We start from the raw sequence: 223,479 nt of genomic DNA, 5'->3' as shown, positions 1-223,479 counted from the left end.
GATGATGCTGTCGCGGGTGCGGATGGGCTTGCCCGTCGGTCCTCCCAAGGAAGGTCCGGTGCCGGTCCCGGCGTCCAGGTCGGCGTTGACGTACATGCGCGGCACCCCGAGCCGGAAACCGGTGAGGGAGTCGGGCCCCTCTTGCAGGGAGAGGTAGGAGGCAGGCCTGACGTCCCGGGGGGCCGGAAGCGGGATCCAGTTCTGAAGTCGCCACAGATCGCCACTGGGGTCAGGGTCGTCCGCGACGAGGACATCGAGAACCTCTAGGAGGTCCGCCATCGTCCGCGCGTAGGGAACCGCGACATCCATCGAAGGTGTCAGCGGCCAGATGCCGCGCACCGAGATGAGGCCACGCGACGGGGTGTAGGCGCACAAGGCGTTGTTGGAGGCCGGACCTCGCCCGCTCGACCACGTCTCCTCGGCCATCGCGAAGGTCGCGAAGCTCGAGGTGAGCGCCACGGCCGATCCGTGCGAGGAACCGGAGGCGTACGGCGCGGCCAGGAAGTCGGGGTTGTACGGACTCTCCGAACGGCCGTACAGCCCGCGTTGCATGCCTCCGTTGGCCATCGGGGGCATGTTGGTCTTGCCCAGGCAGATCGCTCCCGCGCCCCGCAGTCGGCTGATGGTGAACGCGTCGTGCTGTGCGACCACGTCCGCGAACGCGGGACTGCCCGCCGCGGCGGTCATCCCAGCCACCAGGTAGCTGTCCTTGGCGACGTACGGGATCCCGTCCAAGGGTCCCAGGACGGCTCCGGCCTTGCGGCGAGCGTCGGACGCTGCTGCCTGGGCAAGCGCATCAGGAGCGCGCACGACGACGGAGTTGAGTGCGGTGGCCGTACCCGCGCCGTCGTAGCGGTCGATGCGGGCCAGGTAGCTTCCGACCACCTCGACGGCCGTCGCGGCTCCGGACTCGAGCGCCGCACGGACCTCCGCGATCGAGGCTTCGACAACGTCGATCATGAGCCTCCTTGGTCGCCGGCTCCGGCATGGGGCCCCTCGAGCCCGGGGAACGGAAAAGCACACTAACCGGGCCGTCCCTGTGAGGCAGCCTGGCGGGAGCAGGGCGACGGGGAGCATCATCGCGAGACCGGACTCGTCGACGCTGAGCATCGCCCCAGCATCGCCCCTCTGGGTGTGGATCCCGCGCCCAGTTTGGGGTACTGCACGGGCAACGTCGAGCAGGGGCGTTGCACCGAAGAAGGGTGATCGCGTGCGACACAAGAACCAGATTCCTCTCGCCGGACTGGACGACCACTGCGCCGTCCACCAGTTCATCCGGGTGTTCGGCCGACGTCCGACGCCCGAGGAGCTGGCCCGCTGTCGTCAGGCCCGTGCCGGGTCCTGGCCATCAGTGCCGGACCGTTCCACCGCAGACCCGATGCCCGGGATGACGGGCCCGGTACGGCGCGGCGTCGCCCGATTCCTCAACCGCATCTGATTCGACCTGACCGAGATCCGGAGGCTCTGAACGAGATGACCCAGCATCCCGTTCCTGCGATCCTCGCCGTCAGGCGGCGTTCGTCGGGTGTTCGGTCCATCCGACGACGTGTGCCACGGCGACGGCGGAGAGCTGCGAGCTCACCTCCAGCTTGGCGAGCACTCCCTTGACCTGCGTGCGCACGGTCGCGACCGCGACGCGGTGTGCCGTGGCGATCTCGGGCACGGCATGACCGGCCATCAGCTCGCGCAGCACGGCACCTTCCTGCGCGGACAGCCGCTCGATCCGACCAGCGGCTGCCCGGACCTCCGCGTTCCGGCGGCGCCCCAGGGCGATCAGCCGGTCCCGCTCGGCACGGTCGAGCACCGGCTCGCCCCGACCAAGTCTCCGGACAGCGGAGATCACTGACGCGAGCGAACCGCTCATGGGTGCCACTGCCCGCGCGCCTGCAGCCAGGTACTGGCCCCACCGCACCTCGTCGTCGACATCGACGAGTACGACGACAGCGACACCTCCTCGAGACACCTCCCCGATCAATGCTCCGACTCGGCGGGCCACTCCGAGGTTCGCGTTGACGAGCGCGACGTCGGGCCGCACCTCCAGCAGCCGCGACCGGACCAGGTCATCCTGGTCGGTACCGGCAGGGATCGGCACCCGGTGGTAGGCGAAACCGCGCGTTTCGAGCACGGCACGGAGGCAGTCGCTGAACAGGTCGTGCCTGTCGACGAGCGCGACCCGGGTAGGTCCTGAGCGCACCATCGTTTCCCCACCGAAACTGAGATCACGCCACCCCGAGAAGACAAGGCCTCCACATCCCCGAGGCCCGCGTGCCGCTGGTTGGACCGAACCCCGCTGCTGGAGCCGGCTGGTCGAGCAACACCGCTCCCGAGCAGACCACCCGCCCGGCCCGGCGTCTACTACCCAATGGTCCTAGTACCCCCGCCGGACCAGCGCGAGGGCGGGCCGGTCAGGACACGGCGGCGCGCACCCGGTCGACCATCTCCTTCTCGCCCTTGCTGACCTGCTCGGCGTGGAACCCCAGGAAGCCACCCTCCTTGGCGGCGTTCGCGGCAGCCTGCGCCGCGGAGACCAGCCAGTCCGCGAAGGCCGCGATCTCTTCCGGGGTGGCCGTCGCGGCCACGATGGCGTGCACGGCCGCCAGCTCGACGAGCACCTGGTCTCCGGTGGGTGCCGTGCCCTCCGAGGTCGGCCGGTAGCCCTTGAGCGGGTTCCTCTTCTGCTGGATCTCGGCCTGGACGTCGAGCGCCAGCTGGGTGACCAGCTCCTCCCGGCTCGAGGGGTTCGTGGCCGCCCTGAGCGTCGCCATCGACTCCTTCGCCGCCTCGATCGGGCCCCCTGGATCGGCCAGCGAGATCGCCAGTCCGGCCACGAACGGCGACCGCACGAGCCGGCTCCAGTCGTCCTCCGAGAAGTCACTTCGTGTGGTCACCACAGTTCCTTTCGCTCGGACGAGCCGGCTGATCGCGGCGCGGAGCACCAGTCTCCGTGGTCAGGCGAGGCACTGTCACGACCTGGGGACGACAACGTTCGCCATCGAGCTCGGTACGACGCCGCCCGAGGCTGGCCAGTGGCGGATGCGACCGGAGCGCGGTTCGGCCCACCGTGGGGTGGAGGGTGAGCCCGGGGACACCGGACCACCGACCACACCAGGAGAACGAGTCCCATGCCCCACGACGAACCCCCCCACACCACGACGGATGCCGGCATCGCGGCGGGGAGCGACGAGCACTCCCTGACGGTCGGTGCCGACGGACCGATCCTGCTGCACGACCACTACGCCATCGAGCAGATGGCGCAGTGGAACCGGGAGCGGACCCCCGAGCGACAGCCCCACGCCAAGGGAAGTGGCGCCTTCGGCCGGTTCGAGGTCACCGGCGACGTCAGCGCCTACACCAGGGCAGCCGTCTTCCAGCCGGCGACGAGGACGGACCTGGTGGCGAGGTTCTCCACCGTGGCCGGGGAGCGCGGCAGCCCGGACACCTGGCGCGATCCGCGGGGCTTCGCGGTGAAGTTCTACAGCAGCGAGGGCAACTACGACATGGTCGGCAACAACACGCCCGTGTTCTTCATCCGGGACCCCCTCAAGTTCCAGCACTTCATCCGGTCGCAGAAGCGCCGTGCCGACAGCAACCTGCGCGACCACGACATGCAATGGGACTTCTGGACACTCTCGCCGGAGTCCGCGCACCAGGTGACCTACCTGATGGGAGACCGCGGCATCCCGCGCACCTGGCGGCACATGAACGGGTACAGCTCCCACACCTACCTGTGGATCAGCGCCTCCGGCGAGAAGACCTGGGTGAAGTACCACTTCATCTCCGACCAGGGGGTCGAGTGCCTCACCCAGGACGAGGCCGACGCCCTGGCTTCCGCCGACAGCGACTACCACACGCGAGACCTGTTCGAGGCGATCGCTCGGGGCGAGCATCCTTCGTGGACCCTCAAGGTGCAGCTGATGGCCTTCGAGGAAGCGGCCGGCTACCGGTTCAACTCCTTCGACGTCACGAAGGTGTGGCCGCACGCCGACTACCCGCTCGTCGAGGTCGGCCGGATGACGCTCGACCGCAACCCCACGGACCACCACGCCGAGATCGAGCAGCTCGCCGTCGAGCCCAGCAACATGGTGCCGGGCATCGGCCCCAGCCCCGACAAGATGCTGCTCGGCCGGATGTTCTCCTACCCCGACGCCCACCGCGCCCGCATCGGGACGAACTACAACCAGCTGCCGGTGAACGCGCCGCGTTCCCCGGTGCACAGCTACAGCAAGGACGGCGCCATGCGGTACCGGAAGGTGTCGGACCCGGTCTACGCGCCGAACTCCAAGGGCGGCCCGCGGGCGGACACCGTGCGCTTCGGGGAGCCGGACGGGTGGCACACCGCGGGCGACCTGGTACGCCAGGCGGCCACGCTGCATGCGGACGACGACGACTGGGGCCAGGCGGGCGCCCTGGTGCGTGACGTGATGGACGCCGCAGAGCGCGACCGGCTGGTGTCCAACATCGTCGGTCACCTGCTGGCCGGTGTCACCGCCCCAGTCCTCGAACGGGCGTTCGCCTACTGGCGGTGCGTGGATGCCGACGTCGGGCAGCAAGTCGAGGCCGGGGTCCGTCACGCGAACGAGAGCGCTTGACCGCGGAGAGGGTCCGACGGGAGAGGAGTTGACGTGCTGGCTCGGCGTGGTTCGCGGAAACCCATGGCTGTCGTGCTGGTCCACGGCGCATTCGTGGACGGATCAGGGTGGCGTCCGGTCCACGACCTGCTCACCCAGGACGGCTACCAGGTCGCGGTCGTGCAGAATCCGACGGTCTCCCTACGGGACGACGTCGCCGCGACGCGGCTGGTCATCGATGCGCAGGACGGGCCGGTCGTGCTCGTCGGCCACTCCTACGGCGGCGCCGTCATCACCGAGGCCGGAACCCATCCGAAGGTCGGAGCCCTCGTCTACGTGGCAGCATTCGCACCGGATGCCGATGAGTCGGTCAACACCCTCATCGACACGTTCCCGTCCGGTGCGCCCCAGATGCCGGGACTGCCACCTCGGGGCGGCTTCATCCATCAGGACCCGAAGAAGTTCCATGAGTCGTTCGGCGCAGACCTCCCCGACGACCTCGCGGCCTTCATGTCCGATGCGGAGGTGCCGTGGGGGACGGACGCCGCAACCGGCACGGTCACGGATCCCGCCTGGCGCACCAGGCCCAGCTGGTACCTGGTCGCCACCCAGGACCGCGAGCTCCCGCCGGCCACCCAGCGCACCATGGCCCGCCGAGCCCGATCGACCGTGGTGGAGCTGCCGGCGACCCACGCCGTCTACATCACCCGACCGGCGCCCGTGGCCGACCTGATCGAACGGGCCGCAAGAGGCGACGGCCCACGGCAGGCGGGGGTGCGACCTGTCCGTCGACCCGCTAGCGTGAAACCGGAGGCGGACGACATGGTGGACGAGGAACCGCGTGCTGAGCTTGCACGTCTCGAGGCACAGATCGCAGAGCTGAGGCAGACCGCCCGCGAGCTGCGGGATGGTCTCAACGACGCCGGACCGACCGACATCGAGGATCGCTCGCAGGTCATCTACGAGGCCGAGCAGCAGGAAGCGATCGTCGGTGAGCTCGAAAGGCGTCGCGACGAACTGCGCGCACAGCTGGGGTGAACTGCTCGACAAGGTGACCGACCGACCGAGGGGCCGAGGCCGGCGTCCTGCCTGCACCAGCGCTGCCACTCGTTACTGGACCGTCTCGACCAGCTGCCGCAACCCGTGGGCGCACCGAGCACGACGGCGCTCCTGACCGACTGGTGAGACCCGGATCTGCTCGCCGTTGCCCGCGCCTCGACCCGGACCGCCCCGGACGAGGCCGACAGACCCTGGCTCCTGCCACGTCACGACTTGCGTGGTCGCCGCGGTCAACAATGCAGGAATCTCGAGGAGGACCGCCATGCATGTCGTCGACGGCAGTATCGCGTTGCTCGGCCCCCGCATCGCACGCCGGCACCGCGACCACGGAGTCAGGGTCCTCTCCGGCTCCCGACGGACCGGTGTCGACCCCACAGCGAGCAAGCCCCTGCCCAGATGCTCGCCGGAGCCGAGAACCGCCTGGAAGGAGGCGCGCCATGTGGGACACGCCCGAACCTGAACCTGAACCTGGACACGAACACGTCCGACTCTCGCACGATCGGTTGTGTGGAAAGTGTCGACATCCGATGCACACCTATCTCCCCTGCAGCAACGACTGCGCCTGCGTTCCCCCGCCGGCGCCGGGGTGGTCGGCCCTGGCAGCCTGAGCGATCCACCCTGGCCCCTCGAGGGGTCGTGCAGGGAGTGTGGTGGCGGGTGATACTGGTGCGAGCCGTCGAGGAAGAGGGAACGCGATGGACCGACGAGCGTCCGGACCGGCATCCGAGCAGCTGCGGTACGAGTGGCCGGCGCTGCCGGTTCGCTCGTGGGAGTCGACTCGCGACACCCTGCACCTCTGGACGCAGATGGTCGGCAAGACCCGCCTTGCCCTGACGCCCCTGCTGAACCACTGGTGGAACGTCCCCCTGTACGTGAACTCCGTCGGCCTGACCACGTCGTTGATGCCGGTGGGCTCCCACGACAGCCTGGAGGTCACCTTCGACTTCGTCGCTCACCAGCTGGTGCTGCGTACGGTCTCCGGCGGGGTACGTGCGCTGCCGTTGGCGCCGCGTACGGTGGCCGACTTCTACGGTGACTACCTGCAGTGCCTGGTGGATCTCGACGTGGGCGTGGAACTGAATCCCATGCCGACCGAGATCCCGGCCGCGGTCCCGTTCCCTGCGGACACGGCGCACCACAGCTATGACTCGTCGGCGGTGAACGCCTTCTGGCGATCGCTGACGTCCGCACATCGCGTCCTGACCCAGTTCCGTGCCGAGTTCGCCGGCAAGGCCAGCCCGGTGCACTTCTTCTGGGGGGCGTTCGACCTCGCGGTCACCCGATTCTCAGGGCGGCCCGCTCCCCCTCACCCGGGCGGTGTTCCCCACTGCCCGGACTGGGTCATGCGGGAGGCCTACCGGTCAGAGGTGTCGTCCTGCGGCTACTGGCCGGGGGGAGCGGAGGAGGGCGTGTTCTACGCCTACGCCTATCCCGAACCAGATGGCTATCGCGATCAGCGGCCGCGGCATGAAGCGAGCTACTACGACCAGGAGCTGCGCGAGTTCGTGCTGCCGTACGAGGTGGTGCGCCAGGCGGACGATCCCGACGGCATCCTGCTCGAGTTCCTCCGGGACACGCACGCCTTCGCCTCGGCCCAGTGGCCGCCGGCGGCGGACATCTCCTGAGCCGCTCGCAGCCGCCTCCGTGACCTGACGCACCGGGACTTCGTTGACCTGCCGTGCCCGCCCCCAGACTCCGCGCCGTAGCCGCTCTTCTCGCCACGTTCTCCCTCGTGCTCCTCGGCCTGGCCGTCGTGGACGGACCGCCGGCGGTCGCGTCGGGCGGCGGGTTCAGCGCGCACGGCAGCGCGCGGCAGGTGTACGCCGTCGGCCTCGAGGGCGGCACGACGGCCACGCTGATCGACTCCCACGGCGACACCGTCAAGCAGCAGGAGGCGGACTCGCTGGGCGGGGTGCTGTTCCGCGACGTCAAGCCCGGGACCGGCTACCGGGTGAAGGCCGGTGGCCACACGTCCGGGCCCGTGACGGTGCACGGCACCAGCCCGCACCAGTGGAACAAGAGCATCTACAGCCAGACGATCCCCGACGACGGGTACGGCTACCTGACGACGCGGGACGGCACGAAGCTCGCCTACTCGGTGCACCCGCCCACCGACCCGGCCGGGATCGGCGGTGCGCCGCTGCCGGTGCCGACCGGGACCGACTACGCGCCGCCGTACCCGACGCTGATCGAGTACTCCGGCTACGGCTACGCCAACCCCGACGGCCCCACCAACGGCATCGCGGCGGTCGCGAACGTGATGGGCTTCGCGGTCGTCGACATCCAGATGCGCGGGACCGGCTGCTCGGGCGGCGCCTTCGACTTCTTCGAGCCGCTGCAGTCGATCGACGGCTACGACATCGTCGAGACCATCGCCCGCCAGTCCTGGGTCAAGGGCGGCAAGGTCGGGATGATGGGCATCTCGTACGGCGGCATCAGCCAGCTGTTCACCGCGCAGACCCGGCCTCCGCACCTGGCGGCGATCTCGCCGCTCTCGGTCATCGACGCGACCGCCACCACGCTGCACCCCGGCGGCAACCTCAACACCGGCTTCGCGGTGGCCTGGGCCAAGGAGCGGCAGCAGGAGGCCCAACCGGCCGGCACCGGTGCGCAGGGCACGCAGCCGTACGCCGAGCAGCGGGTCGCCGACGGCGACACGGTGTGCCAGGACAACCAGGTCCTCCACGGCGAGGCGGCGTCGCTGATGTCCAAGATCCACGCGAACAGCCACTACCGGCCGAAGGTGGCGGACCCGCTCGACCCGGTGTCGTTCGTGCACGAGATCGATGTGCCGACGTTCATGGCGTGCCAGTTCGAGGACGAGCAGACCGGCGGCCACTGCCCGTCTCTGGTGCGCCACTTCACGGGCACGAAGAAGAAGTGGTTCACCTTCACCAACGGCGCGCACATCGACTCGCTCGACCCCGAGACGCTGAACCGCTGGTACGACTTTCTCTCGCTCTACGTGGCCGACGAGGCTCCGGCGATGAACGCCGCCGTCGTGCGCGCGGCCGCGCCGGTGATCTACCAGGAGGCGATGGGCATCCCGGCGAGCGATCCGATCACGCTGCCGGCCGACCCCATCCAGCTCCAGCCGACGTACGACGGTGCGCTGGCGGCGTTCGAGCAGCTCCAGCCGGTGCGGGTGCTGTTCGACAACGGCGCGGGGACCGGGCCGCTCGGGACCAACCAGCCCGGCGACCCCTACCCGGGCTACGAGCACTCCTTCGACTCCCTGCCCGTGCCCGGCACGAAGGCCGAGTCGTGGTACCTCGGCGGCGGGGGTGCGCTGGCCGACAAGGCGCCCGGGAACCAGCACGTCGACCGTTACCGCTCGGACCCGAGTCTGCTGCCCGGCACCGACTTCGCCGGCGGCACCGGCACCGGCGCGCTGTGGGGCAACGCCTCCCAGTGGAGCTGGGACTGGAAGCAGCGGAGGGCGGGGACCGCCGTCTCGTACGTCTCGGCGCCACTGGAGAAGGACGTCACCACGGTGGGCGCGGGCGCGGTGCAGCTGTGGGTGAAGTCGTCGGCGCGTGACCTCGACTTCCAGGCGACGGTCAGTGAGGTCCGGGACGGCCACGAGACGTTCGTCCAGAGCGGCTGGCTGCGCGGCAGCGAGCGGAAGCTCGCGACCTCGGCCGACAACATCATGAAGCAGCAGCCCAGCCTCCTGGAGCCGATCCCGACCCTCCGGGCCGCCGACGTCAGCCCGATGCCGAGCGGCCGGTACACGAAGGTGGTGATCCCGCTCTACTTCCAGGGCCACGCCTACCGCGCCGGCTCGCAGATCCGGGTCACGATCTCGGCGCCGGGTGGCGAGCAGCCGATCTGGGCGTTCGCCGACGCGCGGCCGATGGGCGAGGCGGCCGTCGTGGACGTGGCCTCGTCGCGGCAGCACCCCTCCCGACTGGTCCTCCCGGTGATCCCCGGGCTCAGCGTCGACGCTGCCGCTCCCCCGTGCCCGAGCCTGCGCAACGAGCCCTGCCGGGACGCCCCGTAGTCAGCCCACCGGTCACGCAGCCTCGCCCATCAGGTCCCGCAGCTGGTCGAGGTAACGGGTCAGCAGGCGTGACACGTGGTACTGGGTGATGCCCAGCTCGTCGGCGATCTGCTGCTGGGTCCGGTCCTCCACGAACCGCAGGTGGAGCACGCGCTGCGCCCTCTCCGGAAGCACGCGCAGGTGCGGCCACAGCAGCAGGCGGGCCTCGGCCTGCTCCCAGGTCCGGTCCTCCTCGTCGGCGAGGGTTGCGCCGATCGGGACGTCCTCGCCGACCCGCGGCAAATCCAGGCTGCGCGGCCGGAACAGTGATTCCACGACGACGCCCGACACCACGTGGTCCGAGAGGCCCTCGGTCCGGAGGTGCCGGTCCTGCACCCGCCGCGTCGGCCGGATCGTCCAGGCCGAGTCACGGAAGAAGTGCTTGACCGCTCCGGTCATGCACGGGATCGGGTATGCGAGGAACTCGCCGCGCGCCGGGTCGAACTCCCGCGGCGCACGGACCAGTGCCAGGCACGCGACCTGGGCGAGGTCCGGACCGAGCTGCGAGCGCCCGACGTACCTCCTGGCGACCGAACGGGCAACGTCGATGTTGGCCAGCACGAGCGACTCGATCGCAGCCTCGCGCCGGTCCCCCGCCGCGTCGGCGAGCCGGGCGACCAGCTGAGCGTTCTGACGACGCAGCGCCTCCCCCGTCATCGCCTCTCGCCTTCCTCGACGGCGACGACGGCGTCGTGCAGGCTCCGCAGCCGGGTCTCGTACGGCGTCCGCTCGGGCTCGTCGGCGTCGGCGGGGTCGGCACTCGACGCGACGTGCCGGAGCTCGGCGTCGATCTCTGCCTCCAGGCGGCTGAGCTCGCTCATGGTCGTCCCTTTCGTCACGGGCCGGGCGGGCTCCCGGTCACCCGTGATGACCGCGTCACCGACCGGTTCGTGACCACGAGAGGACCACCATGAGCCCGCTGGAGCACGTCCGTACGGACGTCCTGGAGGTCGCCTACCTCGAGACCGGACCGCCGGACGGGCCGGCGGCCGTCCTGCTGCACGGCTACCCGTACGACGTGCACAGCTACGTCGACGTGGGGCCTCGACTCGCCGAGCACGGGTACCGCGTCATCGTCCCGTACCTCCGCGGCCACTGGCCGACCCGTTTCCTCGACGGCGGCACGACCGCGCCACGCTGGACCGGACGGCCGAGTCGTTCGACAACCCCGATCACGTCGACTGGTGCTGCACTCGTACCGGCACCGGCTCGGACAGGCTCGGGGAGCACCGGAGTACACCGTCCTGGAGCGGATCCTGGCGAGCCGGCCGCGGGGCACAACCTGCCCCAGGAGGCTCCCGATGCCTTCGTCGCCGCAGTCCTCGACGTCACCCGTCTCGCGGCCTAGACACTCTCGGCCAGGGCCGCACCGATGTCCTTCCGGGATCGCACTCCCAGCTTGGTGAACACCTTCCGCAGGTGCCACTCGACCGTGTGTGCGCTGATGAAGAGCTGGGCGCCGATCTCGGGGTTCGTGAGGCCGGCGGCGGCGAGCCGGGCGATCTGGGACTCCTGCGCCGTGAGCTCGGCGCTGGTCTGCGGCGTCGGACGTTCGGTGGCCACGCCGGCCGCGGCGAGCTCGCGCCGGGCACGCTCGGCGTACGCCCGCGCGCCGATCCGGCTGAGCTGTCGATGCGCGGCGACCAGCTGGTCGCGGGCCTCGGCGCGACGGCCGGCGGCACGCAGCCACTCGCCGTACGCGAGCCGCGCTCGCGCTGCCATCAACCGGCCCTCGGTGCGCTCGAGCCGCTCGACGGCCTCGCGGTGGAGCGCATCCGCGTCGGGACCGGAGGCCTGCAACGCCGCGACGTACGCCCCCGTCCCGAGCGCCCAGTCGCCGCCGCACACGGCTGTCAGGTGCGCCAACCGCCGGGCCGCTTCCGCGGCCTCCGGCTCATCGAGCCGCCCGATCCGGGCGGCCGCCTCGACCAGCTCGATCATCGAGGAGATCGCCAGCCCCATCTCCTGGGGATGAGCCGAACCGCGAACGGCCGCGGCGTACGCCTCCTCGTGGCGGCCCAGTCCGTTGTCGAGCACCGCCGCCGCCCACTCGGTCGCCGTCAGGACCTTCCCCTCGGTTCGCAGCATCGGGTCCTCGACGACGACGGCGATGGCGGCGCGAGTCCGGTCCTCGTCGCCCAGCCACGCCTCGAGCACCAGCGCGCCGTAGTGGCCGAAGAACGCACTGCCGGTCACCTCGCCGATGATCTCGGACTCCTCGACGAGGGTGCGGGCGGCCACGAGGTCGCCGGCGTGCACCCGGCTGGAGAGCTCGAGGAGCAGCGCCGACGGGAGCAGTGAGAGCGCCCCGACCTCGCGCGCGAGCTCGACCATCGCCGCCGGCAGCTCCGCCCAGGCCCGATCCTCGAAGACGTTGTGGGCCATCCGGCAGGCCAGCGGCAGCCAGGCGAGGTCGACGGCGGAGATGCCGCCGGTGCAGTAGGCGGTGAGCGCCTTCCGGATCAGGGGTACGCCGGCGGCGTACCCGTCGGCGTACAGGCGGGCCACGCCCTCGAGCAGCTGGTCGGACCGCGTCGGGTGCCGCGGCGGCCTCATCGCCAGCACGGCCGCGGCCACCTCGTCGATGCTCTCGCCGCCAGGCAGCTGGCCGGCGGTGTACGCCGCGTAGAAGGCGTCGCGGTACGTCTCTCTCGCCTGGCCGGGAGCGAGCCTCTCGAACTGCTGCGCAGCCTCCAGCAGCAGGGGCAGTCCGGCGCTCGGGCTGCGGGAGGCGGACAGTACCTGCCCTCGCACCAGCGTGGCCTCGGCCGCCTCCCGGTCGTCCAGCGGGCGGAAGCGGATCTCGTCGAGCAGCTCCAGTGCCTCGTCGAACTCGCCCGCACGGCCCTTGGCGCGTGCTGCGGCCAGGGCGCGCGACCCCCGCCGCACCGGGTCCGGCGTGAGCTGAGCGGCCCGGTCCAGGAAGGCGGCCGCCGCGCGCTCGCCACCGCGCGCGCGGGCCCGCGCCGCCGCCCGCTCCAGCCCTGCGGCGACCGCTTCGTCGGGCTGCGTCGTGGCGCTGGCCAGGTGCCAGGCCAGCCGGTCCGGCTCCCGGTCCGGGTCGGTGACCTCGGCGAGCGCTCGGTGGACCTCGCGCCGGTCCTCGGGCGCCGCGGAGCGGTAGACCGCCGCCCGCACCAGCGGGTGCCGGAACCGCACCATCGTGCGGACATTGAGCAGGCCGGACTCCTCGGCCTCGGCGACGGCGGCGTCCACGTCGAGGTCGAGCCGGCGCGAGGCGTCCCTCAGGAGAGCGATGTCCCCCACGGGCTCGGCCGCGGCCACCAGCAGCAGGCGCTGGGTGGCTGGCGTCAGGGCACGCACGCGCGACCGGAAGGTCCTCTCGAGCTGGCTGGTCAGCGTCGTCCGCTCCGGGTCGTCCGGACGGCTGCCGAGCTCGGCGCTGGTCAGGGCGCCGGGCAGCTCGATCAGCGCGAGCGGGTTCCCCCGGGCCTCGGCGAGGATCCGGTCGCGCACCCGGCGATCGAAGCGACTGGGGGCCACGGTCGACAGGAGCGCCCGCGCGGCGCGGTCGTCCAGGCCCCGCACCTCGAGCCGCGGGAGACCGTCGAGCGGGTGCCCGCGCACGGGGTCGCGCATGGCGAACACCAGCAGCACCCGCTCGGCGTGCAGCCGCCGCGCGACGAAGGCGAGCGTCTGCGCCGACACCTGGTCGAGCCACTGGGCATCGTCGACCAGGCAGACGAGCGGCTGCTCCTCGGCGACGCCGGCCAGCACGGTGAGCACCGCGAGCCCGACCAGGAACCGGTCGGGCGGGGTGCCGGCACTGAGGCCGAACGCCGTCTCCAGTGCCATCCGCTGCGGTCCCGGCAGTCGGTCGAACCGGTCCAGGAACGGCGCGCACAGCTGGTGCAGGCCGCCGAAGGCCAGCTCGACCTCGGCCTCGACGCCCGAAGCCCGCGCCACCCGGCAACCATCGGCGGTGTCGCGCACGTGGTCGAGAAGCGCGGACTTGCCGATCCCGGCATCACCGTGCAGGACGACGGCCGCGCTCGCACCGCCCTTGACGCCCGTCACGAGGTCGTCGAGGGCTGCGCACTCTCGTCGCCGGCCGAGCAGTGCCCCCGGCCCTCCGCTAGCTCGCTCCATGGCTCCCGGGACGAGCCTAGCCAACCTAGGCGGCGCGCGAGCGATCAGTCCGTTGGCGTGGACGCACGGTCCGCGAGCAGGTCGCCGGCTCCACGTCCCGGGTCAGGACCTGTTCGAGTGCCTCGAGGTGACCGCTCCGGGACGCGGTGAGGAACGCCGTCACCAGGTGCTGGTGCAGATCCGGGTCCACCGGTCGGTCGCGGTCACCGTCGATGCGGGTCTGCGCACGACGCACCAGCTGCCGGGCGTTGGGGATGCTGGTGCGGAGCAGGCGCGCCACGTCGCCGTACGCGTAGTCGAAGCCTTTGCGGAGCAGGTACGCCGCGAGCTCGCCGGACGTCAACCGCGACATGAGCAGGGCAAGGGTCTCCTCGACCTCCGCGGTCTGCTCGGCGCGGCGCGTCGGGTCGAACGCGGGGTCCACCAGGTCGGCCAGCGGCGCCTCGGCCGGGGTCTCGTGTCGATGCCGTGCGGACTGGATGACGTTGATCGCGAGGCGCGTGGTCGCCGTGGTGAGGAACGCCGCGGGGTTCTTGACCGTCGACCGGTCGGTGCGCTGCCAGCGGAGCCAGGCCTCCTGGACCACGTCCTCGGCGCTCGAGACGTCACCGGTGACCCGGTAGGCGACGCGGAACAGACGGGTACGGTGCGCGAGGAAGACCTCGACGGCGATGTCCAGCTCCGTCCCCGTGCGGGTCGTCGTCTCCAGGCCTGGCGCGGACATCGCGGGCTCCTCTGCGGTGGGTGGTGGGGATGCCTCCACCCTCGTTCCGCAGGGACCACGCTCGCGCCCCGGAAGTCCGTGGTCGGGTCCGTGGGCAACCCCGGTGGATGCCCTCCCACGGAGCGCCGCGGACCGTCCCACGGGCCTCCGCCGACTATGGAGTGCGGGGGGTCACGCCCCCGGGGCCGGGGTCACCAGGGCGGCCCCGAGATCGCGCCGGGAGCTGATCCCGAGTTTCGTGTACACCTTGCGCAGGTGCCACTCGACCGTGTGCGGGCTGAGGAACAGCTCCGCGCCGATCCTCGGGTTGGTCATGCCGTCCGCGGCCAGGGTGGCGATCTGTGCCTCCTGGGGCGTCAGGGCGGTGACCGGCTCCGCGTCGCGCACCCGGACGTGCTCGCCGGTGGCGAGCAGCTCCCGGCGCGCGCGCTCCGCGAAGGCCGTGGCCCGCATCCCGCCGAACATGTCGTGGGCGGTACGCAGGTGCTCGCGAGCCGCGGCCCGCTGCCGGTGGCGGCGCAACCACTCGCCGTACAGGAGGTGCGTGCGCGCGACCTCGACCTCGACGCGGTCGCGGGCGAACTCGCGGACCGCGGTGCGGTAGAGCTCGTCTGCCTCGTCCCCGTCGGCCACGAGCGCCCGGCACCGGGCCGCGGCGCCGCCGGCCCACCCGGAGCCGGCCGGACCGGTCAGGGCGAGCAGCCGTTTGACCGACTCCCGGGCCTGCGCGAGCTCGCCGCAGCGTACGGCGGCCTCGACGTGCTCCACGAGGGAGAGCCCGGTGAAGTTGTAGCCATCGTGGTCGACACCCTGGCGGGCGGCGACCACGGCATCGTCGTACCGCCCGAGACCGTTGTAGATGACGGCCTGGACGAAGCCGGTGACCCCGAGCAGCGAGACCTCGCCGTGCTCCGTCGCGGCGGTGCGCGCATCCTCGAGGATGCCGGCAGCGGCGTCCAGCTCTCCGCGCCAGGCAGCGAGGACCAGGGCTGCATAGGTGTGGGGAGCGTTGCCGGTGGCCTCGGTGATGGCGTTCGCCTCGTCGATGAGCCGGCCGGCGACCGCGAAGTCGCCGTGATGGATGTCGACCCCGCCCGAGTAGATGAGCGCCGGTGGCAGCATGCCGAGCGCGCCGATGTCGCGGGCGACCCGGACCGCCCGGCGGGCCAGCCGGTCCCAGGCCGGCAGGTCCCAGGCGTGGTGGATGTAGGACTCGAGGGCGACGGGCACGAGCAGGAGCCAGCGCATGGCGGCGTCCCGGGTGGCGAGCTCCTCCTCCGCGAAGGGGTCGAGTGCCCGACGCAGCGCGGGGACGCCCGTCTCCGGGCCCTCTGCGAGAAGCGTCGCCACGCCGTCGAGCAACAGGTCGGCGGCGTGCGAGGCGGATGGGGGTGCGCCCGACGCCCGTGCGGCGACAGCGGCCGCGCGCGCGCCGGAGGGACCGTGCACGACGCCGGCGAAGACGTTGGCGCTGATCGCCTCCAGGTAGGTCTCCCGCGCCAGGGGCGATCCGGCGGCCGTGAACTGCGCGGCGGCCTCGAGCAGGAGGGGCGCGGCCTCGTCGCTGCGGCTGCGGGCGAACAGGATGCGTGCGCGCAGGCGGGCGAGGCGGGCGCGGTCCAGCGGGCTCAGCGGGTTCAGGTCGGCCAGCGAGGCGAGCTCGGTCGCGCGGTCCGGTGCCGCGGCTGAGAAGTGTGCCTCAGCCGCCGCGAGTGCCCGCCGGCCGCGCCGCCGCGGGTCCGGCGTCAGGTCCGCGGCTCGCTCCAGCAGCACCGCCTCGGCGGCCATCCCACCGCGCTGCCGGGCCCGGTCCGCGGCCTCCTCGAGGAGCGCCGCCACCTCCTCGTCCGGACCGTCGCTCGCCTGCGCCGCGTGCCACGCGCGCCGGTCCGGCTCGAGCACGGGGTCGGTCGCCTCCGCCAGCGCGCGGTGCACGGCTCGCCGTTCCTCGGCGTCGGCCTCGCGGTACACGGCCGACCGGGCGAGCGGGTGCCGGAACCGCACGGACTCGCCGAACTCGATGAGGCCGGCCGCCTTCGCCGGTGCGGCGTCGGGCGTCACCTCGAGCAGCTCGGCGGCACGCAGCAGCAGCCGGGCGTCGCCCACCGGCTCCGCGGCCGCGATCAGCAGCAGCGCGCGCGTCTGCGACGGCAGCGCGGCCAGCCGCCGCATGAAGTCCTGCTCGACGCGGTTGGACACCGAGCCGGCGTCCGCCGAGTCCAGCCCGTACGCCAGCTCGGCGACGCTCCGACCACGGGACAGCTCCAGCAGCGCAAGCGGGTTGCCGCGGGTCTCGGCGACCACGCGCTCGCGCACACCGTCCTCGAGCCGGCCGTCGACGGACGCCTCGAGGAGCTGTCCGGCGGCGAGCGGGTCGAGCCCACCCAGCCTCACCTCCGGCAGTCCCTGCAGCGCCGCCTCGCCCTCCGGTTCGCGGACCGCGAACACCATCGCGACGGCTTCGGCGAGGAGCCGCCGGGCCACGAACTCGAGCGTCTGCAGCGAGACCTGATCGAGCCACTGGGCGTCGTCCACCACGACGAGGACCGGCCGGGTCTCCGAGGCCCGGGTGAGCAGCGTCAGCATGGCCAGACCGACGAGGAACCGGTCCGGCGGGTCACCGACCGCCATCCCGAAGGCCACCTGGAGGGCGTCGCGCTGAGGGTCCGGAAGCGCGCCGAGGTCAGCCAGGAACGGGGCACACAGCTGGTGGAGGCTCGCGTAGGCGAGCTCCATGTCCGCCTCGATGCCCTGGGCACGCGTGACCGTGGTGCCGGAGGCCTGCGCCGCGACGTACTCGAGCAGCACCGACTTCCCGATACCCGCCTCGCCCCTGACCACGCAGACACCGGAGGCACCCGACCGGAGGCCGGCCAGCAGGTCGTCGAGCACAGCACGCTCCGGACCGCGGCCGACGAGGCTGGGCAGCGGTGTCGCACTCACCTGGGCTCCTCGGGACGGTTCCGGGCAAACGCTACCCGGGCTCGTCACATCCGGCGCGCCTGCTCGGTCAAGCCGGACGAGGACACGTCTGCGTCGAGGAGGCCCCATGCATCGTGAGCACCAGCTCGCGACGTCCGTGCTCGTGATCGGCACCGGTGGTGCCGGGCTGCGAGCGGCGATCGAGCTCGCCGAGGCCGGCGTCGCCGTCCTGGCCGTGGGCAAGCGCGCCCCCGACGACCCGCACACGGTGCTGGCCGCCGGCGGCATCAACGCGGCCCTCGCCACCACCGACGCCGCGGACACGTGGGAGCAGCACGCCGCGGACACGCTGCAGGAGAGCGCCCTGCTGGCCGACCCGCGCACGGTCCAGGTCGTCGCCAGGAACGCCGCCCGGGCGATCCACGACCTCGAGCGCTACGGCATGCGCTTCGACCGGCAGCCGGACGGGCGGATCCAGCAGCGCTGGTTCGGCCCGCACACGCATCGGCGGACCGCGTTCGCCGGGGACCACACCGGCCTGGAGGTGCTGCGGGTGCTCCGCGAGCGCATCGCGAGCCTCGAGGTCCCGGTGATCTCCACGCTCTACGTGACCCGACTGCTGGTCGACGAGGGGTCGGTGTTCGGCGCCTACGGGTTCGACCTGGTCGACGGTTCCCGCTACCTGGTCCACGCCGACGCGGTCATCCTGGCCACGGGTGGCCACACGCGCATCTGGCGGCGGACGTCGTCGCGCCGGGACGAGAACACCGGCGACTCCCTGCGTCTCGTCGTCGAGGCCGGGGGCCGAGTTCGAGCTGCCGAGCTGGTGCAGTTCCACCCGTCCGGGCTGCTCGAGCCCGAGCACGCCGCCGGCACGCTGGTCAGCGAGTCCGCGCGCGGCGAGGGAGGCGTGCTGTTGAACAACCTCGGCGAGCGATTCATGGCGCGCTACGACCCCGAGCGGATGGAGCTCTCGACGCGGGATCGGGTCGCGCGAGCGTCGTACACCGAGATCCGGGAGGGCCGCGGCTCGCGGGCCGGCGGCGTCTGGCTGGACCTCTCCCACCTGCCGCGGGAGACGATCCTGACCAGGCTGCCCGCTGTCTACCGCACCCTCCTCGACGTGCAGATGCTCGACGTCACCCGCGACCCCGTCGAGGTCGCGCCGACGGCGCACTACTCGATGGGCGGCGCCTGGGTGCGCCCGGACGACCACAGCACCGACGTCCCCGGGTTGTTCGTGATCGGCGAGGCAGCGAGCGGCCTGCACGGCGCCAACCGGCTCGGCGGGAACTCGCTGGCCGAGCTGCTCGTCTACGGCAGGCTGACCGGCCGTGCCGCGGCCGACTACTCCGCCGGCCTGAGCTCGCAGCACCGCTCGCTCGGTGCCGTCCAGGACGCGGAGGCGGAGGTCGACCGGTCGCTCGCCGCCGAGGGCGGGCAGAACGTCCGCGCCCTGCAACGTGCGATCCGCGACCTGATGACCGAGCACGCGGGTGTCGTCCGCGACGAGACCGGACTGCTCGAGGGACTAGCGGGGGTGGCCGAGATCGAGGAAAGGATGGCCGACGTCGCGGTGCACACCGACATCAGCGGCTACCAGGACCTCGCCCACGCCTTCGACCTGCGCTCGGCGGCACTGGCCGCACGGGCCACGCTGGAGTGCGCCCTGGAACGCCGCGAGACCCGAGGAGCTCACCAGCGCTCGGACTTCCCCCGGGAGGACCCGCAGCTGCAGGTGAACCTCGTCTGGTCGCCGAGCACCGGAGTCCGACGTGAGCCGGTCGCCTCGATCCCGACGCACCTCGCCGAGCTGATGCACCCGGTCCCGACCGAGGGCCGGCTGCTCGAGTAGGGAACCCACGCGAGGACGTCCCGCGCATGTGACTGTCACGGCGCGGCATCCGGTCCGGTCGGGGGTTCAGACGAGGAGGTGACCCGTGACCGAGGTACTGATGACCTGCACGCGCTGCGACGACGAGATCGCCGTCGCCATGGACGTCGCGATCCTCCGCATGGACGTCGAGCCACGTGCCCACGCCGAGCTGCTGTTCTGCTGCCCGACGTGCGGCGCGCCGAGCGTGCGCCAGGTGGTCGGCGAGCTGCTCACCCTCCTGCTCTTCGTGGGCGTGGAGCCGCTCTGCCTGAGCGAGCCGACGCTGCCGCGCGAGGACCGCGCGCCCGCGCACCGGCAGTTGACTCCGGACGACCTGCTCGCGTGGCACGAGCAGCTCGACGGCGTCAGCTTCGTCACTCCCTGGGAGTGACGAGCGGTGTCACGGGCGGCGAGGGTGCCCCGTCGATCCCGCTGCGGTCGCTGTCGGGCGGGCCCGGCTCGGCGCTGTCGGTGAGCGATCCGACCACGATCTTCGGCTTCGTGCCGGCGACGCTGCCGCCCACCGCGACCAGCGACGTCTACCTGAAGAAGACGACGTTCCTGACGTCGTTCGCCACCGGCCTCAGCAAGCACACCGCGGCCGCCCTCAGGGCCACGCAGCGACCGGTGACGCTCGGCGCGCTGAACGAGCCGTCCGGCATCCCGGCGTGGGACACCATCCCGAGCTGGTACCTGATCGGCACCCAGGACAAGGTCATCCCGGCCAGTGCGCAGCGCGCGATGGCCGTGAAGGCGGGCTCGACGACCGAGCGGTTCAAGGCCGGCCACCTCGGTCTCATCACGGACCCCGGTGCCGTCGTCCGCGTGATCACCGATGCGGCGCTCGCCACTCGCTGACCCGTCACAAGTCCGACGGCTGCGCTGTCGGATTGACGTACGTCCCATCTGAAAGGACAACCATGAGCAACCACCACCTCGAGACCGAGGCGCAGGCCCTGACGGACGCCACCGCGCAGCCGCCGTACTTCTACGAGATGACCCCCGAGCAGGCGCGCAAGGTGCTCGACGACGTGCAGGCGGCCCCGATCGCCATGCCCGACGTCGACGAGAAGTGGATCACCGTCCCGGCCGCGGTCGGCGACGTGCGGGTCCGGATCGTCAAGCCGCTCGGCACGACCGAGGCGCTGCCGGTGGTGCTCTACATCCACGGCGGCGGCTGGGTCCTCGGCAACGCCGGCACCCACGACCGGTTGGTCCGCGACCTCGCGACCGGTGCCGACGCGGCCGTCGTGTTCGTCGAGTACGACCGGTCCCCCGAGGCCCGGTACCCCGTCGCCATCGAGCAGGCCTACGCCACCGCGCAATGGGTGGTCGCGAACGGTGCGGCCGAGGGCCTCGACGCCTCCCGCCTCGCCGTCGCCGGCGACTCCGTCGGCGGGAACATGGCGGCCGCCGTGGCCATCATGGCCAAGCAGCGCGGTGACGTGACGTTCTGCCACCAGTCGATGTACTACCCCGTCACCGACGCCGCGCAGGACACCGACAGCTACCTCGAGTTCGCCGAAGGGCCGTTCCTCCTGGCCAAGTCGATGGCCTGGTTCTGGGACGCCTACCTCCCCGACGAGGAGAGGCGCAACGAGATCACTGCGTCCCCGCTGCGGGCCACGACCGCGGAGCTGTCCGGCCTGCCCGAGGCGTTTCTCATCGTGGACGAGAACGACGTGCTCCGCGACGAGGGCGAGGCCTACGCCCGCAAGCTCATCGAAGCCGGCGTCCGCACGACCACGGTCCGCTACAACGCCACGATCCACGACTTCATGATGCTCAACCCCTTGCGGAGCTCGGCCGCGTCCACGGGCGCCGTGGAGCAGGCAGTACACGTCCTCCGCAAGGCATTCGCGGCCTGAGCCTCCCCCTCCCCCCGAAACGAAGGAGCACCACCATGTCCGAGAAGTCCCCTGTCGTCGTCCTGGTGCACGGCGCGTTCGCCGAGTCCTCCAGCTGGTACGGCGTGATCGAGCAGCTGCAGGCTCGAGGCGTCGACGCCGTGGCCGTCGCCAACCCGCTGCGCAGCGTGCGCGGCGACGCGACGTACCTGCGTGACGTGATCGCCGGGCTCGACCGGCCCGTCCTGCTGGTCGGCCACTCGTACGCCGGCATCGTGATCACCGGCGCCGCCGGAGCCGCGAACCCGGCCGTCGTGGGCCTGGTGTACGTCGCGGGATTCGCGCCCGACGAGAACGAGAGCGCCTTCGAGCTGTCGGCGCGACACCCGGGCAGCACGTTGGGCGACGCGCTCACGGCCTACCCGGTCACGACCGGTGGCGACGAGCTCGCCATCCGTGCGGAGTCCTTCCACCAGCAGTTCTGCGCCGACGTCCCCGCGTCGGTCGCCGCGCTGATGGCGAGCACGCAGCGACCCATCACCCAGCAGGCGCTCACCGACGGCCTGCCGACCGACCAGCCCGGCTGGAAGTCCCTGCCGAGCTGGTTCGTCATCGGCGAGGACGACCGCAACATCCCGGCGGCCGAGCTGCGCGCGGAGGCAGAGCGGGCCGGCGCACGGGCCGTGGTCGAGGTGAAGGGTGCCTCGCACGCGGTCGCGGTCTCGCACCCCGAGGTGGTCGCCGAGACGATCCTCGACGCACTCGCAGCCGTGACGTCGGACCAGGCGGCCTGAGCCATGACCACGCCGAGGAGGTCCCTCCTGACCCGCGCCGTTCCGTTGCACTGGTCGTCTCTCCTCGGCGTGGTCTCCGTGGCATGCCTGGCGGTCCTGACCGTCACCGGCGTCGTGCTGATGTTCTTCTACGATCCGTCGTCCGACACCGTCCGGTACGACGGGTCGTACACGCCCCTCCAGGGTGTCGAGATGTCGAAGGCGCTGGCCAGCACCCTCCACCTCTCCCTGGACGTGCCGGGCGGCCTGCTCGTCCGGCAGACCCATCACTGGGCCGCGCTCGTGCTGCCCGCCTCCTTGGTGCTGCAGCTCCTCACCACCTTCTTCACCGGCGCCTTCCGCCGGCCACGCCAGTGGAGCTGGGTGCTCCTGGCGCTGACCTTCGTCCTCGTCCTCGCGGCCGGCTGGAGCGGTTACGCCCTCCCCGACGACCTGCTCGCGGGCACGGGGCTCCGCATCGCTGAGGGAATCGCGGTCGCCATCCCGTACGTCGGCACCCGCGCCGCGTTCCTCCTCCTGGGGGGCGAGTTCCCCGCGAGCGTGGTGACCCGCATGTACTGGCTCCACGTCGCGATCGTGCCGGCGCTGCTCACCGGCGTGCTCGCACTCCGGCTGCGCCTGGTCCTGCGTCGGCAGCCGGCCCAGTTCCCGGGACCTGGTCGCACCGAGTCCGACGTCGTCGGGCTGCCGCTGCGCGCGGTCGCCGTGCGGGCGGCCGGGCTGTTCCTCGTGACTACGGGCGTCCTGGTCCTGCTCGCCGGAACCGTGACCATCGACCCGGTCTGGCTCCACGGCCCTTCCTCGACCGGTCAGGCGTCGTCGGGCAGTCAGCCCGACTGGTACACGAGCTTCCTCGACGGCGCGCTGCGCCTGGTCCCGCCCGGCTGGGAGGTGACCGGCCTCGGCGGCACCTGGTCCCTGACCGTGCTGGTCCCGCAGGCGGTCGTCGCGGTGTTCCTGGCCGCGATCATCGGCTGGCCGTTCCTGGAAGCTCGCCTGACCGGCGATCGGCGCGACCACCACCTGCTCGACCGCCCGCGCGAGCACCCGACCCGCACCGGCCTCGGCGCCGCGGGCGTCACGTTCTTCCTCGTCCTCTGGCTCTCCGGCAGCACGGACGTGGTCGCCACCCAGCTGCACATCTCGTTCGAGTCCCAGGTGGCGGCGCTGCGCGTCGTCCTGTTCGCCGGCCCCCTCATTGCCTTCTGGACGACGCGCTGGCTCTGCCGGTCGCTCGCCGGCCACGAGCGCGAGGAGCGGCTCGAGGGCTACGAGACGGGCCGCATCCTCCGCAGCCCCGAGGGCGGCTACACCGAGGTGCACCGCCCGCTCCCCAGCCTGCGCGGGTGAGCGTCGTGGACCTGACGTCCTGCCCCGAGTGCGGCGGCGCCGCCGAGGTCGAGTGGCGCACTGTCCTCGAGAGCACCGACGGCCCGGTCGAGCACGCCCGGATCAGGTGCGTGCGACGGCACTGGTTCCTGCTGCCGCTCGAGCGGCTGGCCATCGCCCCGGCCTACCGGCCGCCTCGAGGCCACTGACGTCCGGGACGAGTCACCGGGTCAGGTGCGGCTCGGGCCGCTCGATCCGAGGAATCGGCGCCACCACTGCCTCGTGGGCCTCGGCCCTCGTCGAGCCTGTTCCCACTCCGCCTTCGTGAGCAGGTGTCCGTCCCTTCGCTGTCGCGCCACACATGCGGTGTGCGCGTGCCGGCGACGCTCGCGATCGCCCTCCGGAGACAACAGGGTGTTGGGCACCATCGCCATGAAGAGGCCGCCGCAGATCGGGCATGTGTACGTCTTCGCCTGTCCGCCCTGTGCAGGGCGGATGTCCCACCAGCGCACTTCTTCTGCCACCGAGCAAGGCTAATCCGATCGAGGCGCACCGCGTCGGTCCGGGTCCGGTGCCGGGGCGGCCCGCGGGGTCGGCCGTGGCGTGCTGAGTAGCCTTGCCCCGATGAACGAGCCGGACCTCGAGCACCGCTACGGCGGCCAGAACGTCCCCTTGAAGATCCTGTGGTCGCTGGTCGCGCTGGCGATGATCGTCCTCGGGGCGATCTGGGCCTTCACGGCTTCGGGCACCGCCCAGACGCTCGGTCCGATCGTGGCAGGTCTGGGTGTCGCCCTGGGCTACGTCGTCCTGATCCAGAAGCGGCCCCGGTGAGTCCGGGCGCGGCGGTGTGTCGCCCGCCCGCCCCGTGGGGCGACGGGGCCGAACGGGCGGACACCGTCATCGCGCTGCTCCTCGGCTTCTACGTCGCGTACTCGCTCGCGCTCTGGCCGCTCGTCCCGGCGCTGATCGGGTCGCACCCGTTGCTGCTCGAGGTCGTCGGCGGCTCGACCCTGGCCGAGGTGACGGTCGGCGCCCAGAGCCGGCTGGGCGAGCTGCCCCTGTGGGTCGCGGTGGCGGCCGGCGTACCGGGCATGATGATGTTCGACTGGGTCTTCTGGTGGGCGGGTCGGCGGTGGGGTGACCGGGCGCTGCACCTGGCCCTGGGCCGCAGCTCGTCGCCCCGTGGCGTGGCGACGCGCGAGGCCCGTTCCGCGCGGCTCGAGCGAACGGCCGAGCGGCTCGGTCCCGCGGCCGTCGTGCTGGCCTACTACCTGCCGGTGCCGTCGGTGCTGATCTATGTCGTCGCCGGTCTGTCGGGGATGCGCCTGCGCACCTTCCTGGTCCTGGACGTGGTCGGCACGCTCCTGTGGGTCGGCCCGGTCGTCGGCCTGGGATACGCCGTCGGCAAGCCGGCCGTCGACGTGGTCCACGGCGTCGACCGCTACTCCACGCTCCTGGCCGTCGCGGTGCTCCTGGTGGTGATCGGTGTCCAGGTCCGGAGACGACGAGCCGTCGCCTGACGCGGACCGCCTCATTCGGCCCGGCGGGCTTCGGCGTCCTCCCGGAAGGCGGCGCGCGGGCGCTGGACGGTCTGCAGCGTCGCGATGTCGCGGCCGAGGACGAATCCCCCGAGCCAGCCGCCGGCCACGCGCAGCTTGCGCTCCCAGGTCGGCATCGCCAGCACGTGGTACCCGCGGTGCACCAGCCACGCCGTGGGCCCGGTGAGGGTGACCGGCCCGGACTGGAAGATCCCCTGGCCGAGACCGAGGGTGGCGATGGTGCCCAGGCTGCGGTGGCGGTACGGCTTCGGCTCGCGGCCACGCAGGACGGCCACGAGGTTCTTCGCGAGCCGCTTGCCCTGGCGGACGGCGTGCTGGGCGTTGGGGACGGTGTAGGCGCCGGGACCGGCCGCGAGGTCGGGTACGGCGGCGTCGTCGCCGGCGGCCCACGCGTGCTCGATCGGGTGGTCCGGCGTGCCGACGCGCAGGTCGGCGCGGACGACGACGAGCCCGCGCTCGTTGACGGGCAGGTCGGTGTGCCTGGCGGAGACCGGGTTGGCAGCGATGCCGGCCGTCCAGACGACCAGCCCGCTGTCGAACGACTCCCCCGTCGACAGCTCGACGCGGCCGTCGAGCACGGACGTCACGGTCGTGCGGAGGTGGACCTTCGCCCCGCGGCTCTCCAGGTGCCGGCGCACCCACTCCCGGGCTCGCGGCGTCACCTCCGGGAGGAGGTGGTCGGAGGCCTCGACCAGCCGGAAGTCGAGCTCGTCCGCCCGGATCCCCGGATGCCGGCGCACGAGCGCCCGGGCCAGGCTGAACACCTCGCCGAAGCCCTCGACCCCGTTGAAGCCGCCGCCGATGAACGTCACACCGAGGCGGCGCTGCCGCTCGGGGCCGGGCGGCAGGCTGGCCGCCTGGTCGAACGCGGTCAGCAGCGCGTCGCGGATGGCGACCGCCTCCTCGATGTGCTTGAGGCCGATGGCGGCCTCGCGCACGCCCGGGACCGGGAACACCCGCGTCACCGCACCCGCGGTGACCACGACCTCGTCGTACCCGAACGACGTCATGGAGCCGTCGGGGAGACGCACGTGCACGACGCGCTCGGCGTGGTCGATCCGCGTCGCCCGGCCGCTGACCAGCCGGGTCCGGCGCAGGTGCCGCCGCAACGGCACGATCGCGTGCCGGGCCTCGATGGAGCCGGCGGCGACCTCGGGGAGGAACGGCTGGTAGGTCATGTACGGCGTGTGGTCGACGACGGTCACCTCCGCCTCACCGCGGCGCAGCCGCTTCTCCAGGCGCCACGCGGTGTAGAAGCCGGCGTAGCCTCCGCCGACGATCACGATCCTCTTCATGTCAGCTCCTCGACGGCCTCGCGGTCCGCGACGGCGAGCACCGTCGCGGACCAGCGTGCTGGTGGTCACGCGGTTGCGCGGCGCTCTGCCCATTCACGGTAACCGACCGCACCGAGCTCGGCCCCGGGTCCGGGGACCAGGCTGTCGTCGTCGAGCTCGGTGCCGAAGTACCTCGCGTGCTCGTCGACCACGACGTCACGCTCGTCGCCGTTCTCCTTCAGGACGGCCGGGATGAACTCGTCCATCCGCAGCGGCTCGGGGCCGCCGATCTCCAGCACGCCGTTGCGCGGGGTGCCGGCCGCGGCCCGGGCGACGGCTGCGGCGACGTCGTCGGACGCCATCGGCTGGTAGTGCACCGGGGCGAGATGGACCTTGCCGTCGATGGTCGAGCCGTCCGCGATGGACTTCGTGAACTCGAAGAACTGGGTGGCGCGCACGATCGAGTACGGCCGCCCGGACTCACGGATCAGCATCTCCTGGGCGACCTTGGCGCGCAGGTACCCGCTGTCCGGCAGCCGGTCGCACCCGACGATCGAGACCGCGACGTGGTGCTGCACGCCGGCGCGCTCCTCGGCCTCCAGGAGGTTGGCGGTCGAGGTGGTGAAGAAGCTCAGCACGTCGTCGTCCGCGAACGACGGTGAGTTGGAGACATCGACCACCACGTCAGCGCCGGCGAGCGCCTCGTCGACGCCCTCGCCCGTCACGGTGTTGCACCCGGACTGGGGCGACGCTGGCACGGCCTCGTGCCCGTGGGCGTTGAGCCGTTCGACGACCTTCGACCCGACCAGGCCGGTTCCACCGATGACGACGACCTTCATGTCTGCACCTCTGTTTCGTTTCGTATGGGTACGCGTTCGCCGGAGGGGGGTGACGAGGGGGTCCAGTCGCTCTCTGCTTCCGGCCCGGCGGCCGTCGGCCACCCCGGTGAAACCCGGTGAGTCCCGTCCTTACCTGCGACTCGACCCCGCTCCGACACCAGTAGGACCGGACAGCCCGCCGCGACGTGACATGTCACAGCCATGCCGGGCACGCGGTCTCTCTGGCGTGCACATCACTGTCGTCGGAGGGACCGGACTGATCGGGTCCCGAGTGGTCAACCGTCTCCGCGACCACGGAGCGGAGGTCCGGATCGCCTCGCTGCGCACGGGCGTGGACGCCTACAGCGGCCGAGGACTCGCCGACTCGTTCGCAGGGAGCCAGGTGGTGGTCGACGCGACCAACATGAACCGACCCTCGTACGACTACGAGCAGGCGGTCGACTTCTTCGAGACCTGCACGCAGAACATCCTCGCGGCGGAGCAACAGGCCGGCGTCCAGCACCACGTCGGGCTCTCGGTCATCGGCGGGGAGCGGATCGACAGCAACTACTTCCGGGGCAAGGCCCTGCAGGAGCGCCTCGTCAGGAGCTCCGCGACGCCCCACACGCTGCTGCGGACGACGGTCCTGTACGAGTTCCTCCCCCGGCTCGTCGACCATGCCGCCACGACCCACCTCGTGCGGCTGCCTCCCGTACGCGTGCAGCCCGTCGCCGCCGAAGACGTCGTCGCGGAGGTGACTCGACTGGCGCTCGGCGCACCGCTGAACGGCAGCTTCGAGATCGCCGGTCCCGAGGTGCACTTCCTCGACGAGCTGGCGCGCCAGGTGCTGGCCGCGAGCGGTGACCGGCGGATGGTCCTGCCGGACACCACCGCGTACTACCTCGGCGCCCGGCTGGAGCCGGACGCCGACTGTCTGCTGCCGTCCTGGCGTCCGACCGAGCAGTCATTCAAGGACTGGCTGTACACCCGACCATGAAAGAAGCCCCATGCGACTCACCATCGGCTCGACCGTTCCCGACTACGAGCTGCCCGATCACACCAACACCACCCGGCGCCTCAGCGAGATCCAGGGCCAGGACCCCATGATCCTGATGCTCGCTCGCGGCCACTACTGCCCCAAGGAGAACCAGCAGCAGCTCGAGGTCGCTGCGCTCCAGCCCAAGATCCGGGTGGCGTACACCCAGGTCGTCACGATCACGACCGACGACCCGCGCGGTGCCCAGGAGTTCCGCGATGCCGTCGGGGCTCGGTGGCCGTTCCTCGCGGACCCGGGACGTCTGGTGCAGCGCGACCTGGACATCCAGGAGTACACCGACCCCTACAACGACCCGATGGTCCCGCACACCCTCGTCCTCGAGCCGGGCCTGGTCGTGCACTCGGTCTACAACGGCTACTGGTTCTGGGGACGGCCGTCGGCAGCGGACCTGTGGCGCGACCTGCGCGAGGTGACCCGCGCGATCCGGCCGGACTGGGACCTCTCGTCGCCCGGTTTGCGCGACGCCTGGGAGAGCGGCGACCGCACCGCGTTCTTCGGGTGGGGGCCGGGGCGATGACCCGCCCCATCACGTCCGTCGACGACCTTCGGACCCACCTGCAGTGGGCGATCGAGCTCGAGCACGCGACCATCCCGCCGTACCTCTGCGCGCTGTACTCGATCGATCCCGCTCGCAACCCGCAGGCCGTGCAGGTCGTCCAGAGCATCTTCGTGGAGGAGATGCTGCACCTCACCCTCGCCGCGAACCTGCTCAACGCCGTAGGCGGACGCCCGGTCCTCGACTCCCCGAGCCTGCTGCCGGGGTACCCGCGCACTCTTCCCCACGGAGACCGGTCGCTCGCGGTCGGCCTCGTGCCCTTCGACAGGTCCGCGCTCGAGACCTTCCTGAGGATCGAGCAGCCGGCGTCCCCCAGTGCGGTGGCCGAGGCCGACCGGTACGAGACGATCGGCCAGTTCTACGCGGCGATCGAGGCCGGGCTGAGGCTGCTGTCCGAGGAGCTCGGCGAGGCGCGGCTGTTCGGCGGCGACCAGGGGCGCCAGGTCGGTGCCGGGTTCCCGTACGCCGGCTCGGGCCAGATCGTGCAGGTCCGCGACCTGGCCAGCGCCCTCGCGGCACTGGCGGAGATCGTCGACCAGGGTGAGGGCACCTCGCGAACCGAGATCTGGGACGGCGACCACCAGATGTTCGATCCCGGACGCGAGGAGGTCGCCCACTACTTCCGCCTGGAGGAGCTGCGGCTCGGCCGGCGCTACCAGGCCGGGGACACGCGCACGTCCGGCCCCACCGGCGAGGCGTTCGACGTCGACTGGGAGGCGATCCACCCGATGCGACCCAACCAGCGGATCGCGGAGGCCGAGCAGGACGCGCTCCGGGTCGCGCAGCAGGCTTTCAACGAGACCTACTGCACCCTGCTCCAGCTGCTGGACCAGGCGTTCGACGGGCAGCCGGCCATGCTCGGCACGTCGATGGGCGCCATGTTCGGGCTGAAGGCACAGGCGCAAGAGCTCCTGGCCATGCCGCTGCCAGGCGGCCAGGTGGCCGGGCCGACCTTCGAGTACGTCGCTCCGGCGGACCGGTGTGAACGCCTCCGATCGGGCGATGGCAGCATCGAGGGATGACCACCACCAGCTCCCGCGAGATCCACCTGGCCTCCCGCCCGCACGGCTGGCCGACCTCGGAGAACTTCCGGACCGTCGAGGTGGATCTGCCGGATCCCGGACAGGGAGAGGTGCTGGTGCGCAACACGTTCATGTCGGTCGACCCCTACATGCGCGGTCGGATGAACGACGTGAAGTCGTACGTGCCACCGTTCGCCCTCGACGCGCCGCTCGACGGCGGCGCGGTGGGCGAGGTGGTTGCGTCCGGGTCCGACGACCTCGCGGTGGGCGACACCGTCCTCCACCAGGCGGGCTGGCGGACCCACGCGCTGCTGCCCGGCACGGCGGTGCGCCGGATCGACGTGTCGCACGTGCCCCCATCGGCGTACCTCGGTGCGCTGGGCATGCCGGGCCTGACGGCGTACGTCGGGCTGACCCGGATCGCCGAGCTCAGGGAGGGCGACACCGTCTTCGTGTCCGGGGCGGCCGGCGCCGTCGGGTCGGCGGTCGGCCAGATCGCACGGCTGCTCGGCGCGTCCCGGGTGATCGGGTCGGCCGGATCGGCGGAGAAGTGCGCGTGGCTGACCGACGAGCTCGGCTTCGACGTGGCGCTGAACTACAAGGACGCGCCGATCGGCCGCCAGCTGCGCGAGCAGCCGCCGGTCGACGTCTACTTCGACAACGTGGGCGGCGACCATCTCGAGGCGGCGATCTTCGCGATGGCGGACTTCGGGCGGATCGCCGCCTGCGGTGCGATCGCCGACTACAACGCCGACGCGCCGGTCCCGGGTCCGCGCAACCTGATGATGCTCGTGAGCAAGCGGCTCACGCTCCGGGGCTTCATCGTCACGGACCACGCGGACGCAGCGGCGGAGTTCTATCGCCGCGCCGGTGCCTGGCTCGCCGACGGCTCGCTGAAGTACCGCGAGACCGTCGTGGACGGCCTCGACCACGCGGTCGACGCGTTCCTGGGCCTGCACCGCGGAGACAACACCGGGAAGATGCTGGTCCGCCTCTGACTGGGTGTCCCATTTCGCGTCGACTGCGCCAGCTGGGCCGGGAGGCACCGTCTCGGACGTGTCGTACACGACTGACTGACCGACGATCAGTGGGCGCTGCTGGAGCCGGTGTTCGACGCGCCTGGCAAGCGGAGGCCCACGCATGCGCCGGACCTGCGCAGGCTGGCGGACTGCGGCTCCTGTGTCCGTGGCTTTCTGGCCGCGGGTGGTGGCGACCGATAGGCAGCTACGGGAGCGGTGGGTGGGTGGTCGTCGCCGGTTCCCGGCTTGCGGGTCCCGGGGGCCGCGCCGGCTGTGGAAAGCGGCTCGGAATCGTGACCTGTTCGTTACCCAGGGCCCTGTGGAGCAAGGGGTTCTGGGCCTCTCGGTGTCGGTGGCCGGCGCTTGAGTAGCACCATGACAGCGATGGCCACACCCCGGCACCGGGTCGCGGCGACGGTCGCGCAGATGCGCGACCTGGCCGGCTCGGTGACCGATGCGTCGGTGTGGTCCATGGAGCCCGCGGAGACCACCGCGACCCTGATCGCGCTGACCCGGCTGAAGGCGCAGGTCGCCGAGCTCGAGGCCCGGGTCGCCGAGCACGCCGACGACGAACAGGTGGACGCGTGGGCGCACCGGACCCGGCAGACCAAGCCCGCAGTGCTCGGCCAGGTGAAGCTCGGCCAGGCCCTGGTCACCCGTCCCCATGTCCGCGACGCTCTCGCCGCCGGGGACCTGGTGGTCGAGCAGGCCAAGGTCATCGTCACCGCGCTGGACCAGCTGCCCGGCGACCTCGACACCGCCCTGGTGGACCGGGCGGAGCGGCACCTGGTCGCCGCCGGACGCGAGCACACCGCCCCCACCCTGCGGATCCTGGGCAAGCGACTGATGGACGTGGTCGCCCCCGACCTGGCGGACGAGTACGAGGCACGCCAGCTCGCTCGCGAGGAGGCCGAGGCGCTGCTGGCCACCACGTTCACGATGGTCGATGACGGGCACGGCAAGTGCCACGGGAAGTTCACCGTCCCGTCCTTCCACGGTGCGGCGCTGAAGAAGATGCTGCTCGCCATCGCCGCCCCCAAGCACCGCACCGCCACCGACGGCCCCGCCGCCCCCGGCGCCGGGGTCGTGCCCCGGCCCGGCCGGGAACGGCTGGGGCGGGCGTTCTGCGAGCTCCTCGAGCGCTACCCCGCCCACCAGCTCCCCCAGACCGGGGGCGTCTCGGCCACCGTGGTGGTCACCATGACCCTCGACAGCCTCCTCGGGAAGCTCGAGCAGGCCGCGCTGCTGGACACCGGGGAGAAGATCACCCCCGCCACCGCCCGCCGGCTCGCGTGCGAGGCCGGGATCATCCCCGCCGTGCTCGGCGGACCCTCCGAGGTCCTCGACCTCGGCCGCACCCGCCGGTTCCACACCAAGGCCCAGCGCATCGCGATCGGGATCCGGGACCAGCACTGCACCGAACCCGGCTGCGACTGGCCGCCGGCAATGTGCCACGTCCATCACGACATCCCCTGGAGCCGCGGCGGACCAACGGACCTCGAGCACGGCAGGCTCCTCTGCCCCCGACACCACACCAGGTTCCACCGACGCAGCTAGGCCGACCAGTCCGACGAAGCCCCACCACCGGCCGATGCACGCGGTCCTGCCTTCGAGCATCCAACGCCACGAACCGCGCGAAGTACGGCTGTTCGGATGCGGGATCGCGGCCGTGCGTCCGGGCGAACCGGCAAAGTCAGTCCGAGGCGGGTCGCGCACCGGGAGGAGACCGGCGTGACCACGCTGCTCCTCAGCTGCCGGTCGGCCGACGAGATCCGGTCGGTGGCGGCGCTGCTCACCTGAGTTGCCGGGTTGGGGCGCTGTCCGATCGCAGTCGGTCAGGCGGGTCGACCTCGGTGAGCGGCTCAGGGCACGAGGGCGTGCATCACCGTGTCGCGCACGTACCTCGAGTACCGCTCGATCGACCAGCCGCGACGAGTCACCAGCAGCTCGTACACCTCCGGTGACGACACGGTGAACAGCACGTCCCCCGCCTCCTCGACCGAGATGCCGTCGCGGATGCCACCGATCGCGTCCAGCGCTCGCGCGTTGTCCTGCATCCGGCGCAGGCGCTGGGTGTCCATCTCGTCGTACAGCTCGGCCAACCGCGGGTCGGAGGACGCCGCGGCCCGGACCAGCACCATCACCGCAGTGCCCCGGGGCGCCACCTCGGCGGCGAGCCGGGCCCAGCCGGACACCAGGGTCGCCGGATCGGTGTCCCGCAGGGCGTCTGACCGGGTCTCCGCGGGGATCGGGCCGGCGCCCTCCAGCGCCTGCTCGAAGAGGGCGCGAACCAGCCCGGGTTTGCCGCCGAACGACTTGTAGATGGTCTCCGCAGAGACACCGGCCTCCGCCGCGATCGCCGCCACCGTCGTCGCGGTGTAGCCGTCTCGCTCCATCAGGCTGCCCGCCACGTCGACGATGCGTTGCCGTCTGGTCCGGGCGGCGGCGCGGCGCCCGGAGCCGTCGTAGCCGCGGCTCTTGACGGGAGAGGTCATCGAGGATCAGACTCCTATTCGTTACAGGCAAGTGTAACGAATCTTGAGGGCGGATGACCGCATGACGCGTCCCGATTTCCTGACCCGGCTCCTGGCGGCGACCAACGACCACGACGTGGAAGGCATCGTCGCGTGCTTCTCCGACGAGTACGTCAACGTCGTGCCCTGTCATCCGGCTCGAGGCTTCGCAGGGCGGGAGCAGGTCCGACGCAACTGGACGACGATCCTCGCAGCGGTTCCTGACCTCGTCGCGGAGGTCGTCGACTCCGTGAGGGACGGCGACCGGATCTGGTCGGAGTGGGAGATGCGAGGAACGCGACGCGACGGCGTTGCTCACCTGATGCGCGGCGTCCTGGTGTTCACCCTCCACGACGACGTCGCCGCCGGCCTGCGCTTCTTCATGGAGCCCGTCGACGAGGCACCCGTGGACGTTGACCGCGCGGTCGCCGGACTCATCGGGGGAGATGCTCCGTGATCGTCGTTGCCGGCGGCACGGGAAGGCTCGGCTCGACCGTCGTGCAACGACTTCGTCAGCAGGACCACGAGGTCCGCGTCTTCTCCCGGGGGATGACCGGAGAGGTTCCCCCCGGCGTCGACGTCGTCCACGGCGACGTACGGTCAGCGGTCGACCTGGAGCGAGCAGTCGCCGGCGCCGCCGTCGTGATCTCAGCGGTCCAGGGCTTCGCCGGGCCAGGCCGGGGCGACCCGCGCTCGGTCGACCGGCAGGGCAACCTGAACCTGGTCCGGGCCGCCGGACGGGTCGGGGCCGACGTCGTCCTCGTGTCCGTCACCCACGCCGCACCCGACAGCCCCCTCGAGATCGCCCGGGAGAAGTACGCCGCCGAACAGGGTCTGCGGGACTCGCCGATCGGCTGGACGGTGGTGCGATCCGCCGCCTTCGCCGAGCTCTGGATCGAGCTTCTGGAGCAGACCGCGCGACGCTCCCACCGCCCCCTGGTCTTCGGCCGCGGCCAGACCCCCCTGTGGTGGGTCAGCGTCGAAGACGTCGCCACCGAGGTGGTCCGGGTGACCCTGGACCGCTCGACGCGGGGCCGCACGGTCGATGTCGTCGGCCCCGAGGGCCTCGGTCTCGAGGGGCTCGCACGAAGGGTGATGGTCGCCCACGGATGGACGGGCAGCCCCCGACGTGTGCCTCCGGCCCTGCTCCACCTGGGCGCGGCCACGATCGGCCGTGCGGTCCCGACCGTCGGACGCCAGTTGCGTGCAGCGCTCGCCATGGATGCGCTGTCGGCCGAAGATCCCGCCGCAGCCCACGCGGCGGCTGGCCGCCGAAGCGTCGACGAGCTGCTCGCGGCCCCTCGGCCAGCGGGATGAGCGAGGGCCGCGACCAGCCGCATCACAGGTGCAGGTAGCCGAAGCGAGCGGTCTGCAGGGCGGCGACGTACCCCTCGCGGGTGTACTCCTGGGGGTCGACGTCCCAGGGCACGGCCAGCCCGCCGCGGACTTCGTCGACGGATCGGAACCCGTGCTCGTTGCCCCACGCGTCGAGGCCGTCGAGGAGGACCGTGGCGTACTGGATGCCATGGCGCAAGAACGCCGAGGCGCACTCCACGACGTCCGCGCCGGCGAGCAGGTAGGCGGCCAGGTCGGATGCGGACTCGACGCCGCTGGTGCCGGCGAGCGAGACAGTGAGCTGCTCGCGCAGCAGGGCGATCCAGGTCTGCGGAAGCCGGGCGTCAGCGGAGTGCGAGAGACCGATCACGGGGGCGACCGTGAGGGTCTGTACGTCGATCTCGGGTTGGAGGAACCGGTTGAACAGGACAAGCCCGTCCGCGCCGGTCTCCACGAGTCGTAGTGCGAGCTCGCCGAACGAGGAGAAGTAGGGCGTGAGCTTGACCGCCACGGGCACGTCGAGCTCCTGTTTGAGCGCATGTACCACCTCGGTGCATCGCGCCTCGACGTCGCGACCGGGCCCTTGCATGCGCTGGGGCACGTTGTAGAAGTTGCACTCGACGGCGGCGGCGCCGGCCTCCTGCATCTGGCGGGCGAACGACGTCCAGCCGAGCCGGGAGGTGCCGTTGATGCTCGCGATCACGGGGACGTCCACGGACTTCACGCACTCCTCGATCAGGTCGAGGTAGCGCCTCGGTGCACCCGGCCCGGCCGGGTGGTCGAAGAAGTGCGGCAGGTCCGCGTCCGGCGTCGGGTGCTCGATCTGTTCCTCGAACAGGGAGTGCAGCACCACGGCAGACACACCGGCCTCGACCAGCTCGATGACCCGGTGCGCGGACTGGGACAGCGGGGACGCCGACGCGACCAGGGGGTTGCGCAGCGACAGCCCGAGATAGGTGGTAGCCAGGTCCATGCCGTGCCTCCTCCCTCGACCATATTCGCCAGGACGGCCATTCGACCCGGTTCGCCACCTGGCCACCGCTCAGGTTCCACTCTGACGATCGGTGCCGTCGCACCGAAATGCTGCCACCATGAGACGTGAGCAGGTGCGGCTCATCCGATTCCAGGGAGGGCGCCGCCATGAGCGATCCCCCAGATGAGGAGAGCGCTGACCCGGGTGCGCGGTTGCCGTGGTACGTCTACGACCGACATGCGAATCTGCTCCAGATCGCCGGCAGCCTCTCGGAGGCCGAGGAGTGGGCGTTCGCCCACTGGGAGGTCGTCGAGGTCGCAGATCGTGAAGAAGTGGCCGACAACGACTACTTCTACCTGCTCTACGCGAAAAAGCCTCAGGAGGGTGACTTCCACGCACGCGACTTCCAGGCCCGCATCGCACGCCAGGACCGGGTCATCGAGCTGGGGAGGGACCCGGAGGCCCTCCCGCGTCACCCCGATCGCCAGTAGCGGCCCGTGCGGGCAGCACACCCGTTGGCCGGGCGCTCGGCCGGCCGTCAGGCGGCGTAGTCGAGCCGGATGTGGATCGGGCTGTGCCAGAGCTCGATGACCGGAGGTGCTGCTTGCCGGATCTGCCATCCGCCGTGGGTCTTTGATCCGTTCGTCGTCGGTCTGCAGGTGCGGCGCATCGGGCAGGACGGCCGCGAGGAGCTCGGCCTTGGCGGTGACGGCAGCGTCGATCGCGTCGATGGTGGCGAGGTGGGCGTGGACCAGGTAGGAACCCATGCCGTGGGCCTCGGCCCGGCACTTCTTCGCGAACCGAGCCTTCGCGGCGCGTTCCTCCTTACACGTGGCGGGCGTAGGAGGCGCGCACCTCGCCTGCCCGGGGTCAGAGAGAGGTGACGTCCGGGACCGTGTCCGGGTCGTCGTCCGGCGTCGGCACGGGATCGCCGGAGGGCACGACCTCCGGCTCGGGCAGGGGCTCCTGGGGTGTCGTGGTCATGAACCCCCGTACCCACCATCCGGCCGCTCGATCACCTGCCACCTCAGGATCACGAGGAATACCCACCGCACGAGAGGACCACGACCTGTGTCGACTCCTCCGCTGCAAGACCTGCAGCAGGACCACCTGGGCGCTCGGCCGGCTGCTCGGCGGGTCCGGCTCGACCGAGCGATGACGAGCAGGGACCTTCGTCCCGCGCACCGTTGGCCCAGGACCCTGACTGCAGCGCCTTGCGGCCGGGGACGATGGGACCGAGTCCACTGGAGGCGTGCGATGAACCAAGACCTGGTTAGCTCAGCAGCCCCGGCCGGCACGATCGTCGTCGGCCTCGACACCGGCAGCCCGTCATGACCGCCGTACCCGCGGTCCTCCCGGCCTACGACTGCTGGACGCTCCTCGAGACCGAGGACATCGCCCGGCTCGCCTGGGGCGGGCCGGACGGCGTGTCCGTCGTGCCCGTGAGCTACACCATCACCGACGGCGCGCTGTGGTTCCGCACCCAGCCTGCCTCGGCGCTGGGCGGGCAGTGCGCCGGCGGTCGCGTCGTCGTCGAGGTCGACCACGTCGACCGGGACGCGCACACCGCGTGGAGTGTCCTCGTGGCTGGTACGGCGGAGCCGGTCGACGTCGCCGACGTCCCGGACGACGTCATGCAGATGCGGGTCTGGCCGGTCGGATCGCCGGGGATGTTCGTCCGGGTGGAGCCTGCCGAGGTCAGCGGGCGCCGGCTGTCGGCCGCGACCTGACCTGTGCGGACGCGTCCGCCTCCCTGCTCGCCGCTGACGGGTCACGAGCGGTCGACCAGCAGGACCGGGCACTCGGCGTGGTGCAGGACGGCCCGGGTGACCGGTCCCAGATCCGCACCGACCAGGCCGCGGCCGGTGCGCCGGGAGAGCACGAGGACGGACGACCGCCGGGTGGCGCCGACGAGCGCCTCGACGGGGCGGACCCATCGCACCTCTCGGGTCACGGCCGGCGCACTCACCACGTCGAGCTCGTCGAGGACCTGGCGCAGCTCGCGGTCGGCCTCCTCGGTCCACTTCCGGCGCGCGTGGTTCACGAAGAAGGTGTCCTGGTAGGCCTCGGCGAGCCACATCGCGTGCAGCACCCTCAGCGGGCGCCCGCACTCGGCGGCGTACGCGGCGGCCGGCTCGACCTGGCCGGCGGCCTCGATCGGGTGGTCCACCCCCACGGTCACGGCCGGGTCGTGCGTGCCGGGCGCCCAGCCGTGCGGGACCACCGCCACCGGCACCTGGGCACGGGCGGCGAGCCTGGTCGACACCGACATGGTCAGGAGGCGCTCGCCGCCGGGCTCGCGCCGCTCCAGGACGAGCAGGTCACGGGTGGCGGCCCGGGCCGCGATGGTCGCGGCGACCGGCCCGAAGAGGACCTCCGTGCCCACCGGGACCCTGCCGCGCAGGCGTGGCCGGAGCCGTTCCGAGACAGCGGTCAGGACGGCCCGCCCGACCTCGAGCAGCGCGTTGTCCAGCGACCGGATCTGGTCGGCGACCGAGGGCACCGCGACGAACGAGTGCACGACGTGCACCAGCTCGACCCCGGTGCCCCGGCGCAACGCCTCGGCGGCGGCGAAGTCCAGCACGCCGTCCTGCACGCCGTCAGGGCCGACCGCGACGACCACCCCGAACTCGGTCCCGGTCATGATCGCCCCTCTCCACGCGTCCCACGTCCAGCGTCTGCCCCCACCGGTCGGAGCGTCAGAGGCCTTGGTCCCGCCGGTGATGGCGGGTTCCGTCACCTCCATGCTCGGACCGGTCCGACCTCGCCTGTAGGGACGAAAGACCCGGTCCGACGAGCCCGATGGCGCTGGAGACGGGTGGTCCGACCGGCGAGGCTGGGGGTGAAGCGGAGGTCAGCGATGAACGACGGCGCACGGGTGCTGGTGGTCTACGAATCGATGTTCGGCTGCACCGAGAGCGTGGCGCGCGCGGTGGCCGAGGGGCTGGCCGAGGGCGGCTTCACCGTCGACCTCGAGAACGTCCGGGACGCCGAGGGCCCCGGCGGCCGGAGCTTCGACCTGCTCGTCCTCGGGGCGCCGACCCACGCCTTCTCGCTGAGCAGGCCGAGCACCCGTCTGGACGCGGTCCGCCAGGGCGCCCCGGCAGAGGCAGCCACCACGGGAGTCCGTGAGTGGCTGGCCGGCACCAAGGGCCGCGACGGCCGGCCCGCGGCCGCGTTCGACACCCGCGTGACGAAGACGCGTCGCCTGCCCAAGGCGGCGTCGACCCGCGCGGCCCGCCTGCTGAGGCGACGCGGCTTCCGGATCGTCGAGCGGCCGACGGCGTTCCTCGTCGCGGACGTCCAGGGTCCCCTGGTCGACGGCGAGCTGGAACGCGCGCGGGGCTGGGGCATCCGGCTCGCGCACGACCACGCACCCGGACTGCCCGGCGCCGCTGCCGGCTGACCGGTCCCGGAGCGGGAGCTCAGCCCAGCACGTTCGATCCGGAGCCGGGATCGCGGAGCCGGGAGTACGTCGCGAGGTCGAGCACGTTGCCGGTCCGCGGCGCCCGCCAGGTCAGCGGGTCGGTGTCGTGGTCGTGGCCGCCCTCGACCGCGGCGACGAGGTGGGCCATCAGCTGGCCGACGACCGGGGCGTTCTTGAACTGGTTGCCGCTGGTGCCCATGGCGACGTAGACGCCGGGCAGCGCGGTGCGGTCATAGATCGGCGTCCAGTCCGGCGTCACGTCGTACACGCCGGTGAGCCCCCGCGGTTGCGAGGGCACGGCGAGGTCAGGCAGCCGCCTCGCTGCCCGCAGCGCCTGGGCCTCGAAGACGCGCAGCGTCGGTCGCGGGTCGGCGTCCTCGGGGCGCTCCAGCCACTCGAGGGGGTCGCACTCGGGCTCCAGGCCGCCCACGATCAGCTGGCCGCCGGCCTGGGGCCGCAGGTACACGCCGAGGTCGGGATCGGCCACGACGACGGCCGGATCGGCGGACGCGAGCTGGTGCACCTCCTGGCGGAGCGGCCGCGAGGTCAGCCGGAAGTCGGCGCCGATGCCGAGCAGGCCGTTCAGCGCGCTCGACCACGGGCCTGCGGCGTTCACCACGACGTCCGTGTCGACGTCCCCCTCGCTGGTGCGCACCCGCCAGCGCCGCGGGCCGGCGCCGTCGATGCCGGTCACCTCACGGCGCAGCAGGAACCTCGCGCCGTGGTGGCGTGCGGCGGCGGCCAGGTTGGCGGCGGCGAGCCGGGGGTCGTCGACGTATCCGGCGTCCGGGGTGAAGGAGCCCCCGAGCCGGCCGGTCGCCTCGTCGAAGAAGGCAGGGTCGTCGACCGGCCGGGGCGGGCCGTAGCGGCCGGGATCCAGGCCGGGCAGCCGCCGCGCGACCTCGTCGGCGTCCCAGAGCTCCCAGGGCACCCCCACGTCGTCGAGGTACGGCGGCGTCGCGCCGCCGTCCAGCACCAGCATCCCGGTCCGGTGGAAGGTCGCGAGACCCTCCGGGTCGGCGTACCCCAGGTGGCCGGCCCAATCGGCCCAGAGCTGGCGTGCCTCCCAGGCGGCCGCGACGCCGGTGAACGTCGAGTAGTGGAACCGGACGATCGCGCTCGACGCACTCGTCGACCCGAAGCCCACGCCGGGACCCTTGTCGAGGACGACGACCTGGTGACCGGCACGCGCGAGCTCGAGGGCGATCGCGGAGCCGATCACACCGGCGCCCACCACGACTGTGTCGACCGTCATGCCGGGAGCGTAGGCCCCTCCTGCATATTTCAACCGGATCCGGGGAACGACGGGCGCATGGAAGAGACCCCCATCTGCGCTTCCGTGGAGCGCGACCTCCAGCTGTCCGTGGACGAGCTCGTCGCCTCCACCGCGCCGGCAGCCGCCGCCCCCGAGACGGCCGCTGCCCCGACGAAGCCGGCGACACGTCGTCCGCGACGACGCTGATCACGACGCCCTGGACGACCGAGCGACAGCGTCAGAAGGAGCCGGAGCGGGTGCCCGAGGCGGGGCAGACGATCGACCTGGAGCCGACGTCGCTCGTCCAACGGCTCAGGTTGCCCTGGATCCCGACCGTCCAGGTGGTGCTCGCGCCGTCGTCGGTCGCCGAGCCGCCGAGGGTCGCGGACCTCGACGTGCCGGACGCGGTGTCCTTGACCGTGCTGCCGAGCCCGAGGCTGAAGCCGTACGACGAGCCGGCGGGCCCGGTGTCGGTGAAGGTGGTGACCGTGACCGCGATGCTCTCGGTGTGGCCCGAGCGGGTACACCGGTAGGTGCCGGTGATGCCGGAGGGCGTCTCCATCCGGTCCGTGGTCGTCGCCACGGCGGCGGCCCTGCTCGAGCCGAACGTGGCGCTCGCGACCGCCGGGACGGCGAGGAGGGCGACCGCGACGGCCGACACCACGAGGAGGACCGCGGCCGCGCGGCGGCGGTGGTCGATCCAGGTCATGGCGGGCTCCCGAGGGGTGTACGGCGGTTCGGGACACCACTCTGCGGCGCGCACTTCAGGCCGCCCACGAGCAAAACTCAAGAAATCCGCAAGAAGTGGCATCATCTGCAGGTATGGAGAGCATGGGGACCGACTCCGGGGTCGAGAGACGTGCCCTCGTCGTCGAGGACGACGAGGACATCCGGGCGCTGATCGAGTTCACCCTGCAGACGCAGGGCTTCGTCGTGACCGCGGTGGACTCCGGCCTGGCCGCCGTGGAGGCGGTCCGGGAGACGCGACCGGATCTGGTCACGCTCGACCTGGGCCTGCCCGGGATCGACGGCATCGAGGCGTGCCGCCGGATCCGGGAGATCAGCGACGCGTACGTCGTGATGATCACCGCCCGCGACGACGAGATCGACCGGCTGTTGGGGCTCGAGACCGGCGCCGACGACTTCATCGCCAAGCCGTTCAGCGCCCGCGAGCTCAAGGCTCGTGTGAACGCGATGTTCCGGCGTCCCCGCACCGGCTCTCCCGCGGTCGCACCGCTACCCGACGACGACCACGAGGTGCTCGTGCACGGTGCGCTCAAGGTGGACGTGGACGGGCGCCGGGCGTTCCGCGAGGGCGAGGAGCTTGAGCTCACCCGCACGGAGTTCGACCTGCTCACCGAGCTGATGCGCACGCCGGCGCGGGTGTGGACCCGCGAGGCGCTGCTGCGGTCGGTGTGGGGCACCGAGTGGGCGTTGGACACGCACCTGGTCGAGGTGCACATCGGCAACCTGCGCCGCAAGGTCGGCGAGGAGAAGAATGGCGCGCGCTTCATCCGCACCGTGCGGGGCGTGGGCTACCGGATGGAGCTGGCCGAGTAGGTCAGTCGCCCAGGAACGCGCCGAGCGCGTGGTCGACACGCGCGACGGCGGCGACGAGCGCGGTCTGCAGGACCACGGCCTGGGCGAGGTCGCCGCGCCTCACCAGCCGCTCGAGGCGCCCCGCGATGCCCGCGAGCTCGTGGGCACCGACGGTGGTCGAGGCGACCTTGAGGCTGAGGACGGCGTCCATCGCGTCCGCCCTGTCGCCGGCCTCGCCGACGGCGAGGGTCTGCGCGATCCGGCGGACCCGCTCGGGCAGCAGCCGCCGGTAGCGGGTGACGAAGACGACCGCGAAGGCGTGGTCGCCGGGGTGGCCGGTCAGGCCGCTGACCGCCTCCGCGTCGAAGACGGCGGGCGGGTCGATCGTGTCCGCGATCATTCCTCCTCCTTCGTCCCCCAGATGGTGCTGAGGCCGAGCAGGATGAGGCCGCCGAAGCCGACCCACAGGATGCCGTGCTGGACGACGGGCGCGCGCAGCGCGCGGACCGCGGTGCCGAGGTGCGGGACCACGGCCTTCATCTCCCAGACGGTGTCGTCCTGGAGGGTGGCGGTCCACGGGTCGTCGTCCTGGTTGGCGTCGCCCTTGGTCCTGATCACGATCTGGCCGTCGTGGTGGCGGATCTGGGTGACCCGGTGCGTCTCGACCCGGTGGTCCTCGACGGGGATCTGGTAGGTGATCACGTCGCCGACCTCCAGCTCCGACGCGGGCTCGGGCACGGTGACCACGACGTCGCCGGGCATGATGCCCGGCTCCATGCTGCCGGTGAGCATCGTCGAGGTGCGGTAGCCGAGCAGGTGCGGGCCGACCGCCAGGAAGAGGAACCCGAGAAGGCCGACGGCGAGCAGCAGGCTGGTGACGACGTTGAGGAGCCGGCGCAGCCTCGACGGCTTGTCCGGCCGGGACGCGACGTGCGTGCCGGCAGGGCGTACGGCGTTGGTGGTGCTCATCGGCTCGGACCCTCTCTTCCTGGATGAGGTCGGGTGACCGGCCCCCCATGAGGCCGGCCACCCGACCGTGGTCAGAGCGACTGTGCGGCGCGCTGGGTGGCGTCGAAGGTGAAGCTGACGGTGTTCGACACGCCCTGGAACGTGTTGTCCGCGGAGGTCGGGAGCGACAGCGTGACGCGGAGGTTGGAGGCCGCGGCCGCGGTGTTCAGGGTGGTGGTCGCGGCACCGAGGTCCAGCGTCGAGCCGATCACGGCGCGCTGGGCGATCACCGGCGTCGTCGTACCGGAGCAGGTGAGGACGTTGCCGCCCGCGGGCTGGACCCAGGCGACCGAGCACTGGTCCACCTTCATCTGCAGGCCGTTGGTGGCGTCGGTGGTCAGCACGTTGTTGGTGGTGGCGGCGGTGGTGAGCTTCACCGAGCCGAACGACTCCGTGTCGCTGGAGCGGGTCAGGGTGGACGGTGCGCTCGACGGTGTCACCGGGGACCAGGTTGGTCGCGCTGACGTCCAGGCCGCGGACGCTCGCGCCGGTGGCGAGGACGACCTTGCCGGTGCCGGTGGCGGCGCTGGCGGAGGTGGTCGAGGTGAACGAGCCGAAGGTGCCGAGGCCGGCGACGGAGGCGGCGCCGCCGACGAGGACGACGGAGGCGAAGATCTTGACGGCGGTCTTGCGGGTACCGAGACGCATGGCTGGGCTCCTTCTGGTGGGACCAGCGGGCTTGGTTTCGGCTGGTCGGTTCCTTGCTGACCAGAACTCTGCCGCGCCCTCCTCAAGCCTCCCCGCGGCGAATGCCCGAGGTTTCCTCAAGGGCTGCTCAAGCATCTGCGGGGTTCGCCGTTGGTGACCGTCCCGCAGGGACTTCAGCCGAGCACGATCTCCCGCCACCAGCCCGCGACGACGGCCGGCTCGAAGTCGAGGGAGGCGGCCTGCACGGCGACCTCGGTGGTGGCGAAGCCGGGGACGGGCGCGTCCCACCAGGACCCGGACGGTACGACGGACTCGCGCTCCAGGAACGCCAGCAGCCGCTCGTTGATCGCCTCGGCCGGACCGGGGGCGTGCACGAGGAACGTGTTCGTGTGCGGCGGATCCGGGTCGACGGTGAGCCCCGCGTCGGCCAGCAGCGCGGCGAGCGAGCGCGCCCACGCGGCGTACTCCCCCATCCGCGGCAGCAGATCGCGCAGCCCGACCAGCGCACCGACGGCGTACGGCGTGAGGCGGAACAGCGTGCCGCCCATCCGGCGCCGCCACAGCCGGAGCTCGTCGGCCAGGTCCGCGGGGCCGGCCACCGCGGCGCCGGCCGGGCCGCCGAGCCCCTTGTAGAACGAGACGTACATCGAGTCCGCGAGCGCGGCGATCTCCGCCAGCGGCCGATCGTAGAACGGCTGCGACTCCCAGATCCGGGCGCCGTCGGCGTGGAGGGGTACGCCGAGCTCCCGCGCCGCCTCGGAGAGCGCGACCAGCTCCTCCCACGACGGCAGCCGGCACCCGGCGTCCCGCAGCGGCAGCTCGACGAGCGCGGCGCCGAGGCCGCGCGGCAGCCCGCGCAGGTCCGCCGCGGTCGCGGTACGCCGGCCGATCGTGAGGTGCTCGAACCGGAAGCCGTGGAGCAGGCGCGGACCGTCGTCCTCGTGCACCAGCAGGTGGGAGCGGTCCGGGATCGCCACCCGCGTCGACCCGGTCCGCTCGCACCACGCGCGCAGCGCGGCCTGCTGGCCCATCACGCCGCTCGGGAAGAACACCGCCGCCGGCTTGCCGAGCAGGTCCGCGACCTCGGCCTCGACCCGGGCGACCGCCCCGCCGTCGCCGTACACGTCCCACTCGTCGATGCCGAGCTCCTCGCACGCCGAGGCGAGGGCGGCGAACGCCGCGCCGGGCGGCACCCGCGGGCTGCGGATCGCGGTGCGGGTGCAGGCGTCCGCGGCGGCCTTGAGCCGCTCGTCGAGATCCATCAGTTGAGGATCCGCATGGTGCTCGGCACGCCGCCGCCGCCGTGCACGTCCTCGACGAGCTGCTGGAGGGCGGTCAGCGCGACGTTCTGCGACATCGGGCCGTACGACACCCGCGCCACCCCGAGCTCCTCGAGGCGGGCCAGCGGCGGGGTGCCGGGGATGCCGATCAGGGTCAGCTTCTGCGGGCCCCACGCGTCCACGATGGCGGCGATCTGCTCCTCGTCCAGCCGGCCGGGCACGAACACGACGGGCGCCCCTGCGTCCAGGTAGGCGCGGCCGCGCTCGATCGCGTCGGCCAGCACCTCGCCCTGGTCGCGGTCGCGACCCTGCGCGAACGCGTCGGTGCGCGCGTTGAGCACGAAGTCGACGCCTTCCTGCTCTGCGACCTTCATGATCGCGGCGACGTTCGCTGCGGCCTCGGACAGCGGCCGCATCTGGTCCTCGATGTTGGCACCGACCACGCCGATGCCGATCGCCCGCCGGACGGTGCCGGGCGGGTCGCCGTACCCACCCTCGAGGTCGGCGGTCACCGGCAGGTCCGTCACGTCGACGATCCGGCGGACCATCTCCAGCATCAGGTCGAGCGGGATGTTCTCGCCGTCCTCGTAGCCGTACGTCGCCGCGATCGAGTGGCTCGCGGTGGCGAGTGCGCGGGTGCGCCCGACGGCCGCGACGGTGCGCGCGCTCACGACGTCCCAGACGTTGACGACGGTGAGGAGCTCGGGGGCGCGGTGGAGGTCCAGGAGGGTCGTCGCCCGGGAGGCGGTCTCAGTCATGCTCGCCAGCCTAGTCAGCCGTGGCCCCACCACTACTCCCAGAACACCCGCTCGACGACGCCGCGGGCGAGCCGGGTGTAGCGGAGCTGGTCGTTGACCATGGCGTCCGAGGAGCCGGGCGGGTAGCCGAGCACGGCGGCGACCGCCGCGCGCTCCCGGATGTCGCGCGGGAGCTCGTCGCTCGCCTTGCCCCGCACCAGCGTCACGGCGTTGCGCACCCGGCTGACCCGGCGCCAGGCCTGCTGCAGCACGGCGGCGTCGTCCTCGTTGACGAGGCCGGCCTCCCGGGCGGCGGCCAGCGCCTCCAGGGTGCGCGCGGTGCGCAGGCCGGGTACGTCGCCGGCGTACCGCATCTGCAGCAGCTGGACGGTCCACTCGATGTCCGCGAGGCCACCGCGGCCGAGCTTGAGGTGGGTGTGCGGGTCGGCGCCGCGAGGCAGCCGCTCCTGGTCGACCCGCGCCTTGATGCGGCGCACCTCGAACGCGGCCTTCTCCGAGATCCCGCCGGCCGGGTAGCGCAGAGGATCGACCAGGGCGCGGAACCGGTCGAGCAGGTCCCGGTCGCCGACGACCGGGTCGGCACGGAGCAGCGCCTGGGCCTCCCAGACCTCGGACCACTTCGCGTAGTACGCCGAGTAGGAGTCGAGTGTGCGCACCAGCGGGCCGTTCTTGCCCTCCGGCCGGAGGTCGGCGTCTACCTCGAGCGCCGGGTCCGGACCGGGCCGGGCGAGCAGCCGGCGCACCTCGTTCGCCACGGCCTGGGCGTACGACGCCGCCGCCTGCGCGTCCGCGCCCGGCTCGGGGTCGTGCACGAACATCACGTCGGCGTCGCTCCCGTAGGACAGCTCGAACCCGCCGTAGCGCCCCATCGCGACGATCGCGATCCGGGTCGGCGCCTCCGCCAGGCCGCGCTGGGCGCGGACCGACCGGCCGGCGACCTCGAGCGTGGCCTCCAGGGTGGCGTCGGTGAGCCGGGACAGCCCGGCGCCGACGTCCGCCACGTCGGTGAGGCCGAGCAGGTCGCCCGCGGCGATGCGCAGCAGCTCGCGCCGGCGCACGCCCCTGATCGCGAGCACGGCGTCCTCGGCGACGTCGTGGCGACGCCCGGACGCCAGCATCTCCTCGGTGAGCGCCTCGGCCGGCAGCGGGGTGAGGTCCCCGTTCAGCATCCGCACGCCCTGGGGCTCCCGCTCGAGGAGGTCGGTGGCGTACCGCGAGGTGGCCAGGATCCGGGCCAGCCGCTCGGCGACCTGGCCCTCGTCGCGGAGCGTGGAGAGGTACCACGGGGTCGACCCGAGCGACTCGCTGATCCGGCGGAACCCGAACAGCCCGGCGTCCGGGTCCGGCGCGTCCGCGAACCACCCGAGCAGCACCGGCAGCAGTGTGCGCTGGATCTGCGCGGCCCGGGTGACGCCCGAGGTGAGCGCCTCGAGGTGCCGCAGCGCGGCCTGCGGGTCGAGGTAGCCGAGCGCGGCCAGCCGCTTCTCGGCCGCCTCCGGCGAGAGCCGGGCCTCCTCGCCGGGGATCTTCGCGACCGCGGTGAGCAGCGGTCGGTAGAAGAGCTTCTCGTGCAGCCGCCGCACCTCGCGCCGGTGGTGCTGCCAGGTCTCGTCCAGGATCCCCACCGGGTCCTTGAGGTAGCCCATGCTCCGGCCGAGGCGGCGCAACGCCGCCTCGTCGTCGGGTACGACGTGGATGCGCCGCAGCCCGTGCAGCTGCATGCGGTGCTCGAGCGTGCGGAGGAACGCGTACGCCTCGTGCAGCGCCTCGCCGTCCTGGCGCCCGACGTACCCGCCGTCGGTCAGCTCGACCAGCGCGCTGAGCGTCGCCTGGGCCCGGACCCGATCGTCGGTGCGGCCGTGGACGAGCTGGAGCAGCTGCACCGCGAACTCCACGTCGCGCAGGCCGCCCTCCCCCAGCTTGAGCTGCCGCTCCGCCTCCTTGGCCGGGATGTGGTCGACCACCCGGCGGCGCATCGCCTGGGTGTCCTCGACGAACCCCTCCCGCTCGGCGGCGGACCACACCAGCGGCCGGGTCAGCTCGACGAAGTCGTGCGCGAGCGCCACGTCGCCGGCGACGGCGCGCGCCTTCAGCAGGGCCTGGTACTCCCAGGTCTTGGCCCAGCGCTCGTAGTAGCCCTGGTGGCTGGCGAGCGTGCGCACCAGCGGCCCGGCCTTGCCCTCGGGACGCAGCGCGGCGTCCACGGGCCAGATGGTGCCCTCGCCGGTGTGGTCGGAGCAGACCCGCATCAGGTTGCTGGCGAGCTGGGTCGCGACGCGCAGCGCGTCGTTCTCGTCGGCCCCGTCGGCGGCGGCGTGCACGAAGATCACGTCCACGTCGGAGACGTAGTTGAGCTCGTGGCCGCCGCACTTGCCCATCGCGACGACACCGAGCCGCGCCAGCGGCGCGTCGGGCACCCGGGCCCGCGCGACGGCGAGCGCCGCGTCGAGGGTCCCGGCCGCGAGGTCGGAGAGCTCGGCGGCGGCGTCGTCGACGCCGAGGTGGTGCGCGAGGTCCCGGGCGGCGAGCCGGAGCAGCAGCCGCCGATACTCGACCCGCAGCGCGTCCACCGCCTCCGCGTCGGGCCGGGTCGCGGTCGGCGCCGGCTCGTCCGGATCCGCCCCGACGGCTGCGAGCAGGCAGGCGCGCACGGCCCAGGCGGCCGGGCGGGTGGCGCCCAGCCGGGAGTCGGCGAGCTCCTGCCAGTGGTCGGGGTGCCGGACCAGGTGGTCGGAGAGCGCCGGGCTGGCGCCGAGCACGCAGAGCAGCCGCATCGCGGTGCCCTCGTCCTCGACGAGCGCGGCGAGCAGCGCGTCCGGGTCCGCGACGACGTCGAGCAGCCGCACCAGCGCCGCGGCCGCCTCGTCGGGGTCGGCGGTCCGGGCGATCAGCGCGACGAGCGGGTCGGCCGCGTCGCCGAAGCGGTCCAGCGCGGCCAGCGACGCGTCGGGGTCGAGGAACCCCAGGCGCAGCAGGTGCCCCTTGCCGGTGGCCGCCCGGCTCATCGGACCGCGTGCTCCCGGACCAGCGCCGCGAAGCCCGCCGCGAGGGGTCGCCACGCGTCGTCGAGCTCGGCCCGCGCGGCGTCGATGTCGCGGAGCAGCGCGTCGGTGTCGATGCCGCGCGTCTCGTGGGAGCCGCGGTCCTCCTCGGCCCAGGGACGCAGCACGGGTACGTCGACCTCGGGGTGGAGCTGCACGCCCCACAGCTGCGGCGCGTAGCGCGCCACCTGCACCTCGTCGCGGGAGGTGCCCGCCAGCACCGTGGCCCCCGGCGGCAGCGCGGCGACGACGTCGTCGTTCCAGTGCACGCCCCGGCGAGGGGTCGCGAGCGGCGCGAACAGCCGGTCCTCCTCCGCCGCCCCGGTCCAGCCGACGCCGAGCAGGCCCACCTGCTGGCCGAGCGGGTTGCGGGTCACCGAGCCGCCGAGCGCCACCGCGATCAGCTGGTGGCCCAGGCAGATCCCCAGCGTGGGCAGCCGCGCGGCCCGCGCCTCGCGGACCAGTTCCTTCACCGGCGCCAGCCAGGCGTGCTTCTCATCGTCCTCCGCACCCATCGGACCGCCGAGGACGACGAGGCCGTCGTGCCCCGCCAGCGGGGGCAGCTCGTCACCGGCGTACGGCCGGCAGACGTCGAGGTCGACGCCGGCGTCCTCGAGCCAGGTGCCGAACAGCGCGGGCGGGCACTCGGCGTCGTGCTCGACGACGAGCACGGCGGGACGGCTCACGGGGCCTCCCGCTCGGGCGCCAGCAGGACGACCAGCAGGCCGATGCCGGCCACGATCGTGATCAGGCCGATCCAGATCGGCATCAGGGGGACGGACAGCACGCACGTCGCCAGGCCGGTCCGGAAGGTCAGCTTGCGGGCACCGGGCCGGCGCTGCTGCACCGCGCGCAGCGAGAGGACGCCGAGGGTCCCGAGCGCACCCGCGATGCCGAGCACGAGGCAGCCGTAGACCAGGTAGTCGCCGAGCAGCAGCGGGATCGACACCACCACCAGGACGATGGCCAGGAAGAGCACCACCAGCAGCAGCCGGCGGATGCCCCGGGCCCGGTCGTCCGTCAGGACCTCGGACGTCATCACACCACCGGGAGCATGCGGTCGCGCTCGAACGCCGAGACCTGGCCGCGGTACTCCTCCCACTCCGCGCGCTTGTTGCGCAGGAAGTAGTCGAAGACGTGCTCGCCGAGGGTCTCCGCGAGCAGCTCGGAGTGCTCGGCGACCACGATCGCCTCGGACAGGCTCTTGGGCAGCGGCTCGATCCCGAGGCTCTTGCGCTCGCGCTCGGTCAGCGCCCACACGTCGTCCTCGGCCTCGAGCGGCAGGTCGTAGTCCTGCTCGATGCCCTTCATGCCGGCCGCGAGCACGGTCGCGAACGCGAGGTAGGGGTTGCAGGCAGCGTCGATCGTGCGCAGCTCGATGCGCGTCGACTGGCCCTTGTTGGGCTTGTACATCGGCACCCGGATCATCGCCGAGCGGTTGTTGTGGCCCCAGCAGACGTACGACGGCGCCTCGCCGCCGAACATCAGCCGCTTGTAGCTGTTCACCCACTGGTTGGTGATCACGCTGATCTCGGGGGCGTGCCGGAGCACCCCGGCGATGAACTGCCGGCCGGTCTTGGAGAGCTGGTACTCCGCGCCCGCCTCGAAGAACGCGTTGCGGTCGCCCTCGAACAGCGACACGTGGGTGTGCATCCCCGACCCCGGGTGGGTGGTGAACGGCTTGGGCATGAATGTCGCCCAGACGCCCTGACTCAGCGCCACCTCACGGATCACCGTGCGGAAGGTCATGATGTTGTCGGCGGTCGACAGCGCGTCGGCGTACCGCAGGTCGATCTCCTGCTGGCCGGGCCCGCCCTCGTGGTGGCTGAACTCCACGGAGATGCCCATCGACTCGAGCATGGTGATCGCCTCGCGCCGGAAGTCGGCGCCCATCGACTGCGCGGTGTGGTCGAAGTAGCCGCTGCGGTCCACCGGGACCGGCTCGGCCCCCGGCTCCGGGGCGTTCTTGAACAGGTAGAACTCGATCTCGGGATGCGTGTAGAACGTGAAGCCCTGCTCGGCGGCCTTGGACAGGGTCCGCTTGAGGACGTAGCGCGGGTCGGCGTACGACGCGGAGCCGTCCGGCATCACGATGTCGCAGAACATCCGCGCCGTCGACGGGCCCTCGCCGCGCCAGGGCAGGATCTGGAACGTCGCCGGGTCGGGCATCGCGAGCATGTCGGCCTCGTAGACGCGCGCGAAGCCCTCGATCGCCGAGCCGTCGAACCCGATGCCCTCGGAGAACGCGCCCTCGAGCTCGGCGGGCGCCACGGCCACCGACTTCAGGAACCCCAGGACGTCGGTGAACCACAGCCGCACGAACCGGACGTCACGCTCCTCGAGCGCGCGGAGAACGAAGTCTTCCTGCTTTCCCATGGGCGTGAGCCTATCGGCGCAGGACCACGCGCCGTCGCCCGTGTCAGCGGCGGTGTCAGGAGGGGCGCTCCCCGCAGACGTTGACGTCCTGTGAGCCCATCACGCCGTCCCACACGTCGCGCATCGGGACCATCCAGTCCTGGGTGACCGCGGCGTACGCGATCGAGCCGCGGACGCGGTGCCGCACGCCCTCGACCCAGACCTTGCGGACGGTGAGCGGGATGGTCACCTCGTCGGCGCTCGTGCCGGCCCAGCAGGCCGATGCCTTGGACTTCGAGCGAGCCTCGGCGAAGCCGACCTCGTCACCGACCTGCTCCCCGCCGTACCGGAACGCGACCGTCGTGACGTAGCCGGTGTGGCCCTCCCACGGCGCGGTCAGGGTCATCGACATGCCTCGCGTGTGCTTGGTCGGGACCGTGAAGGAGACGGTGCCGTCGGAGACGGTCTTCTGGCCGGTGTCCCAGTACCTCACGCCGTACTGTGCGTGCTTGTCCCAGCGGGCCTGCATCAGCCCGACCTCGCAGCCGTCGCAGCCGGACATCTCGAAGGTGATCGTGGTCTTGGCGACGGCGGCGCGCGCCGGGGTGGAGGCATCGGCGGCCGGGCTGCCGGCGGCGACGGCGCCGGTGAGGCCGGCGACGAGCGCGGCCACGGCGGCGGTGCCGCGTCGGAGGGTGTAGGTGCTCATGCCGGGGAGACGCACGGGGCGGACCTCCGGTTGCATCACTTCTCGGGAATGTTGGCCTCGAGCTCGGCGAGCCAGGCCGCCGGGCTGGCGTCCGAGGGCATCCGCCAGTCGCCACGCGGCGACATGGTGCCGCCGTGGCTGACCTTGGGGCCGTTCGGGAGCGCCGAGCGCTTGAACTGGCTGGCGAAGAACCGCCGCACGAACACCTCGAGCCACCGGCGGATCGTGGCCAGGTCGAAGGCGAGCCGCCGGTCGTCGGGGTAGTTCGGCGGCCACTCCCCCGCGTCGGCGTCGTGCCACGCGTGCCAGGCGAGGAACGCGATCTTGCTGGGCCGGTAGCCGTACCGCAGCACGTGGAACAGCGTGAAGTCCTGGAGGGAGTACGGCCCGACGGAGTCCTCGGTCGACTGCGGCAGGTGGTCCTCGCGGGTCGGGATGAGCTCCGGGGTGATCTCCTGCCCGACGATCTCGGCGAGGACCTCGTTGGTCTCCTCGTCGAACTGCCCGGTGCTGATCACCCAGCGGATCAGGTGCTGGATCAGCGTCTTCGGCACGCCGGCGTTCACGTTGTAGTGGGACATCTGGTCGCCCACGCCGTACGTGCACCAGCCGAGCGCGAGCTCCGACAGGTCGCCGGTGCCGAGCACGATGCCGCCCCGGTGGTTGGCGAGGCGGAAGAGGTAGTCGGTGCGCAGCCCCGCCTGGACGTTCTCGAACGTGACGTCGTAGAGCTCCTCACCCGCCGCGAACGGGTGCTGGAGGTCCGCGAGCATCTGCTGGGCCGCGGGCCGGATGTCGAGCTCCTCGAACGAGATGCCGAGGGAGGTGGCCAGCCGGGTGGCGTACGACTTGGTCGCGTCCCCGGTGGCGAAGCCCGGCATCGTGAAGCCGAGGACCTCGCTGCGGTCGCGGCCGAGCCGGTCCATCGCCTTCGCGGCGACGATCAACGCGTGGGTCGAGTCGAGGCCGCCGCTGATCCCGATCACCACCTTGGGCTGGCCGATCGAGCAGAGACGCTGCTCGAGGCCCGAGACCTGGATGTTGTACGCCTCGTAGCAGTCCTGGGCGAGCCGCTCCGGGTCGTCGGGCACGAACGGGAAGCGGTCCACCTTGCGGCGCAGCCCGATGTCCGCGGTCGGCGGCGCGAGCTCGAACTCGACGGTCCTGAACTCGGGCGCCAGCGTCCTCCGGTTGTCGTCGAACGTCCCGGTGCGCAGCCGGTCCAGGCGGATCCGGTCGAGGTCGACGTCGGCGACCGCGGCGCGCGGCCCGTCGGGGAACCGCTCGGACTCGGCGAGCAGCTCGCCGTGCTCGTAGATCATCGTCTGCCCGTCCCACGACAGGTCGGTGCTCGACTCCCCCTGGCCCGCGGCGGCATAGGCGTACGCCGCCAGGCAGCGGCTCGACGCCGACCGGACCAGGAGCCGGCGGTCCTCGGCGCGGCCGATGGTGATCGGGCTGCCGGAGAGGTTCGCGAGCACCGTGGCACCCGCGAGCGCGGCCTCGGCGCTCGGCGGGATCGGGACCCACATGTCCTCGCACACCTCGACGTGCAGGACCAGCCCGCGCACGTCGGCCGCCTCGAAGAGCAGGTCCGGCCCGATCGGCACCTCCTGGCCCGCGAGCACGATGGTGCCCCGGACGTCGTCGCCGGGGGCGAACCAGCGGCGCTCGTAGAACTCGCGGTACGTCGGGAGGTAGGACTTCGGCGCGACGCCGAGGATCTGGCCGCGGTGGATCACGACCGCGCAGTTGAGCACCCGGTTGCCGTGGGCGATCGGCGCGCCGACCACCAGCACCGGCAGCAGGTCCTCGGAGGCGCGCAAAATCTCGGCGACCGCGTCGGTCACGGCGTCGAGCAGCGGGTCCTGCAGGAGCAGGTCGTCGACGGCGTACCCGCTCAGGCAGAGCTCGGGGAAGATCGCGACCGCGACGCCCTCCTCGGAGCACGCGCGGGCGCTGTCGAGCACGGCGCGGGCGTTCGTCGCGGGGTCGGCGACGCGGACCGGCAGGGTGCAGGCCGCGACCCGGGCGAACCCGTGGGCGTAGGCGGAGTAGAAGTCCACGTCGGGAAGTTTCCCATGCGGAGCACCGCTATCCCCGCGCGATCACCGTCCACGCGGTCGCGTCGACGGTGAACGCGCCCTGCGGCAGCAGCTCCGCGCAGTGGTCGCGCACGGCGGTGCGGGTCGCGTCGTCGAGCCGGGTGACGTAGGCACCGGCCGGCCCGACGCCCAGGGTGTACGGCTCCCACCACTCCTCGAAGCCGGTGTAGGGCACGGTCACGGTGAGCGTCCCCTCGACGACGTCTCGGAGCCCGGCGTCCCGCGCGATCGCACCGAGGTCGCCCTCGCCGGTGCCCGGCAGCGCGGACTCGTCGGCGGCAGCGGGGTCGAGGTCCTTGACCGCGCGCCAGAACGTCGAGAGCGGCCCGGTCGCCGTGGCGTGGTTCCAGACTGTCGCGCCGACCATCCCGCGGTCCCCGACCACGCGGCCCATCTCGGCCAGGCCGCCCGCGGGGTCGCTCATGAAGTGCACGACCAGGTTCGCGAGCGCGATGTCGAAGGCGCCGTCGGCGTCGGGCAGCTGCTCGGCCGTCCCCTGCCGTACGTCGACGCCCGGACAGCGCTCCCGTGCGGCCGCGACGAAGGACGGTGACGGGTCGAGGGCGACCACGTGCTCGGCACCGAGCCGGTCGACGAGCCGGCTGGTCAGGATGCCGGGGCCGCAGCCGACGTCCAGCGCGCGCATGCCGGGGCGCACCCCGGCGAGCTCGACGAACTGGTCGGCGAGCGGTTCGGAGTAGCGCCCCATGAAGCGGGCGTACGCATCAGCGGCGACGTCGAAGGTCACCAGCAGACTGTAGGCCGATGAGTTCGAGCCGGATAGCCGGTCGGTAGTGCCATGCCCGAGATCAGCACCTGCCTGTGGTTCGACGACAACCTGATGGAGGCCGTGGAGTTCTACACGACGGTCTTCCCGAGCTCCGAGATCCGTGCGGTCTCGCACTACGACGACGGTCGCGTCCTCGCCGCGGAGTGGACCCTCGACGGCCAGCCCTTCCGCGGCATCAACGGGGGGCCGGTGCACGCCGGTTTCACGGAGACGATCTCGCTGAGCGTCAACTGCGCCGACCAGTCGGAGGTCGACTACTACTGGGACACCCTCGTCGCCGGTGGGCAGCCCGACCAGTGCGCCTGGCTCAAGGACAGGTTCGGGCTGTCCTGGCAGATCGTGCCGGTGCGCCTCTACGAGCTGATCTCCGACCCGGATCCCGCCCGGGCGCAGGCGGCGATCGCGGCGATGATGAAGCAGCAGAAGATCGTCATCGCCGACATCGAGGCCGCCGCCGACGCGGCCGGGTGACCAGCGACACAGGCTCGGCCGGCCGGAGCCGGGACTAGCCTGCCCTCATGACCGAGGAGACCGCGCCGTACGGCACCGGTCCGGCGAAGCCGGACGCACCCGCGATCAAGCGGATCCGCACGCACCACCTGCGGGAGATGAAGCAGCGCGGCGAGAGGTTCGCGATGCTCACGGCCTACGAGCAGTACGCCGCGCAGACCTTCGACGAGGCCGGCATCGAGGTGCTGCTCGTCGGTGACAGCGCGTCCAACAACGTCTACGCCAACGAGACGTCGCTCCCGGTCACGGTCGACGAGCTGATCCCGCTGGCGCGCGCGGTCACCCGTTCGGTGCGCCGCGCGCTCGTCGTCGCCGACCTGCCCTTCGGGTCCTACCAGGCCTCGCCCGAGCAGGCCTACCTCACCGCCGTCCGCTTCATGAAGGAGGCGAACGCCCACGCGGTGAAGCTCGAGGGCGGGATCGAGATGGTGCCCCAGGTCCGCAAGCTCACCGAGGGCGGCATCCCGGTGATGGCGCACATCGGCTTCACCCCGCAGTCCGAGCACAACCTCGGCGGCTACCGCGTCCAGGGCCGGGGCGAGGCCGCGAAGAAGGTCGTGGAGGAGGCCCAGGCGATGGAGGAGGCCGGCGCCTTCGCCGTGGTCATGGAGATGGTCCCGGGCGACGTCGCCACCGAGGTCACCGCGAGCGTCGGCATCCCCACGATCGGCATCGGCGCCGGCCCCAACTGCGACGGCCAGGTGCTCGTCTGGGGCGACGCGTTCGGCTTCCGCACCGGCAGGATGCCGCGGTTCGTCAAGCAGTACGCCGACCTCCACGGCGTACTCCTGAAGGCGGCGCAGGAGTACGCCGCCGACGTCAAGGCGGGCACGTTCCCCGCCGAGGAGCACACCTTTTAAGAACGCATGACAACTGTCACGGGCGAGTCGTGACGCCGGTGTGAGGCGGCGAGCACCGGGAGCCGACAGAGTGCTGCCATGACCTCCTCCAGCGCCCTCACCGAGGGCTCCCCGACGGCCGGCACCCACCCGGTCCCGGCGGTCCGGCTCCGCGGGGTGACGAAGGACTTCGGCCCCGTGCACGCCGTGCGCGGGATCGACCTCGAGCTCCAGCAGGGCGAGATCGTCGCGTTCCTCGGCCCGAACGGCGCCGGCAAGACCACCACCATCGACATGGTCCTCGGCCTCTCGCGGCCGACCACCGGCACGGCGCAGGTGCTCGGCCTCGAGCCGCGCCAGGCCGTGGCCCGCGGGCTCGTGTCCGCGGTCATGCAGACCGGCGGGCTGCTCAAGGACCTCACGGTCCGCGAGACCGTCGAGTACACCGCGAGCCTCTTCGCCGACACCCGTCCCGTCGACGAGGTGCTCGAGAACGCCGGCATCTCGGGGCTCGGCGACCGGAAGGTCGCGAAGTGCTCGGGCGGCGAGCAGCAGCGGCTGCGGTTCGCGATGGCGCTCCTCTCGGATCCGGCGCTGCTGCTGCTCGATGAGCCGACGACCGGCATGGACGTCGAGGGCCGGCGCACCTTCTGGTCGGCGATCCGTGCCGACGCCGAGCGCGGCCGCACGGTCATGTTCGCGACGCACTACCTCGAGGAGGCGGACGCGTACGCCGACCGGATCGTGCTGATCAGCCACGGCCGGATCGTCGCCGACGGCACCGGCGCGCAGATCAAGGCGCTCGCCTCGGGCCGGACGATCCGCGCCACCCTGCCCGGCGCCGACACCAGCGCGCTGGCCGCGATGCCGGGCGTCACCGGCGTCGAGGTGCGCGGTGACACCGTGCTCGTGCACAGCAAGGACAGCGACGCGGTCGCGCGCCACCTGCTCACCCACACCCACGCCCGGGACCTGGAGATCACCTCCCAGGGCCTCGAGGACGCGTTCCTGAGCCTGACCGGAGAGGACTCCTGATGAGCACGACGACGATCGACCCGACCGCGCGCAGGGTGCCGCCGCTGGGCGGCTTCAACCTCACGATCCTGCGGATCGAGCTGAAGCGGATGCTGCGCAACCGCCGCACGGTGATCTTCACGCTGATCTTCCCGGCCGCGCTGTTCCTGAGCTTCGGCTCCACCGAGGACTGGAACGACGGCGTCGGGCACGGCAACGTCGCCGCGTACGTCATGGTCTCGATGGCCCTGTACGGCGCCGCGCTGACCGCCGCCGCGGCCGGCACCCAGGTCGCCCTGGAGCGGGCGATGGGCTGGTCACGCCAGCTGCGGCTCACGCCGCTGAACCCGGCGGTGTACATCGTCATCAAGGCGATGCTCGCGCTGGTGCTCGGCGCCCTCGCGATCGCGGTCGTCAACCTGGTCGGCTACCTCCAGGGCAAGCCGGACATGGCGTCCGGCGTCTGGATCGAGTGCGCCTTGCTGACGCTGGCCTGCACGTCAGTCTTCGCGGCGCTCGGCCTGTTCGTCGGCTACCTGGTCCCCGGCGAGAACGCCATGCAGATCCTCGGCCCCGGCCTGGCCCTGCTCTCCTTCCTCGGCAACGTCTTCATCCCGATCGACGAGGGCACCTGGATCTACGCGATCGCCCAGTGGACCCCGATGTACGGCGTCGCCGAGATCAGCCGCTACCCGCTCACCGGCGACCTGAGCTGGATCGCCTGCGTGAACGCCGCGCTGTGGCTGGCGGTCTTCGTCGGCGGTGCGGCCTGGCGGATGGCGAAGGACACGGCTCGCGTGTGACTACCCTTCCGGCCATGAGCGAGCAGCGGACGCCGCCGAACCAGATGGCTCGGTTCGGTCCGATGTTCGCCGCCGTCTGGCTGTTCTTCCTCATCGACCCGCTGCTGACCGGCTGGCACCACCGCGACGAGGTCAGCGGCATCGTCGGGATGCTCGCGACCGTCGCGTTCGCGGTCGTCTACATGGCGCTCTGGGTGCGGATGCGCGAGGACCGGGTGCGGCTGATCGAGCACTCCCCGCTGCGGTTCACCGCGCCGTACCTGGGCGGACTCGCGGCGCTCGCCCTCGTGATGATCCTCAGCCTCGGCGAGACCGGCCTGGCCAGCGTCGTCTACATCGCGGTCGCCTGCATGATGGTGCTGCCGCTACGGGTCGCGGCCGCCGTCGTCGTGGTCCTGACCATCGGCTCGGTCGCGCTCAGCGGCGTGGAGGGCTGGGGAAGCCAGCTCGGTCTCGCGTTCGGGATCGTCGCGGCCTCGGTCGCGATCTTCGGCATGCGGATGGTGATCCGCCGCAACCTCGACCTGCTCCGCGCCGAGCAGGAGAACGCCAACCTCGCGATCGAGAACGAGCGCAGCCGCTTCGCCCGCGACCTGCACGACATCCTCGGCCACTCGCTCACGGTCATCACCGTGAAGGCCGAGCTCGCCCAGCGGCTCTTCGACGTCGACCCGGAGCGGGCCCGCGCGGAGATCGCCGACCTGGAGCGGCTCAGCCGCGACGCGCTCGCCGACGTACGCCGGGCGGTCGAGGGCTACCGCGAGCTCACGCTGCCGGGCGAGCTGGCCCGGGCGCGCACCGCGCTGGCCGCGGCCGAGATCGAGGCGCACCTGCCGAACTCCACCGACGACGTGCCGACCGACCTGCGCGAGCTGTTCGCGTGGACGGTCCGCGAGGGCGTCACCAACGTGATCCGGCACTCCGGCGCCCGGGTCTGCGAGGTCCGGCTCTCCCCCACCTGCGCCGAGGTCCTCGACGACGGCCGCGGCCCGGACGGCACCGGCCGGGGCTCCGGCCTGAACGGCCTCCGCGAGCGGGCCGACGTCGTCGGCGCCACGGTCGTGACCCGTCGCCTCGAGCCGGGCTTCAGCCTCCAGGTCGTGCGCGCCCCATGAGCGACCGAGCGATCCGACTGCTGCTCGCCGACGACCAGGCCCTGGTGCGCGGCGCGCTGTCCGCGCTGCTCGGCCTCGAGCCCGACCTCGAGGTGGTCGCGGAGGTGGGCGCGGGCGACCAGGTCGTCCCGGCCGCCCTCGAGCACCATCCCGACGTCGCGCTCCTGGACGTCGAGATGCCCGGCATGGACGGCATCGCCGCGACGGCCGCGCTGCGCGCCTCGGTGCCGGACGTCCGGGTGCTCATCGTGACCACGTTCGGGCGGCCCGGCTACCTCCGCCGTGCGATGCAGGCCGGTGCGTCCGGGTTCGTCGTCAAGGACACGCCGGCGGCGCAGCTGGCCGACGCGGTACGCCGGGTGCACGCCGGGCTGCGCGTCGTCGATCCCGCGCTCGCGACCGACAGCCTGGTCGCCGGCGAGTCCCCGCTCACCGCTCGGGAGACCGAGGTGCTGCAGGCGGCGCGGGATGGCTCGTCGGTCGCGGCGATCGCCGCGAAGCTCTTCCTCTCCGAGGGCACGGTGCGCAACCACCTGTCGTCGGCGATCGGCAAGACCGGCGCCACCAACCGCGCGGAGGCGGTGCTCACCGCCGACGGCAACGGTTGGCTCTGACCCGGCTGGGTAGGTTGGCCGCATGCGCAGGATCGTGCTCGGAGCCCTCGTCGCCCTCACCGCCTCGCTGCTCCCGCCGCCCGCGCACGCGCAGGCACCCACGCCCGAACGCGCGCCGCACTTCCCCGCGCTCCGCGTGCACCGGCTCGTCACGGGGCTCGACCATCCCTGGGACGTGCGCCCGATCGGCGACGGGAGGCTGCTGTTCACCCAGCGCGACCGGGCGACCGTGTCGCTGTGGGACGGGCAGCAGGCCCACCCGATCCAGGGGTTCCCGACCGACTCGGTCTGGGTGTCCGGCGAGACCGGGCTGATGGGGCTGGAGACGGATCCCCACTTCGCCACCAACCGGCGCTTCTACACCTGCCAGGGCGGGACGACCGAGACCGGCCACGACGTCCGGGTCATGTCCTGGACGCTCACCGAGGACCTCACGACCATCGCGACCAGCAAGGAGCTACTGCACGGGCTCCCCGCGACCAGCGGGCGGCACGGCGGCTGCCGGCTGCTCGCGCTCGACGACGGCTCGCTCTACGTCGGCACCGGCGACGCCGCGACCGGCACCAACCCGGAGAACAAGAAGTCGCTCGGTGGCAAGACGCTCCGTCTCGACGCCTCCACCGGCAGGCCGTGGCCGGACAACCCGTTCCACAACTCCGACAACCGCCGGAAGCGCTACGTGCAGACCTACGGGCACCGCAACGTCCAGGGCCTGACCCTCCGCAAGGACGCCTCGGGAGGCGTCTGGTCGATCGAGCAGGGCACCTACCGCGACGACGAGGTCAACGTCCTCGAGAACGGCGGGGACTACGGCTACAACCCGGTCCCCGGCTACAACGAGAGCGTGCCGATGACCGACCACTCGCTCCCCGGCCAGCAGATCGGTGCGGTGTGGCGCTCCGGCGACCCGACCGTCGCGACCTCCGGCGGCGACTTCGTCTACGGCAAGCGCTGGGGCGCGTACGACGGCACCCTCGCGGTCGCCGCGCTCAAGGGCGAGCGGGTGCTGTTCCTGCGGCTGAAGCCGACCGCGGACCTCGCCGGTGTCCGGGTGCCGCCGGCGCTGCGGAAGTACGGCCGGATCCGCACCGTCGTCGACGGCCCGGGGTCGGTCGTCTACGTGACCACCGACAACGGCGCGGGCAACGACGTGATCCTGGCGGTGCGGCCGCGCCGCTGATGCGGGCGAAAGGGTCAAGCGACCGGCCCGGGTCGCCGATGATCCATCCGTGCTCTCTCGGATGATCCTTCCTGCCCTGCTCCTGCTCGCCGCCCCGCTCGCGCCGACCCCGGCGCACGCCGCCGACGGCCCGCGCCACCTGGTGGTCGCCTCGTTCAACGTGCTCGGCGCCGACCACACCGACGGCAAGCACGGCCGGCGTGGGTTCGACGACTCCCCGGCCCGCCTGGACCGGGCGATCAAGCTGCTCCGGCGTACCCACGTCGACCTGGTCGGCTTCCAGGAGCTCCAGGACCCGCAGTACGACCGGTTCCTCGCCAGGGTCGGCGACCGGTGGGGCGTCTACGCCGGCGCGGCGTGGGACACCGACAACTCGATCGGCTGGCGGCTGGACCGGTTCTCGCTCGTGCAGGGCTGGTCCGTCGCGGTGCCGTACTTCCACGGGAACACCCGCTACATGCCGGTCGTCGAGCTGCGCGTGCTCCACACGCGGCGGCACGTGTTCGTGATGAACACCCACAACCCGGCCGACACGCGCGGAGACGCCTCGGCCTGGCGCGCGCAGGCGGTGCGCACCGAGCGGGCGGTCACCCGGAAGCTGTCGAACCAGCAGCACGCCCCGGTGATCATGACCGGGGACATGAACGACCGCGCCGCGTTCTTCTGCCCGTTCACCCAGAGCGGTGTCATGCACTCGTTCATCGGCGGCGGGCACGCCAAGGGAGCCGACTGCCGGCCGCCCGACGCGATGGGCGTCGACTGGATCCTCGGCAACCGGTACGTCGAGTTCGGCGCGCCGCGGGTCGACCGCTCGGCCCTGGTCGCGGCGACCACCGACCACCCGCTGGTCAGCGCACCGGTCACCCTGCGCTGAGCAGCGCCACCCCGCCGGCCCACAGCAGGAGCGCGACCACCGCCACCGCCGGCACCCAGCGGGGGTGCAGCGTCCACCAGGCGCAGGCGACGACGAACAGCGCCGCCCACGCCAGCAGCAGCAGGAGCACGACCCACCACGGCGCGAACAGCAGGCTCGCGGCGTACAGGAAGAACGCGCACGCCATCCCGGCCATGCCGACGAACGGCCAGGGCGAGACCTCGGCGCGCTCGATCACTCAGTCGTTCCAGCTCGGGTCGTCGTCCCAGTCCTGGTTGCGCTGCTCGGCCTTCTCGAGGGCGTGCTCGGCCTCTTCCCGGGTGGGGTACGGCCCGAGCCGGTCGATGGGCGGGCACACGTCCTCGCCCTGCTCGACCCGGTGGTGCTTGACGCAGAACCAGAAGTCGCTCATGCGGCGACCCTAGTCCGCGAGCAGCTGCTCCACGCGCAGCGCGGCGAGCCCGTGGTCGGGGTCACCGCTCATCACGGCGGCCAGCCGCAGGTGCGGCAGCGCGTCGGCGTACCGGCTCTGGCGCTCCAGGCAGCGGCCGAGCGCGTGCTGCGCCCAGTCGTCGGACGGGTTCTCCTCGACCAGCTTCTCGAGCTCCGCCTCCGCGCGCTGGAGCTGGACGCGCATCAGGTAGGCCCAGGCCCGCAGCGTGCGCAGGCCGGTGTTGTCCGGCTCCTGCTCCAGCGCGGGCTCCAGTACCTCGAGCGCCTCCTTGGGCGCCCGGCGGGCGAGGAGGTCGAAGGCAGTGCGGTACGCCGACTCGGGGGACGCCTGGCCGCCCGGGAAGACGACCGGCGGCGCCTGCAGCTCGTGGTTCTCAGTCATGCCTGCTCAACGTCGTTGCCGGCCCGCGGATTCCCGGGCGGCTCGTCGTGGAGGATGCGCTGGAAGAGCACGTGGTCCTGCCACTCGCCGCCGATGTAGAGGAACCGTCGCGCCAGGCCGTACTCCTCGAAACCGGCCCTGCGCAGGACGCCCTGGCTCCTGGTGTTGTGCACGAGCGTGCCGGCCTCCAGCCGGTGCAGCCCGAGCCGTCGTGCCTCGACGGCCGCGTGCTCCACCATCGCGGTCGCGAGGCCCCGCCCGAGGTGGTCGCCGTCGACCCAGTAGCCCACGGTCGCGCTCTGCAGCATCCCGCGCACGACGTTGTCGATCGCGACCTGCCCGGCGATCGCGCCGTCGTCCCAGAGCAGGAACGGGTGCCGCTTGCCCGCGTCGCGGTCGGCGGACTGGCGTGCGATGTCCTCGCGCTGGCCCTCGACGGTGAAGAAACGCTCGGGGCGGACCGGGTCCCACGGCGCGAGGTGCTCGCGGTTGCGGTCGTACGCCGCCGCCCGCGCCTCCGCGTCCTCGATCCTCAGTGGCCGGAGCTCGTAGCCGTCGGGAAGCACTCGCTCAGGTTAGTGGGGGCTCGCGGGGTCGCCCCGAAAGAATTTCGACGAGTTGTCTCACATCCCGGTCAGAACCAGGGTTCTGGGCCCTCGAATGTCGGTGGCCGGTGGTGGGGTGGAGCTGTGATCGTGACCGACAGCAGCCACCAGCCTCTCGTGGTCGAGGACCTCGACGACGACTGGCTGCTGGCGCTGTGCGAGGACGCGGAGGTCGAGTCCCGGCGTCTGGACCGCGCCAGGCTGCGGCTGGCCCTGGAGTGGGCACACCGGCACCCCGCGGCCCCCGAGGACGTCGTCAAGGGTCACGTCGACCCGGTCAGCGATCCCGGGACCCCGGAGGTGGAGGAGTTCACCGCGGAGTCCCTCGGCGCCGCGTTCGGGATCACCACCCACGCCGCCCTCCAGCTGATGGCCGACGCCCTGGCCCTGCACCACCGGCTCCCGCGCACCTGGGCGCGCGTCGAGGCTTTGGAGGTGCCCGCCTGGCGCGGCCGCCGGATCGCCCAGGCCACCGGCCAGCTCACCGCCGAACAGGCCGCGGCGGTCGACGCCGTCCTCGCGCCCCGGGCCGACAGGTGCGGGGTCCGGGCCATCGACCAGGCCGTGGCCGAGGCCATCGACACCGTCGTGCAGGAGCAGACCGAGCGGCTGGACCGGAGCAACTGGAACGTCGAGCTCTTCCACGGCCCGATGGCCGGTGCCGGCCGCTGGGCCGGCACGTCGGTGCTGGTGATCACCGGTGACACCGCCGACCTGACCCACCACTACGAGCAGATCAACGCCCACCTCGAGCCGGGACCGGAGCCGATCGAGGTACGCCGCGCGATCGCGTTCGGTGTCCTGGCCCGCAGGCTCGGCGGCGGGAAGCCGCCCCGGCTCAGGCTCTACGTGCACGCCGACCTCACCGACCTCGACGACCAGACGATCGGCACCGGATCGGTCGAGCGGCTCGGTCCGCTGACGATGGGCCGGATCAAGGACTGGGTCGGCCACGCCCAGGTGACCGTGCTGCCGGTGCTGCGGATGGACCGGTCGGACGCCGTGGACGGGCACGACCCGCCGCCGTGGATGCGGGAGCTCGTCATCCTGCGCGACCAGCACTGCGTGTTCCCGCACTGCCAGACCGACGCCCGGTCCTGCGACCTCGACCACGTCATCGCCTACCGAGACGGCGGTCCGACCTGCCCGTCGAACCTCGCACCGCTGTGCCGACGCCACCACCGCGCCAAGACCCGACGACGATGGCGCTACCGACGCGACCCCGACGGCACCTACACCTGGACCGGACCCCACGACCGCCGCTTCACCGTCTCGTCCGACGGCACGGCGTCGCTGCCGCCTGCTTCACTCGGCCCATGACGTCGTTCCGCGCCCTCCACCACGCCGGGCTGCCCCTGCTGCTGCCGAACGCGTGGGACGTGCCGTCGGCGATCGCGTTCGTGGAGGCGGGGTTCCCCGCGGTGGGGACCACGAGCTTCGGGGTCGCGACGTCGGCGGGGCACCCGGACGGGGACGGCACGACCCGTGACGCCAACCTGGTGCTCGCGCGGCGGCTGAAGCGCCTTCCGGTGCCGGTCTCGGTCGACGTCGAGGACGGGTATTCCGAGGATCCCGCACAGGTCGCGGAGTACGTCGCCGAGCTGGGCGTCGACGGCGTCAACATCGAGGACAGCGCCGCGGCACTGCTGGTCGACCCCGCGCGGCACGCCGCCAAGGTGGCGGCCGTCAAGGAGCGCAGCCCCGACGTGTTCGTGAACGCGCGCGTCGACACCTACTGGTTCGGCCAGGACGCGACCGTCGAGGCGACCGTCGCGCGGGCGATGGCGTACGTCGCCGCGGGGGCCGACGGCGTCTTCGTGCCGGGCCTCACGGACCCGGCCGCGATCCGCGAGATCGCCGCCGCCGTCCCGGCTCCCCTCAACCTGCTGCCAGTGCCCGGGATGACGCTGGCCGAGCTCGCCGCCCTCGGCGTACGCCGGGTCAGCACCGGCTCGCTGCCCTACCGGGCGGCCGTCGACGCGGCCGTCGCGGTCGCGACGACCATCCGCGACGGAGGACTGCCGACGGCCGCCACGCCGTACGACGAGGCACAGGCCCGGCTGCGCCGCTATCCTTGAGCCGCGGATGGGCTGGCCGGGCGACCGCGTGGAGGCAACTCCCCGAGGAAGGTCCGGGCTCCACAGGGCAAGGTGGTGGGTAACACCCACCCGGGGCAACCCGCGGGAAAGTGCCACAGAGAACAGACCGCCCCTCCCGTCTCGACGAGAGGGGTAAGGGTGAAACGGTGGAGTAAGAGCCCACCAGCGACCGGGGCGACCCGGCCGGCTCGGCAAACCCCACCTGGAGCAAGGTCAAGAAGTTCGGTGCTCGCACCGGACGCGCGCACGTTCGAGGGCGGCCCGCCCGAGTGCGCGGGTAGACCGCTGGAGGGCGTCGGCAACGGCGCTCGTAGATGGATGGTCGCCACGCTTCGGCGTACAGAACCCGGCCTACAGGCCAGCCCGTCCGCGTCAGCCCGGCTCAGCGCCGGCGCTGGAGGAGCATGACCACCGCCACCACGACCACGAGGGCGAGCACGACCAGCCACGGGTGGTGGTGCAGCAGGTAGAACCCGCCAATGCCGCGGCGTCCGATCAGCGCGGTCATGCGTTGACGGTAGTCCGCTCCGGCTCGGGCGCAGGCTGGGAGGCGGGCACCGGCCGGGATCCGCCGAGCGCCGGCGTGTGGCGGGCCAGGTAGGCCATCAGGGAGCCGAAGGCCAGGGCGCTCGTCAGCAGCGCCCACCGGGGCAGGTCGTAGTCGGTCAGGTACAGCGGGACGGCGTGGGTCAGCACCAGGATCAGGCCGAGGGACGCCGCCCGGGAGATCCAGGCCGGGCCGCCGTGGCGGAAGACGAACTCGCTGAGGCCGAGCAGCCCGGCGCTGAGGAGCACGGCGACGAGGAAGCTGAGGACGGGCGTGCCCCAGTCCCCCGCCTTCATGTTGAGCGGCTTCGAGAGGCCGGTCGCGACGAGCGCGGCCCCGGCGACGAGCGCGAACGGCCAGAGCCGGGTGAGCCAGGCGCGGTGGTCCCGGACAACACGGCCCGCGCTGACGAAGAAGATCGCCATCCCACCGACACCGACGGCGTACGGGATGGTCGCGATGTGGTCGTCGACGAACGTCAGCGGGAGCACGAGCGCGGAGATCACCAGGGTGCTGTGACCGCCGAGGAGGGTGTCCAGCACCCGGTAGAGCACGGCCGCGACGAACAGGGCGCACAGGAACCAGTACGCCAGGTACGGGTTCAGCAGGTAGGTGCCGCCGTGGACGAAGCCGGAGATGCGGTCCCCGACGTCGGCCGACCCCGTCACGTGGTCGAAGACCAGCAGTGGACCCGCGATGATCGCGGCCCAGGCGAAGTAGGGCACCAGCAGCGACCGCCACCGCCGGCCCACCTCGTCAGCAACCGTGCGGCCGGGCTTCCAGAGGTAGCCGGCGAGGAAGAAGAACACCGCGACGTGCCACGGGTAGATCACCTCGCGCACCACCGGATCCGGTACGGCGTGCCCGACGACGATCGCGACCAGGCCGAGGAGGCGCAGCGCGTCCGGCCCCACGGCACGCGGGGTCCGAGCCGGTGCGGGCGTCGTCGTCACCGGCTCCCGGTACCCAGGTCCGGCGAGGCTCAAATAGGGTGGCCGTATGAGAGCCGTCACCGTCCACGAGGGAGTGCTCGAGGTCAGCGAGCTCCCGATGCCCGAGCCCGGTCGTGGCCAGGTCCGCCTCCGGGTCACCCGGGCCGGGATCTGCGGGTCGGACCTGCACGCCCGGCACAACGCGGACGCCACGGCGGACGTCGCGGCGGAGGTCGGCTACCCGGACTTCATGCGACGCCGGCACTCGGTGGTGCTCGGCCACGAGTTCACCGGCACCGTCGACACCTACGGCCCGGGCTGCCGTGAGCGTTGGGCGGTCGGGCAGCCACTGGTGGCGCTGCCGCTGCTCAGGGACGGCGACAAGATCCAGATGACCGGGCTGTCACCGCACGCACCGGGCGCGTACGCCGAGTACGTGCTGGTCGCCGAGGACGCCGCGATGCCGGTGCCAGACGGGCTCGACCCCGACCTGGCCGCGCTCACCGAGCCGCTCGCCGTGGCCCGGCACGCCGTCAACCGCGGCGACGTCGGCAAGAAGGACGTGGCGGTCGTCGTCGGCTGCGGGCCGATCGGGCTCGCCGTGATCCTGATGCTCAAGGCCGCCGGCGTACGACGGGTGATCGCCAGTGACTTCTCAGCCGGTCGCCGCGAGCTGGCCACCGCCTGCGGCGCGGACGTGGTCGTCGAGCCGGGTGAGCAGTGGGGTCTCCTCGCCGCGGAGAAGGGCGTCGTCACCAGCGCGACCACGCTGTTCGGCGAGGGACTGGACGCGATGCACCAGCTGCGGCGGATCCCCCGGCTGCCGTGGTGGTCGGTGATCAAGGCGGCCCAGCGCCTCGGGCTCACGCCCAGCGGGCCGGTGGTTTTCGAGTGCGTCGGCGTGCCCGGCGTCATCGACGACATCGTCACGCACGCGCCGTTCCTGTCCCGCGTGGTCGTGGTCGGCGTGTGCATGGAGCCCGACACGTTCCGGCCGACGATGGCCGTGAACAAGGAGCTCGACCTGCGGTTCTCGTTCTGCTACGACCCGGTCGAGTTCCGCGAGACGCTGCACCTGGTCGCGGACGGGACGGTCGACCCGCGGCCGCTCGTGACGGACGTCGTCGGCCTGGCCGGCGTGGCGGAGGCGTTCGAGACCCTGGGCACCGCCGAGCGGCACGCGAAGATCCTCATCGACCCGCAGGCGTGACCAGCTCGAACTCCACCTTCCGCGTCCCGACGTCCGCCACGGCCAGGCGCACGCGGACATCGGTGCCGAGCGGCAGCGGCGCCGAGGAGACGACCCGGGCCTCCACCGCCGGGTCCTGGAGCACGACCACGCCGCGGCGCGGGTCCTTGTCGTCGACGTCCACGACGACGCCGGCGAACTCCCGGCCCACGTCGTGCTGCAGGGTCCCCGCCTCGACGAGGTCGAGCACGGCCGCCTCGTAGGTGTGCGCGCGCTGGGCCGAGGCCTGCAGCGTCTTCGGCAGGCCGGGCAGCGCCCCCCGCACCCAGTCCGGCACCTCGGTGCCGGCGCAGAGGGCGAGGCAGACCTCGCCGGCGTACCGGTCGCCGAGGCGGCGCAGCGGGGCCGTGACGTGGGCGTACTCCGAGGCCAGCGCGGCGTGCTGCGGGTCCTCCGGGGTCTCGCCGTCGAAGGCGACGTAGCCGCTGCCGCGGAGCAGCCGGGTGCAGGCGTTGACCATCGCGGCGTGCGACGCCCGCGCGGGATCGAGGGAGCGGACGAAGTCGGCGTACACCTGCTCCGCGGGCCAGTCGATACCGAGCGCCCGGGCGGTGCGGTGCAGGCGCTGGACGTCGCGCGGGTCCGGCGGCGGGAGGGTGCGCAGCAGCCCGACCCGCGCGTAGAGCATCAGGTCGGCGGCCGCGAACCCGGTGAGCAGCGAGATCTGTGCGTTCCACCGCTCGACCGGGAGCTGCTCGCGGAACTCGAGGCGCCAGTCCGGCCCCTGGACGTCCACCTCCTGCTCGGGCAGCGGCAGCGACACCCCGCCGCGCACGGCCTCGCGGTGGATCCGGGCCTCGCCGACCTCGCGCAGCAGCATCAGCGTCTCCGACGCCGTGCCGTCGTCGAGCGCCCGCTGCGCCTCGACGTACGTCAGCTGCCGGCGCGAGCGCACCAGCGCCCGCTCGACGTGGACGTCGGTGCGGCCGCCGTCCGCGCGGAGCCGGATCGTCCAGAGCAGGGCCGGCCGGACCTGGTCGGGTAGCAGGGAGGCGGCGTCCTCGCTGAGCACCGTGGGATGCAGCGGCACCTTGGCGTCGGCGCCGTACAGCGTCTCGCCGCGGCGGTTGGCCTCCACGTCGACCGGGTCGCCCGGCGCGACGAACGCGGCGACGTCCGCGATCGCGTAGTGGACGACGAACCCCTCGCCGTCCCGCTCGAGGTGCATCGCCTGGTCGAGGTCGCGAGCCCCGTCGGGGTCGATCGTCAGCAGCTCGAGGTCGGTTCGGTCGAGCTCCGGCAGCCGAGGGGCCCGGGCCGCGGCGGCAGCGGCCGCCTCCACGTCGGGCGGGAAGGACGGCGACACGTCGAGTTCGGCCTGGATCCTGGCGACGCCGGCGCGGAGCGCCTCGGCAGCGACCTCGTCGCGGACGGAGCGGATCCGGACCACGCGGTTGCTCGGCATACCGGCACAGTAACCGGAACGGACACCCGAACATGCCTGCTCGCCGACGAGCGGTCGGGACGCCTCTGGGAGACTCCTCCGGTGCTCATCCTGCTGCCGCCCAGCGAGGGCAAGGCCGCGGCCCGACGCGGCAAGCCGCTCGTCCTCGCCGACCTCGACTTCCCGGCCCTCAACCCGGCGCGCGAGCGGGTCCTCGACGCGCTGGTCGACCTGTGCGAGGGCGACCCGGAGGTCGCGGCGAAGACCCTCGGGATCGGTACGACGCAGCTCGACCTGGTCGCGCTGAACCGCACGCTGCGCACCGCACCGACCCAGCGGGCGGACCGCGTCTACACGGGGGTCCTGTACGACGCCCTCGGCGTCCCGACCCTCTCCCCCGCAGCGAAGCGGCGCGCCACGGCGCGGCTCGCGGTCACCTCCAGCCTGTTCGGGCTGGTGCGGCCGAGCGACCGGATCCCGGCGTACCGCCTCTCCGGCGACGCCTCCCTCCCGGGCCTCGGCGGCGTGGCCGCGACCTGGCGGGAGCACCTGGGCCCGGTCGTCACCGACGCCGTCGGCGGCGGGCTGCTGGTGGACCTGCGCAGCGGGACCTACGTGGGCTTCTGGCGGCCGGCGGGGGTGCGCAGCACCTCGGTGCGGGTCCTCCACGAGCACCAGGGGACGCGCAAGGTGGTCAGCCACTTCAACAAGGCGACCAAGGGCCGCATCGTCCGGGCGCTGCTCGAGGCCGGCGCCGACCCGCGCACGCCGGCGAAGCTGGCCGAGACGCTGCGCGACCTCGGCTGGGTCGTCGAGGAGGACCGGGGCTGCCTCGACGTGGTGGTCAGCGAGCTGTAGTCACCAGCGCGTCGCGCCGGCCGAGAACACGTCGTTCCCCGGCGGCAGCGCGTTGTACATCCGCATCGACGGGCGGTCGTCGTACCACGACACCACGGTGATCGACGCCGGCGAGAGCTCCATCCGGAACACCGACTCCAGCGGTGCGTCGAGCGCGTGCGCGACGATCGTCTTGATCGGGGTCACGTGGCTGACCACGACGACCGTCCGGCCCGCGTGCTCGGCCAGCACCCGCTCGAGGCCGGCGAGCACCCGCTTCTGCACCACGCGGAACGACTCGCCGCCGCCCGGCGCCACGTCCAGCGAGCCGAGCCAGGCCTCCAGGTCCTCGGGGTGCCGCTCGCCCACCTCTGCGAACGTCATCCCGTCCCAGGTCCCGAACTCCATCTCCGCGAAGCCCGGCTCCACCTCCACCTCGTGCCCCAGCACGGCGCCGAGGATCTCGGCGGACTCCAGCGTCCGGCGGACCGGCGAGGAGACCGCCGCCCCGATCTTCTCGGCGATCGGCCGCAGCCACTCCCCGACGGCCCGGACCTGGTCGCGGCCGTCGTCGCTCAGCCCCGGGTTGGCGCTGGCCAAGCCGCCGGAGAACCGCTTCTCGACGGTGTGCGCCGTGACGCCGTGCCGCACCAGCACCACCGTGGTGGACGTACCGGCGGGCGCCCAGCCGCGGGGCTCCGGCGTCGGCGCGGGTGCGGGTGCGGGTGCACCTGCGACGGTGACGCCACTGCGCTTGCCGTCGAGCGCCTCGTTGGCGAGCCGATCGGCGTGCTTGTTCTGCTCGCGCGGCACCCAGGTGTACGTCGTGCCGAACGGCGCGAGGCTGGTCGCCACGGTCGCCAGCGGCCGCATGTCGGGGTGCTTGATCTTCCAGCGCCCGGACATCTGCTCGACGACGAGCTTGGAGTCCATCCGGACCTCGATGTCGGCGTCCGGCGTGAGCTCCCGCGCCAGCCGCAGGCCGGCGATCAGCCCGGAGTACTCCGCGACGTTGTTGCTCGCGACGCCGATCGTGGTGCCCTCCTCGGCGATCACCGCGCCGGTGTCGGCGTCCTTGAGCACCGCGCCGTACGCCGCCGGGCCGGGGTTGCCGCGCGACCCGCCGTCGGCCTCGATGATGACCCGGGTCATCGGCGAGCGGGCGTCACAGCCCGGACTCGGCGGTGCGCACCAGGATCCGCTGGCACTCCTCGCAGCGGACCACCTCGTCCTCCGCCAGCCCGCGGATCCGGCCGAGCTCGGACGCGTCGATGCTGAGCCGGCAGCCGGTGCACTGGCGGGCGCGCAGCTCCGCGGCACCCACGCCGCCCTTCTGCTCGCGCAGCCGGTCGTAGAGAGCGAGCAGGTCGGCGGGCAGTCCGTCGACGGCCGGGCCGCGCTCGGCGCTCACCCTGGCCAGCTCCTCGTCGAGGCCCGCCAGCTTCTCGTCGCGGGTCGCCGAGAGGGCGGCGATCTGCTCGTCCGCCTCGGCGACCATCGCCTCGAGCTTGGTGAGCTCGGCCTGTGCCTCCTCGAGCTTCTCCATCAGGTCCAGCTCGTCGTCCTCGAGGCTGGAGATCCGCCGCTCGAGCGACTCGAGCTCGTGCTGCATCCGCTCCAGGTCCTTGGGGTTGGACACCAGGCCCTGGTCCATCCGGTCCCGGTCACGGGTGCGCCGGGCGCGGACGGCCTCGACGTCGACGTCCACCTTCTGCTGCTCGACGGCAAGGTCGTCGACCACGATCCGTGCGTCGCGGGCCAGGTTCTCCACGTCGGTGCGCTTGCCCTGCAGCGTGGCGATCTCGTTGATCTCCGGCAGCGTGGCCCGCTGGTGCCGCAGCTGGTCGGCGCGGGCGTCGAGCTCCTGCACGTCGAGGAGCTTCAATTGGGCGGCGGGATCGGCTTTCAGCGGGTTCTCCTCGGGGTGGGTTCGTGCGGTCGTTCAGAGTCGGAACGTCCAGGGATCGGTGCGGAGCGTGCTCACGCGCGTCTCCACCGTATCGCCCAGCGCCGAACGCAGCCGCGCCTCCACCACCGGCAGCCAGGTCCACTCCGCCGCCCAGTGGGCGACGTCGACGAGCGCCGGCCCGTCCCGCTCGACGAACTCGCTCGCCGGGTGGTGGCGCAGGTCGCTGGTCAGGTACACGTCCGCGTCGGTCCCCGCCATCGTGTCGAGGAGGAAGTCGCCCGCTCCCCCGCAGACCGCGACCCGCCGCACCGGCCGGTCCCGACTGCCCGCCACCCGCACGCCGTGCGCCGTCTCGGGCAGCGCCCCCGCGACGCGTGCGGCGAACTCGCGCAGCGTGGTCGGAGCCAGGTTGCCGACCCGGCCGGTGCCGGTCTCGGCGAGCCCGGCGCCGGCGAGCTCGACCACGTCGTACGCCGGCTCCTCGTACGGGTGGGCGGCGAGCATCGCCGCGACGACGTGCGCGCGCAGCGTCCGCGGCAGCACCACCTCGACGCGCTCCTCGGCGACGGTCTCGATCTCGTCCACTGCGCCGATCGCGGGGCTGGCGCCGTCCAACGGGCGGAACCGGCCCTGCCCGGGGGTCGAGAACGACGCATGGTCGTAGTCGCCGATCCGTCCCGCGCCGGCCGAGGCGAGCACGTCGCGAAGCCGGTCCGCGGACGCCACCGGGACGTACACGGTGAGCTTGTCGCGCGGGCCCTCGGGCGCCGGCAGGATCGGCTCGAGGTCGCTCAGGCCGAGCGCCAGCGCGAGGGACTCGGACACCCCCGAGGCCGCCTGGTCGGCGTTCGTGTGCGCGGTGAGCAGTGCGCAGTCGGCACCGGCGAGCGTGGCGAGCGTGCGGCCCTTCGGGGTGGTCGCGGCGAAGCCGTGCACCGGCTTGAGGAACAGCGGGTGGTGGACGACCAGCAGGTCCGCGCCCCAGTCGGCGGCCTCGCGGGCGACGGGCAGGACCGGGTCGACGGCGAACAGCACCTTGTCGACGCGCGCGCCCGGGTGCCCGTGGACCAGGCCGACGGCGTCCCAGGAGTCCGCGGTCGCGGGCGGGTACCACCCGTGCAGCAGGTCGACGACGTCCTTGAGCGCGGGCATGGGCGTCAGGCTACGGCCAGTCGACGCTGGCTAGTTGACCTGGCGCTCGTAACCCTTCCAGTACTGCTCGCGCAGCTTGAACTTCTGGAGCTTGCCGGTCGCGGTGCGGGCCAGCTCCTCGCGGAACTCCACTGTCGTGGGCGCCTTGTAGCCGGCCGCCTTGTCCTTGCACCAGGCGATCAGCTCGGCCTCGGTCGCCTCCTGTCCCTCGGCGAGCACGACGAGCGCCTTGATGGTCTCGCCCCACTTCTCGCTGGGCACGCCGATCACGGCGACCTCGGCGACGGCGGGGTGGGAGAACAGCACGTCCTCGACCTCGATCGAGGAGACGTTCTCGCCGCCGGTGATGATGACGTCCTTCTTGCGGTCCGAGATCGTCAGGTAGCCGTCGTCGCCGATCGTGCCGCCGTCGCCGGTGTGGAACCAGCCACCGGCCAGCGCCCGCTCGGTCTCCTCCGGCTGCTGCCAGTAGCCCTCGAGCACGACGTTGGACCGGGCGAGCACCTCGCCGGCACTCTCCTGGTCCTCGGAGATCGCCAGCCGGACGCCGAGCGCGGGCGCGCCGGCCCGGGTCAGCCTCGTCGCCCGTTCCATCGGCTCGAGGTCGTCCCACTCGGCGCGCGACCGGTTGATCGTCAGCAGCGGCGAGGTCTCGGTGAGCCCGTAGATCTGGATGAACTCCCAGCCGAGCTCCTCCTCGACGCGCGCGACGGTCTTCGTCGGCGGCGGAGCCCCGGCCATGATGATGCGGACCCGGTCGCGGCCCGGGATCGGACCCTCCCACGACTGCGCGGCCTCGAGGACCGCGGCGGCGACCGCGGGGGCGGCGCACATGACGGTGACGCCGTGCTGCTCGACACGACGCAGGATCTCGGCGCCGTCGATCTTGCGGATCACCACCTGCTTCACGCCGAGCCCGGTCATCGCGAACGGCATCCCCCAGCCGTTGGCGTGGAACATCGGCAGCGTGTGCAGGTAGACGTCGCGGTCGGTGACCGCGGTGTGCATCGCGAACGTCACCGCGTTGACCCAGATGTTGCGGTGCGTGATCTGCACGCCCTTGGGGCGCGCGGTGGTCCCGGAGGTGTAGTTGATGCAGGCGGTGGCGTTCTCGTCCGGCTCCCACGGGCGCGGCTCGGCGTCCTCCGGCACGTCCAGGCTGGCCTCGTCGCCGAGCACGTACTTGAACTCGGCGTCGACGCCCTTCAGGGAGTCCTCGAGCTCCGGGTCGACCAGCAGCATCCGGGCGCCGGAGTGCTCGACGATGTACGCCACCTCGTCGGGACGGAGCCGGAAGTTCACGGGCACGAGCACCCGGCCGGACCCGCAGACGCCGAAGAACGAGGTCAGCAGCCGCGCGCTGTTGTGGCTGACGATCGCGACCCGGTCTCCGACCTCGAGGCCGAGCTTGTCGAGCATCGCCGCCTGCCGTCGCGCACGGGCTCCCACCTGCGCGTAGGTGAGCTCGCCGAGAGAGGGTGCGGGCTGGTCCGGCTCGTCGACGACACCGACCCGCTCGCCGTACACCTGCACCGCGCGGTCGAGGAAGTCCGAGACGCTGAACGGGACGATCATGGGGCCACTGTAGGCCCGTTTTCGGCAGTCCGTTTCGGGAAACCGGGCCCGCATGGACACCTCGACGCTGAGTGAGCTCTTCCAGTCCAGCGGCCCGTTCGCCACGGCGTTCGTCGACGTCGGACACGAGAACGAGAACGGCGAGCACGAGCACGAACTGCGGGTGCGCGCGGCCTGTGAGCAGCTCCGCGACCAGGGTGCGGACGACAAGGTCGTCGCCCTCGTCGCCGAGCGGCTCGGCGAGCTCCCTGCCCAGCCGTCTCCGGTGGCGAGGGTGGTCGTCGCCAACGCGGACGGCGTCGGGTACGACGAGCTCGCGAGCACCCGGGTCGACGTACCGACCGCGACGTGGGCGCCGCTGCCGGACCTCGCCCGGTGGATCGAGCACCGGGACAGCGCCGTGACGTTCGTGCTCGCGCTCGTCGACCACGAGGGCGGCGACGTGGCGCTCTACAGCTCCGACGTACCGGCCGCCGAGGAGGAGGCATCGGTCGGTGGTGAGGAGAGGTTCGTGCACCAGGTGCCGGTGGGCGGGTGGTCGGCGCTGCGGTACCAACGCAACACCGAGAACGTCTGGGCCCGCAACGCCGAGGCCGTCGTCGACGAGGTCGTCGGACACGTGCGCCGCGGGCACCGGCTGGTCCTGCTGGCCGGGGACCCGCAGTCACGCGGGCTGGTCCGCGACAAGCTGGCCGGCACGGAGGCGGAGCTGGTCGAGCTCGAGACCGGCTCGCGCGCCGACGACGGCGGTGACGACGCGCAGGCCCAGGCCGTCCGCGAGGCGCTGCTGGAGCAGGTCGTGACCCGGCGGCTCGGGCGCGTGCACGAGCTCCGCGAGCGGCTGGGCCGCGGCGAAGGGGCCGTCGCCGGCATCGACGACGTCACGGAGGCGTTCGTCCGTGGACAGGTCGACACCCTGCTCATCGATCCCGCGGCCGCGGCCGAGCAGGAGATCGACCCCCGGACGTACCGTGGCCTGTCGATCGGCACGCAGGAGACGGTTCGCGCCGACCTCGCGTTGGTCGCCGCCGCCGTCCTCACCTCCGCGAGCGTGACCGTCGCGGGCCGGACGGCCCTCGGCAACCAGCCGGTCGCCGCCCTGCTCCGCTGGGACCAGTGACCCTCAGCCGCGCGGCTGAGCAGGGTTGGTCGGGTCACCGTGCGAGGGCGGGTTGACCGGGTCACCCTCGGTCTGCGGCGACACCGGGGACCCGGTCGGCGGGGCGTGCTGCACCTCCGGCGTCTCCGCGAGCGGGTCGGCGCCGGTCGGCTCGGCGTCTCCGGAACGGAGCCCCTCGAGCCGGCGCTCGAGCACGTTGACGGCCGGCAGCCGGTCGCCGTGCTCGCGCTCGTAGGCGAGCAGCGCGGCCACGCCCTCGGCGTCGAGGGCACGGATCCGGCCCTCGAGCGAGCCGATCGGGAGATGGTCGTAGTCGGGCAGGGGCAGCTGGTCGTGGTGTGGTGCGCTCTGGTCGGTCACGCCGCGGCCGGTACCCCACCGGACGACGAGCATGAGAGTGCTCTCATCCGGCTCTCACGATCGCCCCACCATCGGCGAGGATGGTCGGTGTCATGAGCACCGTGTGGAAGGTCCTGGTCGGACTCGCGCTCGTCGTACCCATGGCGGCGTACGTCGCCGGCTCCCTCGCGGCGTCGGCCTCCGACGACCCGGCGCCACGCCACACCATCACGATCCGGGAGGCCCACCCCACCCGGTCGGCGTCTCCCTCGCCGTCGCCGACCCCCTCGCAGTCGAGCGAGCCAGAGGTGATCACGCCGAGCTACGACGACCTCGACGACGACCACGGTGGGGACCACCACGGCGGCGACGACCACTCCGGCAGCGACAACGGCGGCAGCGACAACGGCGGCAGCGACGACCACAGCGGCGACGACCACTCCGGCCACGGGCGCGGTGGTGGTGAGGACTAGCCCGTCGGTCCGGGTCCGGATCACCGCGACCGTCGCGCTGCTGGTGCTCGCGGGCCTGGTGGTGGCGGGCGTGGTCGTCTACACGATCGAGTCGCGGCGGCTGGACCAGCAGGTCCAGGCGCAGGCGGACGGCGAGTTCGCCGAGCTGCGGGCGATCCAGGACGAGGGCACGTTCGCGGCACCCGAGGCGCTGGTCCGCCAGTTCATGGCGACGAACCTGCCCGACGACGACGAGCTGCTGATCGGCTGGTGGGACGACCACGTCGGGGCGCAGTCGCCGAAGTGGGACGCGATCAGCCGCAGCGCCTGGCTCGCCGACGCGGTGCGCCCGCTGCTCGCGACCAACGGCAGCACCCGGCTCGACTCGGACTTCGGCGAGCTGCAGATCGGCGTGCAGAGCGTCCGCCAGGGCGATCGGGTCGGCGCGCTCGTCGTCGTGACGTTCCTCGACCGTGCGCGGTCGGGGCTGCACGAGACGATGCGCACCTATGCGATCGTGGCGGCGCTGGCCCTGCTGCTGGTGACCGCGATGGCGGCGTGGGTGTCGGGGCGGCTGCTCTCGCCGCTGCGGACCCTGCGGGAGACCGCCGACGAGATCTCCGAGACCGACCTGTCCCAGCGGCTTCCGGTGACGGGGAACGACGACATCACCGCTCTCACCCGCACGTTCAACGGGATGCTGGGCCGGCTCGAGGCGGCGTTCGTCGGTCAGCGACAGTTCCTCGACGACGCCGGGCACGAGCTCAAGACACCGCTGACGGTGCTGCGCGGCCACCTCGAGCTCCTCGACCCGGACGACCCCAAGGAGATCACGGCGACCCGCGAGCTGCTGCTCGACGAGACCGACCGGATGGCCCGGCTGGTGGGCGACCTGATCCTGCTCGCGAAGAGCGACCGGCCCGACTTCCTGCGGCTCCGTGAGGTCGACCTCGAGACGCTGACCCGCGACCTGGTCACCAAGGCGCGCGGCCTCGGCGACCGGGAGTGGGTGCTGGACGAGGTGGCCGCGCACAAGCTGGTCGCCGACGAGCAGCGACTCACCCAGGCAGTGCTCCAGCTGGCCGACAACGCCGTCAAGCACACCAGGGACGGGGACCAGGTCGCCATCGGCTCGTCGTACGGCGAGGGCGTGAGCCGGCTGTGGGTGCGTGACGCCGGGCCCGGTGTACCGCCGCCAGATCGTCAGCGGATCTTTGAACGATTCGGACGCGCCGCCGTACCTCCTGGTGACGAGGGCTTCGGCCTCGGCCTGTCGATCGTCGGCGCCATCGCCCGTGCCCACGGCGGCAGCGTCGCCGTCGAGGACGCCGAGCCGCGGGGGGCCCGGTTCGTGATCACGCTGCCGGAGGAGGACGAGTGGCCCGGATCCTGATCGTGGAGGACGAGGAGCGGATCGCGTCCTTCGTCGCCAAGGGGCTGCGTGCCGAGGGGCACCTGACCAGGACCGTGGCCGACGGCCGGGAGGGGCTCGACCACGCGCTGAGCGGCGACTTCGACCTGGTGGTGCTGGACATCGGGCTGCCGACGATGGACGGGTTCGCGGTGCTCGAGCACCTGCGGGCGCAGGGCTCCCGAGTCCCGGTGATCGTGCTGACCGCGCGGGACTCGGTGGGCGACACGGTCTCGGCCCTGGAGGGCGGCGCGGACGACTACATGCCCAAGCCGTTCCGCTTCGCGGAGCTGGTCGCGCGGGTGCGGCTGCGGCTGCGGCAGGACCAGCGGGTCACCGTGCCGCGCGAGGACGTCATCGAGTCCGGCGGCGTACGCCTCGACGTACGGACCCGGCGCGCCGTGGTCGGCCAGCGCGAGGTGGACCTGTCCGCGCGCGAGTTCGCGCTCGCGGAGATCTTCATGGTCAACGCGGGCCAGGTGCTCTCCCGCGAACAGCTCCTCGACCACGTGTGGGGCATGGACTTCGACCCCGGCTCGAACGTCGTCGACGTCTACGTCGGGTACCTGCGCCGGAAGTTCGGGCCCGAGGCGATCGCGACGGTGCGCGGGATGGGCTACCGGTTCAACCGGTAGCCCCTCCCGCGCTCCTGTCGTCGGGTCAGTCGTCGTCGCCGTGGTCGTCGCCGCCGCCGTGACCGCTGTGGTCGCCGTGGTCGTCGCCGTGCTCGTCGTGACCGCTGTGGCTGTTGTCGTCGCCGGCGTCGTGGCCGGCGGGGTCGTCAGCGCCCTGGCCCTGGTCGTCGCCGTGGTCGTCGCCGACGTCGTGGCTGGCCGGGTCGTCAGCGCCTTGGCCCTGGTCGTCGCCGTGGTCGTCGCCGACGTCGTGGCCGGCCGGGTCGTCGGCGCCCTGGCCCTGGTCGTCGCCGTGGTCGTCGCCGACGTCGTGGCCGGCCGGGTCGTCGGCGCCCTGGCCCTGGTCGTCGCCGTGGTCGTCGCCGAGGTCGTGGCCGGCCGGGTCGTCGTTCCCGTGGCGACCGTGGTCGTCCCCAGCGTCGTGGCCGGCGGGGTCGTCAGCCCCGTGACCGTGGTGCTGGCCGTGGTGGTGCCCGTGGTGGTGACGGTGGTGCTGGCCGGGGGCCTGGTCGTGGCCGGCCGGGTCGTCGGACCCGTGGTCGGCGAGCGCCGGGGCGCCCCACGCGATCAGCGCAGCAGTGGCGAGTCCGGCCGCCCCGAGGGTGGTGGTCTTGAGCGTCGTCATCATGAAGTCCTCTCGTTGGCTTGCGTGAGGACGACGTTGCCGGGGCCCGGTGAGGTGGCCATGAGGTGCCGGTGAGAGTGCTCTCACGCGGTCGTTGCTGCCGTCCCAGGCACCCGGCCCGCGAGGCGTCCACAGGCGCCCGCTGGTGGCCCGGTTCGCGTCCCCATCCCCGCGGTTGGTGACCAAACCGCAGGCTCAGAGCGACCCAGAGCGACCCGGCGGTGCGTGAGCCACCTTTTGCGGCAACGAAACGGTGGCTATCCCACCGCCGGCCCGGAGCACCCCGCGATTGGTCACGAACCGCACGCGATCGGCCCCGAAATCTGCGGTTGGTGACCAATCCGCACGCCGAACGAGCCAGCGGTGGTCAACGCCGCCAGGCGCGTAGCTTCCGCGCGGGCGCGTCGGGAGCCGGTGACTCGGACTGCTCCCACACCCGCCGCCACTGGGCGACCGAGGGGCCGGAGGGGTCGGGGGTCGAGCCGGAGGCGACCCGGCGACGGGCCTCCCACCACGTGGTGCGGTCCTCGTCGAGCAGGGCCGCGACGGCGTCCTTGATCCGGGGTGCGAACTCCCGCACGGACTCGTCGGCCCCGCAGACGAGGGGCTCGCCGAACCGGATGGTCAGCTGTCGCCGCCCGGGGGAAGGCCAGCCCTGGCCGCGTGGCATCGCCGCGAACGTCCCGCGGTGCGCGACGGGCACGACAGGTACGCCGTGCTCCTTGGCCAGGAACGCCGCGCCCATCCGGAACTTGCCCATCCACCCGTCGTTCGAGCGGGTGCCCTCGGGATAGATCACCAGGCTCCAGCCGTCGGCGAGCACCTCGCCGGGCGTGGCCGCGAGGGAGCCGCCGCGCCGGTCGATCGGGAAGGTGTTGAACAGCAGCACCGAGCCGACCGCCCGCCACCAGGTGTCGAAGAAGTAGTCGGCCGCGGCCGCCACCGCCGTACGCCGGCGCCAGTCGTCCGGCAGCGAGAGGAGCACGAGCGGGGTGTCGAGGTGGGAGACGTGGTTGGCGACGAAGATCACCGGGCCGTCGATGCGATCGAGCACGTCGAGCCCCTCGACCCGGGTCCGCACCTGCGAGCGGAACAGCGGCTCGAGGCCGACCTTCTGGGCGACCTCGCGCGCGGCCATCGCGGGGCGTCGCCGCGACCAGTCCGTGCGGAACACCGTCGACCGCGCCGCGGGCACCCACTCCTCGGCGGAGCGCGGGACCTGCGGACGCCGCCCCCAGCGCCAGCCGCGGGACACGAGCCGGACGTCCTCGACGGAGGAGCGGACGAAGCTCATCGCACGTCCGCCAGCAGGTGGGGCGGGTTGTGCAGGTAGGTGATCGACGGGGACGTGCCGACCGTGCCCGACGCCATCTCGAGGGCGTCCGCGAGCGTCGTGGCGGCCCGGAAGCCGAGCCGCGACGCCACCCGCCGGTCCGCGCCCACCCAGATCACCTCGTCGACGTGGTCCATCGCGTGCGCCGCCCAGTACCACATGTAGAACGGGTGGACGCCGTGGTAGGCGTGCGAGGTCCGGTAGAGGTGGATGTACCAGGGGTCCTCCGCGAACTGCTGCTCGTACTTCTCCCCGACCACCGCCGGGTCGGTCGACTCGGCGAGCACCTCCTCGTAGAAGTCCACGTACGACGGGTGGTGCAGCTGGTTGAAGCCCTCGTTCAGCGGGTGGTACAGGATCACCGCGCCGCCCTTCCGGACGACCGGCTGCCCCCGGTAGGAGTTGAAGTAGTAGCCGAGCCCCATGCAGGTCGCCAGGACCGGGTTCATCGACGAGTTCACGTTGTACGGCCCGAGGTACGGCACACCCATCACCAGCACGTCGGACTGGCCCTGCACCTCCACCAGGTGCTGCTGGTGGACCTTCTGCAGCGTCCGCTCGTGCACGGCCTCGACCTCGCCGGCGTTCACGCCGGTCAGCCCGTAGACCGAGCGCATGTCGTGGAACATCTTGTGCCGCAGCCGCTGGGGCGCCGCGGCCAGTCCGCGTCGTACGCCGAGCATCGACGCCTGGTCCTTGACCGACCACTCCCACTCGCGCTTCTGGAGGAAGTCGAACGGCTTCGGGAAGACGTCGTTGTTGAGCGTGGTCTCGATCTGGAAGACCTTGACGGTGTCCTTGATGACCCGCCCGATCCGCCACGCCGAGTGGTGCATCGCCGAGTGCTTGTGGTCCATGAAGGACCGCGACTGGACCATCGTCTTGGCGTTGTGGTGGTGGCGCAGCGACTTGTACGACGCCAGCCCGATGCCGACGGACTTGTGCCCGCCGTCCATCGCGACCAGGTTCACGTTGACGTAGACCAGCAGGTCGGACTCGGCGGCCCGCTTGCTGATCTCGATGTCCTCGCCCTTGTCGGTCGTGCCGAGGTGCGCGAGCGCGTCGCGGTCCTCCGCGTCGAAGTTGTAGAGGTCACCCTGCGGGTAGAACGAGCGGAACACCCGCTCCCCCACGATGTGCTTGAGCTCGGCGGCGGTCATCCGGCGGTGCAGCGCGTTGGCCGCGATCAGCTTGACGTCGTCGACGCCGGCCTCGGCCGCCATCGTGAGCACGTGCTCGATGATCCGGCCCCGGATGTCGGGTGCCTTCATCGTCGGCAGCGGCAGCGACAGGTCGTCGAAGGCGATCGTCAGCCGCATCCCGGCGAACAGCAGCTCGGGCAGCGGGTCCGAGTCGACCGGGTGCAGCAGGGCCTCGCGGATGGCCGCGTCGACATCCGGCACGGCGGGGATCGACTCCGGCGGGTACACGACCCGCGTCCCCAGGGGGAAGCCGTCCTCCAACCGGAAGCCGAGCCCCTCGTGCACGACGAGCGGCGGGGTGCGGTCGTCCACCTCGAGGACGAATCCGGGGCGACTCATGAGGAACTCCTCGGGTCGAAGGCGACTTTGACCGTGCCGAGGCGGCCGGCCGAGTGGGCGTGGTCGAGCGCTTCGCGCCAGCGGTGCAGCGGATAGCTGGCGACGGACTTGGCGAGCACCTGGACGGCGTCGGTGGCGACCAGCTCGGTCGCCCGCGCGAACGCGTCGTCGGAGCGCGCGGAGGCGTAGGTGCCGACGACCTCGAGCTCGCGGAACCAGGCAGCGGAGAGGTCGGCGGGGGCGGGCATCCCGGACAGCACGACCCGCCCGCCGGCCCGCGTGGCCTGGAGGGCGGTCTCGAGCGACTGCTTGCTGCCGACCGCGTCGACCGCGACGTCGACGCCGCCCAGGAGGTACGGCGAGGAGAACTGCGGCTCGAGCTGGAAGGCGCCGGTCGCCCGGCGGACCCGCCGGAGCACCTCGCCGGGCGCGACCACCTCGGTCGCGCCGAAGTCGCGGGCCAGCTCCCTCTGGTGCGGGTGCTTGGCGACCACGATGATCTCGCCGGCGTCCGTGAGCTCGCGCAGCGCGAGCGTCGCGAACAGCCCGACCGAGCCGGCGCCGCTGACCAGCACCCGGTCGCCGGCACCGACGCCCGCGCGCAGGGCCGTGTGGACCGCGCACGCGACGGGCTCGATCAGGATCGCCTGCTCGTCCGAGAAGCCCTCCGGGACCGGGTGGAGCTGGCTGCGGTGCGCGGCCAGCTGCTGCCCCCAGCCGCCCCCGGTGTCCTTGCAGAACCCGGTCTGCAGGCCGGGGGCCAGGTGCCCGACGGTGATCCGCTCGCAGCGGTTGGTGTGACCGGAGCTGCAGGCGGTGCACGGCTCGACGCCGCGGGCCGCGCAGGTCAGGACCGGGTCCACGACCACCCGGGTGCCCTTGGGCAGGTCCTCGCAGTCGTCGAGCAGCTCGGCGACCACCTCGTGGCCGGGGACGAACGGCAGTGACACGACTGCCGAGAAGTACAGGCTGGTGCGCCCGGAGAGCGCCCCGAGGTCGGAGCCGCAGATGCCGGAGAGCCGGGTCCGCAGCCGCGCCCAGCCGGGGCGGTCCGCTCGCGGCTCGTCGATGGTCACCAGCCGCAGCGGCGCCGCGAAGCCCGACAGCACGCCGGGCATCCGGCCACCGATCGCCTTCCCGGCCATGGTGCGCGACACCGACCGGAACATCTCGAGCGCCAGCATCATGCGCGGTCACCTGCCGGGTTGAGGGTGCGGGTGTGGGAGGTCGAGCTCGCCCAGTCCTCGATCGTCCACCGGTTCCTGCGGGCGTGCCGGTAGAGCGACACGTCCGGGCGTACGGCGACCGGCCGGCCGACAGCCTCCAGCAGCGGCAGGTCGGAGTGGGAGTCCGCATAGCCGTACGACGCCGCGAGGTCGATGCCGTGCTCCGCGGCGTACTGCCGCATCCACGCGGCCCGCGACTCCCCCACCAGCGGCGACGACCTGAGGTAGCCGGTGCACACGCCCTGGTCGTCGACGGCGAGCTCGGCGGCCTCGATGTGGTCGAAGAGCGGGCGCAGCGGCCGGGTCAGCGGCCGGATGGCGCCGGTGATCAGGACGGTGCGATGACCCGCGGCGCGGTGCTCCCGGACCTTGCGCACCGCGGCCGGCGACAGCCGGGTCAGGACGTGGTCGGTGAGGTGCTCGTCGGCGATCGCGTCGAGGTCGGCCAGCCGGGCGCCGTCGTACTCCCGGTAGACCGAGCGGAGGAACGCGCTGCGCTCGCGGCGTTCGGCCTGCACCAGCAGGGGCACCCTGGCCGCGACGCGGGCCAGCTCGGCGAACCGCTCGGAGCCGGACAGCTCGCGCAGCCGGAGCCAGAGGTAGGTCTCGATGACGTTGGAGGACAGCAGGGTGCCGTCCATGTCGAAGAAGGCCGCGACGTCGGGCTTCTCGACCAGGGCTCGCGGGGCCGTCGTGGCCGGTCGGCGCCGGGCGGCGCGGACCTCGTCGAGCCGGCGGATCGGCGCGGTGACGGCCGGGCAGTGGATGTCCTGGAGGTAGACCTTCCAGTCCACGACGGCGGTGTCGAAGGCGAACGCCTCCTGGTCGGCCGCCGAGAGCGACCGGTAGAGCGCGAGCGTGTTCGCGTCGGAGAACTGCAGCTCCGCCTGCGCGTACTCCTGGTAGAGCCCGAGGTAGCGGCGCAGGAACTCCAGGCGGCGGCCCTGCTGGTCGAGCTTGCGGGCCAGGTCGCGCGTCCGGTCGCTGCGCGGCGCGTGACCGATGACGTAGTCGGCCACCTTGAAGGCGCGCTCGCTGGTGCTGAGCAGCCGCTCCACCGTCTGCGACCCCGGGAAGCGCCACTCCGGCAGCCGGGTCGCGCCGCGGTCGCCGGAGACGAACGGGTGGGCGTCGAAGTAGGCGCGCACGTTCTGGTACAGCGTCCCGAAGGTCAGCGGGTTCCGGTCGCCCGACGACACGTGGAAGTAGTCCGGCCGGCCCGCCTCGGGCGGGTGCGCGAGGACCCCGACGATCGCGGCCACGACCTGGTCGACCGGGACGATGTCGACGATGGTGTCCGCCGCGCCGGGCATGTCCGGAAGCTCGCCCCGTCCGTAGGCGAGGATCAGCGGCTCGGCCATCTTGAAGCCCTCGATCCAGCCCGGGTACGGCTTCTCGAGGGCGGACTCGATGATGCTCGGGCGGACGATCGAGACCCGGTGGTCGACCGCGTACGCCTCGACGACCCGCTCCCCGAGCGCCTTGGTGAACGTGTAGCAGTCGGTCCAGCCGAGGCTGCGGGCCCGCTCGGTGCCGACCCGCACCAGCTCGGTCTTCACCCACTCCTTGCGCGCGGCCTCGGTCGCGGCGGCGGAGGTCAGCAGGCCGGCCCGGCTGTGGGTCTTCTCGGCCTTGCGGCGCTCGCGCTCGAGCACGAACGCGCTGCGGCTCTGGTGCTCGATCGAGCGTCGCTGCGACAGGCCCCACGCGAGCTCGGCCTCGAGGTCCACGTCGTGGTCGACCGGTGCCTCGGGGATCACGCCGCGGCGGCGACCGGCGACGTACGCCGTCGATATGTGCACGTAATGCGGATCGGTCCCGGTCTCCCGGATCCGCGCCAGGAGGTCGCGGGTGCCGACCACGTTGGTCCGGAAGCCCTCGTCCACCGGCGGGTCGAACGACACGTCGCCCGCGCAGTGGACGACCGCGTCCAGGTCGGGCGGCAGCGGCGGAACGTCGGTGAGGTCCCCGGACAGCACCTCGACCCGGCTGGCGGCGTCATCGAGCCCCTCGAAGACCGGCTTCTGGAGCAGCGTCGCGACGCGGGCCTCGGCCGTGGTCGAGCCCTTCGGGCGGACCAGCACCGTCAGGCGCGCGCGCGGGACCTCGGACAGGAGCAGCCGGAGCAGCGCCTCCCCCACGAAACCCGTGACGCCCGTGAGCAGAACGTGCTGTCCGTCGAGTCGATCGGCCACCGATGCACCCGTCACCCGCCGTAGTGTGCCCTGCCCGGCAGGTGACGGGCGAGTAACCCCCAGCTGGCGGGCAGCGGGCCGACCCCGCATCGCGCGTCGTCGCGGTGCGCCGGCGGCGGCTGGTCGCCGCCCTGGATACCCATTCCGGGCGTTGCGGGATGGTGCCGTGCCGTACCTACCATTGAGGATCATCACGCCGCCGAGGTACACGTCCTTCATCGGCCGACGGTCGCTCCTCACCGAGGTCAGGCAGCGGCTGGCGGAGTATCCCCTCGTGACGTTGACGGGCTGGGGCGGGATCGGGAAGACCCGGGTCGCGGCGCAGGTCGCCGAGGAAGGCGCTCGGACCTTCAGCGAGGGACTGTGGTGGGCCGAGCTGGACGCAGTCCCGGACGCCGACCTCGTGGTGCCGACGGTGGCCATGGCGATGGACCTCCGAGCCGAGTCCGCCGTGCCGCTGACCGAGCTGATCGCCGACCACGTCGCCGACCGGAGAGCGCTGCTGGTGCTCGACGGGTGCGAGCGGGAGCTGCCCGAGGTGGTGCGGCTGCTGGTCGCCCTGCGGGCGGAGTGCCGGAACCTCCGCGTCCTCGTCACCAGCCGCCAGACGCTCGGGATGGCGGGGGAGGTCGTGGTCCGCGTGCCTCCGCTGTCGGTGCCCGAGCCCGGGGCGCCGCTGACCGCGCGGACCGCCGGGCAGTACGAGTCCGTCCTGCTCTTCCTGGACCGGGCATCGCTCGTCGGCGCGGACTTCCGGCTCACCGACGAGAACGCGCCAGCCGTGGGAGAGCTGTGCCGCGCGCTCGAAGGCATCCCGCTGGCCATCGAGCTGGCGGCGGGACAGCTCGCCGCGCTGGCGCCCGGCGACATGCTGGTCCAGCTCGCGGACCACCTCGCCCTCCTCGACCAGGGGTACGCCGACGCGCCCCCACGACAGCGCTCCCTCGCAGCGTCCGCGGACTGGAGCTACGACCTGTGCAGTACCGCGGAACGCGCGCTGTGGTGCCGGATGTCGGTCTTCGCCGACGGCTACGACCTGCACGCGGTCCAAGCGGTCTGCGTCGACGACGACCTCGCGTCATCCGACGTGCCGGGCCTGGTCGCCTCCCTGGTCGACAAGTGCGTGGTCGCCGCGGCGCACAGCGACGACGGGGCGGTCCGGTACGCGATGCCGGCGTACCTCGCGGCCTACGGGTGGCGACGGCTCGTCGAGGACGGCACGCTCGGGCACTGGCGCGGCCGCCACGCCCACTGGATCGCGGAGCTGGCCGCCGGGTTCCGGTCGCTGTGGGTCGGGAGCCGGCAGGGCGCCCTCCTGCGCCAGGCGCGCCGTGAGCACGCGAACATCCGGGCGGCGCTCGAGTTCTGCAGCTCCGAGGACTCGCTGGCCGAGCTCGTGCTCACCATCGCCACCGACCTCGACGCCTTCTGGGTGACCACGGGGTTGGCGAACGAGGCACGGCACTGGCTGGAGATCGGCCTGGCCGGCCACCACGGCAAGCCGGCTCTGCGGGCCATGGCCATGGTGATGGCGGCACGGTTCGCGGGGCTCCAGAACGACCTGTCCGAGGCGCTGGACTGGCTCGGGCAGGCGGACGCGGAGGCAGAGGCCGCCGACGACGATCAGGCCCGGGGGCTGACCCAGGTGCTGCGCGCCATCCTTGCCACGTGGGACGGCGACGTCGACAGGGCCGTCGCCGCCGCGCGCTCATCCGTCGAGCTGCTGCGGGACGGGGACGACGCCGAGTTCCTGGCCCTGTTCGTCGAGGGACTGTGCCTGGGGATGGCCGGTGACCGGGAGGCCGCCGAGCGCGTGCACGAGGACGTGATCGCCCGGACGACCGAGCTGGGCGAGACGTTCCGCCGGTCGCTGGCGCTCGCCGGGCTCGCCGAGCTCGCGCTCGCCGATGGCAACCTGCCCCGCGCGACGGTGGACGCGAGTGAGGCACTGCGGATGAAGACCGAGCTCGACGACCGGATGGGCATCGGCGTGGTCCTGGACCTCCTGGCCCGGATCGCCCTCGAGGACGCCGACCTCGAACGGTCGGCGATCCTGCTCGGCGCGGCCCACGCGATCTGGAACGACATCGGGATGCGCGAGACCGGCAACCCGTTCTGCCAGGCGTCCTCGCCCTGGCGGGGGGTGCACGACGCGCGCCGCCGGATGGGGAAGGCGGAGTTCCGCCGGTCGTTCCGGCTCGGCGCGGAGATCTCCCGGGATCGCGTGATCCGATACGCGCTCACCGGCGAGCTCGGGCCGGAGACGCTCGAGGACGCGGCGGAGCCCTCACCGCTCACCAAGCGCGAGACCGAGGTCGCGGCCCTCGTGGCCGAAGGATTGTCGAACCGCGAGATCGCCGAGCGCCTGGTCGTCTCGGTCCGGACGGCGCAGGGACACGTCGAGAACATCCTGCGCAAGCTGGGGTTCACCTCGCGCACGATGATCGCGGCGTGGGCGACGCGGCAGACGGCGACGGACGGGAGCTACGCCGGTCACGGGCCGGCGGCAGGATGACGCCGCCGGCCGGTGGATGTCCCGCGACCCACCGGCCGGACGGCGTCGGATCAGCAGCCGCTGTCGTGCAGGGCGCGGCTGTCGGCCTTGGTCTTCACGAACTCGGCGAGCCGGTCGCCCTCGAGCGGGGCGTACTTGGTGCCGCCGTCGCTGTTCCAGGCGAGGCCGAACCACGCCTCCGGCGTGGACAGGATCGCCTCGCCGGCAGCCTTGATCGCGGCGGCGGTGAACCCGTTGTACTCACCGAGGCCGATCGGCTTGCTGCCGAAGCCCTGCTGGTCCATCCAGGTCGCCAGCAGCGGCACGGCCCGAGCGGGGAGCTTGGTGCCGGGAGCGGCGGCCGTGCCGGACTGGTAGGAGTCGACGGCCACGAAGTCCCACTGAATGAGCAGCGACTTGCTGGTGAAGCTCGTGAACTCCGCGACCTTGTTGTCGAGCAGCCATCCGTTGAGGATCGGGCCGACCTCGATCTTCGGCGTCGTGGACGACTTCATGATGTCGAGGAACTTCTGCGAGCCGGCGCGGAACTTGGCCGGGTCCATGTCGCCGGACGGCTCGTGCCAGAAGGTCACGGTCACGGGCACGTTGAGGCCGGCGAGGTAGCTGTGGGTGGCCTTGAGCCAGGAGTCGTAGCCGCCGTTGATCAGCGTGTCGACGCTCGGCACCTTGTAGGAGATGACCGGCATCTGGCGGGCGGCGACCGCCTGGGAGATGACCGAGGACTGGGCCCGGCCGTCCGACTGCAGATTGGCGAAGACGCGACGGGCGGACACGCCGCACGCGCCGACCTCGGAGATCCGCTGGCTCCACATCCCGGCCGGGGCGGACATGCCGATGACCTTCGGCGCAGGCGCGGTGGTGGTGGCAGCCGTGCGGGGCGCCGGGGCGGCGTCGGCGGACAGTGCGGGGGTGGTCGTGATGAGGGCGGCGACGGCAGCGAGGCCGGCCAGCGCAGAAACGCGGGCGCGCTTCATGGACTACTCCTTCGGGGGTTCGGGGGATGGCGGCTCATCGGAGGCTGGGGAGTCATCACGAGCCGCTCGGAACGAGGGCATGACGCAGCACTGGGTGAGCCGAGACGACACTGACAGGGACCCAACCGGCCCCACACCGTCCGAATGACGGGTATCGATACCCGTTCGCGGATCCGCGCGCCGACGGGCAGTGGTGGGCGCAGAGGGGATCGAACCCCCGACCACCTCCTTGTAAGGGAGGTGCTCTACCGCTGAGCTATACGCCCGAGGCTCCGAGCCGCGCGGTCGGAGCGGGGCACAGACTACGGCACCCGAGGAGCGGGAAATGAAGTTGAACCGCAGGCGTCTCGGGTCACCTGCGGCTCAACGAGGCCAACAGTAGAGGCGCCGTTCAAGGGCTGTCGCGGGTTCGATTGAAAACCGCAGGATTTCCGTCCGGCCGGTCTAGACCGGAGCGTGAAATGGGTCAGATCACGGCCGTCAGCTGCTGCAGGTGCTCGTCCAGGTCGCGGCCCTCGGGCATCGCGTTGTGGGCCGCCCAGCGGACCTTGCCGTCCCGGTCGACGACGTACGACGAGCGCCTCGGGCAGCCCCGCTGGTCGTCGAAGACGTCGTAGGCCCGGGCGACCTCGCCGTGCGGCCAGAAGTCGGAGAGCAGGGGGAAGTTCAGGCCGTCCTGGTCGGCGAACGCGCGCAGTGCGTAGACCGGGTCGCACGAGATCCCGAGCACCTCGGTGTCGAAGGTCAGGAAGTCCGCGAGCCGGTCGCGGATGCCGGCCATCTCGCCGGTGCAGACCCCGGAGAAGGCGTACGGGTAGAAGAGGATGGCCACCGCCTTCTTCCCGCGGTACGACGACAGCGTGACGTCCTGGCCGAACTGGTCGCGCAGCGTGAAGTCGGGGGCTGCTCCGCCGAGCTCGAGACCGGTCATGCGACCAGTCTTCCACCCGGCACGGACAGCGCCCCACCCGGCAGGAGGTGGGCGGTCAGTCGGTGTCGAGCTCCCGCTTGAGCACCTTGCCGGTGGCGTTGCGCGGCAGCTCGTCGAGGAACAAGATCTCGCGCGGCACCTTGTACCGCGCCAGGTTCTCCTTCACGTGTCCCTTGAGCTCGTCCTCGGACACCTCGCTCGAGGTCACCACGAACGCCCGCAGCCGCTTGCCGAAGTCTGCGTCGTCGACGCCGACGGCCGCCACCTCGACCACGGCGGCGTGCCGCATCAGGCAGTCCTCGACCTCCTTCGGGAAGACGTTCTCCCCGCCGGACACGATCATCTCGTCGTCGCGGCCCTCGACGTGCAGCCGGCCGTTCTCGTCGAAGCGGCCCACGTCGCCGGTCGACATCAGCCCGTCGACCACCTCCTTGTGGCCGCCGCCGGTGTAGCCCTCGAACAGCAGCCCGTTGCCGACGAAGATCCGCCCCGTCTCCCCCGCCGGCAGCTCCTGGCCGTCCCCGTCGAGGATCTTCACGATCGTCGCGTACGGCGGCTTGCCGGCGGCCGACGGCGCCTCCCGGAGGTCCACCGGGTCGGCGATGGAGGCGTAGGCGACCTCCGTGGAGCCGTAGATGTTGTAGAGGTTCTCGCCGAAGTGATCCATCCAGTCGGTGGCCAGGTCGCCCGGCAGCGCCGACCCGGACGAGGCGACGACCTGCACGCGGGAGAGGTCGTACCGCACCAGCGTGTCCTCCGGGAGGGCCATGATCCGCTGCAGCATGACCGGGATCACGACGAGCGAGTCGCAGCGCTCGTCCTGGGTCACCGCCAGGCACTGCTCGGGGTCGAAGCGGCGCCCTGAGCACGACCGTCGAGCCGAGCAGCATCGCCATCGCCAGGTGCGCGAAGCCCCAGGTGTGGAACAGCGGCGCGGCGATGTGCGTCCGCCAGCCGTACTTCAGCGGCATCCGGGACAGCAGCGAGACCGCCGCGTCGATCCCGGCCTCGCTGCGCGGCGCGCCCTTGGGGGTGCCGGTCGTGCCCGATGTGAGGATCACGATCCGGCCGTGACGTCCCGGCGGGGTCACGTCGTCGCCGGGCTGGGAGTCGATCAACGCCTCCAGCGTGTGGCCGTCGGCGCCCCCGTCGGTCCAGCCGAGCACCGACGTACCGACATCGGCCTTCTCCAGGAGGCCGGTGAACTCCTCGTCGTGCACCACCACGGTCGGCTTCTGGCGCTCGAGGACGTCGACGAGCTGCGGGCCGGCGAACGCGGTGTTCAGGTACAGGATGTCGGCTCCGAGCTTCGCCGTCGCGATGCTGGCGTCCACGAAGCCGCGGTGGTTGCGGCACATCAGCGCCACGCTGTCGCCCTCGGAGACGCCCAGCTCCGCGAACGCCCGGGCCAGCGCGTTCGACCGGCGGTGCACGTCGGCGTAGGTCAGCTCACCGAGCTCGTCGACGATCGCCGTACGCCGGGGGTCGAGCAGCGCCGCGGCGGTGAACCCGCCGGCGGGACCGGTGCCCCAGTCCCGGAGGGCCTTGGCGGCCCTGGCCAGCGCCACCGGGTGGTGCGGGCGCAGGACGCCGGCCTGCCCGAGCACCTTCGCGGTGGTGCCCGTGGCGGAGGCCCCGGCGAGAACCTTCTGGAGGACGTCCTGGAGCACGCGTTGCCTTTCCTCGTGGTGTCTGCACCCGTGCAACGAGCGCGGACGGGGATGGTCCCGAGTGACCATTCCCGTGTCCCGGCGAGGCCGAATCCCTCAGGCGGGCGTCTTCGGTGCGATCAGCCTGGTGGCGGCCCAGTCCTTGCTGACGCTCGCGGTGGTGGTCTGCGAGAGGCCCGCGACCGGGGCGGCCTCGGCGATGTCGGCGGGGTCGACGGAGTTGGGGCGGCCCACCTTCGGCGTGAGCAGCCAGATGGCGCCGCCCCCGACCAGGTCGGTGAGCGAGTCGACGAGACTGTCGACGAGGTCGCCGTCCTCGTTGCGGAACCAGAGCAGGACGGCGTCGACCACGTTCCCGTAGTCGCCGTCGACCATGTCGGCGTCGATCCTGTCCTCGATGGCGACCCGGAGGTCGTCGTCGGTGTCGGTGTCCCAGCCCAGCTCCTGCACGACCATCCCGGGCTTGAAGCCCAGTCGGTCAGCCGGACCCGTGGCGGGCCCGTCGGTCTGGGTGGGTCCGCCACCCGGGGTCGCGCTCACCTTGCGCCTCCATTCACACGTCAGTCGACACGTCGGTCGAAGTGGGGAGTAGTCCACCGGAGTTGGGGCAGGGGCGCAACCCGTGTCCACAGCAAGCACCCCTCGGACGCCTACCGCCCAGTAAGGCGACCGGCCGATTTCACGCTCACAGGGTGCGTGCGACGATGGCGGGGTGACCGAAGACGCTGCATCCACCACTGGCACCGATTCGGGTACGGACAAGAAGCGGAACGGCGCTACCGCGACCGTCATCCACGAAGGCCTGCCCACCCAGCTGCCCGACATCGACCCGGACGAGACCCACGACTGGCTCGACTCCTTCGACTCCCTCGTCGACGAGCGCGGCCGCGAGCGCGCGCGCTACGTGATGCTCCGGCTGCTGGAGCGCGCCCGGCAGGCGAACGTCGGCGTCCCCGCGCTGCGGAGCACCGACTACATCAACACCATCCCGCCGGAGCGGGAGCCGTGGTTCCCCGGCGACGAGGAGACCGAGCGCCGGATCCGCGCGTTCATCCGCTGGAACGCCGCCGTGATGGTGTCGTCCGCGAACCGCAAGGGCCTCGAGGTCGGCGGCCACATCGCGACGTACCAGTCCTCCGCCAGCCTGTACGAGGTCGGCTTCAACCACTTCTTCCGCGGCAAGGACCACCCCGGCGGCGGCGACCAGGTCTACTTCCAGGGCCACGCCTCCCCCGGCATCTACGCCCGGGCGTTCCTCGAGGGCCGGCTCAACGAGGAGCAGCTGTACCGGTTCCGCCAGGAGGTGCAGCACGGCCCGCACGCCGGCCTCTCGTCGTACCCCCACCCCCGGCTGATGCCCGACTTCTGGGAGTTCCCGACGGTCTCGATGGGCCTGACCGCCCTGAACTCGATCTACCAGGCCCGGTTCAACCGCTACCTCCACAACCGCGGCATCAAGGACACCGACCAGCAGCGCGTCTGGGCGTTCCTCGGCGACGGGGAGATGGCCGAGCCGGAGTCGCTCGGCGCGATCCGGATCGCGGCGCGCGAGGAGCTCGACAACCTGGTCTGGGTCGTGAACTGCAACCTCCAACAGCTCGACGGCCCGGTCACCGGCAACGGCAAGATCATCCAGGAGCTCGAGGCGAACTTCCGCGGCGCCGGCTGGAACGTCATCAAGGTCGTGTGGGGTCGTGAGTGGGACCCGCTGCTGGCCCGGGACGTCGACGGCGTGCTGGTCAACCGGATGAACACGACGCCGGACGGCCAGTTCCAGACCTACTCCACCGAGGACGGCGCGTACGTCCGCGAGCACTTCTTCGGCGCCGACCCGCGCCTGCGCAAGATGGTCGAGCACATGACCGACCAGCAGATCGTGAAGCTGCCGCGCGGCGGCCACGACTACCGCAAGGTGTACGCCGCCTTCGACTCGGCCACCCAGCACGTCGGCCAGCCGACCGTGATCCTCGCCAAGACAATCAAGGGCTGGACGATCGACGCCCTCGAGGGCAAGAACGCCACGCACCAGATGAAGAAGCTGACCCCGGACGACCTGAAGAAGTTCCGGGACCGCCTCTACCTCCCGATCTCCGACCGCGACCTCGAGCGCGCCTACGAGGAGACCGGCGCGGCGCCGTTCTTCCACCCGGGCAAGGACTCCCCCGAGATCGAGTACATGATGGAGCGCCGCCGGTCGCTCGGCGGCTCGCTGCCGAGGCGGGTGCTGCGCGCCAAGACGCTCACGCTGCCGGGCGACGAGATGTACGCCGAGCTCAAGCAGGGCGGCGGCAAGCACAAGATCGCCACCACCATGGCCCTCGTCCGGCTCCTCAAGGACTGGATGAAGGACCCGGAGATCGGCAAGCGGATCGTCCCGATCGCCCCGGACGAGTACCGGACCTTCGGCATGGACTCGATGTTCCCGAGCGCGAAGGTCTACAACCCGGGCGGCCAGCAGTACGAGTCGGTCGACCGGAAGTTGTTGCTCTCCTACAAGGAGTCGGCGCAGGGCCAGATGCTCCACGAGGGCATCTCCGAGGCCGGTGGCATGGCTTCGGCGACCGCCGCGGGCTCGGCGTACTCGACCCACGGCGAGCACATGATCCCGTTCTTCATCTTCTACTCGATGTTCGGGTTCCAGCGCACCGGCGACTCCATCTGGGCGATGGCCGACCAGCTCGCGCGCGGCTTCCTGATCGGCGCGACCGCCGGTCGCACGACGCTGACCGGCGAGGGGCTGCAGCACGCCGACGGCCACTCGCCGCTGCTCGCGGCGACCAACCCCGCGGTCGTGCACTACGACCCGGCGTTCGCCTACGAGATCAGCCACATCATGAAGTCCGGCCTCGAGCGGATGTACGGCGAGGGCGGCCCCAACGGCCAGGGCGAGGACGTCATCTTCTACCTCACCGTCTACAACGAGCCGGTGGCCCAGCCGGCCGAGCCGGACGGGGTCGACGCCGAGGGCATCCTCAAGGGCATCCACCACGTCTCGGCCGCCGACGGCGAGGGCCCACGCGCCCAGCTACTGGCCTCGGGCGTCGCCTTCCCGTGGATCAAGGAGGCCCAGGAGATCCTGGCCGAGGAGTGGGGCGTCCGCGCCGACACCTGGTCGGTCACCTCGTGGAACGAGCTCGCGCGCGACGCCGTCGCCGCCGAGGAGTGGAACCTGCTCCACCCGGGCGAGTCGCCGCGCACGGCGTACGTCTCGGACAAGCTGGGCGGCACGTCGGGTCCGGTCGTGGCGGTCTCCGACTACATGCGCGCCGTACCCCTGCAGATCGCGCGGTGGGTCCCGGCCGACTACCGGGTGCTCGGCGCCGATGGCTTCGGGTTCGCCGACACCCGTCCGGCGGCCCGCCGGTTCTTCCACATCGACGCCCAGTCGGTCGTCGTGCAGACCCTGCAGGCGCTGGCCGACGCCGGCGAGATTGAGCGGTCGAAGGTCGAGGAGGCGTTCGCGAAGTACCGCATCGACGACCCGACCGCCGTGTCCGGGGTCAAGCAGGAGGGCGGCGACGCCTGACGTCCCAGCCGGTTGCTGACGTTGTCGGGTGCGACACCCGACAACGTCAGGCCGGCTCGGACACCGCGTGCAGCCTGACCGGTGCCGCGCCGTTGCGCAGCAGCCGGCGGAACCGGGCCCGCGAGTACGACGCGGGCTCGGTCGTGCGGATGAAGTCGTTGACGATCCGCGCGAACCGCTGCGGGTGGTCCTTGTGCGGGAAGTGGCCGGAGTCCGGGATCACCTCGACGCGGGCGTTCGGGGCGAGCTGGGCGGCCGCGTTCGCGTGGCGCACCGGGATGACCCGGTCGTTGCGACCCCACACCACCCACATCGGCATCGCCTCGGTGAGGTAGGCCCGGTCCGCCATGGTGACGATCTGGCCCTGCCAGTCGACGACCGCCCGGACCACGTGACGCACGGCGTGCCGCGCCTGCGGGTCGCGGAACGTGTCGTAGATCTCGGCGACCTCGTCGAGGTCGCGGGTCAGCGAGAGCCCGGTCGCGGACAGGGCCCGCAGGCCGGCCTTGCCGGCGTGGCGGATGCCCGGCAGCGTCAGCACGCTCATCACCTGGTGGAACCCGGGCGTGCTGATCGCGCGGATCGCGGGCGACACGTCGGGACCGAGGCCACCGGAGGCGACCAGCATCAGCCGCTCGGTCCGCTCGGGGAACTGGTAGGCGAACTGCATGGCGACCCCGCCGCCGAAGCTGTGCCCGATCACCGTCGCCTTGTCGATCCCGAGCACCGTCAGCAGGTCGCGCATGCCGTTGGCGAAGCCGCCGAGCGTGTAGTCGGCGCGCGGCTTGTCGCTCTGTCCGTGGCCCAGCAGGTCGGGCGCGATCACCGTGTACCGGCGCGCGAGGGTCTCGATCACCGACTCCCAGGTCGTGTGGTCGCACCCGAGACCGTGCAGCAGCAGCACCGCCGGCCCCGACCCGGCCCGGACGAAGGCGCGGCGATGTCCATGGATCGTCACGAACTGGACATCCGATCGGTCTGACACCGAGCCTCCCCAGGATGGAACAGCCCGGCGGGCCGTCGAAGTGGATTCAACCAGACGTACCCACGGCACGGGCGCCGGAATCCCTTGATTTACCGGGGTTTTACGCGCTCGGACCGTTCCACTAGCCTCCGAGGGTGACTCCAGGCCAGGCCGCCGCCCCGCAGCGAGCGGCCGACGCCCTGCAACGGGCGACGGGAGCGCTCAGCACCGCCGCGATGGCGCGCATGGACCAGGACATGCCGTGGTTCCGCGACCTGAGCGCCGAGGACCGGTCGTGGGTCGGCGTGATCGTCCAGGCCGGCATCCGCGGCTTCGTCGACTGGTACCGCGAGGGCGACCAGCCCGCCCCCGGTGGGACCGAGATGGTCGCGTCGGTCTTCGGCGTCGCACCCCGCGCGCTCGCGGGCGTCATCAACCTCCAGCAGACCGTCGACCTGGTCCGGCTCTCCATCGAGGTCGTCGAGTCGAACGTCGAGACCCTGCTCGAGCCGTCCGACGCGGCCGACGTCCGGGCTGCGGTGCTGCGCTACGCCCGCGAGGTCGCGTTCGCGACCGCCCAGGTCTACGCCCGGGCCGCCGAGCAGCGCGGCGCCTGGGACGCCCGTCTCGAGGCGCTGGTCGTCGACGCCGTGCTCCGCTCCGAGCCCGACGAGACCCTGCTGTCCCGGGCGAGCGCCCTCGGCTGGGCGGGCCGCGGCGAGGTCGCGGTCGTGCTCGGCCCGGTGCCGGCCGACCGCAGCGAGTCGACGACCTTCGAGGAGGTACGCCGATCCGCACGGTCGGCGGGCATGGACGCGCTGTGCGCGGTGCAGGGCGACCGGCTCGTCGTCGTGCTCGGCGGCGTCACCGACCCGCGGGCCGCCGCCGAGACCGTCACCGCGCTGTTCGGCGACGGCCCGGTGGTGGTGGGCCCGGTCGCCGCGGACCTCGGACAGGCCCACGTCTCGGCGCGGGCCGCGCTCTCCGCCCTGCGCGCCGCGCCGGGCTGGCCGCAGGCGCCCCGCCCGGTGCGCAGCACCGACCTGCTGCCCGAGCGCGCGCTGGCCGGCGACGGGCACGCCCGCCGACACCTCATCGACGAGGTGTACCTCCCCCTCCTGCACGCCCGTGGCACGCTGATCGAGACGATCTCGGCGTACTTCGAGCACGGCTCCTCGATCGAGGCGACCGCCCGCGCGCTGTTCGTGCACCCGAACACGGTCCGCTACCGGCTCCGGCAGTCCGCCGAGCTCACCGGCTTCTCCGCCACCGACGCACGGGACGCGTTCACGCTGGAGATCGCCCTGGTGCTCGGCCGCCAGTCCGGCCGGACTTTGTAGGAACCCTACAAAGTTCGCTCGGCGGTTTTCGTGCACGCCCGAGGCGAGGTGGAGGCCCCGCTCCCGGCACAGTTGACCTCGTGCTCGTGATCGTCGCTCCCGGCCAAGGCGCCCAGTCCCCCGGATTCCTCCAGCCCTGGCTCGAGGACCCGACGTTCGCGTCCCGGTTCGACTGGCTCTCCACCGTGGCCGGCCTCGACCTGGCCCACTACGGCACCGAGGCGGACGCCGAGACCATCCGGGACACCCGGATCGCCCAGCCGCTGCTGGTCGCCACCGGCCTGGTCGCCGCCCTGGAGCTGTTCCCGCACCCCGCCGACGCCTTCCAGCACATCGGTGCGGTCGCCGGCCACAGCGTCGGCGAGATCGCCGCGGCCGCCGGTGCCCGCGTGATCACCGCCGAGCAGGCGATGGTCCTGGTCCGCGAGCGCGGGCGGGCGATGGCGGATGCCGCAGCCGTCACGCCCACCGGCATGACCGCGATCCTCGGCGGTGACCGCGACGAGGTCCTTGCCGTCCTCGACAAGCACGGGCTCACCCCCGCCAACGACAACGGCCCCGGCCAGATCGTCGCCGCGGGCACCATCGAGCAGCTCGCGGCGTTCGCCGAGGACCCGCCGGCCAAGGCCCGGCTGATGCCGCTCAGCGTCGCGGGCGCCTTCCACACCCACCACATGCAGCCCGCCGTCGGCCACCTCGCCGGCCTGGCCCGGTCCGTGTCGGTGCACGACCCGCGGACCCGGCTGATCTCCAACCGCGACGGCCAGGTCGTCCACGACGGTCGCGACGTGCTCGCCCGCATCGTCGGCCAGATCGCAAGCCCGGTCCGCTGGGACCTCTGCCTGGAGACGATGGAGGACCTCGGCGTGACCGGCATCCTCGAGATGCCCCCGGCCGGCACCCTCACCGGCATCGCGAAGCGGGCCCTCAAGGGCGTGGAGACCTTCGCGCTCAAGACCCCGGACCAGCTGGACGACGCCCGGGCGTTCTGCGCCAAGCACGGCGAGGCGTCGGACATGGACGCCTCCCCCACCTGGCGGATGATCGTGTCCCCGGCTAAGGGCACGTTCCACGTGTCGGCCGAGGCGGCCGACCTCGGGGTCCTCTCACCCGGTACGACGATCGGCGACGTCGCCAGCCTGCGCGACCGCACCGCGGTGACCGCGCCGCACGGCGGCCAGGTCGTGGAGTGGCTGGTCGAGGACGGTGACCTGGTCTCACCCGGCCAGCCGCTGCTGCGGCTGCACCCCGAGGGAGGAATGTGATGGCCCCGATCCGCCAGACGACCGGTGCGTCGCACGCGGCGATCCTCGGCATCGGCACCTACCGGCCGTCGCGGATCATCCCGAACGCCGAGGTGGTCGAGGCGATCGACTCCAGCGACGAGTGGATCCAGCAGCGCTCCGGCATCCGCCAGCGGCGCTGGGCGTCGCCCGAGGAGACCGTCCAGTCGATGTCGGTCGACGCCGCGCGGATCGCGCTGGAGCGGGCGCGGGTCGACGCCCGCCAGATCGACTGTGTCATCGTCGCGACCGTCACGCACATGTACCAGACGCCGGCCATCGCGACCGCGATCGCGCACGAGCTCGGCACCGACCAGGCGGCGGCGTTCGACATCTCGGCCGCCTGCGCCGGCTTCTGCCACGGCGTCGCCCTCGCCGCGGACATGGTGCGTGGCGGCAGCGCGGGCCACGTGCTGGTCATCGGCGTCGAGCGCCTCTCCGACCTCACCGACGTCGGCGACCGCGGCACGGCGTTCATCTTCGCCGACGGTGCGGGCGCGGCGGTGGTCGGCCCCAGCGACACGCCGGGCATCGGCCCGGTCGTGTGGGGCTCCGACGGCGAGCAGTTCGACCTGATCCGGCAGAAGGAGGACTGGCGCGACGTCGTCGCCAGCGAGAACCCCCAGATGCCCCACCTGGTCATGCAGGGCAACGCGGTCTTCCGCTGGGCGTCGTTCGCGATGGCGAAGATCGGCCAGCAGGCACTCGATCGCGCGGGCGTCGCCATCGACGACCTCGACGTGTTCGTGCCGCACCAGGCCAACATGCGCATCACCGACGCCATGGCGCGCGCCATGAAGCTGCCCGAGCGGGTGCGGATCGCGCGCGACATCGCCGAGCAGGGCAACACCTCGGCGGCGTCCATCCCGCTCGCCCTCGACCGGATGATCGAGGAGGGCGACGCGCGCAGCGGCGACACGGCCCTCCTGATCGCCTTCGGTGCCGGACTCGCGTACGCCGCGCAGGTCGTCACCGTCCCCTGAAACACCCCGATTTCGCTCACACAACCGAAAGGAAGGGCCCGATGGCCACCACCGAGGAGATCCGCGCCGACCTGGCTGACATCGTCAACGAGGTCGCCGGCATCGACGCCGACGACGTCCAGCTCGACAAGTCGTTCGTCGACGACCTGGACGTGGACTCGCTGTCCATGGTCGAGGTCGTCGTCGCGGCCGAGGAGAAGTTCGGCGTCTCCATCCCCGATGACGAGGTCAAGAACCTCAAGACCGTGGGCGACGCCGTCGCCTTCATCGAGCGCGCCCAGGCCTGAGCCGACCGCGTCGTCGGGCCTGTCGAGACACAAGGAGCACCATGTCGAAGCGAGTCGTCGTCACCGGCCTCGGGACCACCTCTCCCGTGGGCGGCGACGTTCCCACCACCTGGGACGCCCTGGTCAACGGACGCTCGGGCGTCCGGTACCTGACCGACGACTGGGCCGAGGAGATGCCGGTCCGGATCGCCGGCCGGATCGCCGTCGAGCCGACCGAGGTCCTCGAGCGGGTCAAGGCCCGCCGTCTCGACCGGTCCGCGCAGTTCGCGATGGTCGCCGCCATGGAGGCCTGGGCGGACGCCGGGCTCGTGGACGCTGAGCTCGACAACGACCGGCTCGGCGTCGCGATGGCATCCGGTATCGGCGGCGTCACCACGCTCCTCGACAACTACGACACGCTCAAGGCGAAGGGCCCGCGTCGGGTCTCCCCCCTGGCCGTGCCGATGTTGATGCCGAACGCGCCGGCGGCGCAGATCAGCCTGTACGTCGGAGCGCGCGCGGCGGTCATCACGCCGGTGTCGGCGTGCGCCTCCGGCAACGAGGCGATCGCCCACGCCATCGACCAGATCCGGCTCGGCCGGGCCGACGTCGTGGTCGCGGGCGGCACCGAGGCGGCGATCCACCCGCTGCCCATGGCCGCGTTCGCGAACATGATGGCGCTCTCCAAGACCGCCAGTGGGCCGGACGGCGGTGACCCGACGGCGGTGTCGCGGCCGTGGGACCTCGCCCGGGACGGGTTCGTGCTCGGCGAGGGCGCCGGTGTGCTGGTGCTGGAGACGGAGGAGCACGCGAAGGCTCGCGGGGCGCGGATCTACGCGACCGTGCTGGGCGCCGGCATCACCGCCGACTCCCACGACATCGCGCAGCCGGACCCCGAGGGTCGCGGCGGCTCTCGGGCGATCCTGCGGGCGCTCGCGGAGGCCGAGATCAGCCCCAGCGACATCGCGCACGTCAACGCGCACGCGACCTCGACGCCGCAGGGCGACATCGCCGAGGGGCTGATGCTGCACGCCACGCTCGGCGCCCATGCGACCGAGGTCGTGGTCACCAGCACCAAGTCGATGACCGGCCACCTGCTCGGCGGCGCGGGAGCCCTGGAGGCGGTCGCCACGGTGCTGGCGCTGCACCACCGGATCGCTCCTCCGACGATCAACCTGGACAACCAGGACCCCCAGGTCGAGCTCGACATCGCGACCAAGGCCCGGGACCTGCCGCTCGGTGACATCGCCGCCCTGAACAACTCCTTCGGCTTCGGCGGCGCGAACGTCGCGGTCGCCTTCGGGTCGGTCTGAGCCACCCCGGAAGGACACTGACCGTGACTGCAGCACCCACGCAAGCGAAGCGCGCGAAGCTCCCCCGCGAGGAGGACCCCCGCAACCCCGTCCACCGGCTCGCCGCGCTGCTCGACGAGGGCACGCTCGAGCTGATCACGCCCGACGACGACTCGGGGATGCTCGCGGCCGTCGGGCAGGTCGACGGCACCCGCGTCGTGGCCTTCTGCTCCGACGCGACCGTGATGGGCGGCGCGATGGGCGACCTGGGCTGCCGGGTCGTCGTCGACGCGTACCACCGCGCGATGACCGACGGGGTCCCGATCATCGGGCTCTGGCACTCCGGCGGAGCCCGGCTCGCCGAGGGCGTCCTCTCGCTGCACGCGGTCGGTCGGATCTTCCACGCGATGACGCAGGCGTCGGGCAAGATCCCGCAGATCTCGGTCGTGCTCGGACCCGCGGCGGGCGGCGCGGCGTACGGTCCCGCCCTCACCGACGTCGTCATCCTCGGCCCCGAGGGCCGGATCTTCGTCACCGGCCCGGACGTCGTGCGCTCGGTGACCGGCGAGGACGTCGACATGCTGCGGCTCGGCGGGCCCGAGCCGCACGGTCGCCGCTCCGGGGTCGTGCACATCCTCACCGAGTCCGAGCGGGAGGCGCTGGACCGCGCCCGCGGCGTCGCGTCGCTGCTCGGGTCCCAGGGCAGCATGAAGGTCGACGCCGTGGAGGACCGTGATCTCGAGGCGCTCCTCCCCGAGTCCAAGAAGCGGGCGTACGACGTGCACCCGCTCGTCGAGTCACTCCTCGACGAGGGCACCACCCAGGAGCTGCACGCCCGCTGGGCGCCCAACATCGTCACCGCCCTCGGCCGGCTCGGCGGCCGCACCGTCGGCGTGGTCGCCAACAACCCGCTCCGCCTCGGCGGCTGCCTGGACTCCCTCTCCGCGGAGAAGGCCAGCAGGTTCGTGCGCCTGTGCGACGCGCTCGGCGTGCCGCTCGTCGTCGTCGTCGACGTGCCCGGCTACCTGCCCGGCGTGGGCCAGGAGTGGGACGGCGTCGTGCGCCGCGGCGCGAAGCTGCTGCACGCGTTCGGCGAGTGCGTGGTCCCGCGGGTCACGCTGGTGACCCGGAAGACGTACGGCGGCGCCTACATCGCGATGAACGCCCGCTCGCTCGGCGCCACGAAGGTGTTCGCCTGGCCGGGCGCGGAGGTAGCGGTGATGGGGCCGGTGGCGGCCATCCGGATCCTCCACCGGCGCCGGCTCGCCGACGTCGCTCCCGACATCCGGCCCCAGGTCGAGGCCGAGCTCGCGGCCGAGCACGAGCGGATCGCCGGCGGCGTGGAGAGGGCCGTCGAGATCGGCGTGGTCGACGAGATCGTGCGGCCGGACGCGACCCGGGGCGCGATCGCCCGGGCCATCGAGGATGCGGTCCAGAGCGTCGGCGTACGTCGCGGCGCGCACGGCAACATCCCGCTCTGACCGCCGGCGGGCGTAACCGCGCGGACGGGTCCCGCGTTGGACGGTGCATGACGCCCGTCACACGCTCGGGGATGGTGCTCGGGTGCGCCGCGCTCGCCGCCGGCGTGCTGACCGCCGTTCCCGCTTCGGCAGATCCGCCGCCCGACCCGGTCTCGGGGCTGGTCGGACCGCTGCTCGGCCAGAAGGGGGACGGCGGTCGGCATCAGCGCGACCGCAGCGAGCGGGGGTACACCAGCGCCGAGGACGGCGTGCTGAGGGCGGGCTGCCACAACCACCGCTACCGCTACGCCGTCGAGGTCCGGACGGACGACTGGACGCTGGAGACCTTCCTGGACGACCGCACCGGGGACACCGTGTCCTCGGGGACCTTCTCCTCCGACTCCGACCCCCGTCGGACCCACTCGACCTTCCGCTTCTGCCGCTACTCGACGTACGCCGGCAGGTTCAAGATCCGGGCGAAGCTGACCTGGTACAACGACGCCGGCGACCACACGGCGTGGTTCCAACCGTCGTACTTCCGGCTGCGCCGGCCCTAGTTCCCGCTCAGACGACCTGGTGCAGCCAGCGGACCGGAGCGCCCTCGCCGGCGTGCCGGAACGTCTCGAGCTCGTCGTCCCACGGCTTGCCGAGGAGCTTGTCGATCTCGACCAGCAGGGTGGTGTCACCCAGCGCGGCCTTGACCACCGCGGCCTTGAGCCGGTCCTCGGGGATCATGATGTCGCCGTGCAGGCCGGTGACGGCGTGGAAGACGCCGAGCTCGGGGGTGTAGGAGTAGCGCGCGCCCTCGGAGCCGGCGGTCGGCTCCTCGGTGATCTCGAAGCGCAGGTGGTTCCAGCCGCGCAGCGCGGAGGCGACGGCCGCGGCCGCCCCGACGTCACCGGCCCAGGAGAGCTCGGCGCGGTAGGCACCCGACTGCGCCGGCTGGGGGGTCCAGTCCAGGCTCACGGGCACGCCCAGGACACCGCTGACGGCCCACTCGATGTGCGGGCACAGCGCGGACGGCGCTGAGTGGACGTACAGGACGCCCCTCGTCGCGGTGCGGGTGGCAGTGCGTGCGGTCACCGTGACCTCCTTCATCTCCGGCGCGAGATGCGCCTTCCCCAGCGGTCTCAGCGGAGATGAGCAGTCGAAGTGACAGCGATGTAGTTGTGCCGACCATTGTGGCGCATGTGGCCCCTGAACACCAGTGATCAGTGAGGGACGGCGGTGGCGCGTCGCGGACCGAGGTCCATCAGGGTCTCGATGACGTCCTGGGCGATCCCGAGTCCGCCGAGGTGGCTCTCGCCGTCGATCGTCGTCATCGTGGCGTCCGGGAGGCGGTCGACGACGTGCTGCCCGTGGCGGAACGGCACGATGTGGTCGGCGTCGCCGTGCCACCACCGCACGGGCACGCGCACGTCGCCGGCCGCGAAGCCCCAGGGCCGGGTGAAGAGGATCAGGTCGTTGATGGGGGCCGAGGTCTGGAACCGGCTGCCGTTGAGCAGGTCGTCGAGGAACATCGCCTTGAACTCCGGCCGGGACAGCAGGTTCTTGTCCCCGGGCGGCTGCAGGGCGGCGTACAGGTCGAGCGCGGGGCCGGCGAGCGGGCGGACCAGCCGGATGCCCTGGGTCAGCGCCACCCCGAGCGGCACCCGGGCCGCGACGAGGAGCGGGGCCACCAGGACCGCGAGCTGGATGATGCCGCCGTCGATCGCATCGTCGCCCTGGGTCGGCGCGACGCCGCCGAGGACGCCCACGCCGTGCACCCGGTCGGGCAGCGCGGCACCCGCCGCGAGCGCGTAGGGCCCGCCGCCGGAGAGCCCGATCAGCCGGACGGTGTCGATCGCGAGCGTGTCCAGCACGACCTCGAGGTCGTGGGTCCAGTCCATGACGTCCGGGTAGAGGTACGGCGTCGACGAGCCGATGCCGGGTCGGTCCAGGCCGATGATCCGCACGCCCTGGCGCGCGGCGTACTCACGCACCTCGAGCGGGATCTGTCGGCGCGCACCGGGCGTCCCGTGCATCCACACGATCGCCGGCCCGCGGCGCGGGCCGTACTCGGCGAAGCTCAGCCGTCGCGCGTCGCGCACCGCGATCGTGCCCTCGAGGGCGGGACGGCGCACGTTGGTCATGCCCGGCAGTGTCCCACCTCAGCAGGTCCGGACCGCGGCGGGATCCACGATGTTGCCGATCTCACGTACGGCGCCGAGCAGCTGTCCGTCGCCCACGACCTCAGGGCCGTCCACGACGTCGAGCACCAGGCAGGTGACGTTGTCCTTGCCGCCGGCGGCCAGCGCTGCCTGCACCAGCACGGCGGCCGCCGAGTGCGGATCCCGGGTGCGGAGCAGCTCGGCGACCACCTCGTCCGGCACCAGGTCGGTCAGGCCGTCGCTGCACAGCAGCAGCCGGTCCCCCGGGAGGACGGGCACGGGCAGCAGGTCGACGCCCGGGTCCAGCGGATCGCCGTCCACGGACCGGAGCACGACGTTGCGCCAGGGGTGCTGCCACGCCGCGCCCGGCTCGAGCCGGCCGCTGTCGACCAACCCCTGGACGTAGGTGTGGTCGCGCGAGAGCTGCGTCAGCTCGCCGTCGCGGAACAGGTAGGCGCGCGAGTCGCCGACGTGCCCGAGCGCCACTCGTTCGCCGTCGCACACGAGGACGGTCAGGGTGGTCGCCATCCCGAGACGGCGCAGGTCGGTCTGGACGCCGAGCTGCACGCTCGCCCGGGCCGCCTCCGCGCCGTCGCGGATGACGAGCTCCGGCACCTCACCGAACCTGGCGAGCGCGGTCGCGGCCATGGCGTAGGTCGCGGTCGCGGAGGCGACCTCCCCGGCCGCCGCTCCCCCGACCCCGTCAGCGACCACCGCGACGTAGGGGCCGACGAACGCGGAGTCCTCGTTGTCCGGGCGCGCCAGACCCACATCACTGACGCCGGCACCCGAGAATCGCAGCATCGTGGTCCTCCTCGCGGACTGTCGTCGCAGTAAATCCCGCCCGGCGGGACCCGTCAAGCCTCAGCCGAGACGCGTCTCCAGGGCTTCGGCCCGCACGTCGGCGTCGGTGAGCTGGTCGCTGTCGATCGCGTGGGTGCGGTGGAACCAGGCCAGCGCGTCCTGGTCGCGGCCGGCCGCCTCGAGGGTGTCGGCGTACGCGTAGCGCAACCGCACGACCCACGACGAGCGGCTCTTCGAGGTCAGCGGGGCGAGCTCGAGCGTGCGGAGGGCAGCGTCCAGCTGGCCGAGGTCCCGGCGCGCACCGGCCTCGACGATCGTCATCTCTGCCTTCGCCTCGGGGGCGAAGTTCGCGACCGAGGGGCTCTTGGCCAGCTTGAGCGCGTCCTGCGGCTTCCCGAGCGCCCGGTGGCAGTCGGCCATGATCGGCAGGTACGCCGTCGCGCCGTTCATCCGCTTGGCGGCCCTGAGCTCGGCGAGCGCCTCGGCGTAGTGACCGGCGGCGTAGGCCGCCTCGCCGGTGGCCTCCCGGACCACGGCCAGGCGCGGGGCGCGCGCCCGGGCGGCCAGCGTGTGCTGGTACGCCGTCTCGGGGTCCTCGTCGATCAGCAGCCCGGCCGCGGCCAGGTGCCGGGCGACCCGGGCCGCGAGCTTCTCCGGCAGGCCCTTGAGCTGGGCGGAGACAGCCCGGTCGAGCTCCTGGCCGGTGATCTCCGCGGGCAGGTCCGGACCGTCGTAGACGGCCTGGTCGGCCGTCCGGGTCGCCTGCTTGTCGACCGGCTTGCGCCAGTCGCCCTTGCGGACCGGCCGCTTGCCGGCGGGCGCCTTCCCGCGCGGCTTGTCGAAGGACTCCGACTTCCCGGATGCGCGGACCGACGACTTGCCGCCCGCTGCCGGCCGGCCCTTGCCGTCCGGCTTGCCGCCGCGGGCGGGGGGTTTGCCCCGTCCGCCGGAGCTGCCGGTGGAACGCTGGGGGCGACGTTGGTCGGCCATGACGGTGATCTCCTGGGTCGTGGGACTGGGGAACGGGGCCCAAATGCATCGTAGGGGCCACCTGACGGTGGCCCCTACGGGAAAGAATGTCCGGCGGCGTCCTACTCTCCCACAACCTCTCGGTTGCAGTACCATCGGCGCTGAAAGGCTTAACTTCCGGGTTCGGGATGGGACCGGGTGTTTCCCTTTCGCCATGGCCGCCGTAACTCTAGTTGGAGTGCAGCGCGACCCTCGCGGGCCGGCGCACATCCAAAGCCACTGTTCTGTTGTGGTGGATCTGCTGGATCGTGGACGCGAGCGAGGTGTTGTCTTGGTTGAGGGTTTGTAAGACAAGCCCTCGGCCTATTAGTACCGGTCGGCTGGGCATTGCTGCTGTACACCTCCGGCCTATCAACCCAGTGTTCTGCTGGGGGCCTTACCCCCTCGAGGGGGTGGGAAACCTCATCTTGAAACGTGCTTCCCGCTTAGATGCATTCAGCGGTTATCACTTCCGAACGTAGCTAACCAGCCGTGCCCCTGGCGGGACAACTGGCACACCAGAGGTTCGTCCATCCCGGTCCTCTCGTACTAGGGACAGCCTTTCTCAAGTTTCCTGCGCGCGCGGCGGATAGGGACCGAACTGTCTCACGACGTTCTAAACCCAGCTCGCGTGCCGCTTTAATGGGCGAACAGCCCAACCCTTGGGACCTACTCCAGCCCCAGGATGCGACGAGCCGACATCGAGGTGCCAAACCATCCCGTCGATATGGACTCTTGGGGAAGATCAGCCTGTTATCCCCGGGGTACCTTTTATCCGTTGAGCGACGTCGCTTCCACATGCCGACGCCGGATCACTAGTTCCGACTTTCGTCCCTGCTCGACATGTCTGTCTCACAGTCAAGCTCCCTTGTGCACTTACACTCAACACCTGATTGCCAACCAGGCTGAGGGAACCTTTGAGCGCCTCCGTTACATTTTAGGAGGCAACCGCCCCAGTTAAACTACCCATCAGGCACTGTCCCTGAACCAGATCATGGTCCTAGGTTAGACATCTAGTACGACCAGAGTGGTATTTCAACGTTGACTCCACACTCACTGGCGTGAATGCTTCACAGTCTCCCACCTATCCTACACAAGCCGAACCAAACACCAATACCAAACTATAGTAAAGGTCCCGGGGTCTTTCCGTCCTGCCGCGCGTAACGAGCATCTTTACTCGTAGTGCAATTTCGCCGAGTCCACGGTTGAGACAGCGCCCAAGTCGTTACTCCATTCGTGCAGGTCGGAACTTACCCGACAAGGAATTTCGCTACCTTAGGATGGTTATAGTTACCACCGCCGTTTACTGGGGCTTAAGTTCTCCGCTTCGATACCCGAAGGTATCTGACAGGTCCCCTTAACCTTCCAGCACCGGGCAGGAGTCAGTCCGTATACATCGTCTTACAACTTCGCACGGACCTGTGTTTTTAGTAAACAGTCGCTTGGGCCTGGTCTCTGCGGCCATCACCGCTTCGCAGAGCTAGTCTGCTCACGGATCCGGCCCCCCTTCTCCCGAAGTTACGGGGGCATTTTGCCGAGTTCCTTAACCATGGTTCGCTCGATCGCCTTGGTATTCTCTACCTGATCACCTGAGTCGGTTTGGGGTACGGGCGGCGCGTAGCTCGCTAGAGGTTTTTCTCGACAGCATAGGATCACCCACTTCACCCATACGGGCTCGGCATCACATCTCAGGGTCGTGATCGAACACAGCAGCCCGGATTTGCCTGGACTGCCCCCTACCTGCTTACCCGTGGACAACCATCGCCACGGTTGGGCTACCTTCCTGCGTCACCCCATCGCTTGACTACTACCAGATCGGGTCCCACGCTCCGCCCACCGGCCTCGCCCCGAAGGGTCCGGTCCGATGAGTTTCGGGTGGTTAGCATCACCGGGTTCGTCATGGGCGCTACTTTGCCGGTACGGGAATATCAACCCGTTGTCCATCGACTACGCCTGTCGGCCTCGCCTTAGGTCCCGACTTACCCAGGGCAGATTAGCTTGACCCTGGAACCCTTGATCATTCGGCGGCAATGTTTCTCACATTGCATTCGCTACTCATGCCTGCATTCTCACTCGTGTCGCGTCCACCCCTGGATCACTCCGAGGCTTCACTCGCGACACGACGCTCCCCTACCCATCCACACACCTGGACCCACAACCGTGGGCCGAGTTGACGCATGAATGCCATAGCTTCGGCGGATGACTTGAGCCCCGCTACATTGTCGGCGCGGAATCACTTGACCAGTGAGCTATTACGCACTCTTTCAAGGGTGGCTGCTTCCAAGCCAACCTCCTGGTTGTCACTGCGACTCCACATCCTTTTCCACTTAGTCACCGCTTAGGGGCCTTAGCTGATGGTCTGGGCTGTTTCCCTCTCGACTACGGAGCTTATCCCCCGCAGTCTCACTGCTGCGCTCTCACTTACCGGCATTCGGAGTTTGGCTAACGTCAGTAACCTGGTAGGGCCCATCGGCTATCCAGTGCTCTACCTCCGGCAAGAAACACGCAACGCTGCACCTAAATGCATTTCGGGGAGAACCAGCTATCACGGAGTTTGATTGGCCTTTCACCCCTATCCACAGGTCATCCCCTCAGTTTTCAACCTAAGTGGGTTCGGTCCTCCACGCGGTCTTACCCGCGCTTCAACCTGCCCATGGATAGATCACTCCGCTTCGGGTCTTGATCGTGCTACTCAAACGCCCTCTTCGGACTCGCTTTCGCTACGGCTCCCCCACACGGGTTAACCTCGCAACACAACGCAAACTCGCAGGCTCATTCTTCAAAAGGCACGCCGTCACCCCAACACCCACATAACATAGCGGTGGGCAGCCGGGCTCCGACGGATTGTAGGCACACGGTTTCAGGTACTATTTCACTCCCCGCCAGGGGTACTTTTCACCTTTCCCTCACGGTACTTGTCCGCTATCGGTCATCAAGGAGTATTTAGGCTTAACGGGTGGTCCCGCCAGATTCACACGGAATTTCAGGAGTTCCGTGTTACTTGGGAACACACTCCAGAGTCACGCACTTACACTTACGGGGCTATCACCCTCTACGGCGCCACTTTCCAGCGGACTTCAACTTCACACGCGATTTCTTACTCTGTCACACGCCGGCAGACATGTATGAATGGTCCCACAACCCCCCATGCGCAACCCCTGCCGGGTATCACACGCATAAGGTTTAGCCTCCTCCGATTTCGCTCGCCACTACTCTCGGAATCACTATTGTTTTCTCTTCCTGTGGGTACTGAGATGTTTCACTTCCCCACGTTCCCTCCACACACCCTATACATTCAGGCGCGGGTAACACGACATGACTCGTGCTGGGTTCCCCCATTCGGACACCCCCGGATCACAGCTCGGTTGCCAACTCCCCAGGGCTTATCGCAGGCTCCTACGTCCTTCATCGGCTCTTGATGCCAAGGCATCCACCATGTGCCCTTCATAGCTTGTCTCACAAACACTCAACAAAGACAACAACTACAAAGACCAAGCGTCTCCTCGTATCGAGGAGGCACTTGAATTCGCACCCGACATGGTGAGGTCAGGTGCGAAAGATGCTCGCGTCCACTATCCAGTTTGGAAGATCCTTGCCCACCGACCGCACGACGCCGGCGAACCGGGCGACGTGCCAAGGGGGGCGGAGAAGTCACCGACCCGTACCCCTGCGATGCAGGGCTACGAGGCCTGATTCCTCAGGGCCCAACAGTGTGTCACTTCCGGCCAAGTCCACGGACGTCCCAGGTTCCACGCCAGCAGAGCTGGCAGTACTGAGGGGCGCCGGTGACCGTGCCGGCTCTTCATCGACGATTCCACTAGTGAACACCACCAGTGCCACCCGGACGGATGCCGGGCGTGCGGGGTGTGTGCTCCTTAGAAAGGAGGTGATCCAGCCGCACCTTCCGGTACGGCTACCTTGTTACGACTTCGTCCCAATCGCCAGCCCCACCTTCGACGGCTCCCTCCACAAGGGTTAGGCCACCGGCTTCGGGTGTTGCCGACTTTCGTGACGTGACGGGCGGTGTGTACAAGGCCCGGGAACGTATTCACCGCAGCGTTGCTGATCTGCGATTACTAGCGACTCCGACTTCATGGGGTCGAGTTGCAGACCCCAATCCGAACTGAGACCGGCTTTTTGGGATTCGCTCCGCCTTACAGCATCGCAGCCCTTTGTACCGGCCATTGTAGCATGCGTGAAGCCCTGGACATAAGGGGCATGATGACTTGACGTCATCCCCACCTTCCTCCGAGTTGACCCCGGCAGTCTCCTATGAGTCCCCGGCATGACCCGCTGGCAACATAGGACGAGGGTTGCGCTCGTTGCGGGACTTAACCCAACATCTCACGACACGAGCTGACGACAGCCATGCACCACCTGTACACCGACTAAAAGGGGCCACATCTCTGCAGCTTTCCGGTGTATGTCAAACCCAGGTAAGGTTCTTCGCGTTGCATCGAATTAATCCGCATGCTCCGCCGCTTGTGCGGGCCCCCGTCAATTCCTTTGAGTTTTAGCCTTGCGGCCGTACTCCCCAGGCGGGGCGCTTAATGCGTTAGCTGCGGCACGGAACCCATGGAATAGGCCCCACACCTAGCGCCCAACGTTTACGGTGTGGACTACCAGGGTATCTAATCCTGTTCGCTCCCCACACTTTCGCTCCTCAGCGTCAGGACATGCCCAGAGAACCGCCTTCGCCACCGGTGTTCCTCCTGATATCTGCGCATTTCACCGCTACACCAGGAATTCCGTTCTCCCCTGCATGCCTCTAGTCTGCCCGTATCGAAAGCAAGCACCGAGTTAAGCCCGGTGTTTTCACTCCCGACGCGACAAACCGCCTACGAGCCCTTTACGCCCAATAATTCCGGACAACGCTCGCACCCTACGTATTACCGCGGCTGCTGGCACGTAGTTGGCCGGTGCTTCTTCTGTACCTACCGTCACCACCATCATCGGCGCTTCGTCGGTACTGAAAGAGGTTTACAACCCGAAGGCCGTCATCCCTCACGCGGCGTTGCTGGATCAGGCTTCCGCCCATTGTCCAATATTCCCCACTGCTGCCTCCCGTAGGAGTCTGGGCCGTGTCTCAGTCCCAGTGTGGCCGGTCACCCTCTCAGGCCGGCTACCCGTCGAAGCCTTGGTAGGCCATTACCCCACCAACAAGCTGATAGGCCGCGAGCACATCCCTGGCCGAAAAAACTTTCCACCAACACACCATGCAGTGATTGGTCGTATCCGGTATTAGCCACCGTTTCCGGTAGTTATCCCAAAGCCAAGGGCAGATTACTCACGTGTTACTCACCCGTTCGCCGCTCGAGTACCCCCGAAAGGGCCTTTCCGCTCGACTTGCATGTGTTAAGCACGCCGCCAGCGTTCGTCCTGAGCCAGGATCAAACTCTCCGTTGAAAACAACACCCCAACCATCACCCCAAAGAGCAACAGCCAGGAAAAAGAGATGCCTGACAGGAGACACTGACAATTGTCAGAATCATTGTCAAAGAAACCATCAACCACACCCACCAAAAGGCAGACGCAGTCAACGGGGCATTACAAACTAATTCGTCGACTATGACACACTGTTGAGTTCTCAAGAATCAGACGCACTCGGAGTTCCGCATTCCTGCGGTCCGCCCGGGGCGACTCGTAAAACTTAGCGGCTTCATTTCCCCGGCGCAAATCCGGGTTTTTCCGCTCATCCCACGCGCGACGAGACCGCCGATTTCTCGGATGTCCTGCTGAGGGGGATGTCCGCTTCGGGGCCGGAGGCCCGACCAGACGGTCTTGCCTCCCGCCGCGCCCTGGCGACCCGGAGAACACTAGGGGACCCGGCGCGCGAGTTCAAATCGGCCCGACGTGACCCGGGCCACAATCGTGTTCGCGCAGGTCAGAGCAGGTTCCGCGCGTCCGTGGCGGCGCGGCACCCGGCGAGTCGGAGGGCATCGACGGTCTGCGCCAACAGCTCCCGATGCACCGAGGCGACGCCCGGCGCGCCCTCCACCAGGGCGAGGAGGGGCAGCCGGCCGAGGAACACGGCGTCCGCGCCCAGGGCCAGGGCGGCCAGCACGTCCAGGCCGGTGCGGATCCCACCGTCGACGTAGACCTGGGCCCGGCCCCCCACCGCCGCGACGACGTCGGGGAGGCAGGAGGCCGTGGGGGCCGCGCGGTCGAGCTGGCGGCCGCCGTGGTTCGACACCCACACCGCGGCGGCGCCGGCCTGGACACTGCGCTCGGCGTCCTCGGCGCGGAGCACGCCCTTGACCACGACGGGCAGCCCGGTGCGGGCGGCGAGCCAGCCGATGTCGTGCGGACCGAGGTCGAGTGCCTTCTCAGCGCCCGGCTGGTCGTCGTACCCCTCGTCGAAGTTCGACCGGAGCAGGTCCGGGTCGACGGTCGTCCACACGACCGGGACGTCGGGCGACGCGTACTTCGTGCCGACGACCGGCGTGTCGACGGTGAGCACCACCGCCCTGGCTCCGGCGGCGACGGCGCGGTCGAGCATCGGCTCGGCGAGGGTGCGGTCCGCGGGTAGGTACGCCTGGAGCCACCAGCGCACGCCCGTGGCGGCGATGTCCGCGAACGAGGTGCCGGCGTTGCTCGAGACGACCATCACGCCCCCGGCCTCGGCGGTCGCCGTGGCCATCGCCAGCTCGCCCTCCGGATGAACGGCCCGCTGGAGCGTGGTCGGGGCGACGCCGAACGGCAGCTCGGAACGTCGCCCGAGGAGCGTGACGCCGGGGTCGACGTGGGTGACGTCGTGGAGCACCCGGGGACGGAACCGCACCGAGCGCCAGGCGTCGACCGCCTCGCCGGTCGTGACGGAGTCGCGCGCTCCCTGGAGCAGGTACTCGAGCACGGCGGGCGCGAGACGTTCGCGGGCGCGCTCCTCCAGACCGGCGAGCCAGCGCGCCTCCGCCGTCACCGGACCTCGACGCCGGCGAAGCTCTTCTTGCCCCGGCGGAGCACCAGCAGCCGGTCCTCGATCAGGTCCGCGTCCGACGGGACGTAGTCGGGATCCTCCACCCGGTCGTTGTTGAGGTAGGCGCCGCCCTCGGCGACCGCCCGCCGCGCCTCGCCCTTGCTCTGCACCAGCCCCGTGGCGACCAGGAGGTCGACGATCGTGGGCACCGCGTCCGCCGGGACCGTCACCAGCTCCCTGGCGGTGCCGAGCGCCGCGTGCAGCGTCGGCCAGCCGACCGCGCGGAGGTCGCCGCCGCCGAACAGGGCGGCGGAGGCGGCCTTGATCCGCTCGGTCTCGGCGGCACCGTGGACCAGCGTGGTGACGTGCTCGGCCAGCGCCCGCTGGCCGGCGCGCAGGAACGGCTTCTCCGCGTGCTGAGCCTCGAGCTCCTCGATCTCGGCGCGGGAGAGGAACGTGAAGACGCGGAGCAGCTCGCCCACCTTCTCGTCCTCCGTGTTGAGCCAGAACTGGTAGAAGGCGTACGGCGACATCATGTCGGGGTCGAGCCAGAGCGCGCCGCCCTCGGTCTTGCCGTACTTGGTGCCGTCAGCCCTGGTCAGCAGCGGCGTCGCGAACGCGTGCGCCTTGCCGCCGTCCGCTCGCCGGATCAGCTCGACGCCGGCCGTGAGGTTGCCCCACTGGTCCGACCCGCCGAACTGCAGCGCGACGCCGTGGTCGCGGAACAGGTTGAGGAAGTCCAGCGACTGGAGCAGCACGTAGCTGAACTCCGTGTAGCTGATCCCGGTCTCGAGCCGGCGGCTCACGACGTCGCGCGCCAGCATCCGGTTCACCGGGAAGTGCTTGCCGATGTCGCGCAGGAAGTCGATGGTCGACAGGCTCGCGGTCCAGTCGTAGTTGTTGACCATGGTCGCGGCGTTCTCGCCCTCGAAGGACAGGAACGGCTCGATCTGGCCGCGTACCCGCTCCACCCACTCCTTGACGGTGTCCAGGGAGTTGAGCGTGCGCTCGCCGGAGTCGCGCGGGTCGCCGATCATGCCGGTGGCTCCGCCGACCAGCGCATACGGCGTGTGGCCGGCCAGCTGCAGCCGCCGGGCCGTGAGCACCTGGACGAGGTGGCCCATGTGCAGGCTCGGCGCGGTCGGGTCGAAGCCCACGTAGAACCGCACGCTCCCGCCGGCCAGGGCCTCGCGCAGGGCGTCGAGATCCGTCGAGTGCGCGATGAGGCCGCGCCACTCGAGGTCGTCGAGGAGGGTCGGGTCGACGGTCACGGTGAACCTTTCCGGTGCGGATGTGCGGGTCAAGCCTGCCATGGGGCCCGCTGACTAGGCTCGTCGGATTGTGGGAAGGGACGTGGAGTGATCGCAGGCAGGTACACGCTCGACCGTGAGGTCGGGCGCGGTGGGATGGGCGCGGTGTGGCTCGGCCGTGACGACGTCCTCGGCCGTGACGTCGCGCTCAAGCGGATCGGGATGGCCCCCGGGGGCAGCACACCGGACCTCGAGCGCGCCGAGCGTGAGGCGCGGCTGGCCGCCCGCCTCAACCACCCGCACGTCGTCGCCGTCTACGACCTGGTCAACGACGGGGACGACCAGTGGCTGGTCATGGAGTACGTCGAGGGCACGACCCTCGCGGCCCTGGTGCAGCGTGACGGCGCGCTGCTGCCGGACGAGGCGGCGCCGCTCCTGCGCCAGGTGGCGGACGCGCTGGCGGCCGCGCACGCGGCCGGGATCGTGCACCGCGACGTGAAGCCGTCGAACATCCTGGTCTCGCCGGACGGCCAGGTGAAGCTGTCCGACTTCGGCATCGCCCGCGCCGAGGCGGACGCGTCGCTGACCCAGACCGGGTTGGTGACCGGCTCGCCGGCGTACCTGTCCCCCGAGGTGGCCTCCGGCCAGCAGGCGACGCCGGCCAGCGACGTCTGGTCGCTCGGCGCCACCCTCTACTACACGCTGGCGGGCCGGCCGCCGTACGACGTCGGCGACAACGTCCTCGGCGCGATGTACCGGATCGTCCACGAGGAGCCGCCGCGGCTCTCCCACGCCGGGTGGCTGGGGCCGCTGCTCGAGGCGACCATGACGACCGATCCGGCCGCGCGCTGGTCGATGGCCCGGGTGCGCGACCACCTCACGGGAGCCGAGGGCGGCGAGGAGACCCGCACCATGGCCATGCCGCCCCCGCCGGCCGTGCCGACCCCGGCGGTCGTCGCTCCGCCGCCGCCGGTGATCGCGCCCGAGCCGCCCCGTGAGCCGGTACGCCGATCGCGCGGCGGTCCGATCGCGATCGCGGCCGCCGCCGCCGCGATCCTGCTGCTGGCGGTGATCGCCTGGATCGCCGGGTCGCACAGCGGCGACGACAGCCAGACGGGCGGGAAGGGCGGCTCCGGCTCTCCGAGGACGTCCACCTCGCCCTCGACCTCGCCGTCCTCGCCCTCGACGTCCTCGCCCTCGACCGCGGTCACCGCCGACGGGATGGAGAACTTCGTCGAGACCTACCTCGCGACGGTGACCACGGACCCGAAGTCGGCGTGGGCGATGCTGACCCCGGACTTCCAGGCCCAGAGCGGCGGCTTCGGGCAGTACCAGAAGTTCTGGAAGGACTTCCAGTCCGCCGACCTGCTGTCGGCCGACGCCGACCCGTCGACGAGGCGGATCAGCTACCGCGTGGAGTACCTGCACCAGGACGGCTCCAAGACCCAGGACGACGTGACGCTCACCCTCGAGGGGAAGGACGGCGACTTCCTGATCGCGGGCGAAGCCTGATCCCCGAGCCCTATCGTGGACGCGAGGGAGGTGTGATGGAGCTGGCGACGCTGTACAGGGACATCGTCGAGACGTCGCCCGACGCGATCTGGGTGTTCGACCTGGACGGGCGACTGCTCTACGCGAACCCCGCGCTGCACGAGCTCTTCGGCGCCGACGGGGAGGAGATGGCCAGCCTGACCGTCTTCGACACCCTGGACGAGCCCGGCAGGGCCCAGTTCGCGGAGCACCTCGAGGTCCTGCGCGGCGGCAAGGTCAACGACGCCGAGGTCGAGAGCATGTTCGTCCGCCGCGACGGCAGCTCGGTCTGGGTGATCCTGAGCGAGAGCTTCCTCCGCGGACCGGACGGCGAGGTCGTCGGCGTGCTGCACCGGATGACCGACTACAGCGAGCGGCACCAAGCCCTCGACGACCTGACGGTCAGCCGGCGCCGGCTCGCCGAGGCCCAGCGGATCGCCCGGATCGGCAGCTGGGAGTGGGACGTCGGGAAGAACGAGATCTGGGGCTCCGACGAGCTGATCGCTCTGTACGGCCTCGACCCCGACTCGTTCCCGGCCTCCTACGCCGACTTCCTCGAGATCGTCCACGAGGCGGACCGCCCGCCGGTGGACGCCGCCGTACAAGGCGCCCTCGAGGACGGCGGCAGCTTCGTCTTCGTCGCCCGGGTGCAGCGCACCGACGACACCTGGGTCTGGACCCGGGGCCGCGGCGTCGCGACCACCGACGACTCCGGCCGGGTGACGCAGATGTACGGCACCCACCAGGACATCACCGAGACCAAGCAGGCCGAGCTCGCGCTCGAGGACCAGGTCCGGCAGAACACCCTCCTGCAGGCGGTCGCCAGCGCCGCGAACGAGGCGGCGACCCTCCGGGAGGTGCTCGCGCAGGCGCGGTACATGGTGCTGCTGCACGACGACTGGGAGCGCGGCCGGGCGTTCCTGCCGAACGCCGACCACACGGCCGTCGAGCCACTCCACATCACCGAGGAGGACCGGCTCGACGACCTGCGGACGCCGGAGGAGTCGGCGATGGAGCTGGCGCTCGCGGGCCGGGCGTTCCGCGAGCGGCGGTCGGTGTGGGACGAGAGGCGGCTGACGATCGCCTTCCCCGTGTCGTACGCCGAGGAGGTGGTCGCCGTCCTCACGATGACCTCGGCGCCACCGCTGTACCGCTTCGAGATGATCGAGTCGATGGTCGAGCAGGTCGCGGTGCAGCTCGGCCGGGTCGCCGAGCGCGAGCGGTCGCAACGCGAGCTGGCGGACGCCCGGGACGGAGCGCTGGCGGCGTCGAAGCAGAAGTCGGAGTTCCTCGCGACGATGAGCCACGAGATCCGCACACCGCTCAACGGCGTGATCGGCCTCAACGACCTGCTGCTCCGCACCAGCCTCGACGCGGATCAGCTGCGCCTCGCCTCCGGCGTCCAGGTCGCGAGCCGGGCGCTGCTGAGCGTGATCAACGACGTGCTCGACTTCTCCAAGATCGAGGCCGGCAAGCTGGAGCTGGAGCGGCTGGACTTCGAGGTGCGTCCGGTCTTCGACCAGGTCGCGAGCCTGCTCGCGGAGAGCGCCCGCGCCAAGGGGCTCGAGCTGATGGTGTCCTGCCACCCCGAGGTGCCCGAGGTGCTGGCCGGCGACCCGACCCGGCTCGCGCAGGTCCTCATCAACCTGGGCTCGAACGCCGTGAAGTTCACCTCCGAGGGCCAGGTGGTGGTCCGGGCGACGTCCGAGACCGGCGACGACGGCCGCACCTGTCTGCGGGTCACGGTCGCCGACACCGGGGTCGGCGTGCCCGAGGTCGACGTCGACACGCTGTTCGAGGCGTTCACCCAGGCCGACGCGTCGACCACCCGCCGGTACGGCGGCACCGGGCTCGGCCTCGCCATCTCCAAGGAGATCGTCGCGGCCCTCGGCGGCGAGATCGGCCTGGAGCCGAACCCGGGCGGCGGGAGCGTCTTCTGGTTCACCGCGCGGTTCGACGCGCCCGTCGGGCCGGCCGTCGACCCTGACGACGAGTACGCGCGCAGCTGGCTGGCCGGGCGTCACGTCCTCGTCGTCGACGACAACGACCACAACCGGCTGATCCTCGAGGAGCAGCTCGACTGGTGGCGGGTGCGCTCCGCGTCCGCGTCGGGCGCCGACGAGGCGGAGGTGCGGATCGCCGACGCACTGGCGGCCGGCGACCCGTTCGAGGGCGTGCTCCTCGACATGTCGATGCCGGGTCGCGACGGGCTCGACCTGGCGCGCGCGCTCGGCCGGACACCGGCGTACCGCGGCCTGGTCAGGCTGATGCTCACCTCGGCCACGACGCCCGAGCACACCGAGCTCGACGCGGCCGGGATCGTCGCGTGCCTGACGAAGCCGGTCCTCGCCGCGGAGCTGCGGCGCGCGCTGCTGCGCCACCTCGCCGGCGTCGAGCCGCGCCCGCTGCCGGAGCCGCCGGCCGCCGGTCGTGACGGCCGGTCCCGCCGGGTGCTGGTGGTCGAGGACAACCCGGTCAACCAGCTGGTGGCCGTCGGGCTGCTGGAGGCGCTCGGCTACGCGACGGAGACCGCGGACGACGGCGCGGTGGCGCTCGAGACACTGGCGGACGGCGACTTCGACCTGGTGCTGATGGACGTGCAGATGCCGCGGATGGACGGGTACGCCGCGACTCGCGCGATCCGTGAGCGCGGCTCCCGCATCCCGGTGATCGCGATGACGGCGGCCGCGGTGGAGGGCGAACGGGACCGGTGCCTGGCCGCCGGCATGGACGACTTCCTGACCAAGCCCGTGGACCCGGCGGCACTCGGCGCCGTCCTCGATCTCTGGCTCGGTGACGGCGAACCGGTCGAGCGGAGTACCGTGCCGCGCGTGACGGAGCATCGGGACGACGCCACCGCCGGGCTGGAGCTCTGGCGGCTCGACGAGCTGCGGGACCTGGACCCGGGGAACACGACGTACCTGGACCGGGCGATCGGCAACTTCGTGAGGAACACGCCGGGCACGCTCGCGAGCATCCGCGACGCCGTCGCGGCAGGCGACGCGCCGACCCTCAAGCAGGTCGCGCACAAGCTCGCGGGAGGAGCGCTGAACCTCGGCGTGACCGCCGCGGGTCGCACTGCGCAGGAGATCGAGCTGGCTGCCGACACCGGGTCGACGGACGGCGCGGTCGCGCTGCTGCCCCGCCTGGAGACGGCGCTCGAGCAGGGCCGGGCGGCGCTGCTCGCCTACCAGGCGGCGTACACACGCTCCTGACGGGGTACGACTCCCGGCATGAAGAGCATCATCGGTCTCGTCGTTGTCATCTGGCTGCTCATCGGCGTCGCCGCCGCGTGGCAGCGCGGCTACTTCGGCGACGACCGGGACGTGAACTGCAAGACCACGGGCGACACCGCCCTCACGATCGTCGCCGGACCGCTGAACTACCTCGGCGTGAACCCGAAGGTCGACTGCCACGTGAACGTGCCCGAGCCCTCGAACTGATCACTCGTCCTCGTCCGGCGTGGGCGGGGACGACTTATCGAGCGCCCCCTGGTTGCCGACGAACGCCGCGACCGGGGGGATGAGCGCCGCCACCACGCTCATCAGGACCGCCGCTGTCGTGGACCAGAGACGCACGACGTTCCAGGCGAGCAGGATCAGGACCAGGCACGTGCCCATCAGCCAGAAGTAGCCGCGCTGCCGCGTGCGTCGGTCCATGCCTCCGACGCTACGCGGCGGCTGCCACCCAGCGCGGTCACCGTCGCGGTGCAAGGCTGGCCCCATGCGCTACACGAAGCTCGGCCGGACCGGCCTCGACGTCTCCGTCATCACCCTCGGCTGCATGAGCTGGGGTGACTCCTCCCGCGGCGGGCACCCGTGGGTGCTCGACGAGGAGGCGGCGCGCACGATCATCAAGGACGCGCTCGAGGCGGGGATCACCGTGTTCGACACCGCGAACGTCTACTCCGCCGGCAGCAGCGAGGAGTTCACGGGACGCGCGCTCCGGGACTTCGCCCACCGCGAGGACGTCGTCATCGCCACCAAGGTGCACGGCCGGATGCGGCCGGGTCCGTACGGCGCCGGCCTGTCGCGCAAGGCGATCCTGCACGAGATCGACGAGTCGCTGCGCCGGCTCGGGACCGAGTACGTCGACCTGTACCAGATCCACCGCTGGGACCCGACGGTGCCGATCGAGGAGACGATGGAGGCCCTCCACGACGTCGTACGGGCCGGGAAGGCGCGGTACCTCGGGGCGTCCTCGATGTACGCGTGGCAGTTCGCGAAGGCCCAGCACGTCGCGGAGTCGAACGGCTGGACGCCGTTCGTCTCCATGCAGGACCACTACAACCTCCTCTACCGCGAGGAGGAGCGCGAGATGCTGCCGCTGTGCGCTGACCAAGGCGTCGGGGTGATCCCGTGGAGCCCGCTCGCACGGGGCCGGTTGACCCGCGACTGGGACGAGGAGACCGCGCGGTCGGAGAGCGACCAGTTCGGGTCCTCGCTCTACCGCGACGAGGACCGCGGCATCGTCGAGGCTGTGGCGCAGGTGGCCGAGCGGCGCGGTGTACCGCGTGCCCAGGTCGCGCTGGCCTGGCTCCTGCACCAGCCGGTCGTCACGTCGCCGATCGTCGGCGTCACCAAGCCGCACCACCTGTCGGACGCCGTGGCCGCCGTCGAGCTGGAGCTCTCGAGCTCCGAGCTGGAGGAGCTGGGTGCCGGCTACGTCCCGCACGCCATCGCCGGTCACCGGTAACAGTTGACGCCCACTTACCGTTAGTGTCTACTTACGGTTAGCCATGACGAACGCACAAGCGATGCTGACCGCCCTCGGTGACCCGACCCGCCAGGCGATCCTCGACCAGCTCTCCGACGGCCCGCGGGCCGTGGGCGAGCTGGCCGCGGAGCTCCCGGTGAGCCGGCCGGCCGTCTCCCAGCACCTCAAGGTGCTCAAGGAGGTCGGCCTGGTCGTCGACGAGCAGCAGGGAACGCGACGGTTGTACCGGGTCGACCCGGACGGCCTCGCCGTGCTCCGGCGACACCTCGACGACTACTGGAAGCGCTCGCTCGGCGCGTTCGAACGACGAACCCGAGGAGACACCCATGACTGAGCAGCCGGCCCCGATCACCCGGGGCGTCACGGTCGCGGTCCCGCAGGAGCGGGCCTTCGACCTCTTCACCGCCGACATGACTTCCTGGTGGCCCCCCGAGCACCACATCGGCAGCACGCCGATCGCCGAGATCGTGATCGAGCCGCACAGCGGCGGGCGCTGGTTCACCCGGCACGAGGACGGCACGGAGACCTCCACCGGGTACGTCGTGGTGCACGACCGTCCGCACCGGCTGGTCGTGACGTGGCAGCTCGGCGCGGACTGGGCCTACCACGAGGACCTGGTCACGACCGTCGAGGTGCGGTTCGAGGCGGAGGGACCGGACCGCACCCGCGTCGAGCTCGAGCACCGCGACCTCGCGGCGTTCGGCGACGACGCGGAGACGATGAAGAAGATCTTCGAGGCGCCCGACGCTTGGACCACGACGCTGGAGCGCTACGCGGCGGCCGCTGAGGGACGCTGACCCCGACCGTCAGGGGCGGTCGCTCCGCAGCGACACGACCTGTCCCCGGGCCACGGGCTGCACGCGGGTCGGGAGGTCGCGGTCCCGGCACGCGGCGAGGAAGTCCCCGAGGGGCGAGCGGAACACCGTGTAGTCGTCGTGGTGGACGGGGACGGTCAGGGTCGGGCGAATCGTCTCGACGAGGTCCGCGCCCTGCTCGCCGTCCATGGTGACCAGCAGCCCGAGGGCGCGGGTGCCACCGAGGTGGATCACCATGGCGTCGATCGGACCGCACCGCTCCCCGACCTCGCGCAACCAGGGGTAGTAGAGCGTGTCGCCGGTGATGTAGGTCCGGAAGCCGTCCACCTCGACCACCGTGCCCAGCACCGGCGGCAGGACGGCCTGGAACGGGCCGCGGGCATGGCGACCGGGTACGGCGGTGACCCGGACACCGGCGAGCTCCGCGGTCTCCCACGTGCTCATGCCGTGCGCGGCGCCGAAGCCCCACGAGCCGAGCTTGCGGCTCGCGGCCGGGGTGGTGAGGACGGGCAGGTCCTTGTCGAGCCGCTCGCGGGCGATGCGGTCGAAGTGGTCGCCGTGGAGGTGCGAGAGCAGCACGCCGTCGACGGCCGGCAGCTGTTCGGGCTGCAGCGACGGCTCGGTGAGCCGCTTCGAGAACAGGCCCTTGCCGAGATAGGCGCGCTGGCCGCGGTGCAGGAAGTTCGGATCGGTCAGCAGGGTGGTCGCGCCGAGCCGGAGCAGGGTGGTCGCCGTGCCGATGAACTCGAGAGTGGCCTCCATGTCCCCGCGGTCCCCCGGGAGACCGGCGGACAAACCGTCAGCGCGGCGCGAGCACGCGGAGCTGGAGCATCGCCACGAAGCGCTGGTCGGGGTCGGCGAGGTCGATCTCGCCGACCTCGGCCAGGCGGCGCAGGCGGTAGCGGAACGTGTTGGGGTGGACGTACAGCGATTCCGCGGCCGACGAGACGTCGCCGAACGCGTCCAGCCAGGCCGCGAGCGTCTCGACCAGGTTGCTGTGGTGCTGCCGGTCGTAGTCCAGCAACCGGGCCAGCGCACCCGTCGGCCGGTCGCCGCGGGCGGCGACCATGTCCCGCAGCTCCAGCATCAGTGCCTCGACCTGGATGTCGCCGAGCCGCGCCACCCGGCGCTCGCCGCGGCCGTCGCGGAGCACCCGGAGCGTGCGGTCGGTGCTGGTCCGGGTGTGCGCGAGCCCGGCGAGGTCGCGGGCGACCGGCCCGATCGCGACGACGGGCCGCATCCGCTCCCCCACCCGGTCCAGGAAGTCGTCGGCGATGCGGACGGCGCGCTCCTCCCCATCCGCGACCGGGCCGGTGAGCGGCACCAGTCCGTAGGTGACGCCGCCGACGAGCGCGGCGGCCGACCGCGGGTGCACGGCGGAGAGGTGCAGGGCGAACGCGTCGCTCAGGCGCTGGCGTTCGTGCGCGATGCTCGCGGTGTCCTCCTCGATCCCGGACATCGCGACGCCGAGGACCATCAGCGGCTGGCCGGAGAGGCCCAACCGGTCCAGCGCCTCGCGCGCACCGGCTCCGCCCTCGAGCGCGGAGCTGAGCAGGTCGGCGCGCAGCCGGCGCTGCACGTCGGCGCCCGCGCGCACGCGCAGCAGGTGGAGGGCGACCAGCTTCGCGGCGTCCTGGAACGCCTCGGCGCGCTCCTCGCTGAGCGGCGCCGCCACGGCGGCCCAGATCGAGCCGAGCACCTCGTCGCCCGCCCGGACGGCGATCGCCACGCGCGGCATCGCGAAGGCGTCGTCCCCCTCGGCGACCGGGTTGATGAACACCGGCGAGTCCGTGCGGTGCAGCTCGCGGAAGACCCCGCGATCGCTGAGGATCCGGGCGTACCGCTCCGGCACCTGCCGACCCAGGATCGTCTCGACCCGCGACGGGTCCGCCTCGTCCTGGCGTCCGGAGAAGGCCAGGACGCGCGAGTTGCGGTCCTCGATGGTGATCGGGGCGTCGAGCAGCGAGGCGATGGCGTTCGCGACGGCGAAGAGGTCACCGGACGGCAGACCGCCGAGCGACTCGTGCTCCGCCACGCCGACGTCGCCCTCGGCGAGCAGCGAGCGGAGCATCGCGGCGAGGTGCGCCCAGGGCGCGCCGCGGCTCAGGCCGAGCAGGGCAACCCCCGCCGAGTCCGCGGCGGCGCGCACGTCGGGCGTGGCCGGCACGGGTGCACGCAGCACCAGGCCGGCGGCCCGCGCCGTACCGAGCTGCCGCAGCAGCGCCACGACGGCGCCGGGCTCGTCAACGCCGATGCCGAGCACCAGGGCGTTCGGCGGGAGGACCGGCGCGTCGACGGGGTCGTGGATGACCACGCCGCCGATCTGGTCGGCGCGCTCCGCGTCGCCGTGCACCAGGTCGAGCAGGGTCGCGCCGAGGTCGTCGAGCACCCGGCCGAGGCTGGCGCGGGGACGCGGGTTGGAGGTCATGGCGGGGAGCACTCTCGAACGGTAGGCGGCGCTCCCCCACCCTACTTCGTCCGCCCGGACCAGATCCGGGCCCGTGCTGGTGCGATCAGACAGCGAGCCACTCGGTGGCGGTGGTGACCGAGGCCAGCTCGTCCTCCCGTGGTACGACGCCCAGGCCGGGACCGGTCGGGACCGCCAGGTGACCCCGGTCGAGCACGAACGGCTCGGTGATGTCGCGGTGGTAGTAGCGGCCCGAGCCCGACGTGTCGCCGGGCAGCGTGAAGCCGGGCAGCGCCGCCAGGGCGACGTTGGCCGCGCGCCCGAGACCCGTCTCGAGCATGCCGCCGCACCAGACGGGGACGCCGTGGGCGACGCACACGTCGTGGATCTTCCGGGCCTCGAGGTACCCGCCGACCCGTCCGGGCTTGATGTTGACGATCGCCGCCGCACCCAGCCGGATCGCGGCCGCGGCCGACCGGGCGGACACGATCGACTCGTCGAGGCAGACCGGCGTCCGGATCTGCTTCGCCAGGTCGGCGTGGCCGAGCACGTCCTCCTCGTCGAGCGGCTGCTCGATCAGCAGGAGGTCGAACGGGTCGAGCCTGGCGAGGTGGCGCGCGTCGGCGAGCGTGTACGCCGTGTTCGCGTCGACCTGGAGCAGCACGTCGTCGCCGTACCGCTCCCGGACGGCGCGCACCGGCTCGACGTCCCAGCCCGGCTCGATCTTCAGCTTGATGCGGACGTAGCCCTCGTCGAGGTAGCCACCGACCGCGTCCAGCAGCGCGGGGACGCTGTCCATGATCCCGACCGACACCCCGCACGGCACCCGGTCGTGGACGGCGCCGAGCTGCTGGCCGAACGACCGACCCTGCGCGCGGAGCTCGGCGTCGAGGACACCCATCTCCAGGGCCGCCTTGGCCATCCGGTGGCCCCTGAAAGGCTCGAGCACGTGCGCCACCGCGTGCGCCTCGAGCGGCCCGGCCGCCGCGAGCGCCGGCACCAGGAACCGGCGCAGCACGTCCGCGGCCGCCTCGACGTACTCCGAGGAGTACAGCGGGTCCGTCATCGCGACGCACTCGCCCCAGCCCTCCGCCTCGTCGGTCACGACCCGCAGCAGCAGCACGTCCCGGCTGGTCTGGGTGCCGAACGAGGTCCGGAACGGCGCGACCAGCGGCATGCTGATCCACCGCAGCTCGACTCCGGTGAGCTTCACGAGTGGTCTCTCCTCACGATGTACCAGCCGGCCTTGTCGAAGCCGGAGATGGCGGCACCCTCGGCGACCAGTGCCGCGAGCGCCTCGCGCACGGCCACCCGCCACCGCTGGGCGAGGGCCGGGTCGGCCAGGCGCAGGGCACTGATGTCGGGGGGTACGCCGACCAGGCTGGTCGTCCCGTCCAGCCGTCCCGGCTCAGGAGCGCCGTCGGCGCCGATGCCGAGTGCCACGACGGCACCCCGGGCGACCTCGTCGGCGGCCAGGACCGAGACGGTGTGGCCCGAGCAGGCCGCGACGACGGCGGGGTCCCGCAGTCGCCAGCGGACCAGCAGCCGGTCCGAGTCGTCGTCGCCGTTGATGCTGTCGACCATCGCGCCGTAGAAGTTCGGCAGGTACTCGTCCGGCAGCGCCGCGAGCTTGACCAGGTTGAAGTAGGCGTTGCGGCTCACCAGCGGATCGAAGGTCCACGCGATCTCCGCGACCCCGCGCAGCATCGCCCACGCACGCTGGTGCAGCTTGAGCGCGAAGCCCACGTGCCGGCCGGCCATGTCACCCGCGACGCCGGCGATGTGGCTGTGCAGGGCGTCCTCGCCCGGAGCGTGGAAGAACCCGACGCACGCCCCGACCAGCCGGTCGCCGTCGAACGCGCCGCCGACGTAGTTGCCCGCCTTGCCGAACGCGCGCAGCAGCTCGAGCGTCATCGGCGGGTTGCCGTCCCGACCCCAGATGCCGGCGTAGAGCTCGACGACGGCGGCCAGCTCGTCGAGGTCACCGACCTCGCGCACCGAGACGCCGGCGGCGAGCGCGGCCGCGTCGGCGGCCTGGACGGCACGGTCCAGGTCCGCGTCGACGGTCGAGCCGACGCCCGGGCCGACGGAGGTCAGGTTCGTCACGCTTCCCATGCTGCTGAGATTCTCCGAGCTCGTCATGGTCGTCCCGCACCAGTCGTGAGGAGCCGATTCGTCGGCTGCGCCAGCAGGTCGGCCACGAGCGCGCCCAGGAGAGCGGTGCGGCCGGCCAGCTCCTCGACGAGCACGTGCTCGTCGTCGGCGTGGGCGCCTCCCCCGACGGCACCGAGGCCGTCGAGCGTGGGGGTGCCCACCCCGGCGGTGAAGTTGCCGTCGGACGCGCCGCCGACGGCCGCGGCGAGGGGCTCCGCCCGGCCCAGGCGTACGGCGAGGGCGCGGGCCCGCTCGAGCAGGCCGGCGGAGGCGGCCGCCTCGAGTGGCGGCCGGTTCGGGCCGCCGGTCAGCTCGATCCGCGCGCCGGGTAGCACCGGGCGGAGCGATCGCATCGCGTCGTCGACGCGCTGCTGCTCCGCCAGCGACCGGACCCGCACGTCGACCGAGAAGGATCCCTCGGCGGGGACGGTGTTCGTGGTGGTGCCGGCGCGGGCAGCGGTGGGGGTGACGGTGGTGCCGAGCGCTTCGTTGCCCAGCCCGGCGACGAGCAGGGCCTGGTGCGCCAGCTCGACGGTCGCGTTGACGCCGAGCTCGGGCTCCAGGCCGGCGTGCGCGGCGCGGCCGACCACCCTGACGTCGTACAGGGACACGCCCTTGCGCTCGGACTTGAGCGCACCGCCGTCGGCGGAGGCCTCGAGGACCAGCGCCGCCTCGGCGAGACGCGCCTCGTCCTCGATCAGCCCGCGCGAGCTGGGCGACCCGAGCTCCTCGTCGCCGGTGACCAGCAGCGTGACTCCGTCCACGTCCTCGAGGGCGGCCACGGCGTGGAACATCATCGCGACGCCGGCCTTCATGTCGAAGCAGCCCGGTCCGCGCAGGACGCCGTCCTCGACGGTGCACGGGTGGGTCCGGAGCGAACCGAGCGGCCACACCGTGTCGTGGTGGCCGACGAGCAGCACCCGCGACGGCCCCGCGCCCAGCCGCCAGCGCAGGTGCGTGCGGCCGTCGAGGACGATCCGCTCCGGCGGTACGCCGAGGTGCCGCTCACCGAGCCGGGCGACCACGTCCGCGGACCGGGCGACGGCGGCCAGGTCGGCGGACGGTGACTCGCACTCGACGAGCTCGCGGATGTCGGCGAGGAGGTCGGTGAGCATCAGTCGACCCGCGGTGTCGCGCGCACGCCGAAGTGCACGTAGCGCTCTCCGGTCGGCAGCTCGTAGAAGGTCACCGGCGCCCAGGTGTCGGCCTCCGGCGGCCGGACCGCGAACAGCGCCGGGCCGACCGGCACGAGCGGGTACTCGTCGACCGGGTCCGGCACCATCTCGGCCAGCGGGCCGAGCACAGTCGTGCGCAGGGTCGGGCCCTCGGCCAGGACCTCCATGCGGACCGACGACCGGGCGTAGGTGCCGACGTACGGCGTGATGTCGACCTCGACCGGCTCGACCGGCGGGGCGAACGGCTCGGACATCTCGACCCCGGCGACCTCACGGAAGATCTCGCGGTACAGGTCCTGGTACAGGTCCCGCGTGTTGCCGCCGTTGGCGAGCAGCGCGACCGCGACGTCCGCGTGGTCGGCCGAGGCCGGCAGCAGTCGGAGGAAGCCGGCCTGGCCGAGCGTGTTGCCGTCGTGACCGATCAGCCGCTCGCCGTCCCAGCCGAACCGGATCCAGCCCAGGCCCCAGGAGTCGCCGAGGATGAACTTGTCCGGGAGGTCGGCCTCGTGGCGGGTCATCGCCTCGGTGGACTCCGCCGACAGCACCCGGGTGCCGTCGGGGGCGAGCCCGCCGGACAGGTGCAGCTTCGCGAAGCCGAGCACGTCGCGGACCGTGGACTTGATCAGTCCGGCGGGTCCGACCGAGCGCGGCAGGTCCCAGACGGGAGTCGGCACCTGCTTGCCGTCTGCCTCGACGTGGCCGACGGCGGCGGCGAAGAGGATCGCCTCCTCGGGCAACGTCACCGTGTGGTCGAGGCCGAGCGGGGTGAACAGCCGCTCCTTCATGGCCTGGTCCCAGGTCTGGTCCGTCAGCTTCTCGATCACCCGGCCCAGCAGCGACCAGCCCGAGTTGCAGTAGGACCAGGTGGCACCGAGCGGGTGGTTCTGCGCGACGTCGGCCAGCAGCTCGGTGTACTTCTCCAGGCAGTCGTCGCCGCGGCCGGTGTCGGTGAACACGTCGCCGTCGATGCCGCTGGTGTGGGTCAGCAGGTGCCAGATGGTCAGCTGCTTGGTGACGTCCGGGTCCGAGAGCTGCAGCTCCGGGATCACCTCGACCACCGGGGTGTCGAGCGCGATCCTGCCCTCGTCGACCAGCTGCATGACGACCGTCGCCGTCCAGACCTTGCTGATCGAGCCGATCTGGAAGACCGAGTCGGTCGTCGCCGGCTGGCCGGTCCGGTTGTTGAGGACGCCGTACGCCGCCTCGACCAGGTCGTCGCCGTCGAGGATGCCGACCTGGGCACCGGGCACGCGGTGCTTCCGCGCCAGCACCTCCAGACGGCGCTGCCAGTGCGCCGTGTCCAGGCGGGGGCGACCGTCGCGCTCGACGTACTGGTCGAGCCAGCCGACCACGCGGCGGTTGTAGTCCATCCGCTCCGACGGCTTGCCGAGCAGGATGAAGACGTGGGAGGCGCCCGGGTACAGCACCAGCTCGGTCGGGACGCCGCGCTGGCGCAGCGAGGTGTGCCACTGCTGGGCCTGGCCGACCGGGCAGGTCAGGTCGCCCTGGCCGTGCAGGACCAGCGTCGGGGTGGTGACCTTCTCGACGTGGGTGAGCGGTGACATCGCGGCGTACTGCTCGAACGAGTCCCAGGGCGTGCCGCCCAGCTCGTAGCGGGCCATCAGCGGGCCGTCGTCGCTCGAGCCGTACTCGCTGGTGAGGTCGGTGACGACGCCGCCCGCGATCGCGGCCTTGAACCGGTCGTCGTAGGCGGTGAGCCAGCAGGTCATGAAGCCGCCGTAGCTGTACCCGGTGAGCGCGAGCCGGTCGGCGTCGGCGAGGCCCTCGGCGACCAGCGCGTCGAGCGGCTCGAGGAAGTCGTGGACGTCCTTCATGCCCCAGCCCGCGTTGACGCCGTGGTAGAACGCCTCGCCGTAGCCGTCGCTCCCCCGCGGGTTCAGCAGCAGCACCGCCCAGCCCCGCGCGGCCAGCTCCTGGTGGTAGAGGTGCATCTCGTCGGCCGCGGCGTTCCACGCGTTGTGCGGCCCGCCGTGGATGTCGAGCAGCAGCGGCAGCGGGCCGTCGCGCTCCACGTCGATCGCCGGGTCGCGGATCAGCCAGCCCTGCACCTCGGTGCCGTCGGAGATCGTGAACGTGCGCTCCTCACGGACGAACAGCTCGACGTCGGCCATGGCGTGGTCGGTCAGCACCGTCTCGGCACCGGTCGCGAGGTCGAGCGCCACGATCTCGCCGTACGACGTGGGGGTCGCGAGGGCGACGACGGCGGTGGTGCCGGCGACCGAGAGCCCGGAGACGACGCGGCCCGCGCCGGCGAGCACCGGCCCGTTGCCGTCCCAGAGGTGGCTGCAGCCGCGGTCGCGGATCGCGAACAGCACCCGGCCGTCGGCGGTCTCCACAGGGCGGGCGCCCGGGTACGCCGGGCCGCCGGGCATCACGTTGCGGTCCAGGTGTCCGCTCAGGTCGGTGGGGGCGCCACCGTCGAGCGGGACGCGGTACAGGTGGGCATGCCCGAGCTCCAGCTCGGCGTGCCCGACGACGAGCAGGCTCTCGCCGTCGTTGGTGAACGAGACGGTCCCGGCGATGCCGTCCTCGAGCGCCACTACGCGCGGCGTGGCCTTCGGGTCGTCGACGTCGAGGAGGTGCACCGCCGTCTGGAAGGTCAGGTCGGTGTCGGCCCCGTGCTTGCGGGTGAACGCGACGGTGCGGTTGTCCGGCGACCAGGCCGGCTCGCCGGCGTGGTCGCCGTCGGTGACCTGCCGGACGCTCTGCGGATCGGGCGCGGCGGCGAGGTCGACGACGTGCAGCTGGCTGCGGACCTGGCCGAACACGCCGGCGCCGTCGGCCTGGTAGTCGATGCCCCTCGTCACGAGCGGGCCGGTCCCGTCGGTCGGGTCGACCGCGGCCGTGAACGCGATCCGCGCGCTGTCCGGGCTCCACACCGGGGCGCCCGCGCCGAGCGCGAGGTCGGTGACCTTCTCTGGCTCACCGCCGTCCACGGGGAGGACGTGCACCTGGCCGTCACGGAGGAACGCGAGCCGGGACCCGTCGGGCGACCAGGCCGGGGCGGTGTCGGTGGTGCCGCCGGTCAGGCGCCGCGGCGTACCGCCGGCGGCCGGGACGGTCCACAGCTGGTCGATGTTGCGGTCCTGTTCCCGGTCCAGGGTGCGCAGCACGTAGACGACCCGCGACCCGTCGGGCGAGATCGCCGGCTGGGACGGCACCGCGAGGGCGGGGAGGTCGTCGATGGTCAGGCGTCGGGTCATCGGGGGGTTCCTGTCTGGGGCTTGGTTCCGGGTACGGCGGCGAGCAGCTCGCGCGTGTAGTCGTGGTCGGGAGTGGCCAGCACCTGCGCGGTGGGGCCCTCCTCGACGATGCGGCCGTGGTGCATGACGGCGACGTGCGTCGCGACGTAGCGCACCACCGCGAGGTTGTGGGAGATGAAGAGCATCGACAGGCCGAGCTCGCGCTGGAGCTCGCGGACCAGGTTGAGGACGGCGCCCTGGATCGAGACGTCGAGCGCGGAGGTGATCTCGTCGGCGATCACGACGGCCGGGCGGCCGGCGAGGGCACGGGCGAGAGCGACCCGCTGGCGCTGCCCACCGGACATCTCGGAGGGACGGACGCCGGCACGGGCCGGGTCGAGGTGGACCAGCTCGAGCAGCCGCTCGACCTCGGCCCTCCGCTCGGCCCGCGATGCACCCCGCGGCATCGCCTCGGCGACGCTCTCGCCGATGCTCATCCGCGGGTCCAGCGAGGAGTACGGGTCCTGGAAGACCATCTGCAGCGGGCGGTTGCGGCCGCGCGTCGGGACCGGGGCGCCGTCGAGCAGGATCCGGCCGCCCTGCATCGGCGCCAGGCCGACGGCGGCGCGGGCCAGCGTGGACTTGCCCGAACCCGACTCCCCCACCAGGCCGACGACCTGACCGGCCGGCACGGTGAGGCTGACGCCGTCGACCGCGGTGGTGTGGCCGTACTGCACGGTCACGTCGTCGAAGACCAGGGTGCTCATGACGCCTCCACCTCCTCGTACACGTCCTCGCGGTCCCGGATCTCGACGTCGATCGGGTCACCGGCGTGCCAGCACGCGACCCGGCGGCCGGCCGCGTCGGTCTCGAGCGGCGGCTGCTCGGCACGGCACCGGTCGGTGGCGAGCGGGCAGCGGGCGGCGTACGCGCAGCCCAGGGGTACGTCGGCCGGGTCGACCGGCCGGCCTGGGATGACCGCCAGCGGCTCGTCGAGGTCGGTGTCCATGTCGGGGACGGCGGCGACCAGCGCCCGGGTGTAGGGGTGCCGGGCCTCGGTCGCCAGGTCGCCCGCGGGCAGGTCCTCGACGATCTTGCCGGCGTACATCACCAGCACCCGGTCGCAGACCTCGCCGACGACGGTGACGTCATGGCTGATGAGGACCAGCGCCACGTCCTCGGCCTCGCGGATGGCGGCGAGGAGGTCGAGGACCTGCTGCTGGACGGTGACGTCGAGCGCGGTGGTCGGCTCGTCGGCGACGATCAGCGCGGGCGACCCCATTAGGCCCATGCCGATCATGGCGCGCTGGCGCATGCCGCCGGAGAACTCGTGCGGGTACTGGTGGGCGCGGTGCTGGGGCTCGGTGATCCGCACCGAGCGGAGCCGGTCGACCGCCCGCTCGAGAGCCGCCTTCTTGTCCATGCCCTGGTGGTGGCGCGCGACCTCCGCGAGCTGGCCGCCCATCCGCAGCGTCGGGTTGAACGACGTCATCGGGTCCTGGAACACCATCGAGAGCGAGGTCCCGAGTAGCCGGCGCTGGGCCCTGGAGTCCGAGGCGCGCAGGTCCGTGCCGAGGAGCTCGAGGCGGCTCGCGTCCACCCGGCCCGGGTCCCCGACCAGGCGCGAGACCGCGAGCGCCGTCAGCGACTTGCCCGACCCCGACTCGCCGACGATGCCGACCGCCTCGCCGCGCCGTACGGCGAAGGTGATGCCGCGGACCGGGCGGATGGGGCCGCGCGGGCCGGGGAAGGTGACCTCCAGGTCGCGGACGTCGAGCACCACGTCGTCGTGCTGGTGGTGCACCTCCGCGGCGACCTCCTCGGCCTCGGGCGCGGCCGGCACCCGCGGCAGGGCGGGGATGCCGCCGACGACGCCGACACCGAGCGCCTTCGCCACCGACTCGCCGAACAGGTTGAACGCGAGGCCGGCGACGAGCACCGCGGTGCCCGGCGCGAGTGCGGCCGCCGGGTTGACGTAGATCGAGGAGATGCCGTCCATGAGGAGGCGGCCCCAGTCGTAGCGCGGCTGCTGGACACCCAAGCCCAGGAACGAGAGGCCCGCGAACGCCAGCAGGGCGCTGCCGGCGCTGATCGTGGCGTTGACCACGAGCGGCTCGGAGATGTTCGGCAGCACGTGGCGGAACAGGATGCGCACGCGGCCGACCCCGGCCACCCGCGCCGCGGCGACGAAGTCACGCGATCCGATCCCCGCGACGAGGGTCTGCACGAGGCGGCCGAACCCGGGCGCGCCCGCCAGGCCGATGGCGAACACCGCACCGGTCGCGCCGACCCCGAAGATGACCGCGAAGAACAGCGCGAGCAGGATGCCCGGGAACGCGACCGCGATGTTGATGCCGGCGCTGACGAGCCGGCCCGACCGGCGCCCGAGCAGGAAGGCGGCGGTGCCGAGGACCAGCCCGGCGACGACGGCGATGATCGTCGCGGAGAGCGCGAGCTCGACCGAGAGCCGGGTGGCGACCAGGGTCCGGTAGAAGATGTCGCGGCCCAGGTTGTCGGTGCCGGCCCAGTGGTCGGCCGACGGCCCCGCCAGGATGTCGCTGGTGTCGACGGCGTTCGCCTCGTCGGTCCAGAGGATCGGCGCCACGACCGCGAGGACCAGGACCCCGATCGTGAGCGCGGTCGCCGCGAGCCCGAGCGGCGTGCGGAGCACTCCCTTCCAGCGGCGCACGGCTCAGTCCTCCCGGATCATCGAGCGGGGGTCGAGCAGCGCGAGCGCCACGTCGACCAGGGTGTTCACGATCAGCACGGCGGCGCCGTACACGATCACGATGGCCTGCACGACCTGGTAGTCCTTGTTGAGGATCGAGGAGACGATCGTGCTGCCCAGCCCGGGCCAGGCGAAGACGTTCTCGACCAGGATGGTGCCGGCCACCATCGAGCCGAGGATCAGGCCGCCCAGGGTGAGCGAGGCGGTGAGCGCGTTGGGCAGCGCGTGCTTGAGGTACACGGTCCGCGCCGGCAGCCGCTTGGCGCGGGCGGTGCGGACGAAGTCGGCCTCCAGCACCGTCACCATCTCGACGCGGATGATGCGCGACAGGATCGCTGCCGGGCCGATCGCCAGCGACAGCACCGGCAGGACGTACGCCGACGGGGTGTCGTTGCCCGCCACCGGGAGCCAGCCGAGGCTGACGCCGAAGACGTAGACGAGCCCGACGCCGATGAGGAAGTCGGGGACGATGCCGAGCACCACGCTGCTCGTGGTGAACGCCAGCTCCGTGCGCCGGCCGTGGCCGCGTCGGGTCAGGACACCCATCAGGACACCGACGGGCACCGCGACCGCCACGGCGACCAGGAAGGCCAGCAGCGCGAGCTGCAGGGTGGCCGGCAGCCGCTGCGAGACGATCTCGGACACCGGGAGCTGCGACACGATCGAGGTGCCCAGGTCGCCGGTGAACAGGTCCTGCAGGTAGTGCCAGTACTGCACCAGGATCGGGTCGTCCAGACCCATCTCCTCGCGCTTCGCGGCGACCAGGGCGGCCGGTGCGGTCGGCCCGAGGGCCGCGCGCACCGGGTCGCCCGGGATCAGGTGGATCATGAGGAACGACGCCGTGACCAGCACCCACATGGACACCAGCAGGCGTCCGAGACGTCGTACCCCGAACCGGACCCACGGGTGGGAGGTCACTCCCACCCGTGGGGACGTCGGGGCGACCGAGCTCGCCAGGGACATCGACTAGTTCGCCACCATCCGGACGCTGGTGGGCGAGAACGTGCCGGGGTACTCGAACTCGGCCCCGTTGCCGTAGGTCTTCACCTCGTTGTTGGCGAACGGCACGATGTCGGCCGCGGACACCAGCTTCGACTCGGCGCCGAGCCACGTGTCGCAGCCCTCGGTGCCGTTCATCGCGCTCGCCTGGGCGACGCCGTCGGTGTAGTCCTTGTTCTCGATCCCGGAGAAGTTCGTGCCGCCGTCGGCCAGGCCCGGGCCCGAGAGGAACGGGACCAGCTGGTCGGGGCTGTTGACGTTGAGCGGAACCCACGCGATGTCCCAGTCGCCGGTGCCGAAGATCGCGCCCTGGAGGGCCGTCTCGTCCACGCCCTTGGCGGTGACGTCCGCACCCGCGGCCTTCCACTCCTGCACGGCGAGCTCGGCTGCCGCGGAGAGTGCGCTGCCGGCGGCGCTGGAGTAGAGGAACGTGAGCTTCTTGCCCGCGAGCACGGACTTCGCCGCGTCCACGTCCTGGTCCGGCAGCGACCCGGAGACCGAGTCACCCGGGCAGGCGGAGGGGTCCAGCGACGCGAACGTCGTGGCCAGGGTGCCCTGGCCGCTGGTCGCCACCGAGGCGAGCTCCTGGAAGTCGATCGCCTGGGTGAGCGCCATCCGGACGTCCGCGCTGCTGGTCTCGTGCCCGTCGTTGTGGTTGAACCACTGCTCGCCGACCATCGCCGTGGTGCTGACGCTGAACAGGTTGGCGGCGTCCAGCCGCTTCGCGTCCGGGCCCTGGATCAGGGCCGCGTTGATGTCGCCGGAGAGCAGGAGGTTCGCGGCCGTGCCCTCGTTCTGGATGACCTTGACCACGATCGTGTCGGGCATGCCGTTCTCCGCCGTGGTGGCGCCGTCGGGCCCCCAGGTGTAGCCGTCCCGGATCTTGTACGAGTAGTGGTCCCCGGGCACGGCCTCGGTGAGCTCGTAGGGCCCTGTGCCGTCGGTCGAGTCGGCCAGCGATGAGCGGTCGCCCATGCCCTTGGCGCAGACCATCGGCAGGCTCCCGAGGCCGTTGAGCACGAACGGCGCCGGCTGCGCCAGCGTGATGGTCACGGTGCCGGCGGCGTCGTCCGCCTTCGCGGTCGCACCGGCCGGCAGGAAGGTGCCGAGGTAGGGGCTCTTGTTCTTGGGGTCGCCCACGTAGTCGAGGTTGTCGGCGGCCGTGGTCGCGGTGAAGTCGCTGCCGTCGGCGCAGGTGATGCCCTTCGCGAGGGTGAGCGTGACGGTCTTGCCGTCGACCTTCCAGTCGGTTGCGAGCTGCGACTCGATCTCGCCGGTGTCACCGTTGATCGAGACCAGGTTGTCGTAGGCGATCTGGTTGACGGCGAAGAGCTGGGAGCTCGCCGAGGACTGCGGGTCGAGCTTGCCGGGGTCGCCGGCGACCGACATGGTGAACGTGCCGCCGTCGACGTACTCGCTGTCACCTCCCCCGCCGGACTTGTTGCCGTCGCTCCCGCCACCACAGGCGGCGAGGAGGGCAGCGGTCGCGCAGACGCTCAGTGCGGCCTTCAGCTTCATGGGCTTCCTCAGGGTTTCTCGGTCAGGCTCCGGCGCGCCGGACGGCGCGACCGATGTGGAGGTACAGGGCGTGGCCATCGCCGTCGTCGCCGACGAACGCGTGCGGGATGTGGATGCCGTGCATGGGCTCCAGGTTGATCAGGCTGTCGCCGCGGAAGTGCACGAGCTCACGGCGCTCGGGCTGCTCGCCCAGCTCCTCGAACAGGCCCTTCGGGATCTGCTCGAGCCAGATGCGGCCGTCCTCCTCCTGGCTGACGATGATGTCGGCCACCTCCGAGGAGTAGGTGCCGACGTACCGGGTGGCGTCGACCTTCTCGGACTCCGCCGGTGCCACGGGGAGCGGCGGCAGCTCGGTGTCGCTGAGCTCGGCGACCACGTGGCCGACGACGTCGTGGTACAGCGACAGCGTGTCGCCGCCGTTGGTGAGCAGGGTGACCACGAGGCCGGCCTCGGGCACCATGCGCATGAAGGCGTTCTGGCCGATGGTGCTGCCGTCGTGGCCGATGATGTCGCCGCCGTCGGCGTCGAAGCGCTCGAAGCCCAGCCCCCACGAGTCGCCCATGACGCCGAGGTACGGCAGCTCGACCTCCTTGGCGTGCATCCGGGCGGCGGTGCCGGGTGCCAGGACCTGGGTGCCGTCGGCGGCCTTGCCGTCGGCCAGGTGCATCTGCGCGAACGCCAGGAGGTCGCGCGGACGCATGGCGAGCATCGCGCCCGCGGGAGCGTTGGAGCGGGCCAGCGCCCACACCGGGGCGGGGCTGAAGCCGGTGCCCGGCTCGAGCTCGACGTGGCCCATCGCGGCGCGGAACATGATCGCCTCGTACGGGCTCGCGGCGGCGTGGGTGAGGCCGAGGGGCGCGAACAGGTGCTCGCGCAGGCAGTCGTCGTACGGCTTCTCGCGCAGCACCTCGACCAGGCGGCCGAGCACGCAATAGCCCGCGTTGTTGTAGGAGAACAGCTCGCCGGGCGGGAACAGCTGCGGCACCTCGTGGAGGACCCCGAGGTACTTCTCGACGCAGTCGTCACCGACACCGGTGTCGGTGAAGATGTCGCCCTCGAAGCCGCTGGTGTGGTTGAGCAGCATCCGGATGGTGATGACCTCGGCGGCGGACTCGTCGCCGATCCGGAACTCCGGCAGGTACGTGCGCACGGTCGCGTCGAGGTCGACCTTGCCCTCGTCGACCAGCTGCATCACCAGCGTGGCCGTCCACAGCTTGGTGATGGAGCCGATCTGGAACAGCGAGTCGGGGGTCGCCTCGACCCCGGTGGCCTTGTTCAGGATCCCGGCGGCGTCATCGACGACTTCGCCGTCCTTGAGGACGGCCACGGCCGCGCCGGGGACGTCGTACTTCTGCAACAGTGCGGGCAGCTGGTCCGCCAGCCACTCCTTGACCTCGGACAGGGTGCTCATGCCGCTCACCGTAGGAATGACCCGGATCACTGTGTTCGTCGACCTCGACAAGCCCAGCGGCCTGAGTCCGTTGGGTCGGACAACTGTCGATGCATCGGGAGCGCCAAGCACGTGGTGGGGCGGGTTGGGGCTCGAACCCACGACCCAAGGATTATGGGTCGGATCCACGACGTCCGGCCACGTCGGACCTCGTCCGGCTTACGCCTGACAGGTGGACTTCCCTCCCCCGCACATACGGCCGGCCCTCCGGGTCTGTCCGAGCGGGTGGCGGAGCAGACGCGTAGCAACTGCGGGACGCCACGGGCAGGTGGCGCCCGTGACTGACGACTACGCAGCCGAGATCCGGCAGCTCGCGGACGAGAAGTACTCGTCGCGTGTTGGAAGCACGGCGGCGGGGTCTCAGATCCGATTCCTTGGCTAGAAGGACGACGAATCCATGAACGATGTCGGCGTTGCCGTCTTGGTCCTAGTCGGCACGGGCATCTACGAATGGCCCGACGCACGTAAGCGGGCCGACGCATGGGTCTCCCCGCGCCGTCGTCTGGTTGGGATACGTGTCCGGTGGTGTCTTCCTCGCGTGGTGCGGACCGGCTTCGCTCGTTGCAGCGGAGAACGGGCGGTCCGTCTGGGTCGGATTCGCGGCGCTGTGGCTCGGGAGCGTGCTGGGCGTCGCGGGCGTAGTGGCCATCGGCGTGACCGTGGGCACGAAGCGCGCGGCCTGGGCCGCCGAGCGCGACCGACGCGCACGAGCGGCCGTCTAGCCCGGTTCCCGATCCCGCCGCGGCCGTCCGGCTGCGAGCGCAGGTGGGTCGTCGCCGCGGGCTGACCTGAGGTACCTGCGGGAGTACCGTGGTTGGACCGGAGCCGCGGGAGGTGTCATGTTCTTCTGGTCATCCGTGCTGGTGGTCGTGCTGGTGCTGGCGGCGCTCGCCTGGTGGAGCAGCGGTCGCAAAGGGATCGACTCCAAGGGAGCGGACCGCACGAGGAAGCTGAACGAGGGCAAGAACCTGGGTGGCCCTCCGGGCTGAGACGCGGCGTTACAGTCCGTGGGCCGCGGGACGCTGCGCTGGATCGGCAACTGGGGATCGTCCGGGGAACCCTCCCCGACCGCAACGCCCACGGCTGTCCGGAGGCTCACGAGCACATCGCACTCGGTCGCGAGGGGTTCCCGATCCCGCCGCGGCCGCGGGCCGCGTTGAGGCGGCACTCGGTTCGGCCGCCTGCTCGTCCCGTACCGCGAGGTCGGCGCCGGCGGCCTCGAGCATCCGTGCGACTCCGCCTGCCAGACGGCTTCGTGGCCGAACGCAGGGCGCCGACCTGCGCATTCTGTGGTGGGGCTGAACGCCTTCGGTTGATGGGTGTCGGATCTACTCCGGTTGATTGGTGACACTCGGTTGGACTCTAGAACGTCGTTGGGGCGCTGTGGAGCGCTTGACTCTCACCTCCCCGGTGCTGGTGCGTTTCTCGGTGCGCAGCAGGTGGTCGCCGTCGTAGAACTGCAGGACCTGATCGGTGACCCACACGTCGATGGGGTGGCCGGCGGCCGCGGCGCCGAGGCAGACCTGTTGCCAGGACACGCACACCACCCCGACGGCGCTCGCACGGCGCGTGACCCAGGTCCCGTCGCGGTGGTCGTGCTCGGGTCGGCCGGGGCCGGTGACGGTCCTCAGCACCCTCACCCGGCTCGGTTCGGGGTGCAGGAACCGGCTGGCGGGGGTGGCCATTCCCAGTGCCTGGTGGGGCCGGTTCGTGTTGTGGTCGACCACCCACTCGTCGAGCTCGGCCTGCGCGGTGGCGAGGTCGGCGAAGACCCGGTCGGTGCGGAACTCGGTACGGATCGCGCGGTGGAACCGCTCGATCTTCCCGGTGGTCGTGGGTGAGCGTGGCTGGGTGTGCAGGTGTTCGATCCCGTTCTCCCGGCACACCCGGTGGAACAGCACCTCGACCGGCGGGGTGTTGAACCGGCCGGTGAACACCTTGCCGTTGTCGGTCAGGATCTGGCCCGGCACGCCGTGGGTCCGCAACGCCACGGCGAGCCCTTCGCACACCTCGCGCGCGGACTCGCGCAGCATCAGGTGGGCGCACACGCAGTACCGGGAGTGGTCATCGACCCCGGTCAGCGCCTTGACCCGGCGGCCGTCCGCCAGCACGAATCCGCCGACCACGTCCATCTGCCACAGCTCCATCGGGGCGCCGCGTTCCCAGCGTTTCCACTTCCGGTCCCGCCGCCGACGGGCCGCGGGATCGATCAGGTGCAGCCGGACCAGCGCCCGGTAGACCCCCGACTCGCTGACGGCGATGTCCTGCTTGGCCAGCTCGAAGACCAGCCGCCGCGGACCCCACGAGGGATGTCGACGCCGCAGCACCGCGAGTTCGACCTCGACACCAGGATCCATCTGGTGCGGACACGACCTCGGCCGGTGCGAGCGATCGGCCAGCCCCTCGAGCCCACCGGCCTCGTACCGCGCCAGCCAATGGTGCACGGTCTTGCGGGCGACCCCGAACCGGGCCGCCACGTCCGTGACCGTCTCGCCGTCGCTGACCACCGCCAGCACGGCCTGATACCGCTGCTCAGCCACACTCAACTCCCGCATACCTCGGGAGTGTCACCAATCAGCCGAAGCAGGTGTCACCCGTCAGCCGAAGACGTGTAACGCCTCAGCCGAAGCCCGAACGGCACCGATCAGCCGAAGGCAAACACATTCTGTGGTGGGGCGGGTGGGGCTCGAACCCACGACCCAAGGATTATGAGTCCTCTGCTCTGACCGACTGAGCTACCGCCCCGTGGGGTCGGCAGCCTAGTGCGTGAGTCGCTCCCGGAGCCGCACCGCGTCGTGCGGGGCATACCCCTTGGCGTCGTTGTCGAAGTAGACGACGACGTCGGCCTGCTCCGACCAGGAGCGGCACTTCTCGGCCCAACGGTCGAGGGCTGCGTTGGAGTAGCCGCTGGCGTAGAGCTCCTGGTCGCCGTGCAGGCGGACGTAGACCAGGTCGCTGGTGACCGCCTCGGCGAGCGGCCACCGGCCGGCGGTGTCGGCGACCACGCAGCCGATGTCGTGCTCCCGCAGCAGCGCGAACGCCTCCTCGGTGCAGAACGACGCACTGCGGAACTCCAGCGCGTGCCGGATCCGCTGGCCCGCGAGCCCGCGGGGCGCGGTCGTGAGCGCACGATCGGGCTTCAGCTTCGCGTCGTGCTTGCGGCCGAGCGCGGCGGCCGCGCCCACGGTGCGCGGCAGGAGGTCGAAGAACGCGCCGAGCAGCTCCGCGTCGTACTCGAGCCGCTCGGGCAGCTGCCAGAGCACCGGCCCGAGCTTGGCACCGAGGGCGAGCACGCCGGAGCCGAAGAAGTTCGCCAGCGGGGTCTCGACGTCGCGCAGCCGCTTCATGTGCGTGATGAACCGGCCGCCCTTGACCGCGAACACGAAGTCGTCCGGCGTCTGCTCACGCCAGGTCTGGTACGACGTCGGGCGTTGCAGGGAGTAGAAGGAGCCGTTGATCTCGACGGAGTCCAGGCGCTCCGCGGCGTACGCGAGCTCCCGCTTCCGGGGCAGCCCGCGCGGGTAGAAGTCTCCGCGCCAGCCGTCGTAGGTCCAGCCGGAGATGCCGACCCGGACGTCACCCACCGTCGCGCAGGGTGTCGACGGTCAGGGCAAGTGCATTCAGCCCGGCCCAGCCGAGCGTGACCGCCGCGACCTTGCGGCGCACGCCGGGGTCGTGGGTCCGGAAGGACAGCAGCGCGCAGTCGCCGAGGTCCATCGCGATCCGCAGCAGCATCGCGGTGCGCACCGTGTCCGGCCGCCTCCCGAGGACACCGGCCGCGCTGACCGCGAGGTCGCGGGCGCCGTACGTCGTCGCGAGCAGCTCGAGGCCCTGCCGGTCCTTGCGGTCGGCCTGCAGCGCCTGCCACAGGTGGGCGGGCTGGGTCAGGGCGTAGCCGCCGTACGCGGCAGAGGCGGCGGACATGAGGCGACTCAGGCGATAGCTCATGGTCCCGCCGTACCCGAGCCCTCCCGTACTCACGCCGGGCGCTGTCATGCTCGACCCATGGAGATCGTGCCGCTGGAGCCGTTGCCCGAGGACTGGGAGCGCGCGTTGTGCGTCGTCGCGCACCCCGATGACATGGAGTTCGGCGCCGCCGCGGCGATAGCCCGTTGGACCGGACAGGGCAAGGAGGTCACCTACTGCATGGTGACCAGTGGAGAAGCGGGCATCGACGCGCTGCCGCCGGACGAGTGCCGCGTCGTCCGCGAGGCCGAGCAGGTCGAGTCGGCGCGCATCGTCGGCGTCCCGCACGTGGAGTTCCTGCACCAGCCCGACGGGATCCTGGAGTACGGCGTGCCTCTGCGCCGGCAGATCACGCACGTCGTCCGCCGGTTCCGGCCGGAGATCGTGATCACCGGCAACTTCCGCGACACCTGGGGCGGGGTGAACCTCAATCAGGCCGACCACATCGCCACGGGGCGAGCCGTCGTCGACGCGGTGCGTGACGCGGGCAACCGCTGGGTCTTCAACGAGCAGCTGGCCGCCGGGCTCGAGCCCTGGGGCGGCGTGCGTGCCGTCTGGGCGACCGGCTCCCCCGACAGCAGGTACGGCGTGGACACCACCGACACCTTCGACCTCGGCGTGGAGTCGCTGGAGGCGCACCGTGCCTACATCGACGGCCTCGGCTGGGAGCACTTCGACCCCCGCGAGTTCCTCGAGGGCTTCGGCCGTCAGGCGGGTCAGCGGATGGGCGTCGCGTTCGCGGCGCAGTTCGAGGTGTTCCCGATGGGCTGGGGCGAGTAGCGGCGCTCGGAACTCAGAGCCGAGGTCCTCGACCACGTGCAGAAGACCGGCGGGCTCCCGATCGAGGCGCTCCTGAGGGACGCGCGCGATGTCCATGGACTTCCCTTTCGGGTGGCGACTGAGATATCACTCGGCACCCGGTGAACTACGCGGTAGACGAAACCGTTTTTACAGCGTAAACACGTGGTGTTAGATCGGCGCGACGCGGATGGGTCCCGGCGGACCGGGGCGAGGACCGTCGGCGCTGCGCCACCCTGGACACGCGGTGCTGGATCCACAGGACTGGCTGCCGCTCCGTGGCGCGACAGCCAGCCAGGAGTAGGTACCCCTTCCGTACCGTTCCACCAACTCCGGGACCACGTGGTCCCACGACCGCACTGCCGCGCGCCTCCGACCTGGTGCCGAGCGTCGCTCAGGTGAGCGGGAAGAGGACCGCGAAGGCCTGCGGTCGCGAACTCGGCGAAAACCCATCTCACCCGAGCGGGTGATTTTAGTGCTCTGCCGATTTTTTTGACGCACCTCGTCTAACGCCGGTGGCGCTTCGCGGCAAGTATTCCGCCATGGGAGGCATTTGGAATCTTTTACCTTCGGGAGGGAAAGAAAATGAATCGCTGTCGCACGTCCATCCTCAGGGCAGTAGCTGTCCTCGTCGCGATGACCCTGTGCATCTTCTCGCTCCAGGACGTCTCCACGGCCAGTAGGCCGGCCCAGCCAGCTGAGCGGCCCGTCGCCCACACCCATCGCGGCGACCTCAACTCACGCATCATCGGCACCACCGGCGACAACCGGAAGGTCACGGGATCGTTCGTACCGCTCCACTTCCTCAAGAAGGACGGCAAGGTCTTCGTCCGCGGTCTTGTCCAAGGTGTCGTTCACGAACGCAACGGCGACCGCACCACGTTCGCCATGATGAAGACGGTCCGGGTCAAGACCATCAACGGGACCCCGGTCCACGCCCGCACCGCCGGCGCACAGGTCACCTGCGACATCCTCCACCTGGTCCTCGCCCCTCTCGACCTCGACCTCCTCGGACTCCAGGTCCACCTCGACCGCGTCGTGCTCAACATCGTCGCGCAGAGTGGAGCAGGCAACCTCCTCGGCAACCTGCTCTGCGCGGTCACCGGGCTGCTCGACGGCGGCCTCGGCGGCGTGCTGGGCCGGCTGTCGAACCTCCTCAACCAGATTCTGGGCGTGCTGCGTCTCGGATGAGGACATCCACGTCGGGTACGGGGCCCTCGTGTCCGGAGGGAGGGGACGAGGGGCCCTGTGCTCGGCTCGCAGCTGTTTTCCGCACGCTGCTTGCCGCGAGGAGCGTCGAGGCCGTGGCTACTCGGGCAGCAGCGTCCCCAGGGGGCCGAGGTCGATGTTCAGGTCCTCCGCGGTCAGCCCGTAGCGCCTCTTGAGATCTTCCATCGCCTGCTCGAGGTGCATCAGCCCGTTGCCGAGCCCCTCGACCTGCTCGTCGGTCAGGTCGCCCTCGTCGACGCGGCGCAGGGCCTGCTTCTCCATCAGCTGCCGCACCAGCTCGACGATGGTCAGCACCAGCTTCATCAGGTCACGCTCGACGGCCTCGGCGTCGGTCTCCAGGCGTTGGGACAGCAGTGTCCGAGGCCCGTCGGGTGCCTGCATAGCGGGCCGGCGACCGCCCCCGAGGGACGGCAGGTCGTCGAACGGCCACTCGCTCACGGGACCGGCCTCCGGGTCTCGGCCATCTCCGCGCGCACCGAGCTGACGAGGAGATGGAGGCGAACCTCCACCAGGTCGACGCCGGCCAGCGAGATGACGACATCGCCGGCCACGAACACCCCCGCGCCGAGCAGCCGGTCGAGCAGGTCGACCAGCGCGACCGGAGCGAGGTTTCGGGTGGGTCGCCGATCGGACGAGCCGGCGGGCACCTCCCCCGGGCCCCCGGCGACGACCTCGCTCCGTGCCGACAGCGTCGTCATGGCTGCCCCAGCATGGCGAACGAGTACGGCGGCCACGGACCGCGGGCGTCGATGAGCAGGCTCGGGTAGCGGCCGCGGAGCTCATCGAGCGCGGCAGTGAACTCGGCTGCGTCGACGTCGGGTACCAGGTAGGCGGCGTTGAGGACCATCGTGCCGCTCAGCCCCGAGAGCCGGGGGTCCTGCGGGGGTAGCTGCCGGCTTGCCTTCGCGCGACAAGCCAACGTGGCGTGGATGTCGTCGGCGACGTCAGCGGCTGACGCGGATGATGCTGCGCGCTGTTCGACCGCGGCCTTGCGGCGGCGCAGGTACTCCGCGCCGCTCGCCGGCGCCTCCGCCTCCTCGAGTGCTTCGGCCTGCGGCGCGAGCTCGAGCAGTTTCACGCTCCACTCCGCGGAACCGGTGACCCGGTCGAGGACGTAGCCGAGGTCGACGGCCCATTGCCGTAGCCGGGCCCGGACCGCGTCGTCATCGAAGCAGATCGTGGCCAGCCGCATCGGCGCGACCGGTCCGTGCGCGGCGACGGCCTGGACGACGTCGTCGTGACCGCGCACCACGGACTCGAGCCAGGACAGGTCCTCGAGGTTGCGGCGCAACGCGTCCTCGCCGAACGACGCCAAGGGCACCGTCGACACGACGGCCACGAGGTCGCCGTGCTCGACCAGTTCCAGCGGTTCACCGGAAAGTCCGTGGACGCCCTGGAGAGCTCCCGGGGGCAGCCGTCGGCACACCGCGTACAGGTAGCGGCCGGTGCCCTGCTCGGAGCCTCGACCCGTCGAGCTGTCGGTCACGGTGTCGGTGGCGGGGTTCGTGGCGGAGTTCGTGGCGGTGTCGGACACCGGGACCGACGGTTCGGGCCCGTCCGCGGACGTCGGTGCTGGGGGCATGTCGCTCACGCGTCGCCTCTCGACCGCGAACCAGCAGACTGCCGACCCCGGGCACTGCCGTCGCCCTCGTCCTGGCCCTCCTCCTCGTCGTCGGGGGTGCCTTCGAGCTGGGCAAGTCGTTCGCGCAGCTCCCGGTTCTCCTCGTCCAGGCCGCGCTCGCGCACGGTCAGCATCGGATCATGCTTCCACCAGTCGATGCCCATCTCCTCGGCCTTGTCGACCGAGACCACCAGGAGGCGCAGCTTGATGGTGAGCAGCTCGATGTCGAGGAGGTTCACCCGGATGTCGCCGGCGATGATGATGCCCTTGTCGAGGACACGTTCGAGGATGTCGGCCAGGTTCGCCGGCTGAGGCCGGCCGGTCAGGCTCGGAGGCTGGTAGTACGGGCGGGCGCTGGGCACGTCGCCGGTCTGCTGCTCGGTCATCGGCGATCCTCTCCAGCGCTCCCGCGGGTGTACCGGTCAGTGCGCCTGTACCCCAGCAGGTCGCCGTCCTGGTCGACAGCGACCTCGTAGACGGCAAGCACGTCAGTCGTGTCCGGGATGCGTCGCATCTCGAGGATCTCGACCTGAGCGGTCCACCCGTCGTCGGTCTTCGAGATCCCGACGATGCCCTCGAAGTCCTTGCCGGTGAGGTCGACCAGCTGCTGGGCCGCGAGAACCGCGGCCCGTCCGCCGCTCGAGGGGCCTCGGCGGCCCCCGCTGCCGCCGTTGTCCCCGTTGTCCGTGGTGTCGTCGGGCTCGCGGCCCGTCCGCTGCTCGGACGGTGCCCGCGAGGACGAGCCGTCCCGTGAGCTGCGGGCAGCCGTCGAGGGCTGTTTCCTCGCACCCTCCCCGGCGGGCTTCTTGGCCGGCGCCCGCTTCGTTGCCGGGTCGCGGGCGGTCGCCTTCTTCGCCGGCGTCTTCTTCGCCGCCGCCTTCGTCGCGCCCGCCTTCTTCGCGGTCGTCTTCCTGGCACCGGTCTTCTTGGTGGTCTTCTCCGCCGTCTTGCGGGGCGTCGCCTCAGGCGTGGTCTCAGCCATGGCCGTCGCTCCTCTCCTGACCGATCATCAGCCGCTCGATGAGTTCGTCCTCCAGCGCTTCCGCAGTCTCGTCGTCGATGCGTCCTTCCGCGCGCAAGCGGTCCACGTCCTCGAGCTCGCTGCGAATGGCAGCCGGGTCGTAGTAGGCGTCCTCCGCCTGCTTCAAGATCTGGTCTGCCACCCACACCGTCCCGCGCACCGGCGCGAGCGGAAGGCCGAGCAGACCGGTGATCAGACCCATCCCGAGCCCTCGTCCACGAAGTCGTACGGCGCGAGCGGACCGACGAGCCTCATCCGGATCCGTTCGTGGACGGCTTCCGCGAGATCCTCCAGACGCTCGACCAGCTCCGTGGCCCGGTCCTCCTCGACCAGGAGCGCCACGTCGAGGACCTGCTGCGCCGTCGGAGGTGTCCGGACCCGGTGCTCGGCCGTGAGCGGCTCGACAGCCGCCCACAGCACCTCGGCCTCGTCAGCGCTGCGGTCCTCCAGCGCTCGCGCGACCAGCTCGCCGAGTCGGACACGCTCGGGATAGGTCGCCGTCTCCGGCTGGTCCCGCGTCCGCTCGCGCAACGCCGCCACGTCCGGGTCAGTGGCGACCAGGTCCGCGAGCACGGATTCCTCGACGAAGCTGGCGCGCAGGTTGTACTGCTGCTTCCCCTCGAGACGGTCCAGGACAGCGTTGAACCTGTCTTCCTGGGGCAGCAGCAGCTCCTCCACCACCGTGGCCGCGTCCCACAGCACGGAACCGAACTGGACGGGCGCGACGGGCCCGGCGCGATGCAAGGCGTCGAGGACCGACTGGTAGGCGAGCAGGTCGGCTCGCCGCCGGGGCGGCTCCTCGAGTGCCACCGTCGTCACAGCGGCCGCCACCGAACCGCCGACGATGAGGTCCACGGTCGACCCGTGGATCCCGGTCAAGCCGTCGGCACGACGTTCGGGTCCGCCGGTTCCGGCGCGGACGACGCCATAGACGAACAGGGCCTCGTCCGCGCCGTCCCCAGAGGGAGGCATCGAAGCGTCTGCGCGGAGTCCCGTCACGATCACCGCTGCTCGGACCGCCGGCGGCTCGCGGACTTCTTCACGGGACGGCGCTCGCGGTCGTCGTCCTCGTCCTCGTCCTCGTCGCTGTGGCCGACACCGAGGGCACGCTTCACACCCTGGACGGCTCCTTGGGTCTTGCCGGACGCGCCGGACTGCTGGAGGTCCCCGACCATCTCGCCGAGGTCCTTCCCGCCGTGTTCGTACAGGTCGAGCCGGTTGGTCGCTTCGGCGAACCGCAGGTAGGTGTCGACGCTCGCGATCACGATGCGGGCGTCGATCGTCAACAGCTCGATGCCCACGAGCGACACCCGGACGTAGGCGTCGATGACGATGCCCTTGTCGAGGATGATCTCGATGACGTCAGCGAGTCCGCTGGGCTTGGGACGTTCGAGATAGCCGCCGCCACTGCGGCGCTGGGTCTGCACGGTCATGGGTTGCCTCCTTGGTTCGGTCAGTCAGCTCGCGCGCTTGCGGCGCGAGCGCGGCCTCGGGGCCTCTTCCTCGTCCTGCTCCGCTCCCTCGTCCTCCGCGTCGCCCTCATCGGGCTCGGACTCCTCGTACTCGTCCTCCGCCTCGTCGTCGGCGTAGTCGTCCTCGGCCTCGGGCTCGTCCTCGGCGCCCTCGTCGTCCTCGGCCTCCTCGTCCTCGGCTCCCTCGTCCTCGGCGCCCTCGTCGTCGGCCTCCTCGTCCGCGTACTCCTCGTCCGCGTACTCGTCCTCGGCGCCCTCGTCGTCCTCGGCTCCCTCGTCCTCGGCGCCCTGGTCGTCCTCGGCCTCGTCGTCCGCGTACTCGTCCTCGGCCTCGTCGTCGGCGTACTCGTCCTCGGGTTCGTCCTCGCCGTCCTCGGACTCCTCTTCCGAGTACTCGTCCTCGGGTTCGCCGTCCTCCTCGGCCCCCTCGTCGGACTCGTCCTCGTAGTCGTCCTCGGGCTCGTCCTCGTACTCCTCGGAGTCGCCCCCTTCGGACTGCTCGTCCTGGTCGGCCTGCTCTTCCTCGAGGGCTTCCTCGTGGCTCTGGACGACCTCGCCGTCCTCGATCGTGCCGCGCCAGCCCTCGACCTCGTCGGGGTCCAGGATGGTGCGCGTCATGACGTGACGCTGGAAGTGCTTGAGCTCGACGCGGGCACGCCGGCCCTGGGCACGCCACAGGTTTCCGGTCCGTTCGAACAAGCCCTGGGGGTAGTACTCGAGCACGACGATGATCCGGGTCAGGTTCGGACCGAGCTCGTGGAAGGTCACCGCGCCGTCGACGTGACCCTTGTCGCCCTTGGAGCGCCACACGATGCGCTCGTCAGGAACCTGCTCGAGGATGGTCGCCTCCCAGTTGCGGTGCGACCAGAAGATCTGGGCCTTCCACTCGATCTTGTTGTCCTCTTCGGCGTCGACGTTCTCGACCTTCTTCATGAAGGTCGGGAACCCGCCGAACTCGGTCCACTGGTTGTACGCCACACGCACGGGGGCGCCGACATCGACCTGCTCGATGATGTTCGTCGCCTTCGTGGCCTTCGGGGAGCCACCGCCCGAGCCGCTGGAGCCGCCACCGAGACCGGGGATCTTGTCCTTCACCGCCGACGCCGCGCCCTTCAAGGCGCCCTTCACCGGGCCCTCGCCCTTCGCTGTCGACTTCGCCGATCCCAGCGCTGCCTTCGCGGACGGGTTGCCGGTTGCGACGTCCTCCAGCTTGTCGGTGAGCCCGGTCAGCTTGTCGCCGACCGTGCTCAGCGCCTTCTCGCTCAGAGTCGAGAACAGGTCCCCGGAGGCCGACTTCAGCCGGCCGCTGCCACCACTGCTAGCCATGCCCGATCACCGCCCCGACCGCGAGCTCGAGGTCTTCTTCGCCGTCGACCGCTTCGACGCGGTCTTCTTGGCCGGTGCCTTCTTGGCCGGCGCCTTTCGCGCGGTGGTCTTCTTCGCCGGAGCCTTCTTGGCGGCGGCCTTCTTCGTCGTCGAACCCGACTGCGAGCCCGAGGAAGAGGACGTCTTCTTCGCGGCGGCCTTCTTCGCCGGCGCCTTCTTGGCGGTGGAGCTCGACGGTGACTTCTTCGCGGTCGAGCTCGACGAGGACGCCTTCTTCGCCGGTGCCTTCTTGGCGGTGGAGCTCGACGCAGACTTCCGCGCGGTCGAGCTCGACGACGACGCCTTCTTCGCCGGGGCCGTCTTGGCGGCGGCCTTCTTCGCCGGAGCCTTGCGCGGCGACCTGGACAAGCGGCGACGCCGCTGGGGCTGCTCTTCCTCCGTGTCGTCCGGCTCGGCCTCGCCCTCGTCCTCCGGCTCTTCGTCGGCCTCGTCCTCCGGCTGCTCCTCCGGCTGGTCGTCGGCCTCGTCGTCGGCCTCGTCGTCGGCCTCGTCGTCGGCCTCGTCGTCGGCCTCGTCCTCCGGCGCGTCCTCGTCCTCGTACTCGTCGTCAGCCTCGTCGTCGGGCTCGTCGGGCTCGTCGTCAGCCTCGTCCTCGTCCTGGTACTCGTCTTCTGACTCGTCTTCGGACTCGTCTTCGGGCTCGTCTTCGGGCTCGTCGTCCTGGTACTCGTCGTCGTACTCGTCCTCAGCCGAGTCCTCGTCGGACTTCCGCGACTGCAGCGACTTCGTCAACGATTCGACACGCGATGCGGCAGCAACAAGCGCGGCTTCGCGGGCGACCTCTGCCAGGCGCCCCGTGAGCTGGCCCTGGAGCTCCTTGAACTGCGGGTTGCCCGACAGCAGCTTCTGGCCCTGCGACAACAGCTCCTGGCGTTGCGTGGACAGTCGTTTTCCGGCGAGCGCGCCGGCGAGCATCATGGCCAGGCGCATCTTCTTGGTCCGGCCGAGCAGGTATCCGCCGGCTACACCGGCAGCAATCTTCGTATTGGCAGACATCTAGTACAGCCGCGATGCCACCCCTCCCGAGCAACACGTCGCGACTCCTCCCTGACCATCGCGGTACCCGCGGTCTAGGCCACTAAACCGCGAAAGGTCGAGGGCACCCCTACGGGTGACCTGCGTTGTCGACCCGCAGCCCATGCGCTCAGGTACCAGACGGATCAGGGTCTTCGGGCCCGCCGTCGGTCGAGTCGGCAGGTGCTTCCTCGGGGTGCGCGGGGTTGTAGCCGAGCTCCTCGACGACCTCGTCGAAGAGTGGCTCGTCGTTCTCGGGCAGCGCGTCAGGGTTGGTCGGGGTGGTCATGTTCGAACCTCGCTGTCATCTCGTCCGCCACTCCCGCAGGCTCGCCTGAACGATCTGCACCCTCTCGCAGGCCTGTTTCGTTCAGCGCCTCGCGGAACACCTCCAACGAGTCCTCGCGAAGGAGAGCATGCAGCAGCACGACGTCGCCGCGCGACAAGCCTCGCTCGACGACAGGGCGCACCACGTCAAGATCCACGCCGGCGGAGAGCACCATCAACGTCGACCGAGGCGGCGCAGTCAGCGACCGTGCCTTCTGCAGGAACTCCACCTCCACGCCCGTCCCTGCAAGGGCGTCAGCGACGCGAGCGAACTCGTCTTCGAGCCTCTCCGGGCCGAGCAGCACCCGAGCCAGACCGATGAGGGCGGCGCCGAGCGGCCCTGAGGAGCGGGGGGAGCCGGTCTGCCGAAGCTGGCCGATCCAGGGGCGGTGGCTCCCGGGCACCCACATCGCGGTGACTGCGTCGATCGGAGAGACGGAGCCGCTGCGCACCAGCTCGCCGAACCGCAACGTCCCGGCCGCGGCGGCGCGCGGAGTGTCGTAGCTCCACACCGTCAACGACGGGCGCGACCTCCAGGCTCCGTCGTTCGCCGAGCCGCCGGCCATTGCCCCGTGGCTCCGCTCCTGGTCGCTGGGCCGCCCCGTCGGTAGGTCGGCGCTCATCTCCTGCTGCTCCTCCCTGCCCAGCCGCGGCGCCGGACCCCGGCTGTGCATCCTCAACTCACCAGTACCCGTCTGCCCACCCGAGAAGCGCACGTCGGCCGGGCAGGGTGATCTGGGGGGCATCCCTTTCATGGCGAGCGGGTACGTCATCAGATCCGATCGGGAGCGGAAGAACGTGGAGGGAGACACGATGGCGAACAACGGTGGAAACGGTGGCGGCAACGGCGGCAACGGCGGCAACCAGGGCGGGATGGATTCGCGGGCGCGGCTCGTCGACCTGCTGCTCGAGAAGATCGCTGCAGACCCCTACCCCTCGGGAACGATGATGGACCTCGTCGAGGAGCTGCTGCTGCCCGACGACGTGCCCGCGTATGCGGCGGTGCTCATGGAGAAGGTCCGCGGCGACGCGTTCCCGAGCGTGCCGATGATGAAGCGGCTCGTCGACCTCACCGAACCCGCGTGAGGGGGAGACCATGCGAGCGTTGCGGTGGACCGCAGCAAGTCTGCTCGGGCTACTCGGAGGGCTGCTGGGCCTGGTAGGGGCGCTGCTGTGCGTCACCTTGATCCTGCTGCCCCTGGGGATCCCCATCCTCTTCCTGTCCCGCAGGCTGTTCCAGACCGCTGGGCAGCTGGTCGTTCCTCGCGAGGTACGACACCCCGTCAAGGGGATCCAGGAACGCAGCTCGGCGTCGGCGAAGTCAGCGAGGAAGTCGGCCAAGACCAAGCGCCGCAAGGGCGCAAAGCGCGCGGCCGAGACCATGGGGTCGGCGACCGCCGGCGTCCGGGGCGGCGCCAAGGAACGCGAAGAACGTCCTCGTCGACGCCGCCACCACGGCGCGCGAGAAGACACCCGTGCCTGGGCGCCGGTCGCGGATGGACAGGGTGCGCCACAAGCTGCACCTCGCGTGACCGCCGCCGGTCCACCGGCCACGTCCCCAGTCCTCGGCCCCACTACCAACGCGCATTCCGTTCGACGGAGCCGGGTACAGAGCCCTACAGGAGAGGCCGACGACACCCCGTCGGCCCGGGAGGGAGAATCGCCATGGAGATCATCGGCGTCATCGTCGCTGGCATCATCATCGGCCTGCTCGGAAAGTTCGTCGCCCCCGGCGACAGGGACAACATCCCGCTGTGGCTCACGATCGTGTGCGGCATTGGCGGAGTTGTCATCGGCTGGTACATCTACACCGCCTTCGGCGGCAACGGCACCTCTGGTGTCGACTGGGTCCGCTGGATCGTCGCCATCGCGTGCGCGGCCGTGCTGGTCATGGTCGCCTCGGCGATCACCGGCAACAACAAGAAGTCGGGACTCCTGCACCGCTGAGCCCCGGGGGCTCACCGATCCTCCCTCCGGTGGGTTCCCGGTCCTCCGGAGAACCCACCGGAGGAGCGACCACGCGCCGAGGGAACCCCGGCCCGCAGCATGCCGTGCATGCCTGGGCCGGACAGTGGGAGGACGAGCAGGAGTAGTCCGTCCTCGAACGGGCACGTCAGAGGTGATGACCCTGACGGCCGGCGGTCACCGCCGCCGCGTCGCAGTGGAAGCGCCCGACCGGGCGCTCACGTCGGGGAGGGAGAACCAAGAAATGATGGAGCTCAGAAGTCAGGTCAGCGGCCTCACGAACCGGGCAAAGCCCGTGACCGACAAGGCACGACCGCTTGCCGAGAAGGCCAAACCAGTTCTCGGGAGGGCCAAGCCCGTCACCGACGCGGTCCGGAGCGTCGGAGACCGGGGGCGGTGGGCTGCGCGGGGCGCGTCGCTGGCCGCGAAGATGAAGGCGACGAGGATGGTGTGGTTCCCGCCCGACGGAGTGGACGTGGCCGCCCGCGCCACCGGCGCGGCGACGCGGACCGCGAAGACGGCGGCGAAGAAGTCGGCCGGCGGCGCCAAGAAGTCGACCCGCCCCGCGCGGAAGACGGCCAAGACGGCCAAGACCACGGCCAGGAAGGCGAGCGTCGCGAAGAAGACCGCCAGGTCGTCGTAGCGACCACCGAGGGCGCGGCCAGCGACCGCGTGGACGACAACGTCGAACGGCCTGACCAGCGAACTCGATCGTCGCAGGTCAGGCCGTTCTTCTGCTCCCCCGGTTGGACTCGAACCAACAACCCTCCGGTTAACAGCCGAATGCTCTGCCAGTTGAGCTACAGGGGATCGGTGCAGCCCGCACAGGTTAGCAATCCGGGTCCGTCAGGAAAAATCGAGGTCAGCCGTGTCGGTCGAGGCACTCGGCTCGGCCCGGCGCGGCAGCGTGGTCCTTGGCGACCTGTCCCGAAACCACGCCTTCAGGGCATGCCCACCTCGGCGCGGGCGGCCGCAAGGGCCTCCTCGGCGGCCTTGCGCACGGCGGGGTCGTCGGGGTCGATGCCGGCGTCGAACTCGTAGATCCAGCTGATGGGGCGGTCACCGTGCGGCGCCCGGCGAGCGACCACGCGGAGTCCGCGGCGGCCGTTGATCGGGACGTGCCGCTGGAGGACGACGCTGGCGGTGACCCGCTCGCGGACCAGCTCCAGCAGCAGGCCCGGCTCGGCCAGCGTGAACACGTGCTCGGGGCGCTGCTCGCCCCAGGTGCCGACCTCGCTGACCCGGAGCGTGCCGGTCTCGGCGTCCCAGTCGGCCGCCTGCACGTCCTCCCACGGGATGCGCAGCGTCTCCTCCAGGGCCAGGGAGGCGCCGAGGTTGCGTACGACGTAGAGCGCGTCGCGCGTCCCGCCGAGGTGCGCCTCCTCGGCGACCGCGTCGGCGAGCAGCTTCTCCCCTCGCTCCACCCGGATCGGGGACCGGCGGCGCAGCCCCATCAGGCCGGCCCCGTGAGCCGGTCCCGCAGCGCCCGGCGGTGCGCCTCGAGGGCGGCGAGCTCGCCGAACATCCGGTTGAACTCGTCGGGGTGCTCGACCGGGTTGGTGCGCTGGAGCTTCGACTTGATGTCGCCGATGCGACGGGCGGCGGTGAGCTCCTGGAGCCGGACCAGGTGCTGGGTCACGTACGCCGCGTCGGGCTCCATGAGCAGCGGCTCGACCCCGAGCGCGCTGATCGCGGACGAGACGGCGGGGTTCGCCGCGGCGTCCCGGAGCTTCGTCGCCCAGCCGGGGTCGCCCACGCCGGCGCCCGGGCCGCCGGCGGCGACGACCAGCTCCCACACAGCACGGTACGTCGGGTGCGTGAAGTCATTCGCCCCGATCTCGGACGTGAGCCGGCCGATCGTCATCGGGTGCTGGATGACCAGCTTCAGCGTCTCCCGCTCGGTCGAGAAGCGCGGGTCGTGCAGGTCGGGGACGTTCGATCGCGGAGCCGGCGTCGCCTCGGGCGTGCGGACGTCCGGACCGGGCCGGCGGTTCGCTGCCCGGCGTACCTCGTCCCGGACATCGTCGATGTCGAGACCGATCAGGCCGGCCAGCGCTCGAGTGAAGGCCTCGACTTTGGACTTGTCCCGGATGCTCGACACCAGTAGGGCGCCTTCGCGGAGGGCGTCCGCTCGACCGTCGGCCCGGTCGAGGTCGTAGTTGCGAACGACGTTGGAGAGCACGAAGCGGTAGAGCGGCACGCGCCGGGCCACCAACTCGCGGACCGCGGCGTCGCCCTTCTTGATCCGCAGGTCGCACGGGTCCAAGCCGTCCGGCTCCACCGCGACGTAGGTCTGGGACACGAAGTTCTGGTCGCCGCCGAAGGCCTTCAGCGCTGCTCGCTGCCCGGCCGCGTCGCCGTCGAACGTGAAGATGATCTCGCCCTTCGTGACTCGATCGTCTCCGAGGAACCGGCGCAGCACCCGCGAGTGGTCGTCGCCGAACGCCGTGCCGCAGGTGGCGACCGCCGTGCCGACCCCGGAGAGGTGGCAGGCCATCACGTCGGTGTAGCCCTCGACGATCACCGCCTGCGACGAGCGACCGATCTCCCGCCGGGCGAGGTCGATCCCGTAGAGCACGTGGCTCTTCTTGTAGATCGGCGTCTCGGAGGTGTTGAGGTACTTCGCCTCGACGCGGTCGTCCTCGAAGAGCCTCCGGGCGCCGAACCCGATCGTCTCGCCGCTGGACTCGCGGATCGGCCAGAGCAACCGGCCGCGGAAGCGGTCGTAGCCCGACGGGCCGATCAGGCCGCCCACGGTCATCTCCTCGACGCTGAAGCCTCGGCCGCGCAGGTGCTGGCTGAGGGCGCGGCCGTCGTTCGGGGCGAACCCGATGCCGAAGGTCTCCGCCGCGGCCTGGTCGAAGCCGCGCTCCGCCAGGAACTGCCGGCCGGCCAGCCCGTCCGGCGTGCCGAGCCGCTCGGCGTAGTACTCCTGCGCGACCTCGTGCGCCTCGAGCAGCCGCCGTCGCGACGGGCCCTTGGGCCGCTCGGTCGGGAAGGTGTCGTCCTCGCGTCGGAGCTGGACGCCGTACTTGTCGGCCAGCCGCTCGACCGCCTCGGCGAAGCTGAGGCCGTCGATCTTGATCAGGAACGTGATGACGTCCCCGCCCTCACCGCAGCCGAAGCAGTGGAAGAACCCCCGGGCCGGGTTGACGTTGAACGACGGCGACTTCTCGTCGTGGAACGGGCACAGCCCCTTCTGCGAGCCGCCGCCGGCGTTGCGGAGCGTGACGTACTGCCCGATGACGTCGTCGATGCGCGCCTTCTCGCGCACCGTCGCGATGTCCTCCTCGCGGATCCGTCCTGCCACGTCGCGGAGTCTATGTCCAGGTCTCGACACGCCGGTCGCTCGCTCCACCACCGACAGCGGATCCGCTGGCAGGTCTCCGCTCAGTAGGCGCCGGACATGACGTTCACCAGGTCCTCGCCGGCCGCGTAGCGGCGCAGCTGGTCGCGGACCAGGCGGTGCGCCCGGGGCCACATCGCGCTGCTCGCGCCACCGACGTGGGGCGACACGAGCAGGTTCGGCGCGTCCCACAGCGGGTGGTCCTCGGGCAGCGGCTCCTCCTCGGCCACGTCCGTCGCGTAGTGCAGGCGGCCGGTGTGGAGCGCATCGACGACCGCTGCCGTGTCGACGACCGCGCCGCGGGCGACGTTCACCAGCAGCGCGCCGTCCTTCAGGGCGCCGAGGAACCGCGCGTCCACGAGGCCGCGCGTCTCCTCGGTGAGGGGTACGACGAGCACCACGACGTCCGCCTCGGGCAGCAGGGCGGGCAGCTCGGTGATCGCGTGCACGCCGTCGCGGGCGCTGCGGGCGACGCGCACGACCTCGACCTCGAACGCCAGCAGCCGCCGCTCGACGGCCGCACCGACCGCGCCGTACCCGACGATCACGACCCGCTTGTCCGCGAGCGCGGGGTGCCAGCCGGTCCGCCAGCGGTGCCGGTCCTGGTCGCGCACGAAGCCGGGCACCCCGCGCAGGCTCGCGAGGACCAGGGTCACCGCGAGCTCGGCGGTCGAGGTGTCGTGGATGCCGCGGCCGTTGCACAGCAGCACGCCGTCCGGGATCGCGCCGCGGAGGTTGTCCACGCCGGCGGTCATCGTCTGCACGACCTCGAGCGACGTCATCCGGGGCAGGACCTCGGCCACGCGCGCCCCGACCTGGTACGGCGGCACGTAGAACCGCACCTCCCCGACGGAGTCGGGCACCCGCTCGGTCGGGTCGACCACCTCGTAGCGCAGGCCGGCGGGCGGGTCCCCCAGCTCGGCGGGGTCGAACGGCAGCCAGACCAGCGGGTCGCTCATGCCCGCCCCCGCAGCGCGGCGTGCCACGCGACCGCACTCTGGTCAGTGAGGGAGGCGACCTGGTCGACGACGACGCGCAGCCGGTCCGCGTCGTCCGCGGCGACCGACCAGTCGTCGGCGAACTGCCGCTCCATCGCGTCCGGGCCGCGGTGCGCGAGCAGTGCGACCAGCTCGGCGAGCAGCTCGCGCTGGCGCTCCATCAACGCGACGCGGTCGTCGGCACGCATCACGTAGTGGGCCGCGATGCCCTTGAGCACGGCGATCTCGAGCCGGGTCTCCTCGGGCACGACGAGATCGGCGGCGTACCGCACGAACGGGCCGTCGCCCGCGGCGAACGTCGCGTGCTGCACCGCCCCGCAGAACCGGCCGATGAGGTCACTGGTGAGGTTCTTGAGCGCGGCGAGCGAGCGCCGGCCCCCGTCGTACGGCGTCTGCGGCCAGCTGCCGACGCTCCGGAGCCCGGCAAGGGTCTTGTCGAGCACGTCGTCGCCGGCGTCCGGGAGATACCAGTCGCGGACCGTCTGCCAGACGGCCGCCTCGTCGAGCGCGGTGAGGTCGACGCGCTCGGCGGCCACGCCGTCCTCGACGTCGTGCACCGAGTACGCCACGTCGTCGGCGAGGTCCATCACCTGCGCCTCGAGGCACTGGCGGCTGCCGTCGGCGCCGCGGCGCATCCAGTCGAAGACCGGCCGGTCGTCGTCGTACACCCCGAACTTCACGACGAACCGCGGCGACCCGTCGGCGTGCACGCCCTGCGGCTCCTCGGCCTCGGAACGGGGCCACGGGTACTTGGTGCACGCGTCGAGGGTGGCGCGGGTCAGGTTGAGACCGGCGCCGTCGGTCTTGGCCTCCAGGCGGGTCAGGATCCGCAGGGTCTGGGCGTTGCCCTCGAACCCGCCGCACGCCTCACCCAGCTCGGCCAGCACCCGCTCGCCGTTGTGCCCGAACGGCGGGTGGCCGAGGTCGTGCGCGAGCGCGGCGGTCTCCGCGATGTCGGGCTGGCTGCCCAGCGCCCGGGAGAGGTCCCGGGCGATCTGGGCGACCTCGAGGCTGTGGGTGAGCCGGTTCCGGACGAAGTCGTCGGCCTGCGGCCCCATCACCTGGGTCTTGGCCGCCAGCCGTCGCGACGCCGCCGCGTGCACGACCCGCGCGCGGTCGCGCTCGAACGGCGTGCGCACCGGTGCGTCGACCCGCTTGGGGGGCTCCTCGACGAGGCGCTCGCGCGCGGCGTCGTCGTACCGGTCGTGGCTCATCGGACCAGAGCCTAGGCGCACGCTCCGCCAGTCGGTCGGGTCAGTACGTCGAGACGTGCACGTGGTCCATGTGGTTCGCCGTCGGCGAGCCGTGGTCGCCGTAGGCACGCCAGCCCTCGGAGGCCCGCACCGGCGTCCAGATCTGGTCCCACCAGATGACGTCGTAGAGGTGCAGCTCGGAGGCGTGCGACTGGAGGTACGCCGCGATCGTGTCGCCGAGCGCCTTGTCGCTGGTCATGATGTCCAGCGCCTTGCCGGAGGCGTGCTCACCGTGCGCGTCCCACCCGCCGTACGACGTGATCTGCGGGAACGCGTGGCACACCGAGCGGTAGACGTAGACGGCGTTGGAGGTCAGCCCGTTCTCGACACTGGAGTCCGGGCACGGGGCCATCGACAGGCCGCCGGCCGCGGTGGCGGTGGCGGTGGCGGTGGCGGCGGCGGGCTTGTCCTCCGAGAGGTAGCCGGCGGTGACCCAGCGGGACTCGCCCTGCCAGACGATCTCGACCCGGTCGGCGGTCTTCCGGCCGGTGACGAGCACGTGCTTGCCCGCCTCGAGCTCGCCGACCTCGGTGGCGTCGTCGCCGGCGTCGGACCACAGGTTGAGGAGCGTGGTGGTCCAGAGCTTCTCGTCGGCTCCGGCCACGGCACGCTGCGTCAGCACGCTGGGCTTGAGCCGGAGCTGCTGCGCCTCCTCCAGGCGCGAGCCGCTGCGCGAGACGGTCTCCCGTGCGTGGGAGACGCCGGCGAGGTCGGCGGACGTGTCCTGGGCGAGCAGGGTGGACTCGGGGCTGGCGGAGAGCACGCCCACCGTGACGGCGGAAGCGGTCGCCAGGACGGCGAGCGAGCCGGCCACCAGGGCGGCACGGGGCTTGCGGCGGGCATTGGTGTCCCGCTTGTGGCGATGATCTGCCACAGCGCTGATCCTTTGCTGTTGCTGTCGGGGGATGTCCTCGCCAGCGACTCCCCGAGAAAGGTCACGGAACGGCAACGACCGCCCGAGTCAACCACAGCCGGGGTCGAGGGTCCGCATCACGGGTGGCGAACGGGAACGTGTTCCCGCTCACCCGCCGCTGGTCTCGGAGGCGTCCTCATGGACGTGGCAGCCGCTGCCGTCGGCGTCGTCGAGCCAGCCCTCGGGCAGCACGACCCGCTCGCGCGGCGACCCCTGGCGGCCGCGTGGGGCGCCGAGCTCGGCGACCGGGAACGGCTCGTCCGGGTCCAGCTCGGCGAGCAGCCGGTCCAGCGCGGAGAGGCTGTCGACCAGGCCGAGCGAGCGGCGCATCTCGCCGCCGGCCGCGAAGCCCTTGAGGTACCAGGACACGTGCTTGCGGAACTCCTTGCAGCCCCGCTCCTCCCCCATGTGCCGGCACAGCAGCTCGGCGTGGCGGCGCATCATCGCGGCCACGTCGCCCAGCGTCGGCAGCGTGGCGACCTGCTCGCCGGCGAAGGCCGCGGCCAGGTCGCGGAAGATCCACGGCCGGCCCAGGCAGCCGCGCCCGACGACGACGCCGGCGGCACCGGTCTGCTCGACCATGCGGATCGCGTCCGCGGCCTCCCAGATGTCACCGTTGCCGAGCACCGGGATCTCGACGTGCGCGACCAGCGCCGCGATCGCGTCCCAGTCGGCGGCACCGGAGTAGGCCTGCGCCACGGTCCTGCCGTGCAGCGCGATCGCCGCGACGCCGCTCTCCTGCGCGATCCGCCCGGCGTCGAGGTACGTCAGGTGGTCGTCGTCGATGCCCGTGCGGGTCTTCATCGTGACCGGCACGTCGTACGGCGTGGCCGCGGCGACGGCGTGCTCGAGGATCTCGGCGAGCAGCCCGCGCTTCCACGGCAGCGCTCCCCCGCCGCCCTTGCGGGTGACCTTGGGCACGGGGCAGCCGAAGTTCAGGTCGATGTGCGCGACGCCGTACTCGGCGCAGAGGATCTCGGCAGCCTTGCCGACGTACGCGGGATCGGTCCCGTAGAGCTGGACCGAGCGGGTGCTCTCGAGCTCGTCGAAGACGAGCATGTCCCGGGTGTGCTGGTCGCCCTCGACGAGGCCGCGGCTGGTGATCATCTCGCACACGTAGAGCCCGGCGCCCTGCTCGGCGCAGAGGCGGCGGTACGCCGCGTTGGTGATGCCCGCCATCGGCGCGAGCACGACCGGCGTGTCGACGCGCAGCGACCCGAGGGCCAGCGAGGTGGGCAGGGCGGGCATGCCCACCATTGTCTAGTGCTTCTCGCTCTTCTTCGAATTCCCGGACTTCTTCGGCTTCGGCGGCGCGTACTTCGTCACGTCGCCGGTCCAGGTGATCGGGTTGAACGTCTCGTCGGGACGGAAGCTGACCGCCACCAGGTCGCCGTGGTTCGGCGCCAGGTAGACCAGGCACACCTTCGCGTCGTCGCCCGGCCCGAACTTCTCCGGCAAGGGCGTGCTCGGGCACGGCTCGAACGAGCTCGCGAACGGCGTCGACTCCAGCAGCACGTTGTCGTCGTTCACCACGTACAGCGGCACCGGGCGCCCGCCGAGGTCCGTGTCGCCGACGTTCTTGATCACCGCGCGCACGTAGAACGGATTCGACTTCTTCTGCTCGTCGCTGAGCTGCCATGCGGAGAAGGCGTCCATGGTCGTCTTCTCGAGCTTCGTGACCTGGATGTCGAGCGCGCCGACCTGGTCCTGCCGCGGCTCGTACGCGACCACCGCGTGGTCGCCCACCGACAGCTGGCTGCCCGGCGGCGTCAGCTCGACACCGGCCGGGACCGGCAGGTACGCCGAGTCGCTGGCCGTCGGGCTCGACGTGCTCGGCGTGCCCGACGTCGCTGCACCGGACGCGTCGCTGCTGTCGCCCGAGCACCCGGCCAGCCCGAGCGCGGCAGCCAGGAGCAGGGCGGCGGTGCGGGTCAGCACCCGACCAGTCGCTCGGCGAAGTACGACGTGACGCCGTCGAGCGAGATCCGCTCCTGGGCCATGGTGTCGCGCTCGCGAACGGTGACCGCGTTGTCGTCGAGGGTCTCGAAGTCGACGGTCACGCAGTACGGCGTACCGACCTCGTCCTGGCGGCGGTAGCGGCGGCCGATCGCGCCCGAGTCGTCGAAGTCGACGTTCCAGCCCGCACCGCGCAACGCCATCGCGAGGTCCCTCGCCTTCGGCGACAGGTCGGCGTTGCGGGACAGCGGGAGCACCGCGACCTTCACGGGCGCGAGACGCGGGTCGAGCTTGAGCACCGTGCGCTTGTCGACGCCGCCCTTGGTGTTCGGAGCCTCGTCCTCGGTGTAGGCGTCCACCAGGAACGTCATCAGGCTGCGCGAGAGGCCCGCGGCCGGCTCGATGACGTACGGCGTGTAGCGCTCGTTGTTGGCCTGGTCGAAGTACGACAGGTCCTGGCCGGAGTGCTTGGAGTGCGTGGACAGGTCGAAGTCGGTGCGGTTGGCGATGCCCTCGAGCTCACCCCACTCCGAGCCGGCGAAGCGGAACCGGTACTCGATGTCGACGGTGCGGGTCGAGTAGTGGCTGAGCTTGTCCTGCGGGTGCTCGTAGTGCCGCAGGTTGACCGGGTCGATGCCGAGGTCGGTGTACCAACGGGTGCGCTCGTCGATCCAGTACTGGTGCCACTCCTTGTCCTCGCCGGGCTTGACGAAGAACTCCATCTCCATCTGCTCGAACTCGCGGGTGCGGAAGATGAAGTTGCCCGGCGTGATCTCGTTGCGGAAGCTCTTGCCGATCTGCGCGATGCCGAAGGGCGGCTTCTGCCGGCTCGAGGTCACGACGTTCGCGAAGTTGATGAAGATGCCCTGCGCGGTCTCCGGGCGCAGGTAGTGCAGGCCGGACTCGTCCTCGACCACGCCGAGGTAGGTCTTCAGCAGCCCGGAGAACTGGCGCGGCTCGGTCCACGCGCCGCGGGTGCCGCAGTTCGGGCAGGCGACGGTGGCGAGGTCGACGTCGTCGGGGTTCGCGATGCCCTTCTTCTCCGCGACCTCCTCCTGGAGGTGGTCCGCACGGAACCGCTTGTGGCACGACTGGCACTCGGTCAGCGGGTCCGAGAACGTGTCGACGTGGCCGCTCGCCTCCCAGACCTGGCGCGGCAGGATGATGCTCGAGTCGAGGCCGACCATGTCGTCGCGCATGGTGACCATGGACTTCCACCACTGGCGCTTGATGTTCTCCTTGAGCTCGACGCCGAGCGGGCCGTAGTCCCAGGCGGAGCGGGTGCCGCCGTAGATCTCGCCGCACGGGTAGACGAAGCCCCGGCGCTTGGCGAGGGACACGACGTTGTCGACGGTGGACGGCGGCGGCTTGGCCACGGTGGCTCCTATGGTCAGCGGTTGGTGCGAGTGAAGGTTCAGCCTATCGACCGGGGCGAGCCGGTGTTGAGGGTGGTGCCCGGGCCTGCGTCCTCGTACGCCGAGGGCTCCTCGATCGCCCGCGACAGGACGGCCACCGCGCGGAGCTTCACGTCGTACGAGGAGAGCGCGCGGCGGTAGCTCCCGACGTTCTCCCACCGCGTGGTGAGGACCCACAGCTCCGGGTCGTCGACGTTGCGGCCGATCTCGCCGCCGGCGTACCCCGTGCACGCGGCCAGCGCCTCGCGCGCCGTCGCCAGGTCGCTGCGGAACGTCTCGCCCTCCGCGGCCGGTACCCGGAACCTGCTCACCACCTGCACCCGGCGATCGTAGCCGACGCACTTGACAATCGTTCTCAACTCCACTGAGAATCGTTCTCATGAAGGCTCTCGTCGCGCTGGCCCTGCCCGGGCTGCTGGCCCTCAGCGGCTGCGCGGCGTTCACCGACGACTCGGTCGGCCTCGACAACGGCGTGCAGGTCGCGGCGGCGTTCTACCCGCTGGCGTACGTCGCGGCGCGGGTCGCCGGCGACGACGCGACCGTCGAGAACCTCACCGCCCCCGGCGGCGAGCCGCACGACCTGGAGCCCACCGTCCGCGAGACCGCCGAGGTGGCCCAGGCCGACCTCGTCGTCTTCGAGCGCGGCTTCCAGCCCGCGGTGGATGACACCGTGGACGAGAACGCCGGGGGCGCGGTGCTCGACGCGGCCGACGTCGTCTCGCTGGTGCCGTTCCGCGACCACGGCGTCGACTCCGACGAGGACGACCCGCACTTCTGGCAGGACCCCCTGCTGCTCGCGGAGGTCGGCGACGCGGTCGCCGACCAGCTGTCCGACATCGATCCCGCCCACGCGGACGACTACGCCGCGAACGCCGGGGCCCTGCGCAGCGACCTGGAGCGGCTCGATCGGGAGTACGCCGCCGGCCTCGCCGACTGTCAGCGCGACACCGTCGTCGTGAGCCACGACGCGTTCGGCTACCTCGAGCGCTACGGGATCGACATGCAGACCATCCTCGGCCTCTCCCCCGACTCCGAGCCGACGCCGGCCGACCTGGCCCGGCTCCAGGACCTGATCCACACCCAGGGCATCACCACGGTGTTCGGGGAGTCGCTGGTGAGCCCGGCGGTCGCGGAGGCGCTGGCCCACGACACCGGCGTGAGGAGCGAGGTGCTGGACCCGATCGAGGGACTCTCCGACCGGACCGCCGGCGAGGACTACCTCTCGCTCATGCACGCGAACCTGCGCGCCCTCGAGGAGGCGAACGGCTGTGGCTGACCCGGTCATCGAGATGAACGACGGCGCCGTCGCGATCGCCGGCCGCCCGATCCTGCGGCACATCGACCTGGCCGTGGCCGCCGGCGAGTTCGTCGCGCTGATGGGCGCGAACGGCTCGGGCAAGTCCACGCTGGTCCGTGCGCTGACCGGGCTGCGCCCGCTCGCGACCGGCTCGCTCCGGCTGTTCGGCACCGCCCTCGACGACTTCCACGACTGGCAGCGGGTCGGGTTCGTCCCGCAGCGCGGCGGCGCCGCGTCCGGCGTACCGGCGTCGGTGTGGGAGGTCGTGGCGTCCGGGCGGCTCACCCGCCGCAAGCTGCTGCGCCCGCTCCGCCGCGCCGACCGGGCGGCGATCGACGACGCGCTCGAGGTGGTCGGGCTCGCGCACCGGGCCCGCGACGGCGTCTCGACGCTCTCGGGTGGCCAGCAGCAGCGGGTGCTGATCGCCCGCGCGCTGGCCGGTGAGCCGGAGCTGTTCTTCCTCGACGAGCCCACCGCCGGTGTCGACCTGCCGAACCAGCAGGTGCTGGCCGACACCCTCGCGACGCTGTCCGGGCGCGGCGCCACGATCGTGCTGGTCGCCCACGAGCTCGGCCCGATGGCGCCGCTGATCGACCGGGCGGTCGTGATGAGGGACGGCCGGGTCGCGTACGACGGCCCGCCGCTGGCCAGCGACCAGGTCGCCACCGCGCACCTCGACCTGCACGACGCCGGCCACCACCACCATCCGGAGCCCGAGCGGCACGACCACGCGCCGCACATCGCGTCGCTCATCGAGGGGGGTCCGGAGTGAGCGAGTACCTCGACCTGCTCGGCCTAGGGTTCATGCAGCGGGCCATCCTCGCGGCGGTCTTCACCGGGCTGGCCGCCCCCGCGGTCGGCACCTACCTCGTGCAGCGCCGGCTGGCGCTGATGGGCGACGGGATCGGCCACGTCGCGGTCACCGGCGTCGCGCTCGGCCTGCTGACCGGCGCCTCCCCGACCTGGACGGCCGTCGGCGTGGCGGTGATCGGCGCGGTCGTGATCGAGGTGATCCGCGAGCGCGGCCACGCGAACGGCGATGTCGCGCTCGCCCTGCTGTTCTACGGCGGCCTCGCCGGCGGCGTGCTGATCACCGGTCTCGCCGGCCAGAGCGGGGCGCGGCTCCAGCAGTACCTGTTCGGCTCGATCACCACGATCTCCGTGGGCGACGTCGGGGTCACGATGGGGCTCGCCGCGGTCGTCGTGGTCGTCTGCGTGGGGTTCGCCCCGCAGCTGTTCGCGGTCGCGCATGACCAGGAGTTCGCGCGGGTGGCGGGGCTCAACATCCGGGCGTACAACCTGCTGGTCGCGGTGCTCGCCGCCGTCAGCGTGACCGTCGCGATGCGGACCGTCGGCCTGCTGCTGGTCTCGGCGCTGATGGTGGTGCCGGTCGCGACCGCCCAGCAGGTCAGCCGGTCGTTCCGCACGACGCTCGGCGCGGCGATGGCGCTCGGCACGCTGGCGTCGGTGGGCGGGCTGCTGCTCTCGGCGTACGCCTCGTTCCACGCGCGGGTCGCGCCCGGCCCGACGATCGTGCTGCTGGCCCTGGCCGGCTTCGTCGTCGCCTGGCCGGTCGGCATCTGGCTGCGGTCCCGCCGTCGGCTGCGGCAGCCGTTCCCGGTCGTGGCGGCGATGGTGCACGACACCATTGACGAGCACCCCCACGACCACGGCGAGGACTGTGGCCACGTCGCCGTCCCCCACGGCGACCACGTCGACTACGTCCACGACGGCCACCGGCACGCGCCGCACGGGAGGCACTATGACGAGCACTGACCCCTCGGGGAGCATGCGGCCCACCCGCCAGCGGCGGGCGGTCGTCGACGCGCTGGCGTCTTTCGACGACTTCCGCTCGGCGCAGGAGATCCACGAGCTGCTCGGCGAGCGGGGCGACCCCGTCGGCCTCGCGACGGTCTACCGGACCCTCCAGCGGCTGGCCGAGGCCGGCGAGGTCGACCTCCTGCGCACGGAGGACGGCGAGGCGATCTACCGCCGCTGCTCGGAGTCCCACCACCACCACCTGGTCTGCCGCGACTGCGGCGCGACCGTGGAGGTGGAGGGTCCGACCGTGGAGCGGTGGACCCGCGCGATCGCGGCCGAGCACGGCTTCGACGACGTCAGCCACACCCTCGAGATCTTCGGCACCTGCGCGAACTGCCGCTCCTAGGCCGGCCATCTCCCGTCGAGTGACGCGAACTGGCTGTCATTTGCCCGAAATCCCAGCCATTTCACGTCACTCGACGGTAAAAGACCTACGCGCAGCAGACCGCGCCCGCGGCCTCGCCGCTCGGCGTCGGGCTGTCCGCGAGGACGGTGTAGATCTCCCAGCGCTCGCCGTTCGGAGCGCCCTCGACCCAGAACTTGTCCTGCTTCGCGTAGCAGCACGTGGTGCCGCGCTCGTCGACGGAGGCGAAGCCGGCCTCGGCCAGGCGGGTCTGCTCGGCGTCGACGGTGTCGGTGTCGACCACCTCGACGCCGAGGTGGTTGATCGAGCCGCCCTGGCCCGGGTTCTCGATCAGCACCAGCTTCAGCGGCGGCTCGGCGACCGCGAAGTTGGCGTAGCCCGGGCGGACCTTCGCCGGCTCGGTGTCGAACAGTTTGGAGTAGAACGCGATCGAGGTGTCGAGGTCGTCGACGTTGAGCGCGAGATGGACACGGGACATGGGGTGCCTCCTAAGACATAGATGAACTTCGATGTACGGATACTGGACCCAGACATCGAGATCTGTCAATATCGACGCATGTCGAAGTCTCTGCTCGAGCTGACGCCGGTGCAGGCGGTCGCCTGCTGCTCCCCCGTGACCCGCGAGCCGCTGTCCGCTGACGCCGCCGAGCGGATCGCTCCGCTGGTGAAGGCGATCGCGGACCCGGTCCGGCTCCGGCTGCTCTCGCTGGTCGCCTCGCACGCGGACGGCGAGGCCTGCGTGTGCGACCTCAACGACGCCTTCGAGCTGTCCCAGCCCACGATCAGCCACCACCTCAAGCTGCTGCACGACGCCGGCCTCCTGGACCGGGACAAGCGCGGCGTGTGGGTCTACTACCGCGTGAACGCCACCGCCCTCGGCGACCTCGCCACGCTCCTCGGCGGCGTCACCGCGTGACGGCGCTGGTCCGGCGCGCCGTCGCCGAGCTGGTCGGTACGGCGTTCCTTCTCGCGGCCGTGGTCGGCTCCGGCATCGCGGCGCAGCGGCTCTCGCCCGGGGACACCGGGCTCCAGCTCCTCGAGAACAGCGTCGCCACGGGCGCGGTCCTGGTCGCGCTGATCCTGGCGCTGCAACCCGTGTCGGCGTCGTTCAACCCCCTGGTCACCCTGGTCGAGCGGGCCCTCGGGCGCGTCGACACCCCGACCGCGGCGGCCCTGGTCGTCGCCCAGCTCGTCGGCGGCCTGCTGGGCGTCGTGGTCGCCAACCTGATGTTCGACCTCGACGCCGTGTCGGTGTCCGGCCACGAGCGGGGCGGGTCCGGCCAGCTCCTCGGCGAGGTCGTCGCCACGGTCGGGCTCGTGCTCGTCGTGTTCGGGACGCTGCGCTCGCCGCGCATCGAGACGGTGGCGTTCGCGGTCGGCGGCTACATCGCGGCGGCGTACTGGTTCACCAGCTCGACGAGCTTCGCGAACCCGGCCGTGACGGTCGCGCGGATGTTCTCCGACACCTTCGCCGGGATCGACCCGGGCTCGGTCCCGGCGTTCGTCCTCATGCAGCTCCTCGGTGGCGTCGTCGGCGCGGCGCTCGTCGTCCTGCTCCACCCCACTCCCCAGGAGGCCTGATGCCGGTCCCGACCGTGCTGTTCGTCTGCGTCCACAACGCCGGCCGCTCGCAGATGGCGGCCGGGTACCTCCGGCACCTCGCGGGCGACCGGGTCGCGGTGCTGTCCGCCGGGTCGCGGCCCGCCGACCGGGTGAACCCGGTCGCGGTCGCGGCGATGGCGGAGGAGGGCATCGACATCGCCGGGGAGTCGCCGAAGCTGCTCTCGGACTCCGCAGTCCGCGAGGCCGACGTCGTGGTCACGATGGGCTGTGGGGACGAGTGCCCCTTCCACCCCGGCAAGCGTTACGAGGACTGGGTCCTCGACGACCCGGCCGGGCAGGGCATCGAGGCGGTGCGGCCGATCCGCGACGAGATCCGCCGCCGCGTCGAACGGCTCGTCGCTGAGCTGGCATGACGGTTGAGCCGATGACCCGGGAGCACTGGCCCGAGGTCGAGCGCATCTACGCCGAGGGCATCGCCACCGGGCACGCGACGTTCGAGGCCGAGCCGCCGTCGTGGGAGCAGTTCGACGCCGGCAAGCTGCCCGGCCATCGCCTGGTCGCCGTCGAAGGTGGCCGGGTGGCCGGCTGGGCGGCCGCCTCCCCGGTCTCCGACCGGTGCGTGTACGCCGGGGTCGCCGAGCACTCCGTGTACGTCGCCGCGGCGGCCGCCGGCCGCGGCGTCGGTCGACGACTGCTGGAGGCCCTCGTGGAGTCGACCGAGGACGCCGGCATCTGGACCCTGCAGTCCGGGGTGTTCCCGGAGAACGCCGTGAGCCTCGCCCTGCACGACTCGGTCGGGTTCCGGGTGGTCGGGACCCGTGAGCGGGTGGCCCTGATGTCGTACGGGCCGCTGGCCGGGCAGTGGCGGGACGTGGTCCTCATCGAGAGACGCAGCGACCGGGTCGGCAGCTGAGCGACGACGAGCCGGTCAGCCGACCTGCTTCCACGGGTCGTGGTCCGCGAGGATCCGGTCGACGCGGGCCTGGTCGAGCCGGGAGACGACGTACTGGCTCTCGTGTGCGTCTCGCACGCACTTGGCGAGGCTGAACGCCGAGGTCGTCAGGAAGACCGTGCCGAGTGCCAGGAAGGCCTTGGGCCAAGGGTCCGCCGGCAGGTAGTAGACGGCGGCGAGCATCGTGAAGAGGGCCAGTCCGAACGCGATGGCGGACTGGGCGTAGAAGGCCGCGGTGTTCTTCGGGGTGGGTGCCTGGGATTCCATGCCCCCAGCCTCGGCCGGACCGCGACGCCCCGGCATCCGCACGGATACTCAGATCGTTTGCGACACTGCCGCGTGTGAACGCGTGGAGGGCCTGGAGCATGCCGGCAGCCGTCGCGGTCAAGGACCGGTTGTTCCTGGCGGTCGCGGTGCTGCGCGTGGTCCTGCTCGGGAACGCCGTGCTGCTCAACATCTGGCACGCCGAGGAGCTGCAGCGGCCGGCGGCGGGCGTGGCCTGCCTGGTGCTGATGACCGCCTGGACCGGCATCGCCACCTGGGCGTACGCCGAGCCCCGGCGGCGGACCTTCCGGCTGCTCGCCGCGGACCTGGGCATCGCGATGGGGCTGCTCCTCGTGTCCCCGCTCGTCAAGGACGACGGGGTCACCTCCAGCGTGCCGGGCTTCTGGGTGATCGCGGCTCTCGCCGCCTGGGCGATCCAGTACCGCGCGGCCGGTGGCCTGGCCGCGGGCGCGCTGCTCGCCGGCGCGGACCTCGCGCGGCAGGAGGTGGATGCCTCCGACTACGGCAACACCTTCCTGCTGCTGGTCGGTGGCGCCATTCTCGGCTTCATGTGCCAGTCGCTGCAGGAGATGGCGACCGAGCGTGACGTCGCGGAACGCGCTGCCGCGGTGGCCGCCGAGCGGGCCCGGCTGGCCCGGGCCGTGCACGACGGCGTGCTGCAGGTGCTCGCCCTGGTGCAGCGGCGCGGCCGCGAGCTGGGCGGTGACGGCGCCGAGCTCGGGCGGTTGGCCGGTGAGCAGGAGCACGCGCTGCGGGCGCTGATCCGCGAGCAGGACGAGGTCAGCGTCGCCGGCGGCGACACCGTGGACGTGGGCGCCGCGCTGACCCGGCTGGAGCGCCGCGACCAGGTCACGGTGTCGACGCCTGGCGTCCCCGTCGAGCTCCCCGCGGCCACGGCGCTGGAGCTGGTCGCCGCGACGAGCGCGTGCCTCGACAACGTGCGCACCCACGTCGGGACGGACGCGCCGGCCTGGGTGCTGCTCCAAGCGTTCCCCGACCGCGTCGAGGTCTCGGTACGCGACGACGGCCCCGGCATCCCGGCGGGCCGGCTCGACGAGGCGGCCGCCCAGGGCCGGCTCGGGGTCGCGGAGTCGATCCGGGGGCGGATCGCCGACCTCGGCGGCACCGCCGACCTGGTGAGCGGTGACTTCGGCACCGAGTGGGAGCTCGTCGTACCGCGACCCGGCGCCGGCCTGGGGTCGGCACCGTGAGCGACGCGGTGCGCGTGATGGTCGTCGACGACCACCCGATGTGGCGCGACGCGGTCGAGCGCGACCTCGCGGCGGCCGGCCTGGAGGTGGTGGCCGTCGCGGCCACCGGGCGCGAGGCGCTCGCGCGGTTCCCCGCCGCCCGGCCCGACGTGGTCGTGCTCGACCTGCAGATCCCCGAGCCCGACGGCGTAGCGGTCACGGCCGCCATCGCCCAGCAGGACCCGGACGTCAGGGTGCTGATCCTCTCCGCCTCCGGCGAGCAGGCGGACGTGCTCGCGGCGGTCAAGGCCGGCGCCACCGGCTACCTGGTGAAGTCGGCCTCCCGCGAGGAGCTGCTCGACGCCGTACGCCGGACCGCCGACGGCGACCCGGTCTTCACGCCGGGCCTGGCCGGGCTCGTGCTGGGCGAGTTCCAGCGCACCTCGGACAGCCCGGACGACCCGCGGCTCACCGACCGGGAGACCGAGGTGCTCAAGATGGTCGCCAAGGGGTTGTCGTACCGGCAGATCGCCGAGCGGCTCGTCCTCTCCCACCGCACCGTCCAGAACCACGTGCAGAACACGCTGCGCAAGCTGCAGATGCACAACCGGGTGGAGCTCACCCGCTACGCGATCGAGCGCGGCCTCGACGCCGACGGCTAGCCGGCCTACTGCGGGAGTCGCACCACGAACTCGCTGCCCACGCCGAGCTGGCTGTGCACCTCGACGCGACCGCCGTGAGCCTCCACGATCGACCTCGTGATGCTCAGGCCGAGGCCGACACCCTGGATCGCGCGCTCCTCGGCCTCGCGGGTGCGGAAGAACCGGGTGAAGAGCCGGTCCCGGTCGGCGGCGTCGATCCCGATGCCGTCGTCGGCGACCGACAGCACGACACCTCCGGCGTCCGTGCCGAGGCGGACCCGGACATGGCCCTCGCGGCGGGAGTACTTCACGGCGTTCGAGAGCAGGTTGTCCACGACCTGGGCCATCCGCTCGGCGTCGACGTTCGCGGTCAGCGTGTCCGGGGCGTCGACGGCGATGGTGACCTGGGCCCGGCGCGCGGCCGGGCCGGCGGCCTCCACACATCCGCGGACGACGGCCGCCAGGTCCGTGTGCTCGCGCACCACCCGCATCGGGCCCTCGTCGTTCTGCGCGGTGTGCAGCAGGTCCGACACCAGGCGGGTGAGCCGGACCGTGTTGCGGGCCACCACCTCGAGCTGCGCGACAACGTCGGTCGGGAGGTCGTCGCGCTCGAGCAGGATGTTGACGTACCCGTTGATCGAGGTGAGCGGGGTGCGGAGCTCGTGCGACACCGAGGCCACGAACTCGTCCTTCACCCGCAGCGCGCGCATGAAGTCGGTGACGTCCTTGTACGCCAGGGCGGCCCCGGCGAACGCGCCGCGGTCGTCCTCGACCCGGCGCGCCGACACCGACAGGGCCCGCCTGGTGAGCGGGTCGTTGCCGACCCAGATCCGGATGTCGGCGAACTCCTCGCCCCGGCTGGCGCGGTACGTCGGCATCTCGTCCCGGGCGAACAGCGTGCTGCCGTCGCCGCCGTACACGAGGCCGAGCTGGCCCGCCGTCCCTGCGTGGCCCGCGGGATAGGCCAGCCGCATGAAGTCCTCGTGCCGCTTGTTCATGCCCTCGTACGCGCCGGTGCGGTCCAGGAGCACCAGCCCGACGTCGACGGTGTCGAAGATCGCCTCCGAGATCCGGCGCTGGTGCGCGATCACGTCCATGCCGGCCCGCACCTGGTCGAGGGCCGACGCGATCGCGAACGCCGCCCAGCCCGCCACGACGGGGATCAGCACCGCCCGGGACAGGTTCACGCCGGTGAAGCCCAGGAAGACCAGGCTCGGCAGCGCGAGCAGCAGGGTGGTGCCGAGGACCGCCGCGACCGCTCCGCGGCGACCGAACTGGCGGCCCAGCCACAGCGCGGGCACGACCGCGAGGATGCCCGCGCCGCCGCCCTGCTCGTCCATCCGGGACAACCCGAGCGCCGCGAGGTCCAGCATCGGCAGCAGCCCGACCGCCCAGGGCGGTAGGCGCTCCCAGGGCACCGCCACGGCGAGCACGGACGTGATCGCGGTGAGTGCCAGCCCGACCGTCGGCCACATCCCCACGTCGAGCGGCGACCCGTTCCCGGCTGCCCGCAGCGTCAGGTCGAGGACGTAGAGGAGCGCGAAGACCCCCTGCAGCACCCCCGGGTCCGGCTCGTCGGTGAAGAGGAGCCGTTGCCGCAATCCGAGCAGCCGCCGTTCGAGGTGCCCCACGCCGCCTCCCGGGTCAGCCATCTGCTCCGCCGTACCGCCGGTCGCGGCGGGCGTAGAGCTCGACGGCGTTCCAGAGGTCCCGGCGGTCGACGTCCGGCCAGAGCACGTCGGTGAAGACCAGCTCGGAGTACGCCGCCTGCCAGAGCATGAAGTTCGAGAGGCGCTGCTCCCCCGACGTCCGCCAGACCAGGTCGGCGTCGGCGACCTCAGGGACGTAGAGGTGCCGGGCGAAGGTCTTCTCGTCGACCTTCTCGGGGTCGAGCCGGCCGGCGGCCACCTCCCGCGCGATCGACCGTGCGGTGTCGGCGATCTCGGCGCGACCGCCGTAGTTGACGCACATCGTCAGCGTGAGGACGTCGTTCCCGCGGGTGAGCTCCTCGGCGACCTGGAGCTCCCGGATGACCGATCTCCACAGCCGCGGCGCCCGGCCGGCCCAGCGGACCCGGACCCCGAGCTCGTGCATCTCGTCGCGGCGGCGCCGGATCACGTCCCGGTTGAAGCCCATCAGGAACTTGACCTCGTCGGGCGACCGCGACCAGTTCTCGGTCGAGAACGCGTAGGCGGAGATCGCCTTGACGCCGATCTCGATGGCGCCCTCGACGACGTCGAACAGCGAGTGCTCGCCCTGCTCGTGGCCCTTGGTGCGCGGCAGCCCGCGATCCTTGGCCCAGCGCCCGTTGCCGTCCATCACGATCGCGACGTGCCGTGGCACGAGGTCCTTCGGGATCGCCGGCGGCCGCGCGCCCGAGGGGTGCGGGGTCGGTCGTCGTACGGCACGTCTCACGGTCGCAGCCTCTCAGCGCTCGACGTACACGAGGGACTTCAGGGCCCGTTCCAGGTGCCAGGCGAGGAACGCCGCGACCAGGCCGCTCGCCTCCTTGAGGTTCCGCGCCGGCGCGACGTCGACGACCGCCCAGTCGCCGGCCAGCAGGGCGCCGAGCAGCGCGAGCGTCTCCGGGGAGGGACTCGCCGAGCCGGGCACCCGGCAGGTGGCGCAGACGACGCCGCCCATCGAGGGGTTGAACCAGCGGTGTGGGCCCTCGGTGCCACACCGGGCGCAGTGGTCGAACGAGGGGGCCCAGCCGGCCACGGCGAGCGAGCGCAACAGGTAGGAGTCGAGCACCTGGCCCGGGGCGTGCTCCCCCGCCACCATCGCCCGCAGCCCACCGACGAGCAGCAGGAACTGCTGCACCGACGGCTCCCGCTCCTCCGACACCAGCCGGTCGGCCGTCTCCAGCATCACGGTGCCCGCGGTGTAGCGGTCGTAGTCGAGCCCGAGGCCCTTCGAGAACGGCGTCAGCGTCTCGGCCTGGGTGATCGTGTCCAGGTTGCGCCCCTCCGCGAGCTGGAGGTCGACGTGCGTGAACGGCTCGAGCCGCGAGCCGAACCGGGACGTGGTCCGGCGCACCCCCTTCGCGACCGCCCGGACCCGGCCGTGCTGGCGGGTCAGGAGCGTGATGATGCGATCGGCCTCACCCAGCTTGTGGGTGCGGAGCACGATCGCCTCGTCACGGTAGAGCACCTCGTCATTCTGCCCGGTCAGGCGCCGGTACGACGTCTGCGACGCGGCGTCTTCCAGCAGCCGGCGACCAGGCCGACCGCCGCGCGGTCGAGTCGCTCCGGCGTCAACCGCCACTCGAGCGCCGAGCTCGCACGCACGAACGTGCCCTTCGGGAGCTCGTCGGCGAGGGTGAGCGCGTCGCCCAGCGGACGCACCGGGTCGAACGGATGACCGACGACCAGGGCCGGCACCGAGATCCGGCGACGCTCCTTCGACGCCGGGGCGGCGCGACCGAAGAACAGCCCGTGCAGCAGCGCCGCGAGCGCGTCGGCCCGCTGGTCGCACGCGTCCAGCGCCACCCCGGCCCAGAACGGGACGACGCCGCGCGGGACCGGACGGGTCAGCCGGCGCAGCAGCGACACCGAGTGCGGCAGGAACCGGGCCGCGAGCAGCAACGGGCCGAACACCAGGATCCCGGCCTCGACGCCGTTGTCGAGGATCGGCGCCTCGACCACCAGGCCACGCACCCGCTCCGGGGCGATCACGGCCGTCTCGAGCGCGACGTTCGCGCCGAGGGACGTGCCGCCCACGACCGCCTGCGCCGCACCGAGGTGGTCCAGGAGGGCGACCACCTGTTCGGCGTACTCCGTCACCGAGTAGGCGTGCGGGTCGGCCGGCCGGTCGGAGCGACCGTGGCCGAGCGGATCCAGGGTGACGACGTGCATGCCCTCTGCGGCGAGCGCGTGCGCGAGCGGCTGCTGCATCCGCCGCGGCACCAGCTCGGCGGGCAGCAGGACGACCCACGCGTCGCCCGATCCGTACTCGGTGTACTCGAGCCGGTCGCGGCCGGAGTCCGACTCGACGAAGAACTGGCCGATCCTCTCCGACACCAACATGCCTCCCACCCTAGGGTGTGCCCATGTCGAACTCGGGTCGCGGCCAGCTGAGCCGGACCGCGGCAGGGCTGCTCCTCGTCGCCGTCCTCGTCGCCGGCGTCGCGGCGGTCGACCTCGCGCCCGACGGCTCCCCGGCAGCGTCGTGGTGGCCGGCGGCCGGGCTCGCCGTGATCCTGCTCGGCCTGGCCCCCCGCTCCTGGTGGTGGTCGCTCGTGCCCGCCATCGCCGCCGTGTCCGTGGCCGCGAACATCATCGGCGACCGGCCACTCGACCTCTCCTGCTGCTACGCGGTCGCGAACGCCGCGGAGGCGGTCGTGGTCGCGTCGTTCCTGCGCCGCGGCGGTCGGACCACGCTGCCCGAGCTGTCCACGGTCGACCAGCTGGTCGGCCTCCTCGTGGCGGCGGTCCTCGGCGGCCTCACCATCGCGACCATCGCCGCCGGGGCCGTCGAGGTCCTCGGGGACGGGACCTTCGCGCTCACCTGGCGGGCGGTCTTCGCATCGCACACCGCCTCGGTGCTCGTGATCCTGCCGCTGGTGATGGCGCCCGCCGCACGCCGGTCGCGACGGTTCACCTGGGAGCTGCCGCTCCAGGTAGCAGTGCTGGCCGCCGTGACCGTCCTGGTCTTCGCCCCCGACCAGACGTTGAGCCTGGAGTTCGTGCCGCTGCCGCTGCTGATCTGGGCCGCGCTGCGGTTCGACGTGCGCCTCGTCGCGTGGGAGCTCTTCGGCTTCGCGGTCGCGATCACGGTCCTCAGCTCACGCGGCTACGGCACCTTCGCGTTCGACAACCGCCGCGGGGAGCTCAGCGCGTTCGGGATGGGCGCGATCGTGCAGGCGTACGTCGTGGTCTCGGTCCTGATGACGCTGCCGCTCGCCATCGGTGTCGCCCAGCGACGCAGCAGCGAGCAGCTGTTCCGCCGGAACTTCACCGAGTCGGTGGTCGGCATGGTGCTGATGCGCAGCGGCTCCCGCCTGTTCGAGATCGTCGACATGAACGACGCCGCCGCCCGCCTCCTGGGCGGCCCGGCGGGCGTCCTGGGCCGGCAGCTCGACGAGGTGCTCACGACCAGCGAGCCGCTCGAGCTCGTCGCGGCGCGGATGCTGGCCGGCAACCTCGACGGCTGGCGTGGCCAGACCCACCTCCGCGACCGGCCGGCCGCCCGCGTCGACGTCCTCATCTCGCTGCTCGGCACCGACCCGACGCCGACGTTCGCCGCGCAGCTGCTCGACGTCACCACGGAGTACGACGCCCGCCGTCAGATCGAGGCCGCCGAGAAGCTCACCAGCGCGACCCTGGAGACGACGGCGGCGCTGATCCTGGTCACCGACCTGTACGGCGAGGTCGTGCGCGTCAACGGCGCCACCACCGCGCTGACCGGGTTCGACGAGGACGAGCTCGTCGAGGTGGAGATCTGGGACGTCCCGTTCGCTCCCCCCGGCTCCGAGGGCTACCCGGCCGGCCTGCCCGAGACCGTCGAGGCCCAGGTGAGCCGCGAGACCGATGTCGTGACGAAGACCGGTGAGCGCCGCCGGGTGCTCTGGAACACCAGCTACGTGCGGGACGAGCGGGACCGGCCCACGCACGTGGTGCTCACCGGCACCGACATGACGGCCGAGCGCACGGCCGCGGGCCTGAACCGGCACCTCCTCGAGGCGGCGATCACCACCGCGCTGATCGGCATCGACCCGCACGGCCTGATCACGCTGTTCAACGCCGGCGCCGTGAACCTGCTGGGCTACGACGCCCAGGACACCGTCGGCACGCCGTTCGTCGACCTGCTCGACCCCGACGAGCTCGCCGAGCGCTCGGGGGGCGCCACGGGCGAGGACGCCTTCGGCCGGCTGGTCGCGGCCATCGGCGGCGGCGGGGAGACCGCCGCGCGCGACTGGACCTGGATCGGCGCGGACGGGCGACGACACACCGTCTCGATGACGCTGAGCATCGCTGCCGACCGGATCGCGGCACGGATCGGGTACCTCTGCGTGGGCCGGGACGTCACCGAGGCGCGGGCCAGCCAGGAGATGCTGATCGCGGCGCTGGACAAGGAGCGGCACGCCGTCCAGCGGATGCGCGAGCTGGACACGGCGAAGAACGACTTCGTCTCGACCGTGAGCCACGAGCTCCGCACGCCGGTGACCAGCATCGTGGGCTACACCGAGATCCTCGAGGACGGGTCGCTGGTCGCCCCGGCCGAGGAGCAGCGGCCGCTGCTGGAGAGCATCGCCCGCAACGGCCGGCGGCTGATCATGCTGTGCGACGACCTGCTCACGCTCAGCGGCCTCGACTCAGGCGCCACGCGCTGGGAGCGGGGCGCGTTCGACCTGGCCTCCATCGTGGCGGGGGCCGAGGACGCCGTACGCGCGCAGCTCAGCGGACGCGACCTGACCCTGGAGGTCGCGACGCCGGAAGGGCCGGTGCCGGTGGTCGGCGACCAGGTGCAGCTCGAGCGGGCGCTCACGAACCTGCTCAGCAACGCGATCAAGTTCACCGAGGACGGCGGCCGCATCGAGGTCGCGGTGGAGGCCCGCGACGGCGAGGCCCGGCTCACGGTCACCGACACCGGCATCGGCATCCCCGTGGCGGAGCAGGAGCGGCTGTTCCAGCGGTTCTTCCGGTCCACGACCGCTCAGGAACGCGCCATCCAGGGCACGGGCCTCGGCCTCTCGATCGTGAACGCGGTCGTGGCGGCCCACGGGGGGCGGATCGACGTGCGCTCCGCCCACCTCGAGGGCACCACCTTCACGATCAGGTTCCCGATAGCGCGGTGAGCCAGAGGTCCCCGCTCACCGCGCGGGCGCGCGGTTGACCGCGCTGATCACCGCCTTGAGCGACGCGGTGACGATGTTGGCGTCGACCCCGACGCCCCAGTAGACGTTGTCCCGCACCAGGCACTCGACGTACGCCGCCGCGAGGGCGTCACCGCCGGACGACAGCGCGTGCTCGGCGTAGTCCAGCACCCGGACGTCCCAGTCCTGTGGAAGGTCGTTGATCGCTCCGACGAACGCCGAGAGCGGGCCGTTGCCCTCGCCGTGCAGCGACATCAGCTCGCCGTCGACGTACACGTTCACGTCGAGCGCGTCCTTCTCCCCCGCGGCCGACGAGGTGTGCACGGAGTTGAGCTTCAGCGGCGTCTCGCGGTCGAGGTACTCGGCGGAGAAGACCGACCAGATCTGGTCCGGGGTCATCTCGCCTCCCTCCGCGTCGGTGCGCTCCTGGACCACGCGGCTGAACTCGATCTGCGCACGGCGCGGCAGGTCGAGCTTGTGCTCGGCCTTGAGGATGTAGGCGACGCCGCCCTTGCCGGACTGGCTGTTGACGCGGATCACCGCCTCGTAGGTCCGGCCCACGTCCTTCGGGTCGATCGGGAGGTACGGCGCCTCCCACGGCAGCCGGCCGACCGGCACGCCCTGCTCCGCGGCCCGGCGGTCGAGGTCCTCGAGGCCCTTCTTGATCGCGTCCTGGTGCGAGCCCGAGAACGCCGTGTAGACGAGGTCTCCGGCGTACGGGTGCCGCGGGTGGACCGGGAGGTTCGTGCAGTACTCGACGGTGCGGCGGATCTCGTCGATGTCGGAGACGTCCACCATCGGGTCGATGCCCTGGCTGAAGAGGTTCATCGCCAGTGTCACGAGGTCGACGTTGCCGGTGCGCTCGCCGTGGCCGAACAGGCAGCCCTCGACGCGGTCGGCCCCCGCCATCATCGCGAGCTCGGTGGCGGCGACGGCCGTGCCGCGGTCGTTGTGGGGGTGCAGCGAGATCACGGTGTTCTGCCGACGGGTGAGCTGACGGGAGAACCACTCGATCTGGTCGGCGTACACGTTCGGCGTCGCGACCTCGATCGTCGCCGGGAGGTTGAGGATGATCTCGCGGCCGTCGTCGGGCTGCCACACGTCGGAGACGGCCTCGCAGACCTCGACCGAGAACGGCAGCTCGGTGCTGGTGAAGATCTCGGGGCTGTACTCGTAGCCGATGACGGTCGCGTCGAGGTAGCTCTCGATGTTCTTCATCACGACCTGGGTGCCGCGGACCGCGATGTCCTTGATCTCGTCCTTGCTGGCGCGGAACACGACGCGGCGGAAGAGCGGGGCCAGCGCGTTGTAGAGGTGGATGTTGGCCCGGGGTACGCCGACCAGCGACTGGACGCTGCGCTCGATCAGGTCCTCGCGGGCCTGGGTGAGGACCGAGATCGTCACGTCGTCCGGGACATGGTCGCCCTCGATGAGCTGGCGGACGAAGGAGAAGTCGGTCTCGCTCGCGGCCGGGAAGCCGACCTCGATCTCCTTGTAGCCCATCGAGACCAGCAGGTCGAACATCTTCATCTTGCGGGCCGGGCTCATCGGGTCGATGAGCGCCTGGTTCCCGTCGCGCAGGTCCGTCGAGAGCCAGCGGGGTGCCTCGGTGATGGCCGCGGAGGGCCAGGTCCGGTCGGCGAGGTCGATCGGCGGGAACGGGCGGTACCGCTGGAACGGCATGCCGCTCGGCTTCTGGGGAGGGATCGTCATGGGGAGCCTGCTTCCGAAGTGGTCGGTGGGAACCGGCGCACGCACTCACTCCGCAGCGAGGGGGTCCGGCTCTGCCCTACCAGCTGGGGCGGCTGACCTCGCTGCGGCAGCGAAGGAGGAGGCTGCGCAACATGACCCGGCCACCATAGCCGAGTTTCACGACTCGTAGGACAGCCCGACCACATCGAGGACGTGCCGGGCCGGCGACCCGACCGGGGCGAGCAGCTCGACTGGACCGGCCGCCCGGGCATCGAAGAGGACCTGCACCGCCGCGCTCGTGAGCAGGTCCACCGCGGTGAGGTCGAGGCTGACGGGCCGGGTTCCGGCGGCGGTGACGCGGTCCAGCATGTGCCGCAGCTGCTCGGCGCCCCGGAGGTCGATCGTCCCGCCCAGCCGCAGCAGGCCGTCCGTGTCCTCGATCGCGAACGGCTGCACGCCGTCGGTCCTGCTGGGCGCCGAGGAGCGCAGCAGCACGGCCGGGCGGCCGGCCCGGTGCCTGCCGACCGCCCGGGAACCCGCGTCCCCGCGCTCGATCCGGAGCGCGTCGAGCAACCCCCTCGCCATGGCGAGGCCCCGCCCTCGCGAGGACGTCCGGCGGTCCTGCCATCTGCCGTCGTCGGCGACCTCGACGTGCACGAGGCCGTCGGTCCCGAGCGCGACGCGGAGCCGGACCTCGTGGCCGCGTCCCGGATCCGGGTAGGCGTGCTCCACGGCGTTGCTGACGAGCTCCCCGACCGCGTGCAGCAGCGCCATCCGGTCGAGCTCGCCGACCCGCGCCGCCTCCAACCAGTCGTCGAGCTCGATCCGGGCCACCCGCACCGTGTCCGCGACCGCGGGCAGGGCCAGCACCAGGTCCGGGAGCGGAGGCACCGGCTGGAGCGCCAGCACCGCCACGTCGTCGGCGTACCCGGTGCTGCCGGTCAGCGACTCCACGGTCCGCCGGCAGACCCGCTCGACCGCCGGCTCGTGGGAGTCCATCACCTCGCTCTGCGCGGCGGCGTCCTCGACGGCCCGCAACACCTCGGCCGCGCCCTCGGCGGGTGCGCGCCCGGCTCGCTCGAGCAGTCCGTCGGAGTACAGGAACAGCACGTCCCCGGTCGCCAGCCGGCGCGACGTGACCCGGAAGCCCCGCCCCGACCGCAGCGGGCCGCACCCGGTGCCGGCGAGGTACGACGCCTTGCCGTCACTGACCACGACCGGCGCCGGGTGCCCCGCCGTGCAGTACACCAGCTCACCGGACGTCGGGATGAGGACGCAGACGCACATCGTGGCCGCGCTCGCCTCCGACATCCGGCCCGCGCGCCGGTCGAGCGCCTCGAGCGCGAGCACCACGTCGCCGTGCTCGCGCATCGACTCCTCGAACAGGACCCGCAGGCCCGCCATCGCCACCGCGGCGTCGACGCCGCGACCGACGACGTCCCCGACGGCGACGACGAGGCGCCCGTCGTCGAGCACGAACGCGTCGAACCAGTCGCCACCGGCACTGTCCCCGGCCACCAGGTAGAGGGCCGCGGTCTCGGCACGCTGGGTGACCGGCACCCCGGCAGGGAGCAGCGCGTCCTGCAGGTGCTCGGGCACCTCGATCACCTCATCGAGACGTCGGCCAGGTCGGTCAGGGCGTGAACAGCACCTTGATCATGCCGTCCTTCTTGTCCCGGAACGTGGCATACGCCTCTGGTGCCTCGGCGAGCGGCAGCCGGTGGGTGGCGAACGACTCGACGCCGAGCACGTCCTCGTCCCGCCCGAGCAGCTCGAGGATGTCGTCGGTCCACGCCCGCACGTTGGCCTGCCCCATCCGCACCTGCACCTGCTTGTCGAAGAGCTGCAGGAGCGGCAGCGGGTCGGCGGCGCCGCCGTACACGCCGGAGATGGAGATCGTGCCGCCGCGGCGTACGGCCTCGATCGCGGTGTAGAGGGCGGCGAGCCGGTCCACGCCGGCGTTGGTCATGACCGCACCCTGCACCTTCTTGGGGAGCAGACGGAGCGCCTTCTGCGCCGTCTCCGCCACGGGTGATCCGTGCGCCTCCATGCCGACCGCGTCGACGACGCTGTCGGCCCCCCGGCCGCCGGTGAGCTCCCGGACCCGCTCCGCGACGTCGTCGACCTCGCTCATGTCGATGACCTCCGCGCCACGCTCGGCCACCCGTTGCAGGCGCTCGGGCACCTGGTCGACCACGATCACCCGGTGCCCGCGGTGCAGCGCGATCCGCGCCGCCATGTCGCCGATCGGGCCGGCACCGAGCACCAGGAGCGTGCCGCCCTCGGGCACGTCGGCGTACTGGACGCCCTGCCAGGCGGTCGGCAGCACGTCGGAGAGGTAGACGAACCGGTCGTCGGAGGGGCCCTCGGGGACCCGGACCGGCAGGAAGTCGGCGAACGGCACCCGCAACAGCTCCGCCTGCCCGCCCGGCACCTGGCCGTAGAGCTTGCTGTACCCGAACAGGCTCGCGCCCGTGCCGTGCTCCCTGTTCTGCGTCGTCTCGCACTGGCTGTAGAGCTTGCGCTCGCACATCCAGCAGGAGCCGCAGGAGACGTTGAAGGGCACCACCACCCGGTCGCCGACGTGGAGGTGCTGCACGCCGGAGCCGACCGCCTCCACGATGCCCATCGGCTCGTGCCCGACGACGTCGCCGGGCGTCATGAACGGGGTCAGGGGATCGTAGAGGTGCAGGTCCGACCCACACAGGCCCGTCGTCGTGATCCGCACGATCGCGTCGGTCGGGTCCTGGATGGTCGGGTCCGGGACCTCCTCCACGCGCATGTCCTGCCGGCCCTGCCACGTCACTGCCTTCACGAGCTGCCTCCTGAGCGGGTGGGTCTGGTGTGCGGCGGAGGTACCCGAGGTCCGTGGGCCGAAACGGTTTCACCGGGCCACGGTGGGGTACGGGACCCCTGTCGCCCACTCGCGGACCCCGGTCCCACCAGGCGCGACGTAGCCTCACCAGAGACGGACGAACCTCCTTGCTGGAGCAGACGGCAGGGCACACCATCACTCTCGCGATGGAGTCGCCACCATGTCACTCAGCTCGTCGCTCAGCTCGTCCCCCAGCACCCTCGCCGTTCCGGCCCTCTCGACCTCCGCCGCCACCTCCTCCGACTGCGGGCTGACACGCGCCGAGCGTGCCGAGCAGACCCGGGCCCTCCTGCAGGAGGTCGCCGCCTGCACCGACCCGCAGCGGGCCGCCGAGCTGCGCGAGCGGGTCGTCGTCATCAACCGCGGCGTCGCCGAGGCGGTCGCCGCCCGCTACCGCAACCGGGGGGTGCCCATCGAGGACCTTCACCAGGTGGCGTTCGAGGGGCTCACCAAGGCGGTCATGCGCTTCGACCCGGCGCTGCGCAACGACCTGCTCACCTACGCCGTACCGACGATCCGCGGCGAGCTCCAGCGCTACTTCCGTGACCAGGGCTGGATGGTCCGCCCGCCGCGGCGGATCCAGGAGACGCAGTGGCTCCTCAACCTCGCCGTCGACCGGCTGAGCCACCAGCTCGGCCGTGCGCCGGAGCCGCACGAGGTCGCGGAGGAGCTGGACCTCTCGGTCGAGGAGTACCGCGACGCGGTGGCGGCCTTCGGGTGCTTCCAACCCGCGTCTCTCGACCAGCCCACCTCGGCCGACTCGATCACTCCCGTGGGTGACCTGCTGGCGGCCGACGACGAGGAGAGCAGCGCCATCGAGGCACGCGTGGCGCTCGCGCCGGTCGTCCGTCGGCTGCCCGAGCGGGACCGGCGCATCCTGTACCTGCGCTTCTTCGAGGACCGCACCCAGGAGGAGATCGGCCAGGACCTGGGTGTCACCCAGATGCAGGTGTCCCGGCTGCTGACCCGCATCCTCGGCACCCTCCGGGACGAGCTGCAGGCGGGATGACCGACCAGCACCGCCTCGCGGCGCGCTTCGCCGAGCTCAGTGGTGACCTCCTGGGCGAGTCCGACGAGGACACCACGTTCGACTCGGTGGTGAAGCGCGCCGGGGAGGTGGTCCCCCGGTGCGCGCACGCCAGCATCACCCTGCGCACCCGGCGGGGCCGGGCGGAGACGGTCGCGGCGACCGACGCGTTCGTCGAGAGGCTCGACGCCGTGCAGTACGCGGTCGGTCAAGGACCTTGCCTCGACGCGGCCTTCGAACGGGCCGACGTCGTCGTCGACGACGCCGCGACCGAGGCCCGGTGGCCACGGTGGAGCACCCGGGCGCGAGGACTCGGGGTCGTCGCGATGATGGCGATCCGGCTGCAGACCGACGCTCAGACGCTGGGGGCGCTCAACCTGTACTCCGACGAGCCGGGCAACTTCTCGGGCGAGGCCGGCGACGTCGCGCTGATCTATGCCGCCCACGCGACCGAGGCGATGAGCAAGGCGCGCCTGGTGACGGGGCTGCGGGCTGCGCTGGAGTCGAGGCACCTGATCGGCATCGCGCAGGGCGTGCTGGCGGTCCAGTACGACATCTCCTACGAGCGGGCGTTCGAGGTCCTGCACCGCTTCTCCAACGACCGCAACCGCAAGCTGCGCGAGGTCGCCGAGGAGGTGGCGCGCACCAAGGCGCTGCCCGTGGACGCGCCCGAGGTGTGACAGCCTGACCGCATGGCCCGGCTGCTCGTCGTCCATCACGCTCCGACCGCAGCCGTGCGCTCCCTGGCGGACGCGGTCGTGGCCGGTGCTCACGACGACGGCATCGAGGGCGTGGACGTCGTGGTTCGCGAGGCCTTGTCGGCGTCGGCGGCGGACGTGCTGGCCGCCGACGGCTACCTCCTCGGCACGACCGCGAACTTCGGGTACATGAGCGGCGCCCTGAAGCACTTCTTCGACACGACCTTCCTCGAGGCCGGCGGCGCCCTGTCCGACGACGGCTCCGCTGCGGCGACGCGCAGCGGCCGGAAGCCGTTCGGGCTGTGGGTCCATGGTCGGTACGACACGACCGGCGCGGTCCGCTCCGTGCTCGCGATCACCGGCGCGCTCGCCTGGAGCCAGGCAGCCGAGGTGCTCGAGGTGCTCGGCGACGTGGACGACGAGGCCCGCGCGTCGGCGTACGACCTCGGCGGCACGCTCGCCGCGCTGCTGAGCTGAGGCAGGTACGATCCGGCTGATCCAGCCCGAGGAGATCCAGTGCCAGTCGTCCCGCGTCGCGCCGGCGTCGCCGTGCTCGTCCTGGCGGCCCTGGTGCTGGTCGGCTGCGGCGACGAGAAGGCGCCCGTCGACGAGAAGCCGCCGGAGCTGGGCGCCTGCCGCGACCTGTCCCCCGACGACGTGGAGCAGCCGAGCAACACGGCGGAGCCGGTCGACTGCGCATTGCCCCACACCGCCGAGACCTACGCCGTCGGACAGCTCCCGGACCAGTTCGCCGACGCGGACTGGGACGACGAGGACCTCGGTGCCTGGGCGTACACGACCTGCTCGAAGGCGTTCATGGACTTCCTCGGCGCCGACGACAGCCTGGTGATGCGGACCGTCGTCAGCTGGGCGTGGTTCCGGCCGACGAAGGACGCGTGGGACGGCGGCGCCCGGTGGTACCGGTGCGACGTGGTCGGTGGCGGCGAGCAGAGCAAGGACTACGTCGACCTCCCGACGACCGCCAAGGGCCTGCTCCTGGGGCGCCCCCAGGACCGCTGGATGGTGTGCGCCGACGGCCCCACCGTCGCGGGCTCGGTGAAGGTCCCGTGCACCGACCCGCACCAGTGGCGCGCGGTCACGACGATCTCGCTGGGCGAGGCCAAGGACGACTACCCGGGCGACCGGCTGGTCGAGGTGACCACGCGCGACTTCTGCTCGAAGTCCGTCGGCGCGTGGCTGAACTACCCCGTCGACTACGACTTCGGCTACACGTGGTTCCACCAGGCCGAGTGGGACGCGGGCAACCGGAGGTCGGTGTGCTGGGCGAAGACCGACCGGTGAGGATCCTCGCCGTCGTCCTCCTGCTGCTCGGGCTGACCGCCTGCACCGGCAGCGACGAGCCGTCGTCCGCGCCGACGTCGTCCGCCCCGTCCACGCCGTCCTCGTCGACACCGCCCCCGCGCGCGACGCCGGCGCCCGTGCCCGCGGCGAAGGCGTGCTACGCCCTGACGTACGACGAGGCGGTAGCTCCTACCACCACTGCGTCCCCCGTCCCCTGCGAGGGGAAGCACACCACGGTGACGTACGCCGTCGGGCGGCTCGACACCCTCGTCGACGGGCACCTGCTCGCGGTCGACTCGGACCGGGTGCAGGCGCAGGTGGCGAAGGAGTGCCCGGCCCGGTTCGGCTCGTTCGTCGGCGGCACCGTCGAGGACCGGCGGCTCTCGATGCTGCGTCCGGTCTGGTTCACGCCCACGGTCGAGCAGTCGGACGCCGGTGCCTCGTGGTTCCGCTGCGACGTCGTCGCGCTCGCGACGGACGGCGAGCTGGCGCAGCTGTCCGGCCCGCTGGCCGGCGTACTGTCCACCGACGCCGGCAAGGACCGCTACGGCATGTGCGGCACCGCCTCCCCCGGCACGCAGGGGTTCGCGCGGGTGATCTGCTCGCAGGCGCACTCCTGGCGCGCGATCGCGGTGGTGCCGTTCGCACCCGGGGCGTACCCGGGAGCCGAGAAGGTCCGCGCCGCCGGCCAGTCGCCGTGCCAGGACGCCGGTGCCGCCGTCGCCCCCGACACGCTCGACTACCAGTGGGGCTACGAGTGGCCGACCGCGGAGCAGTGGCAGGCCGGGCAGACGTTCGGGCGGTGCTGGGCGCCGGACTGACGTCGTCGGTGGGGTCGGGGTAGTCCTCCTGGCGATTCCTCAGCTTCACCCTGGGACCCGGGCGAACCCAGCCAGCGGGCCGCCTCAGCGCGTCAGCTCGGCCGCCATCAGCTCCATCAGCTTCTGGAGCCCGGTGAAGGGCCGGACCATCACGGTGAAGTCGGTGAGCCGGCCGTCGGGACGCCAGGTGAGCATGTCGACGCCGTGGACGGTCCGCCCGTCCAGCGAGGCGGTGAACTCGAGGACGGCGGAGTCGGCGGCGTACCACTCGCGGACATAGATGAGCGTGGGACCGAGGACGGTGATGGCGGCGGAGAGGTACGCCGTGGTCAGGGCCCTGCCCTCCTGCGGGGTGTGCACGGCGGGCGAGCGGAAGACGACGTCGTCGGCCAGCAACGCGTCTAGCCCGGCAGGGTCACGGGAGGACGCGACCGAGTGCCAGGCGAGGAGGGGTGCCGGGCGGGTCATCAGAAGCCGAGCTTCCGGAGCTGCCGCGGGTCGCGCTGCCAGTCCTTGGCCACCTTGACATGGAGGTCGAGGTAGACGGGCGTGCCGAGCAGCGCCTCGATCTGCTGGCGCGCGGTGCTGCCGATCGTCTTCAGCCGCGAGCCCTTGGGACCGATCATGATGCCCTTCTGGGAGTCGCGCTCGACGTACAGGTTGGCGTGGATGTCCAGGAGCGGCTTGTCCTCGGGACGGTCCTCCCGCAGCCGCATCTCCTCCACCACGACCGCGACCGAGTGCGGCAGCTCGTCCCGCAGACCCTCGAGCGCCGCCTCGCGGATCAGCTCGGCGGCGAGGATCTCCTCCGGCGCGTCGGAGAGGTCGCCGTCCGGGTACAGCTGCGGACCTTCGGGCAGCAGGCCCACCAGGAGGTCCTGGAGCAGCCCGACCTGGCTCCCGGACGTCGCCGACACGGGCACGATCTCGGCCCACTCGACGCCGGTGCCGGCACCGAGCGCCTGGATGTCCAGGAGGTGGGCGCCGATCTGCTCGGGGGTCGCGAGGTCGGTCTTGGTGGCGATCGCGACCTTCCGGGTCCGCTTGACCTTCGCCACCTCGTTGACGATGAACCGGTCGCCCGGCCCGATCTTCTCGTTCGCGGGCAGGCAGACCGCGACCACGTCGACCTCCGCGAGGGTGGTCTTCACCAGGTCGTTGAGCCGCTCGCCGAGCAACGTGCGCGGCCTGTGCAGCCCGGGGGTGTCGACCAGGATCAGCTGCGCGTCGTCGCGGTGCACGATGCCGCGCACGACGGTGCGCGTGGTCTGCGGCTTGTCGGAGGTGATCACGACCTTCTGGCCGACCAGGGCGTTCGTCAGCGTCGACTTGCCCGCGTTCGGGCGGCCGACGAACGACACGAACCCGCTCCGGTGCCCGCTCTGCTGCTCGCTCATCTGGTGCTCATGACTCCCTCGCCTCGTCGTACTCGGCCCAGATCTGCTCGTCGGTCCTGCCCGCCGCCTTGCCGACCCGCCAGATCGGGCCCGGGTCGACGGCGCGCGGCTGGCGCTGGGCCACGCCGCGCCAGTAGCCCATCACGTCGTACGCCGAGGAGGGCAGCCGCCGGTCGCGCATCAGGTGCTTGCGGATCGCCCGCATCTGGGCGGACTCCCCGGCCATCCAGAAGTACCCCTCGCCGGCCGGCCAGTCGATCGCCTCGACGACGGCCGCCAGCCCGCTCTCGCCGGGCGCCGGTGGCGACAACCAGGTGACGTCGCCCGGGAGGTACGACGACAGGTCGTCCGGCACCTCCGCCCAGATCCGCGTCGGCACGTCGACGGTCGCCGAGATCCGCGCCATCGCCGGCAGTGCCGTGAGGTCACCGACCAGCAGCAGCCACGCCGCGCCCACGGGCATGTCGAAGGAGCCCTTGGGCTCGGTGATCGTCACGGTCTGACCGACCACGTCGAGCTGCGCCCACTCGGTGACCAGGCCGACCTCGTGCACGACCACGTCGAGCACCAGCTCACCGCCCGACCAGGACCGCACCGTGTAGTAGCGGCTCTGGAACTGGCCGGGCACGACCAGGCCGACCCACTCGTCCGGGATCCCGGTCGACTCGAACGACGCGAGGCCGGCACCGCCGAGGACCAGCCGGACCAGGTGCGGCGAGAGCTGCTCGCGGCGCAGCACCTCCGCGGCGTACTGCTGGGCCCTCGTGCTCACCGCCCCACGCTACCGGGCGTCGTCGCTCCGACCCCGGACCAACCCCTCGTCGGTCGGGTAGCGAGCGCCGACGAGCGTGTCGAGACCGCCACTTCTGTCTCGATACGCCGGTCCCGAGCTCGTTCCTCGCTCGGGCGGCTACTCGACCTGGCTGCCGGGTCCTGGACCTCGCGAGCTCGGTCCAGGGCAGCTCAGAACTCGTGGCGGAGCGGGTACCCGCTCGCGCCGTTGCCCTCGGTGTTCGTCGCGAGGACGTGGTGCAGCTGGATCTCGTTGCGCTCGAACCCCAGCCGGGAGCCGGCCATGTACAGGCCCCACACGCGCGCGGTGCCCTCACCGACCTCCTCGACGCAGGCGTCCCAGTTCTCCTGGAGGTTGCGGCACCAGCCGGCCAGCGTCTTGGCGTAGTGGACCCGGAAGTTCTCGTGGTGCTGCACCTCGAGCCCGGCGTTCTCCACCGCGGTCACGATCGTGCCGGAGCCGATCAGCTCGCCGTCGGGGAAGACGTACCGGTCGATGAACGCCCCGGTGTCGGTCGGCTTGTTGTGCTGACGAGTGATGCAGTGGTTGAGGAGCCGGCCCTGGGGCTTGAGGTGGTCGCGGATCCAGGAGAAGTACGACGGGTAGTTCTTCACGCCGATGTGCTCGGTCAGCCCGATCGACGAGATGGCGTCGAAGCCCGTCTCCTCGACGTGCCGGTAGTCCATGAACCGGACCTCGGCGAGGTGGTCGAGCCCCTCCTCCTTGATCCGGTGCTGCGCCCACGCGGCCTGCTCGCGCGACAGCGTGACGCCGATCGCGTGCACGCCGTACTCCCTCGCGGCGTGGCGCACCATGCCGCCCCAGCCGCAGCCCAGGTCCAGCAGTCGCTGGCCCTCCTGGAGGTCGAGCTTGCGGGCGACCAGGTCGTACTTGGTGAACTGCGCCTCCTCGAGCGTCGCCTCCTCGGTCGGGAAGACCGCGCAGGTGTAGGTCATCGACGGACCGAGGACGTGCTCGTAGAACGCGTTCGAGACGTCGTAGTGGTGGTGGATCGCGTCGGCGTCGCGGCCCTCGGAGTGCCGGAGGCCCTCCACGATCCGGCGCCACCGGGGCAGCGTCTCCTGCGGGGGCGGGGCCGGCGGCCGCAGGCTGGAGAGGCCCACTGCCCGCAGCAGCTCGACCGCCTCGCTGGGCGACGGCCGGCGGAGCTTGAGCCCCTTCTGGAGCAGCCGCATGGCCTCGTACGGGTCGCCGGGGTGGACGCCCTCGATGTCCAGGTCGCCGCTGACGTAGGCGCGCGAGAGCCCCAGGTCGCCCGGCGCGGTCACCAGGTAGGCGAGCCCACGCTGGTTGCGCAGGTGGAACTGGAACGGCGCGTCCTCGGGTCCGGTCGAGCTGCCGTCGTACGCCGTGAAGCGCAACGGCAGCGGCTCCTGGAGCAGTCGCTCGAACGCCTGGGCAATGGACATCGTCACTGTCTCTTCACCGCCTTGTCGTAGAGGCTGGTCAGCCGGTCGTCGGGGTCGTAGCGCCCCTTCACGGCGGCGAGGTTGGCGCCGTCGTAGAGATCGTCGAAGGTCTCGCGGTCGTAGAACGCCTCGCTGTAGAGCGACTTGTGGCCGCCGAGCTCGTGCACCTTGGCCTCGATGGCCCGGTTCCTGGATCCCTCGAGGGCGTCGGGCCCCACGTGCACGGTGCCCCAGAAGCCGACGTTCACGTACAGCGAGCCGGGCTCCAACGGGTACGTCGGCCAGTCCCGCATCGCCTTGCACGGGCACAGCCACACCGGTCGCATGCCGACGGCCTCGTCGAACCACTCGAGGAACTCCGGGAGCCGGTCCACCGGCACCTCGACGTCCTGGATCACCCGTTCGCGCAGGGGCTTGCCCTGGCGCCGGTCGAGCCAGTCGGCGAAGCCGATCCGCCGGTCCAGCCCGATCAGCTTGTGGTAGACGTCCGAGCGCCGCCAGCGCTTCGGCCAGAGCCGGCGGATCCTCGGGTTCTGCACGCCGAACGCGCCCGAGCACCAGAACCAGTCGGTGTCCCAGCGCCACAGGTAGTCGTACATCGTGAGCAGGTCGGTGTCGCGCTCCTGCAGACTCCGGTAGTAGATCTGCTGGCCCGTGTAGTCGCTGGTCGCGCCGCCGTCGCCGGACCAGGTGGCGAGCGTCAGGTAGTACTCCCCCGGACCGAACGCGACACCGTCGATCCCGTCCACGCGCACGCCGTCGTACGTCGCGCTCTCCGTGATCTGCGCGATCGACTTGGCGAGCAGGCCGAGGTCGTCGAAGCGCACGTGCCGCAGGTTGACGTACCCGGGCACCGCCTCGAGCTCGATCCTCAGCCTGGTCGCGTAGCCGAGCGAGCCGTAGGAGTTGGGGAACGTGTCGAACAGGTCGTCGCCGGGACGGCACGTGACCACGTCGCCGGAGCCGGTGAAGACGTCCATCTCGAGCACCGACTCGTGCGGCAGCCCGCTGCGGAAGCTGGTCGACTCGATGCCGAGGCCCGTGACCGCCCCGCCGAGCGTGATGGTGCGCAGCTGCGGGACGACGTACGGGATCAGTCCGAAGGGCAGCGTCGCGTCGACGAGGTCCTCGTAGGTGCACATGCCCTGCACGTCGGCGGTGCGCGCATCGGGGTCGACCGCGATCACGCCGTCGAGGGCGGACACGTCGAGACCGGGCGCCGAGGTGGCCGTCCGCGGCCTGAACAGGTTCGAGGTCTTCTTCGCCAACCGCACCGGGGCGCCGGGCGGGATCTCGGCGTACGACGAGCGCAGACGATCGACGGCATCTTCGTGCGCACGCCAGCCCAGCAGACTCACGGACGGAAACTTACTCCTGTCGCGCGCCGGTGCCACCTAGGTGCTGCTTCCGTGGGTCGCGACGAACGACTCCATCCGCCGGTCCGGCACCAGCCACATCGCTGCCACCGCCGCGTAGAACACGAGCGCGAGCCAGACCACGAGCCAGATCGCGGCGACGATCCCGGCGAGGTAGAGGACCGGCGACAGCTTGCCCTTGTAGTCACGGCCGAGGGCCTCGCGCAGCACGCCGTCGTCGCCCTCGGCGCGCAGGATCGCCAGCTGGAGCGCGTAGTAGGCGATCGCGGCGGCGAGCAGGTTCACCCCGTAGACGACCACCGGCGTCTGGGCGAGCCCGGTCTCGTCCATCCACTTCGTCGTGAACGGGTAGAGCGAGAGCCAGAACAGCAGGTGCAGGTTCGCCCACAGGACGGTGCCGTCGATGCGGCGCACGAGCTGGAACAGGTGGTGGTGGTTGCTCCAGTAGATGCCGATGTAGACGAAGCTCAGCAGGTAGGTGAGGAAGCTGGTCGCGGAGTCGGCGAGGTCCGAGAGCGCCGGACCGTCCGGCGAGCGGAGCTCCAGCACCATGATCGTGATGATGATGGCGAGCACGCCGTCGCTGAACGCCTCGAGTCTGCTGGTGGGCATGGCGGCATTCTGGCAGCCCGTCAGGTCGTGACGGTCTCCGCCAGCGTTCCCTTCACGTCGCCGCGGTGCACGACGACACCAGCGCCGCCGAGGTCCCGCAGTGCGGCCAGGTCGGTGTCCGGCACGGCCGGCTCGCCGGTGAGCAGGACAGCGGCCTCCAGGCTCTTCGAGCCTGACGCGACCGCCATCGCGACGCAGACACCGACCGCGGACAGGTGCAGCGACGGGAGGGCGACGGTGGCGCCGGCGTACGTGCGCCCGTCCGCGTCGCGTACGGCGGCGCCCTCGGCCGCGCCCGTGCGGGCGCGGGTGGCGCGGGCCAGCGTCACCAGCTTGCGGTCCTCCGCCGACAGCTCGGCCGGCAGCTCTGCCGGGAGATCACTCATGGCCGTCCTCCGACTCGTCGTTCCCGGGCACCCGCGCGATGAGCACGGTGCCGATCTTGTTGCGGCGGCCGGACGTCGCCTCGGCCTCGAACCGCAGGCCGTGCGCCTCGACCCACGAGCCCGGGATCGGCACCCGGCCCAGGTGCTTGGCCATCAGACCGCCCACGCTGTCCACGTCCTCCTCGTCGACCTCGAAGCCGAACAGCTCGTCGAGGTCGTCGATCGGGTAGCGCGACGACACCCGCACCGCGCCGTCGTCGAGCGGCTGGACGTCGACGGTCTCCTCGTCGTACTCGTCCGTGATCTCGCCGACGATCTCCTCGAGGATGTCCTCGATGGTCACCAGGCCGGCGGTGCCGCCGTACTCGTCGACGACGACCGCGATGTGCTGGCGCATCGCCTGCATCTCCGAGAGCAGCGCGTCGGCGGGCTTCGACTCCGGCACGAAGTGCGCCGGCCGCATCACCTCGTCGATGCGCTGGGTGAACTCCACGTCAGGGGCCTCGAAGTCCCGGCGCACGGTGTCCTTGAGGTAGGCGATGCCGACGACCTCGTCGAGGTTCTCCCCGATCACGGGGACGCGCGAGTAGCCGCTGCGCAGGAAGAGGGAGAGCGCCTGGCGGAGGTTCTTGTAGCGCTCGATGTAGACGACGTCGGTGCGCGGCACCATCACCTCACGGGCGATCGTGTCGCCGAGCTCGAGGACGTCGTGGATCATCTTGCGCTCGCCGGACTCGATCACGGCGGACGCCTCGGCGAAGTCGACCAGCTCGCGCAGCTCGGTCTCGGTCGCGAACGGTCCCTCGCGGAAGCCCTTGCCGGGCGTCAGCGCGTTGCCGACCACGATCAGCAGCCGCGGCAACGGGCCGAGGACCGCGGTCACCGACGCCAGTGGCGCCGCGGAGACCAGCGCCACCCGCTCGGAGTGCTGCCGCCCCACGGTCCGGGGGGCGACCCCGATCGCCACGAACGACAGCACCAGCATCACGCCGATCGTGGTGAGCACGGTCGGCCACCAGGCGTCGTACGCCGCATGCAGCTCGAGCGTGACGAGCACGATCGCCGCGATCTCGCAGAACAGCCGCAGGAGCAGCGCGGTGTTCAGGTTGCGGGGCAGGTCGTCGAGCAGCACGACGAGCCGCCGGGAGCCGGCGCGGCCCTCGGCCTGCAGCTCCTCGGCGCGGGCGCGGGAGAACGTCGAGAGCGCGGCGTCGGCCGCCGAGAACAGCCCGGCGAGGACCACGAGGGCCGCCGCGACGAGCAGCAGCCAGACGTTCACTGGCTCGTCACTGGGCGCGCCAGGCCGCGAGGATCTCGTCCTGCAGCCCGAACATCACCTGGTGCTCCTCGGGCTCGGCGTGGTCGTAGCCGAGCAGGTGCAGGATGCCGTGCACGGTGAGCAGCTCGATCTCAGCCTCGGCGCCGTGGCCGGCCGCCTCGCCCTGGCGGGCGGCGACGTCCGGTGAGAGCACCAGGTCGCCGAGCACGCCCTCCTCGGGCTCCTCGTTGACCAGGCCGGGCCGCAGCTCGTCCATGGGGAAGGCGAGCACGTCGGTCGGGCCCTCCTTCTCCATCCACTGCTGGTTGAGCTGGGCGATGGTGGGCTCGTCGACGGCCTTGATGCACAGCTCGGCGAGCGGGTGGACGCGCATCCGGTCCATCACGAAGCGGCTCAGCTCCGCCAGCCTCTTCTCGTCGAGCTCGCGGCCCGACTCGTTGAGGATCTCGATGCTCATCGCGAGCTCATCGGGTGCTGGCGAGCTCGACGCGCGCGTCGAACTCGTCGTACGCGGCGACGATCTTGCCCACCAGGCGGTGGCGTACGACGTCGTGGCTGGTCAGCCGGTTGAACGAGATGTCCTCGACGCCGGTGAGGATGTCCTCGATCACCCGCAGGCCGGACTTGGTGCCGCTGGGGAGGTCGACCTGCGTGACGTCGCCGGTGACCACGATCTTGGAGCCGAAGCCCAGGCGCGTCAGGAACATCTTCATCTGCTCGGGCGAGGTGTTCTGCGCCTCGTCGAGGATGATGAACGAGTCGTTGAGCGAGCGGCCGCGCATGTACGCGAGCGGGGCGACCTCGATGGTCCCGGCCGCCAGCAGCTTCGGGATCGTCTCGGGGTCGATCATGTCGTGCAGGGCGTCGTACAGCGGGCGCAGGTAGGGATCGATCTTCTCGCTGAGCGTGCCGGGCAGGAAGCCCAGCCGCTCCCCCGCCTCGACCGCCGGCCGGGTCAGGATGATCCGGTTGACGTTCTTGGACTGCAGCGCCTGCACGGCCTTCGCCATCGCGAGGTAGGTCTTGCCGGTGCCGGCGGGGCCGATGCCGAAGGTGATCGTGTGCTTGTCGATCGAGTCGACGTAGCGCTTCTGGTTGAGCGTCTTGGGGCGGATGGAGCGACCCCGGTTGCTCAGGATGTTCAGGCTCAGCACGTCGGCCGGGCGCTCGGTGGTCTCGGCACGCAGCATCGTGTGCACCCGCTCGACGGTCTCGGACGTGATGCCCTGGCCGGTGCGGATGATCGTGACCAGCTCGTCGAGGAGCCGCTCGGCCAAGGCGACCTCGCCGGGCTCGCCGTACAGCGTCACCCGGTTGCCGCGGACGTGGATCTCGGCGTCGAAGGCGCCCTCGATGATCCCGAGGAACTCGTCGCCGGGGCCGAGCAGGCTGACCATGTTGATGCTGTTCGGGACCACCACCGTGTGGCGCGTGGCGTTGGCGGGGCGGTCCCCCTGGTGGTTGGTGTCAGTCATGGATGCCCGGGCGGGCGGCCTTTCGTTCGGTGTCGTCGGCTCCTCCATGTTACGGGAGCCCCGGGGGCCGTCCCAGCGAGTAACGTGGCTCCATGGAGAGGGAGCCCGACTGGGACGCGGACGACGACGCGCCGCCGTCCTGGTTCGCCGGCCAGCACCTCCCCGAGGAGGCCCGCCGGATGGGCCTGAGCCACCACGTCCCGGACGGCGCGATCCTCGACTTCGCCGGGCGGCTGGACTCCACCAAGCCGATGCACCGGGTGGCCGCCTGGGTGATGCTGGTCGTCTTCGGGCTGCCGGTGCTGTTCGCGGCGATGCGGGTGCTCTACCTGTTCTGAGCGCCGCCCGGCCTGAGCTCGCGAAGGCCGGGAGGCCGGCGCCAGGTCGAGTGGTGCCCGCGACCGACGAAGAGGTCGCGTCGCCGGCGCTCGCTACTCGACCGACGGGGGTCAGGACCCTTCATTCGACCGACAGGTCAGCTCTCGTCGTCGAAGGCGACCTGGAGCATGCCGAGGCACATCTCGTCGGTGGTGCCCTCGCCCCAGATCACGTACTTGTCCGGGATCCCCTGGAACGCCGGCAGCACGTCGCGCAGCCACTGCACGTGGTGGCAGGTGACCCGCACCGTGTCGAACGGGTCGAGGTGGACCGGCTGGATCGGCTTGGTGCCCTGGTTGTCGAAGTCCCAGACGGGGATGTCGAGGATCGTCCTGGCATCCGGGGTGTCCGGGTCGACCTCGACCCTGATCGACCTCCCGAGCAGGTGCATGTGCCCGGCGACGCCGATGACCGTCATGCCCCTGCCGACCGTCCGTGTGCACGAGGTGGTGTTCGACGGCTTCGCCTCGGTGCCGCACAGCAGGTGCAGCAGGCTGTTGGTGTTGCCGGCGGACCCGAAGCGCGACATCACGTCGGCGACGGCGGCGTCGCGATCGCAGAGCGGGCCGTCGTCGTGGTCGGGCCGGCACGGCATCTCGACCGGCGCCGGCATCAGGTAGGTGTGCAGCGGCGTCAGGTCGCGCTTGCCGTTCATCCATCGCAGCTCGGTGCTGGAGACGTCGGGAGCGCTGCCCTTGAGCAGGTTGTAGTGCACCTGCATCACGATCCGCGAGCCGGCGTCGAGGCGGACGCCGTACCCGTCCTGGACCTTGGTCTCGTCCCCGCCCGGCGCCCAGGCGGCCAGCCAGGAGGCGTCGTCGATGTTCGAGAAGTCGCCGGCGAGCCCGGTCCCGCCGAAGCAGGTCCAGCCCTGGTCGTCGGGACTCTCGGCGTCCTTCGCCTCGGCCTCGGCGACCTTCTCGGGCGGCACCCGGAACAGGATCACGTGGTGCACGACCGCGGGGTTGCCGGGCAGCACGTTGCTGCCGGTCAGCCAGACGTCCTTCTTCAGGTGCGGGTCGAGGAGGAAGCAGCGGTAGTCGTCGGTGCCGGTGCCGGTCGGGGCCGACGGTGTGTACGCCGACGGCATGGTGAGCGTCATCCGCCTCTCGCCCGCGCGCAGCGGCAGGTGCTGGCCGGGCTCGGTCGCGGCGAGCTGGCTGGCGACCACCTCGGGTGGCTGGGTGTTGAGCAGGCTCGTCGGCGAGCCACTGCGCCGGTCGTCGCCCTCGCGGACGCACCCGGTCAGGGCCAGCGCGAGCACGAGAGCCAGTCCGAGCGCGAGCCGGCGGCTCATCCCGGGGGCCAGGTCATCGGGCGGCCGGCCAGCAGGTGCAGGTGGGTGTGGAACACGGTCTGGCCGGCCTCCGCGCCGGTGTTGAACACCAGGCGGTGGTCGTCGTACCCCTCGGCGGTCGCGACCGCGGCCGCGGTGCGCACCAGCTCCGCTGAGGCGGCGGGGTCTGCGGTGGCCAGGTCGGCGGCGTTCGCGTGGTGCTCCTTGGGGATCACCAGGACGTGCAGGGGTGCCTGCGGGTTCTGGTCGCGGAACGCGACCGTCCGCTCGGTGGTGTGCACGACGTCAGCCGGGATCTCCCCCGCCACGATCCTGCAGAAGATGCAGTCCTCCACGAATCCTCCTCCGCCGCCAAGTAAACCCGATGGCGGCCCCACGCGTGCCACTAGCGTGAGTCTGATGACCGAGCGTGCCGCCTGGACGGCCGACGAGGCGCTGGAGCAGCTGTACGCCGCGCACTGGCGCCAGCTGGTCCGGCTCTCGGTGCTGCTCGTCCGCGACGTCGGCACGGCCGAGGAGGTCGTGCAGGATGCGTTCGTCGCCGTGCACGCCCGGTGGTCGCGGCTCCGCGACCCGGAGCGCGCGCTCGCCTACCTGCGCCAGGCGGTCGTGAACCGCTCGCGCTCGGCGCTGCGGCACCGTGCCGTCGTCGCCCGGCACGCGGCGACGGTCCGCCTCGCCGACACCCAGGACCCGACGCCGGCGTCCGACCAGCGCGAGGCGGTGCTCGACGCGATGCGCGCCCTGTCGGACCGGCAGCGCGAGGTGCTGGCGCTGCGCTACTTCCTCGACCTGTCCGAGGCCGACATCGCCGACACGCTCGGCATCAGCCGCGGGGCGGTGAAGAGCCACGCCTCCCGCGGCTCCGCCGCCCTGCGCGCGCTGCTCCAGGAGGACCTGTGAACACTCCCCTGCCCGACCTGGGCGACCTGCTCCACGGCGCCGTCGACGAGATCGAGCCGGCCGACCGCATCGACGCGATCCGGGCACGGACGGCGAACGCCCCCACCCGCGCCGCGCGGCCGTGGCTCTACGCCGCGGGAGGCGTGGTCCTCGCCACCGCGGCGACGGTGGCGGCGTTCGCGGTCCTCGACCCGTCCTCCCCGAAGGACCACGGCTCGATGGTGATGCCGACCGGCGAGGACCAGGTCGTCCCGGTCTACTTCATCGGCCACACCCCGCGGGGACCACGGCTGTTCCGGGAGTACGACGAGGTGCCGGCGGGCGATCCGCTGCAGGCAGCGCTCGACCGGATCCAGGCACCCGCGGACGACCCGGACTACCGGACCCCGTGGGCGCACGGCTCCTTCGCGTCCGCCCGGCAGGCGCAGGGCGTGATCCAGGTCGAGGTCGGCTCGGCAGAGGTCGACCCGGACAGCCTGTCCACCCAGCAGGTCGTGCTGACGCTGCAGGCGGCAGTCGGGGAGCGCGTGCCGGTGCGGTTCGACGACGGTGCTCCGGTGACGGCCGACGTCGACGCGCTCAGCCAGGTGATGATCAACGACCCCACCGAGGGGCTGGAGGTGCACGAGCACTTCACGGCGCGCGGCGCGGCCAACTCCTTCGAGGCGAACGTCCCGTGGGAGATCCTCGACGACAACGACGTGGTCGTGGCGCACGGCTTCGCGACCGCGGCCGGGACGGGGCGGATGTACCCGTGGGAGGCGCACATCGACGTGAGCGACCTGCCGTTCGGCTACTACACGTTCGTGGCCACGACGGACGACCCGTCGGGCGGCGAGGGCGGCGGACCGGACTCCGACACGCGCACGATCATCGTCCGTTGACGGCGTTCCACCGGGAGGATTGACGCCATGCCCAGCCACGCCCGGATCGTCGCCCTGCTCGCCGTACCCGCCCTCGCGCTCGCGGGGTGCGGCAGCGACGACACCGGCGCCGACCAGCGCCCGGCGAGCGGCTCGACGAAGCACCACGACGGTCAGGGGAGCGAGTCGCCGAAGGGATCGGGTGTGTCCGCGCAGCCGGCCGACGGCCAGACGACGGTGCCGGTCTACTTCGTCGGTGACACGCCCCATGGACCGCGGCTGTACCGCGAGTTCCGCAAGGTCGAGGGGACCGGCACCTACGCGGCGCTCGACCTGGCCGCGTCCGGCGACGCCCTCGACCCCGACTACCGCACCCTCCTGCCCGCCGGCACGTTCGAGGTCCCGGACGAGATCGGCGACGCCAACGCGTTCACGCTGCCCGACGACTCGTGGACCCGGCGGCCGGCAGGGATGAGCGAGTCCGACGCCCTCCTAGCGATCCAGCAGCTCGTCTACACCGCCCAGGGCGCCATGCAGGCCCGGCTGCCGATCCACTTCTACGACTCGGAGGGCCACGAGACCCAGGTCTTCGGCATCGCGTCGGAGGACGGCTTCACCGCCGCCGACCCGATCAGGACGCTCGCGCTCGTCAACATCACGGCTCCCGAGTCGGGCGCGACGGTCAGTGGGACGTTCACCGCCAGCGGGGTCTCGAGCTCGTTCGAGGCCAACACCCCGTGGGAGGTCCGGGATGCCTCCGGTGACGTGGTCGAGAAGGGCGCGGCGACCGCCGAGGGCTGGATGGACAAGCTCTACCCCTGGGAGGCGGACGTGGACGTGTCCGACCTCGGGCCCGGCGACTACACGTTCGTCGCGATGACCGACGACCCCTCGGACGGCGAGGGCGACGGCCCGACGGTCGACTCCAAGACGTTCACCGTGCAGTGAGGCTGGACCGGCGGCTGCTGAACCGGACGCTGCTCCGGCGCCAGCACCTGCTCGACCGCGTCGACCTCGACCCGCGCGCGGTCACCGCGCACCTGGTCGGACTTCAAGCGCAGGAGACGCTGTCGCCGTACCTCTCCCTCCACGCCCGGCTGAGGGCCTTCGACCCGCACGACGTCACCCGGGCCCTCGAGCAGCGCACGCTGGTGCGGCTGTTGACCATGCGCGGCACGATCCACCTGCTCCCGGCCGAGGACGCGCTGGTGCTGCGGCCGTGGACGCAGCCGGTGATGGACAGGGTGCAGCGCAACCACGCGGACCCGGTCCCCCAGTTCCAGCGGGCCCTCGTGCAGACGCCGCCGCGCGGCACCTGGAACGGGTCGGGCCGGGTCGTCTACGAGCCGCTCGAGGACTGGGTGGGCGCGCCGCTGCGGGAGCCCGACGTGCCGGAGATCGTGCGGCGCTACCTGCGTGCGTTCGGCCCGGGGTCGGCCGCCGACCTGACGACGTGGTCCGGCGTCACCCGGCTCGGTCCGGTGCTCGCGGCGATGGACGATCTCGTCAGGCACGAGGACGGGGACGGCAAGGTGCTGTACGACGTGTCCGACGGCGTCATCGAGGACGCCGACGTCCCCGCGCCGGTGCGCCTGCTCGGCACCTACGACAACGTCTGGCTCTCCCACGCCGGCCGGGACCGGGTCACCACGGCTGAGGACCGACGCCGGTGGATGGGCCCGAACGGCGGCCTCGGCATGACGATCTTCGTCGATGGCTGGCTGGCGGGCCTCTGGCGGATCGCCGACGGGCGGGTCGACGGGGTGCAGCTGTTCCGCGGGCTCAGCGCGGCCGAGCGCGAGGAGCTCGACGAGGAGGTCGAGCGGGCGAACGGGCTGCTGGCGCTGTGAGCGTCCGTCGCGGTGAACCTGTGGCGATCAGCTCCAGCGCGCGGTGCGCGACAGCAGGGCCGAGACGGCGGCGAGGCCGGCGGTCGACGTGCGCAGCACCTCGCTGCCGAGTCGCACGGATACCGCGCCGGCACCGACGAACGCCGCGACCTCGTCGGCCGTCAGCCCGCCCTCGGGGCCGACGACGACCACGAGCCGGCCGGTCGGCACCTCGACGGTGGCGAGCGGGTCCGTCGCGTCCTCGTGGAGCACGACGGCGAGGTCGGCCTCCGAGACCAGCGCGACGACGTCAGCCGTGGACGCCATCTCCGACACGTCGGGGAACCACGAGCGACGCGCCTGCTTGGCGGCCTCGCGTGCGCTCGACCGCCAGCGGCCGAGCGACTTCTCGGCGCGGTCGCCCTTCCACACCGCCACGCTCCGGGACGCGGCCCACGGCACGATCCGAGCCACGCCGACCTCGGTGAGCACCTCGACCGCGAGCTCGCCGCGGTCGCCCTTCGGGATCGCCTGCACCACGACCACCTCGGGCGCGGGCGGCTCGTGGCGCGCGACCTCCTCGACCACGGCCGTGAACACCCGCTTGCCGGTCGACGCGACGACGCCGCGGACCGACGTGCCGCGCCCGTCGGTCAGGACCACCTGCTCACCGACCCGGAGTCGGCGTACGGCGACCGCGTGGTGCGCCTCGTCGCCGTCGACGGTGACCTCCGCACCCGGGCCGACGCCGGCGAGCGTCGGCACGAGGTGCACGGGCAGCGTCATGTCAGTGCTGGTTGAACGCGTCGCGGATCCGGCCGAACATCGACTTCTGGCTGGGCCGCACCTGGCCCGACGGCGCCTCCTCCTCGCGGAGCGCCGCGAGCTGCCGGAGCAGCTCCTGCTGCCGCGGGTCCAGCTTCGTCGGGGTCTCGACGACGACCGTGACGACCAGGTCGCCGCGACCGCCGCGCAGTCCGGGGACGCCACGTCCGCGGAGCACCTGCTCGGCCCCGGACTGGGTGCCGGGGCGGATGTCCAGGTCGAAGGACTGCTCGAGACCGGTCTCGCTCTCGTCGCCCTCGACGACGTCCGCCTCCAGCGTGGGGAGCGTCAGCGTGGTGCCGAGGGCCGCGGCGGTCATCGGGAGCGTGACCGTGCAGTGCAGGTCGTTGCCGTGCCGGGTGAACGTCGGGTGCGGGGCGATGTGGATCTCGACGTACAGGTCGCCGGCCGGGCCGCCGCCGGGGCCGACCTCGCCCTCGCCGGTGAGCTGGACGCGGGTCCCGTTGTCGACGCCGGCCGGGATCTTGACGGTCAGCGTGCGGCGCGAGCGGACCCGGCCGTCACCGGAGCACTCGCGGCAGGGGTCCGGGATGATCGAGCCGTAGCCACGGCACGCGGCGCACGGCCGGAGGGTGCGGATCTCGCCGAGGAACGAGCGCTGCACGTGCGCCACCTCGCCGGCGCCGCGGCAGGTCTCGCACGGGATCGGGTGGCTTCCCGGTGCCGCGCCCTCGCCGTGGCAGGTGCTGCACAGCACCGCCGTGTCGACCTTGATCTCGCGGGTGATCCCGAAGGCCGCCTCCGCGAGCTCGACCTCGAGCCGGATCAGCGCGTCCTGACCGCGCCGCTCCCGCGGCCGGGGACCCCGGCCGCCGGTGGCGCCGGCGCCACCGAAGAACGCGTCCATGATGTCGGTGAACGAGAAGCCGGCGCCCTGGCCGAAGCCGCCGCCCATCCCGCCGAACGGGTCGCCGCCGCGGTCGTACGCCGCGCGCTTGCCCGGGTCGGAGAGCACCTCGTAGGCGACCGAGATCTCCTTGAACCTCTCCTGGGCCTCCGGCTCCGGGTTGACGTCGGGGTGGTACTGCCGCGCCAGCCGCCGGTAGGCCTTCTTGATGGTGTCGGCGTCTGCGCCGCGATCGACACCGAGAAGCTCGTACAGGTCCTGGCTCAACTGTTGTTCCTTCTGGTTCCGGGTGGGTTCGGGTGGTGGGCTCAGGCCTCGTCGAGGATGCGCGAGACGTAGCGCGCGACCGCGCGGACGGCGGCCATCGAGCCCGGGTAGTCCATGCGGGTGGGCCCGACGATGCCGAGGCGCGCGAACGCCTCGTCACCCGGGCCGTACCCGGTCGCGACCACACTGGTCGAGGAGAGCGACTGGTACGGGCCCTCGTGGCCGATCCGCACCGTCAGCGGCTCGCCCGAGTGGGCCTCGCCGAGCAGCTTGAGCAGGATCACGTGCTCCTCGAGCGCCTCGAGCAGCGGGCGGACGGCGGAGTCGAAGTTGTCGCCGTACCGCGCCAGGTTGGCAGCACCACCGACCGCGACCCGCTCGTCGGACCGGTGGTCGGACATCGCGTCGACGAGCGTCTCCACGACCGCCGCCGTGGTGGGGTCGGCGTCCTCGGCGGGCACCAGCGCGCGCAGCGCGGTGACGGCCTCGGCGATCACCTCGCCGACGGCGGTCCGGTTGACCAGCGAGCGTAGGTCGGCGAGGTCGTCGTCGGCCAGCTCCTCGGCGATCTCGACCAGGCGCTGCTCGACCCGGCCGGTGCTGAGGATCAGCACGACCAGCAGGCGGTACGGCGCCAGCGCAATGACCTCGACGTGGCGGACCGTGGAGCGGGAGAGCGTCGGGTACTGCACGACCGCGACCTGCCGGGTCAGCTGCGAGAGCAGCCGCACCGAGCGGTTCACGACGTCGTCGAGGTCGACGGCGCCGTCGAGGATGGTGGCGATCGCGCGCTTCTCGGCGGTGCTCATCGGCTTGACCGTGGTGAGCCGGTCGACGAAGAGGCGGTAGCCCTTGTCGGTCGGCACCCGACCGGCACTGGTGTGCGGCTGGGTGATGTAGCCCTCGTCCTCGAGCGCCGCCATGTCGTTGCGGACCGTGGCCGGCGAGACGCCGAGGCCGTGCCGCTCGACCAGCGCCTTGGAGCCGACCGGCTCCTCGGTGGCGACGTAGTCCTCGACGATCGCCCGGAGGACGGCGAGCCTGCGCTCCTCCTGCATGGTCGGCCTCCTCCCGCCTGTTGACTGGCACTCGAATGTCCTGAGTGCCAAGCCTACAAGGCGGCCGGACCGGCGGGCTCTCGGAACGCCGGCAGGGAGGACGCCGGCGGCTGTGCGGGGGCTGTACGGCCTAGGGTGGGCCGGTGCCGTTCACCGACGTCGCCGACCGCGTCTGGGTCGCGCGCTATCCGCAGTGGGACGTCAACGTCACCCTCGTCGGAGGGTCCGACGGCCTCCTGGTCGTCGACACCCATGGCTCCGACGCGCACGCGCGCGAGGTGGTCGACGACGTACGCCGCCTCGGCGCCGGCGAGGTGACCGGGATCATCAACACCCACTGGCACTTCGACCACTCCTACGGCAACCGCACCTTCCGGACCGCCTACGGCGAGCTGCCGATCATCGCCCACGAGACGGCGGCCGAGGAGCTGGCGCGGTGGGGCGACGCGGACGTCGTGGTCCTGCCTGACCGGACGTTCTCCAGCGCGCTCGCGCTCGACCTCGGCGACCGGATGGTCGAGCTCGTGCACCCCGGGAAGGGACACACCGGCGGCGACCTCGTGCTGCGCGTGCCGGACGTCGACGTGCTGCTCGCCGGGGACCTGGTCGAGGAGTCCGCGACCCCGTCGTTCGGCGACGACTCGTGGCCGATGGACTGGCCGCTCAGCCTCGACGTGGTGCTGGCGCTGACGACCTCGGCCTCGCTGGTCGTGCCCGGCCACGGTGCGCCGGTCGACCGCGACTTCGTCGAGGAGCAGCGCAACCAGATCGGGATCATCGCGGAGACGATCCGTGACCTCGCCGGCCGCGGCGTGCCGCTCGACCAGGCGGTCGAGACCGGTGAGTGGCCGTGGCCGCGGGAGCGACTGGGCGAGGCCGTCCGCCGCGGCTACGAGCAGCTGCCGCGCAGCCAGAAGCGGTTGCCGCTGATCTGAGCTGCCCCAGCTCGAGCCTGCGAGGGCTGGGAGGCAGCAGCCAGGTCGAGTAGCCGCGCGAGCGAGGAACGAGCTCGCGACCGGCGTATCGAGACTGAGCTGCCTCGGCGCGAGCTTGCTCGCGCCGACATCAGCAGCCAGGTCGAGTAGCCGCGCGAGCGAGGAACGAGCTCGCGACCGGCGTATCGAGACCGAGCTGCCCGACGGGGTCTCGATACGCCACCGCTCGTCCCTCGCGACGGCCACTCGACCACCGGGGACGGCTGCCCCGGCTCGAGCCTGCGAGGGCTGGGAGGCAGCAGCCAGGTCGAGTAGCCGCGCGAGCGAGGAACGAGCTCGCGACCGGCGTATCGAGACTGAGCTGCCCGACGGGGTCTCGATACGCCACCGCTCGTCCCTCGCGACGGCTACTCGACCACCGGGGACGGCTGCCCCGGCCCGAGCCCGCGAGGGCCGGGACGCAGCAGCCGGATGCGGTTGCCGTTCAGCTGAGCGGGTACGACACGCGCATGAGCGAGACCAACGACCATGTCGGGATCGAGGACGAGGACCTGCCCGAGGACCTCCAGCCCACCGACGACAACCCGCTCGCCCAGCCGCTGGACGACGACGCCAAGTCGCCGGAGGAGCTGGACGTGCGGGGCGGCAAGACGCCGGAGGGCTCCACCGACGACGACGGCGACCGCGAGGGTGACGAGGACGACTGACGGCGTGGCCTCCGGGCCGCTGTCGGTGGCGAGATCTACGGTCGTGGGATGACTCCACCGGACCGGTACGCCAGCGACGTCCTCTCCACCGACTGGCGCGCGCCCAGGCGCGGCCGCGCCGTCGAGGCGCCCGCCCGGATCGGCGCCGTCGTCGAGGAGGTCACCACCGACTTCTGCGGTGAGATCGTCGCGGTCGACCGCGACCTGCACACCCTGACGCTCGAGGACCGGCGCAACCGCCGGCGCACGTTCCCACTCGGCCCGGGGTTCCTGCTCGAGGGCAAGCCGGTGATCCTCACGGCTCCGGTGCGCGCGGCAGCGCCCGCGCGGCCCACGCGGACGGCGTCCGGCTCGGTCGCCGTCCACGACGCGAAGGCCCGGGTCGCCCGGGCCAGCCGGATCTTCGTCGAGGGCCGGCACGACGCCGAGCTGGTCGAGAAGGTGTGGGGCGACGACCTGCGCGTCGAGGGCGTGGTGGTGGAGTACCTCGGCGGGGTCGACGACCTGGCCGACCACCTCCGCGACTTCCGGCCGGGACCCGATCGCAGGGTGGGCGTCCTGGTCGACCACCTGGTCGCCGGCTCGAAGGAGAGCCGGATCGCGCAGGGCATCGCGCGGTCGCCGGTGGGCAAGCACGTGCTGATCGTCGGCCATCCGTTCATCGACATCTGGGCCGCGGTCAAGCCGGAGCGCCTCGGCCTGCAGAAGTGGCCGGACGTGCCGCGGAACGTGGAGTGGAAGAAGGGCGTCTGCCAGCAGCTCGGCTGGCCGCACCGCGACCAGGCCGACACCGCCCGCGCCTGGAAGCACATCCTGAGCAGGGTCTCGTCGTACCACGACCTCGACCCGGCCCTGCTGGGCCGGGTCGAGGAGCTCATCGACTTCGTCACGAGCTGAGCTGGATCAGCGCTCGATGTCGAGGTCGCGTCGCGGCTGCACACAGGTCGTCGTGGTCGTCATGTCCCTCACTCCTCCCGGTCGGATCGCGGTGTCTGGTCTCGCGGTGTCTGGTGAGGACGACTCTGCTCCGGTCCGGCCGGTCGTTCTGTTCGGTCGCTGACACTGCGGTTGACTGTTTCCGTGGAGTGGTCGCTGCTCGCCTCGCTCGACGAGGACGAACGCCGGCGCGTGCTGTCCGCGGCGCGCCGGCGCAGCTACGGACGCGGGGACGTGCTGGTGCACGAGGGCGACCCGTCGGACAGCCTGCACCTGGTGTCGTCGGGGCGGCTCGCGGTCCGGGTGTCCACCAGTGGCGGCGAGAACGCGACCCTCAACCTGCTCGGGCCCGGCGACTACTTCGGCGAGCTGTCGCTGCTCGAGGGCAGCCCCCCGGTGCGCTCGGCGACGATCGTGGCGCTGGAGGACGCGGAGACCCTGTCCCTGTCGGCAGCCGAGTTCCGCGACCTGCGCCGGCGCCACCCGGCTGCGAACCAGCTGCTGCTGTTCCTGATGGCCCGGCGGGTCGAGGAACTGTCGGCGCGGCTGCTGGAGGCGATGTACGACGGCCTCGACCGGCGGGTGCACCGGAGGCTTGCCGAGCTCGCCGGGATGTACGGCGACGGCCGGCCGGGGCCGGTGGTCGTCCCGCTGACCCAGGAGCACCTCGCCGAGCTCGTCGGCGGGACCCGCCCCAGCGTCAACCAGGTGCTGCAGAGGCTCGTCGCGCAGGGCGTGGTGGAGCTCGGTCGCGGCCGGGTGGTCGTGCTGGACCGCGGCTGGCTGGAGGACCGCTCAGGCTGAGACCTGGTCGGTCGCCCAGCGGTCGGCTCCCAGCCGCTCGAAGCTCGCCTGCGCCTGGCCCGCCAGCTCCGCCGCCTCGTCGGCACGACCCTCCCGCTGGAGCACCGCCGCCAGGTCCGCGCTGCACAGTGCCGCGGTCGGCTCCGAGTGCCACTGCTGGGCGTGCGCGAGTGCCTCGCGCAGGTGGGCCTCGGCGGCCTCGTCGTCACCGGCGCCGGCCGCGAGCAGGCCGGCGATGCGGGCGCGCTGGGCGCGGACGCCGACCGGGATCGCGCCGCCCCGATGGGCGTCCACCATCGCCTGCATCCCGGCCAACGCCTCGCGATCACCGTCGGCCCACGCGAGCTCGGTCGCCACCAGCCAGATGAGCGTGAAGTCGTCGTACAGCCCGGCGACGGCGTACGTCGTCCCGACGGCCTGGAGGGCGAGCCGCCCGGCCGGGCGACCCGCGCGGTGGGCGTCCAGCGCCCGGAGCAGCTCGGCGAAGCAGCGCAGCGACAGGTCATCGCCGCCGTACGCCGGATCGGCCAGCTCGGGCGGGATCCGCCACTCCGTGCCGCGGGCGAGCGCGACGCGGGCGCGGACCAGCTCGGCCAGGGGCTGGTCGGCGACGGCGTCCTCGGCGGTGGCCAGCGCCTCGTCCCAGTCGCCGGTCAGGAGGCTGGCGAGCGCGAGGTTCGAGGAGGCACTGGAGACGGCGATGATCGCGCCGGCCTGGCGACCCACCTCGACCGCCTCGAGCCCGTACGCCCGGGCCCGGGCGGCGTCGTCGGAGACCCAGGACACGTTGAGGTTGATGAGGCTGCGCGTCAGCGTGACCAGCTGGTGGTTGCGCCGGGCGAGCTCGGCGGCGGCGGTGAACAGCACCCGGCCGAGACCACGGGTGCCGGTGATCATGTGGTGGAGGGCGAGGCCGACGTAGGCGTCGGCGATCCGGGACTCGTCGCCGTACTGCTCGGCGAGCCGCACGTGGTCGGTCGCGTGCTCACCGAAGCGGGCCTGGGTGCGCAGCTTGATCTGGGTGATGGTCTGCGCGAGCGGGAGGAGGACCGCGACGGCGTCGTCGCGGTCACGAAGGGCGTCGAACCGCTCCTGGGCCATCGCGAGGGACTCCGCGAGCTCCAGCCGGTCCCGCGCGAGCGCGCTCGCCAGCACGCTGACCGCGTCGGCGGCGCTGAGCTCGTCGTCCATCGCGTCGAACGCCGCACGTGCCGCATCCGCGTGCTCGACCGCGGCCGCCTGGTCCTCGGTGTCGCTGAGCGCCCGGGCGAGCTCGAGCTGCAGGACGGCCCGCTCCCGAGGATCGGTCGTCCGGCCGAGCGCCACGCGGAGGTGGCCGGCCGCCTCGCCCGGTGCGCCGAGCGCCCGGGCCCGTGCGGCGGCGCTGCCGAGCAGGGCGATCGCGCGCTCGGTCAGGTCCGCGACGTCCGGGTCCTCCGGGACGGCGTCGATCGCCTCGAGGTGGTGCTGCGCGGCGATCGCGGCGCTCTCGTCGTCGAGCAGCTCGACGACCGCGAGGTGGCCGGCCTTGCGGTCGCGGCGCGACAGGGTGCCGTACGCCACCTGGCGGACCGCGACCTGGACGAACTGGTAGAGCCCCGCGTCGCTGTTGAACCGGCCGGTCTCCTGGCGGAGCAGCTGGAGGCGCACCAGCGACCCGAGCACCCGGTCCAGGTCGGTGACCTCCGGGCAGAGCGCGGCGATCAGGCCGTGCGGGAACGGCCGGCCGACGATGCTGGCCCGGTCGAGCACCCGGCGCTGCTCGGGCGAGAGCTGGTCGAGGCGTGCGGCGATGAGCGCCTGCAGGGACGCGGGCGCGCCGACCGCGTCGAGGTCGAGCGGGCCCTCGCCGGCGAGGACGTACTGGCCACCGCGGGGTACGACGAGGTCCCGGTCGATCAGGGAGCGCACCGTCTCGACCGCGAACAGCGGCATCCCCTCGGCGCGGCGCACGAGCGCGTCGCGGACGCCGTCGTCGAGGCCGGCGACCAGGCCGTCGAGCAGGTGGCCCATCTCCCGCTCGGCGAGCGGCTCCAGGTGCACGACCGTCGAGCGGCGGTTGGTCGCCAGGGCCGGGTTCGCCTCGAGCAGGCCCGGTCGGGTGAGGAGCGCGACGAAGCAGGGGAACGTCGCGGCGGCCAGCAGGTGCTCGACGAAGCGGAGCAGGCCGTCGTCGGCGTACTGCGCGTCGTCGATGACCAGCGCCACCGGGATCCCGCCACCGCTGACCCGCTCGAGGAACGTCGTCCACGCCGCGAAGAGGTCCTCGCGCTGGAAGGACCCGACCGCGCCGACGCCGAGCAGCGCGGCGATCCGCGGCTCCAGCCAGGCCCGCTCGTCCGGGTCCGGGACCAGCCGCTCGAGCCCGCCGCCGTCGTCCTCGTCGAGGATCTGGAGCCGGGTGCGGATCGCCTCCGCGAGCGCGTAGAACGCCACGCCCTCGCCGTACGACAGGCAGCGGCCGGTGTGCCAGCGGACGTCGGCGCTGAGGCCGTCGATGTACTTCTCGAACTCCCAGGCGAGGCGCGACTTGCCGACCCCCGCCTCGCCCTCGATGACGAGGAGGGCCGGAACGTGGTTCTCCTCGACCCGGTGGAAGAGCTCCTTGACCAGGCGCATCTCGCGGTCCCGGCCGACCAGCGGTGCCTCGAGCCCGTCGGCCCGCTGGGCGCCCCCGACCGCGGCGACGACGGCCCGGACCGCCCAGAGCGGGACCGGGTCCGCCTTGCCCTTCATGGGGTGGCTGCCGACGTCGACGTAGGTGATCGCCGAGGACGTGAGCAGCCGGGTGGTCTCGTCGACCCAGACCTGGCCGGGCGCGGCGGCGGACTGCACGCGGGATGCGGTGTTCACGGCGTCGCCCGCGACCATGCCCTGCTGCTCGGCGCCGATGGTGACGGCGACCTCGCCGGTGACGATGCCGACCCGCATGGCGAGGTCGGGGATGCCGACGTCCGAGCCCATCGCGGCGATGGTGTTGGTGAGCTCGAGCCCGGCGCGGACCGCCCGCTCGGCGTCGTCCTCGTGCGCGGTCGGCACTCCCCAGACCGCCATCACGGCGTCGCCGATGAACTTCTCGAGGACCCCGCCGTACCGCGCGACGATCGCGCGGCACTCGTCGAAGTACCGGGACAGCAGCTCGCGCACCTGCTCGTGGTCGCGGGTCTCCGACAGCGCGGTGAAGCCGACCAGGTCGCCGAACAGCACGCTGGTGACCCGGCGCGACGCGACGGGCTGCGACGGGCCGCCCGCGGCCTGCTCGGTGCCGCACGAGCTGCAGAAGCGGGCGCCCGGCACGACCTCCGCGTGGCATGCGCGGCAGGCGGGGGCCTGCAGGCTCCCCCCGCAGGAGAAGCAGAACCGTGCCCCGGCCGGCTGTCCCGAGGCGCCGCAGCTGCCGCAGCTCGTCACGTCCACAGGATGCCCCATCCCGCGCACCGTCGCCGCTCTTTCCCTCAGACAGCCAGGCGGTCGGCGACGACGGCGTCCGCCGCCCTGGTCGCCGCCGGGGTCCCGGTGACCGCGGTGAGGAAGTCGGTGCGGTCGAGGCGGAGCAGCACCGTGTCCTCGGTCGCGGTGACGGTCGCGGTCCGCGGCACGTCGCGGAGCAGGCCGATCTCGCCGACGTACTCCCCCGGGCCCTCGGTGCGCAGCAGCGCGCCGTCGCGGGTCACCTCGACGCGGCCGGACAGGATCACGAAGAAGCCGTCGGCGTGGTCCCCGGTCGCCATCACCGTTGCACCGGCGGCGTACGGCGTGGGCTGGAGCTTGCCGGCCAGCGACTCGACCGCGGCGGGCGGCAGCGGCGCGAAGACGTCGATCCCGCGCAGCAGGGCGGTGTGCTCGGGCTCGGCGAGACGGGCGTCGAGGCGACGCATCCGCGGCAGGCTCGCCACCGCGATCACCACGACGAGCAGGCCCAGGGCGGCCATCGCACCCCGGAGGCCGAGCAGGTGCACGAGCAGTGGGGCGGTCGCGGCGCCGAGCGCCATCGCGGCGATCAGCGCGCTGTCGACGGCGGCGAACACGCGGGAGACGATCCGCGCAGGGGCGACCCGCTGCGGGATGGTGTCGAGCCCGAGGTTGACCCACGGGTCGGAGAGGCCGATCACGGCGAGCGCCGCGACTGCCACGACCGGGCTGGGGAAGAGCGCCATCACCAGCAGCGGAACGGCCCAGCCGAGCACGCCGTACGCCATGTCGCGGCCGAGGCGGCCCCGGCCGACCAGGCCGAGCACGGCCAGGCCCCCGGCGACGGTCCCGAGCCCCATGACGGTGTTGAGGTAGCCGACCCCGGCCGCCCCGGCGTCCAGGGTCTCGACCGCGATGATCACCATGAACACCGTGAGGGAGCCCCAGATGACGCCCTGGGAGGCGGCCAGGAGCGACACGGTGCGGAGGTCGCGGTCGCGGCCGAGCTGGGCGAAGCCCGCGGTGATCTCGCGCAGGAACCCGTCCTGCTGGTCGTCCTCGTCGTGTGCCGGCTCCGGAGCCGGCGGCACGCGGACGGCGGCGACCAGCGACAGCGACCAGACGAAGGTGAGCGCGTTGAGCCAGAAGACCGCCTGCACGTCGACCACCGCGAGCAGCAGGGCGCCGATCGCCGGGCCGCTGAACATCGCGACCGTCTCGAGGTTGGAGGTGACGGCGTTGGTGGCGGTCAGCTCGGCCGGGTCGTCGACGAGCCTCGGGACCAGACCGGACTGCGCCGCGCGGAAGCTCGCACCGACGCCGGCGGCCAGCAGCGCGAGCCCGAAGACCAGCACCGCAGGGCCGTCCGTCCCGACGACGACCGCCGCGGTCGCGACGAGCACGGCGCGGGTGCCGTCGTTCGCCATCATGTAGCGCTTGCGCGAGCCGACCTTGTCGGCCAGCGCCGCACCGAGCGGCCCGGCGACCGCGGCCACCACGAACCGCAGCGCCAGGTAGACGCCGACCGCCGCGGCGCCGCCCTCGGAGTAGGCCCACACGGTCACGGCGACCCCGTAGGCCCAGTCCCCCAGGGTCGAGCCGAGGAACGCGAGCTGGATCCGCCGCAGCGCGGGGTTCTTCAGCACCCGCACGATCGATCCACGCTGACCTGACATGACGAACCTCCGTGGCTCCTGGCGGCTCCCCCGGTGGGAGCGCCGCACTCATGGTGGAGCCGACGGAGGTCGTCGTTCTGTTCGGTCGCTGACAGAACGGTCAGCTCATCCGCAGTGGTCGTCCCTGCGCGTCGGTGACGTTGTCCGTGGCCAGGATGATGATGCCGTCGATGAACGGCCACAGCCCGCCGATGCCGCAGGTGACCAGCGTGACCACCAGCTGCCACACCCCGGTCTTGGTGTCACCGAGGTAGAACCGGCCGATGCCGAAGGGCAGCAGGATCTGCAGCAGGCCGGCGACCAGCTTGGTCTTGTCGGAGTACGGGATGCCCGTGATCGGGTGCACGCCGTACGGCGCGGCCGGGTTGGGCGGGTAGCCGGGTGCGTAGCCGGGCTGCGGCGGAGGCTGCTGCTGGTAGGGCTGCTGCTGGTACGGCGGGGGCGTCGGCTGGCTGGGCGGCGGCACCGGATCGCCGGCGGGCGGCGGGCTCGGCTCGCCGTACGGCGGGGGGACCGACTGGCCGTCGGACGGCTCGTTCGGGTCAAGCGGCTGGTCGGGACCTTGAGTCATGGCCGACAGACTAGGCCCGTCCGGGGGGCTACGGCAGGAGGTCGCGGACGATCGCGTCGGCCAGCAGCCGTCCGGTCCTGGTCGGCACGAGGCGGTCGCCGGTCCGGGTCAGCAGGCCCCGGGCGACCAGGTCGGGGACGTTCGCGCTGCCGGCAGCGTCGAGGACGTCGACCGCGAGTCCGTCGCGCAGCCGCAGCTCCAGCAGCACGCGCTCCACGCGGCGGCTCTCCTCGTCGAGCACCTCCCGGGCGTGGGCCGGGCTCTGCCGGGCGGCGATGCGGTCGGCGTACGCCGCCGGGTGCCGGACGTTCCACCACCGCACACCGCCGACGTGGCTGTGGGCGCCGGGGCCGACGCCCCACCAGTCGCCGCCGGTCCAGTACAGGAGGTTGTGACGGCACCGGCTCGCGTCGTCCTTCGCCCAGTTGGAGACCTCGTACCACCCCAGGCCCGCGCTGGTGAGCCGCTCGTCGACCAGCACGTACTTGTCGGCGAGGTCGTCCTCGTCGGGCATCGCGAGCTCGCCGCGCCGCACCCGCCGGGCCAGCGCGGTCCCCTCCTCGACGATGAGGGAGTACGCCGACACGTGGTCGGGCCGGTTGGCGAGCGCCGACTCGACCGTCGTCTCCCAGTCGGTGAGGGACTCACCCGGCGTGCCGTAGATCAGGTCGAGGCTGATCTGCTCGAAGCCGGCCTGCCGCGCCCACTCGACGACCTGCGGCACGCGCAGCGGGTCGTGGGTGCGGTCGAGGACCTCGAGCACGTGCGGGACCGCGGACTGCATGCCGAAGCTGATGCGGGTGAAGCCGCGGGCGCGCAGCGCCTGCAGGTCGACGGCGTCGACGCTGTCGGGGTTCGACTCGGTGGTGACCTCCGCGTCGGGGGTGAGGCCGAACTCGCCGTCGATCGCCTGCAGGATGCTGCCCAGGTCGGCCGGGCTGAGCAGGGTCGGCGTACCGCCGCCGAAGAACACGGTCCGGACCGGGACCTCGGCGTCGCCGAGCACCCGCCGGGCCCGGCGTACCTCGGCGATCGCGGTCTCGGCGTACGACGCCCGGCTGGCGCCCGGCCCCAGCTCGTCGGCCGTGTAGGTGTTGAAGTCGCAGTAGCCGCAGCGCACCCGGCAGAACGGCACGTGCACGTAGAACCCGAACGGCCGGCTGCCCATCCCCGCGAGCGCCGACTCCGGCAGCGATCCGTCCTCGGGCGCGGGCTCACCGATCGGCAGGGCAGCAGGCACGCACCCCAGTCTCCCAGCCTCCCCCACCGCCTCCGGCTTCGGGTCGTCCGCCTCTCGCACCTCTATGCACCACCCTCAGGCGGACGACCCGACCCCTGTGGACGACGAACCCACCGGGTACGGCGAACGGGGCATCGTCACCGCATGGCGAACCGTCCTCCTCCGTGGCTTCCCGCCGCCACGGCTCAAGCTGGCCTGGTCACCCGTCGCCAGCTGCGCCGGCTCGGCCTGAACCACCACTACGTCGACACCCAGCTCGACGCCGGGAGGTGGCAGGAGATCAGCAGCACGGTGCTCGCGACGACGACCGGAGAGCTCAGCAGGACCCAGCTGATGTGGGCCGGAGTCCTGCACGCAGGTCCTCGGAGCGCTCTGGGCGGCCTGACCGCGCTCGAGCGCCACGGACTCCAGAGCTGGCACCGCGACGAGATCACCGTGCTGGTTCCGAAGTCCCACAACCTGGAGCCCCTCGCAGGTGTGCGGTTCGTCGAGACCCGCCGGCCGACCCAGCTGCTGACCTCGTCGAAGCCGCTCTCCACCTGGCGGGTGGAGCCCGCGGCGCTGCTCTGGGCGGGGTACCAGCCCGTGACCCGGTCCGCGTACGGTCTCCTCGCTGCGTGCGTCCAGCAGGGACTGACGACGCCGTACCGCCTCGACGGATGGATCACCCGGATGCGGCCGCTTCGGCGGGCCAAGCCGTTCCGACGGCTGCTCGGCGAGCTCGCGGCCGGCACCCAGTCGGTCGCGGAGCGCGACGTCCTGACGACGTGCGACACCTTCGGGCTGCCCCGGCCGCGCCGGCAGACGCGGAGGAAGGACTCTGCCGGTCGATGGCGCTTCACCGATGCGGAGTGGCGGCTGCCCGACGGGCGCGTCGTCGTGCTCGAGGTCGACGGCGGGTTCCACATGGCAGTGGAGCACTGGAGCGCCGACATCGAGCGGCACCGTCAGCTCGTCGCGACCGGGGTGATCGTGGTCCGCTGCACCGCGATCGAGCTGCGCGAGCACCCAGCACGCGTCGCACGGGACCTGCAGGCGCTCGGGGTGATCGAGTCGTCCGCCTGAGGGTGGCGTATCACCGTGCGAGAGGCGGACGACCCGATCACCCGGGAGGGCGCTCAGTGGAAGTCGCGAGAGCGGTGGCGGGCCTGGAGGGCGCGGCCGGCCTCGTCGTGCACGGCTTCGATCGGATCCAGCCGGTCGGCGACCAGGTTGGTGACGCCGTCCTGGCGCTCGAGGATGCCGCGGATCACCATGCCGGCGGCGCTGTTGGCGACGTTGCGGTACCGCCGCCAGACCCCGACCGTGCAGACGACGTTGAGCATCCCGGTCTCGTCCTCGAGGTTGAGGAACGTGACGCCACCGGCGGTGCCCGGCCGTTGCCGGTGGGTGACCAGCCCGGCGACGTGCACCCGGCGGTTGGGCTCGCCGGCGAACGCGTCCGCCACCGACTTGATCCCCGCCGCGCGCAGCCGCTCCCGCAGGTGCTCGAACGGGTGCCCCCCGGGCGTGATGCCGGTCGCCCACATGTCCGCCATGGTGATCTCGACGTCGTCCATGTCCGGCAGCGTCGGCGCCGGCCCGGCGACCCGGATGCCCTCGAGGTGCTCCTCGCTCTCGGTCCAGCCGGCGTTCCAGAGCGCCTGCCGGCGCGAGAGCCCGGTGCCGTCGAACGCCCCGGACGTCGCCAGCGCCTCCAGCTGCCGCGCGTCCAGCCCGGCCCGGCGGGACAGGTCGGCCTGGTCGGCGAACGGCCGCTCCTCGCGGGCGGCGACGATCCGCGCCGCCGCCTCGGCGCTGATGCCGCGCACCGAGTCCAGCCCGAGGCGGACGGCGTACGACGTGTCCCGCCGGTGCTCCGGCGTCGGGTCGGGCGTGCCGGGCACCCACTCGGTGCGCTCGCCGTCGCGCAGGCACGCGTCGAGACCGGTCGGGCCCGGTGCACCGACCAGCTCCAGGTCGGCGGTCGCCCGGGACAGCAGCAGGTCCGGTCGCAGCACTTCGACGCCGTGCCGCCGGGCGTCGTGCACCAGCGACTGCGGCGAGTAGAAGCCCATCGGCTGCGCGCGCAGCAGCGCCGCGAGGAACGCGCCCGGGTAGTGCAGCTTGCACCAGGAGCTCGCGTAGACGAGCTTCGCGAACGACAGCGCGTGGCTCTCGGCGAAGCCGAAGTTCGCGAACGACAGGATCTGCAGGTAGATCGCGTCCGCCTTCGCGCCGTCGATGCCCTTGGCCGTCATGCCGGCCATCAGCTTCTCCTTGACCGACTCGATCCGCTCGATGCCGCGCTTGGACCCCATCGCCCGGCGCAGCAGGTCGGCCTCGTCGCGGTTGCAGTCGCCGAGCACCCGCGCCATGTCCATCAGCTGCTCCTGGAAGAGGGGTACGCCGCGGGTGCGCTCGAGCACCGGGATCAGCAGCGGGTGGGCGAACTCGACCGGCTCGCGGCCGGTCGCCCGGCGTACGTAGGGGTGCACCGCGCCACCCTGGATCGGCCCGGGCCGGATCAGCGCGATCTCGATGGCCAGGTCGTAGAACTCGCGCGGCTGGAGCCGTGGCAGGGTGCCGATCTGGGCGCGGCTCTCGACCTGGAAGACGCCGACCGAGTCCGCGCGGCAGAGCATGTCGTAGACCGCCGGCTCCTCCTTCGGGATGCTCGCGAGCGTCCAGTCCTCACCGAGGTGCTCGCGGACGATCACCATCATGTGGTCGAGGGCGCTGAGCATCCCGAGCCCGAGCAGGTCGAACTTCACCAGCCCCATGAACTCGCAGGCGTCCTTGTCCCACTGCAGGACGGTGCGCTTCTCCATCCGCGCCCGCTCGATCGGCACCACCTCGCCGATCGGCCGCTCGGTGAGGACCATCCCTCCGGAGTGGATGCCGAGGTGGCGCGGCGCCCCGAGGAAGCCGTTCGCCAGCCCCACCACCGACACGGGTACGTCGTGCTCGCCGCCCTCGCGCGACTCCACCGCGGTCCAGGACGTGATCTGCCTGGACCACGCGTCCTGCTGCCCGGGCGAGTGGCCGAGCGCCTTCGCGGCGTCCCGGACCGCCATCTTGGGCCGGTAGCCGACGACGTTCGCGACCTGCGCGGCGTTGTGCCGGCCGTACTTCTGATAGACCCACTGGATGACCTGCTCCCGCTTGTCGGAGTCGAAGTCGACGTCGATGTCGGGCTCCTCCTCGCGGTGCTGGGAGATGAACCGCTCGAACGGCAGCCGGTAGAAGACCGGGTCGATCGCGGTGATGCCGAGCGCGTAGCAGACCGCCGAGCTGGCCGCGGATCCCCTGCCCTGGCAGAGGATCCCGTTGTCCCGCGCGAACTCGACGATGTCGTGGACGATCACGAAGTAGCCGTCGAAGTCCTTCTCCGCGATCACCCGCAGCTCGTGCTCGACCCGGTCGCGGGCCTCCCGTGCGTGCGGCTCGTGGGCGTACCGGATCGCGAAGCCGCGCTCGGTCAGCTCGCGCAGCCACCCCGAGGGCGTCCAGCCGTCGGGCACGAACTTCGGCAGCCGCGGGCTTGCCTTCTGCAGGTCGAACGCCACCTCGTCGGCGAGCACCACGCTCCGGCGTACGGCATCGGGGTAGCGGGCGAACCGCCGGGCCATCTCCTCCCCCGACCGCAGGCTGGCCATCCCGGACGCCGGCAGCCAGCCGTCCATCTCGGCCAGGCTCCGCCGGGCGCGTACGGCGGCCATCGCGTCCGCGATGCGGTGCTGCTCGGGACGCGCGTAGTGCACGTTGTTGGTGGCGACGTACGGCAGCCCGTGGTCAGCGGCGAGCCGGGCGAGCAGGTCGTTGTGCGCGGAGTCCGTGGGGAACCCGTGGTCGATGAGCTCGACCGCGACGTGCTCGTGCCCGAACAACGACGTCAGCCGGTCCAGCTCCTCGGCGGCGTGCCGGGGGCTGCGGGCGAGGGCCTGTCGCACCATCCCCTTCCGGCAGCCGGTGAGCACCAGCCAGTGCCCGCGGCCGCGCTCGGACAGCTCGCGCAGGTCGTAGACCGGCTTGCCCTTCTCGTCCCCACGCAGCTGCGCGTCGGTGATCGCGCCGGCCAGCCGGTGGTAGCCCTCGACCCCGCGGGCGAGCACCAGCAGGTGGCTGCCCTCGGGGTCGGCGACGCCGTTCTGCGGCTTGGTGAGGCCGAGCGAGAGCTCGGCGCCGTAGATCGTCCCGAGGCCCTGCCCGTGGCCGGAGTGCAGCTGGACGGTCTCGGCGAACAGCGGCGCCCCGTAGAACCCGTCGTGGTCGGTGATCGCCAGCGCGTGCAGCCCGAGCCGGAGCGCCTCGAGCACCAGGTGGTCGGGCCCGCTGGCGCCGTCCAGGAAGCTGAAGCTCGAGTGCGCGTGCAGCTCGGCGTACGGCGTGACCGGCCCGGCGGGCCGCTCGATGTCGACCTTCACCTTCTTCCGCTTGCGCTGCGAGATCGGCGCCTCGGGGTCCTGCGGCGTCACCATCCGGCCGGAGAGGCGCTTCTCCAGCTCGCCCCACGAGATGGCGGGGTTGCTCCAGCCCATCAGTCGGCCCTGCTAGTCATAAGCAGCCTCCGTGAACCAGACACCGGAGTCCCAGGTCATCAGCCAGGCCCGGCCGTCGACGCCGACGACCTGGAACCGCGCGACGCGTCGGGGGTTCGACTCCCACCACAGCTCCTCGACCGGCCACGGCCCGGCCCAGGCGGCGACCGGCTGCCAGCCGCTGGACGGGCCGGTGCGGAACCGCTCCGGCTCGGCGGTGATCCCGCCGCGCTCGTCGACGTCGACGGTGCGGCCGCCGGTGCCCACCATCTCGGCCGCCCACGGCGAGGCCAGCACCCGGGCCGGGGCGGGCGGCGGGATGCTGCCCGGCCAGGGTGGGCCGGTCGGACGCAGCCCGGTCGGCCGCTCGCCCCACGGCACCAGCGCCTGCCGGTCAGCCGGGGCCCGGCCACCCTGGAGGACCGGGCGTACGACGGCCTCGTGGCCGAGCATGCCCTGCACCCGGGCGATGCCGCGCTCGACCCGTTCGTCGGTGCCGCCCCACAGCCCGTCGGCGTGCACCGCGTCGGGCACCACGGTCAGCGGGGTGAACAGCACCCGGTCGACGGGAGTGCGCACCTCGCCCGCCCGGAACCCCCCTTGCAGCTGCCAGTGCAGCCGGTCGACCAGGTCCGCGGCGGTGAACCAGCGCGGGTGCAGCCACGCCCGCGAGGAGGCGGGCTCCGCGGCGCCCTCGCAGCGCGCCTCGACCAGCACCTCGGTGCAGACCAGTCCCTGCCGGGCCAGCCCCTCGACGAACCGGTCGGCGGTCTGCCGGACGCTGAAGCTGATCGTCTCCGCGGAGTCCAGCGGCGGCTCGAAGTCGACGTGGCAGGCGAGCTCGGGCGGCGGCGTACGGGTGCTGAGGAGGACGGCGCCGTCGCCGCCGACCACCCGGTGCACCCACGCGACCTGCGGGCCGAACCGGTCGCGCACGTCGGCCGCGGGCAGGTCGCCGAGGTCGCCGAGGGTGCGCAGCCCGAGCCGCTTCATCAGGCTCACGGCGTCGAGGTCCTCCAGCGCCTCGACCGGGAGCCCGCGCAGGAACGGCACCGACTCCCCCGGCTCCACGACGAGGCAGTCCTGCCGCTCGGCGCGACGGGCGGCCTGCTCGGCGGTGAACAGCTCGTCAGCGGTGCCGAACCGGCAGTCCCACACGCCCAGCCCGACCAACCGCTCGGCCAGCAGCGCCGCGCCCGCCGGCTCGCCGCCGTGGAACCGCCCAGGCGCGCGCAGCGCGACCAGTCCCGGGCGCAGCGGCGCGACTCCCGGGCGCAGCTCCTCGACCGCGGCGAGCACCGGCTCGAACGCGCGGGCGTCCCGGTCCGGGCCGACGGCGTACACCTGGAGGTCCGGGCAGCGCCCCTGGGCGTCGCGCCGGCGCATGCCCCGGCGTACGCCGGCAGCCCGGGCGCCGGCGTTGCACGCCTGCACGATGTTCGCGCTGAACACCGCCGCCGGCAGGTGCGTCGGCAGTCCCTCGTCGGCCAGCGCAGCGACCACCGGCCAGTCCGGGCACCAGAGGACCATGACCCTCATGTCAGCTCGCCGCCTCCACGGCGGGTACGGCGGCCAGCTCGTCGGCGCGCCGGTAGGTCTGGTCCTCGGCCGGGAACCACAGCGCACCCCGCCGCGGCGGCGCGGACCCGCGGTGCGCCTCGACGAGGATCCGGCGGGCGCGCAGGTGGCCGTGCCCCTCGCCGACGCCGCTCCAGGCCGGCTCGCGCGTGGTCAGCCGGACCTCCGCGCGCGGCCAGTCACCCGCCCTGTTCTCCTGGACGACGAGCGCGGCCGACCGCTTGCGCAGCCGGGCGCCGAGCTTCTCCGCGACGCTCTCGGGCACCCTGCCCTGCGGCCGGACCAGGACGACGGTCACGACGTCGACCAGCGCGGCGGTCACCTCGAGCCACTGGTCGCCGGGGTCGGGCACCAGCACGGTGCGGTCCAGGTCGACACCGAGGGAGTACGCCGCCTCCGCGCCGAAGTCGGCAACCCCGACGGCCGCGCACCAGCTCCCCGCCCTCGACGGCCCGGCGAGCAGCGCCAGCGCGATGCTCGCACTGTCGACCGCGTAGCTGCCACCCGCGCGCAGCTGGACCAGCCCGCTCAGCGCCGGATGGGTCTCCAGCGCGAGGCGGGGCATGCCGTCCTGCATGCCCGCCATCCGGCTGCGCAGCTGCGTGATCGTGTCGAGGGTGCTGGCCACACCCCATCTTCGAACATCTGTTCGAACGAGTCAATCGGACTGCCGAGTCGGCGCGGTCTCAGCTGAGACTGCGCCGACTCGGCGTCGACGATCAGCCGTAGAAGGAGTCGATGAGCTGCTGGTGGTTCTCCTCGACGACGTTCCGCTTCACCTTCATCGACGGCGTGAGCTCGCCGGACTCGATCGTGAGGTCGTGGTCGAGGACCTTCCACTTCTTGATGGTCTCCCAGCGGTTCAGGTGGGAGTTCAGCTGCTCGACGTACTCCCCCACCATCTCCTGGACCGGGTCGGAGCTCACGATCTCGGTGTAGGACCTGCCGGCCATGCCGTTCTCCTCGGCCCAGCCCGTCATCGCGTCGGGGTCGAGGGTGACCAGGGCGACCACGAAGTTCCGCTCGTTGCCGAACACCAGGAACTGGCTGGCGTACGGGCAGACCGCCTTGAACTTCGACTCGATCGCCGACGGCGCGACGTACTTGCCGCCGGAGGTCTTGAACAGGTCCTTGATCCGCCCGGTGATCGTCAGGAAGCCGTCGCTGTCGAGGCTGCCCTTGTCGCCGGTGTGCAGCCAGCCGTCGGGGGTCAGCGTCTTCGCGGTCTCCTCGGGGAGGTTGTGGTAGCCGGCCATCACGTGCGGTCCGCGCAGCATGACCTCGTCGTTCTCACCGATCTTCACCTCGCTCCCCGGGAGCGCCGGGCCGACGGTGCCGATCTTGTAGTCGTCGGGGTGGTTGACCGTGGCGCCCGCGGCGTTCTCGGTCATCCCGTAGCCCTCGAGGATGAGGATCCCGGCGGCGTGGAACCACGCGGCGATGTCGGCGTTCAGCGCGGCGGAGCCGGAGATGAAGAACCGCACCCGGCCGCCGAAGCGCTCGCGCACCTTGCTGAACACCAGCTTGTCGAACACCCCGTGCTGGAGGCTCAGCAGGAACGGCACCGACGTGCCGTCGCGCTTCAGCCGGTCGACCTCGAGGCCGACCGCGAACGCCTTCTTGAAGATCTTCTCCTTCAGCCCGCCCTCGGCGGCCTGCATGGTGACGATCCGGGCGTGCGCCTTCTCGAAGATCCGGGGGGCGGCGCCCATGAACGTCGGCTTCACGATGCCGAGGTTGTCGACGATCCGGTCGACCCGGCCGTCGATGGCGGTGGCGAAGCCGCACGCGAGCTGCGCCGAGAGCAGCACCTTGCCGAACGAGTGCGCCATCGGCAGCCACAGGAACTGCAGGTCGTCCTCGTGGAGGATGTCCTGGACCTGGATCGCGGTGCCCTCGTAGACCCACGCCTTGTGCAGCAGCCGCACGCCCTTGGGGCGACCGGTGGTGCCGGAGGTGTAGATCAGCGTCGCGAGCTGGTCGGCGGGGATCGCGCGGGCGGTCTCCTCCACGACACCCGGGTGCGCCGCGAGGTACGCCGTGCCGAGCTCGGCGACGTCGTCGAGGCCGATGACCCACTCGCCGTCGGTCGCCCCGTCGAACGTCACGACCTTCACCAGGTGCGGCAGCTCGTTCCTGTGCCCGTTGACCTTCGCGATCTGCTCGTCGTCCTCCGCGAACACGACGCGGCACTCGGAGTCGCCCAGGATGTACGCCGTGTCCTCGCTGTTGGTCGAGGGGTACACCGTGGTCGTGGCGCCGGCGGCGCACATCACCGCCAGGTCGGCGAGGATCCACTCGTAGCGGGTCGAGGACGCGATGCCGACGCGCTGCTCGGGCTGGATCCCGAGGGCGAGCAACCCGGCCGCGAGCTTCTCGACCAGGTCACCGGCCTGCCGCCAGGTCACCGACTCCCAGCCCTCCCCTCGGGGGTAGCGGAACGCCTCGTGGTCGGCGGAGGCGGCGACGCGGTCGAGGAACTGCATCGCGAAGTTCTGCGTCAGGTGGTCGACGAATCCGGGGTCGACGGACGTACTGGCCTGGGCGGTCATGGCGAGTAACCTAGATCACTTCACTTACCGGCGGGTAGCGACCCCGGAAGTGGTCCGGTCAGTGGTCAGTCCTGGACGGATTTCGCGACCGTGACGCACCGGGTGACCCAGTCGGCGTCGTCCGGATCCTCCATCGCGTTGACCACCATCCGGAACACCACCCAGTCGCGCGCCCGGTCCTCGTCGAGGCCGGCGGCGTCGACGGTCGCGTGGAACCGTGCCCGCACCCCACGCCGTACGTCGCCCTCGAGCTCGTCCCAGCGGTTCCAGAGCAGCGGCGCGACCTCGTAGTGCGGGTCACCGCTGAGCGGCTTGGGGTCGATCACCAGCCACGGCTCGCGGTCGGCGGCGAGCACGTTCTCGTAGTGCAGGTCGGTGTGGACCAGCCGTCCGTCGGTGCCCTCGTCGGCGGCGAGGTCCCGGCCCAGCGAGACCGCCTGCTCGACCAGCCGGCGGGGTACGGCGGCGTCGCGCGGCAGCCCACCGAGCTCGTCGATCCACCGGCGTACGCACGAGGAGAGCGTCACGAACTGGGGACCCGCCGGGACGTGTAGCCGCTCGTAGAAGCCGGCCACGATCTCGCAGGCCTCGAGGTCCCAGACGTCGGTGAGGTCCTCGGGGTGCAGCCGCTCGAGCAGCAGCGCGAACCGGCGCGGGTCGGCCCGGAGCAGCTGCACCGCCCCGTCGCCGTGCCAGTGCTGGAGCGCGAGGTGCTCGAGCTCGGCCTCCCAGTGCGGGGTGCTGACCTTGAGCACCGCGGGGCGGCCGGACGACGTGCGGACCGGGAGCACGAGGGCGCAGCTGCCGGACCGGGGCTCGCCGTCCGGCGTGAGCTGCCACTCCTCGGCGACCTGGCGCAGCAGCTCGCGCACTACTTCTTCGTCTTCTCCGAGGGCTGGGTCGTGGACAGCGCGGCGACGAAGGCCTCCGGCGGCACCTCGACGGTCCCGATGTTCTTCATCCGCTTCTTGCCGGCCTTCTGCTTCTCGAGCAGCTTGCGCTTGCGGGTGATGTCGCCGCCGTAGCACTTGGCGAGCACGTCCTTGCGGATCGCGCGGATGTTCTCCCGGGCGATGACCCGGGCGCCGATGGCGGCCTGGATCGGCACCTCGAACTGCTGCCGCGGGATGAGCTCCTTGAGCTTGCCGGCCATCATCACGCCGTAGGAGTAGGCGGCGTCGCGGTGGATGATCGCCGAGAAGGCGTCGACCGGCTCGCCCTGGAGCAGGACGTCGACCTTGACCAGGTCGGCCGCCTGCTCGCCCGAGCGCTCGTAGTCGAGCGAGGCGTAGCCCTTGGTGCGCGACTTCAGCTGGTCGAAGAAGTCGAAGACGATCTCGCCCATCGGCAGGGTGTAGCGCATCTCGACGCGGTCCTCGGAGAGGTAGTCCATCCCCTGCAGGGTGCCGCGCTTGGTCTGGCAGAGCTCCATGATCGTGCCGATGTAGTCGCTCGGGCTCAGGATCGTGGCGCGTACGACGGGCTCGCGGACCTCGGCGATCTTGCCCTCGGGGAACTCGCTGGGGTTGGTCACCTGCACCTCGGAGCCGTCCTCCATCAGGACGCCGTAGACCACGTTGGGCGCGGTCGAGATCAGGTCGAGGTCGAACTCGCGCTCGAGCCGGTCGCGGGTGATCTCCATGTGCAGCAGGCCGAGGAAGCCGCAGCGGAAGCCGAAGCCCAGGGCGCCGGAGGTCTCCGGCTCGTACGTCAGCGCCGCGTCGTTGAGCTGGAGCTTCTCCAGCGCCTCGCGGAGATCGCCGAACTGGTCGCCGTCGATGGGGTACAGGCCGGCGTACACCATCGGGTTCGGGTGCTTGTAACCGCCGAGCGCCTCGGACGCGCCGTGGTGCTGGGTGGTGACCGTGTCACCGACGCGGGACTGGCGGACGTCCTTGACGCCGGTGATCAGGTAGCCCACCTCGCCGACGCCGATCTTCGCGGCCTTGACCTGCTCGGGGCTGATCACGCCGAGCTCGAGCAGCTCGTGGGTCGCGTTGGTCGACATCATCTTGATGCGGTCGCGGTGGGTGAGCTCGCCGTCGATGACCCGGACGTAGGTGATCACGCCACGGTAGGTGTCGTAGACCGAGTCGAAGATCAGCGCGCGGGCGGGGGCGTCCGCGACACCGACCGGCGGGGGCGTCTCCGCGACGATGTGGTTGAGGAGGCTCTCGACGCCCATCCCGGTCTTCGCA

Annotated in this window: 214 protein-coding genes, 3 tRNA genes, 3 rRNA genes, 1 other RNA gene and 1 pseudogene (2 of these 222 only partly in view); 90 read left to right on the top strand and 132 right to left on the bottom strand. The window is 71.8% G+C overall.

The genetic code is table 11. The annotated features are described in order from the left end of the window. The 3 genes from ACVW2K_RS13265 to ACVW2K_RS13255 form a co-directional block, all read right to left on the bottom strand. Positions 1–960, bottom strand: partial view of an amidase gene (locus tag ACVW2K_RS13265; protein ID WP_457202805.1) — the 5' portion only. The gene continues 747 nt to the left of window position 1, outside the view; only the first 960 of its 1,707 coding nucleotides appear in the window; the start codon lies at positions 958–960; its stop codon lies off the left edge, out of view. 547 nt (positions 961–1,507) lie between these two features. Continuing rightward, positions 1,508–2,125 carry a helix-turn-helix transcriptional regulator gene (locus ACVW2K_RS13260; RefSeq protein WP_197025269.1) on the bottom strand — a complete coding sequence of 206 codons (618 nt, stop codon included), beginning with the start codon at positions 2,123–2,125 and terminating at the stop codon, positions 1,508–1,510. Between the two features lie 280 nt (positions 2,126–2,405). Then, positions 2,406–2,888 carry a hypothetical protein gene (locus ACVW2K_RS13255; RefSeq protein ID WP_028636865.1) on the bottom strand — a complete coding sequence of 161 codons (483 nt, stop codon included), beginning with the start codon at positions 2,886–2,888 and terminating at the stop codon, positions 2,406–2,408. Positions 2,889–3,122: 234 nt separating this feature from the next. Here ACVW2K_RS13255 and ACVW2K_RS13250 point away from each other — a divergent pair, with 234 nt between their 5' ends. From ACVW2K_RS13250 to ACVW2K_RS13235, 4 genes are all read left to right on the top strand, one after another. Then, complete coding sequence (locus ACVW2K_RS13250) at positions 3,123–4,589, top strand: catalase (protein WP_036569826.1); 1,467 nt, start codon at positions 3,123–3,125, stop codon at positions 4,587–4,589. 63 nt (positions 4,590–4,652) lie between these two features. After that, positions 4,653–5,606, top strand: coding sequence for an alpha/beta hydrolase (locus ACVW2K_RS13245; protein WP_081790352.1), 954 nt, complete (start codon positions 4,653–4,655; stop codon positions 5,604–5,606). 716 nt (positions 5,607–6,322) lie between these two features. Beyond that, a complete protein-coding gene (locus tag ACVW2K_RS13240; RefSeq protein ID WP_036569828.1) occupies positions 6,323–7,252 on the top strand; it encodes a DUF5996 family protein in 930 nt (309 codons plus the stop codon). A 53-nt stretch (positions 7,253–7,305) separates the two neighbouring features. Then, on the top strand, positions 7,306–9,630 hold the full coding sequence (locus ACVW2K_RS13235) for a CocE/NonD family hydrolase (RefSeq protein ID WP_457202804.1): 2,325 nt from the start codon (positions 7,306–7,308) through the stop codon (positions 9,628–9,630). 12 nt (positions 9,631–9,642) lie between these two features. Here the strand turns inward: ACVW2K_RS13235 and ACVW2K_RS13230 are convergent, their stop codons facing one another. Beyond that, positions 9,643–10,326 carry a sigma-70 family RNA polymerase sigma factor gene (locus ACVW2K_RS13230; RefSeq protein WP_457202803.1) on the bottom strand — a complete coding sequence of 228 codons (684 nt, stop codon included), beginning with the start codon at positions 10,324–10,326 and terminating at the stop codon, positions 9,643–9,645. Beyond that, positions 10,323–10,490, bottom strand: coding sequence for a hypothetical protein (locus ACVW2K_RS13225; RefSeq protein ID WP_155992002.1), 168 nt, complete (start codon positions 10,488–10,490; stop codon positions 10,323–10,325). The genes ACVW2K_RS13230 and ACVW2K_RS13225 overlap by 4 nt, the downstream gene beginning before the upstream one ends. 89 nt (positions 10,491–10,579) lie before the next feature. Between ACVW2K_RS13225 and ACVW2K_RS13220 the strand changes: the two genes are divergently transcribed. Further along, on the top strand, positions 10,580–11,017 hold the full coding sequence (locus tag ACVW2K_RS13220) for an alpha/beta fold hydrolase (protein ID WP_457202802.1): 438 nt from the start codon (positions 10,580–10,582) through the stop codon (positions 11,015–11,017). Here the strand turns inward: ACVW2K_RS13220 and ACVW2K_RS13215 are convergent. From ACVW2K_RS13215 to ACVW2K_RS13205, 3 genes are all read right to left on the bottom strand, one after another. Then, entirely contained in the window at positions 11,014–13,779 is a 2,766-nt protein-coding gene (locus ACVW2K_RS13215; protein ID WP_457202801.1) for an ATP-binding protein, read from the bottom strand. The two genes, ACVW2K_RS13220 and ACVW2K_RS13215, sit on opposite strands and share 4 nt — an antisense overlap. Positions 13,780–13,804: 25 nt before the next feature. Then, a complete protein-coding gene (locus tag ACVW2K_RS13210; protein ID WP_081790354.1) occupies positions 13,805–14,503 on the bottom strand; it encodes a sigma factor in 699 nt (232 codons plus the stop codon). A gap of 171 nt (positions 14,504–14,674) precedes the next feature. Further along, positions 14,675–17,446 carry an ATP-binding protein gene (locus ACVW2K_RS13205; RefSeq protein ID WP_028636872.1) on the bottom strand — a complete coding sequence of 924 codons (2,772 nt, stop codon included), beginning with the start codon at positions 17,444–17,446 and terminating at the stop codon, positions 14,675–14,677. A 106-nt stretch (positions 17,447–17,552) separates the two neighbouring features. Between ACVW2K_RS13205 and ACVW2K_RS13200 the strand changes: the two genes are divergently transcribed. From ACVW2K_RS13200 to ACVW2K_RS13160, 9 genes are all read left to right on the top strand, one after another. After that, positions 17,553–19,280: an FAD-binding protein gene (locus ACVW2K_RS13200; RefSeq protein WP_028636873.1), complete on the top strand. Its 1,728-nt coding sequence runs from the start codon at positions 17,553–17,555 to the stop codon at positions 19,278–19,280. An 85-nt stretch (positions 19,281–19,365) separates the two neighbouring features. Continuing rightward, positions 19,366–19,692, top strand: coding sequence for an NADPH-dependent FMN reductase family protein (locus ACVW2K_RS13195; protein WP_028636874.1), 327 nt, complete (start codon positions 19,366–19,368; stop codon positions 19,690–19,692). Beyond that, on the top strand, positions 19,689–20,159 hold the full coding sequence (locus tag ACVW2K_RS13190; RefSeq protein ID WP_051548964.1) for an alpha/beta fold hydrolase: 471 nt from the start codon (positions 19,689–19,691) through the stop codon (positions 20,157–20,159). The genes ACVW2K_RS13195 and ACVW2K_RS13190 overlap by 4 nt, the downstream gene beginning before the upstream one ends. A 62-nt stretch (positions 20,160–20,221) precedes the next feature. Beyond that, on the top strand, positions 20,222–21,169 hold the full coding sequence (locus tag ACVW2K_RS13185) for an alpha/beta hydrolase (protein ID WP_028636875.1): 948 nt from the start codon (positions 20,222–20,224) through the stop codon (positions 21,167–21,169). Between the two features lie 35 nt (positions 21,170–21,204). Then, positions 21,205–21,942: an alpha/beta fold hydrolase gene (locus ACVW2K_RS13180; protein WP_036569831.1), complete on the top strand. Its 738-nt coding sequence runs from the start codon at positions 21,205–21,207 to the stop codon at positions 21,940–21,942. Between the two features lie 3 nt (positions 21,943–21,945). Beyond that, positions 21,946–23,292, top strand: a complete 1,347-nt coding sequence (gene qcrB, locus ACVW2K_RS13175; RefSeq protein WP_081790355.1) for a cytochrome bc1 complex cytochrome b subunit — start codon at positions 21,946–21,948, stop codon at positions 23,290–23,292. Next, a complete protein-coding gene (locus tag ACVW2K_RS13170) occupies positions 23,289–23,480 on the top strand; it encodes a hypothetical protein (protein WP_028636877.1) in 192 nt (63 codons plus the stop codon). Before qcrB ends, ACVW2K_RS13170 begins: the two co-directional genes overlap by 4 nt. Positions 23,481–23,895: 415 nt before the next feature. Next, a complete protein-coding gene (locus ACVW2K_RS13165) occupies positions 23,896–24,102 on the top strand; it encodes a hypothetical protein (protein WP_028636878.1) in 207 nt (68 codons plus the stop codon). Continuing rightward, on the top strand, positions 24,099–24,791 hold the full coding sequence (locus ACVW2K_RS13160; RefSeq protein WP_155992003.1) for a DedA family protein: 693 nt from the start codon (positions 24,099–24,101) through the stop codon (positions 24,789–24,791). The genes ACVW2K_RS13165 and ACVW2K_RS13160 overlap by 4 nt, the downstream gene beginning before the upstream one ends. Positions 24,792–24,802: 11 nt before the next feature. On the opposite strand, the gene ACVW2K_RS13155 is transcribed toward ACVW2K_RS13160, so the two are convergent. Then, a complete protein-coding gene (locus tag ACVW2K_RS13155; protein WP_028636879.1) occupies positions 24,803–26,125 on the bottom strand; it encodes an NAD(P)/FAD-dependent oxidoreductase in 1,323 nt (440 codons plus the stop codon). 65 nt (positions 26,126–26,190) lie between these two features. Beyond that, positions 26,191–26,943, bottom strand: a complete 753-nt coding sequence (locus tag ACVW2K_RS13150) for an SDR family oxidoreductase (protein WP_028636880.1) — start codon at positions 26,941–26,943, stop codon at positions 26,191–26,193. 271 nt (positions 26,944–27,214) lie between these two features. Between ACVW2K_RS13150 and ACVW2K_RS13145 the strand changes: the two genes are divergently transcribed. The 5 genes from ACVW2K_RS13145 (at position 27,215) to ACVW2K_RS13125 (ending at position 32,133) form a co-directional block, all read left to right on the top strand. Beyond that, positions 27,215–27,919 carry an SDR family oxidoreductase gene (locus ACVW2K_RS13145; RefSeq protein WP_457202800.1) on the top strand — a complete coding sequence of 235 codons (705 nt, stop codon included), beginning with the start codon at positions 27,215–27,217 and terminating at the stop codon, positions 27,917–27,919. Between the two features lie 10 nt (positions 27,920–27,929). Beyond that, complete coding sequence (locus ACVW2K_RS13140) at positions 27,930–28,496, top strand: redoxin domain-containing protein (RefSeq protein WP_457202799.1); 567 nt, start codon at positions 27,930–27,932, stop codon at positions 28,494–28,496. After that, the gene (locus ACVW2K_RS13135; RefSeq protein ID WP_051549036.1) at positions 28,493–29,557 is read left to right on the top strand and encodes a ferritin-like domain-containing protein; all 1,065 of its coding nucleotides are present in this window, start codon (positions 28,493–28,495) and stop codon (positions 29,555–29,557) included. Before ACVW2K_RS13140 ends, ACVW2K_RS13135 begins: the two co-directional genes overlap by 4 nt. Further along, complete coding sequence (locus ACVW2K_RS13130) at positions 29,554–30,555, top strand: NADP-dependent oxidoreductase (RefSeq protein ID WP_457202798.1); 1,002 nt, start codon at positions 29,554–29,556, stop codon at positions 30,553–30,555. The genes ACVW2K_RS13135 and ACVW2K_RS13130 overlap by 4 nt, the downstream gene beginning before the upstream one ends. 405 nt (positions 30,556–30,960) lie before the next feature. After that, positions 30,961–32,133 carry a DUF222 domain-containing protein gene (locus ACVW2K_RS13125; protein WP_457202797.1) on the top strand — a complete coding sequence of 391 codons (1,173 nt, stop codon included), beginning with the start codon at positions 30,961–30,963 and terminating at the stop codon, positions 32,131–32,133. A gap of 305 nt (positions 32,134–32,438) precedes the next feature. Here ACVW2K_RS13125 and ACVW2K_RS13120 read toward each other — a convergent pair whose 3' ends face one another. After that, on the bottom strand, positions 32,439–33,071 hold the full coding sequence (locus tag ACVW2K_RS13120) for a TetR/AcrR family transcriptional regulator (RefSeq protein WP_028636885.1): 633 nt from the start codon (positions 33,069–33,071) through the stop codon (positions 32,439–32,441). A 61-nt stretch (positions 33,072–33,132) separates the two neighbouring features. Here ACVW2K_RS13120 and ACVW2K_RS13115 point away from each other — a divergent pair, with 61 nt between their 5' ends. Together ACVW2K_RS13115 and ACVW2K_RS13110 are read left to right on the top strand one after the other, a co-directional pair. Next, positions 33,133–33,546, top strand: a complete 414-nt coding sequence (locus ACVW2K_RS13115; RefSeq protein WP_028636886.1) for a nuclear transport factor 2 family protein — start codon at positions 33,133–33,135, stop codon at positions 33,544–33,546. After that, the gene (locus ACVW2K_RS13110) at positions 33,543–34,406 is read left to right on the top strand and encodes an SDR family oxidoreductase (RefSeq protein ID WP_051548975.1); all 864 of its coding nucleotides are present in this window, start codon (positions 33,543–33,545) and stop codon (positions 34,404–34,406) included. Before ACVW2K_RS13115 ends, ACVW2K_RS13110 begins: the two co-directional genes overlap by 4 nt. Positions 34,407–34,428: 22 nt before the next feature. Here ACVW2K_RS13110 and ACVW2K_RS13105 read toward each other — a convergent pair whose 3' ends face one another. Continuing rightward, positions 34,429–35,397: a dihydroorotate dehydrogenase-like protein gene (locus ACVW2K_RS13105; RefSeq protein WP_028636887.1), complete on the bottom strand. Its 969-nt coding sequence runs from the start codon at positions 35,395–35,397 to the stop codon at positions 34,429–34,431. Between the two features lie 167 nt (positions 35,398–35,564). Between ACVW2K_RS13105 and ACVW2K_RS13100 the strand changes: the two genes are divergently transcribed. Both ACVW2K_RS13100 and ACVW2K_RS13095 read left to right on the top strand, forming a co-directional pair. Next, positions 35,565–35,888 (top strand): hypothetical protein, encoded by a 324-nt coding sequence (locus ACVW2K_RS13100; protein ID WP_457202796.1) that lies wholly within the window; start codon positions 35,565–35,567, stop codon positions 35,886–35,888. Positions 35,889–36,728: 840 nt separating this feature from the next. Further along, positions 36,729–37,127 (top strand): pyridoxamine 5'-phosphate oxidase family protein, encoded by a 399-nt coding sequence (locus ACVW2K_RS13095; protein WP_457202795.1) that lies wholly within the window; start codon positions 36,729–36,731, stop codon positions 37,125–37,127. Between the two features lie 41 nt (positions 37,128–37,168). Here the strand turns inward: ACVW2K_RS13095 and ACVW2K_RS13090 are convergent, their stop codons facing one another. Continuing rightward, positions 37,169–38,041 (bottom strand): universal stress protein, encoded by an 873-nt coding sequence (locus ACVW2K_RS13090; RefSeq protein ID WP_457202794.1) that lies wholly within the window; start codon positions 38,039–38,041, stop codon positions 37,169–37,171. Between the two features lie 216 nt (positions 38,042–38,257). Here ACVW2K_RS13090 and ACVW2K_RS13085 point away from each other — a divergent pair, with 216 nt between their 5' ends. After that, positions 38,258–38,803, top strand: a complete 546-nt coding sequence (locus ACVW2K_RS13085; RefSeq protein ID WP_028636890.1) for a flavodoxin family protein — start codon at positions 38,258–38,260, stop codon at positions 38,801–38,803. Positions 38,804–38,822: 19 nt separating this feature from the next. On the opposite strand, the gene ACVW2K_RS13080 is transcribed toward ACVW2K_RS13085, so the two are convergent. After that, positions 38,823–40,079 carry an NAD(P)/FAD-dependent oxidoreductase gene (locus ACVW2K_RS13080; protein WP_457202793.1) on the bottom strand — a complete coding sequence of 419 codons (1,257 nt, stop codon included), beginning with the start codon at positions 40,077–40,079 and terminating at the stop codon, positions 38,823–38,825. 57 nt (positions 40,080–40,136) lie between these two features. Here ACVW2K_RS13080 and ACVW2K_RS13075 point away from each other — a divergent pair, with 57 nt between their 5' ends. Continuing rightward, complete coding sequence (locus ACVW2K_RS13075) at positions 40,137–40,286, top strand: hypothetical protein (protein ID WP_457202792.1); 150 nt, start codon at positions 40,137–40,139, stop codon at positions 40,284–40,286. 31 nt (positions 40,287–40,317) lie between these two features. Here the strand turns inward: ACVW2K_RS13075 and ACVW2K_RS13070 are convergent, their stop codons facing one another. Further along, complete coding sequence (locus ACVW2K_RS13070) at positions 40,318–40,788, bottom strand: hypothetical protein (RefSeq protein WP_457202791.1); 471 nt, start codon at positions 40,786–40,788, stop codon at positions 40,318–40,320. 113 nt (positions 40,789–40,901) lie between these two features. Here ACVW2K_RS13070 and ACVW2K_RS13065 point away from each other — a divergent pair, with 113 nt between their 5' ends. Beyond that, positions 40,902–41,639 (top strand): response regulator transcription factor, encoded by a 738-nt coding sequence (locus ACVW2K_RS13065; protein ID WP_457202790.1) that lies wholly within the window; start codon positions 40,902–40,904, stop codon positions 41,637–41,639. 1 nt (position 41,640) lies between these two features. On the opposite strand, the gene ACVW2K_RS13060 is transcribed toward ACVW2K_RS13065, so the two are convergent. The 12 genes from ACVW2K_RS13060 to ACVW2K_RS13005 form a co-directional block, all read right to left on the bottom strand. Further along, positions 41,641–42,018 (bottom strand): Hpt domain-containing protein, encoded by a 378-nt coding sequence (locus ACVW2K_RS13060; RefSeq protein WP_051548978.1) that lies wholly within the window; start codon positions 42,016–42,018, stop codon positions 41,641–41,643. Beyond that, positions 42,015–42,587 (bottom strand): signal peptidase I, encoded by a 573-nt coding sequence (locus ACVW2K_RS13055; protein WP_081790361.1) that lies wholly within the window; start codon positions 42,585–42,587, stop codon positions 42,015–42,017. The genes ACVW2K_RS13060 and ACVW2K_RS13055 overlap by 4 nt, the downstream gene beginning before the upstream one ends. A 71-nt stretch (positions 42,588–42,658) precedes the next feature. Then, positions 42,659–43,066: a hypothetical protein gene (locus ACVW2K_RS13050; RefSeq protein WP_457202789.1), complete on the bottom strand. Its 408-nt coding sequence runs from the start codon at positions 43,064–43,066 to the stop codon at positions 42,659–42,661. A 381-nt stretch (positions 43,067–43,447) separates the two neighbouring features. Next, positions 43,448–44,536, bottom strand: a complete 1,089-nt coding sequence (locus ACVW2K_RS13045; RefSeq protein WP_036569833.1) for a threonine aldolase family protein — start codon at positions 44,534–44,536, stop codon at positions 43,448–43,450. After that, positions 44,536–45,312 (bottom strand): isocitrate lyase/PEP mutase family protein, encoded by a 777-nt coding sequence (locus tag ACVW2K_RS13040; RefSeq protein ID WP_457202788.1) that lies wholly within the window; start codon positions 45,310–45,312, stop codon positions 44,536–44,538. The genes ACVW2K_RS13045 and ACVW2K_RS13040 overlap by 1 nt, the downstream gene beginning before the upstream one ends. Before the next feature lie 32 nt (positions 45,313–45,344). After that, positions 45,345–48,317: a bifunctional [glutamine synthetase] adenylyltransferase/[glutamine synthetase]-adenylyl-L-tyrosine phosphorylase gene (locus ACVW2K_RS13035; protein WP_457202787.1), complete on the bottom strand. Its 2,973-nt coding sequence runs from the start codon at positions 48,315–48,317 to the stop codon at positions 45,345–45,347. Next, entirely contained in the window at positions 48,314–49,039 is a 726-nt protein-coding gene (locus ACVW2K_RS13030; RefSeq protein WP_036569835.1) for a type 1 glutamine amidotransferase, read from the bottom strand. The genes ACVW2K_RS13035 and ACVW2K_RS13030 overlap by 4 nt, the downstream gene beginning before the upstream one ends. Then, a complete protein-coding gene (locus ACVW2K_RS13025) occupies positions 49,036–49,392 on the bottom strand; it encodes a hypothetical protein (RefSeq protein WP_028636898.1) in 357 nt (118 codons plus the stop codon). Before ACVW2K_RS13025 ends, ACVW2K_RS13030 begins: the two co-directional genes overlap by 4 nt. Beyond that, positions 49,392–50,729, bottom strand: a complete 1,338-nt coding sequence (locus ACVW2K_RS13020; RefSeq protein ID WP_028636899.1) for a glutamine synthetase family protein — start codon at positions 50,727–50,729, stop codon at positions 49,392–49,394. The genes ACVW2K_RS13025 and ACVW2K_RS13020 overlap by 1 nt, the downstream gene beginning before the upstream one ends. Before the next feature lie 55 nt (positions 50,730–50,784). Next, positions 50,785–51,417, bottom strand: a complete 633-nt coding sequence (locus tag ACVW2K_RS13015; RefSeq protein ID WP_028636900.1) for a hypothetical protein — start codon at positions 51,415–51,417, stop codon at positions 50,785–50,787. Positions 51,418–51,452: 35 nt separating this feature from the next. After that, on the bottom strand, positions 51,453–53,483 hold the full coding sequence (locus tag ACVW2K_RS13010) for an NAD(+) synthase (RefSeq protein WP_028636901.1): 2,031 nt from the start codon (positions 53,481–53,483) through the stop codon (positions 51,453–51,455). A 28-nt stretch (positions 53,484–53,511) separates the two neighbouring features. Next, a complete protein-coding gene (locus ACVW2K_RS13005) occupies positions 53,512–54,270 on the bottom strand; it encodes a class I SAM-dependent methyltransferase (protein WP_028636902.1) in 759 nt (252 codons plus the stop codon). A 51-nt stretch (positions 54,271–54,321) separates the two neighbouring features. On the opposite strand from ACVW2K_RS13005, the gene ACVW2K_RS13000 reads away from it, so the two are divergent. The 8 genes from ACVW2K_RS13000 to ACVW2K_RS12965 all read left to right on the top strand — a co-directional run bounded on the left by ACVW2K_RS13000 (position 54,322) and on the right by ACVW2K_RS12965 (position 61,261). Continuing rightward, positions 54,322–54,783 carry a VOC family protein gene (locus ACVW2K_RS13000; protein WP_028636903.1) on the top strand — a complete coding sequence of 154 codons (462 nt, stop codon included), beginning with the start codon at positions 54,322–54,324 and terminating at the stop codon, positions 54,781–54,783. Positions 54,784–54,830: 47 nt separating this feature from the next. Continuing rightward, positions 54,831–55,682 (top strand): 3-methyl-2-oxobutanoate hydroxymethyltransferase, encoded by an 852-nt coding sequence (gene panB / locus ACVW2K_RS12995; protein ID WP_028636904.1) that lies wholly within the window; start codon positions 54,831–54,833, stop codon positions 55,680–55,682. A 78-nt stretch (positions 55,683–55,760) separates the two neighbouring features. Continuing rightward, entirely contained in the window at positions 55,761–56,696 is a 936-nt protein-coding gene (locus ACVW2K_RS12990; protein WP_028636905.1) for an ABC transporter ATP-binding protein, read from the top strand. Continuing rightward, positions 56,696–57,478 carry an ABC transporter permease gene (locus tag ACVW2K_RS12985; RefSeq protein ID WP_028636906.1) on the top strand — a complete coding sequence of 261 codons (783 nt, stop codon included), beginning with the start codon at positions 56,696–56,698 and terminating at the stop codon, positions 57,476–57,478. Before ACVW2K_RS12990 ends, ACVW2K_RS12985 begins: the two co-directional genes overlap by 1 nt. Before the next feature lie 14 nt (positions 57,479–57,492). Next, positions 57,493–58,593 carry a sensor histidine kinase gene (locus ACVW2K_RS12980; RefSeq protein WP_028636907.1) on the top strand — a complete coding sequence of 367 codons (1,101 nt, stop codon included), beginning with the start codon at positions 57,493–57,495 and terminating at the stop codon, positions 58,591–58,593. Beyond that, the gene (locus tag ACVW2K_RS12975) at positions 58,590–59,207 is read left to right on the top strand and encodes a response regulator transcription factor (RefSeq protein WP_028636908.1); all 618 of its coding nucleotides are present in this window, start codon (positions 58,590–58,592) and stop codon (positions 59,205–59,207) included. The genes ACVW2K_RS12980 and ACVW2K_RS12975 overlap by 4 nt, the downstream gene beginning before the upstream one ends. A gap of 22 nt (positions 59,208–59,229) precedes the next feature. Then, positions 59,230–60,387: a PQQ-dependent sugar dehydrogenase gene (locus tag ACVW2K_RS12970; RefSeq protein WP_028636909.1), complete on the top strand. Its 1,158-nt coding sequence runs from the start codon at positions 59,230–59,232 to the stop codon at positions 60,385–60,387. 49 nt (positions 60,388–60,436) lie between these two features. Beyond that, entirely contained in the window at positions 60,437–61,261 is an 825-nt protein-coding gene (locus ACVW2K_RS12965) for an endonuclease/exonuclease/phosphatase family protein (protein ID WP_155992007.1), read from the top strand. Here the strand turns inward: ACVW2K_RS12965 and ACVW2K_RS12960 are convergent. The 4 genes from ACVW2K_RS12960 to ACVW2K_RS12945 are packed head-to-tail and all read right to left on the bottom strand — an operon-like array spanning position 61,248 to position 62,662. Next, entirely contained in the window at positions 61,248–61,499 is a 252-nt protein-coding gene (locus ACVW2K_RS12960; RefSeq protein WP_036569839.1) for a hypothetical protein, read from the bottom strand. The two genes, ACVW2K_RS12965 and ACVW2K_RS12960, sit on opposite strands and share 14 nt — an antisense overlap. Next, complete coding sequence (locus ACVW2K_RS12955; RefSeq protein ID WP_197025273.1) at positions 61,500–61,673, bottom strand: hypothetical protein; 174 nt, start codon at positions 61,671–61,673, stop codon at positions 61,500–61,502. Between the two features lie 9 nt (positions 61,674–61,682). Next, positions 61,683–62,096: a tetratricopeptide repeat protein gene (locus ACVW2K_RS12950; RefSeq protein WP_028636911.1), complete on the bottom strand. Its 414-nt coding sequence runs from the start codon at positions 62,094–62,096 to the stop codon at positions 61,683–61,685. Then, complete coding sequence (locus tag ACVW2K_RS12945) at positions 62,093–62,662, bottom strand: GNAT family N-acetyltransferase (RefSeq protein ID WP_028636912.1); 570 nt, start codon at positions 62,660–62,662, stop codon at positions 62,093–62,095. Before ACVW2K_RS12945 ends, ACVW2K_RS12950 begins: the two co-directional genes overlap by 4 nt. Before the next feature lie 129 nt (positions 62,663–62,791). Between ACVW2K_RS12945 and ACVW2K_RS12940 the strand changes: the two genes are divergently transcribed. The 3 genes from ACVW2K_RS12940 (at position 62,792) to rnpB (ending at position 65,170) form a co-directional block, all read left to right on the top strand. After that, positions 62,792–64,021 carry an HNH endonuclease signature motif containing protein gene (locus tag ACVW2K_RS12940; RefSeq protein WP_457202786.1) on the top strand — a complete coding sequence of 410 codons (1,230 nt, stop codon included), beginning with the start codon at positions 62,792–62,794 and terminating at the stop codon, positions 64,019–64,021. Beyond that, the gene (locus tag ACVW2K_RS12935; RefSeq protein WP_457202785.1) at positions 64,018–64,779 is read left to right on the top strand and encodes an isocitrate lyase/PEP mutase family protein; all 762 of its coding nucleotides are present in this window, start codon (positions 64,018–64,020) and stop codon (positions 64,777–64,779) included. Before ACVW2K_RS12940 ends, ACVW2K_RS12935 begins: the two co-directional genes overlap by 4 nt. Before the next feature lie 8 nt (positions 64,780–64,787). Next, positions 64,788–65,170: RNase P RNA component class A (gene rnpB / locus ACVW2K_RS12930), an RNA gene on the top strand. Positions 65,171–65,182: 12 nt separating this feature from the next. On the opposite strand, the gene ACVW2K_RS12925 is transcribed toward rnpB, so the two are convergent. Both ACVW2K_RS12925 and ACVW2K_RS12920 read right to left on the bottom strand, forming a co-directional pair. Beyond that, on the bottom strand, positions 65,183–65,308 hold the full coding sequence (locus tag ACVW2K_RS12925) for a hypothetical protein (RefSeq protein WP_269320324.1): 126 nt from the start codon (positions 65,306–65,308) through the stop codon (positions 65,183–65,185). Further along, complete coding sequence (locus ACVW2K_RS12920; RefSeq protein WP_155992014.1) at positions 65,305–66,300, bottom strand: acyltransferase family protein; 996 nt, start codon at positions 66,298–66,300, stop codon at positions 65,305–65,307. Before ACVW2K_RS12920 ends, ACVW2K_RS12925 begins: the two co-directional genes overlap by 4 nt. Before the next feature lie 46 nt (positions 66,301–66,346). Here ACVW2K_RS12920 and ACVW2K_RS12915 point away from each other — a divergent pair, with 46 nt between their 5' ends. Then, positions 66,347–67,489, top strand: a complete 1,143-nt coding sequence (locus ACVW2K_RS12915; RefSeq protein WP_457202784.1) for a zinc-binding dehydrogenase — start codon at positions 66,347–66,349, stop codon at positions 67,487–67,489. On the opposite strand, the gene ACVW2K_RS12910 is transcribed toward ACVW2K_RS12915, so the two are convergent. After that, entirely contained in the window at positions 67,470–68,933 is a 1,464-nt protein-coding gene (locus ACVW2K_RS12910) for an RNB domain-containing ribonuclease (RefSeq protein WP_028636943.1), read from the bottom strand. The two genes, ACVW2K_RS12915 and ACVW2K_RS12910, sit on opposite strands and share 20 nt — an antisense overlap. Before the next feature lie 81 nt (positions 68,934–69,014). Here ACVW2K_RS12910 and yaaA point away from each other — a divergent pair, with 81 nt between their 5' ends. Further along, positions 69,015–69,770, top strand: a complete 756-nt coding sequence (gene yaaA / locus ACVW2K_RS12905) for a peroxide stress protein YaaA (RefSeq protein WP_028636944.1) — start codon at positions 69,015–69,017, stop codon at positions 69,768–69,770. Here the strand turns inward: yaaA and ACVW2K_RS12900 are convergent, their stop codons facing one another. The 4 genes from ACVW2K_RS12900 to ACVW2K_RS12885 all read right to left on the bottom strand — a co-directional run bounded on the left by ACVW2K_RS12900 (position 69,771) and on the right by ACVW2K_RS12885 (position 74,385). Continuing rightward, positions 69,771–70,901: a bifunctional RNase H/acid phosphatase gene (locus ACVW2K_RS12900; protein ID WP_457202783.1), complete on the bottom strand. Its 1,131-nt coding sequence runs from the start codon at positions 70,899–70,901 to the stop codon at positions 69,771–69,773. A 13-nt stretch (positions 70,902–70,914) separates the two neighbouring features. Further along, a complete protein-coding gene (locus ACVW2K_RS12895) occupies positions 70,915–71,619 on the bottom strand; it encodes a zinc ribbon domain-containing protein (protein ID WP_051549044.1) in 705 nt (234 codons plus the stop codon). 72 nt (positions 71,620–71,691) lie between these two features. Next, positions 71,692–72,810 carry a Nif3-like dinuclear metal center hexameric protein gene (locus ACVW2K_RS12890; protein WP_457202782.1) on the bottom strand — a complete coding sequence of 373 codons (1,119 nt, stop codon included), beginning with the start codon at positions 72,808–72,810 and terminating at the stop codon, positions 71,692–71,694. Between the two features lie 30 nt (positions 72,811–72,840). Beyond that, the gene (locus tag ACVW2K_RS12885) at positions 72,841–74,385 is read right to left on the bottom strand and encodes an AMP-binding protein (RefSeq protein WP_028636948.1); all 1,545 of its coding nucleotides are present in this window, start codon (positions 74,383–74,385) and stop codon (positions 72,841–72,843) included. A gap of 52 nt (positions 74,386–74,437) precedes the next feature. On the opposite strand from ACVW2K_RS12885, the gene ACVW2K_RS12880 reads away from it, so the two are divergent. Then, the gene (locus ACVW2K_RS12880) at positions 74,438–75,505 is read left to right on the top strand and encodes a baeRF2 domain-containing protein (protein WP_028636949.1); all 1,068 of its coding nucleotides are present in this window, start codon (positions 74,438–74,440) and stop codon (positions 75,503–75,505) included. A gap of 3 nt (positions 75,506–75,508) precedes the next feature. Here the strand turns inward: ACVW2K_RS12880 and ACVW2K_RS12875 are convergent, their stop codons facing one another. After that, on the bottom strand, positions 75,509–75,865 hold the full coding sequence (locus tag ACVW2K_RS12875; protein WP_028636950.1) for a hypothetical protein: 357 nt from the start codon (positions 75,863–75,865) through the stop codon (positions 75,509–75,511). 92 nt (positions 75,866–75,957) lie between these two features. On the opposite strand from ACVW2K_RS12875, the gene ACVW2K_RS12870 reads away from it, so the two are divergent. The 3 genes from ACVW2K_RS12870 to ACVW2K_RS12860 are packed head-to-tail and all read left to right on the top strand — an operon-like array spanning position 75,958 to position 78,342. Beyond that, on the top strand, positions 75,958–76,317 hold the full coding sequence (locus ACVW2K_RS12870) for a hypothetical protein (RefSeq protein WP_231496166.1): 360 nt from the start codon (positions 75,958–75,960) through the stop codon (positions 76,315–76,317). Continuing rightward, positions 76,304–77,689 carry an ATP-binding protein gene (locus ACVW2K_RS12865; RefSeq protein WP_457202781.1) on the top strand — a complete coding sequence of 462 codons (1,386 nt, stop codon included), beginning with the start codon at positions 76,304–76,306 and terminating at the stop codon, positions 77,687–77,689. The genes ACVW2K_RS12870 and ACVW2K_RS12865 overlap by 14 nt, the downstream gene beginning before the upstream one ends. Beyond that, positions 77,674–78,342: a response regulator transcription factor gene (locus ACVW2K_RS12860; protein WP_028636953.1), complete on the top strand. Its 669-nt coding sequence runs from the start codon at positions 77,674–77,676 to the stop codon at positions 78,340–78,342. The genes ACVW2K_RS12865 and ACVW2K_RS12860 overlap by 16 nt, the downstream gene beginning before the upstream one ends. 25 nt (positions 78,343–78,367) lie before the next feature. Here ACVW2K_RS12860 and ACVW2K_RS12855 read toward each other — a convergent pair whose 3' ends face one another. The 5 genes from ACVW2K_RS12855 to ACVW2K_RS12835 all read right to left on the bottom strand — a co-directional run bounded on the left by ACVW2K_RS12855 (position 78,368) and on the right by ACVW2K_RS12835 (position 85,262). After that, positions 78,368–78,967 carry a hypothetical protein gene (locus tag ACVW2K_RS12855; protein ID WP_457202780.1) on the bottom strand — a complete coding sequence of 200 codons (600 nt, stop codon included), beginning with the start codon at positions 78,965–78,967 and terminating at the stop codon, positions 78,368–78,370. A 367-nt stretch (positions 78,968–79,334) separates the two neighbouring features. Beyond that, the gene (locus ACVW2K_RS12850; RefSeq protein WP_457202779.1) at positions 79,335–80,261 is read right to left on the bottom strand and encodes a lysophospholipid acyltransferase family protein; all 927 of its coding nucleotides are present in this window, start codon (positions 80,259–80,261) and stop codon (positions 79,335–79,337) included. Beyond that, positions 80,258–81,841 (bottom strand): lactate racemase domain-containing protein, encoded by a 1,584-nt coding sequence (locus tag ACVW2K_RS12845; RefSeq protein WP_028636956.1) that lies wholly within the window; start codon positions 81,839–81,841, stop codon positions 80,258–80,260. The genes ACVW2K_RS12850 and ACVW2K_RS12845 overlap by 4 nt, the downstream gene beginning before the upstream one ends. Then, a complete protein-coding gene (locus ACVW2K_RS12840; protein ID WP_457204067.1) occupies positions 81,838–83,025 on the bottom strand; it encodes a zinc-dependent alcohol dehydrogenase in 1,188 nt (395 codons plus the stop codon). Before ACVW2K_RS12840 ends, ACVW2K_RS12845 begins: the two co-directional genes overlap by 4 nt. After that, on the bottom strand, positions 83,025–85,262 hold the full coding sequence (locus ACVW2K_RS12835; RefSeq protein ID WP_457202778.1) for an HAD-IB family hydrolase: 2,238 nt from the start codon (positions 85,260–85,262) through the stop codon (positions 83,025–83,027). The genes ACVW2K_RS12840 and ACVW2K_RS12835 overlap by 1 nt, the downstream gene beginning before the upstream one ends. A 166-nt stretch (positions 85,263–85,428) precedes the next feature. On the opposite strand from ACVW2K_RS12835, the gene ACVW2K_RS12830 reads away from it, so the two are divergent. Further along, a complete protein-coding gene (locus ACVW2K_RS12830) occupies positions 85,429–87,777 on the top strand; it encodes an ATP-binding protein (RefSeq protein ID WP_457202777.1) in 2,349 nt (782 codons plus the stop codon). 50 nt (positions 87,778–87,827) lie between these two features. Here ACVW2K_RS12830 and ACVW2K_RS12825 read toward each other — a convergent pair whose 3' ends face one another. The 6 genes and pseudogenes from ACVW2K_RS12825 to ACVW2K_RS12800 all read right to left on the bottom strand — a co-directional run bounded on the left by ACVW2K_RS12825 (position 87,828) and on the right by ACVW2K_RS12800 (position 91,892). Next, complete coding sequence (locus tag ACVW2K_RS12825) at positions 87,828–88,751, bottom strand: hypothetical protein (protein ID WP_457202776.1); 924 nt, start codon at positions 88,749–88,751, stop codon at positions 87,828–87,830. A 191-nt stretch (positions 88,752–88,942) separates the two neighbouring features. Then, positions 88,943–89,017: transfer RNA gene (locus tag ACVW2K_RS12820), tRNA-Val, on the bottom strand. Between the two features lie 200 nt (positions 89,018–89,217). After that, entirely contained in the window at positions 89,218–89,682 is a 465-nt protein-coding gene (locus tag ACVW2K_RS12815; protein WP_028636974.1) for a peroxiredoxin, read from the bottom strand. A gap of 55 nt (positions 89,683–89,737) precedes the next feature. Further along, positions 89,738–89,971, bottom strand: coding sequence for an AMP-binding enzyme (locus ACVW2K_RS12810; RefSeq protein ID WP_457204066.1), 234 nt, complete (start codon positions 89,969–89,971; stop codon positions 89,738–89,740). Positions 89,972–90,190: 219 nt separating this feature from the next. Then, positions 90,191–91,421 (bottom strand): annotated as a pseudogene (locus ACVW2K_RS12805) (AMP-binding protein); the annotation flags it as partial. Between the two features lie 27 nt (positions 91,422–91,448). Next, a complete protein-coding gene (locus ACVW2K_RS12800) occupies positions 91,449–91,892 on the bottom strand; it encodes a DUF3052 domain-containing protein (protein ID WP_036569861.1) in 444 nt (147 codons plus the stop codon). 250 nt (positions 91,893–92,142) lie between these two features. On the opposite strand from ACVW2K_RS12800, the gene aceE reads away from it, so the two are divergent. Continuing rightward, positions 92,143–94,878, top strand: a complete 2,736-nt coding sequence (gene aceE, locus ACVW2K_RS12795) for a pyruvate dehydrogenase (acetyl-transferring), homodimeric type (RefSeq protein ID WP_036569949.1) — start codon at positions 92,143–92,145, stop codon at positions 94,876–94,878. A 46-nt stretch (positions 94,879–94,924) separates the two neighbouring features. Here aceE and ACVW2K_RS12790 read toward each other — a convergent pair whose 3' ends face one another. Continuing rightward, positions 94,925–95,836: an alpha/beta fold hydrolase gene (locus ACVW2K_RS12790; RefSeq protein ID WP_457202775.1), complete on the bottom strand. Its 912-nt coding sequence runs from the start codon at positions 95,834–95,836 to the stop codon at positions 94,925–94,927. Positions 95,837–95,997: 161 nt separating this feature from the next. On the opposite strand from ACVW2K_RS12790, the gene ACVW2K_RS12785 reads away from it, so the two are divergent. From ACVW2K_RS12785 to ACVW2K_RS12755, 7 genes are all read left to right on the top strand, one after another. Continuing rightward, a complete protein-coding gene (locus tag ACVW2K_RS12785; RefSeq protein WP_457202774.1) occupies positions 95,998–97,182 on the top strand; it encodes a PucR family transcriptional regulator in 1,185 nt (394 codons plus the stop codon). 80 nt (positions 97,183–97,262) lie between these two features. Beyond that, entirely contained in the window at positions 97,263–98,447 is a 1,185-nt protein-coding gene (locus tag ACVW2K_RS12780; protein WP_457202773.1) for an acyltransferase domain-containing protein, read from the top strand. Next, positions 98,447–99,448, top strand: coding sequence for a beta-ketoacyl-ACP synthase III (locus ACVW2K_RS12775; RefSeq protein ID WP_028636979.1), 1,002 nt, complete (start codon positions 98,447–98,449; stop codon positions 99,446–99,448). The genes ACVW2K_RS12780 and ACVW2K_RS12775 overlap by 1 nt, the downstream gene beginning before the upstream one ends. Positions 99,449–99,489: 41 nt before the next feature. Beyond that, positions 99,490–99,735, top strand: a complete 246-nt coding sequence (locus ACVW2K_RS12770; protein ID WP_011755445.1) for an acyl carrier protein — start codon at positions 99,490–99,492, stop codon at positions 99,733–99,735. Positions 99,736–99,776: 41 nt separating this feature from the next. After that, positions 99,777–101,027, top strand: a complete 1,251-nt coding sequence (fabF, locus tag ACVW2K_RS12765) for a beta-ketoacyl-ACP synthase II (RefSeq protein ID WP_028636980.1) — start codon at positions 99,777–99,779, stop codon at positions 101,025–101,027. Between the two features lie 23 nt (positions 101,028–101,050). Beyond that, positions 101,051–102,487, top strand: coding sequence for an acyl-CoA carboxylase subunit beta (locus ACVW2K_RS12760; protein WP_457202772.1), 1,437 nt, complete (start codon positions 101,051–101,053; stop codon positions 102,485–102,487). A gap of 47 nt (positions 102,488–102,534) precedes the next feature. Next, positions 102,535–103,023, top strand: coding sequence for a hypothetical protein (locus ACVW2K_RS12755; protein ID WP_155992019.1), 489 nt, complete (start codon positions 102,535–102,537; stop codon positions 103,021–103,023). 7 nt (positions 103,024–103,030) lie between these two features. Here ACVW2K_RS12755 and ACVW2K_RS12750 read toward each other — a convergent pair whose 3' ends face one another. The 9 genes from ACVW2K_RS12750 to tyrS form a co-directional block, all read right to left on the bottom strand. Continuing rightward, positions 103,031–103,564 (bottom strand): DUF3145 domain-containing protein, encoded by a 534-nt coding sequence (locus ACVW2K_RS12750; protein WP_051549008.1) that lies wholly within the window; start codon positions 103,562–103,564, stop codon positions 103,031–103,033. Positions 103,565–103,677: 113 nt separating this feature from the next. After that, positions 103,678–104,598: an alpha/beta fold hydrolase gene (locus ACVW2K_RS12745; protein ID WP_457202771.1), complete on the bottom strand. Its 921-nt coding sequence runs from the start codon at positions 104,596–104,598 to the stop codon at positions 103,678–103,680. A gap of 18 nt (positions 104,599–104,616) precedes the next feature. After that, the gene (locus tag ACVW2K_RS12740; RefSeq protein WP_081790368.1) at positions 104,617–105,420 is read right to left on the bottom strand and encodes a PP2C family protein-serine/threonine phosphatase; all 804 of its coding nucleotides are present in this window, start codon (positions 105,418–105,420) and stop codon (positions 104,617–104,619) included. A gap of 60 nt (positions 105,421–105,480) precedes the next feature. After that, the gene (locus ACVW2K_RS12735; RefSeq protein ID WP_457202770.1) at positions 105,481–106,410 is read right to left on the bottom strand and encodes a tetratricopeptide repeat protein; all 930 of its coding nucleotides are present in this window, start codon (positions 106,408–106,410) and stop codon (positions 105,481–105,483) included. Positions 106,411–106,498: 88 nt separating this feature from the next. Continuing rightward, positions 106,499–106,615 (bottom strand): 5S ribosomal RNA (gene rrf, locus ACVW2K_RS12730). A 120-nt stretch (positions 106,616–106,735) separates the two neighbouring features. Next, positions 106,736–109,885 (bottom strand): 23S ribosomal RNA (locus tag ACVW2K_RS12725). A gap of 422 nt (positions 109,886–110,307) precedes the next feature. Continuing rightward, positions 110,308–111,834 (bottom strand): 16S ribosomal RNA (locus ACVW2K_RS12720). Together the 16S, 23S and 5S rRNA genes form the textbook arrangement of a ribosomal RNA operon. A gap of 478 nt (positions 111,835–112,312) precedes the next feature. After that, entirely contained in the window at positions 112,313–113,347 is a 1,035-nt protein-coding gene (locus tag ACVW2K_RS12715) for an alpha-hydroxy acid oxidase (protein WP_457202769.1), read from the bottom strand. Then, entirely contained in the window at positions 113,344–114,615 is a 1,272-nt protein-coding gene (tyrS, locus tag ACVW2K_RS12710) for a tyrosine--tRNA ligase (protein ID WP_028635869.1), read from the bottom strand. The genes ACVW2K_RS12715 and tyrS overlap by 4 nt, the downstream gene beginning before the upstream one ends. A gap of 87 nt (positions 114,616–114,702) precedes the next feature. Between tyrS and ACVW2K_RS12705 the strand changes: the two genes are divergently transcribed. The 3 genes from ACVW2K_RS12705 to ACVW2K_RS12695 are packed head-to-tail and all read left to right on the top strand — an operon-like array spanning position 114,703 to position 119,567. Then, a complete protein-coding gene (locus tag ACVW2K_RS12705) occupies positions 114,703–116,106 on the top strand; it encodes a serine/threonine-protein kinase (RefSeq protein ID WP_457202768.1) in 1,404 nt (467 codons plus the stop codon). 35 nt (positions 116,107–116,141) lie between these two features. Then, entirely contained in the window at positions 116,142–119,339 is a 3,198-nt protein-coding gene (locus tag ACVW2K_RS12700) for a response regulator (protein WP_457202767.1), read from the top strand. Between the two features lie 18 nt (positions 119,340–119,357). Continuing rightward, positions 119,358–119,567 (top strand): hypothetical protein, encoded by a 210-nt coding sequence (locus ACVW2K_RS12695; RefSeq protein WP_028635868.1) that lies wholly within the window; start codon positions 119,358–119,360, stop codon positions 119,565–119,567. Here ACVW2K_RS12695 and ACVW2K_RS12690 read toward each other — a convergent pair whose 3' ends face one another. Further along, on the bottom strand, positions 119,568–119,783 hold the full coding sequence (locus ACVW2K_RS12690; protein ID WP_457202766.1) for a DUF3099 domain-containing protein: 216 nt from the start codon (positions 119,781–119,783) through the stop codon (positions 119,568–119,570). 64 nt (positions 119,784–119,847) lie between these two features. Here ACVW2K_RS12690 and ACVW2K_RS12685 point away from each other — a divergent pair, with 64 nt between their 5' ends. From ACVW2K_RS12685 to ACVW2K_RS12675, 3 genes are read left to right on the top strand one after another with little or no spacing between them, the layout of a single operon-like run. Next, the gene (locus ACVW2K_RS12685) at positions 119,848–120,819 is read left to right on the top strand and encodes an aldo/keto reductase (protein WP_457202765.1); all 972 of its coding nucleotides are present in this window, start codon (positions 119,848–119,850) and stop codon (positions 120,817–120,819) included. A gap of 43 nt (positions 120,820–120,862) precedes the next feature. Further along, entirely contained in the window at positions 120,863–121,174 is a 312-nt protein-coding gene (locus ACVW2K_RS12680) for an ArsR/SmtB family transcription factor (protein WP_028635866.1), read from the top strand. Beyond that, on the top strand, positions 121,167–121,637 hold the full coding sequence (locus ACVW2K_RS12675) for an SRPBCC family protein (protein ID WP_028635865.1): 471 nt from the start codon (positions 121,167–121,169) through the stop codon (positions 121,635–121,637). Before ACVW2K_RS12680 ends, ACVW2K_RS12675 begins: the two co-directional genes overlap by 8 nt. A gap of 9 nt (positions 121,638–121,646) precedes the next feature. On the opposite strand, the gene ACVW2K_RS12670 is transcribed toward ACVW2K_RS12675, so the two are convergent. From ACVW2K_RS12670 to ACVW2K_RS12620, 11 genes are all read right to left on the bottom strand, one after another. Beyond that, positions 121,647–122,417, bottom strand: a complete 771-nt coding sequence (locus ACVW2K_RS12670) for an MBL fold metallo-hydrolase (protein WP_457202764.1) — start codon at positions 122,415–122,417, stop codon at positions 121,647–121,649. A 37-nt stretch (positions 122,418–122,454) separates the two neighbouring features. Further along, a complete protein-coding gene (locus ACVW2K_RS12665; RefSeq protein ID WP_457202763.1) occupies positions 122,455–124,083 on the bottom strand; it encodes a PucR family transcriptional regulator in 1,629 nt (542 codons plus the stop codon). Positions 124,084–124,168: 85 nt separating this feature from the next. Beyond that, positions 124,169–125,275: an o-succinylbenzoate synthase gene (menC, locus tag ACVW2K_RS12660; protein ID WP_457202762.1), complete on the bottom strand. Its 1,107-nt coding sequence runs from the start codon at positions 125,273–125,275 to the stop codon at positions 124,169–124,171. Next, entirely contained in the window at positions 125,272–126,177 is a 906-nt protein-coding gene (locus ACVW2K_RS12655) for a GNAT family N-acetyltransferase (RefSeq protein WP_231496109.1), read from the bottom strand. Before ACVW2K_RS12655 ends, menC begins: the two co-directional genes overlap by 4 nt. A gap of 23 nt (positions 126,178–126,200) precedes the next feature. Next, positions 126,201–127,331: a M20 family metallopeptidase gene (locus ACVW2K_RS12650; RefSeq protein WP_457202761.1), complete on the bottom strand. Its 1,131-nt coding sequence runs from the start codon at positions 127,329–127,331 to the stop codon at positions 126,201–126,203. Further along, positions 127,331–130,615 (bottom strand): serine hydrolase, encoded by a 3,285-nt coding sequence (locus ACVW2K_RS12645; protein ID WP_457202760.1) that lies wholly within the window; start codon positions 130,613–130,615, stop codon positions 127,331–127,333. The genes ACVW2K_RS12650 and ACVW2K_RS12645 overlap by 1 nt, the downstream gene beginning before the upstream one ends. Continuing rightward, a complete protein-coding gene (locus ACVW2K_RS12640; RefSeq protein WP_028635859.1) occupies positions 130,612–131,361 on the bottom strand; it encodes an ABC transporter ATP-binding protein in 750 nt (249 codons plus the stop codon). Before ACVW2K_RS12640 ends, ACVW2K_RS12645 begins: the two co-directional genes overlap by 4 nt. After that, complete coding sequence (locus ACVW2K_RS12635; RefSeq protein WP_457202759.1) at positions 131,358–133,283, bottom strand: dipeptide/oligopeptide/nickel ABC transporter permease/ATP-binding protein; 1,926 nt, start codon at positions 133,281–133,283, stop codon at positions 131,358–131,360. Before ACVW2K_RS12635 ends, ACVW2K_RS12640 begins: the two co-directional genes overlap by 4 nt. Before the next feature lie 3 nt (positions 133,284–133,286). Continuing rightward, entirely contained in the window at positions 133,287–134,240 is a 954-nt protein-coding gene (locus ACVW2K_RS12630; protein ID WP_231496108.1) for an ABC transporter permease, read from the bottom strand. Positions 134,241–134,288: 48 nt separating this feature from the next. Further along, positions 134,289–135,839 (bottom strand): ABC transporter substrate-binding protein, encoded by a 1,551-nt coding sequence (locus ACVW2K_RS12625; RefSeq protein ID WP_457202758.1) that lies wholly within the window; start codon positions 135,837–135,839, stop codon positions 134,289–134,291. Between the two features lie 22 nt (positions 135,840–135,861). Continuing rightward, positions 135,862–137,250 (bottom strand): serine hydrolase domain-containing protein, encoded by a 1,389-nt coding sequence (locus ACVW2K_RS12620; protein WP_457202757.1) that lies wholly within the window; start codon positions 137,248–137,250, stop codon positions 135,862–135,864. Between the two features lie 878 nt (positions 137,251–138,128). On the opposite strand from ACVW2K_RS12620, the gene ACVW2K_RS12615 reads away from it, so the two are divergent. After that, positions 138,129–138,278 carry a hypothetical protein gene (locus ACVW2K_RS12615; protein WP_457202756.1) on the top strand — a complete coding sequence of 50 codons (150 nt, stop codon included), beginning with the start codon at positions 138,129–138,131 and terminating at the stop codon, positions 138,276–138,278. 339 nt (positions 138,279–138,617) lie between these two features. On the opposite strand, the gene ACVW2K_RS12610 is transcribed toward ACVW2K_RS12615, so the two are convergent. The 4 genes from ACVW2K_RS12610 to ACVW2K_RS12595 form a co-directional block, all read right to left on the bottom strand. Next, positions 138,618–139,844: an IS481 family transposase gene (locus tag ACVW2K_RS12610; RefSeq protein ID WP_457202755.1), complete on the bottom strand. Its 1,227-nt coding sequence runs from the start codon at positions 139,842–139,844 to the stop codon at positions 138,618–138,620. Positions 139,845–139,957: 113 nt separating this feature from the next. Then, positions 139,958–140,034: transfer RNA gene (locus tag ACVW2K_RS12605), tRNA-Ile, on the bottom strand. 14 nt (positions 140,035–140,048) lie between these two features. Then, positions 140,049–140,873, bottom strand: a complete 825-nt coding sequence (locus ACVW2K_RS12600; RefSeq protein ID WP_457202754.1) for a DUF72 domain-containing protein — start codon at positions 140,871–140,873, stop codon at positions 140,049–140,051. Beyond that, the gene (locus ACVW2K_RS12595) at positions 140,866–141,213 is read right to left on the bottom strand and encodes a hypothetical protein (RefSeq protein WP_457202753.1); all 348 of its coding nucleotides are present in this window, start codon (positions 141,211–141,213) and stop codon (positions 140,866–140,868) included. Before ACVW2K_RS12595 ends, ACVW2K_RS12600 begins: the two co-directional genes overlap by 8 nt. A gap of 81 nt (positions 141,214–141,294) precedes the next feature. Between ACVW2K_RS12595 and ACVW2K_RS12590 the strand changes: the two genes are divergently transcribed. Further along, entirely contained in the window at positions 141,295–142,035 is a 741-nt protein-coding gene (locus ACVW2K_RS12590) for a PIG-L deacetylase family protein (RefSeq protein WP_457202752.1), read from the top strand. A 654-nt stretch (positions 142,036–142,689) separates the two neighbouring features. Next, positions 142,690–143,244 (top strand): hypothetical protein, encoded by a 555-nt coding sequence (locus ACVW2K_RS12585; protein WP_051549259.1) that lies wholly within the window; start codon positions 142,690–142,692, stop codon positions 143,242–143,244. Positions 143,245–143,361: 117 nt separating this feature from the next. On the opposite strand, the gene ACVW2K_RS12580 is transcribed toward ACVW2K_RS12585, so the two are convergent. The 12 genes from ACVW2K_RS12580 to ACVW2K_RS12525 form a co-directional block, all read right to left on the bottom strand. Then, complete coding sequence (locus ACVW2K_RS12580; RefSeq protein ID WP_457202751.1) at positions 143,362–143,721, bottom strand: gas vesicle protein K; 360 nt, start codon at positions 143,719–143,721, stop codon at positions 143,362–143,364. Beyond that, the gene (locus ACVW2K_RS12575) at positions 143,718–143,981 is read right to left on the bottom strand and encodes a gas vesicle protein (protein WP_081790465.1); all 264 of its coding nucleotides are present in this window, start codon (positions 143,979–143,981) and stop codon (positions 143,718–143,720) included. The genes ACVW2K_RS12580 and ACVW2K_RS12575 overlap by 4 nt, the downstream gene beginning before the upstream one ends. Then, a complete protein-coding gene (locus tag ACVW2K_RS12570) occupies positions 143,978–144,865 on the bottom strand; it encodes a GvpL/GvpF family gas vesicle protein (protein WP_457204065.1) in 888 nt (295 codons plus the stop codon). Before ACVW2K_RS12570 ends, ACVW2K_RS12575 begins: the two co-directional genes overlap by 4 nt. 5 nt (positions 144,866–144,870) lie before the next feature. Continuing rightward, positions 144,871–145,290: a gas vesicle protein gene (locus ACVW2K_RS12565; RefSeq protein ID WP_457202750.1), complete on the bottom strand. Its 420-nt coding sequence runs from the start codon at positions 145,288–145,290 to the stop codon at positions 144,871–144,873. After that, a complete protein-coding gene (locus ACVW2K_RS12560) occupies positions 145,287–145,886 on the bottom strand; it encodes a gas vesicle protein GvpO (protein ID WP_457202749.1) in 600 nt (199 codons plus the stop codon). The genes ACVW2K_RS12565 and ACVW2K_RS12560 overlap by 4 nt, the downstream gene beginning before the upstream one ends. Then, the gene (locus tag ACVW2K_RS12555; RefSeq protein ID WP_028637701.1) at positions 145,879–146,127 is read right to left on the bottom strand and encodes a gas vesicle protein GvpG; all 249 of its coding nucleotides are present in this window, start codon (positions 146,125–146,127) and stop codon (positions 145,879–145,881) included. Before ACVW2K_RS12555 ends, ACVW2K_RS12560 begins: the two co-directional genes overlap by 8 nt. Next, a complete protein-coding gene (locus ACVW2K_RS12550) occupies positions 146,118–146,897 on the bottom strand; it encodes a GvpL/GvpF family gas vesicle protein (protein WP_028637700.1) in 780 nt (259 codons plus the stop codon). The genes ACVW2K_RS12555 and ACVW2K_RS12550 overlap by 10 nt, the downstream gene beginning before the upstream one ends. A 29-nt stretch (positions 146,898–146,926) precedes the next feature. Further along, entirely contained in the window at positions 146,927–147,358 is a 432-nt protein-coding gene (gene gvpJ, locus ACVW2K_RS12545; protein WP_457202748.1) for a gas vesicle protein GvpJ, read from the bottom strand. Positions 147,359–147,382: 24 nt separating this feature from the next. Then, positions 147,383–148,723, bottom strand: coding sequence for an SRPBCC family protein (locus ACVW2K_RS12540; protein ID WP_457202747.1), 1,341 nt, complete (start codon positions 148,721–148,723; stop codon positions 147,383–147,385). Between the two features lie 6 nt (positions 148,724–148,729). Beyond that, the gene (locus ACVW2K_RS12535; protein WP_457202746.1) at positions 148,730–149,779 is read right to left on the bottom strand and encodes a histone H1-like repetitive region-containing protein; all 1,050 of its coding nucleotides are present in this window, start codon (positions 149,777–149,779) and stop codon (positions 148,730–148,732) included. A 148-nt stretch (positions 149,780–149,927) separates the two neighbouring features. Next, complete coding sequence (locus ACVW2K_RS12530) at positions 149,928–150,086, bottom strand: hypothetical protein (RefSeq protein ID WP_457202745.1); 159 nt, start codon at positions 150,084–150,086, stop codon at positions 149,928–149,930. Then, on the bottom strand, positions 150,064–150,747 hold the full coding sequence (locus ACVW2K_RS12525) for a hypothetical protein (protein ID WP_457202744.1): 684 nt from the start codon (positions 150,745–150,747) through the stop codon (positions 150,064–150,066). The genes ACVW2K_RS12530 and ACVW2K_RS12525 overlap by 23 nt, the downstream gene beginning before the upstream one ends. 175 nt (positions 150,748–150,922) lie before the next feature. Between ACVW2K_RS12525 and ACVW2K_RS12520 the strand changes: the two genes are divergently transcribed. From ACVW2K_RS12520 to ACVW2K_RS12510, 3 genes are all read left to right on the top strand, one after another. Beyond that, positions 150,923–151,210, top strand: coding sequence for a hypothetical protein (locus ACVW2K_RS12520; protein WP_457202743.1), 288 nt, complete (start codon positions 150,923–150,925; stop codon positions 151,208–151,210). A gap of 579 nt (positions 151,211–151,789) precedes the next feature. Further along, a complete protein-coding gene (locus ACVW2K_RS12515) occupies positions 151,790–152,071 on the top strand; it encodes a GlsB/YeaQ/YmgE family stress response membrane protein (RefSeq protein WP_028637695.1) in 282 nt (93 codons plus the stop codon). A gap of 175 nt (positions 152,072–152,246) precedes the next feature. Beyond that, positions 152,247–152,732 (top strand): hypothetical protein, encoded by a 486-nt coding sequence (locus ACVW2K_RS12510; RefSeq protein ID WP_457202742.1) that lies wholly within the window; start codon positions 152,247–152,249, stop codon positions 152,730–152,732. 94 nt (positions 152,733–152,826) lie between these two features. On the opposite strand, the gene ACVW2K_RS12505 is transcribed toward ACVW2K_RS12510, so the two are convergent. The 10 genes from ACVW2K_RS12505 to ACVW2K_RS12460 all read right to left on the bottom strand — a co-directional run bounded on the left by ACVW2K_RS12505 (position 152,827) and on the right by ACVW2K_RS12460 (position 162,290). Continuing rightward, positions 152,827–152,899, bottom strand: a tRNA-Asn gene (locus ACVW2K_RS12505). A gap of 131 nt (positions 152,900–153,030) precedes the next feature. Next, positions 153,031–153,543, bottom strand: a complete 513-nt coding sequence (locus tag ACVW2K_RS12500) for a hypothetical protein (RefSeq protein WP_051549256.1) — start codon at positions 153,541–153,543, stop codon at positions 153,031–153,033. Beyond that, positions 153,543–155,399, bottom strand: a complete 1,857-nt coding sequence (dnaG, locus tag ACVW2K_RS12495; protein WP_457202741.1) for a DNA primase — start codon at positions 155,397–155,399, stop codon at positions 153,543–153,545. Before dnaG ends, ACVW2K_RS12500 begins: the two co-directional genes overlap by 1 nt. Before the next feature lie 80 nt (positions 155,400–155,479). Beyond that, positions 155,480–156,394 carry a 2-hydroxyacid dehydrogenase gene (locus ACVW2K_RS12490; RefSeq protein WP_457202740.1) on the bottom strand — a complete coding sequence of 305 codons (915 nt, stop codon included), beginning with the start codon at positions 156,392–156,394 and terminating at the stop codon, positions 155,480–155,482. Further along, positions 156,391–157,647, bottom strand: coding sequence for a deoxyguanosinetriphosphate triphosphohydrolase (locus ACVW2K_RS12485; protein WP_457202739.1), 1,257 nt, complete (start codon positions 157,645–157,647; stop codon positions 156,391–156,393). The genes ACVW2K_RS12490 and ACVW2K_RS12485 overlap by 4 nt, the downstream gene beginning before the upstream one ends. A 40-nt stretch (positions 157,648–157,687) precedes the next feature. Continuing rightward, positions 157,688–158,560 (bottom strand): mucin-2 protein, encoded by an 873-nt coding sequence (locus tag ACVW2K_RS12480; RefSeq protein WP_457202738.1) that lies wholly within the window; start codon positions 158,558–158,560, stop codon positions 157,688–157,690. Between the two features lie 147 nt (positions 158,561–158,707). Next, a complete protein-coding gene (dusB, locus tag ACVW2K_RS12475; RefSeq protein ID WP_457202737.1) occupies positions 158,708–159,847 on the bottom strand; it encodes a tRNA dihydrouridine synthase DusB in 1,140 nt (379 codons plus the stop codon). 12 nt (positions 159,848–159,859) lie between these two features. Continuing rightward, entirely contained in the window at positions 159,860–160,537 is a 678-nt protein-coding gene (locus tag ACVW2K_RS12470; protein ID WP_457202736.1) for a hypothetical protein, read from the bottom strand. Beyond that, positions 160,531–161,931 (bottom strand): glycine--tRNA ligase, encoded by a 1,401-nt coding sequence (locus ACVW2K_RS12465; protein ID WP_457202735.1) that lies wholly within the window; start codon positions 161,929–161,931, stop codon positions 160,531–160,533. The genes ACVW2K_RS12470 and ACVW2K_RS12465 overlap by 7 nt, the downstream gene beginning before the upstream one ends. Positions 161,932–161,969: 38 nt before the next feature. Further along, positions 161,970–162,290: an antibiotic biosynthesis monooxygenase family protein gene (locus ACVW2K_RS12460; protein ID WP_457202734.1), complete on the bottom strand. Its 321-nt coding sequence runs from the start codon at positions 162,288–162,290 to the stop codon at positions 161,970–161,972. 59 nt (positions 162,291–162,349) lie between these two features. On the opposite strand from ACVW2K_RS12460, the gene ACVW2K_RS12455 reads away from it, so the two are divergent. From ACVW2K_RS12455 to ACVW2K_RS12440, 4 genes are read left to right on the top strand one after another with little or no spacing between them, the layout of a single operon-like run. Next, positions 162,350–163,246, top strand: a complete 897-nt coding sequence (locus tag ACVW2K_RS12455; protein ID WP_457202733.1) for a metal ABC transporter substrate-binding protein — start codon at positions 162,350–162,352, stop codon at positions 163,244–163,246. Then, on the top strand, positions 163,239–164,039 hold the full coding sequence (locus ACVW2K_RS12450; protein WP_231496210.1) for a metal ABC transporter ATP-binding protein: 801 nt from the start codon (positions 163,239–163,241) through the stop codon (positions 164,037–164,039). The genes ACVW2K_RS12455 and ACVW2K_RS12450 overlap by 8 nt, the downstream gene beginning before the upstream one ends. Continuing rightward, a complete protein-coding gene (locus tag ACVW2K_RS12445) occupies positions 164,036–165,043 on the top strand; it encodes a metal ABC transporter permease (protein ID WP_457202732.1) in 1,008 nt (335 codons plus the stop codon). Before ACVW2K_RS12450 ends, ACVW2K_RS12445 begins: the two co-directional genes overlap by 4 nt. Beyond that, a complete protein-coding gene (locus ACVW2K_RS12440; protein ID WP_457202731.1) occupies positions 165,030–165,434 on the top strand; it encodes a Fur family transcriptional regulator in 405 nt (134 codons plus the stop codon). The genes ACVW2K_RS12445 and ACVW2K_RS12440 overlap by 14 nt, the downstream gene beginning before the upstream one ends. Positions 165,435–165,519: 85 nt before the next feature. Here the strand turns inward: ACVW2K_RS12440 and ACVW2K_RS12435 are convergent, their stop codons facing one another. Then, positions 165,520–165,930, bottom strand: coding sequence for an ArsI/CadI family heavy metal resistance metalloenzyme (locus ACVW2K_RS12435; protein ID WP_457202730.1), 411 nt, complete (start codon positions 165,928–165,930; stop codon positions 165,520–165,522). Between the two features lie 78 nt (positions 165,931–166,008). On the opposite strand from ACVW2K_RS12435, the gene ACVW2K_RS12430 reads away from it, so the two are divergent. From ACVW2K_RS12430 to ACVW2K_RS12415, 4 genes are read left to right on the top strand one after another with little or no spacing between them, the layout of a single operon-like run. Next, a complete protein-coding gene (locus ACVW2K_RS12430; protein WP_028637681.1) occupies positions 166,009–166,368 on the top strand; it encodes an ArsR/SmtB family transcription factor in 360 nt (119 codons plus the stop codon). Beyond that, complete coding sequence (locus tag ACVW2K_RS12425; RefSeq protein WP_457202729.1) at positions 166,365–167,033, top strand: aquaporin; 669 nt, start codon at positions 166,365–166,367, stop codon at positions 167,031–167,033. Before ACVW2K_RS12430 ends, ACVW2K_RS12425 begins: the two co-directional genes overlap by 4 nt. Continuing rightward, entirely contained in the window at positions 167,033–167,428 is a 396-nt protein-coding gene (locus tag ACVW2K_RS12420; RefSeq protein WP_457202728.1) for an arsenate reductase ArsC, read from the top strand. The genes ACVW2K_RS12425 and ACVW2K_RS12420 overlap by 1 nt, the downstream gene beginning before the upstream one ends. Positions 167,429–167,439: 11 nt before the next feature. Beyond that, positions 167,440–167,928: a GNAT family N-acetyltransferase gene (locus tag ACVW2K_RS12415; protein WP_197025343.1), complete on the top strand. Its 489-nt coding sequence runs from the start codon at positions 167,440–167,442 to the stop codon at positions 167,926–167,928. 15 nt (positions 167,929–167,943) lie between these two features. On the opposite strand, the gene ACVW2K_RS12410 is transcribed toward ACVW2K_RS12415, so the two are convergent. Then, on the bottom strand, positions 167,944–168,234 hold the full coding sequence (locus ACVW2K_RS12410; RefSeq protein ID WP_457202727.1) for a YiaA/YiaB family inner membrane protein: 291 nt from the start codon (positions 168,232–168,234) through the stop codon (positions 167,944–167,946). Between the two features lie 98 nt (positions 168,235–168,332). On the opposite strand from ACVW2K_RS12410, the gene macS reads away from it, so the two are divergent. Together macS and ACVW2K_RS12400 are read left to right on the top strand one after the other, a co-directional pair. Then, positions 168,333–169,463 (top strand): MacS family sensor histidine kinase, encoded by a 1,131-nt coding sequence (macS, locus tag ACVW2K_RS12405; RefSeq protein ID WP_457202726.1) that lies wholly within the window; start codon positions 168,333–168,335, stop codon positions 169,461–169,463. A 17-nt stretch (positions 169,464–169,480) separates the two neighbouring features. Continuing rightward, complete coding sequence (locus ACVW2K_RS12400) at positions 169,481–170,104, top strand: response regulator (protein ID WP_036570504.1); 624 nt, start codon at positions 169,481–169,483, stop codon at positions 170,102–170,104. Between the two features lie 5 nt (positions 170,105–170,109). On the opposite strand, the gene ACVW2K_RS12395 is transcribed toward ACVW2K_RS12400, so the two are convergent. From ACVW2K_RS12395 to ACVW2K_RS12380, 4 genes are read right to left on the bottom strand one after another with little or no spacing between them, the layout of a single operon-like run. Further along, entirely contained in the window at positions 170,110–171,735 is a 1,626-nt protein-coding gene (locus ACVW2K_RS12395) for an ATP-binding protein (protein WP_457202725.1), read from the bottom strand. Continuing rightward, entirely contained in the window at positions 171,728–172,498 is a 771-nt protein-coding gene (locus ACVW2K_RS12390) for an isoprenyl transferase (RefSeq protein ID WP_457202724.1), read from the bottom strand. The genes ACVW2K_RS12395 and ACVW2K_RS12390 overlap by 8 nt, the downstream gene beginning before the upstream one ends. A 12-nt stretch (positions 172,499–172,510) precedes the next feature. After that, on the bottom strand, positions 172,511–173,236 hold the full coding sequence (gene recO, locus ACVW2K_RS12385; RefSeq protein WP_028637674.1) for a DNA repair protein RecO: 726 nt from the start codon (positions 173,234–173,236) through the stop codon (positions 172,511–172,513). A 17-nt stretch (positions 173,237–173,253) separates the two neighbouring features. Beyond that, positions 173,254–174,111, bottom strand: a complete 858-nt coding sequence (locus ACVW2K_RS12380) for an alpha/beta fold hydrolase (RefSeq protein ID WP_457202723.1) — start codon at positions 174,109–174,111, stop codon at positions 173,254–173,256. Between the two features lie 23 nt (positions 174,112–174,134). Here ACVW2K_RS12380 and ACVW2K_RS12375 point away from each other — a divergent pair, with 23 nt between their 5' ends. Beyond that, entirely contained in the window at positions 174,135–176,882 is a 2,748-nt protein-coding gene (locus ACVW2K_RS12375) for an ATP-binding protein (protein ID WP_028637672.1), read from the top strand. A gap of 15 nt (positions 176,883–176,897) precedes the next feature. On the opposite strand, the gene leuA is transcribed toward ACVW2K_RS12375, so the two are convergent. From leuA to ACVW2K_RS12360, 3 genes are all read right to left on the bottom strand, one after another. Further along, positions 176,898–178,613 carry a 2-isopropylmalate synthase gene (leuA, locus tag ACVW2K_RS12370; protein WP_457202722.1) on the bottom strand — a complete coding sequence of 572 codons (1,716 nt, stop codon included), beginning with the start codon at positions 178,611–178,613 and terminating at the stop codon, positions 176,898–176,900. Between the two features lie 156 nt (positions 178,614–178,769). Next, a complete protein-coding gene (locus ACVW2K_RS12365) occupies positions 178,770–180,191 on the bottom strand; it encodes a SpoIIE family protein phosphatase (protein ID WP_457202721.1) in 1,422 nt (473 codons plus the stop codon). A 34-nt stretch (positions 180,192–180,225) separates the two neighbouring features. After that, complete coding sequence (locus tag ACVW2K_RS12360; protein ID WP_457202720.1) at positions 180,226–181,407, bottom strand: zinc-dependent alcohol dehydrogenase; 1,182 nt, start codon at positions 181,405–181,407, stop codon at positions 180,226–180,228. A gap of 220 nt (positions 181,408–181,627) precedes the next feature. On the opposite strand from ACVW2K_RS12360, the gene ACVW2K_RS12355 reads away from it, so the two are divergent. Genes ACVW2K_RS12355 through ACVW2K_RS12335 form a run of 5 tightly spaced genes read left to right on the top strand, consistent with a single transcriptional unit; the run spans position 181,628 to position 185,315 of the window. Continuing rightward, complete coding sequence (locus ACVW2K_RS12355; RefSeq protein WP_457202719.1) at positions 181,628–182,476, top strand: sigma-70 family RNA polymerase sigma factor; 849 nt, start codon at positions 181,628–181,630, stop codon at positions 182,474–182,476. Beyond that, complete coding sequence (locus tag ACVW2K_RS12350) at positions 182,473–183,174, top strand: GAF and ANTAR domain-containing protein (protein WP_457202718.1); 702 nt, start codon at positions 182,473–182,475, stop codon at positions 183,172–183,174. Before ACVW2K_RS12355 ends, ACVW2K_RS12350 begins: the two co-directional genes overlap by 4 nt. A gap of 12 nt (positions 183,175–183,186) precedes the next feature. Beyond that, the gene (locus ACVW2K_RS12345; RefSeq protein ID WP_457202717.1) at positions 183,187–183,669 is read left to right on the top strand and encodes a flavodoxin family protein; all 483 of its coding nucleotides are present in this window, start codon (positions 183,187–183,189) and stop codon (positions 183,667–183,669) included. A gap of 39 nt (positions 183,670–183,708) precedes the next feature. Continuing rightward, the gene (locus ACVW2K_RS12340; RefSeq protein WP_457202716.1) at positions 183,709–184,494 is read left to right on the top strand and encodes a septum formation family protein; all 786 of its coding nucleotides are present in this window, start codon (positions 183,709–183,711) and stop codon (positions 184,492–184,494) included. Beyond that, complete coding sequence (locus ACVW2K_RS12335; RefSeq protein ID WP_457202715.1) at positions 184,491–185,315, top strand: septum formation family protein; 825 nt, start codon at positions 184,491–184,493, stop codon at positions 185,313–185,315. The genes ACVW2K_RS12340 and ACVW2K_RS12335 overlap by 4 nt, the downstream gene beginning before the upstream one ends. Positions 185,316–185,399: 84 nt before the next feature. Here the strand turns inward: ACVW2K_RS12335 and ACVW2K_RS12330 are convergent, their stop codons facing one another. The 10 genes from ACVW2K_RS12330 to ACVW2K_RS12285 form a co-directional block, all read right to left on the bottom strand. Further along, positions 185,400–185,783 carry a nuclear transport factor 2 family protein gene (locus tag ACVW2K_RS12330; protein ID WP_457202714.1) on the bottom strand — a complete coding sequence of 128 codons (384 nt, stop codon included), beginning with the start codon at positions 185,781–185,783 and terminating at the stop codon, positions 185,400–185,402. After that, positions 185,783–186,712, bottom strand: a complete 930-nt coding sequence (era, locus tag ACVW2K_RS12325) for a GTPase Era (protein WP_457202713.1) — start codon at positions 186,710–186,712, stop codon at positions 185,783–185,785. The genes ACVW2K_RS12330 and era overlap by 1 nt, the downstream gene beginning before the upstream one ends. Positions 186,713–186,719: 7 nt before the next feature. Further along, complete coding sequence (locus ACVW2K_RS12320) at positions 186,720–187,484, bottom strand: siderophore-interacting protein (protein ID WP_457202712.1); 765 nt, start codon at positions 187,482–187,484, stop codon at positions 186,720–186,722. Positions 187,485–187,675: 191 nt separating this feature from the next. Further along, entirely contained in the window at positions 187,676–188,935 is a 1,260-nt protein-coding gene (locus ACVW2K_RS12315; protein WP_457202711.1) for a class I SAM-dependent methyltransferase, read from the bottom strand. 2 nt (positions 188,936–188,937) lie between these two features. After that, positions 188,938–190,293, bottom strand: coding sequence for an FAD-binding oxidoreductase (locus ACVW2K_RS12310; RefSeq protein ID WP_457202710.1), 1,356 nt, complete (start codon positions 190,291–190,293; stop codon positions 188,938–188,940). Positions 190,294–190,329: 36 nt separating this feature from the next. Then, the gene (locus ACVW2K_RS12305) at positions 190,330–190,923 is read right to left on the bottom strand and encodes a TMEM175 family protein (protein WP_457202709.1); all 594 of its coding nucleotides are present in this window, start codon (positions 190,921–190,923) and stop codon (positions 190,330–190,332) included. A gap of 20 nt (positions 190,924–190,943) precedes the next feature. After that, positions 190,944–191,309 carry a cytidine deaminase gene (locus tag ACVW2K_RS12300; RefSeq protein WP_457202708.1) on the bottom strand — a complete coding sequence of 122 codons (366 nt, stop codon included), beginning with the start codon at positions 191,307–191,309 and terminating at the stop codon, positions 190,944–190,946. After that, positions 191,302–192,588 (bottom strand): hemolysin family protein, encoded by a 1,287-nt coding sequence (locus ACVW2K_RS12295; protein WP_028637659.1) that lies wholly within the window; start codon positions 192,586–192,588, stop codon positions 191,302–191,304. Before ACVW2K_RS12295 ends, ACVW2K_RS12300 begins: the two co-directional genes overlap by 8 nt. Before the next feature lie 7 nt (positions 192,589–192,595). Continuing rightward, positions 192,596–193,045, bottom strand: a complete 450-nt coding sequence (gene ybeY, locus ACVW2K_RS12290; RefSeq protein ID WP_457202707.1) for an rRNA maturation RNase YbeY — start codon at positions 193,043–193,045, stop codon at positions 192,596–192,598. A gap of 7 nt (positions 193,046–193,052) precedes the next feature. Continuing rightward, on the bottom strand, positions 193,053–194,063 hold the full coding sequence (locus ACVW2K_RS12285; RefSeq protein ID WP_028637657.1) for a PhoH family protein: 1,011 nt from the start codon (positions 194,061–194,063) through the stop codon (positions 193,053–193,055). Between the two features lie 92 nt (positions 194,064–194,155). Here ACVW2K_RS12285 and ACVW2K_RS12280 point away from each other — a divergent pair, with 92 nt between their 5' ends. After that, entirely contained in the window at positions 194,156–194,401 is a 246-nt protein-coding gene (locus ACVW2K_RS12280) for a hypothetical protein (RefSeq protein ID WP_457202706.1), read from the top strand. A gap of 137 nt (positions 194,402–194,538) precedes the next feature. On the opposite strand, the gene ACVW2K_RS12275 is transcribed toward ACVW2K_RS12280, so the two are convergent. Continuing rightward, the gene (locus ACVW2K_RS12275) at positions 194,539–195,738 is read right to left on the bottom strand and encodes a hypothetical protein (RefSeq protein WP_457202705.1); all 1,200 of its coding nucleotides are present in this window, start codon (positions 195,736–195,738) and stop codon (positions 194,539–194,541) included. Then, positions 195,735–196,073, bottom strand: a complete 339-nt coding sequence (locus tag ACVW2K_RS12270; RefSeq protein WP_457202704.1) for an HIT domain-containing protein — start codon at positions 196,071–196,073, stop codon at positions 195,735–195,737. The genes ACVW2K_RS12275 and ACVW2K_RS12270 overlap by 4 nt, the downstream gene beginning before the upstream one ends. A 64-nt stretch (positions 196,074–196,137) precedes the next feature. On the opposite strand from ACVW2K_RS12270, the gene ACVW2K_RS12265 reads away from it, so the two are divergent. Genes ACVW2K_RS12265 through ACVW2K_RS12250 form a run of 4 tightly spaced genes read left to right on the top strand, consistent with a single transcriptional unit; the run spans position 196,138 to position 199,354 of the window. Continuing rightward, on the top strand, positions 196,138–196,641 hold the full coding sequence (locus ACVW2K_RS12265) for a SigE family RNA polymerase sigma factor (RefSeq protein WP_028637654.1): 504 nt from the start codon (positions 196,138–196,140) through the stop codon (positions 196,639–196,641). Then, positions 196,638–197,525, top strand: coding sequence for a Gmad2 immunoglobulin-like domain-containing protein (locus tag ACVW2K_RS12260; RefSeq protein ID WP_028637653.1), 888 nt, complete (start codon positions 196,638–196,640; stop codon positions 197,523–197,525). Before ACVW2K_RS12265 ends, ACVW2K_RS12260 begins: the two co-directional genes overlap by 4 nt. Before the next feature lie 27 nt (positions 197,526–197,552). Continuing rightward, the gene (locus ACVW2K_RS12255) at positions 197,553–198,452 is read left to right on the top strand and encodes a Gmad2 immunoglobulin-like domain-containing protein (RefSeq protein ID WP_457202703.1); all 900 of its coding nucleotides are present in this window, start codon (positions 197,553–197,555) and stop codon (positions 198,450–198,452) included. Further along, on the top strand, positions 198,449–199,354 hold the full coding sequence (locus ACVW2K_RS12250) for a winged helix DNA-binding domain-containing protein (RefSeq protein ID WP_457202702.1): 906 nt from the start codon (positions 198,449–198,451) through the stop codon (positions 199,352–199,354). The genes ACVW2K_RS12255 and ACVW2K_RS12250 overlap by 4 nt, the downstream gene beginning before the upstream one ends. Positions 199,355–199,381: 27 nt before the next feature. Here the strand turns inward: ACVW2K_RS12250 and ACVW2K_RS12245 are convergent, their stop codons facing one another. The 3 genes from ACVW2K_RS12245 to hrcA are packed head-to-tail and all read right to left on the bottom strand — an operon-like array spanning position 199,382 to position 202,351. After that, positions 199,382–200,119 (bottom strand): 16S rRNA (uracil(1498)-N(3))-methyltransferase, encoded by a 738-nt coding sequence (locus ACVW2K_RS12245; RefSeq protein WP_457202701.1) that lies wholly within the window; start codon positions 200,117–200,119, stop codon positions 199,382–199,384. 1 nt (position 200,120) lies between these two features. Then, positions 200,121–201,293, bottom strand: a complete 1,173-nt coding sequence (gene dnaJ, locus ACVW2K_RS12240; protein WP_457202700.1) for a molecular chaperone DnaJ — start codon at positions 201,291–201,293, stop codon at positions 200,121–200,123. 41 nt (positions 201,294–201,334) lie between these two features. Next, positions 201,335–202,351, bottom strand: coding sequence for a heat-inducible transcriptional repressor HrcA (hrcA, locus tag ACVW2K_RS12235; RefSeq protein ID WP_457202699.1), 1,017 nt, complete (start codon positions 202,349–202,351; stop codon positions 201,335–201,337). A gap of 143 nt (positions 202,352–202,494) precedes the next feature. Here hrcA and ACVW2K_RS12230 point away from each other — a divergent pair, with 143 nt between their 5' ends. From ACVW2K_RS12230 to ACVW2K_RS12215, 4 genes are all read left to right on the top strand, one after another. Next, positions 202,495–203,286 (top strand): MBL fold metallo-hydrolase, encoded by a 792-nt coding sequence (locus ACVW2K_RS12230; RefSeq protein WP_028637647.1) that lies wholly within the window; start codon positions 202,495–202,497, stop codon positions 203,284–203,286. A gap of 509 nt (positions 203,287–203,795) precedes the next feature. Continuing rightward, positions 203,796–203,993: a hypothetical protein gene (locus ACVW2K_RS12225; protein WP_028637646.1), complete on the top strand. Its 198-nt coding sequence runs from the start codon at positions 203,796–203,798 to the stop codon at positions 203,991–203,993. 48 nt (positions 203,994–204,041) lie between these two features. After that, positions 204,042–204,890: a DUF3097 domain-containing protein gene (locus ACVW2K_RS12220; RefSeq protein WP_028637645.1), complete on the top strand. Its 849-nt coding sequence runs from the start codon at positions 204,042–204,044 to the stop codon at positions 204,888–204,890. Positions 204,891–205,073: 183 nt separating this feature from the next. Further along, positions 205,074–205,733: a Crp/Fnr family transcriptional regulator gene (locus tag ACVW2K_RS12215; RefSeq protein WP_457202698.1), complete on the top strand. Its 660-nt coding sequence runs from the start codon at positions 205,074–205,076 to the stop codon at positions 205,731–205,733. On the opposite strand, the gene ACVW2K_RS12210 is transcribed toward ACVW2K_RS12215, so the two are convergent. From ACVW2K_RS12210 to hemW, 4 genes are all read right to left on the bottom strand, one after another. Continuing rightward, entirely contained in the window at positions 205,725–209,162 is a 3,438-nt protein-coding gene (locus ACVW2K_RS12210; RefSeq protein ID WP_457202697.1) for an adenylate/guanylate cyclase domain-containing protein, read from the bottom strand. The genes ACVW2K_RS12215 and ACVW2K_RS12210 overlap by 9 nt on opposite strands. Positions 209,163–209,188: 26 nt before the next feature. Further along, a complete protein-coding gene (locus ACVW2K_RS12205; protein ID WP_457202696.1) occupies positions 209,189–210,820 on the bottom strand; it encodes an MFS transporter in 1,632 nt (543 codons plus the stop codon). Between the two features lie 100 nt (positions 210,821–210,920). After that, positions 210,921–211,391: a TM2 domain-containing protein gene (locus tag ACVW2K_RS12200; RefSeq protein WP_457202695.1), complete on the bottom strand. Its 471-nt coding sequence runs from the start codon at positions 211,389–211,391 to the stop codon at positions 210,921–210,923. A gap of 28 nt (positions 211,392–211,419) precedes the next feature. Continuing rightward, positions 211,420–212,631: a radical SAM family heme chaperone HemW gene (gene hemW, locus ACVW2K_RS12195; protein ID WP_457202694.1), complete on the bottom strand. Its 1,212-nt coding sequence runs from the start codon at positions 212,629–212,631 to the stop codon at positions 211,420–211,422. 144 nt (positions 212,632–212,775) lie between these two features. Here hemW and ACVW2K_RS12190 point away from each other — a divergent pair, with 144 nt between their 5' ends. Next, positions 212,776–213,696, top strand: a complete 921-nt coding sequence (locus ACVW2K_RS12190) for a hypothetical protein (protein WP_457202693.1) — start codon at positions 212,776–212,778, stop codon at positions 213,694–213,696. Positions 213,697–213,749: 53 nt separating this feature from the next. On the opposite strand, the gene ACVW2K_RS12185 is transcribed toward ACVW2K_RS12190, so the two are convergent. The 6 genes from ACVW2K_RS12185 to lepA form a co-directional block, all read right to left on the bottom strand. After that, entirely contained in the window at positions 213,750–217,151 is a 3,402-nt protein-coding gene (locus tag ACVW2K_RS12185) for an error-prone DNA polymerase (protein ID WP_457202692.1), read from the bottom strand. 12 nt (positions 217,152–217,163) lie between these two features. Continuing rightward, a complete protein-coding gene (locus ACVW2K_RS12180; protein ID WP_457202691.1) occupies positions 217,164–218,690 on the bottom strand; it encodes a DNA polymerase Y family protein in 1,527 nt (508 codons plus the stop codon). Between the two features lies 1 nt (position 218,691). Further along, positions 218,692–219,357 carry a hypothetical protein gene (locus ACVW2K_RS12175; protein ID WP_457202690.1) on the bottom strand — a complete coding sequence of 222 codons (666 nt, stop codon included), beginning with the start codon at positions 219,355–219,357 and terminating at the stop codon, positions 218,692–218,694. A gap of 91 nt (positions 219,358–219,448) precedes the next feature. After that, positions 219,449–221,281 (bottom strand): AMP-dependent synthetase/ligase, encoded by a 1,833-nt coding sequence (locus tag ACVW2K_RS12170; RefSeq protein WP_457202689.1) that lies wholly within the window; start codon positions 221,279–221,281, stop codon positions 219,449–219,451. A gap of 65 nt (positions 221,282–221,346) precedes the next feature. Beyond that, on the bottom strand, positions 221,347–222,153 hold the full coding sequence (locus ACVW2K_RS12165; protein WP_457202688.1) for an aminoglycoside phosphotransferase family protein: 807 nt from the start codon (positions 222,151–222,153) through the stop codon (positions 221,347–221,349). Further along, positions 222,153–223,479: the 3' portion of a translation elongation factor 4 gene (lepA, locus tag ACVW2K_RS12160; protein ID WP_028637634.1), read on the bottom strand. 536 nt of this gene lie beyond the right edge of the window; only the last 1,327 of its 1,863 coding nucleotides appear in the window; its start codon lies off the right edge, out of view; its stop codon occupies positions 222,153–222,155. Before lepA ends, ACVW2K_RS12165 begins: the two co-directional genes overlap by 1 nt.

The organism is Nocardioides sp. HB32 (assembly GCF_054058995.1).
Note: the sequence above shows the minus strand (reverse complement) of the source record. Positions and strands in the feature narration are given on the sequence as shown.

Bases quoted from the DNA above. Each gene is read 5' to 3' on its own strand.
- dusB (WP_457202737.1), bottom strand. From the start codon at position 159,847: ATGCCCGCCCTGCCCACCTCGCTGGCCCTCGGGTCGCTGCGCGTCGAC.
- era (WP_457202713.1), bottom strand. From the start codon at position 186,712: ATGAGCGAGCAGCAGAGCGGGCACCGGAGCGGGTTCGTGTCGTTCGTC.
- ACVW2K_RS13220 (WP_457202802.1), top strand. From the start codon at position 10,580: ATGAGCCCGCTGGAGCACGTCCGTACGGACGTCCTGGAGGTCGCCTAC.
- ACVW2K_RS12870 (WP_231496166.1), top strand. From the start codon at position 75,958: ATGAGCACCGTGTGGAAGGTCCTGGTCGGACTCGCGCTCGTCGTACCC.
- ACVW2K_RS12455 (WP_457202733.1), top strand. From the start codon at position 162,350: ATGAAGGCTCTCGTCGCGCTGGCCCTGCCCGGGCTGCTGGCCCTCAGC.
- ACVW2K_RS13090 (WP_457202794.1), bottom strand. From the start codon at position 38,041: ATGACCGGGACCGAGTTCGGGGTGGTCGTCGCGGTCGGCCCTGACGGC.
- ACVW2K_RS13140 (WP_457202799.1), top strand. From the start codon at position 27,930: ATGCGACTCACCATCGGCTCGACCGTTCCCGACTACGAGCTGCCCGAT.
- ACVW2K_RS12575 (WP_081790465.1), bottom strand. From the start codon at position 143,981: ATGACGACGCTGTCGGCACGGAGCGAGGTCGTCGCCGGGGGCCCGGGG.
- ACVW2K_RS12355 (WP_457202719.1), top strand. From the start codon at position 181,628: ATGTCACTCAGCTCGTCGCTCAGCTCGTCCCCCAGCACCCTCGCCGTT.
- ACVW2K_RS12410 (WP_457202727.1), bottom strand. From the start codon at position 168,234: ATGGAATCCCAGGCACCCACCCCGAAGAACACCGCGGCCTTCTACGCC.
- ACVW2K_RS12670 (WP_457202764.1), bottom strand. From the start codon at position 122,417: ATGGAGGCCACTCTCGAGTTCATCGGCACGGCGACCACCCTGCTCCGG.
- ACVW2K_RS12590 (WP_457202752.1), top strand. From the start codon at position 141,295: ATGGAGATCGTGCCGCTGGAGCCGTTGCCCGAGGACTGGGAGCGCGCG.
- ybeY (WP_457202707.1), bottom strand. From the start codon at position 193,045: ATGAGCATCGAGATCCTCAACGAGTCGGGCCGCGAGCTCGACGAGAAG.
- ACVW2K_RS13100 (WP_457202796.1), top strand. From the start codon at position 35,565: ATGAGCGATCCCCCAGATGAGGAGAGCGCTGACCCGGGTGCGCGGTTG.
- ACVW2K_RS12205 (WP_457202696.1), bottom strand. From the start codon at position 210,820: ATGTCAGGTCAGCGTGGATCGATCGTGCGGGTGCTGAAGAACCCCGCG.
- ACVW2K_RS12345 (WP_457202717.1), top strand. From the start codon at position 183,187: ATGGCCCGGCTGCTCGTCGTCCATCACGCTCCGACCGCAGCCGTGCGC.
- ACVW2K_RS13045 (WP_036569833.1), bottom strand. From the start codon at position 44,536: ATGGATCTCGACGAGCGGCTCAAGGCCGCCGCGGACGCCTGCACCCGC.
- ACVW2K_RS12615 (WP_457202756.1), top strand. From the start codon at position 138,129: ATGTTCTTCTGGTCATCCGTGCTGGTGGTCGTGCTGGTGCTGGCGGCG.
- ACVW2K_RS12665 (WP_457202763.1), bottom strand. From the start codon at position 124,083: ATGACCTCCAACCCGCGTCCCCGCGCCAGCCTCGGCCGGGTGCTCGAC.
- ACVW2K_RS12935 (WP_457202785.1), top strand. From the start codon at position 64,018: ATGACGTCGTTCCGCGCCCTCCACCACGCCGGGCTGCCCCTGCTGCTG.
- ACVW2K_RS12380 (WP_457202723.1), bottom strand. From the start codon at position 174,111: ATGTTGGTGTCGGAGAGGATCGGCCAGTTCTTCGTCGAGTCGGACTCC.
- ACVW2K_RS13240 (WP_036569828.1), top strand. From the start codon at position 6,323: ATGGACCGACGAGCGTCCGGACCGGCATCCGAGCAGCTGCGGTACGAG.
- ACVW2K_RS12740 (WP_081790368.1), bottom strand. From the start codon at position 105,420: ATGCTGCGATTCTCGGGTGCCGGCGTCAGTGATGTGGGTCTGGCGCGC.
- ACVW2K_RS12755 (WP_155992019.1), top strand. From the start codon at position 102,535: ATGACGCCCGTCACACGCTCGGGGATGGTGCTCGGGTGCGCCGCGCTC.
- ACVW2K_RS12655 (WP_231496109.1), bottom strand. From the start codon at position 126,177: ATGGGAAGCGTGACGAACCTGACCTCCGTCGGCCCGGGCGTCGGCTCG.
- ACVW2K_RS12530 (WP_457202745.1), bottom strand. From the start codon at position 150,086: ATGACCACCCCGACCAACCCTGACGCGCTGCCCGAGAACGACGAGCCA.
- ACVW2K_RS12330 (WP_457202714.1), bottom strand. From the start codon at position 185,783: ATGACCCGCCCGGCACCCCTCCTCGCCTGGCACTCGGTCGCGTCCTCC.
- ACVW2K_RS12695 (WP_028635868.1), top strand. From the start codon at position 119,358: ATGAAGAGCATCATCGGTCTCGTCGTTGTCATCTGGCTGCTCATCGGC.
- fabF (WP_028636980.1), top strand. From the start codon at position 99,777: ATGTCGAAGCGAGTCGTCGTCACCGGCCTCGGGACCACCTCTCCCGTG.
- ACVW2K_RS13015 (WP_028636900.1), bottom strand. From the start codon at position 51,417: ATGAGCACCTACACCCTCCGACGCGGCACCGCCGCCGTGGCCGCGCTC.
- ACVW2K_RS13125 (WP_457202797.1), top strand. From the start codon at position 30,961: ATGGCCACACCCCGGCACCGGGTCGCGGCGACGGTCGCGCAGATGCGC.
- ACVW2K_RS12430 (WP_028637681.1), top strand. From the start codon at position 166,009: ATGTCGAAGTCTCTGCTCGAGCTGACGCCGGTGCAGGCGGTCGCCTGC.
- ACVW2K_RS13025 (WP_028636898.1), bottom strand. From the start codon at position 49,392: ATGACGTCCGAGGTCCTGACGGACGACCGGGCCCGGGGCATCCGCCGG.
- ACVW2K_RS12735 (WP_457202770.1), bottom strand. From the start codon at position 106,410: ATGGCCGACCAACGTCGCCCCCAGCGTTCCACCGGCAGCTCCGGCGGA.
- ACVW2K_RS12900 (WP_457202783.1), bottom strand. From the start codon at position 70,901: ATGACCCGGGTCATCATCGAGGCCGACGGCGGGTCGCGCGGCAACCCC.
- ACVW2K_RS13225 (WP_155992002.1), bottom strand. From the start codon at position 10,490: ATGAGCGAGCTCAGCCGCCTGGAGGCAGAGATCGACGCCGAGCTCCGG.
- ACVW2K_RS12685 (WP_457202765.1), top strand. From the start codon at position 119,848: ATGCGCTACACGAAGCTCGGCCGGACCGGCCTCGACGTCTCCGTCATC.
- ACVW2K_RS12245 (WP_457202701.1), bottom strand. From the start codon at position 200,119: ATGACGCTGCCCGTGCACCTCGTGCCGACGCTCGCCGGCGTCGGCCCG.
- ACVW2K_RS13165 (WP_028636878.1), top strand. From the start codon at position 23,896: ATGAACGAGCCGGACCTCGAGCACCGCTACGGCGGCCAGAACGTCCCC.
- ACVW2K_RS12750 (WP_051549008.1), bottom strand. From the start codon at position 103,564: ATGAAGGAGGTCACGGTGACCGCACGCACTGCCACCCGCACCGCGACG.
- ACVW2K_RS12555 (WP_028637701.1), bottom strand. From the start codon at position 146,127: ATGGGTCTGATCACCGGTCTGCTCGGCCTTCCGCTCGCGCCGGTGCGC.
- ACVW2K_RS12855 (WP_457202780.1), bottom strand. From the start codon at position 78,967: ATGACGACGCTCAAGACCACCACCCTCGGGGCGGCCGGACTCGCCACT.
- ACVW2K_RS12440 (WP_457202731.1), top strand. From the start codon at position 165,030: ATGACGAGCACTGACCCCTCGGGGAGCATGCGGCCCACCCGCCAGCGG.
- ACVW2K_RS12925 (WP_269320324.1), bottom strand. From the start codon at position 65,308: ATGACCGCGCTGATCGGACGCCGCGGCATTGGCGGGTTCTACCTGCTG.
- ACVW2K_RS12885 (WP_028636948.1), bottom strand. From the start codon at position 74,385: ATGATCGTCCCGTTCAGCGTCTCGGACTTCCTCGACCGCGCGGTGCAG.
- ACVW2K_RS12910 (WP_028636943.1), bottom strand. From the start codon at position 68,933: ATGCCGAGCAACCGCGTGGTCCGGATCCGCTCCGTCCGCGACGAGGTC.
- ACVW2K_RS13095 (WP_457202795.1), top strand. From the start codon at position 36,729: ATGACCGCCGTACCCGCGGTCCTCCCGGCCTACGACTGCTGGACGCTC.
- ACVW2K_RS12190 (WP_457202693.1), top strand. From the start codon at position 212,776: ATGGCGAACCGTCCTCCTCCGTGGCTTCCCGCCGCCACGGCTCAAGCT.
- ACVW2K_RS12170 (WP_457202689.1), bottom strand. From the start codon at position 221,281: ATGACCGCCCAGGCCAGTACGTCCGTCGACCCCGGATTCGTCGACCAC.
- ACVW2K_RS13075 (WP_457202792.1), top strand. From the start codon at position 40,137: ATGGAAGAGACCCCCATCTGCGCTTCCGTGGAGCGCGACCTCCAGCTG.
- ACVW2K_RS12700 (WP_457202767.1), top strand. From the start codon at position 116,142: ATGGAGCTGGCGACGCTGTACAGGGACATCGTCGAGACGTCGCCCGAC.
- ACVW2K_RS12690 (WP_457202766.1), bottom strand. From the start codon at position 119,783: ATGGACCGACGCACGCGGCAGCGCGGCTACTTCTGGCTGATGGGCACG.
- ACVW2K_RS13245 (WP_081790352.1), top strand. From the start codon at position 4,653: ATGGCTGTCGTGCTGGTCCACGGCGCATTCGTGGACGGATCAGGGTGG.
- ACVW2K_RS12315 (WP_457202711.1), bottom strand. From the start codon at position 188,935: ATGTCCATTGCCCAGGCGTTCGAGCGACTGCTCCAGGAGCCGCTGCCG.
- ACVW2K_RS13185 (WP_028636875.1), top strand. From the start codon at position 20,222: ATGAGCAACCACCACCTCGAGACCGAGGCGCAGGCCCTGACGGACGCC.
- ACVW2K_RS12265 (WP_028637654.1), top strand. From the start codon at position 196,138: ATGACCGAGCGTGCCGCCTGGACGGCCGACGAGGCGCTGGAGCAGCTG.
- ACVW2K_RS12565 (WP_457202750.1), bottom strand. From the start codon at position 145,290: ATGACCGAGCAGCAGACCGGCGACGTGCCCAGCGCCCGCCCGTACTAC.
- ACVW2K_RS12850 (WP_457202779.1), bottom strand. From the start codon at position 80,261: ATGAGCTTCGTCCGCTCCTCCGTCGAGGACGTCCGGCTCGTGTCCCGC.
- ACVW2K_RS13120 (WP_028636885.1), bottom strand. From the start codon at position 33,071: ATGACCTCTCCCGTCAAGAGCCGCGGCTACGACGGCTCCGGGCGCCGC.
- ACVW2K_RS12625 (WP_457202758.1), bottom strand. From the start codon at position 135,839: ATGAAGCTGAAGGCCGCACTGAGCGTCTGCGCGACCGCTGCCCTCCTC.
- ACVW2K_RS13105 (WP_028636887.1), bottom strand. From the start codon at position 35,397: ATGGACCTGGCTACCACCTATCTCGGGCTGTCGCTGCGCAACCCCCTG.
- ACVW2K_RS13150 (WP_028636880.1), bottom strand. From the start codon at position 26,943: ATGAAGGTCGTCGTCATCGGTGGAACCGGCCTGGTCGGGTCGAAGGTC.
- ACVW2K_RS12305 (WP_457202709.1), bottom strand. From the start codon at position 190,923: ATGCCCACCAGCAGACTCGAGGCGTTCAGCGACGGCGTGCTCGCCATC.
- hrcA (WP_457202699.1), bottom strand. From the start codon at position 202,351: ATGCAGGAGGAGCGCAGGCTCGCCGTCCTCCGGGCGATCGTCGAGGAC.
- ACVW2K_RS12285 (WP_028637657.1), bottom strand. From the start codon at position 194,063: ATGACTGACACCAACCACCAGGGGGACCGCCCCGCCAACGCCACGCGC.
- ACVW2K_RS12300 (WP_457202708.1), bottom strand. From the start codon at position 191,309: ATGAGTGATCTCCCGGCAGAGCTGCCGGCCGAGCTGTCGGCGGAGGAC.
- ACVW2K_RS12840 (WP_457204067.1), bottom strand. From the start codon at position 83,025: ATGCTGGCGCTCGAGATGTTCCGGTCGGTGTCGCGCACCATGGCCGGG.
- ACVW2K_RS12490 (WP_457202740.1), bottom strand. From the start codon at position 156,394: ATGAGCGACCCGCTGGTCTGGCTGCCGTTCGACCCCGCCGAGCTGGGG.
- ACVW2K_RS13130 (WP_457202798.1), top strand. From the start codon at position 29,554: ATGACCACCACCAGCTCCCGCGAGATCCACCTGGCCTCCCGCCCGCAC.
- ACVW2K_RS12955 (WP_197025273.1), bottom strand. From the start codon at position 61,673: ATGAGCGACTTCTGGTTCTGCGTCAAGCACCACCGGGTCGAGCAGGGC.
- ACVW2K_RS12395 (WP_457202725.1), bottom strand. From the start codon at position 171,735: ATGGCTGACCCGGGAGGCGGCGTGGGGCACCTCGAACGGCGGCTGCTC.
- ACVW2K_RS13040 (WP_457202788.1), bottom strand. From the start codon at position 45,312: ATGACTGAGACCGCCTCCCGGGCGACGACCCTCCTGGACCTCCACCGC.
- ACVW2K_RS12180 (WP_457202691.1), bottom strand. From the start codon at position 218,690: ATGAGGGTCATGGTCCTCTGGTGCCCGGACTGGCCGGTGGTCGCTGCG.
- ACVW2K_RS12640 (WP_028635859.1), bottom strand. From the start codon at position 131,361: ATGAGCACCCTGGTCTTCGACGACGTGACCGTGCAGTACGGCCACACC.
- ACVW2K_RS13085 (WP_028636890.1), top strand. From the start codon at position 38,258: ATGAACGACGGCGCACGGGTGCTGGTGGTCTACGAATCGATGTTCGGC.
- ACVW2K_RS12915 (WP_457202784.1), top strand. From the start codon at position 66,347: ATGAGAGCCGTCACCGTCCACGAGGGAGTGCTCGAGGTCAGCGAGCTC.
- ACVW2K_RS12415 (WP_197025343.1), top strand. From the start codon at position 167,440: ATGACCCGGGAGCACTGGCCCGAGGTCGAGCGCATCTACGCCGAGGGC.
- ACVW2K_RS12880 (WP_028636949.1), top strand. From the start codon at position 74,438: ATGGACACCTCGACGCTGAGTGAGCTCTTCCAGTCCAGCGGCCCGTTC.
- ACVW2K_RS12500 (WP_051549256.1), bottom strand. From the start codon at position 153,543: ATGGGGCTGCGCCGCCGGTCCCCGATCCGGGTGGAGCGAGGGGAGAAG.
- ACVW2K_RS13035 (WP_457202787.1), bottom strand. From the start codon at position 48,317: ATGAGCCGGGCGGCCACCGGCAAGGGGCACCTGCTGCGCCTGGGGTTC.
- ACVW2K_RS12650 (WP_457202761.1), bottom strand. From the start codon at position 127,331: ATGCTCACCGACCTCCTCGCCGACATCCGCGAGCTCGTCGAGTGCGAG.
- ACVW2K_RS12185 (WP_457202692.1), bottom strand. From the start codon at position 217,151: ATGGGCTGGAGCAACCCCGCCATCTCGTGGGGCGAGCTGGAGAAGCGC.
- ACVW2K_RS12970 (WP_028636909.1), top strand. From the start codon at position 59,230: ATGCGCAGGATCGTGCTCGGAGCCCTCGTCGCCCTCACCGCCTCGCTG.
- ACVW2K_RS13080 (WP_457202793.1), bottom strand. From the start codon at position 40,079: ATGACGGTCGACACAGTCGTGGTGGGCGCCGGTGTGATCGGCTCCGCG.
- ACVW2K_RS12540 (WP_457202747.1), bottom strand. From the start codon at position 148,723: ATGGCTAGCAGTGGTGGCAGCGGCCGGCTGAAGTCGGCCTCCGGGGAC.
- ACVW2K_RS13180 (WP_036569831.1), top strand. From the start codon at position 21,205: ATGTCCGAGAAGTCCCCTGTCGTCGTCCTGGTGCACGGCGCGTTCGCC.
- ACVW2K_RS13155 (WP_028636879.1), bottom strand. From the start codon at position 26,125: ATGAAGAGGATCGTGATCGTCGGCGGAGGCTACGCCGGCTTCTACACC.
- ACVW2K_RS12810 (WP_457204066.1), bottom strand. From the start codon at position 89,971: ATGCGGCACGCCGCCGTGGTCGAGGTGGCGGCCGTCGGCGTCGACGAC.
- ACVW2K_RS13135 (WP_051549036.1), top strand. From the start codon at position 28,493: ATGACCCGCCCCATCACGTCCGTCGACGACCTTCGGACCCACCTGCAG.
- ACVW2K_RS12420 (WP_457202728.1), top strand. From the start codon at position 167,033: ATGCCGGTCCCGACCGTGCTGTTCGTCTGCGTCCACAACGCCGGCCGC.
- ACVW2K_RS12200 (WP_457202695.1), bottom strand. From the start codon at position 211,391: ATGACTCAAGGTCCCGACCAGCCGCTTGACCCGAACGAGCCGTCCGAC.
- ACVW2K_RS13215 (WP_457202801.1), bottom strand. From the start codon at position 13,779: ATGGAGCGAGCTAGCGGAGGGCCGGGGGCACTGCTCGGCCGGCGACGA.
- ACVW2K_RS13250 (WP_036569826.1), top strand. From the start codon at position 3,123: ATGCCCCACGACGAACCCCCCCACACCACGACGGATGCCGGCATCGCG.
- ACVW2K_RS12535 (WP_457202746.1), bottom strand. From the start codon at position 149,779: ATGTCTGCCAATACGAAGATTGCTGCCGGTGTAGCCGGCGGATACCTG.
- ACVW2K_RS12550 (WP_028637700.1), bottom strand. From the start codon at position 146,897: ATGCCTCCCTCTGGGGACGGCGCGGACGAGGCCCTGTTCGTCTATGGC.
- ACVW2K_RS12560 (WP_457202749.1), bottom strand. From the start codon at position 145,886: ATGGCTGAGACCACGCCTGAGGCGACGCCCCGCAAGACGGCGGAGAAG.
- ACVW2K_RS12210 (WP_457202697.1), bottom strand. From the start codon at position 209,162: ATGGGGCATCCTGTGGACGTGACGAGCTGCGGCAGCTGCGGCGCCTCG.
- leuA (WP_457202722.1), bottom strand. From the start codon at position 178,613: ATGACGATCCCTCCCCAGAAGCCGAGCGGCATGCCGTTCCAGCGGTAC.
- ACVW2K_RS12985 (WP_028636906.1), top strand. From the start codon at position 56,696: ATGAGCACGACGACGATCGACCCGACCGCGCGCAGGGTGCCGCCGCTG.
- ACVW2K_RS12375 (WP_028637672.1), top strand. From the start codon at position 174,135: ATGTCGAACTCGGGTCGCGGCCAGCTGAGCCGGACCGCGGCAGGGCTG.
- ACVW2K_RS12515 (WP_028637695.1), top strand. From the start codon at position 151,790: ATGGAGATCATCGGCGTCATCGTCGCTGGCATCATCATCGGCCTGCTC.
- ACVW2K_RS12845 (WP_028636956.1), bottom strand. From the start codon at position 81,841: ATGAGTCGCCCCGGATTCGTCCTCGAGGTGGACGACCGCACCCCGCCG.
- ACVW2K_RS12890 (WP_457202782.1), bottom strand. From the start codon at position 72,810: ATGCCCGCGCTCAAGGACGTCGTCGACCTGCTGCACGGGTGGTACCCG.
- ACVW2K_RS12775 (WP_028636979.1), top strand. From the start codon at position 98,447: ATGGCCCCGATCCGCCAGACGACCGGTGCGTCGCACGCGGCGATCCTC.
- ACVW2K_RS13115 (WP_028636886.1), top strand. From the start codon at position 33,133: ATGACGCGTCCCGATTTCCTGACCCGGCTCCTGGCGGCGACCAACGAC.
- ACVW2K_RS12645 (WP_457202760.1), bottom strand. From the start codon at position 130,615: ATGACCCGACGCCTGACCATCGACGACCTCCCCGCCCTCGCGGTGCCG.
- panB (WP_028636904.1), top strand. From the start codon at position 54,831: ATGACCGAGGAGACCGCGCCGTACGGCACCGGTCCGGCGAAGCCGGAC.
- ACVW2K_RS12510 (WP_457202742.1), top strand. From the start codon at position 152,247: ATGACCCTGACGGCCGGCGGTCACCGCCGCCGCGTCGCAGTGGAAGCG.
- ACVW2K_RS12825 (WP_457202776.1), bottom strand. From the start codon at position 88,751: ATGAAGCGCGCCCGCGTTTCTGCGCTGGCCGGCCTCGCTGCCGTCGCC.
- ACVW2K_RS13200 (WP_028636873.1), top strand. From the start codon at position 17,553: ATGCATCGTGAGCACCAGCTCGCGACGTCCGTGCTCGTGATCGGCACC.
- ACVW2K_RS13020 (WP_028636899.1), bottom strand. From the start codon at position 50,729: ATGGGAAAGCAGGAAGACTTCGTTCTCCGCGCGCTCGAGGAGCGTGAC.
- ACVW2K_RS12435 (WP_457202730.1), bottom strand. From the start codon at position 165,930: ATGTCCCGTGTCCATCTCGCGCTCAACGTCGACGACCTCGACACCTCG.
- ACVW2K_RS12610 (WP_457202755.1), bottom strand. From the start codon at position 139,844: ATGCGGGAGTTGAGTGTGGCTGAGCAGCGGTATCAGGCCGTGCTGGCG.
- ACVW2K_RS12485 (WP_457202739.1), bottom strand. From the start codon at position 157,647: ATGAGCCACGACCGGTACGACGACGCCGCGCGCGAGCGCCTCGTCGAG.
- ACVW2K_RS12975 (WP_028636908.1), top strand. From the start codon at position 58,590: ATGAGCGACCGAGCGATCCGACTGCTGCTCGCCGACGACCAGGCCCTG.
- ACVW2K_RS12990 (WP_028636905.1), top strand. From the start codon at position 55,761: ATGACCTCCTCCAGCGCCCTCACCGAGGGCTCCCCGACGGCCGGCACC.
- ACVW2K_RS12275 (WP_457202705.1), bottom strand. From the start codon at position 195,738: ATGAGCCGCCGGCTCGCGCTCGGACTGGCTCTCGTGCTCGCGCTGGCC.
- ACVW2K_RS12220 (WP_028637645.1), top strand. From the start codon at position 204,042: ATGACTCCACCGGACCGGTACGCCAGCGACGTCCTCTCCACCGACTGG.
- ACVW2K_RS12525 (WP_457202744.1), bottom strand. From the start codon at position 150,747: ATGAGCGCCGACCTACCGACGGGGCGGCCCAGCGACCAGGAGCGGAGC.
- macS (WP_457202726.1), top strand. From the start codon at position 168,333: ATGCCGGCAGCCGTCGCGGTCAAGGACCGGTTGTTCCTGGCGGTCGCG.
- gvpJ (WP_457202748.1), bottom strand. From the start codon at position 147,358: ATGACCGTGCAGACCCAGCGCCGCAGTGGCGGCGGCTATCTCGAACGT.
- ACVW2K_RS12770 (WP_011755445.1), top strand. From the start codon at position 99,490: ATGGCCACCACCGAGGAGATCCGCGCCGACCTGGCTGACATCGTCAAC.
- qcrB (WP_081790355.1), top strand. From the start codon at position 21,946: ATGACCACGCCGAGGAGGTCCCTCCTGACCCGCGCCGTTCCGTTGCAC.
- ACVW2K_RS13230 (WP_457202803.1), bottom strand. From the start codon at position 10,326: ATGACGGGGGAGGCGCTGCGTCGTCAGAACGCTCAGCTGGTCGCCCGG.
- ACVW2K_RS13065 (WP_457202790.1), top strand. From the start codon at position 40,902: ATGGAGAGCATGGGGACCGACTCCGGGGTCGAGAGACGTGCCCTCGTC.
- ACVW2K_RS12400 (WP_036570504.1), top strand. From the start codon at position 169,481: ATGGTCGTCGACGACCACCCGATGTGGCGCGACGCGGTCGAGCGCGAC.
- ACVW2K_RS12350 (WP_457202718.1), top strand. From the start codon at position 182,473: ATGACCGACCAGCACCGCCTCGCGGCGCGCTTCGCCGAGCTCAGTGGT.
- ACVW2K_RS12950 (WP_028636911.1), bottom strand. From the start codon at position 62,096: ATGACTGAGAACCACGAGCTGCAGGCGCCGCCGGTCGTCTTCCCGGGC.
- ACVW2K_RS12255 (WP_457202703.1), top strand. From the start codon at position 197,553: ATGCCCAGCCACGCCCGGATCGTCGCCCTGCTCGCCGTACCCGCCCTC.
- ACVW2K_RS12595 (WP_457202753.1), bottom strand. From the start codon at position 141,213: ATGTCCGCCGCCTCTGCCGCGTACGGCGGCTACGCCCTGACCCAGCCC.
- ACVW2K_RS13055 (WP_081790361.1), bottom strand. From the start codon at position 42,587: ATGAGCACCACCAACGCCGTACGCCCTGCCGGCACGCACGTCGCGTCC.
- ACVW2K_RS13070 (WP_457202791.1), bottom strand. From the start codon at position 40,788: ATGACCTGGATCGACCACCGCCGCCGCGCGGCCGCGGTCCTCCTCGTG.
- ACVW2K_RS12675 (WP_028635865.1), top strand. From the start codon at position 121,167: ATGACTGAGCAGCCGGCCCCGATCACCCGGGGCGTCACGGTCGCGGTC.
- ACVW2K_RS13000 (WP_028636903.1), top strand. From the start codon at position 54,322: ATGCCCGAGATCAGCACCTGCCTGTGGTTCGACGACAACCTGATGGAG.
- ACVW2K_RS12620 (WP_457202757.1), bottom strand. From the start codon at position 137,250: ATGAGCACCCTGTCCGAGGTCAAGGAGTGGCTGGCGGACCAGCTGCCC.
- ACVW2K_RS12570 (WP_457204065.1), bottom strand. From the start codon at position 144,865: ATGCCCCCAGCACCGACGTCCGCGGACGGGCCCGAACCGTCGGTCCCG.
- ACVW2K_RS13210 (WP_081790354.1), bottom strand. From the start codon at position 14,503: ATGTCCGCGCCAGGCCTGGAGACGACGACCCGCACGGGGACGGAGCTG.
- ACVW2K_RS12280 (WP_457202706.1), top strand. From the start codon at position 194,156: ATGGAGAGGGAGCCCGACTGGGACGCGGACGACGACGCGCCGCCGTCC.
- ACVW2K_RS12225 (WP_028637646.1), top strand. From the start codon at position 203,796: ATGAGCGAGACCAACGACCATGTCGGGATCGAGGACGAGGACCTGCCC.
- ACVW2K_RS12815 (WP_028636974.1), bottom strand. From the start codon at position 89,682: ATGACCGGTCTCGAGCTCGGCGGAGCAGCCCCCGACTTCACGCTGCGC.
- ACVW2K_RS12745 (WP_457202771.1), bottom strand. From the start codon at position 104,598: ATGACCAACGTGCGCCGTCCCGCCCTCGAGGGCACGATCGCGGTGCGC.
- ACVW2K_RS13060 (WP_051548978.1), bottom strand. From the start codon at position 42,018: ATGATCGCGGACACGATCGACCCGCCCGCCGTCTTCGACGCGGAGGCG.
- ACVW2K_RS12585 (WP_051549259.1), top strand. From the start codon at position 142,690: ATGACCCTGTGCATCTTCTCGCTCCAGGACGTCTCCACGGCCAGTAGG.
- ACVW2K_RS12680 (WP_028635866.1), top strand. From the start codon at position 120,863: ATGACGAACGCACAAGCGATGCTGACCGCCCTCGGTGACCCGACCCGC.
- ACVW2K_RS12980 (WP_028636907.1), top strand. From the start codon at position 57,493: ATGAGCGAGCAGCGGACGCCGCCGAACCAGATGGCTCGGTTCGGTCCG.